Source organism: Faunimonas pinastri (assembly GCF_900110915.1).
Taxonomy (GTDB): Bacteria; Pseudomonadota; Alphaproteobacteria; order Rhizobiales; family Afifellaceae; genus Faunimonas; species Faunimonas pinastri.
This window is the reverse complement of sequence record NZ_FOFG01000003.1, coordinates 1-228,193: the sequence shown is the minus strand read 5'-3', so window position 1 is coordinate 228,193 and position 228,193 is coordinate 1. Positions and strand designations below refer to the sequence as shown.

The following is a 228,193-nucleotide window of genomic DNA, read 5'->3' as shown; positions in this document are numbered from 1 at the left end:
TGCTGGGTCGCGGAGATGCTGGAAGCCTTCGCCGGCCCCGACTGGCACACCTCCGGCTGGATCAAGATGGCTTACCTGAAGCCCGTCTTCCGCGGCGACGAGATCACGCTGCGCGCCGTCATCAAGCACAAGGCCGAGCAGGACGGAAAGACCGAGTTCCGGTTCGAGGTCTGGGCGGAGAACAACCGGGGCGAGATGACCGCCGCCGGATGGGCGAGCTGCCGCATCGCCTGAGGCCAGCCGCGAAACGTCCGCCGGGGAAGCTTCGAAAGCCCCCAAGATCGAACCTTCCGGGAGGAAGAAATGCAGATGCCCGTCTCCGCCTCGGCTCAGGAAGCCGCATTCCGTGAGCAATCCGTCGCCAAGGTCGCGTTCGCGAGCCTGATCGGCACATTCATCGAGTTCTACGACTACTTCATCTATGGCGCGGCGGCGGCGCTGGTCTTCCCGAAGCTGTTCTTCTCCACCATGCCTCCGGCGGTGGCGACCATCGTCTCCTTCGCGACCCTCGGCGTCACCTTCATCACCCGCCCGCTGGGCGCGCTGATCTTCGGACATTACGGCGACACCGTCGGCCGCAAGGCCATGCTGCTCCTGTCGCTGACGATCATGGGGCTTTCCACCTTCGCGATCGGCCTGCTGCCGGGTTACGCCACGCTCGGCATCGCGGCCCCGATCCTGCTCGTCGTCATCCGCCTCCTGCAAGGCGTGGCGGTCGGCGGCGAATGGGGCGGCGCGACGACCATGATCATCGAATACGCGCCGGAGCGACTGCGCGGCTTCTTCGGCTCGTTCGTGCAGCTCGGCAACGTCTTCGGGCTGCTGGTCTCCACCGGTGCCTTCGCGCTGGTTTCCGCCCAGCCGGAGCAATGGTTCCTCTCCTGGGGCTGGCGCCTGCCGTTCCTCGCCAGCCTCGTCCTGCTGCTCGCCGGCCTCTTCATCCGCATGAAGATCCAGGAACCGCCGGCTTTCGAGCGCCTCAAGCAGGAAAACGCCACGCAGGCCATGCCGATTCGCGTGGTGCTGAGCCGCTATCGCCGCGAAATCCTGCTCGCCGCCGGCATGCGCATCGGTGAAAACGTGCTCGGCTACCTCATCATCAGCTGGGTGCTGTCCTATGCCACAACCCGGCTGGGCTTCAGCAGGGCGCAGGTGCTGGAAGGCGTCATGCTGGGCGCGGCCTCCGGCATCGTTACCTTCCCGCTCTTTGGGTGGCTGTCCGACAAACTCGGCCGTCGCGCCGTGTTCCTGTTCGGCGCGGTCGGCACGGTGCTTTATGCCTTCCCCTTCTTCTGGCTGATGCAGACGGGCTCGGCGCCGCTGCTGCAGCTGGCGCTGGTGATCGGCTATGGCGGATTCCTCGCCCCGATGTACGCGCTGCAGCCCTCCTATTTCTCCGAGCTCTTCGCCACCGACATCCGCTACACCGGCGTGTCGCTGGGCTGCCAGCTCGCCTCCATCATCGGCGGTTTCACGCCGATGGTCGCGGCGGCCCTCCTGACCTGGGCCAACAACGAGGTTTGGCCGATCTCGATCATGCTGGTCGTGGCCGGCCTGCTCACCGCGATTTGCGTGCTCATGGCCGGCGAGACCTATCAGCGCCGGATCACCGAATAGAACGACGACGATTGACCTGACTGCGGGCCGCGGCCCGCAGCTTTCAAGGAGACGAAGCCAGCCATGGCTCAGGAAGAAAAGTCTGCCGGTCCGCTCGCTGGGCTGAAGGTGCTCGATCTGTCCCGCTTCATCGCGGGGCCGCAATGCGGGATGATCCTGGCCGATCTCGGGGCCGACGTGGTCAAGGTGGAACGGCCGAAGCGCGGCGACGACGTGCGCGCCATCCATCCCCAGATCGAGGGCGAGAGCATCTACTTCATGGTCTACAACCGCAACAAGCGCGGCATGACCCTGGATTTTCGTAACCTCAAGGCACAGGACCTTCTGCGCGACCTGGTGAAGGAAGCCGACATCCTGATCGAGAACTTCCGGCCCGGCACGATGGAGCGCATGGGCTGCGGCTGGGATGAGCTGCACGCCATCAATCCACGCCTGATCATGGCCCGCGTTTCCGGCTTCGGGCAGAACAATTCCATGGCGCAGGAACCCTGCTTCGACGGCATCGCGCAGGCCCGCTCCGGCCTGATGGAAATCACCGGCACCCCGGACGGTCCGCCCACCATGTCGGGCAGCTTCATCGTGGACTATTCCACCTCCTTCTACGCCTCCATCGGCATTCTCGCCGCCCTGCAACACCGCCACGGGACCGGCGAAGGCCAGCTTGTCGACGTGAGCCTGATGGGGAGCGCCCTGTCGCTCCTGATGACGGCGATCCCCGAGGCCAAGCTCCTCGGCAATTCCATCAGCCGCATCGGCAACCGCGACCGCTATTCCGCGCCGGCCCAGACCTTCCGTGCCAAGGACGGCCGCTGGGTCCACCTGATCGCGGGCAACGCGGCTCTCTTCCCGCGCTTCGCCGCCATGATCGGCCGGCCGGAGCTCCTGGAAGACCCCCGCTTCTGCGACCATGCCTCGCGCATGAAGAACCAGGCCGACGTGGAGAAGCTCGTGTCCGACTGGATGGCGACGATGGACTCCGACGAGGCCGTGGAAACGCTGCGCAAGGCCGATGTGCCCGCCGCCAAGATCGCCACGATCGAGGAGGTGGTGAACGATCCCTACGTGAATGAAGCCGGCCATATCGTCGACGTGCCGCACGAAACCGTGGGGACATTCCCGATGCAGGGCCTGCCGATCCGCCTCAGCGAGAGCCCCGGCTCCATCCGTCGCGGCGCCCCCGTGCTCGGCGGCGATACGGCCGAAGTGCTGAAGGACTGGCTCGGCCGCGACGCCGAGGCGGTCGATGCCCTCAGGGCCGACGGCGTCCTCTAGAGCGCCGCCCCAAACGCAAAAAGCCCGGACCGCATCGGCGGCCCGGGCTTTTTTTTCGTCTCAAGACAGGTGGTGCGTGGACCTGCCGGAACGAAGAGCGGGCGCCCTGGAGGTGGGGACGCCCGCAGTGGCCTTCGGCGCTTAGAAGGTCAGACGCGAAGGGGGAAGCTTGACCGTCCTGGCGGACGCGTCGAAGAAGTCGCCGATATTGTCCTTGGTGATCATCGGCGAGGGGAAGGCGATCTCCTTCGGCACCGGCTGCTTCTGCAGGACGCGCACGGCCACTTCCACGGCTTCCGAGCCGAAGGGCAGGTAACGCCATGTGGCACGGAGATCGCCGCTGGCGACGGCTTCCAGCGCGTCGACGGCCAGGCCGTCATAGCCGGTCGCCCACATCTCCTTCTCGCGGCCGGCCTCGCGCACGGCCTTCAGCGCGCCGATGGCCATGTCGTCATTGTGGCTGTAGATCGCATCGATGTGGCCATGCGCCTGGAGGAGGTCCTCCATGCCCTGGATCGCCTTGGCGCGATTGTAGTCGCCGACGACGCGGCCCACGACCTTGATGTCGGGGTGCTTGTCGACGACCTCGTGCCAGCCATTGCCGCGCGACTGGTTGACCACGGAGCCGGGGGAACCGTCGATCTCGACCACCACGCCCTTGCCGTCGAGCGCCTTGACGTAATACTCGCCCACGGTCCGCGCGGTGCCCTGCGTATCCGTGGAGAGATGGCAGTCGAACTTCACGCCTCCGACAAGCGGCGAGCTCAGCACGACGATCGGAATGTCGGCCCGGTTGGCCTCGCGGATGGCCGGCGTGATCGCCTCGGCGAAGTAGGTGGAGACCAGGATGATGTCGACGCCCTGCGTGACGAAATCTTCGATGTCGCGGATCTGCTTGGACGGCTGGTTGTTCGCGTCGGCGGTCACAACCTTGAGGTTGTACTTCTTGGCGGAGTCCAGCACGCCGGTGCGCTGCTGCTTGATCCAGTCCGTCGTGATGAAGGACTGGGAGAAGCCGATGGTCTTGCCCTCGACACCCGTCTCGCCCCAGGCGGTGCGGGTGATGAAGCTGCCGGCGATGGCGGCCCCTGCGCCGGCCGCGCCGAGCCGCAGCACCTGCCGGCGGCTCCAATGATCCCTGAAATCGCTCACGTGGTCTTTTCCTCCCTGTTTATCGGTTTCTGAGTTCGCTGACCACGACGGCGGCCACGATGATCACGCCCTTCAGGAGCATCTGCGAATAGGGCGAGACGCCCATGAGGTTCAGCAGGTTGGACAGGAAGGCGAGGATCAGCACGCCGATGATCGTGCCGCCGACGCCGCCGCGTCCGCCGTCGAAGGTGGTGCCGCCGATCAGCACGGCGGCGATGGCGTCGAGCTCGAAGAGGTTGCCGCCATTGGGATCGGCGACGCTGAGGCGGCTGGTCAGCACGATGCCGGCGATGGCGGCGAGCAGGCCGCTGATGACATAGACGAGGACGCGGTTGCGCTGGACGCGGATACCGGCAAGCCGCGCGGCTTCCTCGTTGGCGCCGACGGCATAGACCTCGCGGCCGAAGATCGTGCGGCCGAGCACCAGAGCCGCGCCGATCGCGACCAGGGCGAACAGGATCACCGGCGTCGGGATCATGCCGATATAGCCGGAGCCCAGGAACGAGAAGGCGTCCGTCGGGTCCTCCGGCACGATGGTGCTGCCGTTGGTGTAGATATAGACCAGGCCCCGGGCGAAGATCATCATGCCGAGCGTCGCGATGAAGGGCTGAAGCCGCAGGCCGGTGATCATCCAGCCGTTGACAGCGCCGAGCACCACGCCCGCCACCAGCGGCAGCAGGATCCAAGCGACCGGCGTGTCGGACGCGAAGCCCGCCATGAGGGCGGCGGACACGCCGACGATGGAGCCGACGGAAAGATCGATGCCGCGGTTCAGGATGACGAAGGTCATGCCGATGCTGACGATGCCGACCATGCTGCTGCCGCGCAGCACGTTGAGCAGGTTGCGGACGCTGAGAAAGTGCGGCGACAGGATCGTCGCGATCACCAGCAGCAGGATCAGGACGAGGATGTTGCTCCAGCCGATGGCGTAGGACATGGCGGAGCGGCGCGCGGGGGTACGGGCGGGAGCAGCCGGCTCGGCCACGACGGAAACAATGTTGGTCTGGTCAGGCATGGATCGCTTCCCGCGAGGATTGGGGGACGGCAAGGCTGAGGATCGCGTTCTCGGTGGCGTGTGCGCCTGGAAGTTCGCCGGTGAGGCGTCCCTCGCTCATGACGAGGATGCGATCGCTCAGGCCCAGGATTTCGGGCAGTTCGGAGGAGATCATCAGGATGGCGCGGCCTTCGCGCGCCAGATTGTGCAGCAGCGCGTAGATCTCGCGCTTGGCGCCGACATCAACGCCCCGCGTCGGCTCGTCGACGATCAGGATGCGCGTGTCCTTGGCGATCCAGCGCGCCAGCACGCATTTCTGCTGGTTGCCGCCGCTGAGGCCACCGGCCAGTTGCTCCGGGCCGCGCGTGCGGATGCCGAGGCTGCGGATGAAGCCGAGCGCCATCGTCTTTTCCTGCTTCAAGCGCAGGATCCCCGCCGAGGCGATGTCATGCCGGGCGGCGAGACTGATGTTCTGCGCCACCGGCAAGGGCCGCAGCACGGAATCGCGCCGGTCCTCCGGCAGGTAGGCGATGCCGGCCTTGATGCCGTCGGCGGGATCGCGAAGCTTCACCGCGCGCCCGGCGATCGAGATCTCCCCGCCCTTGAGGCGGTCGGCGCCGGAAAGCGCCCGGCCGAGTTCGGTCCTCCCCGCCCCCACCAGCCCGGCGAGGCCGACGATTTCGCCGGCGCGCAATGTCAGGCTGACATCGGCGAAGCCGCCGCCGGAGATGTTACGCGCGTCCAGCACCACCTCGCCGGGCTTCGGCGTATCGCGGGCGGGATAATAGTCGCCGAGTTCGCGCCCGATCATGCGGTTGATCAGCGACGGCTTGTCGGTTTCCGCCGTGGGCAGCGTCGCCACCATCGCGCCGTCCTTCAGCACGCTGACGCGGTCGGCGATGCGGAAGATCTCGTCGAGGTGGTGCGAGATATAGATAAAGGACGCGCCCCTCGCCCGCAGCCGGCCGACGAGGTCGAACAGCGCCTGCACCTCCACCGGCGTGAGGCTCGCGGTCGGCTCGTCGAGGATGATCAGCCGCGCATTCATGGCGACGGCCTTGGCAAGCTGCACCAGCTGGCGCTGCGCGATGCTCAGACCCGCGACCGGCTCATCCGGGCTGAGCGGCAGCGAGACGGAGTCGAGCACCTCCTGCGTGCGCCGGCGAAGGGCGCGCCGGTTGAGGGCACCGGCCTGTCCAGGCAGCCGTCCCATAAAAACGTTTTCGGAGACCGACAAAGGAGCCGCCAGCTTGGGCTCCTGGTGCATCATCGCGATACCCGCCTCGATCGCCTGCGAAGGCGTGCGGGCATTCAGCGTCTGACCGCCCAGCTCGATCGTCCCGGCATCGAAGCTCAGGCCGCCCGAGAGGATGTTCATCAGCGTGGACTTGCCGGCGCCGTTCTCGCCGATCAGCGCATGGACCTCGCCCTGGCGAAGATCGAAATCCACGTCCTTGAGGACCGTGTAAGGTCCGAATGTCTTCCGGATGCCGCTCATGCGCAGCAGACAAGGTGCGTCGTTCAACGAGGCACGTCCTCCCGATCTGTGGTGGCGCTTGACACGCTTGTTGGCCGCAATAAAAACGTTTCGATAAAAACAGTCAAGGCCCCGCGACTCTCCTTCCGCCGATGGCGGGAGGCGACGCCCGGAGCGCCCTGGCGGCAAAGGACCCCTTTCCGAACTCACATCCGAGGTCATGGGACATTGAAGAAGAAACTCGTTTCCCTGGACGAGGCGCTCGGCCCGATCCAGTCCGGCAGCACGGTCGCGATCGGCGGCAGTCTGCTTCGTCGCCAGCCCAATGCGGCCATCCGCGCGCTGATCCGGCTCGGCATCAAGGACCTGACGGTGCAGACCTGGGCCTCCACCACCGCCGTCGACATGCTGGCCGCGGCCGGCGCGATCCGGCGCTATGAAGGCATCTATGCCGGCATGTTCGGCTTCGGGCTTGCCCCGAACTTCCGCCGCGCCGTGCAGAACGGCGAGATCGAGGTGCGCGACTTTTCCGAGACCGCGATGGTCGCCCGGTTGCGCGCCGCCGGCCAGGGCCTGCCGTCGCTGCCGATCAAGACGCTGTTCGGCTCCGACATCGCACTGCGCAATCCCGAGCAGTTCCGCGAATACAACTGCCCGATCAGCGGCGAGAAGCTCCTGGCGGTGCAGGCGGCCTATGCCGATTTCACCATCATCCACGGCTATGTCGGCGATGAGTTCGGCAACGTTCAATGGCCGATCGTACGCGACAGCGACGATGTCGACATGATGATGGGCGCGGCCTCCAAGCGCCTGATCGTGACGGTGGAGAAGATCGTCTCCCACGACGAGATCAAGCGCCGGCCGGCGCTCACCTACATTCCCGGCCATCTCGTCGAGGCGATCGTGGAAGTCCCCTACGGCGCCCATCCGGTGTCCACGGACGGCTTCTACGACGAGGACGAGGCGCATCTGGAGCGCTACCTGCAGGAGAGCAAGACGCCGGAGGGCATCCGCGCCTATCTCGACGCCTTCGCGCGCGAACCCGCGTCGCACGAGGACTACATCGCCAAGGTCGGGGGCCGCGCCGCCCTCGCCGCTTTGAACGTCAAGCAGGGTGCCGACGCATGACCGCCGAACTCGATTACACCGTCAACGAACTGGTCACCGCCCTCGTCGCCTCCGAGATCCGAGACGGCGATCTCGCCTTTGTCGGCGTGGGCACCAATGGCCGCGCCTTCACGCTGGCCGTCGGCATTCCGCTGGTGGCGCTCCGCCTCGCCCAGATGACGCATGCGCCCGCCGCCTCCGTCTACTGGGGCAATCTGCTGGAACCGGACCTTTCCTCCATCCCCGATCACCTCCGGCAGGACAGCTTCACCAACTGGCACGCGGCGGCGAGCCCCGCCGATGTCGGCTACAAATGCGACATGCTGATGCGCCGGCAGTTCGACGTGTCGTTCGATTCCGGGGCGCAGGTGGATGCCTATGGCAACCTCAACATCACCGCGCTCGGCGACTATACGAAACCCAAGGTGCGGCTGGTCGGATGCCTCGCGCAGCCCGAGCACTTCGCCTTCGTGCCGCGCCCGATCATCATGACCGATCTCAGCCAGCGGACCTTCGTGGAGAAGGTGGATTTCGTCACCAGCGTCGGCCATGCCCGCGACGGCCGCACGCGTGAGGACTGGGGTCTTGGCCCCGGTGGCCCGAGCATCGTGGTGACGGACAAGGCGATTCTCGACTTCAACTCGCCGGACCGGCGCATGCGCATCCGTTCCATCCACTCCGGCTTTACGCTGGACGACGTTCTGGGTGCCATGTCCTTCCGCCCGGTCGTGCCGGACGAGATCCCGCAGACGCCAGCGCCCAACGCGGAGCAGCTCCGCCTGATTCGCGAGAAAATCGACCCCCGGCGCGTGCTGCTCAAGGTCTGACCGGCCGTCAGAACGAGATGCGGCTGAACCAGCCTTCCGGGAGTCCCTCCCGGAAGGCGAAGTCGTTTTCGGCCCGGCGATCGACGTCCGGCGGTTGAGAAACGACATGGCCGGGTACAGGGCCATTCTCTTCGGTCTGCTGTTTCCGTTACACTGATCAAAATTGATGCCGCCTGAAAGCAGATCTCCGGGATGAGCGAAAAGAAACGTGCCACGATCAAGGACGTTGCCCGGGAAACCGGTCTGGCGCTTTCGACCGTCTCCAACGCCTTGTCCGACAAGCGCTATGTCAGCGACGAGACGCGCGCGCTGGTCAGCGAGGCGGCCACGCGGCTGGGCTACCGGGCTTCCACGGTGGCGCGGGCGCTCCGCATGCAGCGGAGCTTCACCATCGGCGTGCTGATCGCCGACGTGAACAATCCCTCCTCCGCCTCCTTCGTGCGCGGCGTGGAGGATATCGCCACGCGCGAAAGCTGCACGGTCCTCCTCTGCAACACCGACGGCGAGGAGGAGAAGCAGCTTTCCCACATGCGGACCCTGATGGACCGGCAGGTGGATGGCATGGTGCTGATCTCGCAGCATTGCACCTCGCCCGAGATCCGGGACCTGTTGCAGATGGGCCCGCCCTTCGTGCTGGTGCAGCGGCGCAGCGTCGACCACAAGGACGACTACGTCGGCGCCGATAACGTCCACGGATTGGCCGAGGCGGTGCGCTACGTCCATTCGCTGGGCCATCGCCGCGTCGGCTTCGTGCGCGGCCCGGAGGATTCCAGTTCCGCCCGCGAGCGCTACGAAACCTACGCGGCGGAGGCCGCCACCCTGGGCCTGGACCGCTCGGAGGAGCTGCTTTTCTCCGGTGGCTACAGCTTCGAGGGTGGCCGCACGGCCGGCGAGCACCTGTTGGCCTTATCCGAGCCGCCGACCGCCATCATGGCCAGCAGCGACATCAACGCCCTGGGCGTGATCGAGGCGGCGCTGGACCGTGGCATGACCGTTCCGCGCGACCTGTCCGTCGTGGGTCTCGACGATATCAGCCTCGCGCGTTTCAAGGGCATCAATCTCACCACGATCCGGCTGGAAAAACGCGACATCGGCAAGGCGGCGGCCGAACTCCTGGTGAAGCGTATCCACGCGCCGACACGCACCAAGCGACAGATCGTGCTGCCGACCAAGCTCATCATCCGCGGCTCCGCGGCGGCGCCGAAGGTTCGCACCGCCACCTGAGGCCTGCCGGCCCGAAACGCGAAGGAGCCCGTCCGCAGACGGGCTCCTTCATCGCCGATGCCGGGATGGAGCGGGAGGAAACCCCTCCGGGCGATCAGGCGATCCTCGCTTCCAGGAAGAGCCCTTCCGGGTCGATCTCCTCGCGGATCAGCCGCAGTTCCTCGGGCGTAGGCGCGGGCGTGGCGCCGAGATCGTCGGCGAAAACCACGTCGAAGCCGACGGTGCGGACCACGTCTTCCCGCGTCGCGCCGGGATGCAGCGTTTCCACCCGCATATCGCCGTCAGCGTCGAAACCCCAGATCGCGAGATCGGTGAAGACCTTGCGCGGACCGCCGCCGGGAACGCCGAGCCGCCGGCGATCGCCCGCCGCGTCGCCATGGCCGAGAGCGGAGCGGAAATCCAGCTTCGGCACGAAGACGCGGGGGTCCTGCACCATCATGACGAAGGTATACTTCGCGTAGGTGCAGTGGTCGCTCTGGGCGATGGGGCCGACGAGCCGCACCTTCGGCTTGTCGTGCGAACCGATGCAGACGGTATTGAGGTTGCCGCGCCGATCGATCTGTGCGCCGGAAGTGAAGCCCACGGTCATCTTGCCGCGCCGGAAATATTCCAGGCATTCCTCCACCCGCACCTGCGCCTTGCTGGGCCAGGCGAGGAGATAGGGATCGGCGAAATTGGCGGGCGTCTTCTTCAGGTCCGGCTCGAAGGTCACGCCATATTGCGTGGTGAAGTCGATGCCGCGGTGGCGACGGGCGAGTTCCGCCGCGACGGAGGGCACGCCCACCGCCATTGTAAAGGCGCGTCCGCCGGTGCCGAGACCGATGAAGCCCTGCCCGCCATCCTCAAGCTCGCGCGAGACGCAGACGGTCAGGAGTTCGGCGAGGCTGTAATCGTTGGTCGCCATCAGCGCGTCGTCCTCTTCATGCTGACTTCCATGAGCCGCCGGGCGCCGATCTTCTCCAGATAGGCCCAGTGATCGGCGGGACCGGTGACGTAGTCGGCCAGCCATTCCGCGAAGCCGGATTGCGAGGCCGTCGCCTCGTGGTAGCGGCCGAGATGCTCCAGGTCGTAATCGTAGCGGGCATCGCAGCAGCAGGGATGCGCGCCGTAGGGCGCCTCGACGATGCAGGTGACGTCCGTGCGCGGCAGGATCGTGTCGATGGGGCGGCTCATCACCGTCTCCTCGCTGACGATCTGCTCCACCGAGACGATCACGGTGCGGGCGGAGCGCGCGATCATCACATCCGGCGAATTGTCGTGCCAACGCTCCGGGTCGAGCTGGACGTTGCCCTGCTCGTCGGCCGTATGGGCATGGACGATCGCGACATCCGGCCGGATCGCCTCCACCGCCATCCACGTCTCGCCGGTGAAGGGATCGGTGAAGGGCTTCAAATGTGGGTTCGTGGACGGCAGGTCGGTGCCGAGGCCCGTCTTGCTCGGGAACAGCGGCAGGCCGATGGAGGCGGCACGGAAGCGGTCCATCGCCGTCGTCTCGGAATGCTCGATGACCCGGAGCCCGTCCGTCTCGCAGGCGCGCCGGAAGTTGCGGGCAAGCCCGAAGCTGCCGATGCCGACATAGGACGTCTCGACCGTGGAAACGCAGCCCGCGCCCACCAGCATGTCCATGTCGATGCCGTTGTTCCAGCCGACGACATGCAGGTCCTTGCGACCCTGCCGGATGATCTCGCGCATTAGCGCCATCGGGTGGCGCCGCGCCGTGTGGCCGCCGATCGCCACCACGTCCCCGTCCTTGATCAGCGCGACCGCATCCGCGAGCGATCGTATCTTGCTGGGCTGCGCCATGCGGCCCTCCTCCCTTTTTTCTTTAAGTTTCAGGCCCGTTTCGGGCCGATATAGATGCCCTCGGGATCGATGACGTCCCGAAGGAGATGAAGCTGGCCGGGCGTGGGAACCGGCGCTTCGCCGATCGATCCGGCCTCGCCGAGATCGAACCCGCATTGCGCGCGGACAGCATCCAGCGAGATGCCCGGATAGAGTTCCTCCACGCGAAGCCGGTTCGTTTCCGGATCGAAGCCGAGGATCGCGAGATCGGTGATGACCCGCACCGGGCCAGCTCCCGGCAAACCCGCCGCTTCGCGCGCGCCCGGCCCGGTCAGGAAGCCGGGCGTCGTTAGATATTGCAGCTTCTCCACGAAGCGGCGGCGGTCCATCCGGCAGATCGTGACGAAGCGCTTCGCCATGCTGGCGATATCGTTGGCGCCGCCGCTGCCGGGCAATCGCACCCTGGGCTTGCGATAGGCACCGATCACCGTGGAATTGAGATTGCCGAAGGCGTCGATCTCCGCGGTGCCGAGAAACCCGATATCGACCCGGCCACCCTGCAGCAGGCTGAGGGCATAGGCGGTGCCGGCGATCTTGGTGGAGCCGTGGGCGAGCTTGTAGTCGCCCACTCCCATGGCAAGCTCGCGCGGTTCGGGATCCACGATGCCGGATTCGAAGACGAGCCGGACGCCCGGCGCATGCGTCGCCTTGGCGAGGTAGGCCGCCACCATGGGCAGGCCGGTGCCGATGAAGGCCACGTCGCCGTCATGGATTTCCCGCGCGGCGGCGACCGCCATGCGTTCGTCGGGGCTGATCTCACGCCTCGGATCGAGTTCACGCATGAGCGCCCTCCCGCCTGGCATAACCGAGCGCCGGATCGGTGCGGAGGCTCATGAGCTTCGCCATCCCGACCGCGTCGAGATAGGCCCAATGGTCCGGCATGTCGCGGACCCAGCAGCGGAGAAAGTCCCGGACATCGCCGCTGGAACGGGAGGCGGCGTAATAGGCGCCGAGGTGGTCCGCGTCATGCTCGTAATAGCCGTAGACCCCCGTCGGATGGGCGCCATAGGGAAGGTGCACCACGGCGTCGACCATCAGCCCGGGAATGATCGTCAGCTCCGGCTGGCGACGGATTACGTCGGTTTCCACGATCTCCTCGGCGGAAACGATCACCGTGCCGGCCGCCCTCGCCTGCTCTTCCACCACGGAGGTCGTGCCGAAGAGCTGGACGTTGCCCAGCCGGTCGGCACGCGCGGCATGGATGATCGCGACGTCCGGTTTCAGCGGCGACACCGCCGTGACATGGCCATTGCCGAAGGGCGAGGCGATGAAGCTGGATTTCTCCTCCGCAGGCTCGAAGCCCGGGACGGCGACGATATCCGTCCCCGCCATGGCGCGCATCGGCATGAAGGGCAGCCCGAGCGCGCTCGCCTGCAGCCGGCAGACCATGCCGAAATGGCTGTGGTCCTCCACCTCGATCCGGCCCGCCTCGACGCCTTCGGAGAATTGCCGGCAGCGGCCGAAGCCTTCGAACATGAAGTTGGAGAAATAGGCGCGGTCGAGCACCCCTGCGGCGGCCAGGAACTCCGCCACCCAGCACTCCGCGACACCCATCAGGGTGAGGTTTTTCGCGCCGCTGCGGATCAGTTCACGAAGCAGCGCCATCGGCTGGTGCGAATGGGCGAAGCCGCCGGCGGTCAGCGACATGCCGTCCCGGAAGAAGCGCGGCACTTCCTCCAGTGGGATCAGCTTGCCGGAAGACGTCACAGCACAGCTCCGGCTTCCGCGCGGCGCGACCGGAACGGCGTGGTGGCCGGCTCGATCCAGCGTTCCCGCGCGCCGGTGATCAGCGAGACGACCGCGTCCGCGTTTAGCATGGAGGTCGGCACGTCGCCCACCTTCTCGCCACGACGCATGACGACCACCCGGTCGCTCATCTCCATGACCATCGGCATGTTGTGGGTGATCAGCACGACGGAGATGCCTTCCGCCTGGATCTTGCGGACACCATCCATGGCGCGCTTGGTTTCCTGCACGCCGAGCGCCGCCGTGGGCTCGTCGAGAAGCACCATCGATCGCTCCCAGAGACGGGCGCGGGCGAGCGAGACGGCCTGCCGCTGGCCGCCGGAAAGTCCGGCGACGCTGGCGGTCACACGCGGCACGTTGACGGAAAGGTCGCGCAGCACCTCCTCCGCGCGCCGGCGCATCTCGGCCGTTTTCAGGAAGGTGAAGGGGCCGACCCGGCGGATCTGCTCACGGCCGAGAAAGATGTTCTCCGCCACCGTCAGGTTATCGCAGAGGCCGAGGTCCTGGTAGACGGTTTCGATGCCCAGCCGCCGCGCCACTTCCGTCGACGAGATCGCGATGTCCTTGCCGTCGAACCGCATGGACCCGGAGGTCGGCTGGATCGCGCCGGAGAGGATCTTGACCAGCGTGCTCTTGCCGGCCCCGTTGTCGCCGACGAGCGCGATGGTTTCGCCACGTGCGACGCTGAAGTCCACTCCGCGCAGCGCCTGCACGGCCCCGTAGGATTTCTTCAGGTCGGTCGCTTGGAGAAGAAGATCGGTGGTCATGCGTTCACTCCGCATTCCAGCCGGTCCGATGGAGCATGCCCCACCACACGGCCAGGATGATGACAAAGCCCTGGGCGATCATGAAGACGATGGGATCGACCCCGAGGAGCACCATGCCGTTCCGCAGAACGGCGACGAAGAGCACGCCCAGCATCGTGCCGATCATGCGACCGACGCCGCCGGACAGGCTGGTTCCGCCGACGATCACCGCCGCGATGACGTCGAGCTCCAGCAGTTCGCCGACCGTGGCGCTGCCGCCGTTGAGGCGCGCGACATAGAGCACGCCGCCGACCGCCGCGAGGCACTGCACGATGACGAACACGTAGAGCCGCATCCGGGGCACCGGGATGCCGTAGCGCGAGGCCGTGACCGGATTGCCTCCGAGCGCGTAGAGATGCCGGCCGAAGCGGGTCCTGCCGAGCGTCACCCAGCCGGCGAGCGCCACGGCGATCATCAGCAGGATCGGGATGGGCACCCCGAGCACGGCGCCGAACCAGAGCGTCGGCAGCGAGGCGGGCAGCGGGCCGATGGTGAGGCTGTTGCTGATCAGGAACGCGATGCCGCGCAGCGCCGAGAGCAGGCCGATGGTCGTGATGAAGGAAGGAATGCCCCAGATCACCCGGAGCGAGCCGATAAAGAGCCCGATGATCGCCGAGACTATCAACACGCAGACGAAGCTCAGCACCATCGGCACGTTGTGCTGCACGACGAGGAGCGCGAAGAGCGTGCCGGCCAGGCCCACGGACGCGCCGACCGACAGGTCTATCTCGCCGGCGATGATCACCATGGTCATGCCGACGGCGACGATGGCGGTCACCGAGACCTGGCGCAGAATGGAGGATGCGTTGCCGGAGCTGGCGAAGTTCGGCGCGATCGCGCTGAAGAGCACGATCAGGAAGATCAGCCCCAGACCGACGCCGATCTCGGCGCGCCAGCTGTTCAGGATGTGGCGCCATGGCCGGCTCTGGGGAACGGTCACGGTCGCCGGGCCCGACACGTCATGTGTTGCGGACAATCTGCCCTCCGATGAGGTTTTCAGGGGATTGGTGGCCGCGCCGGCTCGTGCGGCGCGGGCCGGATGGGATCAGCCGCCGAGCGACTTCACGAGCTTGAGATAGTCCTCAAGTCCTTTTGGATCGGTCCTGGAATAGATGCGGACCGGGACCTGGATGTTGCGGGCGGACTTTTGCCCCGCGAGGTCCTTGGCCGCCGCCTCCACAGAAAGATAGCCGAGCTGGTAGGGCTGCTGGTCGGACACCGCCTCGATGCTGCCCTTGGGGTCCTGCATCGCCTCGGCGAGCTCGCGGCTCATGTCGATGCCGTAGAGCTTCACCTTGCTGCCGAGGCGGCCGACCGTGGAAGCCGCTCCCGTCAGCGTGCCGGAGTTGGAGGACCAGATGATCTGCGTGCCGGGGTCGCGGCGCAGGATGTTCTCCACCGCGTTGGCGCCTTCTTCAGGCGTCGCGCCCTGGATCTCGGAGACGACCTTGACGTCCATGCCCTTCAGTGCGGACATCATGCCGTCCTTGCGAACGGTGCTGCCGCTGTTGATGGCCGGCAGCGGGATCAGACCGATCCTCGCCTTGCCGCCGAGATCGGTCTTGATCTCCCTGGCGATCTCGCGCCCCACGGACGCCGCCAGTTCGCGGTTATCGACGCCGATGCTGTGGCTGGCGATGCTCTTGTCGGCGAAGAAGGTGTTGAATTCGACGATGTCGATGCCCTGCGCCTTGGCCTGTTTCGCCGCGGCGGCGGAGGCGTCCTTGTCGAGCGGGCTCATGACGATGGCCTTCACCTGCCGCGTCATCAGGTCTTCCATAACCTGCGCCTCGGTCGGCAGTTGACGGCGGTTCAGCACGAACTGGAGGTCGACGCCGTTCTTCTCCGCGGCATCCTTCATGCCGCGCTCGACCTGCTGCCAGAACTGGCTGTCGCGGGCATAGAGCACCGCGCCGATAAGCGGCCGGTCGGCGGCACTCGCGACGGCGCTCCAGGCGCCGGACGCAATGAGGGCGGTCACGCCGGCGACGAGCGCCAGCCTCCGTGTGATGGACATGTCTTCCTCCCAGATTTCCAGAACCGATTTCGGAAATCGTTTTTATATTTTTCTCAGAATTGCCCCGACGGTTTCGTTTGTCAACGCCAGATAGCGCTGCCAGGTCGATCCCTCCGCAAAAGGCGCTTATCTCCGAGTGCCACCGACCGAAATCGATTTCGGCAATACCGCGGTCGATGCTAAAGGAAAGCCGGTTCCTCGACCGGAAGCCCCACCGTGAACGACAGAAAATCCCGCATCACCATCTACGATGTCGCTCGTGAGACAGGTCTCGCACCCTCGACCGTGTCCAACGCTCTTGCCGGCAAGGGGCATGTCTCCGAGAAAAGCCGCCTGCTCGTGCAGGAAGCGGCGACGCGGCTCGGCTATCGCGCGCTGCCGCTCGCCCGCGCGCTGCGGCTGCAGCGTTCCTTCACGATCGGCGTGCTCATCGCCGATATCGCCAATCCGGCCTTTCCCGATTTCGTGCGCGGCGTCGAGGATGTGGTGGTGCGGGAGAAGTGCACCCTCCTGCTCTGCAACACCGACGGGCAGGAGGCGAGCCAGATCGAGCAGATGGATGCGCTGGGAGACCGCGGCGTCGACGGCATCGTGCTGATTTCGCAGCACACGCGCTCGCCGGAGATCCGGCAGCGCTTACAGGCCGGGCCGCCCTTCGTCCTGGTCCAGCGCCGCAGTGCCGGCTTCGAGGACGATTACGTCGGCTCGGACAACGCCGGGGCGATCGAAGCCGCCGTTCGACACCTTGCCGGGCTCGGCCACTCCCGCATCGCCTTCGTGCGCGGCCCGGTTGAATCCAGCACCGCGCTGGAACGGCTCGACGCGTTCAGGCAGGCGGTCGTCGGCTTCGGCCTCGATCCGGACCCGCAACTGATCTATCCCGGCGATTACAGCATGGCGAGCGGCTATCAGGCGGCGATGCTGCTCCTGAACTCGCGGCACCCGCCGACAGCGATCATCGCCAGCGACGACATGAACGCGCTGGGCATCATGGAAGCGGCGCACCGGCTTCGTGCCCCGATCCCGCAGCGGCTTTCGGTGATCGGCTTCGACGACATCACCCTCGCCTCCTTCGGGCGGATCGATCTCACCACGATTCATCTGCCGAAGCGCGACATGGGACGCGCGGCGGCCGAGCTTCTCGTCCGCCGCATCGCGGGCGACCGGCACGAGCCGGCTCGCCTGATCATGTTCCCGACACAGCTGGTCATCCGGGGGAGCACCGGCCCCGCCCCGGCCTGGCAGGAAGCGCTGGCACGCGGCCGGGAAGCGGAAAACGGCGTCGAGGCCTCCGTCAGTGCTTCAGCAGCATCTGCCGGGGGTCTATCTCCTCGCGGATGATGCGGAGTTCCTCCGCCGAGAGCGCCTCGGTGGTGGGCACGCCGGAGAGATCGCCGAGATCGAAGCCGGTGGCGCCTTGCAGGTCTTCCGCCGTCACGCCCGGATGGATCGAACGGACCTTCATGAAGCCCCGCTCCCGATCGAAGTCGAAGATGCATTTCGGCGTGATGACCCAGGCGGGGCCGCCCCAGTCGAGCCCCAGCTCCTTGCGGCCTTCGAGCCCACCCGGATAGCCGACGCCGGACACGTAATCGACCTTTTCCACGAAGTTCCGCCGCTCGTGATGCGGCATCATGATGTATTCGCGGCGAAACAGCGTCATGTGCTCCGGCTGCAGGATCGGGCCCACCAGCCGCACCTTGGGCCGGTCGTGCGGGCCGATGCAGACGCTGTTGATATTGCCCTGCCGGTCCACCTGAACGGCGCTGCTGAAGCCGAAGCTGATGTCGCCGCGCTTCAGCGCCCACTGGCCGGGATAATCGTAGGTCTGCGCCTCGGCCGGCAGATCGCGGAGCGTCGCGTCGTGCTCGGAATCCGGCATGGTCTCCAGCGCTGAGAAGTCCGGGTTGTGGTAGCAGCCGGCCAGGAGCAGCGTCAGGTTCGGCGCGTGCTGCCGCCGGGCCAGCTCCATGGCGACGATCGGGATCGAGGTCCCGTAGATGGCGGCCGCCTGGCCCGTCAGCAGCCCGGTGAAACCGACCTCGCCATCGGCAAAATCGCGGGCGAGACATGCGGCCATGGTTTCGTAGAGGGTCGCGGGAGCAGCACTCATAGGAGGGAATCCATATCCTGGATGGCGGCGAGGCGCTTCGCGCCGATCCGGTCGAGGTAGTCGAAATGGTCGGCCGGGCCGGTGACGAAGCGATCCATGTAGCCCTTGAAGCTATCCGCGCTGTCGGACGCCGCCACGTATTCGGCGAGATGGTCCTCGTCGGCGAGATAGCGGCCCAGCACCGGCGTCGGATGCGCGCCGAAGGGCACTTCCACCACCGCCTTGGTGCGATAAGACGGGATCTCCACCAGCCGCGCGTGGCGCTTGATGAAGGAATGCGGAACGATCTTCTCCGCCGTCACGATGACCGTGTCGCAGGAGCGCGCCATCAGCACGTCGCCGCTCTGCGGCAGGAGCCGGCGCGCCGGAAGGACGACGTTGCCCCGGTCGTCCGCCGCCACCGCGTGGATGACCACCACCTGCGGATCGGCGGCCGGCACCGCGAACATCCGCCGGCCGGTGATCGGACAGGGAAACTCCTTGATCGCGTCGTTATAGGTGACGACGTCGTTGCCGCCCAGAAACGGGATCGGCCAGAACTTCAGGCCTTCCTGGCTGGCGCGAAAGCGGTCCCAGCTCACCATTTCGGGATAGTCGACGACCTTGAGCTCCCCCGCTTCCACCGCGCGGCGGAAATGCCGGGCGAGGCCGTATTTCTCCAGGCCCACATAGGAGGTCTCGACGGTGGCGAGGCAGCCCGCGGCCGCCAGCATGTCGATGTCGTAGGAATTGGCCGATCCCACCACGGTGAGGTCGCGGCGACCCTGCCGGATCAGCTCGCGGACGAAGGCCATCGGCTTCTGGTAGACGGCGAAGCCGCCCAGAGCGAGGCGGGTGCCATCGGGCACCATGTCGACCGCTTCCGTCAGGGACATCAGCTTGGATTTTGGAGCTGCCATTCTCTTGGGTTTCCCAGGCTCTCCGAGCCCTGATGATGACAATGGAGGATCGCCCGGCCGGCCTCGGCCTGACCGGACCGTAAAGGACGCGAGAGGCCGGGGCTGGAGGCTCAGAACTCACGGGCCGAGCCTCAAGATCAGAACGCGGGGTCGACGTGGCCTATTTGGCCGGCGCGGCGGTGCGTTCGAGGTATTCCTTCACGCCGGCCGGGTCGTCGCGGGAATAGAGCCGGACGGGCACGGTGACGTTGCGCGGCTGCTTCTCGCCCGCGAGATCCTTCAGCGCGGTCTGCACGGCGGTGTAGCCGATCTGGTAGGGCTGCTGGTCCGACACGGCCTCAAGGTGGCTCGTCGGGTCCAGCAGCATGCGCGCCAGTTCCTGGCTCATGTCGATGCCGAAAAGCGCGGTGTCGGACTTCATGCGCTGCGCCGTGGAGGCGGCCCCGGCGAGCGAGCCGGCATTGGCGCACCAGACGACCTTCGTGTCGGGCGTGCGCTGCAGGATATTCTCGAAGGCGCTCGCGCCCTGCTCGGGCGTGGAGGCCGCCACGTCGGAGACGATGGTCACGCCCTTGTCGCCGAGCCCGTCCTGAACGCCCGTGCGCCGCGCCTTCATGTTGGGATTCGTCGGCGGCACGGTGATCAGCCCGACCTTGGCGGAACCACCCAGCTTGCCGTCGATATAGCTCCGCATCTTGCGGCCGACTTCGGCGGCAAGATCGCGGCTATCCACGCCGATCGTGTGGCTGGCGATGCTCGCATCGGCAAGCGGCGCGTCATAGTCGACGATCATGATGCCTTGGCTGTGCGCCAGCCGCGCGGCGGAGACGGAGGCCTCGCGGTCGAGCGGCGGCATGACGATGACCTTGACGCCGCGCGTCATGAAATCGTCGATGACCTGCGCCTCGGTCGTGAGCTGGCGTCGGTTCAGCGCCACCTGCAGGTCGGCCCCGCCCTCCTTGGCGGCGGCCTGCATGCCCTTCTCGACTTGCTGCCAGTACTCGGAATCGCGGGCATAGATGATTCCGCCAACGGCTATGCGGTCCTTGGCGAAGGCAGCGGTTCCGCCCAGGCTGCCTAGGCCCAGCGCCACCACGGATGCGAGCAGAATTCGATCGATGAGTTTCATGTTCCTCCCTTCCGGCTCTTCGGCCGTTATAGAAAATCGTTTTTATACGGGATCATCGCCTCATGTCAACGTTCGGCTATGAGCTGGGAAACGCCTCGCGCTTTCGGCCCCCGTGATCGTGGACGAATTCAACGAACGGCGAGACGAGCCCGCGCGATCGGGTCTGCCCGACGCGCCCTGGATGGGAAGGACGTCACCGCCGGTCTCGGGACCGGGCCCCGCCCGCGCCATACCGTAAAGGCAGATCGGAAGATCGGGCCGAAGCATCGGCCCGATCGGGGATATCACGAGCCGATGCTGGCCCGCTCTGGAAGCGGCACGAACTGCTCGTCCGTCTCGTCGCCCTGGATGAAGGTGAGGACCACGAAGGTCCCGTCGCGCTCGAGCGCCGTCAGGGGGTGATGCCACGCATCGGCGAGATAGTTGATGCCTACGTTTCCGGGCACCCGGAACGCGCGAAGCCCGTCCATGTCCGGCATGTCGTCGGCGCCATGCGGAGCGACGACGACGAGATATCCCGTGCAATCGACAGGAATGAAAGCCTGCGAGGAGAAGACGTGCCGCTCCATTTCCACCGCTTCCAGCGGCAAGGTCTTCGGCACCACGCTGGCCAGCGATAGCCGGGCTCGCGCATCCGGGCGGAGGTTCTGCAATTCCTGCATCATCTCCACCCGCCCCTGCCCCGGGGCTTTCGCGCGGATCAGCTGGCCGAAAGGAGCGAACGCCTCTTCGGTGATCGGCTCTATCGCGAACTCACGCATGGTCGCCGCCCTCGCCGTACGGGTGCTCGGCCAGCCAGTGCCGGGCGATATCGAGGCGCTTGCAGACCCATACGTCCGGCTTCGAAGCGACGTAGTCCATGAACTTCGCCAATCCCGAAGCGCGACCGGGATGGCCGAGAAGCCGCTGGTGCATGCCGACCGACATCATTTTCGGCGTGGTCTTGCCCTCTTCGTAGAGCATGTCGAACGTCTCGCGGAGATACACGAAGAAATCCTCGCCCGAGCCGAAGGTGCCGTTGCCGAATTTCAGGTCGTTGTTGGTCAGCGTGTACGGCACCAGCAGATGGGGCTTGCCGTCCCGCGGCACGTAATAGGGCAGTTCGTCGTTGTAGGTGTCGCTGTCGTAGAGGAACCCGCCCTCCTCCAGCAGCAGCCGGCGCGTGTTCACGCTCGGCCCGTAGCGGCAATACCAGCCGAACGGCCGCTCGCCGACCGTTTTTTTCAGGCTCTCGATGGCCAGCCGGATATGCTCGCGCTCTTCCTCCTCGCTGAGCTTGAAGTGCTCCACCCAGCGCCAGCCGTGGCAGCAGATATCGTGCCCGGCCGCCTTGATCGCTTCAGCCGCATCGGGATTGCGCTCCAGCGCCAGCGCGCAGGCGAAAACCGTCATCGGCATGTCGCGCTCGGCGAAGAGCCGCATGATGCGCCAGAAGCCGACGCGACTGCCATATTCGAACATGGATTCCGCCGCGAGGTCGCGCTCGCCGCGCGCCACCGTCATGCCGGAAATCTCGATCAGGCCGGTGTCGGTCACGCCGTCGCCGTCACCGATGCTGTATTCCGATCCTTCCTCGTAGTTCAGGACGAAGTTCAGGGCGATGCGCGCTCCGTTCGGCCAGTTGGCATGAGGCGGCTTCGCCCCGTAGCCGACCAGATCGCGATCAAGCCAGTTCGACATGTTAACCTCACACTTCACAAAAGATCAGAACTGCTGCTCCTGCCGCCCGCGAACGAGCTGCGACAGCGTGACGGCGACGACGAGCGCGCCGCCGTAGAACATTTCCTGGATGAACGAGCTGAACCCCAGGAAGACGAGCCCGGTGATGCCGGTCACCAGGAAGTACACCGCCACCGTCGCGCCCCATGGGTTGAACCGGCCCGGTACGATGCAGGTGGAGCCGAGGAAGGCCGCCGCGAAGGCGGGGAGCTGGTAGGACGTGCCGGATACGGGATCGGCCGCGCCCTGCGTTCCGGCATAGAGCACGCCCGCGAGCGAGCCGAGAAAGCCGGAGCAGACGAGGCAGGCGATGCGGATCCGGTCGGTGTTGATGCCGCTCAGCCGCGCCACCTCGCGGCCCCGTCCGACGAACAGGATGCGACGCCCGACGGCGGTGTATTCCATGAGGTACCAGATCACGAAGGCGATCCCCATGGCGTAGTAGAATTCCAGCGGGATGCCGAAGAGCCGCTTCACGATCACGACGTTGATGAGGCTCATGGAAATGCCGCTGATCGTCATGGAATCGCTGATCCAGAGCGTCAGCCCATGCAGAAAGGTGCCGACGCCGAGCGTCACGATCAGCGAATGGATACGGAAGATCGTGATCAGCAGCCCGTTGATCAGCCCGATGACCGCGCCGAGCGCCAGCGCCGCCAGAATCGCCCAACCGATCGGCACGCCGTGATTGACGTTGAGGACCGCGATCAGGATCGACGACAGCGTCATCGTGAAAGCGATCGACAGGTCGAAATCGTTGGCGGTCAGCGGGATCAGCAGCCCAAGCGTGACGACGACCAGCACCGACTGCGAGCCGAGGATCGTGGAAAGGTTCGCCCAGGTCAGGAACGTGCCGGGCTGCAGAAAGCCGAAGATCCCGATCAGCACGAGCCAGACGAGGATCAGGCCCAGTTGCTCGCCGCGCTTGATCAGGGTCCGGGAAATAGAGCCCCTGCGCTCCGTCTGGAGGGTCGGGCCGGCCACATCAGTTCCATTTGCCATTATGTCTGTCCCCGGCCCTATGCTGCGCCAGCGAGGCTGCGCTCGGCGATATTGTCCTTGGTGATCTCCGCTCCGGTCAGCTCGGCCACGACGCGGCCACCCGCGAAGATCAGCACGCGATTGCAGATCGCGGCGAGCTGCTCGTAATCGGAGCTGGCGCAGAGCACGGCGGCGCCCTGCGACGCGGCGTCCGCGATATGGCGGAACACGGTCTGCCGCGCGCCGATGTCCACACCCTGCGTCGGCTCGTCGAGGAGAACGAGGCGCGGGGAGTTCTGAAGCCACTTGGCCAGCAGCACCTTCTGCTGGTTGCCGCCGCTGAGCGCCGCCATGTTGAGCGTGGGATCGGCGGGACGCACCTCGTAGTGCCGCCCCAGGTCGCGCGCGCTCTGCGCCATGCGGCTGCGGCTCAGCCACCACGGCCGGAACCGGGTATCGAGCACCGGCATGGTGACGTTGTCGACCACCGGCAATGCCCCGACCGCGCCCGCGTTCGGCCTGTCGCCGGGGATGAGGACGACCCCTTCGCGGATCGCCCGACGCGGATCGAGGCTGGACAGATCCAGCCGGTCGGTGCCGAGTTCCAGAATGCCCGAACGTGCCCGGCGGGCACCGAACAGGAGATACGATACCTCGTCATAGCCCGAGCCGATCAGGCCGGTCAGGCCGACCACTTCACCACGGCGAACCTCGAGGGAAAAGTCGGCGACCGTGCCGCCGCTGAGATCGCGGACGGAAGCCGTGACCGGCTCCCGACTCTCCGGCGTCGCCGGTCGTTCGGCGAAGGCGATGCGACGACCGATGATCGCGTCGATGAAATCCTGCCGGGTCGCCTCCTTCGTCACCAGCGCGCCCGCGACCTTGCCGTCGCGCAGGATCGTGGCGCGGTCGGTGATCTCCATGACCTCGTCGACGTCATGGGAGACGAAGATCACGCTGGCGCCCTCGGCTACCACGGCACGCACCACGCGAAAGAGCTGGTCGACATCGCGGCGCGGCAGAAAGGGCGTCGGCTCGTCGAGGATCAGCAGGCCATTGCCCTGCGCCGGCCCGGCTGCGTCCTCGCCCTTCCCGTCGGCCCGGATCTCGCCGGTGGCGCGGACGATGGCCAGAAGCGCGCGCTGCACCGGCGACAGGTCGGACACCGGCGCCGCCGGGTCGATGCTGAGCCCGTAGCTGGCGAACCGCTCCGCCGCGCGGCGGCGTTCGCGCGCCCAGCTGATGCCCCAGAGCTGTTCTTCCGCCAGCCGGCCGATCAGCAGGTTCTCCACCACCGTCAAGCTCGGGACGAGACCCAGATGCTGATGGACGAAGCTGATGCGGTGACGGCGAAACGCGCCCGGCGCCAGCGGCATCGCGACGTCCTCGCCGCAGATCTCCAGCCGCGCGCCGGGATCGGGCGCGTGAAAGCCGGCGAGCACCTTGATCAGCGTCGACTTGCCGGAGCCGTTCTGGCCGAGCAGCCCGTGCACCTCTCCCTGGCGCACCTCCAGCGCGGCATTGTCGAGCGCCCGCTGGCCGCCAAAGGTCTTGGACAGGTTCGACAGGACCAGAGCCGGAGGCGCGAGGGCGCCTCCGGTGGAGAGTACGGCCGAAGCCGGCATTACTTCAGCTTCCAGAGGTCGTTGTAGCCCTGCACGTAGGCATCGCCATAGCCCTTGGAGAGCTGCGGCGGAGTGCCCGCATCCTTGGCGTTGTCCTTGTTGAACAGGTAGAACGGGATCTTCGGATCCTTCGGCACCGGCAGGCCGCACAGGCGGCGCATCTCGGAATCGAGGAGCGCATGGCCGATCCAGTCGAGGTTCTCGCCGATATCCATCTCCACCTGTCCATTCTGGACGAGGCCCAGCACGAACGGCGTGCCGTTGAAGGCATCCACCTTCACGCGCGACTGCGCGCCCGTGATGGTCACCGCCGGCACGACGAACTGGGACATGCTGTCATACATGACGATGATGTAGTTGATGGTTGGATCGGCCAGCAGCGCCGACTGGACGGCGGGCGTGATGCGCGTGCCCCAGTCAGGCACGGCGAAGTTCATCACCTTGGACTTGCAATCCGCGCAGTGCGCCAGTTCGGCTTTCATGCCGGACATCATGGAATCCGTGGAGAGCGGACCGGTAGAGATCAAGATCAGGGCATTCATGTGCCCCTTGGTCTGCGTCACCGCCCAATCCACGAGCAGGCCGCCAGCCTTGGCGTAGTCGATCGGCACGTCCCCATCGGCGTATTTCATCACCTCGGCGGTCTGCTCCATGCCGCTGTAATGGGAGGCGATGACCGGGATCTTGGCGGCGCGCGCCGCCTGCACCTGAGGCACCAGCACGCGCGGATCGCTGCCGGCGAGCAGGTCGATCAGGTCGTATTTCTGGTTCACCGCGGTATCCATGCCCTGGACCCACTGCGAACTCTGCCCCTGGTTCTCCCAGGTCGTGAACTTGAAGCCGACCTTCTTGGCGGCCGCCTGCATCGCCTTCTCGATATTGGCGGTGAAGGGATTGGCGCTGGAGACGGGGATGCTGAGGATCGATTTGCCCTTCATGCAGGCTGCCGCGTCGAAAGCAGGCCCGGGCGCTTCGAACGAAGGCTTCTTCGTCAGCGGCTCGATCTTGCTGGAGAAATAGGAGAGATCGTCGGCACTGGCACTCGCCACGGCGCCGATAACGGTGAAACCCGCCAGCGCCGCAGCCGTCAAAAGGCTCGTCTTCCACGTCATCTATATTGTCCCCTCTGCTTTCGCAGGGGCTATCGCAATGACCGTGCCAATTGGCGTGCATGAGCACAATTTTTGTCAGACAACCCGATTATCCCAGGAATTCCGCCCCTCGTCGACGGGAGCAGCTCGGGCGGAACGAGCTGTCGGGATCGCGCAGTTGCGCTTTTCGGCTCGTCGAGCGTCAGGATGCTGACCGGCATCACGATCACCTCGATCGCTCGGACGAGAATGTTCTCCAGCACCGTCGGGGTATCCCCCCCCGGCGCCGTTCGAGGATCTCCGCCGAGATGGGGACTACGCTCTTGCGTCTCCGAAGGTGTCGTCGATCTTCATGGAATTCGCGAGAAGCTGCGGATCGCGATTGACGAGACACTGGAACAGCGCCTCCGCCAATCCCACGGCGACGACACGGTCGAGCACCTCCGCGCTTCCGGGCAGGCCCGCTCCGGTCGGAAGGTGCAGGGAAAGATCGGCCTGTCTGGCGAGTGCCGAGGCCGGAGCGCCCGAAATGCCCACCAGCCGGGCACCGTTCTGCCGGGCCACCTGCGCGGCCCAGAGCGTCGATCGGGTCGCGCCGGAATAGGAAATGGCGAGCGCCACGTCGCCCGGTCCCATCAGCGATGCCAGCGTCACCTGCGTGTGGTGTTCCTCGGCAAAGCTGATGGGCAGGCCGAGACGCACGAGGCGCATGTAGATCGCGTTGCAGATGGCCGCCGACTCGCCCGCCCCGAACAGGCTGATGTTGCGGGCGCCTGCGAGCCAGTCCGTCAGCCTTCCGATCTCGGGATGGTCGGCCAAGAGCCGGCCCATGGCCTCTGCCCGGGCGGCGATCGCCAGCATGACGCGTTGCGCGATTTCGCCCGGTCCTTCCGGCTTTCCCTCCGCCGGCCTTGAGCCCTCGTGCCGTCGCCCCTCCTGCGCCAGCAGCGCCTTGCGCATTTCCTTCAGGCCGGGATAGCCGAGCTTGCGCGACAGGCGGTCGATGCTCGAACGGCTGGCGCCGGAGCGCTCGGACAGATCGGACGACGTCATCACGCCCAGTTCATAGGGGGAGATCCCCAGAAGATGCTGCACGATGCGACGCTCGGCCGGAAACAGGTTCACCGCCGCCGCGCGTTCTTCGAAGGCCAGGTCTTCACTAAAGTCCTGCACGGTCCCCCCTCACATGCTGCATGGCACAATTTGCGTCCTTATCTAAGCACGCCGAATCCACTTGCGGGACATTTTGTGTCATATTAGTGTGCCCGTACGGCCATCAGAGCCGAACAAGGTCACGGATCCAAGTGGCCGCCTAGAGGAGGAAGATCATGAGACATTTCGCGTCAAGGGCCATCGGCGCCTGCCTGCTGGCAGCCACGTTGGCCGCCCCGCATTCCGCGTCCGCGAAGGAACTGAAGCAGGTCGGGGTCTCGGTGGTGGATCTCGGCAATCCGTTCTTCGGCGCGATTGCCCAGAGCATCGAGGCACAGGTCAAGGCCGCTTCCCCGGGTGCGAAGACGATGATGCTGTCGGCCGACTACGATCTCGGCAAGCAGTCGACGCAGTTCGACAACTTCATTCAGGCCGGCGTCGACATGATCATCGTGTCGGCGGTCGATTCCAAGGCGATCACCGCCGCGATCAACCGGGCAAAGGCCGCGGGCATCGTGGTCGTCGCGATCGACAACACCGCCGACGGCGCGCAGGCCACCGTCACCACCGACAACGTCACCGCCGGCAAGCAGGCCTGCGGCTATATCGTGGACAAGCTTGGCGGCAAGGGCAACCTCCTCATCGTCAACGGCCCGCCCGTTTCCGGCGTGATCGACCGCGTCGCGGGCTGCAAGCAGGCGCTCGCGGGCAGCCCCGGCATCAAGATCCTCTCCGACAACCAGAACGGCATCGGCACGCGCGAAGGCGGCCTCAACGTCACGACCGCGCTTCTGACCGCCAATGACGACGTGAACGCCATCTTCACGATCAACGATCCGTCGGCGATCGGCGCGGATCTCGCCACTAAGCAGATCAACCGCACCGGCATCGTCATCACCACGGTGGACGGCTCTCCCGACATCGAGGACGCGTTGAAGGGCAAGACCCAGATCCAGGCCTCATCCGCACAGCTTCCGTCCGCCCTCGCCAAGGCCGCGGTGGACGCCGGCATGAAGCTGATGAACGGCGAGAAGCTCGACAAGCCTTCCGTGCTGGTCGCGCCGCAGCTCATCACGCGCGACAATGTCGGCAGCTACAAGGGCTGGAAAAGCGGCGGCTGATCTCCGCGGCCTGATCCTCCCCAGCCGCGACTTGCGTGCCGGTGACGCCGGCACGCCTTCTTCCAACTCAAAGCAAGGGCGGAAGACGCCCGATCCAAGGTACCTCTCATGCCGATCGTATCCCTCGACCGCCTCCTCAAGCACGCTTCCGACAACACGTATGCGGTCGGCGCCTTCGTCTCGATGAATATCGAGATCATCCAGGCGGCGATCAGGGCGGCTGAAAAGAAGAACTCGCCCGTGGTGATCCGCATCCACCCGGATTCCCGCCAGATCACGAGCTTCGAAACCCTGACGACCGTTGCAAAACAGCTGGCCTCACAGTCCTCGGTGCCGGTCGGCCTCAGCCTCGATCACGGCGAAACGCTCGGCGACACGGTGGATGCGATCCGCGCGGGTTGCACCAGCGTGATGCTGGACGCCGCCGAGGAGCCGCTGGAGGAGAATATCCGGCGCGTGAAGCAGGTGGTAGATGCGGCAACGCCGCTCGGCGTGCTCGTCGAGGCCGCGATCGGCCACATGGAGCATGGCGCGGTGCAGGGCGAAGACGACCTCGCCAACATCGAAGAGGCGGTGAGGCTGGTCCGCGAGACCGGCGCGACGATTCTCGCCCCGGCGATCGGCAACGTGCACGGCTCCGCGCATGGCGAGACAAAGGCGACCCCGAACCTCGCCATCGACAGGATCCGCCAGCTTCGCGAAGCGACCGGCATCCCCATTTGCATGCATGGCGGTTCCGGTACGCCGCGCGAGCAGATGCGCGCCGCCACCGAGGCAGGCGTGGCGCTCGTGATCCTGTTCACCGACATCATCACCGCCTACAACACCGAGCTGAAGCGCGTACTCGACGCCAATCGGATCGGCATCGCCATCATCGATGCTCTCGTCCCGGCCCAGCACGCGGCGCAGGCCGTGATCGAGGAGAAGATGGACGACCTCGGCTCCGCCGGGAAGGCTTCCGCCTTCACCGAGTGGGCACGGCAGACCGCCTGATCATGCGCGCGCCCGGTTCCGTCATCGTCGGCATCGACATCGGCACGACCAACCTGAAAGTCGTGGCGGCCCGCCCGGGCGGCCATGTCGAAGTCGTGGTACGCCGGTCCATGGTGGTCGATCATCCGGAGCCGGGCGCCTCCGAGTTCAATCTCGATGCCCTCGACGCGAACCTCGTCTCGGCGCTGGCTGAACTCGCTAGCGCCTTGGACGCCAAAGGAATCGCGCCGGGCTCGATCGCCGGGATCGGCGTCGCCAGCATCGGCGAAAGCTTTGTCGGCCTCGATGCCGAAGGGCGCCGGCTGACACCTTGCCCGACATGGTTCGACCGCCGCGCGTCCAACACGCGCCCCGGCTGGGGCATGGACGCGGCGCGCTGGTTCGATATCACCGGCATGGTGGACGACGACATCTACACCGTCCACCGCCTTGCATGGTGGCGGAACCGGGATCGCGCCGAGTGGGCTCGGGTGCGGACGTGGCTCATGGTTGCGGACTATGTGACCTTCCGCCTGGCGGGACGGCAAGTCGCCAGCCCCTCGCTCGCCGCTCGCAGCGGCCTGGCCGACCGACAGACCGGCGACTGGTCACAGGCGATCCTGGACGCGGCCGGGCTGGATCGCGGCGCCCTGCCACTTCTCCAGCCATCGGCAAGCATCGCCGGCGGGCTCACCCCCGAGGCGGCAAGAGCGACGGGATTGCTGGCGGGAACGCCGGTCGTGAACGCCGGGCACGACCATCCCTGTGCCGGCCTGGGTTGCGGGCTGGTCGTGCCGGGCCGGATCATGGATTCCACCGGCACGTCGGAAGCGCTGAAGACTGTTGCGCCCCGGCCGCTGAGCCATGCCGAGGTGGGCGGGGGACGATACGACTGCTATCCGCATGTCGTCCCGGGCCATTTTCTCCTGTCCGGCCATATCCCCTCTTCGGGCGGGATGATCGATTGGCTCCTGCGGTTTCTGTCCGGCCCGCGACCGACCCCGGAGATCGCCGCACTGCTGTGGCAGTCGGCGGAAGCGGCCCCGCCGGGCAGCGGCGGCATCCGGGTTTCACCGTTTCTCGCCGGCACGGGCGCCCCTTGGAACGACCGCGAGCGGCGTGCCGACATCTCGTTCGTCGATGCGCAATCCTCCCCCGGTGCCGTGCTGCGCGCCGGCGTGGAGGCGCTGGCAGGCTGGCTGTCCGTCAATCTGTCCGAGTTCGAGACGATCACCGGATGCAGTCCCGGCACCTTGACGCTGACCGGAGGCGCTGCTGCCCGCAACCCGCTGATCAACGCGATCAAGGGCGCGATGATCGAGAGGAATTTCACGCGCCCGGACGTGCAGGAAGCGGCGGGCCTCGGTGCCGCGCTCGTGGCGGGCCTTGCGGTGGAGATCTTCGCAACCGGCGAAGAGGCCGCCCGCTTGCCGGACGTTCAATGGCACGACGTTCCATTCGATCCGGCGCTGGCCGCAACCTACGGGGAGATACGGCCCTCGATCCATGCGCATCTGCAAGGACACGCATCGTCCTGCGCGGCTAGGTCACTGCCGGAACGGGCATCCATCGTTCGGCGAGCGGAGCTTCGGGAGTAAGCCGGCGTTCGTCACGAACACCGGCCTTCCCCTCCGCATCGACTTCCAGCGACGGCCTTCTTGCTGAGGTTGTTCGCCGTCGCATCCCGCCGGGGAGCTAAGTCGTTGTGCGGAACGCCGGTCCCGGCCACGTTGACCTGTTCTATTCCCACCTCAGGGTCAGGATTGGGTGCCATCTCGCCGTTCCGCCGAACCGCGCCCTCTGTTGCGAGTTTCAGGCCGGGAGAACCCGACGACATCGATCGAGTCGCCCTCGCGGCGAGGCCTGATACGGCCTGAGCGACCTGGGCGCGCGACTGACGCCGCCTGGACGATTGCCGCCTCCCCATCCCGACCGTCACGTTGCTGCGCGGCAACGACCACTGCCTTGCGAAGACTTCCACACAGACCGGGCGGCCGAAAGGAGGGGAGGAAAGCTCCACGTCAGCAATAAATACGCTGGTTGCTGCGGGAGCGGTCGAGAAGGTTCTGCGGCGCGAGGATGAGCTCTCTCACCTTATCAGGCGGACCGCAGTGGAGATTTCCGACCGCCTGGATCAGGCCTGACGCGCATCGGCACCCGGCGTTCTGCCCGCGCAAAAGCATTCCGTTTTATCACCGGGCGGACGGATTCACCCGAGACCAAAGACGATCGACCGGATAGGCCAGCCCGGCGCATCGGATAAGCGATCCACGTGCGCCCGCCCCCTCCGCCATGGGCGCAGGGAACCGGTTCAGAGAGCGTCGAGTTTCGCCGTCGCGATTTCACTTGATGTGACGACGACCGTTTCGCTCGAGACGCGCCGTGACGTCTGAACAGGGTCGCCCCCCATTCCCCGAGACCGGCGCAGGTCGAGCACTCTCCGCTCGATCATCGTGCCGCCTTTGCTTGTAGCTGGCCCCGTTCAGGAGGTCGGACGTGGTGGAGCAACGTCGCCGGAACGGCGGGACGCCAGCGTGATTCCGATCCGAAGACGGTCGTGATCCGGCGGACGCATGAAGGCACACGGGCCTCCCGACCGCTCCGGATCCCGGCCCCGCACCCCTTGTGAGGCTTGCCCCAGAAATCCCGCCTGGGACGGGGCCGAGCGGGAGCCTGCCGCCGTGCGGCTAACCCGGCCCCGCGACGCGCTTGCGGGGCAGCATGATTCCGCTTGGAGAGCGGGCAGTTTCCGCGCGCGTTCGAAGCACCGGTTACGTTCGGTCCACGCCGGCAGGTTGACAGTCCAGAATGATTGATCCAACATAGAGTTCATATGGTTCATATAGTGGATCAAGGAGTTTATCTTGCTTTTCGGCATCCTTCCCGTTCTCCCCACGCCGTTCGACCCGGAAGGAATGATCGATCCTGTCGCGATGGCTTCGATCACGCGCTTCGCGCTTCGCGGCGGCTCGCAGGGCGTCGTATTCCCGGGCTTTGCCAGCGAGGTCGATGAGCTGACGCCGACCGAACGTGAAACCCTTCTCCGGGTCGTCGTTGAGGAGGTTGCGGGCCGAGTGCCGGTGGTTGCGGGCGCAAGCTCGGCGAATGTGGAGGACGTCGTGGAGCGTTGCCGCGAGGCGCTGTCCATGGGCGTGCGGCATGTGATGATCCAGGCGCCGAAGAGCGTCGGCAACACGGCCGATGATATTGGCGCCTTCTATGCCGCGATCGCCAAAGCCGTGCCGGACATCGAGATCGTCCTGCAGAACGCACCGGCGCCCCGCGGCTCCGATCTGGCGCCGGACACCATTCTGGAGATCGTGCGCGGCAATCGCTCGATCCGCTACGTGAAGGAAGAAACCCTCCCTGCCGGGCCGGCCATTTCGCGGATCCTGGCCGGCAAGCCCGACCACGTGGTCGGCGTGCTGGGCGGTGGCGGAGCGCGCTATATCATCGAAGAACTGAACCGCGGCGCATGCGGCGCCATGCCGGCAGCGGAGATCGCCGACGTGCATGTCGCCCTCTATGAGGCGCACAAGCAGGGCGATGTCGCCCTGGCCCGCGATCTCTACCGCCGCACCCTGCCGCTGCTGGTGATCCAGGCGCTTTGGCGGATGCGGTTCACCAAGTACGTCCTGACGAAACGCGGCGTCCTCAGAAACGACGTCGTGCGCGCCAGGATCGCGGATTTCGACGCGAACGATCGAAGCGAGATCGATGCGTGGCTCGAGAGCATCGATGACCTGCTCGCCACGGCGCCGCTGGTCCGGAGCGCCGCATGAGCGACCGGGTCGCGCGCGTCGAGGCGTTCAGCATCACCATACCGCGCGACGTGCCGTATCTCGGGGCGCTGCGCGAAGGCGAGGAGCCGAACGCACGTGGTTACTTCGTGCGTCGCGGCAATCGCACCGTGTATCCGACCGTTGACCGCACCGTCCTGGTGCGCATCGAGACGACGTCCGGAGCGGTGGGCTGGGGCGAAACCTACGGCATCGTCGCGCCGCGCGCGACCATGGCGCTGGTCACCGACCTGCTCGCCGACTTTGTGGTCGGGCGAGACCCGCTCGATGCCGCCGTGGTCCATGACGACCTCTACGACCTCATGCGCGTGCGCGGCTATACCGGCGGCTATTATCTCGACGCCCTCGCGGCCATCGACATCGCGCTGTGGGATCTTGCCGGAAAGCTGACCGGCCTGCCGCTCGTGAAGCTGATCGGCGGTCAGCGTCGGGACACCATACCGGCCTACATTTCCGGCCTTCCGAAGCCGGACCGAGCCGAAAGGGCCGATCTCGCCGCGCAATGGCAGGATCGGGGGTTCTCCGCCTTCAAGTTCGCCTCTCCCGTTGCCGATGACGGAGTGGCGGCCGAGCTGGCGGGCCTGCGCGAGCGGCTTGGCCCAGGCGCCCGCATCGCCTGCGACATGCACTGGACCCACACCGCCGAGCAGGCGATCGCGCTGATCCGGGCGATGGAGCCGCACGGGCTCTGGTTCGCGGAGGCGCCCGTCAATCCCGAGGACATCGACGGGTTGGCGCATGTGGCGCGCTCCGTCTCAACGACCATCGCGGCCGGCGAGGAATGGCGCACCGTCTATGATGCGGTGCCCCGCGTGGCGCGCCGTGCCTGCGGCATCCTGCAGCCGGAGATGGGTCACAAGGGGGTGACCGAGTTCATGCGGATCGCCGGCTACGCGCAGGCGCATCACCTGGAGGTGATCCCGCACGCGACAATCGGGATCGGCATCTTCCTGGCGGCCAGCCTGCATGCCGCAGCGGCGGCGGCGGCAGTGACCGCGCATGAATTCCAGCACTCCATTTTCGAGCCGAACCGCCGCTTCCTGGTGGGCGACATGGCATGCGAAAGCGGTGCTTACACGCTTCCCACCGGCCACGGCCTCGGCGTCGAGCCCTCCGAGGAGGCGATCCGCATTCTCGAAAGCCGAGCATAAGAAGCACGGTCCAAAGACCGAAAGAAATCAAGGGAGAGAAACGACGATGAAGCTCAGGAAACTTGCCCTTGCCGGCATGACGGCGCTGGCGCTCGCGGGCGTTGCCGCGACGTCGGCCTTCGCCGACACGACGCTGAAATTCGTGTCCTGGCAGAAGGACGAGCCGGGATACCGGGATTGGTGGGCGTCCGTCATCAGCGCGTTCGAGAAGCAGCATCCCGGCGTCAAGATCGAGTGGACCAAGGTCGAGCGGGGTGCCTATTCCGACACGATGACGACCTTGTTCGCCGGCGGCACGCCGCCCGACATCGTGCATCTGGCGTCCTTCGAGTACCAGAAATTCGCCGATAACGGCTGGCTGGAAGACCTCGGCCCGTACATCGAGAAGTCGAAGCTCAATCTACAAGGATGGGCCGGCCAGGAGACCTGCAACTGGAAGGGCCAGACCGACTGCATCATGATGCTCTATACCGGCTTCGTCTTCGGCTACAACGAAGATCTGCTGAACAAGGCTGGAGCCAAGGTCCCGACGAATTACCAGGAGTTCCTGGACGCCGCGCGCAAGACCACCAGGGACGTGAACGGCGACGGCATTCCCGACCAGTTCGGAACCGGGCACGAGACCAAGGGCGGCGGCGGGCAATATCTCACCGAGATGATGAATTACACGCTGGATGCGGGCGCTCAATTCACCGACCAGAACGGCAAGGTCACCATCGACACGCCCCAGATGGTGGAGGGGCTGACGCGCTGGAAGACGATCGTCAAGGATGGCCTGACCCCGCGCGACCTCACGTCGGCCGACACGCGGCAGCTCTTTGCCGACGGGCGCATCGCCATGAAGCTCGACGGCCCGCAGCTCTACCCGATCGTCCAGAAGGGCAAGGCCCGGGACCAGATCAAATTCGGCAAGGATCCCTTCACCCCTCCCATGGGCGGATCGTCGAACGTCCTCGCGATCGCTGCCGAAATTCCCGACGATCACAAGCAACTCGTCTGGGACTTCATCCAGATCGCCACCTCCGACCCGTTCCAGTCGAGCTTCGCCGCGATGACGACCTCACCCGCGCCGGATCCGCGCGCCGATATCGCGGAAGCGCGAAAAAAGGTCGCTGATTTCGACACGATCGTCGAAGCCGCCCGCAGCGCGTCGGCAGCGCATGTGGACCGGCTGCCGAAGGGGCTGGAGATCCAGTTCAACGAGTTCGCCACGATGATGATGAACGAGGCGAAGCGGATGATCATAAACGATCTCGACCCGAAGGACGTGGCCAAGACAATGCAGGCCAAGGCCGAGGCCATCCAGAATCAATGAGGCTGCGGGCGGCTTTCTCCCGAAGGCCGCCTTCTGCGCCGGGAACGGTCTCCATCATGCACATACTTCCACGCCTCGATCTCGCCCGTCCCAGCCGCCGGCACTGGCTGGGATACCTGCTGCTTGCCCCTGCGGTTATCCTGATCGCGTTCCTGATCGTCTATCCGCTGTTCATCTCGTTGGAGATCTCGTTCCAGAATGTCGGGATCGTGCGGCTCGACCTGCCCCACAAGCCCTTCACCCTCTCCAACTACACGCGCCTCTTCGCCTCGCCCGATTTCTGGAACGCGGCCTGGGTTACGCTCAAGCTGGTGGTGATCGTGACGGCGGCCTGCTTCGTTATCGGGCTGGGCACCGCACTTCTAGTCAACCAGCGGTTCCGGGGCCGCTCGGTGGCGCGCGTGCTGATCGCCCTGCCCTGGGCGGTTCCGGAGGTCATTGCGGTGGTGATCTTCTCCTGGATGTTCGACTCGTCGTTCGGACTGGTGAACTGGCTCGCGATCCAGTTCCATCTCAGCTCCGGGATGATCGCGTGGCTCTCCTCACCCGCGGGCGCGTTCTTCGTGATCTGCGTCGTCATGATCTGGAAGGGCTATCCCTTCGTTTCGATCATGGCGCTGGCCGGACTGCAGGCGATCCCCGACGACTATTACAACGCCGCCCGCGTTGACGGCGCGAGCGCCTGGCAGCGCCTTTTGAACATCACGCTGCCCTCGCTGATGCCCGTGCTGGGCGTGAGCCTGGTGCTCAGCATGCTCTGGGTCTTCCGCGACTTCTCGATCATCTACACCATGACGGGTGGCGGCCCGCTCCACGCGACCCAGACCCTGTCGCTCATGACCTACGAGCAGGCTTTCAGCTTCTTCAAGATGGGTTACGCGTCCGCCATCGGCATCGTCACCCTGATCATCTGCATCATCGCCAGCCGGCTGATGATGGGCCGCGCTCCGGACAACCTGTGACGCCATGAGACGAATCCGCACCTCGATCTTCCTTTATTGTGGCGTCGTGCTGGTTTGCGCGCTGCTGCTCTTCCCGATCTACTGGCTTTTCGTCACGGCGTTGTCGCCGCCCGATGCACTGCAGGTCCTGCCGCCACGTCTCTGGCCCGCGCATCCGCGCTGGGGTGTGTTCCGGGATGTGCTCGCGGCGCACCCGATCCTTCTCTGGCTCGGCAACTCCGCGCTGGCCGCGATCGGCGCAGTGGCCTTGTCGATGTCGGTCTCCGTCTTCGCCGGCTATAGCCTGTCGCGGTTCCAGGTGCGTGGCGGGCAATCGCTCGGCCTCTTCATCCTGATCGCCAAGATGCTGCCGGCGACGCTGCTGGTCATCCCGCTCTTCAGCATCTTCCGCAGCCTGCACCTTATCGGCAATCTCTGGTCGATCGTCCTCGCGCACTCCACCCTCATCATTCCGTTCACGACCTGGATGCTGAAGGGCTATTTCGACACCGTCCCACGCGAACTGGAGCAGGCCGCCATGGTCGACGGCTGCTCGCCGCTCGGCGCGCTCTTCCGGGTCATCCTGCCGGTCTCCACGCCGGGGCTCGCCGCCACGGCGCTCTACGGCTTCGTCCTGTCCTGGTCGGATTACGCCTATGCCCGGACTTTCCTCACCAACGCCCAGGGAAGCTGGACCGCCAATCTCGGCATCACGACCATGAAGGGCGAATACATCATCAACTGGAGCGACATCTCGGCGGCATCCCTGCTCGTCGCGCTGCCGATCCTGCTGATCTACCTGTTCCTGGAACGCTACCTGGTCGGCGGCCTCACCGCCGGCGCAGAGAAATAAGAGGCACATATGGGAGGTATCCAGATCGAGCACGTGCGCAAGTCGTACGGTTCGCTCGAAGTCCTCAAGGATTTCTCGCTCGACGTTTCCGACGGGGAGTTCGTCGTCTTCGTCGGGCCGTCCGGCTGCGGCAAGTCGACGATGCTCAAGATCCTGGCCGGGCTGGACGCGGCGACGTCGGGCCGGGTGCTGATCGGCGGGCGCGAGGTCACGGATCTGGCGCCCGGCGACAGGGACATCGCCATGGTGTTCCAGAACTACGCGCTCTACCCACATCTGACGGTCGCCCGGAACATGGGTTTTGGCCTCAAGATGCGAGGGACGCCCAAGGCCGAGATCGAACGGCGCGTGGCGGACGCCGCCCGCATCCTGGGCGTCGAGCACCTGCTGGAGCGCCGCCCCAAGGCACTTTCGGGTGGCCAGCGCCAGCGCGTCGCGCTGGGCCGCGCCATCGTGCGGCAGCCTGCGGCGTTCCTGATGGACGAGCCGCTCTCCAATCTCGATGCGAAGCTGCGCGTTCACATGCGTGTGGAAATCGGCGCGCTGCACCAGCGCCTTGGCGTCACCACGATCTACGTCACGCACGACCAGATCGAAGCCATGACCATGGCGGATCGCATCGTCATCATGCGGGACGGCGCGATCCAGCAGGTGGCCGATCCGGACACGATGTTCCGCCGCCCGGCGAACCTCTTCGTGGCGGGCTTCATCGGCTCGCCCGGCATGAACATCATCAGGGCGCCCCTGACAGGCACGGCCGGGTCCGCTGAGGTGCAGATCTTCGGACAGCGCGTCACCCTTCCCGTGCCCGGCGAGCACCTGGCGAGGCTCAAGAACCCGTGGGTGCTGGTGGGGCTTCGTCCGGAGCACTTCCAGCTCGGCCCCGGCGCGGTCACGTTCGAGACGCCAGCCCGGATGGTCGAAAGTCTCGGCAGCGAGAAGTACTTGTATCTGGAGGTGCCGGAGGCGAACCGGCTCGTGCGCCCGGACCAGCCCGGCGCTGGCACGATCGTCGCGACGGCCGAGAAAACGAACACCAGCGAGGCCGATCGCGGCGCCACGATCATCGCGCGCCTGATCAATCCGGGACAGATCGCGCAGGACAACGCCGTTCGCCTCTCCTTCGACCCCGCCAACCTTCACGTCTTCGACCCCGAAACGGAGCGGGCGATTACAGCCTGAGGACACGCTTCAATGAAAATCGTTGTGACAGGATCGGCCGGGCGCGTCGGCTCCAGGATGGTTTCGCGGTTGCTGGAGGCGGGTCACGCCGTCACCGGTTTCGATCTTCGACCCCTCGGCCGCAAGGACCCGACCTATCGCGAGGTGATCGGCGCCTTCGGCCAGCGAGATCTCGCCGCCGAGGCGATGAAGGGCGCGGAGGCCGTGCTGCATCTGGGAGCTTTCATGTCGTGGCTGCCCTCCGACATCGATCGTCTCTACAAGGCGAATGTCGACGGCACGCGCGTCATTCTGGAGGCTGCGGCCTCCGCTGGCGTCCGGCGGTTCCTGTTCGCCAGCAGCGGTGAAGTCTATCCGGAAGGCGCGCCCGAAACGTTGCCGCTCGATGAGAGCCATTCCCTGAAGCCGCGCTCGCATTACGGCCTGACGAAGCTCATGGGCGAGGAACTCGTCCGCTTCTTCGCGCGAACGGCGAACTTGCCCTTCACGATCCTGCGCTTTTCCCACACGCAGGACGCGGCCGAGCTTCTCGATCCGGCAAGCTTCTTCTCGGGCCCGCGCTTCTTCCTCCAGCCCAAGATCCGCCAGCAGGAAGGCTTCGGCAACAAGGCCGCCGTGGAGGCGCTCCGCGCGCTGGATGACGGGCGCGAGGCGCTCGTCGTGTCGCGCAACGCCAATGGGCGACCGTTCCGCATGCACATCACCGATACCCGGGACATGGTAGACGGCATCCTGCTCGCTTTCGGATCGGAGGCGGCTCTGGGAGAGGTATTCAATCTTGGCTCGACCGAGCCTGTCGATTTCGCGAAAGCCCTGCCCATCATGGCAGAAGCGACCGGGCTGCCGCTCCGGACTGTCGATCTGCCGGGTGCGGGCGTCTATTATGAAACGTCGAACGCAAAGATTCGCGAGCTTCTGGGATTTGAACCGAAATGGACGATCGAGCGGATGATCGCGGAAGCGGCGGACGTCTGGAAGGCGAAGAACGCGTCCTGAGGCCAGACGAACGCGATGTCCCGACAGGGGCGGCTGCGCTCGCCAAGGGGCTCTATTTGCTGGACGTGATCGGCGAACGCGATGCGCCGCCGCGCTTCAAGGACCTGCAGGCGGCAACGGGGCTGCCCAAGGGAACGCTCGCCCGGCTCCTGAACACGCTGGTGCTGTTCCGCCTCATTCGCCACGAGGAGAGCGACAGCACCTATCGGCTCGGCCACCGCTTCTTCGAGCTTGCCCACCGGGTCTGGGAGTCGATCGACCTGCGCGGCGCCGCCGGGCCGGTTCTGGACCGGTTGGCGGAGGAGACGCGGGAGACGGTTGCGCTGTGCGTCATCGAAGGCGACGAGATCCTCTACACCGACCAGCGGACGCGCGGGGGAGCCCTGGGCTTCCGCATCGAGATCGGCCGCCGCGCTCCCCTTCATTGCACAGCCGGCGGCAAGGCGCTGCTCGCCTTCGCCGCGCCGCACGAGCAGCGCGCCCTCCTCGACCGCATCGATCTCAGGAGCTTCACCGACAGCACCATCACGTCGGAGGAGGCTCTGGTCGCCGATCTCGCACTGACCCGGGCGCGGGGCTACGCGATCTCGCTTTCCGAGCACGTGGAGGGCACGTCCTCCGTCGCAGCGCCGATCTTCGACCATACCGGCCGCCCGGTCGCCGCGATGGGCGTCTTCGGGCCCAGCGCGCGCCTGTCGACCGATCACCTTCACACGACCGGCCGCGACCTGATGGCGGCAACGCGCCAGATCTCCGGCAATGTCGGTGCCGCCCCGGTAAACATCACCTCCTACCAGCGCCCATCGCGCAGCATCGACGATCCGGTGGAGTGCGTGCTGCCCTGGGGCGCGCATCTGGCCGAGGGACCCGTGTGGTCCGGCCGCGACGGACGGCTCTACTGGGTGGATATCCTGGCGCCCTCCGTGAACCGGTTCGACCCGGAGACCCGCAGCAACGAGGAACGCCGCATGCCACGGCTCGTCGGCGCCGTGTCGGAACGGCGGAGCGGCGGCCTCGTCGCCTTCACGCAGGATGGGCTGGAAGGTCTGGATTTCGAGACGGGAACGCTGACACCTCTGGTCGACCCGGAGGCCGACATCCCGGAAAACCGCTTCAATGACGGGAAATGCGACCCCCTTGGCCGGATCTGGGGCGGCACCATGTGCCTCGACGCCAGCCGCGCCACGGGCGCGCTCTACCGGATCGACGCCGACCGGCGATGGACCTCCATGTCCTCCGGCTACATGGTCGCCAACGGTCTCGACTGGAGCCCGGACGGGCGGACTTTCTACTTCGTCGATTCGGCGGCGGGCCACATCTACGCATTCGATTTCGACATGGCGTCCGGCACACTCGGGCCGCGTCGGCTCTTTGCAAAGATTCCTCCCTCGGAAGGCCGACCGGACGGGATCACCGTGGACCGGGAGGGTTGCCTCTGGTGCGCGGTCTGGGACGGCTGGGCAGTACGTCGCTATGCCCCCGACGGCAGGCTTCTCCGAACCGTCCGCCTGCCGGTGCCGCGCCCGACCAGCGTCACGCTCGGCGGCCCCGATCTGAAGACGCTTTTCGTCACCTCGGCCCGCGTCCGGCTGCCCTCCCGCATGCTTGCCGAAGCGCCGTTCTCGGGCGGCATCTTCGCGCTTCAGGTCGATGTCCCCGGCCTGCCCGGCAACAGCTATGCCGGCTGACACGATCTCGTTGTCAGCCAAGGCCGGGTTGCGAACGATGCGGGGTTGAAGCAGCCCCGCTGCTCGGCAACCAGCCGTGCCGCGAACGGCTCCCGGCCAGCGGTGTCCGGTGCACTTGCCTACCGCCCGGCGCCAGCATGGTCGCGCCGGGACGGTCAGCTTCGCTGTGGCCGCGAGCCTCGGGGCCGCCGTTCCGATCTCGGCCGACAAGGCCGCGGCGTCGGCTCGGCTCCTTACCTGCCTGAAGCTACTTCACCGCGCCGGCAGTCACACCCTGGATGAAGTAGCGCTGCAGGAACATGAAGGCGATCACGACCGGGGCCGACGCAAGCAGCGACGCCGCCATCGCGCCGCCCCAATCGGAATTGACCTCGTTCAGGTAGGTGAGGAGCAGGCCCGGGCCGATGGTCCGCTTCGTGTCGGTCACGATCAGCGTCATGGAATAAAGAAGGTCGTTCCACGACCACATGAAGGAATACAGGAACACCGTCACGATCGGCGGAATAGAGATCGGGATGACGATGGTATGGAAGATGCGGAAGTCGTTGGCGCCGTCGGCGCGCGCCGCATCGATCAGTTCGTCCGGCACCTGGCTGAAGTAGCTGTAGAGCATGTAGGTCGAGACCGGCAGCGCGAACACGATGTAGCTCAGGATCAGGCCCGGCCGCGTGTCGAGCAGGCCGAGGTTGCTCATCAGCGGATAGAGGCTGATGAGCAGAAGCCCGAACGGGAACATCTGCGCGGACAGCATGAACAGCATGACCGGCTGGCGGCCGAAATAGCGATACTTGGCGAAGCTGTAGCCGGCATAGAGCGCCAGCAGCGTGTTGAGCGCCGCGCTGCACCCCGAGGTGATCAGGCTGTTGGTGAGATACATCGGCAGCTTGCCGGTTGTGAGCGCGGTCACGAAATGGGTCAGTGTGGGATGCAGCGGAACCGGGGTCGGCACGACGCGATACAGTTCCGCGTTCCCCTTGAAGGCCGAGATCGCCAGCCAGTAAAGCGGCGCGAACAGGAAGAAGCCGATCCCGGCGAGGCAGAGACCGAAGACCACCTTGGCGGACCGGCTGGACAGGTCGAACATGCTCAGGCTCCCTTCACCAGCATCCGCAGATAGAAGAAGGCGGGCGCGATCAGCGTTGCCACCCAGAGGACGCCGATCGCCGAGGCGAAGCCGATGTCCCACTGCTCGAAAGCCTGCTTGTAGACCTCGATGGAAAGCACCGTGGTCGCCCGCACCGGGCCGCCGCCGGTCAGCGCGAAGATCGTGTCGAACTGCTGCAGATTGCCGATGACGCCGATCACCACCACGACGATCAGCACGGGGCGGAGATGCGGCAGCACATGGTCGCGCAGCACCGCCCAGTTGCCGGCCCCGTCGATGCGGGCCGCGTCCACCTGCTCGCGGTCGAGGTTCTGCAGGCCGGCCAGGAAAAAGGCCATGAACAGCGGAATGGACAGCCAGATCTTGGTGAGCACCACCGCCAGCATCGCGCCCTGCGGGGTGGAGAGCCAGGCCTGCGGGTAATCGATGAGGCCGAGTTCCAGCAGGATCGCGTTCAGCACACCGAAGCGCGCGTTGAAGATCCAGCCCCAGATGAAAGCGCTTACCGTGCTGGGCAGGACCCAGGGCAGCAGCGAGAACGAGCGCAGCACCGCACGGCCGCGGAACGGCTGGTTCAGGATCAGCGCCCATCCGAGCCCCAGCACGAGCGTCCCCACCGTGGTGAAGAGCACGTAGATGGCCGTGACGAGGAAGGCGTTCCACACCTCGCCGCTCGTGGCGATGGTCCGGAAATTGCCGAGCCCGATGAACTCGGGCGCCGTCATCTCGATCGTATAGCGGAAGAGCGACAGCCCCAGCGCCTTGAGGAACGGGTAGAGGATCACCACGGCGAAGACGGCGATGGCCGGCAGCAGCAGGAGGATACCGGTTCGGCGTTGGCCGGCCCTCAGGCCGCGCCGGTTGGCGAGCGGCGACACCGGCAGTTCCAGGGGTCGATTGACTTCGGTCAGGGCCATGACGGTCTCATCGCAGAGGGGGAACGGTCCGGCCGGACAGCCGGACCTTCGATGTCATTTTCTGGCGGATGCCATGGAGGTTGCGAGGCGCTTCTGCATCGAGGCGATGGCCTCGTCCGCGCTCTTCTGACCGAGCAGTGCTCCCTGCACCTCCTCGCCGACGATCGTGGTGAGCTCCGCCGCGTTGGACCAGATGCCGACTTCGTTCGCGCGCGCCCGGCCGGTCGCCTGCGCCCAGGCCGCCAGGTACGGGTCATTGGACACCGCCTGCCGGGCCGACTTGGTGACCGGGAGCGCGCTCTGCTCGACCGGAAACTGCGTCTGCACCGCGTCCGAGGTCAGGTAGGTGAGAAACTGGTCGGCCGGCGCGTCGGGCTTGGCGGAGGCCCCGGAGGCGAACTGTACCAGCAGGTGGCCCCACTGGATGGAGGTCGACTGATCCCCCTGATGCAGGACCGGTGTCTTTATCGGCGCGACGTTCTTGTCGAAGGCTTCGCCCTCGCCGGAGAAGTTGCGCAGGAAGGTGCGCGCCTGCGGAGCGTCAAAGAAGAACGCCGAGGCGCCCTGCGCCATCAGCCGGCGGGCATCCGGACGGTCGATCTCGGGGGCCGCGAGCCTGTCCTTCACCAATCCGACCATGAAGGCGAGTGCCTGGCGGCTGGCATCGCTGTCGACCACCGCCTTGCCCTGCCCGTCGATGAGCTGACCGCCAAAGACCCAGTTCCACAGCATGAAGTCGATCAGGATGGAGCCGTTGTTCTTGGTCGCCATCGTGTAGGGCACCGAGTTCGGCACCTTGTCGCGGACGGCAACCAGATCCTTGCGGAAATCCTCCACGGTGGTCGGGAGATCGGCGATGCCGCCTTTTTCGAGCACGGCCTTGTTGGCGATCATGCCGATGGAGCCGGAGATCAACGGCAGCGCCAGCTGCTTGTCCCCGAGGCGGCCGATGGCGAGTGCATCGGGAGCGAAAATCGCTTCCAGCTTGTCCTTGCCATAGACGGTATTCAGGTCGACCAGCCCCGGCAGGCTCGCCACGCTCGGCAGCCAGCGCTCGGAGAGTTGCGCGACGTCGGGCAGCGTGCGGGAGCGGGCGCGCAGGAAGAGGTTCTTCTGCATGTCGCCCCAGGCATAGCCGATCGGCTCGACCGTCAGCTTCGTCTGGTCCTTGAAGCCTTCGACCATCTTCTCCACCGAAGGCTTCCCGGCCTGCTCGGCGTAGGTGAAGCTCATGAAGCTCACATCGGCCGCATGAGCGATATTCGGGCCGGTTGCCATTGCGGCTGCAAGGCCAAGAGCTCCGGCCATCCGCTTCATTGTTCTCATTGTTGTCCTCCCTCCCTTGTTGTTGAGATCGGCGTCGTCAGACGACGCCACCGTCCACGATGAAGGTCTGCGCCGTGACGAGGCGGGAATCGTCCGCCGCCAGCCAGAGGGCGAGGCGCGCGATATCGGGTGGCAGCAGGTGCTCCTTGAGGCACTGGGCTTCCAGGTATTCGGAGAACTTGCCTTGGTAGGCGAGCTTGGCGCGCTCCACCTGGCGCTCCGTCAACACCCAGCCCGGCGCGATGGAATTGACCCGGATGCTGCGGTCGCCGACCTCGCGGGCGAGCGACTTGGTCATGCCCATGACCGCCGACTTGGCCGTCGTGTAGAAGATCAGGCCCGCCGCGCCCCTCATCCACGAGATGGAGCCCATATTGACGATGGAGCCGCCGCCGGATGCCGCCATGCCGCCGATGACAGCCTGCGCGGTGAAGAACTGGTGCCGCAGATTGGTGGCGAGGCGCTCGTCCCAGTAATCCGGGGTCACCTCCTCCAATGGCTTGCGGTCATCATTGCCGGCATTGTTGACGAGAACCCGAAACGCGCCGAGTTCCTCCGACAGGCGAGCGACCGCGCTCCGCACGGCCTCGATATCGCGCATGTCGGCGACCGCGACAACCGGACGATTTCCGGTGCGCCGCTCCACCGCCGCCGCCGTCTCCTGCGCCACCGCGCCGTTCAGCTCGATGAAGCCCACCCGGCAGCCCTGGTCGGCGAAGTGCTCCACGATGGACGCCCCGATGCCGCTGCCGCCACCGGTGACGAGCACCGGCTTGCCCCTGAGGCTCGGATAGCGGGCTCCATCCACCGTCACACGGGAGATGAGTTCCGGATGGACGCTCATGCTGCCTCCCGCGCGGTGGACTGCGCAGAAAGAAGCGTGTTCGCATCCGATCCGAAGATGTGGACCGTTTCCGGGTCGACCACCACGCCGACGGGCTCTTCGCGGCGCACGAGCCGTTCGCCGGAAAGCCGCACGAGGATCGGCTGTTCTGAACCGTCCAGCTGCACGTAAGCGTAAGTGTCGCTGCCGAGATGCTCCGTCATCACGACGCGACCGGAAAGGCTGCCCTCCGTGCCGGGCCGGTCGAGCCGGAGGTGCTCCGGCCGCACGCCCGCTTCCGCCGCGGTGCCGGGGATGCGCCGCGCCAGGCCGATCCGGCCGCCGGGCACAACCATCTGGCCTTCCGGCGTGACGCCGGAGACGGCCAGGAAGTTCATGCGCGGACTGCCGATGAAGCCTGCCACGAAGCGGTTGGCCGGCCGGTTGTAGAGCTCCAGCGGCGAACCGACCTGCTCCACGCGCCCGGCATTCATGACCACGATCTTGTCGGCCAGCGTCATCGCCTCGATCTGGTCGTGCGTGACGTAGACCATGGTGGTTCCGAGCCGCTCCTTCATGCGGGCGATCTCGATCCGCATGTCGACACGCAGCGCCGCATCGAGATTGGAGAGCGGCTCGTCGAACAGAAAGATCCGGGGCTCGCGCACGATGGCCCGGCCGATCGCGACGCGCTGGCGCTGGCCGCCGGACAGCTGTCGGGGCTTGCGATCCAGATAGGGATCGATCCGCAGGATTCGCGCCGCATTCTCGACGCGCTGGCGGATTTCCGGCTTGGGCGTGCCAGCGAGCCGCAGCGCATAGCCCATGTTGTCGGCAACGGTCATATGCGGATAGAGCGCATAGCTCTGGAACACCATGGCGAGCCCGCGTCGCGACGCAGGCACGTCGTTGACGATCTCACCATCGATGGCCATCTGGCCGGACGTGATCTCGTCCAGCCCGCAAATCAGACGGAGGAGTGTCGATTTCCCGCAACCCGAGGGGCCGACGAAAGCGGCGAACTCGCCGTCCTCGACGGTGAGGCTGATCCCCTTCAGCACATCCACCTCGCCGAAGGTCTTGCGGATATCGTGCAGTTCCAGCTTTGCCACGCTCTGTCTCCCCACGCCTCTGTCTCGCTCAGCCGGCGAATTCCTGGCCTGCCAGTCCGCGGATACCCGTATCGATCGCAAAGACGCTTCCCGAGAGCGGCGCCTCGGCGAGTTGCGCGGCGGAAAGGCGGATCCGTGCCGATGTCACGAACAGGGTCGTCATGTCAGGACCGCCGAAGACGCAGCTTGTCGGGCGCGGCATGGGCAGGTTGATGACCCGCTCGACCTTGCCGGCCGGGTCGTATCGGGTGACGCACCAGCCGTCCCAGTGCGCGCTCCAGACGAAGCCCTCGGCATCCACCGTCAGCCCATCCGGCCGCCCCTCCGACTCCGGAACGGTGACGAACACGCGCCGGTTGGCGATCGCGCCTCTCTCAAGGTCGAAATCGTAGGCGTAGATCTGCTGGCGAGCCGTGTCGGTGAAGTAGAAGGTCCGGTCGTCGGGGCTCCAGCCGAGACCGTTGGAGACGCGGAAGCCGCGATCCATTTCCGTCGCCGTGCCATCGGCGTCCACCCGCCAGAGCCGGCCTTGGCTGGGTGAGGTGTCAATCGCCAGCGTTCCGGCCCAGAGCCGACCCTTGCGGTCGCACTTGCCGTCGTTGAAGCGGTGGCCCGGGCGGTCCGCCTCGGGATGGGCGATGACGCTCGTCGCGCCGCTGTCGAGATCCAGGCCGCGAACCTCGCCATGCATGCCGGCGATGAAGCCGCCCGAGCGGCGGGGGATCAGGAAGCCGACGAGTTCGGGAACGGCGAGGCTCGTATAGGTGCCCGCTTCAGGATCGCCGACGCAGACGGAGGGCGCCAGGATGTCGACGAAGTAAAGCCGACCCGCGCGTTCCGACCAGTGCGGCCCCTCGCCCAGAAAGGTGCTGGCCGGGATGACGCAACGGACATCGGCGCGATCCGGCCCGAGCGGTCGCGGCTGCACGGCGAGCGACATGGCGGATTCACCGATGTTTCCCGTGATCCGCCGCGCGGATTCGATCACCTCGCGGCCGAGCGCATGGAGGCGGTCCGGCGGCAGGCGAAAGGATGGCCCGATGATGCCCACGGCGGCGATCGGCTCGGCCCGGTGGTCGAGGATCGCAGCCGCGACGGAGCTGATCCCGAAATTCTGCTCGTCCACCGAGACCGCGTAGCCTCGCGCCTTGATGAGATCGAGCTGGCGGCCGAGCTCTTCGGGCTCGACGACCGTGTTCGGCGTCTTCTGCTCCAGCACGCCGCCGGAAAGCAGAGCGCGCCGCTTTTCCAGCGACAGGTGGGCGAGGATTGCCTTGCCGAGGCCGCTGGCATGGGGCTCGACACGGCTTCCGACACCATTGTTGAGGCGGAGCGGCTGCGATACTTCCCGCTGATCGATGTAGAGGACGGTTCCGGCATCGAGGATGCCGATTCGGATCGCCTCGCCGGTGAGGTCGCGTAATCGCTCCAGTTCCGGCTCGGCCGCGCCGCGCAGGTCGAATTCGTCCCAGACCTTGTGCGCCCATTCGAAGACGCGCGATCCCAGCCGATAGGTCTGGTCGCGCGGGTCGAGTTTCAGGAGGCGCTCCTCGGCGAGCGCCTGGAGAAGCCGGTGCAGCGTGCCCTTCGGCATGCCGGTCAGGTCGAGAAGATCGGTGAAGCGGGGCGCCCCGCGAAAACCGGCAACGAGATCGAGGAGCTGGATGCCGCGCGTCAGCGCCTGAACCCCGGGCGTGGACGGCCCCTCCCCCGCCTCGGTGCTCCGTTCCTCGCCGGCGTCCCTGACCTGCGATTTTGCCATCAGGCCCCTCGGTGGCGCGCCCCTTGCCGAAGCGTCGCCGCGGTTGACGTTTCCTCTTCCGCCTCATTATGTATTGGAACCGAGTTCCAAGTTCAAGAAGATTGCGGGGAACAGGCGGCCATCAGGAGCGCGGGAGCGGGGCGGGACGGTCTCTCCTCCATCGACCGCACCCGCGTCGATCGGATCCCCGGCACCGGCCTCGGTGCGGAGAACCGCGGCTGGTTTCCCGTCAGGCCTGACCAATCAAGCATTAGGATCGTCACATCATGTTCGTTGCCGTTGAATGGACTTCGTCAGCCTTCCGTGCCTTTCGCATGGACGACGCCGGTCAAGTTCTGGAGGAGCGTCGGACGGAGGACGGGGTCACGAGCATCCGTGACGGGAGCTTCGAGGCCGTTCTCCGCTCCCGCATCGGCGATTGGCTCGGCGATGCGGCGAAGGTGCTTCTTTCCGGCATGATTACCAGTCGCAATGGCTGGGTCGAAACCGGCTACGCCGCATGCTCGGCGGGCCCGGGCGATCTCCTGGCCGGTGCGGTCACAAAGACAATCGAGGGCTGCGGGCCGCTGGTCTTCCTGCCCGGCGTCTCGGTCCGCCATCCATTGCCGGATGTGATGCGTAGCGAGGAAATCCAGATCTTCGGAGCTGTCCCCGAGCGGGGCGTCGTCGTCCTGCCCGGCGCGCACACCAAGTGGGCCGTGGTCGAGGAGGGCCGCATCGTTCGCTTCGCGACGTATATGGGCGGCGAAATCCTGCGCCTGCTCCAGTCGGATTCCTTGGTCTCCCGCCTGATCCCGGCGGAGCCGCAGGAATGTGCCGAAGCCTTCCTCCGGGGCGTGGCACTCTCGCGGGAGCGGAGCGACATTGGAGGAGGCTTGCTGCGCCGTGTCATCGCTGCCCGCAGCATGGTGCTCTTCAACGAGTTGGAACCCGCACACATACCCAGCTACCTCGCGGGAATGGTGACCGGCGCGGAAATTCTGGAGGCGATGGAGGAGTTCGGCGGTACTGGGGAAGCTCTGTCCATCCTTGGCAGCTCGGCTGCCGCAGCTCGCTACAACGTCGCGTTGCGTGCGCTCGATATTGCCTCCGCTTCCGGCGGTTCCCATGTGGCGGAAGCGGGTTTTGCCCGGTTGATCCGGCAATGATTCCACGTAGATTTGACGATCCGGGGCGAATTCAACACGCGAGATAGGACGCCGCCGGCCTCGATCGGCGGGCGGCCCGAGAGTGGCCGGCTGGCTGATCAGGCGGACCGATGCCAAACCTCCCGTCAAGCTGGATGCCCATCGCGATGCTCGACGGATCGGCTTGCGACCGGCGTGTTCGGGCTCGGCCGCTCCCTGACGGCGTGACACGGGGCCAGATCTAGAAGGCGGCGGATATATAAGTGGTGTGTTGGCCGCGAACGAGCCGGCTCTCGCCTGCCGAACGGATCTCATCCGCAAAGACCAGACAGATCTGAGAAGAGTTCCCGCCCGACACGCAGTCGGCGTGTCCGGCGACGTCCTTCGACTGCCAAGAAGAGTTCTGCGATGTCCGCCGATTAGCCTGCGTGGGCTGAGAGGCAGGCCTGCGGCAAACCCGTTACGGTTTCGGCTGGACGACGGTGATTGTTCGTGAATACTGCGAAAGGGCCTCAGCCAGCGCGTCGGAGTACCTCGGGTGCAACGCTCGGGAGCCGAACTGGCATTCAAAGAGCCGCAAAAAACAAAAGGGAGGATGTCCATGCGACATTCAATGACGGCGCTGGGAGCCCTGGCGCTTCTGGCAGCTTCGACGTCGCTCGCATCGGCGGAGGATACGATCAAGCTCGGCGCTTCGGTGCAGCTGACCGGCCCCTCGGCCAATACCGGCCGCTACTACCGCGACGCCTACCAGATGATGGTCGACAAGATCAACGCCGCCGGCGGGGTCAAGGTCGGCGACAAGTCCTACAAGCTTCAGCTCGACATCCTGGATAACCAGTCCGACGTCAATCTGAGCGTTCGTCAGTACGTCCAGCTGGTCTCGTCCGACAAGGTGAACTTCCTGCTCGGCCCCTTCGCCTCCAACTTCGCGCTGAACGATTCCTCGGTTGCCGAGAAGTACCAGGTGCCGATGGTCCAGGGCGGCGGCGCGTCGACCGAGATCTACACGCGCGGCTACAAATACATCTTCGGCACGCTGCCGCCGGCCGACGACTATTACGCCTCGACAATCGACATGCTGCAGAAGCTCGATCCGGCACCGAAGACGGTCGCGCTCGTCGCGGCCGACGACAGCTTCGACGTTTCGGTCGCCAAGGGCACGCGCAAGCTCCTGAAGGAGGCCGGGATGACGGTCGCGATCGACCAGGCCTTCCGCGACGGCGCCGGCGAGTTCGCCTCGATCCTTTCGCAGATCAAATCGGCGGGCGTCGACGCCATCCTGTGGAGCGGCCACGAGACGGATGCGCTCAACTTCATCCGGCAGATGAAGAGCCTCAACGTCGATCCGAAGACCTTTTACTCCTTCACCGTCGGCGTGCCGACCGCGGACTTCCGCAGTGCGCTGGGCGGGGACGCGAACTACGCTTTCGGCATGACGTCCTGGCTGCCGGACGAGTCCCTCAAGGACAAGTGGTACGGCGACGCCTCGCAGTTCGCCAAGGCCTACAGCGACAAGTACGGCTATCAGCCGGATTACCATGCGGCCTCCGGCGCCGCCGATCTCGAAACCTTCGTCTACGCCATCGAGAAGGCCGGATCGCTCGACCCCAAGGCGGTGCGCGACGCGATCGCGAAGTCCGACTTCGACAGCCTCTATGCCCATATCAAGTACGGCGAGAACGGTCAGATCGTGCTGCCGCAGATCGTGGTGCAGATCCAGGACGGGAAGCTCGTTCCGGTCTACACGGACAAGATCCTGAACAAGCCGCAATATCCCATCCCCGCCTGGGGCAAGCGGGGCTGATCCTGCGCTGAACGCGCAGAGGCGGTCGATTGCGGGATCGCGGCGCTATCGCTGCGATCCCGTTTTGATCATGATCATCGAGCGACAATGAATCGGCCCATCAAGAGGCTGAGGAAACAGGACAGAACAGGGAGGTAGCTCGTGCTCCTGGCACAAATCCTGACCAACGGCGTGCTGCTGGGCGGCCTCTACGGCCTGATGGCCCTCGGCATGGCACTGGTCTGGGGCGTTCTCAACATCGTCAATCTCGCCCATGGCGCGATGATCATGCTCGGCGGCTACGCCGTCTATTATCTCTTCGCCGGCCTCGGCGTGGACCCCTTCCTCGCCTTGCCGATCGCCACGCTGGGCATGTTCGTCTTTGGTTATCTCCTGCAGCGTTTCGTCCTGAACCTGGTCGTGCGTTCGGCGATGCTGAACACCTTGCTGATCACCTTCGGGCTGAACGTCGTCATCACCTACCTCGCCCAGCTCGCCTTCAGCGCCGACTTCCGCACCATCAACCCCGGCTATGCCGGGTCGAATATCGCTGTCTTCGGCATAACCGTCCCGCTGGTCAATTTCGCGGCCTTCGCGATCGCGATCGTCCTGGCCGGCGCGATCTGGCTGCTCCTCAACAAGATGCCGCTGGGCCGGGCCATCCGCGCCACGTCGCAGAACCTGATCGCGGCGCGTCTCTATGGCGTCAATCCGCGCCAGCTCTACGCGGTCACCTTCGGCATCGGTGCGGCGCTCGCCGGGGCGGCCGGCGGGCTCTACGGCACGATCGCGCATCTCACGCCCTATATCGGCGCGAGCCTCACGGCGAAGTCCTTCGTCATCGCGATCATCGGCGGCCTCTCCAACCCGTTCGGCGTCATCCTCGGCGGCATCTTCGTCGGCGTCGCGGAATCCCTGACCGCGCTCTACTTCGGCCCGACCTACAGCGACGTCATCAGCTTCGGCCTGTTGGTGGTCGTGCTGATCGTCCGCCCCGCCCGTGCATTGAGGACCGCCTGATGAGACCTCTCCCCCTCGCCATCGCCGCCGTCGTGGTCGTCCTCCTCGTCTTCGTGCCCTGGCTCGCGAGCGACGTGATGATGCAGTTCGCGATCGACGCGCTGCTTCTCGCGGTCCTAGCGCAGGCATGGAACATCCTTGGCGGCTTCACCGGCTACGTCTCGTTCGGAAATTCGGTCTTCTACGGACTCGGCACCTATGGGGCCGCCATCGCCATGGCGCAATTCCACCTGCCCTTCTGGGTGGGAATCCTGCTCGGCATCGTGCTTGCGGTCCTCTGCGCGCTGCTGATCGGCATTCCGATCCTGAGGCTCCGCGGGCCCTATTTCGCCATCGCGACGCTGGGCCTTGCGGCGGCAATGGGGGCTATCGTCTCCAACCTGCCGATCGCCGGCTCGAATATCGGCCTCGTCCTGCCGCTGATCCGCGCCGACACGATGTTCTACGAACTCTCGCTCGGCCTCCTCGTCCTGTGCACCCTGACGGTCCTGTGGGTGTCGAAGAGCCGCTTCGGCATGGGCCTGGTCGCGATCCGCGAGGACGAGGACGCGGCCGGCACGATGGGCATCAACACCACCGTCTTCAAGATCGTGGCCCTCGTCCTGTCGGCGCTGTTCACGGCGGTGGCGGGCAGCATCCACGCCTACTGGATCAGCTTCATCGATCCGGCCAGCGCCTTCGACCCGACCCTCAACGTGCGCATGGTCATCATGGCGGTCTTCGGCGGACCCGGCACTGTTTTCGGACCGCTGGTCGGCTCCTTCATCCTGTCGGCGATCTACGAATATCTCGCCAGCAGCATCTCCACGGCGGCGGCCCTGCTCTTCGGCATCGTCATCGTCCTCGCCGTGATCTTCATGCCGCGCGGCCTCGCCAACATGATAGGCGGCGTGCGCGCCAGGGGGCCGCGTTATTTCCTCCAGAACATCCGGGAGAACCGGCTTTGAGCGCCCCGGGTGAAAACGCGGCGGGAGCGACGACGCGCATCCCGATCCTCCAGGCCGAAGGCATCACCAAGCGGTTCAGCGGCCTGGTCTCGGTGAACCGGGTCTCGTTCGAGATGTACGAGAACGAGATACTCGGGCTCATCGGCCCGAACGGCGCCGGCAAGACAACGCTCGTCAACATGATCTCCGGCACGCTCAAACCCAGCGACGGGGAGCTGCGCTTCGAGGGTCAGCCGATCGACGCGCTGCCGCCCTACCAGCGGGCACATCTGGGTATCTGCCGAACCTTCCAGGTGATGAAACCCTTCCCCGGCATGTCGGTGCTGGAGAATGTCACGGTCGGCGCGCTGTTCGGGCGCGGCGGCGAAAAGGTCATGGCGAAGGCGCGCCGGTCCGCCCGCGAGTGGATCGACTTCACCGGCCTCTCCCACCGCGTCGACGCCAGGGCCGACTCGCTCGGCGGGCCGGATCGCAAGCGACTGGAATTCGCCAAGGCGCTCGCGATGGAGCCGAAGCTGCTGCTTCTCGACGAGGTGATGGCCGGGCTCAATGCGGTGGAGGTCGAGGAGGTGATCGAGCTGATCAAGAAGATGCGGGAGCGCGGCGTGACGATCCTCGTCATCGAGCATGTCATCAAGGCGATCCGCAGCCTGTCGGACCGCGTGCTCGTGCTCCATCACGGCGAGAAGATCGCCGAGGGCGATCCGGCCGCTGTTCTGGAGGATCCGCGCGTGGTCGAGGCCTATCTCGGACGGAGGCGGCAATGAGCGAGACGCTGCTCAGGATCGAGAAGCTGAGCGCGGGCTACGGTCCCGTGCCGGTTCTCTTCGATGTCGACCTCACCGTCGGCCGCGGCGAGATCGTCGCCCTCGTCGGGTCCAACGGCGCCGGCAAGACGACGCTGCTCCGGGCCGTATCGCGCGTCATCAAGGCGGAGGGCACGCTGGAGTTCGACGGCGCCGACCTTCTGCCCCTTCCCCCCGAGGCCGCCTTCATGCGCGGCCTGGTGCAGGTGCCTGAGGGCCGGCAGCTCTTCGGCAAGATGACGGTGGAGGAAAACCTGCGCATGGGCGCCTTCCGGCGCAAGGACAAGTCGGGCCTGAACGAGAGCTTCGAACGGGTCTACGAACTGTTCCCGCGGCTGAAGGAGCGGCGCAGGCAGCTTGCCGGCAACATGTCCGGCGGCGAACAGCAGATGTGCGCGATGGGTCGCGCGCTGATGGCGGCGCCGAAGCTCCTGCTGATCGACGAGATGAGCCTCGGCCTCGCTCCGGTGGTGGTCGACCAGCTGCTGGAAGTCCTGACCGACATCCGGAGCCAGGGGGTTACCGTCCTTCTCGTCGAGCAGGACGTCTTCGCCGCCTTCTCCGTCGCCGACCGGGGCTATGTCATGGAAACCGGTCGGGTCGTCGGCGAGGGTTCCATCGCCGAGCTTCAGAACGATCCGGCGGTGCGCGAGGCCTATCTGGGCGCCTGAGGCGGATACCCATTTCGGAAAGAGGCGGGACGGACGATAACCTGGACGAGAGAGCCCTCGCCGGCTCCCGGACGATTACGCGATCAACGTCCTGACGCAGGGTGGGCTGCGGCAGGAGTGGGTCGGCAGGATTTTCGGGTGGAAGAGAAGTGCAGGCCTGATGCCCCTTCGGTGCCGGAACCCGCCATCCAGCCCCAAAGCCTTTCCGCCGGCATGGTCGTGCCGCATTCGTCAAAGGCGGCACGGCCGGTCGGCAGGGTTTTCCGCGCGGGATAACCGGTCAGACCTTCGCCGCGAACACGGGTTCTCGCGGAACGGGACGGCCCGCCTGAGGGCCGTCTCTTCCCACCTCAAGCCTTCGCAAGCTGTTGCGGGCGCCTTTGCCGATGTCCCATCCACAGCGCGGCCACGCATGCCGACAGGGTCAACGCCGCGATAGGAAGCATCGCGAAGGTGAAGCTGCCGGTGGCACCACGGATGGCGCCGATCACCCATGTCGCACCGAACACTCCGAGGTTGTTCAGCGCGTTGATCTGCCCGATCGCCACGGCCGAGAGCCGGGAGGGCAGCGCCTCGGTTGCCATGGCCCAGAACGGGCCCTTGATCATTGAGGCGCAGATGATGACGACGCAGAGAACGCCGATCATCGGGGCGAGACCCTGCACGAACGTGGTGCAGATCAGCGCGACGCCAGCCAGAGCCAGCGGCAACGCCGTATGCAGGGGCCTCTCCCCCGTGCGATCCGAATGCGAGGCCCAAAGGTACATCGCCAGGCTGGCGAGGGCGAAGGGAAGCGAGTTCAGCAGACCGACATGGAAGGTGGAAAGCGCGTAGGTCTTGATGATCTGCGGTTGCCAGAGGGAGAGAGCGTTGGTGACCGATGTTCCGCCGATATAGATCAACGTCAGCACGAGCACGTACTTGTTGATCAGCACGCGCCAGAGCGGAATTTCGGAGTTCACGGCCCCCTTGGTCGGCGACTCGCGAAGCGCATCGGCCAGCCATGCTTTCTGGGGTGGGCTGAGGAAGCCGGCAGACTGGATGTTGCGCGGCAGGACCAGGGCGCAAGCAAGGCCGATCAGCGCGGCCGGCAGGCCCTCGATGATGAACAGCCAGTGCCATCCGCGCAGACCCATGAAGCCATCGCTCAGCAGCAACGCAGCCGAGACCGGCGAGCCGACGACCGACGAAACCGGCAGCGCCATCATGAGGATGGCGACCATGCGACTGCGATGGTTCGCCGGAAACCACAGGGTGAAATAGTAGATCACGCCGGGAAAGAAACCGGCCTCGGCGATCCCGAGAAGGAAGCGCAGCACCGCGAAGGACGTGGGCCCCTGCACGCAGGCCGTGGCCGCTGAGATCACGCCCCAGGCGATCATGGTCACCGAGAGCCAGAGGCGCGCGCCCACCCGCTGCATGATCAGGTTGCCGGGAACGGCGAAGAAGCAATACGCGACGAAAAACAGCCCGGCGCCGAAGCCGAATGCCTGCGAACTCAAGCCGATATCGCCGTTCATCTGCAACGCGGCGAAGCCGACATTCACCCGGTCAAGGGAAGCCAGGAAGTAGCCCAGTGTCAGGAACGGCATCAGCCGCCAGGCCACCTTGCGGACCACCTCCCCTTCAAAAGTCGCAACGTCAGGCATGCACGGTGTCCTTTGTCATGGGCTGGGATACTTCAAGCGACTGACGTCGCAGCCATTCTTCGATCAGTTCGGCGATTTCGGCGTTGTTGCGTTCCATCATCAGCATGTGGGAGTTGCCGCGTATCCCGCGTTGCGGCAGATCCAGGATTTCCACCGGCACTCCGGCGCGAGAGGCACCGTCGAACCACTTGTCCGTGCGGGCGCGGATGGTGGGCCAGCGCGCGTCGAGATCCAGATGATCGCCATAGATCGCCAGCACGGGAATTCCGGCCAGCGCTGCGCCATCGGTGACGCCGCCTTGTGCCGGCTCCACCGCAACGATGCCCAGCACCATTTCCGGCCTGCGCTCGGCCGCACGGAAGGCGAAGGCGCCGCCCTGGGAATGCGCCACGATCACGGCCGGGCCGACGCGGTCCAGCAACGCGCAATAGGCGTCCACGGCCAGTTCATCCGTGCTGGACCAGCGTGGCACGACCTGGCGCATGAACGTGCCGAAGACGTCTAGCGGAAAGCGGCACTCCGGGTAAGCCGCGGCGGCAAGGCTCGCGACGCTGCCATCCTGGACCGCGCGACCGATGCGAAACTGGGTGAAACTGTCCTGCAGGGTGCGAAGCAACGCGGGAGCGGCGAAGTACGGATCGCGCGGCGCCCATCCGGATCGGCCACGCTCGACCGCATCCACATTGAAGCAGGGCCATCCCCGGCGCTGGAACCAGGTGTACCAGCCCTCCCGGCCGTCCGGCGTCGTCTCCCAGGAGGCGCCGGTCAGCGACCCGCCATGCCAGAACAGCAAGGGCGGCCCGCTGGCGGTTTCAGGAAGGGCGTATTGCACGTACATCTGGCCCAGCACGGTGGTGCCGTTGGGATTGATGGGAACAGGAACGCCGTTCCGCGCCAGCACGTGCTCCTCCAGCGGAGCGCCAACCGTTTCCACCATTCGTCCACCGACGAAAAAGGAGCCCGTATCGCTCAGGACCAAAGGCTGTCTGTTCATCCGTATCGTCATCCGAAATTCCGAAAATGCGCCTGCAGTTCGTGCGCCAGCGCGAGCACGGATGCCCGGCATCGCTCTACCTTCGCCTTCGTCATGCGCGTGGCTGGCCCCCCGACGGTGACGGAGGCGATGACCTTCTCCTGGAGGTCGAAGATCGGCCCGCTGAGGCCGACCACTCCGTCCAGCCGCTCGCCGTTGCTCTGACACCAGCCTTTGGCCCGAACCTCGGCCAGGGAGGCCTCGATGCCTTCGGATCTGGCGGCGGCTTCTTCCGGCGGCATGCCGGCCAAGGCCGCGTTCAGGATGGCGGCCCGACGCGGCGGCGGCAGGAAGGCAAGCATAACCCGTCCGCGAGAGCCGGCATGCAAGGGCGTCCGCTCTCCCAGCCGGATGGCGACTTTCACGCTCTCCGGGCTCTCGGCAATCTGAACGCAAAGCGCTTCGTCACCCTCGAGCATATTGAGATACACAGTCTCGCCCGTCGTCTCCGCCGCGGCCTGCAACAGATCCTGCAGGACATCCCCCAGCTGAAATTGCTGACGAAACAGCAGGCCGAGCTCCCACAAGCGGGAGCCGAGACGGTACTTCCTTGTCTGGGGGCATTGCTGCACGAAGCCGTGCTGCTGGAACGTCGCGAGCATTCGCTGCACCGCCGAGGATGAAATTCCGGTGGAGGCACTCAGCTCGCGAACGCCGAGGAGCGGCGCGTCGGCAGAAAACCTGGCCAGCAGACACAAGGCTTGATCGAGGCTCTTCACATTCCGTCCCTCGGATTGTCCCTCTTACGGGGACATTGTTCCTTCTACAGGGACGTTGCCTCCAGCACCTCCAACTCGTCAACACTTTTCAGCACTGAACTTCCCTCAGTCAGAACTCGGAGATCGCTTCGCCCGTCCCGGGCCTGGTCGCGGAATATCCGCTTCCGTATTTCGCGCAACCGGAGCCGAACCGTCGGCAGACAACCCGATCGCGTCGTTCGCCGACCCTGAAAAGCTGCGCTGAAGCTACTTCCGGCCTGTTCGCTTTCGCGCGGGATGTTGTCGTCGCGCGACATGTCGGGTGACCGCGACTCGCATGATCCGCTGGAACGTAGGGCATTCCAGATGGCTGGTTGCACTGCAGGTCATCACGTGGCGCAGCCCGTCACGCAATGCGGTGAGTTCACGGATCTTCCCGTCCAGCTCGTCCGCTTTTTGACCCAGCTGCTCGCGATCGATCTTCGGGACACCTGCGGCCCCGAGCATGCCCGCAATCTCGGTCAGCGAGAACCCGGCGGATTGTCCGAGCGAGATCAGGGACAGCCGCATCAGCACGTCCGGCTCAAAGAGCCGTCGCAGGCCCCGGCGCCCGATTGAAGTGATCAGGCCCTGTTCCTCGTAATAGCGCAAGGCGGAGGCGGGAAGTCCGCCGCTGCGGGCTACCTCGGCAATGTCCAACATGGTTCTTGACCTCAAGTTGGCTTGAAGTGCCAGCTCCTCGGGCCTCGCCCATCAAGACAAGGGACATGAGGCATTGATCACTTCCCCCATCACTCCTCCGACCAGAGGAAACTTCGCATTCGCCGCCGGGCTGTGCCTGACGATCCGGCACGGAGGCCACGCATGAGCCTCGCTCTCCACGCGGCCTTCGTCGGCATTGTCGCGACCGGCTTCATGGACCTGGTTGCCTTCGCGCAGCGGAGGTTCCTGGGCGTCACCTCCCTGAGTTACGCGATGGTCGGCCGATGGATCGGCCATATTCCAAAGGGAAGGTTGATCCATCGACCCATTGGGGAAAGCGCCGCTTTGCCATGTGAAGCGGCTTTGGGATGGGCTTCCCACTACCTGATCGGGATGGTGTTCGCCGCCACCCTTTTGCTCCTCGCAGGGGCGGATTGGGCGCAGAGACCGGGTCCGATCTGGCCGGTCTCGTTCGGCGCGGGAACGGTGGCCGCCCCCTTCCTTCTGCTGCAACCGGGAATGGGGGCCGGCATGGCGGCACGCGGGGCTCCGAAGCCGGCGGCGGCGAGATGGCGGAGCGTATCGGCGCACGTCACGTTCGGGGTCGGCCTGTGGCTCGGCGCCTGGTCCTGGACACAGATTGCAGGAGGATGAAGACGCGGGAGCAACAGCGGCTTGCCCGCAAATGCCGCTCGCTAGTCGCGTCTATAGACGCTGAGCCACGAAGGCGATTGCGGGAAGACGGTGCGCCCGATTCGGATGATCCGTCTTCCCTATTCCAACTAGAGTGCCAGGACCCGATCGAGCGCCGGGTTGATCGCGGCCTTCTGCTCGTCGCTGACCTGGTCCATCGGCGCCCTGGCATAGAAGAAGCCGAGGCCCTGCCGGTGCTGGATGTACTTCACGCACGCCGGCAGGTTGTCATGCTTCAGCACGTTCCAGAGCTGATTCAGAGCGTTGTGGATGCGGAGGGCCGTGTCGAAGTCCTTGGACTGGACCGCGTTCCAGAGCTTCACCGTGACGCCCGGCACGGCGGCCGTCAGCGCGCTGATCGCGCCGTGGGCGCCGAGTGCGAAGGAAGGATAAAGCAGGGCGTCGATGCCGGAGAGGACCACGTTCTGGTCCGACACCGAGCCCATGAGATCCGAAACGGACTTCAGGTCACCGGAGCTCTGCTTCATGCCGACGACACCGGGGACTTCCTTCATGACCTGCAGCATGAGGTCGACGGAAAGGTAGTTCCACGGAATGACATTGTAGATCAGGATCGGAATGCCGGTCGCTTCGTGGATAGCCCGGAAATGCTCCACCGTGTTCTGCGCACTCGGCTTGAACAGGTAATGCACGGGAGTGATCTGCAGGGCGGCAATGTCCATGCCGTCCAGCGCCTTGACGCGCTCGATCGCCTCGCGCGTGCTGTTCACGATCAGGCCGGCGATGAGCGGACGACGGCCGGCAAGGGCCTCGTGGCTGGCCTCCATGACCTTGATGAACTCGCCCGCGCCGAGCGTATGCCCCTCGCCCGTGCTGCCGCCGACGACGATGCCGTTGACACCCTTCCCGACGGCGAAATCCACCTGTTCCTTGATCGCGGAGAAGACGATTTCGCCCCGCTGGTCAAAGGGCATGGTGAAGGGGGGAAGGATGCCTTTCAGCGTATCACGAATGCTTGCAGGCTTGGCGGCAACGGGCCGCTCCAGGGTGGTGGTCGTCATCGATCTCTCCGTTGCAGAAGGAGCCTGCTGCGCCTTGCAGCAGCCCTTGGTTGCGCAACCCGGACCTGGGCCGGTGGAAGCTCATCGCCCCCACTTCGGCCCGAGCTGGGCGCCGGTGGTTTGCATGTCAGGTGATCGGATCGCGCACGACCCCGGCCTGCTGGCCGGAATGGAGGGGCGAAGGAGGTAAACGGGCGGCCAAGGAGCCGGTAAGCATCCGAGCGAACCGGTTGCTCGCCGCCGGAAACACCGTCGACCAGATATGGAACGAGCCCATACGGCAAATCCTCCCAGGCTGCCCGTCGCACGGGACGGATCACAGCTGACGCTCGTCATTTCGCGAGCTTGCCGGAGCATCATGCGCCGAGATCGATCCCTGTCAACAAAATATTGGAATTATATCCCACAATGTGGAACTTCAATAATTCACGTTGCGGGCATGGCCTGACGGTTTGCTGATCCAGAAGGATGCCCTTGGGCACCAAGGCCCGATGAACTACATTTCCCGCAATGCGGAACAGGAAGTCACTGTGAATACCTCCCCCCTCCCTGCAAGTTCGGCTCGCTCTGACGAGGGCATCAAGTCGCTGTCCAAGCTGATGAAGGTACTGGACTGCTTCTCCACCAGCGTGAGAACCTTGTCTCTTTCCGAGGTTTGCCAGCGTACAGGCTTTCCCAAGAGCACGACGCACCGGCTTCTCGCATCGCTTCGCGAGGCGGGTCTCCTGGACCAGGAAGGCGACCGGGACCGCTATCGGCTCGGCCTCAAGCTGTTCGAACTCGGCAACACGGTGCTCGCCAATATGGACCTGCACCGGGAAGCCCGCCCCTACGTCGACGCCCTGGGTCGACTTAGTGGCCAAAGCGTCCATCTCGCCGTGTTCGACGGTCACCACGCCGTTGTCGTCGGACGGTCCGACGCGCACGCCGACGCCGGCGCGCGGGCTTTCTTCGAATCCGCCCCGGCGCACTGCACGAGCGTGGGAAAAGCGATCCTGGCCTTCCAGAATGCCGCCACTCTCGACCGTTTCGTCAGCGGCGAGCTTGCACGCTTTACCGAACACACCCTGACGGATCCCAAAGAACTGCTGGCGGACCTGAAGGCTACGCGGGAGCGCGGCTATTCGATCGACGAGGGAGAACACCAGCCGGGGCTCCGTTGCGTGGGAGCGCCGATCCGGGACGCGTCCGGTCGGGTCTTCGCGGCCCTGAGCGTTAGCGGTCCCGCGTGGAAACTCCCGCTGAGCGAAGTGGAAAGCACGGCGAAGATCGTCATTCACAGCGCCAACGCCATCAGTCAGGCCCTTGGCGGATCAAGCTGAGCAAATACTTGTTGTTCCGAATTGCGGGACGGAAGTCCATTTTTCAGTTGACACCCTGAAGGGGCTCATTTCATCTTCCCGCCCAGTACGCATGGAGAACCATGCCGTGAAGAGAGCGCACAAGCGCTCCTTAGGGAGGAAGACATGTCCATCGACATCCACGCCCCGGTCGGGGCGCTGAACTCTGTTTCGCCGAGCGCCGCGGTCCCTGCACGTCCGCGAGGCCGGAACCTGCGCTGGCTCGTGATCGGCGTGATCACCCTGGTGGTGATCTCCAACTATCTCGATCGCGGCAATCTTTCGGTCGCCGCACCGTTGATCGTGCGTGATCTCGGGATCAGCAATACCGCGATGGGCGTCGTGCTCTCGGCCTTCGTCTGGCCCTATGCGCTGATGAACCTGCCGACGGGCTGGATGGTCGACCGGTTCGGCCCCAAGCTTCTCCTGTCGATCGCGGTCGGACTCTGGTCGCTCGTTTCCGTGCTGACGGGCTTTGCAAACACCACGGCTCATTTCCTGGGTTTGCGCGTTGCGTTGGGGATCAGCGAGGCGCCCCTCTTTCCGGGCGCCCTCAAGGCGACGAACGCGTGGTTCCCCCGTCACGAGAAGGCTGCCGCCACCAGCGTCTATATCGCGGCGACCCAGATCGGGCTGGCTTTATCTCCGCCGATCGCAACCGCGCTGATGGTGCCGTTCGGCTGGCCGGCAATGTTCGTGATCATCGGCCTTATCGGCGCCCTTGCGCTGATCGGCTGGCTAATCGTGTATCGCGAACCGGGCAACCACCCGTGGATCAGCAGCGAAGAACTCACCTACATCCGGGCCGGACAGGATTTCGAGGCCGACGCGGTACAATCCAAGGCCCCTGTCGGCTTCCGTGAATGGGCGGTGCTGTTTCGCCAGCCTTCGATCTGGACCATGATCATCGGCGCGTTCTGCCTGCAATATGTATTCTGGTTCTACATCAGCTGGCTGCCCACCTATTTGGAGCGCGCCCAGCACGTCACCATCTCGCATGCGGGTTATCTGGCTTCCCTGCCGTTCATCGCTGGCGCCGTCGGCGTGATGTCCGGTGGCCGCTTCTCCGATTGGCTGGTCGAGAGGGGCGTTGCAGCCTTCACCGCGCGGCGCGCCGTTGTCTCCGCAGGTGGTCTCCTGACCGCCGCGACCATGCTCGCCACGGCCTTCAGCGCCAACGCCACGATGGCCATCACGTTGCTGACGCTAGGCATGTTCACCTACAGCCTGTCCTCCGGGTGCTATTGGGCGCTGGCCACCGACGTTCTGGAAACGCCCCGGTTCGTGGCTTCCGTCGGCAGCATCCAGAATTTCGGCGGGTTCCTCGGCGGAGCATGCGCCCCCATCGTCACCGGGATGATCGTCGATTATGTCGGCGGCTTCGAAGTCGCGATTCTCGTCACGGGAGGTCTCGCGCTGGTATCTTCCGTCATGTACGGCGTCGTTCTGCGCCGGAGGGTCGCCCTGTGACAGCGACCGTAAACCCGATCACCGTCGACGTCGTCGTTGTCGGCGCTGGCTCGGCGGGGGTAGCTGCTGCGGCGGCCGCCGCCGAGGAAGGCGCGACGACCGTTCTTCTGGAAGCCAGCGGCCACGTCGGCGGCACCCTCGCATGGCAGCTGCTGGAGCACAGCGCCGGCTTCCATGACGTCCATGGAAATCAGGTGATCGCCGGCTTTGGCGACCGGCTGATCGGGCGCCTGAAAGAGCTCGGAAGTTCGCCCGGTCATATCCTCGACGATGTCGGCTATACCGCGACCCGAACACCGGTGAACCATGTCGAGCTCTCGCTCATGGAAGCGGTGATGCTTGGCGAAGCCGGCGTCCAACTGTGGCTGAACTCTCCCGTAGTCGCGGTCCAACGGGAAGGCGATCGGATCACCGGCCTGACCGTCGAAACCCCTGCCGGAAGACGCGAGTTGAGACCGGGACAGGTGGTGGACGCGAGCGGCGATGCAGTCGTGGCGCGTCGCGCCGGGGCGAGGTTTCACGAGGATGCCGCGCGGACGCATCAGCCCGCCTCGTTGACCTTCAAGCTCGGTGGCGTGGATTTCGCTGCCCTGCTGGACTACGCGCGCGCCAACCCGGCCGATTTCAGGCCGGGCAATATCATCGGTGACGCGGCCGACAGCGATGTGAACCTTTGGGGGCTCGGCAGCCTGCTGGCGCGCGGTTATCAGGACGGACAGCTCAGCCTGCAGCGAAGCGAAATGCACCTCGCGGGCTGGCCCCGGCGGGGAGAAGCCGTCGTGAATGTCAGCCGTGTCTCCGCGGGCGACGTGGAGGAGAACTGGACCGGCGACGCTGCCATACAGCTGAGCCGCCAGGTGCTCGAATTCGTTCGCTGGTTCCGCCACGCGGTTCCCGGCTGCGCCGAATGCTACGTCGCCGCCGTGGCTGACCGGGTCGGAGTACGCGAATCCGGGCGGGTCGTCGGAGTGGCGACCCTGACGCGCGACGACCTGCTCCATCCGGTTTCTCGTCCGGACTCGATTGCACGGGGTGCGTTCCCCATCGACATCCACGAACCCGACAAACCGAGCCTTTCCCACACGGAGCAGCTCACCGAACCTTACGACATCCCTTATGGCTGCCTGGTGGTTGACGGCATCGACAACCTCCTCGTTGCGGGGCGGTGCATTTCGTCCACGCATGAGGCGAATGGCTCGGCGCGGATCACGGCCACCTGCTTCGCGACGGGAGAGGCCGCGGGCGTCGCAGCGGCTTTGGCCGCCTCCGGAAACTCGGCAGCACCCGCCGTTGATGTCGCCCTTCTCCGGCAGACGCTGGTCCGACGAGGCGTTCTGCTATCAACTCAGGTCAAGCGTCCGATCCATTTCGCCCCTGTCGACTGCTGAGAGAATCACCGAATCCATGAAGAAGCTGATCAACGATCCCCGTCACGTCGTGCGCGAGATGCTGGAGGGGATCGTTGATATCTCCCCCGCTTTGGCGCTGCTGGAAGACGAGAACGTCGTCGTCCGCGCCGATCTGCCGGAGCAGGCCGCGCGGCCTGTGGCGGTTCTTTCCGGCGGCGGCAGCGGCCACGAGCCGGCGCATGCGGGTTACGTCGGCGACGGCCTGCTCACGGGCGCGATCGCCGGCGATGTCTTCACCTCGCCCAGCAGCGATGCGGTGCTTTCGGCTATCCGCGCCACCAGCGGCCCGGCGGGCGCGGTGCTCATCGTCAAGAACTATACCGGCGACCGCCTGAACTTCGGCCTGGCCGCCGAGCTCGCGCGGACGGAGGGCATTCCCGTCGAGATCGTCGTGGTGGCCGATGATGTGGCCTTGCGCGACGTAGTCGAACCCGCTCGCCGTCGCGGCCTCGCCGGCACCGTGCTGATCCACAAGATCGCCGGCGCTGCCGCTCGCAAGGGCCATTCCGTCCAGGAGGTCGCAAGTATCGCGCGGGAAGCCTCGGCGGCTTTGGGCACCATGGGCGTGGCGCTCGGCGCCTGCACCCTGCCCGGCGCGAGCAAGCCCGGCTTCACGCTCCCCGAGAACGAGGTGGAACTGGGCCTCGGCATCCATGGCGAACAGGGTGTCTCCCGCAGTCCGCTGTCCTCGGCCGACGAACTCACGGAAACGCTGATCGCGACGCTCGCCGACGATCTCGGCCTCAAGGACGGCGCTCGCATCGCGCTGCTCGTCAACGGGCTCGGCGCGACGACGCCGCTGGAACTGGCGATCGTCGGACGCGCCGCGCTGGCCGCGCTCCGGCAGCGTCGCCTCCAGGTGGAACGCGTCTGGTCCGGCAATTACCTGACCGCGCTCGATATGCCCGGCTGCTCGCTGAGCCTGCTCCGCCTCGATGACGAAAGGCTGGCGCTGCTGGATGCTCCCGCAACCTCGCCCGCTTGGCAGCCGGGCATTGCCGTCCAGCCCGCGCGCAAGCTCGTCAGCGCCGCCCCGCTCGCGGCTACCGAGGAGCCGGCCGATATCGGAGCGGCCCCAGCTTCCGATCTCGTTCGCGCCGCGCTTCAGGCTGTTGCCACCGCGATGCGGAATGCGGAACCGGAGTTGACGGACCTGGACAGCCGCACCGGTGACGGCGATCTCGGCGCCAGCATGGTGCGCGGGGCGGAAGCGATCGAGACCCTGCCGCGGAATGCGTCGCAGAGCGCCGGAAGCCTTCTCGCCGCACTCGGCAACGCGCTGCGCCGCGCGATCGCCGGCAGCTCCGGCCCCTTCTACGCGGTTGCCCTTATGCGCACGGGACGACGGCTCGACGAAGCGCGGAACCCAGGCGCGCGCGACTGGGCCGAGGCCTTCGAGATGGCGGTGGCCAGCGTCGGCGAGCTTGGGGGCGCCAAACCGGGCGACCGGACCATGCTGGACGCGCTTCACCCCGCCGCCGACGCTCTCCTGCACGGCCTCGATGCCGGCCTGTCGCCGAGGAAAGCGCTGTCCAAAGCGGTTCAGGCTTGCGCTGAAGGCGTGGACGCCACGACCCGCATGCATCCCCGTCTCGGCCGCGCCGCCTATCTCGGAGAACGGGCGATCGGCTCGCCCGACGCGGGTGCCGCAGCCGTGCTCGTCTGGATGCGCGCGCTGGAAAAGGCGGTGACGCGGAGCTAGGCGGGGAGCTCGGTCAGCTTCCGCTCTTTAAAGGCGACCGTACCTGCCCGGGCGCGTCGTGCTGACCGACAGGTGCGATCCGTTTTCGGCGGGAAACGGGCGACCTGACGCGGGCGGAGCTGGCCGCCCAGCATGGCATCCATCACACGAGAGGCGCGGTCTGGGCGGCCCGCGAGGTGCACGACCTCAACCGGTGGCGCGAAGCACGACACTCGGTGAAGGCGCGGGCGCCAGCCTTCTCCGGCAGAGCTCGGCGAGGAAATCCACGAAGAGACGCACTTTGGCCGACATGTAGCGGCTCGGCTGGTAGACCGCATAGATCCCGTTCTCGAATGCGGCGTAGCTGACCCGGTAGTCGCTCAGCACCTGCACCAGCGACCCCCTGGCGAGGTCCTCGCGGATCGACCAGTCGGGCATCAGCACGATACCGACGCCGGCCAGCGCGAACTCCCGCAATGACGGCCCGTTGTCCGTCTGCAGCCCGCCATCCACCGGCACCTCGGAGATCATGTCGTTGGCGTCGGCGAAGCGCCAGACGGTCCGGCCCATGTTGAGCCGATAGGTAAGGCAATTGTGCTGAGCGAGATCGGCGGGAACATGGATCGGCGCGCTTCGCGCCAGATAGGCGGGGGATGCGCACAGCACCCGCTCGCTCCCGGTCAGTTTGCGTGCGATCAGCGAGGAGTCTTCCAGGGCACCGATGCGGATATCGACGTCGATATTCTGCTCCACCAGATCGATGACCTGGTTCGACAACATCAGGTCCACCTTGATATCCGGATATTGCTCCAGGAAGGCCGGTAGCGCCGGGACAAGCTCACGAGTGCCGAAGAGCAAGCGCGAATGGACGCGAAGCGTGCCACGTGGCGAGCGCTGAAGTTGGGAAATGCTGCTTTCCGCCTCGTCCAGCTGGTTGAGGATCTGTTCGGCGTGCTGGAAGTACACGTGCCCCGCTTCGGTCAGTGTCAGCTTGCGGCTGCTGCGATTGAGCAGGCGGCTCCCGATCCCGTCTTCAAGTGCGTTGATGTAGCGCGACACCGAGGCAGGCGACATACCTATCTGGCGGCCGGCGGCGGACAGGCTGCCGCTCTGCACAACCATGACGAAGACGCGTATTGCGCGAAGATTGTCCATCGTTCCTCCCCGAAACCGGTCTGAGCTCTTCGACCCTCGGGTCGCGGCAGGTTTTCGGAACGTGATCTTTGCGCCCTTTGAAAGAAGCTGCGCAAGTCCTGACGATATCGCGCGTCGGAATAGATGTAATGTAAGCGCGGAAGCCGGGTTCAGGCAGGAGCTTCTTCCGCCATCTGCAAAGATGGCCCCCGCTTAGTGAACGTTCCGGCTCCAAATCAGCGGTGTTACCGACTGCGTGTTGTGGACAGCCCCCATCCAAGCGGGGCGCGAGCGTGATAGCGGACAGGGATATAGATGGTGGAGAGCGTCCTAAAGGGTATCCGCGTTCTTGATTTCTCGCGCATCTTCGCCGGCCCCGCGGCAACCCAGGTCCTCGGCGATCTGGGGGCGGAGATCATCAAGATCGAGGAACCCGGTCGCGGCGACGACGCGCGCACATTCGGCGTCACCGAAACGGCGATGGAGGAGTTCGGTGCCAGTCCGTCCTTCCTGGCGCTGAACCGCAACAAGCGAAGCATGGTGCTCGACCTGAAGATCCCCTCGGCCCGGGCCGTCGCAGCGGACATGGCGGCACGATGCGACGTCCTCGTTCACAACTTCCGCCCCGGCGGGATGGCGAAATTCGGGCTCGATTACGAAACGCTCGCCGTCGCCAATCCCCGTCTGGTCTATTGCGAATTCTCCGCCTACGGCACCGAAGGCCCGCTGTCTCATCTCGGCGCCAACGACGTCGCGCTCCAGGCGCATAGCGGACTGATGAGCATCACCGGCGAGTCCGACCGACCGGCGGTGCGTTCCGGCACCGCGGTGATCGACCTCCATGCGAGCCTGGGGCTCGTCTCGGCGGTGCTGGCGGCGCTCTTCCACCGTGAACGCACCGGCAAGGGGCAGCGGGTGGAAACCTCGCTGCTGCTCAGCGGCGCGCATCTCATGAATTATTTCTACACCGAGTACTGGCTCGACGGAACGGTGCGCCAGCGGATGGGAACAGCGAACCATCTCAGCGTTCCGAACCAGGCGTTTCCCGCACGCGACGGCAGCGTCATCATCATCGCACCCGCCGATGACATGTGGCGGCGGTGCGCCCACGCGCTCGCTCCCGAGAAGCTCGACAGGCCCGCTTTCAAGACCGCCTTCGACCGCCGCCAGCATCGCGACGAACTGATCGCGGCGCTCACCGACGTGACGCGCACCATGTCGTGCAAGGAACTTGTCGATCGCCTCGGCGCCGTCAAGGTCAACGTCTCCAAGGTCAACGATGTTGGCGAGGCGGCCGACGACGCGCAGCTTGCCGCGATCGGCGGAGTCGTCGAGCAACGGATGGGCGAGCGCACGCTGAAATCGGTGCAGATGCCCTTTGCCATGAGCGCGACGCCGGCGGTCGCCGATCTGCCGCCGCCGCGTCATGGCGAGCATACCGATGAGATCCTCTCCGAATTCGGCTATGACGCCGCAGCTATCGAAGCGCTCCGGGCCGAAGAAGCACTCGGGCGCGCGTGAGACGGGACAGCGGCGGCGCGGGCAAGACCCAGCCGCTTCCCGCGCCGCCTCCCGAGTTGCAGCCCCGGGCCGTCAGACCGTTGCGACCGGCGTAACCGGCGAACCCACGGCCCCCGGCAGCCGAAGCGGCGGCGCCGTCAGGAAGAAGCGCGACCGGTTGTTGGCCCGCAGCCAGTCTGCCAGCGGTGACATGAGCCAGAATTCGCCCAGATAGATGCCAAGCTTGAACAGGCAGTGCTCGTGAAGAGGCAGGGCCGTAAACCGCGTCTCGTCCGCATCGCGAGCCGGCGTCTGTTCAACGGCGATATTATCAGCGGCCAGCGCGACCAGGCCGGTTTCCTCGATCCACCGCTGGATGCCCTTGTCCCGTCCATCGATGGCGGCGAAATGCGAACGAAGGCGTCTGGCGTCTGGCTGCCTTTCCATGGAGAGCAGCATCTCGTCGAACCCGGTGCGGAAGCAGACGATGTCGCCGGCTTCCACATCAATGTCGTCGGCTTCCAGCACCCGCATGAGGTCGTCGTATGTAACGAAGCGCCGGTCCGTTCCGAAATGCTGCTTGAGGTCGATCATGACGCCGCGGCCCTGAACCGCGCTCTCGGCCATGTGTTCGACGCCAAGGACATGCGCCCCGCTCTCCTGCCCCGTCGGCAGACCGCTCTTGTGATCCAACGGCCCGGCAATGTCTTCATTTGCCCGGAACCCGTTGTAGAAGACGATCTCTGCCTCGCCGTCGCCATCGGCGTCGAACTCCTGCCCGATATGCGCAAGACTGTCCCACTGCGTCGAATATTGCAGCGTCAGCAGCACCTGGTCGTCGCAAAGCACGTCGAGATGTCTGGGATTGTTGCAGGAGTAGGGGAAGTTCATGTTCGGCCGGCCGTTATCCATCACCGGCCCCAGCCTCGGCGGATGGCGCGACGCGTTGATGGCCGTCCCGCCAGGATAATCCAGGGGGAGACTCAGGCAGAAGCTTTGACCCGTCCGGATTTCCGCGGCCGCCGCGCGTCTGCGCTCCGGCGTCAGCAGATTGAGCCGGCCTATCTGGTCCTCCGGCCCGAAGTCCCCCCAGTTCGACCCTTCAGGCCGGTTCTTCCAACGCGGCTTCACGCTCAACGCAAAGATCCTTTCTTCGAAAGGCGACTAGTAGCACCGGCGGAAAAGGTAAACCGTCGCTGCCGGTCGGACTTCGCGACGGCTCCGACCCTCGGCGGCAGATGCGCCGAAGGGAGGCTGTCCGCGAAAGCCGATCCGAAGAGACCAATAATGAACAAGGGACGGAGCTACCACGTGCAACGGGCGTACATCACTCTTGCAGCTTTCGGATTGATCGCTTTCGCGAACGCCGGCAGCGCCTCTGCAGCGGACCTCGTGGTGGGAGAGCTGCACCCGATCACGGGGCAGGCTTCGTATTACGGCCTCCCGATGAGCAAGGGAATCCAGCTCGCGATCCAGCAGGTGAACGCGGCAGGCGGCCTCAAGGTCGGCAACGAAACCTATCAGCTCAAGCTCTCCACCGGCGACGACCAGGCGACCGGCGTCGCAGGTGTTGCCGCCCTGCGAAAGCTGATCGCCAACGGCGTCCATTTCATCATCGGGCCGCAGTCGAGCCCCGTCGCCTCCGCCGTCAGTCCCATCATGAAATCGCACCCCGATGTGCTCCAGATCATCGATGGGTCCACCGCGAACGGCATCGTCAACGGCCGCAATACATTCCGCACTACCGTCACGGCCGGCACCTACGACGACGCGGTGGTGAAGATCGCCGGGATGAAGACGTACAAGAGCGTGGCGCTCCTCACGAACCGGCTCGCAGCCGGTTTCATGGAGACGGAAGGCGAGATCGTCAAAAAGCTTGAGAGTGCCGGGCACAAGGTCGTCGACCGCAGCTACTTCAAGGTCGGGGATACCGACTTTTCAGCGCAGCTCACCCGTGTCCTGTCGTTGAACCCGGACGCGCTCTACCTCCGCGATGCGCCGGTGGAAGACGCGCTCATCACCAAGCAGGCGAAGCTGCTCGGCTACAAGGGCGACATCGTCTGGGAGGTGAATGCCCCTGCCACCACCGTGGTCAAGAACATCGACGATGCCGACATGAACGGTGTCCTCAACGGCATTCCGCCGAAGTTCGACTTCTACATGAAGGAAGGCGGACCGGCAGCAAAGGCGCTCGAGGGTGCGTACAAGCAGGCCTACGGCAGCGAGCCCGGCGAAAACACCGGCATCAGCTACGACAGCGCGAACATTCTTTTCACGGCCATGCAGAAAGCAGGCTCCGTCGAGCCCAGGGCGGTGGCCGAGGCTCTGAAGAACGTGAAGGTCGCGGACGTGCCGAAGCTCGTCACCCGCTTCGAGCCACACGAGGACGGTCTCCTCTTCAAGGATGGGCAGGCCCACCTGCCGACGCTCGCGCAGGTCTGGAAGGATGGAGACTGGCGACCCATCGGTCAGTAAGGCAGCCGCACGGCCGGTCTCCCGGGTGCCGGCTGCGGCGGGCACACGGCGACGGCCGAAGCAGATCCTGCAGCCACGAAACGGGAGAAGCGGACGGTGACGCAGGCATCATCCAAGAAGGTCGCGGTCGTGACCGGCGGCCTGCGCGGCATCGGAGCCGCCATTCGCGAGGCGCTGACACAGGACGGTTTCGTCGCAACGTCCATCGACCTTTCCGCCGAACCGGGCGATGCCCTGCAATATGCGTGCGACATCTCGGACGTCGCGGCACTGTTCGCGGTCTTGGAGCGGATCGAGCAGGATCACGGCCTTGTCGGCGTTCTGGTGAACAATGCCGGTATTCTGTCGAACAAGTCGCTGTTCGAGCTGACGCCGGACGTTTTCGACAGGACCCTCGCGGTCAATCTGCGGGCGATGATGTTCGCGAGCCAGTGGGTCGCGCGCCGCCTCACCGAAGAGGACGAAGCCGGAGCGATCGTGAACGTCGCGTCATCGGCTGGCCGATTCGGATCCAGCTGGATGGATTACGGCGCCTCCAAGGGCGGTGCGATCAGTCTCACGATGAGCCTGGCCAAGGTGCTTGCCGAGAAGAAGATACGGGTCAACGCCGTCGCGCCCGGACAGGTCGTTACCGACATGCACCGCGCCATGTCACCAGCCCAGCAGGCCGCCAATGCCGCCCGGATCGGCATGAAGCGCCCGGCCGACCCGGCGGAAATCGCGAAGGTTGTTGCCTTCCTGGCAGGGGAGGACGCCAGCTTCATGACGGGATCGATCATCGACGTGAACGGTGGCCGCTTCTGAACGTCGCTGAGGGCACCTTTGCCAAATTCGGAAAGGTCAAGCGCGGACGGAAGGCGTATTCATCGGAAAATAAAAAAGAGAACTGCCCACAGGGCAGTATTAGGGGGGCAACGATGCGTCTGAAAGGAATGACGGCGATTGTCACGGGGGCCGCGAGCGGCCTTGGTGAAGCAACCGCTCGCCGCTTCGCCGAAGAGGGCGCGAGGATCGTCGTTGCCGACATCGACGGTGAGAAGGCAGCAGAGGTGGCCCGCCAGATCGACGCAAGTGGCAGCACCGCCATCGCGCTGGCGTGCGATATCACCAGCGCGGCGGCCTGCGGCGATCTCGTCGCAAGGGCCGAAGACTTCTTCGGCGCCCCCATCGACATCTTCCATGCCAATGCGGGGACATCCTTCAGCACTCCGCTGGGAGAGGCGGAACCGGGCCGCATCGAGCGCACGATAGAGATCAATCTTCTGGGCGCCGTCTTTTCCGCGCAGGCGGCGATGCCTAGCCTGGTGCGAAGCGGCAATGGCGTCCTTCTCTTCACGAGTTCGCTGCAGGCCATCCTGGGCCGGCCGGCGCGCAGCGTCTACACCGCCACGAAACATGCCATCACCGGGCTGGTGAAGAGCCTCGCGCTTGAGTTCGGGCCGCAGAATGTCCGCGTGAATGCCATCGCGCCCACAGGCATCGATACGCCCCTTCTGCGCCTGCAGCTGTCACGCGTCACCGACGACGTGGACGCCCGGATCGCCAGCATGGCTGCGAGCCTGCCGCTCGGTCGCATGCCGACGCCGCGCGACTTCACCGACGCGGCCGTCTTCCTCGCTTCAGCGGAAGCGCGGTGCATCACGGGGCAGACCCTTGTCGTCGACTGCGGCGCCTCCGCGGGGATTGCCGAGCCCAGGCCGGCAGCGAGCTGACCGCCGCGTCTCAGGGAAGCGCCAGGCGGAAATAAAAGCAACAGGAGGAGGGAACATGAAGAGATTGTTGGCCACGGCGGCGATTGCCGCTCTCCTCGCCGGGGGATCCACGGTGCAGGCCGAAGAACTCGTCCTGGGCGAGATCCACCCCATCACCGGGCCGGCTTCCTTCTACGGGCTGGTCATGAGCCAGACGCTGAAGATGAATGCCGAACAGGCCAATGCGGCCGGAGGCATCGATATCGGCGGAAAGAAGTACCAGATCAGCATCGACACGGGCGACGATCAGGCCCAGGCGACCAAAGGCGTCGCCGCGTTCCGGAAGCTGCTCGCCGACAATGTGCATTTCGTCATCGGCCCCCTGGCGAGCGCCGTCGCTCCCGCCATCAAGCCGGTGATCGATGCCCGTCCCGATGTCCTGCAGATCATCGACGGATCGATCGCCGACGGCGTGGTCAACGGCAAGAACAGCTTTCGCGTCCAGGCCGATGCCGACACATACAACGACGCCGCCATCGACTATCTGAAAAGCAAGGGCATCAAATCTTCCGCTATCCTGACGGACAGAGGCCATCAGGGCTTCCGCATGTCCGAGCAGCGGATGATGAAGTCGCTGAAGAATGCCGGCGTCAACATCGCCGCGCAGGAATACTTCCAGATGGGCGACACCGATTTTTCCGCTCAGATCACCAAGCTGGCCGCGAGCCAGTCCGAGGCGCTGATCCTGCGCGGCTACCCCGGCGAGGGCGCCCTGATCACCAAACAAGCCCAACAACTCGGCTACAAGGGGCAGATCGTCTGGGAAATGGGCGCCCCGCCCTCCACCGTCATGAAGAACATCCCCGCGACTCAGATGGACGGCGTGGTCAACTGCATCCCGCGCATGATGGCGGACTATATTCGTCTGAACGTGCCGAATGCTATCAAGGTCGCCGACGCATTTCACGCCAGGTACGGCAAGGACGCGGGCGAAAACGCTGCTTTCAGCAATGACGCCTTCTGGATCCTGACCACGGCCATGCAGAAGGCTGGCGGCGTGGAGCCGGGCAAGGTCGCGGCGGTGCTGAAGGACCTCAAGGTCACCGACGTTCCCAACCTGATCATCCAGTACAAGCCTCAGGAGAACGGCCTGCTCTTCAAGAACGGTCAGGCCCACCCGCCGAGCGCCTGCCAGATCTGGCACGGCGAAAACTGGGCAAGTTTGCCCGGCGACCATCTGGACCTGACGACAAAGAACTGACGATGATAGAGCTTCTTCCCCAGCAACTCGTCAACGGCCTTGCCCTGGGCAGCAGCTACGCGCTGATCGCCCTCGGGCTGACCCTGGTCTTCGGCGTCCTGCAGATCCCGAACTTCCCGCACGGCGAATTGTACATGCTGGGAGCAAGCTTCACCTATGTTCTGGTGGGGTATGGCGTCAACTTCTGGCTGGCGGTTCCGATCGCCAGCCTGGGTGTCGTGCTGGTCGGCATCTTGCTCGACCAGGTCGGTTACCGGCGTATCGACAGAGGCGGCAATCTCAGTCTGATGATCGCCGCGCTCGCGATGTCGACCGTGCTCCAGCAGGTGGCGACGCTTCTATGGGGCGCGGAACCGCACACCACACGCACTCCGTTCACGGGAATCCTGCGGACCCCCTACTTCAGCATCGGCATCTATCAGATCGTCATCTTTGCCGCGGCGCTGCTCTGCTGGCTGTTCGTCTGGCTCGTACTGCATCGCTCGCGTCTCGGGCTGGCGATCCGTGCGATGGCGCAGAACCGCACGGCGGCCCTTCTGATGGGGATCGAACTGACCTGGGTGCGGATCGCCACCTTCGCCATCGGCGCCCTGATCGGCGGCATCGCGGGTTCGCTGCTCGGCGCGGCCTTTCCGATCTACCCGACCATGGGGCTCAACCCGGTCCTGAAGGCCTTCGTGATTCTCGTGATCGGCGGTGTCGGCAATCTCTGGGGCGCCATTGTCGGGGGCTTCCTGCTGGGCATCCTCGAGATCCTGGTGGCCGGTTATATTTCCAGCCAGCTTCAGGACATCGGCACCTTCGCGATCCTGGTCGTGGTGCTCATCATCCGGCCGAACGGCCTTTTCGGACGCGCGGAGGTCCTGCGATGAGACGCGAAGCCATCATGCGTTGGCTGCTGCCGGTGATCATCCTGGTCATCGCGCTGGCGGCCGTTCCCTTTGCCAACGATTACATCCTTTACGTGCTCACCATCGCGGTGCTCATGTCGACGCTCGCCGTCAGCTACGATGTGCTGCTCGGACTGACCGGTTACCTGTCGCTCGCGCATGGCTTCCTTTATGGCGTGGGGGCTTATACCGCCGCCTATCTCACGACCAATTCCGGCTGGAATTTCTGGCTCGCGATGCTGGCCGCGGCCCTCATGAGCGCCCTGATCGGGGCCATCGTGGCGCTCGTCGCCTTCCGCACCAAGGGCATCTACTTCGCGGTGCTGACGCTCGGGATCGGCCTCGTCGGCTTCCAGTTCTTCCTCGTTCTGGAGCCTCTTACGGGTGGAGTCGGCGGTTTTGTGGGCATCCCAGGCATCCCGTCATTGCCGGGTCTCGCCGACGATCCGTCCCGCAACAACCTCGTCGTCGCGATTGTCCTGCTGGCCGTCACGTACTTCGCCGCTCTGGTGTTTCTCCGCAGTTCCATCGGAGCCGCCTGCCTCGCAGTGCGTGAGGACGTGACGCTCGCCCAGTCGCTCGGCATCCGCGTCGGCACGGCGCGCCTTGCCGCGTTCACCTTCAGCTCCGCCTTCGCCGGCGCGGCTGGCGCTGTTTTCGCCGCCATCTCGAACTTCGTCGGTCCGGACGACTTCTCCGTCATGGCGACGGGCTTTCAGGTCGTGGTCTTCGTCGTAATCGGCGGAATGGGAACGCTATGGGGCCCGATCCTCGGAGCTTTCCTGGTTGTCTGTCTGCCTGAGGTGCTGCGCGGGGCGGCGACCTACAGCGTCGCGATCTACGGGATCCTGCTCCTGTTTTTCATCCTCTTCGCTCCCAAGGGCATCGCCGGCGCGGTGCTGGCACTCCGCCGCCTGCTGCCGGCGCGGCCCGCTTCCGTGACCCAAACCGCCAGACATTCGGAGGCGAGATGAGCCTGCTCTCCATTCGCGGCATCACGCAACGCTTCGGCGGCGTCACGGCCCTGACGGATGTCAGCCTCGACGTCGAGGAAGGGACGATCCACGGACTGATCGGCCCGAACGGCGCAGGCAAGACGACGCTGATCAACATCGTCTCGGGGCTCGTGCGCCCGACCGAAGGAACGCTCAGCTTCAACGGTCGAGAGAACGGCCCCTGGCCCATGGCGCATGCGGTGACGCTCGGGATCGTCCGCACCTATCAGCAAACGCGGGTCTTCATGGGCCTGACCGCCCGGGAGAATCTGCGCATCGCCCACGTGGCGGGCGCCGGAGATGCCAACGCCGAGGACCTGATCGACGCGCTGGACCTCGGCTCGTCGCTCGACCGGGTGGCCGGGGAACTGCCTTATGCCACCCTGAGACGTCTGTCCCTCGCTTTGGCGCTCGGGCTCCGGCCGAAACTCCTGCTTCTCGACGAGCCCGCCGTGGGCCTGGCACCCGACGAAATCGCTCGAATGGCGGAGGTGATTCGCCACTTCCACGGGCAGGGCCTTACGGTGTTCCTGGTGGAGCACAACATGCGCTTCCTGATGGAGCTTGCCTCCCGCGTCAGCGTGTTCGACCGCGGGCGCCTGCTTTTCGAGGGGACGCCCGAGGCCGCGCAAGGCAACCCGGAAGTGATCGAGGCGTATCTTGGCCGAGGACTGAAGAAGCATGCTGGAAATTGAGGAGCTGTCGGCCGGCTATGACCGGCTGGAAGTCCTGCGCGGCGTCAACATCACCGTTGCCGACGGGGGGTCGGTTGTCGTCATGGGAGCGAATGGAGCGGGGAAGTCCACGCTTTGCCGCGCCATCTCCGGCCTGATCGAGTGCCGACGCGGAGCTATTCGATTCGACGGCGCGGACATCAGCAGGGTCGGCACGTCCGAGCGTGTGCGACGCGGTATCGTGCAGGTCCCGGAAGGGCGGCAGGTCTTTCCGCAAATGACGGTAAAAGAGAACCTTCGCCTCGGAGGCTGGATCCACGGCAAGGCGAAAGAGGCTGCTCTTCGCGAGATCTACGACCTCTTCCCGAGGCTTGAAGAGCGGCAGGGACAGAATGCCGGCCTGCTTTCGGGTGGCGAACAGCAGCTCCTGGCGCTGGGCCGCGCGATGATGGGCCGCCCGAAGCTCCTGCTTCTGGACGAACCGACGCAAGGTCTCTCGCCCGTGGCCATCGAGCAGGTTGCCGAAGCGCTGATCAGCATCGGCCGTCGCGGCGTCTCGATCCTCCTCGTGGAACAGAACCTTGCGCTGGCAGAGGCGGTCGGCAGATACGCGTATGTGCTGGAAACGGGCCGCTGCGCCGCGGAAGGCCCGGCAGCCGAACTCCTGTCGTCCGACGTCGTAGCCGCAAGCTATCTCGGCCACTGAGAACGGAATGGGCGCAGGTCCGCTGGCCTGCTCCCGGGACCGCGTAAACATCTGCGGCGCGGCAGGGTCTTCCTCCCTGCCGCGCCGCATTCGCTTCGCTGTTTATGATGGAGGCGGGTTCCTAGCGCAGCACCACCGTGGCGTCGCCCACCGTGACGACAGTACCCTCCCCGTTCTCGCACCAGACATCGAGCTTCACCCGTCGTCCGCCCTCCTGATGGTCGATCGCCGTCACCCTGGCACAGCTCGTGATGGCGTCATCCTCATAGATCGGCTTGACGTACTTCGTCCGCAGTGCGCCCTCGCGCGCCACCGTGTCACCGAACTGGTGGACCAGCAGACCGAGGATCCAGTTGGTCGAGATCATGCCGTCGGCAATGATGCCCGGCAGCCCCTGCGAGCGGGCATAGCCGTCGTCATCGTGGATCGTAGGCTCCTGCCGCTCGATGCGGCCGGTATCCATTCCCACGGTCGGTTGCGCATCGACATACCAGCGCATGCGCTCGCGGGTCATCAGCCGCATCCGGCCCCGCAGTTCGGAGCCGATGGTGAGGTCCGAGGTGTTTGTTTCGCGATCCATGGGTCAGCCTCCCGCCTTCTCGTTCTCGCCGCCATAAGAGAGGATGACCGTGTCGCGGTAGGTGATCAGCAGCTTGTCGGTCTCCGCCGCGCGCATCTCGATCTCCATGTGGACGTAGTCGCGGCCCCGTTTCACATAACGCTGAGAAACGATGCCCTTCACAGAGAGCCGCTCCTCGGCCGGAACCGGCGCGTGCACGGTGGCGTCATACTCGATGTGAACGCGGGCATGGGGGCCGGTGCCTTCCGGGCAAGCGCTCTTGTAAAGCCGCAGCTTGTCGAGGTGCACCATGGTGGGCGGCGCGATCTGGCCGTCCTTGTGCTGGAAGCAGTCCTCGTGCAACTCCACGGCGTGGGCGTATTCGCGGATGACGAAGCGACTGATCGTGTACTCGACCGGACCGAGTACGTCGCCCTCTTCAAGATCGCTGACGTAACGTCCCACAGTCATTGCCAACCCTCCCTTACTATTCCCGTTGCCTCCGGGATAGCACCGGGCGACCGGCCGAACATGTCCTCGCTCCGAGCATCAGCTTTCCACGCGATGCAACAATGCGAGCGGCTCCTCCGCCTCGTTCTTCCGTATCGTGGAATGGAGCTTTCCGGTGCTTCTCGTGGCCGGTGCCCGGCGCCTCCGGTAGCTTCGCGGCAGCTACCAAAGGATCACCCATGAGTTTCGAAACGCTGCGGCTCGCGGTCGAGGGCGGGATTGCGACCGTCACGTTCGACCGCCCGCCGGTAAACGCGCAGAACCGCAAGTCGCGCGAGGAGTTCATCCAGGTCTTCGACCAGCTGAGCGACCGGGATGACGTCCGCGTCGTGATCCTTACGGCTGCCGGAAAGGTCTTCTCCGCCGGGGCCGACGTGAAGGAGCGCGTGGGCCTCGCCCAGGAACCCGGCGACTATGTCCGCCATAACCGCATCACACGCGAATTCTTCTATGCGGTCCGCGACTGCGAAAAACCGGTCATTGCGGCGGTAAACGGCGCCGCGATCGGTGCCGGCTTCGTCCTGATGCTGAGCTGCGACATCATGCTGGCATCGGACGAGGCCTACTTCGTCATGCCTGAGTTGGATGTCGGCCTGGCCGGCGGCGCTCGCTTCCTGCAGGAACATTTCGGCCGCTCGAAGGCCCGCACCATGTACTTCACCGGCGAAAAGGTGCCGGCGCAGGAACTCTACCGGCTAGGCGTGATCGAGGCGTGCCTGCCCCGCGACCGGCTCATGGCCGAGGCGATGCGGATCGCGACCCGGATCGCGGAAAAAAGCCCGCTGGCGGTGCGCCGGGTGAAACGCGCCTTCGACACGGTCGAGGAGATGCCGGTACGCGACGCCTATCGATACGAGCAGACGATCACGGTCGAGCTCTCCAGGACCGAGGATGCCAAGGAGGCGCAGCAAGCCTTCGTGCAGAAGCGCAAGCCGGTGTTCACCGGCCGCTGATCGACCTCTCGGCAGCGGCCGCCCGTCGCCGTCGTCAATCGGGGCAGCTATTCGACCGAGCTGCCCTTGAGCGCGTCTTCGAAGGCGGGGACGCCGATCGTGCAGGTGTGGATGGAGATCGCCCCCGCCAGCTGCAGAATCGCGCCGATCTCGGCCGGACTGGCGCCCGCCGTCAGCGCGGCCTTGACGTGGCACCGCATTCCCTCCTTGAAGAGAGCCGTCGGGGCGGCGCAGACGGCCAGCGCGATCAGCTCCTTCTCCTTCGGAGAGAGTGGCCCCGCCTGCCATGCGGCGGTGCCGTAGGCCAGGTATCCTCTCGCGAGGTCGAGCGAGGTGGAAAGCATGAGGTCGCCGGATCCGGGCCAGTTGCCGACAGCTTGTCGGTATGCGTCCCTGTCGGCGCGGGCATCGTCGCCAAGCGGTGCCCCTCCCGCAGCCCCGAGCTCCTCCGCCAGGATCTCGTAGCCGAGTTCGAGCGGCTGCTGGGCGGCCAGCGCCGTCGTGATCAGGATGGTCTGCAACACCTCTTCCGCAGTGGCTCCGGCCTTCAGGGCGAATTCCATGTGCCGGCGGCCGCCGCGTTCGTACATGTGGTTCACCGAGATATCGATGGCGACATAGACGAGTTCGCAAAGCTTCGCGGGCAGCAGGCCGGAGCGCGCCGGTCCAGCCTGGTAAAGCAGGTAGGCCTTCAGGAATTCCGGCGCCCGCTCAAGCAGGATCTGATGGAAGGGCGACCAGTATCCGCGCTCCTTCATGATGTCGGCCTTGAGCGCGATCGTCTCGTCTTCGGTCATGTCGCCCTTCCTGTTCTCGTCCCGGGCCATTCGCAGGAAGAGTCTGCGTAGCAGGCGGTGCTGGCCGGCAGAACGCGTGGAAGGTGCGCTCCAGCTTTACGCGGATCGGAAAGCTGGAGCGTCGCCGTGCGTCAGAGCGTCAGAGCGTCAGAGCATGGTTTCGACCGGCTCGAAGCGGTAGCGATCTCCGTCCCGCCTGACATAGCCGGCATAGGGCTGGCCGAAATGCGCCGGCAGCAGCAGCGCACCCTCTCGTGCCGCCTGGTCCAGGATTTTCGCCCGGGTCAGGCGGGCAAGATCCTGATCCTCGCAATAGCGGCTGTTCCAGTCGGGATAGGAGACTTGCAACGGCTGGTGCATGACGTCGGAGATGAACATGGCGACCTTGCCGTCCGCCTCCACCCTGACACCCATCATGCCGGGCGCATGGCCGGGGACCGGGAAAAGGCTGACGCCGGGCAGCAGAGCCTCGTTCCCCTCCACCAACCGCAGCAAGCCTGCATCGATGATCGGCTGGATGCTGTCGCGATAGACATTCCAGCTGGCCGGCGGCCTGGAGGCCGCGCCGCGCTCCGGATCGCGCGCCTCGACCTCCGCCCTTGAGGCGATGTGCTCCGCATTCGGAAAGGTCGGCACCCAACGCTCGCCGGCGAGCCGCGTGTTCCAGCCCACATGATCGGAATGGAGGTGGGTCAGGATCACCATATCGACCGCCTCGGGATCGATGCCCGCCGCCTTCAGGCGCTCCAGGAAGCCGGTCCTGGCCCGATGAAAGCGCGGCGAGAGCGGTCGGTCCTTGTCGTCGCCGCCGGCCGTATCGATGATGATCGTATGGGACGCACTCCGCAGGATCCAGCTGTGCACCATCGTGAGGAAGACGCCGCGCTCCTCGTTATAGAAATTTGGCGACAGCCAGCCTCGATTGGCCGCCAGGGTCTCCTCGCCCAGTTCGGGAAAAAGACTGGTCGCTTCATCGAGGATAACCTCCTCGACCCGCGAGATCGTGTACTCACCGATTTGAATCATCGTCGCCCCCGTGATCGCTGCCGTTCATCATATCTCGGTCGCCCCACCGCGATCGTTACGGGCGAGGTAAAGATGCTTCCCGAAACGATCAACGGATGATCTGCTTCGGGGCCGATACTGAGGCATCGCCGGGCCCGATAAACGCGAAGGAAATGGACATTCCGATGGCAGTACGATGCGTGATCCTCGACGACTATCAGGACGTCGCCACCGGTCTGGCGGAGTGGGACCGGCTTGCCGGTTCGGTTTCGATCACCCGCCAGGAGCGGCATCTGGAGGGCGAGGACCTCGTCGACGCTCTTTCCGGGTCGGAGATCGTGGTGGCGATGCGCGAACGCACCGTCTTTTCCGACGACCTTCTCGCGCGGTTGCCGAAGCTCAAGCTCCTCGTGACCACCGGCATGAAGAATGCCTCGATCGACATGTCAGCCGCCCGCCGCCGGGGCGTCGTCGTATGCGGCACCGGAAGCTCGGCAGGGGCGGCCGCGGAACTCGCGTGGGGCCTGCTTCTCGGATTGATGCGATCGCTCCCGGACGAGTCGGCCAATTTCCGCTCGGGCGGCGAGCGATGGCAGCTTTCGCTCGGCCGCGAACTGAAGGGCAAGACGCTCGGCGTGGTCGGGCTCGGCAAGCTCGGCCAGCTTGTCGCCGGCTACGGCAAAGCCTTCGGCATGGAGGTTCTCGGCTGGTCCAAGCATAATTCACCGGAGCGTTCCGCCGGCCTCGGCATCGGCTTCGCCGCGACGCTGGAGGAACTGCTCGCGCGTGCGGATGTCGTGTCGCTCCACGTGACTCTCAACGACGAAACCCGCGGGCTCATCGACGCACACGGGCTCGGCCTGATGAAGCGCGACGCGGTCATCGTGAACACGTCGCGGGGACCGCTGATCGACGAGGAAGCCCTGATCGCCGCGCTGGAAGGCGGCCGCATCGGCGGCGGCGCTCTCGACGTCTACGATCGCGAGCCGCTGCCGGCGGATCATCCCTTCCGTCGGCTTCCGAACGTCATCGCGACGCCGCATCTGGGCTACGTCACCCGCGAAACCTACTCGATCTACTTTCGCGAGGCGCTGGAAGATATCGAGCGGTGGCTCGCGGGCGATCCGATCCGGGTGATCAACGGAGAGGATACGAAAGACGGATCCTGAAGAGCGTCTGGACGCCGGCAGCGCAAGAGAGGTGCCCTGCCCGTTGCCGATGCACATGATCGCCAAGGCGAGATTCAGCCCCGTCCGTGCAATCAAAATCGCTCCGGGATCGTCGGCCAGCACCATTTTAGCGATGAGCCAGGGCAGCCGATCCGCGAGCGGACGGTTCGCAGACGGTGCCATGGCCATTGGCGTCCCCATTGTCTCTTCGCCGTTCGGGTTCGTCCGGCTTATTCAGCCGCGTCGAGCACCGCCTCCAGGTTCGTCGCCCGCTCGGTGCCGCAACCGCTGGCCGCAACCATCCCATCGGCCATGGAGAGGATCTCGGCCCGTGGCTGGCGCGCCGCCCAGTGGAGCGGGCCGCCCTTGAGCGCCGGAAAGCCGTATCCGTTGACGAGGACAAGGTCGATGTCGGAAGGACGTTGCGCCACCCCCTCGTCCAGAAGCAGGGCCGCCTCGTTGACGAGCGTCGCGAGAAGCCGATCGCGGATCTCCGCATCCGGGATGGTACGGCGGGCGATCCCCTTCCGGGTCGAAGCCTCGTTGATCAGGGTCCGCACGTTCGGATCGGGCACGCCTCGCGGATCGGCGGAGTAGTCGTACCAGCCTCTGCCAGTCTTGCGCCCGAAGCGTCCGGCCTCGCAGAGCCGGTCGGGAACCTCGACGTAGCGGGCGCGCGGATCGCGCATCGGCGCGAGCCGCTTCCGCGTCGCCCAGGCAATATCCAGCCCTGCCAGATCGAACACCGCGAAGGGCCCCATGGCCATGCCGAAGTCGCGCATCACCCTGTCCACGTCCTCGGGCGAGCTGCCCTCTTCCACCAGGAACTCACACTGCCGGCGATAGGCGTTGAAGATGCGGTTGCCAATGAAGCCTTCGCTGACCCGCGTGACGACGGGAACCTTGCCGAGGCGCCTGGCGACCGAAACGAGGGTCGCCAGGACCTCGGGGGAGCACTCCGCCGTCTGGACGACCTCCACGAGACGCATGATCGCCGCGGGGTTGAAGAAATGCAGCCCGGCCACGTCCCCGGGACGGTCGGTCGCCCGAGCGATCTCGTCGATATCGAGATAGGAAGTGTTGGACACAAGGATCGCGCCGGGCTTGGCCAAGGCATCCAGCCGCGCGAAAAGCGCCTTCTTGGCCTCCATGTTCTCTGTGATGGCTTCGACGAAAAGGTCGCAATCCGTCATGGCGTCGATCTCACCGGGCGCGATAAGCGCCATGAGTTCGTCGGCGGAACGGATGCGGCCCCTGGTCTCCTGCTCCGCTGCATTCGCCTTCAACGTTTCGGCCGCGCGGTCGAGACAACCGCGGTCGGTGTCGGCCAGCGCGACACGGAAACCCCGCTGGGCGAAGGCGATCGCGATGCCCTGCCCCATCTGCCCGGCGCCGACCACGCCGACGGAAGCGATCTGGCGCGGCGACGCGTTCCCCGGAAGCTTTGCCGCGGCGCGCTCGGCGAAGAAAAGGTGACGCAACGCCTTGGACTGAGGCCCGACGCGCAGACGAAGCGATGTCGCGCGCTCCTGCTCCAGCGCCTGCTGGGGCGGCAGCACCGCCGAGGCCTTCACCGCGGCGATGGCTTCCGCGACGGCCACGGCACCCTTGCCTCGCTTCGAGGCGACGGCCTCCGCCTCGGCGATATCCGTCTCGGAGGAGGAAGCCGGCGGCAGGTCGCGCAGCAGGCGCTTGGCGCCAGCCAGGGTCTTCAGGTGCACCAAGGCGGCAGACAGGAGATCCCCCTCGACGAGCGCATCGACCATTCCGAGATGCAGCGCCTCGGCCGCCTTTACCCGACGCCCGGACACCACTAGGTCGATCGTCTTCGCAACACCCACCAGCCGTGAAAGCCGCAGCGTGCCCCCCGCTCCGGGGATCAGGCCCAGCGTCACTTCCGGCAGCCCGAGCACGGCCTTCCGGGTCGCCACGCGCGCGTCGCAGCCAAGCGCCAGTTCGTATCCCCCGCCAAGCGCGGCGCCGTCGATCGCGGCGACGACGGGCATCGGGCATGCCTCGATCGCGGCGATCACCTCGGGCAGATGCGGCGCCCGGGCCGGAGCATCGAACTCGCGGATATCCGAGCCCCCGACGAAATTTCCGCTGGCGCCCGTCAACACGATCCCGGTCAGCCCGGCCTCGCCGGACAGCCTCTCGAAAACATCGAGAAGATCGCGGCGCATGCTCTCCGAGCCGGCGTTCACTGGAGGATAGTCGATGGTCACCAGCGCGATGGCCGCCCAGTCCGGGCTCTGCTCCTCAGGGCGTTCGACACGGACTGTTCCGGCCCGTTCTGCGCTGGTCATCAAGACGTTCCTTGCTTGCGGATTACGAATGCGGGGGTTGATCGGGTCGTTGCGGGAGACAACCGGCCTCAAGCCGACGACGCGTCGCTCAGAATCATCCCGGCGCCCTTTGCCGCGATCATCACGGTCGGCGAGTTGGTGTTGCCGGAGGTGATTGTCGGCATCACGGAAGCGTCGATCACGCGCAGGCCCTGGAGGCCGCGCACGCGAAGCCTCTCGTCGACGACCGCAGCCGGGTCCTCCTTGCTCCCCATCTTCGCCGTCCCTACCGGATGGAAAATCGTCGTGCCGAGATTGCCGGCGGCAACGAGCATGTCCTCATCCGAGGCGATGTGGGCCCCGGGCTTGAACTCCTCCGGCCTGTAGGGGGCGAGCGCCGACTGAGACACGATCCTGCGTGCCCACCGGAGGGACTCGACGGCGACGCGCCTGTCCTCTTCGGTCGAAAGGTAATTCGGACGGATATCGGGATCATCCTCGGCATGCGGGCCGGACATGTGGATGGAACCCCGGCTCGTCGGCCTCAGGTTGCAGACGCTGGCTGTGAAGGCGGAGAAGCCGTGCAGCCCCGCGCCCCAGTCGTCGAGCGACAGCGGCTGGAAGTGGAACTCGAGGTTCGCCGTTTCATGGTCGGCCGAGGATTTGACGAAAGCGCCGAGCTGACTCGGCGCCATGGTCAGCGGTCCGCGGCGGCGCAGGGCGTAGTTCACCCCCATCATCGCGCGGGTGACGAGGTTCCGGTATTCCGTGTTCAGCGTCTTGATGCCGTGCACCCGATAGATCGGGCGGATCTGCAGATGGTCCTGCAGGTTCTCGCCCACGCCGGGCAGGTGGTGAACCGCTTCGATGCCGTGCGCCCTCAGCCGCCCGGCATTGCCGATGCCGGAGCGTTCGAGGATCAGCGGCGAGCCCACGGCTCCCGCCGCAAGGACCACCTCCCCACGCGCCTTCGCGATGAAGGCTTCGCCATCCTTGCGATAGGAGACCGAAACCGCCCGTCCGTCGGCAAGGTTCACCCGATCGACCATCACACCGGTCTCGATCCTAAGGTTGGACCTGTTCAGAGCCGGCTTGAGGAAGCCGCGCGCCGCGCTCCAGCGCCGGCCATTTTTCTGGTTGACCTGGAAATAGGAGGAGCCCTCGTTGTCGCCGGTGTTGAAATCCGGGATCTTCGGCACGCCCGCCGCCTGCGCCGCATCGCGGATCCTGTCCAGGATCTCCCAGCGGATGCGCGGATGCTCCACCCGCCACTCGTGACCCGCGCCGTGGAACGCGCTCTCGCCGTCGCTGTGGTCCTCGACCGACTTGAAGACGGGCAACACGTCGTCCCATCCCCAGCCGGACAGGCCGAGCTGGCGCCAGTGATCGTAGTCGGCGGCCTGCCCGCGCATGTAGATCATGGCATTGATGGCGGAGGAGCCGCCAAGGACCTTGCCGCGCGGATAGTTCAGCGAACGCCCGTTTAGCCCGGCTTCCTCGGCCGTCCTGAACATCCAGTCGGCACGGGGATTTCCGATGGCGAAGAGATAGCCGACAGGGATGTGGAACCAGATCCAGTTGTCCCGGCCCCCGCCTTCCAGAAGCAGGACCCTGTTGCGGGGATCGGCCGACAGGCGGTTGGCGAGAACGCAGCCAGCCGATCCACCTCCCGCGATGACATAATCAAAGACGTCTTCCCCGGGCATCACGCCGACCAGTCACTCGAAACATCGTTCATCGACTGGAATAGTAAGCGGCGGTCTCTCGCCGCGGCTTCTCGAAGGTTGCAAAGAACCTATCACGGAAACCGACGGATCGACCCGAATGCGAGAACCAGCCGGACCGGGCGCGCGCGTCAACCGGTCCAGCCGCCGTCGATGACGAAGGACGGCCGCATCCAGGAAGCCTGCGTTGGTCTGTCGACCCGGGAGAGACGATCTGCGACCTCGCTCTCTCCTATCTGGTAACCGAGCCGTTCGCCCCCCCATGACGATCAGGGTGGTCGCCGATGAAGTTCAGGCACTCACCTGCATCGGATGGTCGCGGTGGGTGGCGCGACATGCCGCCATGGAATGCCTGGCCGCGCAGGGGATCGAGACGCCTCCCTCCTTACCTTTCTCGTCGGGAGCACGTCAGGCTTGACGGCCACGGTTGAGATGGTCGAGGACTCGTGCGAACGCCTCGCGGGCACGAACGCTTTCGGGCAACCCGCTTTCCTTTCGACGACGGCCGAGGCCTGTCACACCGGATTTCACCCCAAGGAGCGAATTGAGTGGCAAAGACGATCGATTATTTCTTCGGAATCGGCTCTCCCTGGGCCTTTATCGGGCTGGAGCCCTTCGCCGAACTCGCCAACCGTTTCGACGCCGAAATCCGGCCCTTTGTCATTCCGCTGCTTGAGGAAAACGGTGGAATCTTTTCCCGCAACCGTCCCGAGCCGCGCCGCGCCTACTGGACGACGGATCTCAAGCGCTGGGCGGCCGTTCGCGGCAAGAAGCTGAACTTCGAGAACAGGGCCGGCCTCTCCGATCCGACGCCGGCGGGCTTCACCGTGCTGGCGGCACAGCTCGACGGCGCCGACTGGCTGGGCGTGACCAAGGCCCTGCAATCGGCCTTCTGGGAGCGCGCCGAGGACATCGGCAATCCCGATGTGCGCAAGGCGATCCTCTCGGCCGCGGGCTTCGACGGTGACGCCCTCGAGGCCCGGGCGCAGGAAGAGGACATCCGCAACGCGTGGACGTCGAACACCGAAACGGCAAAGGCCGCCGGCGTCTTCGGCTTCCCGACGTTCAGCTACGACGGCGAGCTCTATTGGGGCCAGGACAGCCTCCCCTTCTTGGAACGTCACCTCGCCGGCGAGAAGCTGATCGCCTGACCGGCCTTCCCGGCACCAGAACAAACGTTCGACGCTTCGCCCCGTGAAGCGTCGAACGGCTTGGAGATATTCATGCCTGAAACTGCAACCGCTCGACCGGCCGGCCTTCCGGCGGCCCGCAATTCCGAAGGCGATCAGATGAGCGCAGCCCACTCCGCCCTCCTGAACACCATGCAACAACGCTTCGGCGAGCGCTTCTCGATTTCGACCGCCCTCCGCGAGCAGCATGGCGGCAGTGAAGCCCACCACACCCCCGCCCTCCCGGATGCCGTCATCTTCGCGGAAACGACGGACGAGGTCGCCGAAATCGTGCGGCTTTGCAGCGCCAGCGGCGTGCCGGTCATCCCCTTCGGTGCGGGGACCTCGCTGGAAGGCCATCTCGTGGCGACGCATGGCGGGATCTCGGTCGACCTGTCGCGCATGAACGAGATTCTCCGCGTCAGCCCAGAGGACCTCGACTGCACGGTCCAGGCAGGCGTCACGCGCGAGCAGTTGAACACGTATCTCCGCGATCTCGGCCTCTTCTTCCCCATCGATCCCGGCGCGAATGCCTCGGTCGGCGGCATGGCCTCGACACGGGCCTCCGGCACCAACGCCGTGCGCTACGGCACGATGCGGGAAAACGTCCTGTCCCTGACGGTGGTCCTGCCGGACGGCAAGGTGATCCGCACCGGCGGCCGGGCCAGGAAGTCGTCGGCCGGCTACGACCTGACGCGCCTCTTCGTCGGCGCCGAGGGTACCCTCGGCATCATCACCGAAGTCACGCTCAGGCTCTACGGCATCCCGGAGACCGTTTCGGCCGCGCTCTGCTCCTTCGAGACGGTCGAGCAGGCGGTGGGTGCCGCCATCGCCGTCGTGCAACTCGGAATCCCGGTCGCCCGGATGGAGCTGATGGATCGCGGTCTCGTCGCGGCGGTGAACGCCTATTCAGGTCTTTCGCTGAAGCTTGAGGACAGCCTTGTCTTCGAGTTTCATGGCGCGCCGGCCGGTGTGCAGGAGCAGATCGAACTCGTGCAGGCGATCGTTGAGGAGAACGGCGGCAAGAACTTCGAATGGGCGAGCACGCCGGAAGACCGCGCTCGCCTCTGGAACGCGCGCCATAACGCCTTCTATGCCGTGGTATCGCAGCGCGCGAACGCGAAAGGCTGGTCCTCGGACGTCTGCGTTCCCGTCTCCGAACTCAGCGGCTGCATCCGGTATACGCGCGAACTTCTGGAGGATTGCAGCGTGCCCGCGGCCATTCTCGGCCATGTCGGCGATGGAAACTACCACGTGGTCTTCGCCGTCGATCCCACCAATGCCGAGGAGATGGCGGCGGTGGCGGCCATCAACAAGAAGATGGTCCGGAGGGCGGTCTCCGTCGGCGGCACCTGTACCGGAGAGCACGGCATCGGCATCGGCAAGATCGCCTATATGCGCGAGGAGCACGGCGACGCCGTGGATCTGATGGCCACGATCAAGCACGCCATCGATCCCACCGGCATCATGAACCCCGGCAAGATCCTGCCAGTCGCCTGAACGGCGGCTCGCAGGATCCCGGCCGGGCTCCTTCCGATCAGGCGACGGCGACCGTCAGGGTCCCGTCCACCTCGTCATAGGTGATGCGCGTGCCGTAAGGCGCGCTCATCCGGCTCATCGCCTCGCCGATCTCCCGGCCGAATTCCGGCGAAGCGAGGCCCGGCAATCCCCGCTCCGACGGACGCGGCCGATCGAGCCCGAGGTCGATCGGCACCAGCTTGATCCTGGTCTCGCCCTCTTCGAAATCGCAGATGGCAATACAGCTCTGGGCGAACCGCGGGTCCGCATAGAAACCCACGCGATTGCCATCCGCGTCGTGCACGCGGGACATGTGGAGCTGCGACGGCAGCGAGTCCCGGGTGAAGCCGAACGCTTCGTACATTTCCGGTGTCATCCGCGTTTCCGCGCCCTCGAACTCCATCAGCAGACTGCCGAGGGAATAGAAGATCGGACGGCCCTTGTAGATCTCGATGCCGCGCAGCATGTGCGGGCCGTGGCCGAGCACGGCGGTCGCGCCGGCATCCACGGCGCGACGGGCGAAATCCTCGATGAACGCGGCCGGCTCGGGCGAGTACCAGTTGTCGTTCAGGCCCTCATGCGCGTGCAGGCTGAGCAGGACATGCTCGGAGCGGTTGGCCGCGTCGCGCACATTGTCGAGGATGGCGCGGGCATCCGTTTCGTTCATCTGGTAGCGGACATGGGCCGTCGTGCCGCGCTCGATCTGCAGCGCGCCTTCGAATACCGAACCGAAGGCAAACTTGTCCGGCCCGCCATGCTTCATCAATTCGATGCGGGCGACTTCCTGCCGGCTCGCCGCCGTGCCCAGCAGATCGTCGATGTGGCGCAGCTGTTCGAATTCCGCATCGGGCAGCACATAGGAGCGGCTCCAGCGCAGGGGGTTGAGGCCGGGGCGCGCCGGCACGCCACGTCCGGCCGGGCTCGCGGCGAACTCCGTGGCGCGGGTCGTTCCGGCCGAGATCAGGCTGACCCGCCCCTCCGGCAGATCGAGGAACTGGGCCGCCCTCGCCTCGTCGAGGCTCCGGCCGATGCCACTGGACAGAATGCCTCGTTCCTCCGCGGCTTCGATCGTGTCGATCACGCCCTGCGCACCGAAATCGCCGGTATGGTTGTTGGCGAAGGACACGAGGCGGATATTGAGATCCACGAACTCGTCCAGCACCTCCGGCTTGACGGCCGTGCTGAAGCGGCGCGGCGCCGGCGATGTCGTGCGCGCGGGACAGCAGAACTCGGCATTGGCGAAAACGGCATCCGCGCCGGCCAAGGTTTCAACCAGGCTGCGAGGCAGCCGTCGGGCCAGGTTCCTCGCCGAGAAAAGCGCGTCGCCGCAAGCAATAATCCGCATCTTGATCTCTATACTGTCCTTGTAGAACACCAGCGTCTATAGAACCGGCACCCTTCGTTCAATGCTCGAGCGGCGTTCCCTCGCCATGTAGCGGCCTATCAAGGAAGACGGATGCCTTCGATCGATCCGGCAGTTCACGGAGCCTCACTGAATGGCGGAAATCCACCGCGATGCCGGCCGACGCAGGCCTGACATGGCGCTGAAGCTGAGCGGCCGGTCGACGATCGGCAACAATCTGCGCCGTCCTGAAAGTGTGATCACGACGGCGCAGGGCGACGTTTTCGCGTCCCATGCGGACGGCGTCGTGATGCACGTCGCACCGGATGGCCGGTCCCGCGCGATCGGCCGCCCGCCGGCTGGCACGGATTTCGTTCCGAACGGGCTTTGCCCCATGCCGGACGGGTCGATGCTGGTCGCGAATGTCGGGGAGGACGGCGGCGTCTGGCGGCTTACCGCGGATGAGCGGGTCGAACCCGTGCTGATGGACGTGGACGGCGTTTCACTGTCGGCCTGCAACTTCATCAATCGGGATCGTCAGGGTCGCCTGTGGCTTTCCGTCAGCACGCGATCGGTGCCGCGGAACGACGCCTACAATACCGGGATCGCCGACGGCTTCATCGTGCTGGTGGAGAACGGCTCCGCCCGCATCGCCGCCGACGGCCTGGCCTTCGCCAACGAATCGCGCCTGTCTTCGGATGGCGGGCATCTGGTCGTCTGCGAGACCGCCGCGCGGCGCTTGGCGCGCTTCGACGTCGATGCCCGAGGCACCCTCGGCAAGCCCACCGTGCTGACCGAATTCCCGCCCTGCACTTTCCCGGATGGCTGCGAGTTCGACAGCGAGGGGCATCTCTGGGTGGCGAGCGTGGTCAGCAACCGCCTGATCCGCGTCTCGCCCGACGGCGAGCAGGACATTCTCATCGAGGACAACGAGCCTGCGCGGCTGGCCGAAGTCGAGACGGCGCTGAAGGCCGGCGCCATCGACCGCAGCCATTTCTATCACGATTCGGGCCGTGACTATCGGGCGCTGACGAGCGTCGCCTTTGGCGGCCCCGATCTCCGCACCGTCTATCTCGGCTCGCTCATCTCCAGCGAGATCGTCACCGCCCGCTCACCGGTGCCGGGTCGCCGACCCGAACACTGGTCCTTTCCGCCACTCCTGCAGCAGCGGAGCTGATGGCGCCGACAGCGCCAGGCCCGCAGACGGACATCGACCGAACCGAGATCATCATGACACGACAGACGCCGCTTACGATCGCCACCAATCTGAACCCGTTGCAGAACGAGCGGCTTGCGGAGCATGCATCCCGCCCCCGCATCATCCCCTATACGGACACGCGTTCCGCATGGGACGTGCCGGACGAGGCAGACGTGCTGATGACCTTTTTCAGGGGTTGGAAGACCGCGCCCCGGGACGCGGCTCCCGCCGGATGGCCGGGACGGCTGCGCTTCGTTCAGATCGCCTCGACGGGCGTCGATGCCTTTCCCTCCTGGGTCTTCACGTCCGGCCTTCCCGTCAGCTGCGCGCGCGGCGTGCCGGCGGTCGCCATCGCCGAGTACGTGTTGATGGCCCTGCTCGCGCATGAGAAGCGTTTGTTCGACTCCCTGTTCATCCGTTCCGCCGAGGATTGGACGCCCCGCTCGCTCGCCGGCCTTTCCGGCAAGACGGTCGGCCTGCTCGGCCTGGGCGCCATCGGTCAGGCCGTTGCCGAGCGTGCCCGTGCCTTCGGGGTGAAGCTCGTGGCGCTCCGGCGTTCGAATGCGACGCCGATCGAAGGCGTGGAGATCGCTGCGAGCCTTCCCGAGATGATGGCCGCCAGCGACCATCTGGTCGTGGCCCTGCCGTTGACATCCGACACGCGGGCAATTCTCGGACGGGAGGCTTTCGCGGCGGCAAAGCCGGGGCTGCACATCGTCAATGTGTCGCGCGGCGAGCTGATCGACGACGACGCGCTTCTCCACGCGCTGGAAGCCGGACAGGTCGGCGCCGCGACACTGGACGTCACCGCGCCGGAGCCGCTTCCCGCCGGCCATCCGTTCTACACGCATCCCGGCATCCGGCTTTCGCCGCATGTCTCGTGGATGTCGGAGGACAATGACGACCGGCTGACGGAAAAGCTCTTCGCCAACCTCGACCGCTTTCTTGCCGGAGAGCCGCTAGCCGATCTGGTGGAAAAGGGACGCGGCTACTAGGCCGCGTCAGAACACCGCCTGAGCGGAGACGCCGCCGTCCACGATGAGTTCCGTACCCGTGACGTAGTTCGCCTCGTCGGAAGCGAGGTAAAGGGCGGCATAGGCCACATCGAAGCCGGTGGCGACACGCTGCATCGGCGCTTGTTCCGCCCGGCGGCCGGAGAAGCGCTGGATGTCGGGATCGGCGCCGTGCTCCTCCAGGAACTGGTTGGAATTCGGCCCCGTCACGAAACAGGGCGAGACCGCATTGCTGCGAATGCCGCGCGTCGCATACTGCACCGCCACGACCTTGGTGAACTGCACCACCGCGGCCTTCGTCGTGTAATAGGCTGTATAGGGCACGCCGAGGTAGCGGCTGGCCGCGACGGAGGCGATGTTCACCACGGCGCCACCGCCGTCCCTTTCCATTATCGGCAGGGCATACTTGCAAGCCAGGAACATGCTCGTGACGTTGGTCCGCCACGAGGCGTCCCAGTCCTCCAGCGAGAGCTCGGCCGGACCGCCGACGCGGGTGATCGCAACGTTGTTGTGCAGCACGTGAAGACCCCCGAGCCGGTCGCGGCACTCCGCCACCAGTCGCTCCACGTCGTCGGGCGACGTCAGGTCGCCGATGCCGGCGAGCGCCCTCCCGCCCTCTTCCGTGATGACACGGACCGTCTCCCGCGCGGCCACCTCGTCGCGGTCCACCACGAAGACGGCAGCCCCTTCGCGGGCATAGAGCGCGGCGCAGGCCTTGCCGATGCCCCAGCCGGGTCCGGCCGAACCACCGCCTGCCAGAAAAACCACCTTGTCGGCGACGCGATCACCCATTCCGCTCTCCTGATGCGTCAGCTTTTCACCGCGCCGGCCGTCAGGCCGCCGACGAGGCGGCGCTGGACGGCAAGAAACAGCAGCAATGTCGGGATCATGGTCAGCGTGGTTGCCGCCATCATCGGTCCCCACTGCGCATTCTCGCCGCCGACGAAGTTGTAGAGGCCCACGGTCAGGACCTGCTTCTCCCCGTTGCCAAGGATGATCAGCGCATACAGGAACTCGTTCCAGCTGCTGATGAAGGCGAAGATCGCCGCAACCGCCAGACCGGGCGTCGCCAACGGAAGAACCAGCCGGAAGAAGATGGAGATGTTGTGGGCACCGTCTATCTGCCCCTGCTCCTCGATCTCCCTCGGGATACTGCGAAAATAATCCGTCAGCAGCCAGGTGGAGAAGGGAAAGTTCAGCGTGGTGTAGGCAAGGATCAGGCCGGTGTAGCTGTTGGCGAGGCCGACTTTGGCCAACAGGCCGAAGAACGGAATCACGATCAGGATCTGCGGCAGGAGGTAAGCGAGGAGGACCGCATAAAGCGCGATCTCGCGGCCACGGAAACGTGCCCGCGCCAGCGACCATCCCGCCATGGCGCCGAAGAGGACGCTGAAGACCGTCGCGCTGCCGGCTACGATGGCGCTGTTGGCCATGTAGGAGAAGAACGGCGTCTCCTGCGTAACCTGCCGGTAGAAACCGAGCGACCAGTGTTCGGGTATGTAGTGGGGCGGAAAGGAATAGACGTCGGCATAGGGCTTCAGCGACGTCGCGATCATCCAGACGAGCGGGAAGATCGCGAACGCACAGAGCACCGCCAGGATCAGATAGGAGATCGTCCGGGTCACTGCGGAGCCCTCACTTTGCGAAGCGCGTAGACATAGGTCGCCAGCAGCAGGCCCAGGATCAGCATCATGACGACCGAGACCGAGGCCATCCGCCCCAGATCGTAGCGCTGCCAGCCGACCTGAAAGGCATAGACGGGCAGCGTCGTGGTCGCATCCACCGGCCCGCCGCCCGTCGTCAGGAAGATGAAGTCGAAATTGTTGAAGACGAAGATCGTCCGCAAGATCACCAGCGACCTCAGCACCGGCATGATCAGCGGCAGGGTGATGTGGCGGAGTTCCTGCCAGTACCCCGCGCCGTCCATGCGGGCGCTCTCGTAAAGCTGCGCCGGGATCATGGTGAGCGCCGCGAGGATCGACACCAGCATGAACGGGAAGCCGAACCAGATGTTGATGAGAACCATGATCGGCATGGCGTAATCCGGCGTCGTCAGCCACGGCACCGGCGCGTCGATAAGGCCGACCAGCATCAGGAGGTGATTGGTCACCCCGTAGACGGCGTCGAGCAGAAACCGCCAGCTATAGGCCAGCACGATCGCCGGAAACGCCCACGGCACGACGAGTATCAGCCTGAACGGTTCCCGCCCCTTTCGCGTCTGCTCGAGAGCGAGGGCACCGATCAGACCCAGCAGCAACTGGCCGAGCACCGACGAGATTGTCCAGACCAGCGAGTTCTTCGCCGAATGCCAGAGCTCCGGGTCGAAGATCGTCTTGGTGTAGTTCTCCAGGCCGACGAACATCGCCCCGGGATACATCAGGTTCAGATCCGTCAGGCTTGCCCACAGATTGAAGACGAAGGGATAGGCCGTGACGAGCGCGAGGCAAAGCCCGCCCGGGATCAGGAAGAGAATGGCCAGGTGCCGATCGAGGAACCCGGCCAGAGAACGCAAAGCGGTCATGCAGGAGCTTTCAGGAGGAGGTCGCTCACCGTCGCAGTCGCCGCTTCAACATACCCGTGAGGTCTGCCATCTGCTGCTGCGCACCGCCGATCGCGTCCTTCACAGGCGTGTTGTTCAGAACGATGCGGGCCAGCATGTCTTCCACGATACGGGAACTCAGGACGGGAGAAGAGAAAGGATTGATACCGCCGTCGTCGGAGCAGAACAGCGTCGCGTGCTTCAGCGCCTCCACGGACACATCCGCCACGTGCCGGAAGCGCGAGATCACCGGGTTGGAGAAGAAAACGTCTCCCGAGGTCGCCACGGTGGTCGGGAACATGAAGAGCGGGATGGTGTGCAGGAACTCCAGATGGCGATCCGGCTGCAGCAGGAACTTGGCGAATCCACCCGCGTCTTCCGGGTTCTTGTTCTTGCCCTTCAGCACCATCAGCGCCGCGCATTGCAGGATCGTCGCGGTCTTGTCCTTGCGGGGAATTTCGATGGCGTCCAGCTGCTCGGCGACCTGCGGCGCGTCATTGGCGGCAACGGCGACCAGCGAGGCGGTGTCCAGCGTCATGCTGGTCTTGCCGCTGTTCACGAGGTTGAAATTCTCGTTGACGCTGTAGTTGAAAACCCCGGGACCGCCGGCCTTGCGGATGACCTCGACCATGAACTCGGTCGCTTCGCGAACGGGATCGGAGTCGAAGTGGACGTCGCCCTTGCTGCTGAGGAAACCGCCGCCCGCGGTCAGCGAGAGCGGGTACAGCACGGAGCAGCCGCCATTGTCGGAGCGGCTGAGCTGATAGCTCCAGCCATAATGGTCCGGGGCCGAGGTGGTCGCCACGGCCGCCTTCAGCGCGTCGTCCCAGGTGACGGGCGGCTGCAGGCCCGCGGCCGCCAGCCGGTCCTTGCGATAGACCAGAACGCGGGCCGCGCAGTAATGGGGCAGGCTCAGGAAGTGCCCATCATACGACGACATGCGGTCCAGCAGCGTCGGCGCGAAGAAGGACGGACCACCGAGATCCTTCACCAGATCGTCGGCCGGCAGCAGGTCGCCACTGGCGAAAAGCGGGATTGCCGTGTCGGAGCTGTGGATCACGAGATCGGGCATGGCGCCGCCCGCCTTCGCCGCGGCCAGCCGGTTCACCACCGACGGGGTCGGCATGGATTCGATGGTGATCGTCAGGCCCGGGTTGGCCGCCTGATAGAGGTCGGCCATCTTGCGCAGGTAATTGGCGCGCGCCGGCTGGGTGTAGAAATGCCAGAACAGCAGGGAACGCTTGGTCTGCGCCCGCGCGGGGACAGAACCGACCGTAAGGGCGGAAGCGGCCGCGACGCCGGAGAGAAAGCGGCGGCGATTCAGTTCGAAGCTCATCAATCAGTCCTTGGAATTCGAGAGTGCCGGCGCCATGCGCCCTGATGGAGCGGACGCGGTCTTCAGGAACCGTGCTCGTGGGGATGCTTGTGGATCGGATCGACCCAGTAGACCTCTTCCGGCTTCTCGACCGGATCCACGTCGGTGATGTTGACGACCACAGCCTCGTTGTCCGAGCGCACCAGCACGCATTCCAGCGGCTCGGCGGGATCGGCATTGATCTCCTGGTGCGGCACGTAGGGCGGGACGTAGATGAAGTCGCCCGGCCCCGCTTCGGCAACGAATTCCAGCCGCTCGCCCCAGCGCATGCGCGCCTTGCCGCGGATCACGAAGATCACGCTTTCCAGGGAGCCATGATGGTGGACGCCGGTCTTGGCATTCGCATCGATCCGCACCGTGCCCGCCCAGATCTTCTGGGCGCCGACGCGCGCATGATTGACCGCTGCCTGCCGGAGCATGCCCGGCGTCTGGGCGGTGTTGGCGTCGAGCTGGTCGCCCTTGATCACCCGGACACCGTCGAACTTCCAGGGGGCTTCGCCCTCGTTCTTCTCGCCTGACACACATTCCTCCGTGAGCGATCGGGTGGAAGGCAATTCCCCCGACCATCGTCTTTCAATCGGGGCTGACGCCTGCCGATCGTCGCCGCCGCCGTATCCGTCCCGGCTAACTTCCCCGATCTTACCCCGGATCGCGAAGTGTCTGTTTTCTTAAACCGCCCGAACCAAGGAAACGATTTTCGGCACATTCCCGCACAAGGGGTATGTTCAACCTCGCAAACGGACGCACGCAGTTTTCCTGGACAGGCACACGCATCGTGACCCGACGCGGGCGGCCCCCGCGATCAGCGTCTGACAATCTGCTTCTCTCCGGCTTCCACGGCGTGCCGGATCACGTTCTGCTCCGGCGGCAAGGGACAGTCGAAATGGGGAGAAAAGGCGCAGGGCGGCAGGGTGGCGAAGTTGAAGTCCACGACCGCTCGGCTACCCTCGGCAAGGACGATCGGCGCGAAACGACCGCCGCCATAGGTCACCTTGCCGTTCGTGGCGTCGCCGAAGACGGTCGTGAGTCCCGTCGCGCCACGGGTGGCGAGAAGGGTGTAATGGCGACCGGCGATCGTCAGCGCCACGTCGCCGACGACGTGGCGCCCTTCGTGTCGTCCGCCATGCCCCCGGTACCGATAGTCGATCGTGAGATCGAGCGGCGTGAAGACACCCTCGATCCGCCAGCGGGAATCGTAGGGAAAGGCCTCGATGCCAGCGAGATCGGCAACTGCCGGATCCGCCTGGTCCCATAATCGCACGGCGCGTCCGATGCCGGGCCAGTGGATCGCCGTCGCCCGCAACCTCTGGCCTTCCAGCAGCAACACGTCCCCGGAAGCCACGGTTACCGGCTTGAGGGCCACGGCCCCGCTCACCGGCTGCCCCGCCCGGGTGACCGGATTGTCCTCTGCAGGCGTGTAGCGAAGCGAGACGTCGTTGTCGGAGTCGGGCTCCCAGGTGCCGGGGAAAGCGTCCAGCTCTGTCCGACCGGAGATCCAGAAGGTGCCGACCAGCGCAGCGTCGCCGAGGGGACCGACGACATCCCGCTCCCTCGCGCCCCGGAAGGCTTCAAACTCCGCCGTCATCGACTGCCTCCAGTGCCCGCTGTTCCCGCATGCGTCCCGGCAATTCCGGTTCCGCCTTCGCGCGAACGCGGCTCCATAGCATGAAGCTGGATCAGTCTACCACTCAGCCACCACCGAAGCCCGGCAGTCCATTGCTACCCCGAAGCAACCGATCGAGGTCACCTGCGAACCGCGACAGCCGCCAGATCAGAGTTCCGATTAGCTCTGCGACCTCGGTTTGCTGCGGCCTTGCCGCATGGCCCGCCCCGGATAAGGTTGGCGCCATCCCTTCAATCGGCTGCCGCTTCCGGGCCGTGATCGTCGTCCGGTGGATGCCATGCCGGGCGGCCAGCCGCGCCGACGCAGGGTCGCCCGGACTGCACCGACGTCACCCTCTCCTGAACGCCGTGCTGCAACCCTTCGCCGAAGCCCTAGCACTCTGCGCATGACTTCTCCCGGGACAGGTGAGCCATAGGATTGCAGAATCGGGGACACGAAAAGCGGACATTCAGCTTTGCACCGCGCCGTGGCGCGGTGCAAAATCAGCGCGACGGGCTTTGCCTAATCATGGCTGCAAGAATGCACGCAGCTGCGCGTGGATCCAGGGGTAGAACTCTTCCGCCCTTGTATTCAGATTGGATTTCAGATCCCGCGTCAAATCATCGGCCAGCACTTCGAGCGCGCCGGCGGTGATGCCCTCATAGGCTTGGGCAACAACGCTGGCAGGGCTGTTTTTTGGGACGTCGTGGTTCGCTGCCATCGGTGTATCGATCATGCCGACGAGGAGGCCCACTACCTGGGTGCCCTGTCCTTCCAGTTCAAACCTGAGTGCGTTCGTGGCCGACCAGAAAGCGGCCTTCGACGCCGCGTAGGCTGTCGGCATACTGACCCAAGCTGCGGAAGACAGGATGTTGAGCATCGTTCCACCGCCGTTGCCGGCGAGAATGGGAGAGAACGCGTTGGCCATGCGTAGCGAGCCGAAGAAGTTCGTCTCGAATATGCGGCGGAGTTCGTCCTCCGGCCCGGAGATGGAATCGGATGACGGCGCGATAGCCGCGTTGTTGATCAGCAGATCGACGTCGGGGGCTTCAGCGACAGCGCGAACAACGGATTCGGCGCTCGTAATATCGAGGTGCAGTGGCTGCACGCGAGTATCGGCCCAGGCTCTGGGAGTGCGTGCAGCGGCATAAACCTTCTTAGCCCCGAGTTCGATGGCCTGTGCCACGAACTCCTGACCAAGGCCACCATTCGCTCCGGTCACGAGTACCGTCCGCCCGCTAAGAGGCAATCCTGCCTTGTCGGAGGATCCAGTCATGTTTACTCCATATAAGTGGGGAACTACCCCAGTTCATATGGGGGCACTCCCCACTTTGTAAAGGCGATTTCGATGGTTGCTCAACAACGGCCGATGCGCGCCGATGCCCGGCGAAACCGCGACGCGATCCTGGCGGCCGCGCGGGAGGTTTTTGAAACTGAAGGCGTCCTTGCCTCGCTCGACGCGATCGCTTTAAGGGCAGGAGTTGGAAACGCGACGCTCTACCGGAATTTCCCCACCCGGCAGGATCTTCTCGCGGCGGTCATGGAGGCCGACCTCGCCAGTGCGAGGGCTGAGGGCGAGGCGCTCGGCCGGCAGCGTTCGCCTCATGATGCACTTGCTGAATGGCTGGTGTGGCTGACGTGGCGGCTACGGATCTGGCATGACCTGCCTGAATGTGTAGCCACTGCTGTCGGCTCTTCGAACTCGTCGATGAACGCGGCGATATCCTGCCTCGTCGGTCAAACGGATAACCTGCTTAAACGGGCGCAGAAAGCAGGCGCCGCTGTGGAGGCAGTCACGGCAAACGAAGCTTTTGAATTGGCGACGGCCCTGTCCTGGGCGGTCGACAGATTCGGGGACGACGAGCCTGCGGCACGCAGGCGCGTGGAGGTCGCGACAGCAGGGCTTTTCATAAAGATAGCGGACGGCGGACATTCAACTCCTGATCCAGGCGAAGCATGATTGGATCTCTCGGTAACCCCCAGCCCCGCCCCAAACCAGACTGACCGCATTCCACCCGACGACGATATTCGCGTGGATCGAGACGCCGCTGGCATGGTCCGGCGGCTTTCGACCGGAATGACCGATGCAGGTTCGCTCGCGCGCACCTCAAGCGATCAGCCGTTTTGTATCCGCGAGTGAGAGTCAGGCGCCGACCGGAACCAGCTTGACATAGGAAACGATCGTTTCCTAAATAGGGTGATGAGCAGTTCCTCCTCCCCGCTTCGTGCCCGACCGATAGGGCGTCCTCGCTCGTTCGACATGACGGCCGCGCTTGATCGCGCCGTGCTGGTCTTCCGCGAGCATGGCTATGACGGCACCTCCATCGATGCGCTCAAGGCGGCAACCGATCTCACCGCCGGGAGCCTCTACAAGGCGTTCAAAGACAAGAAGCACATCTTCGCGCTCGCCTTCGCCCGCTACCTTGATGTGCGCCGAAACCAGCTTGCCGAACGGCTGGCTGGAGCAGGCACCGGGCGGGAGCGCCTCGCGGAGACGCTGCGCTTCTATCTCGACTCCGCGTCGGGCGCGGAAGGACGGAAAGGTTGCCTCGTGCTGGGGAGCCTCGTTGAGGTCGAGGCGCTCGATCCGGCACTACGCGCGGCTCTCGGCGATGCCGTTACGGACAATCGGGCGATGTTGCTCGCGATGCTTCGTGACGGGCAGCGGGATGGATCCGTGCGGGCGGACTTGGAGGTGGAGCCCTGCGCCGACCTGTTGCTCAGCCTGCTCCATGGTCTGCGCGCGGTTGGAAAGCTGGGCGATCCCGCCGGCCAGGAGGCGCTGGTAGCGCTCGCACTCAAGATGCTCGACTGATACTCACGGAAAAGAACATGACAGACCAATTGCAGCCGGCCTTGTCTTCGGACGCGCGCTTTCAGCATTGTTTCGAGACCATCGACGGCCTGCGCCTTCACTATGTGACAGCCGGAGCCCGGGAGGCCGAGCCTTTGGTGCTGCTGGCCGGCTACCCGCAGAGCTGGCTTGCCTGGCGCAAGGTGATGCCGATCCTGGCGGCGCACTTCTACGTCATTGCCGTCGACCTGCCCGGCCAGGGCGAATCCGACAAGCCGCTCGACGGCTATGACACGGGCACGGTGGCGCGACGCGTCCACGCTCTTTTGGAGCGGCTCGCGATCTCACGCTACGGTCTCGCGGCCCACGATATCGGCGCCTGGGTTGCCCTTCCCTATGCGTTGATGTTTCCGAATGAGGTCAGCCGGCTTGCGCTGCTCGACGCCGGGATCCCCGGCGTCACCCTGCCCGACATGCTCCCCACTGCGCCCGACCGGGCATGGCGGACATGGCACTTCCCGTTCCATATGATCCCGGACTTGCCGGAAGCGCTGATAGCTGGCCGCGAGCGGATCTATCTGGACTGGTTCCTGCGCCGGAAGGTTGCCAATCCACAAACCTTCAGCGAAGCCGATCTCGACGAATATGTCCGCATCTTCACCCTGCCCGGCGCGTTGCGGGCCGGGCTGGCCTTCTATCGTTCCGTCGGCCGGTCCGCCGAGCAGAACCGAGCCTTGATATGCGACGCGAAGATCGCCATGCCTGTTCTGGCCGTCAGCGCCGACCAGGGATCGATCCCGGATATGGCGGCTCCGCTCCGCTCCTTCGCGGAAACCGTCCGTGGGGAAACCATACCCCAATGCGGCCACTTCATTCCCGAGGAACAGCCGGATGCCCTTGCCCGCCTGTTCACCGAGTTCTTTGCCGAGCAATGACGGGGCCGAGCAGTGACGGGGCCGAGCAGTGACGGGGTGGTCGGGGGGCCTCTTCCGGATCCGCCACTGAAATCGCTTCGTGGCGGCCGTTCGATGTTGCCTGTTTAACAGACGAAGGCTTGCGTCTCGGTCGATCGTCAACGCTCCGATCGCACGAAGACGCGACCGTCGGCGTGACGAGGCGGCGGCTGATTGTTATGGTGGCGGTCCAAGGCGCAGGCTCAGGACGGTTTGCGCAATCCTCTTGCCACTTTGAGTAAGCCGCTTGTCAGTACGCCACCGCAACAACATCCTTGAATCGGGAACGGGCACCCGCCCAATGCTGTTCGCCCACGGGTTCGGTTGCGACCAGAACATGTGGCGGTTCGTTGCTCCCGCCTTCCAGAGTGACTTCCGGACCGTTCTCTTCGACCACGTCGGTTCCGGGCGTTCGGACCTCTCCGCTTACGAACCGGCGAAATACGCGAGCCTGAGGGGCTATGCAGACGATCTCGTGGAGATCGGGCGCGAGCTGGGCTTGAGGGATGCGGTGTTCGTCGGCCACTCGGTGAGCTGCATGATCGGCGTCCTCGCCGCGATCAAGGCACCGGATCTCTTCTCGCAACTCGTCCTTGTCTGTCCCTCGCCACGCTACATCGACGACGTCGGCTATCGTGGAGGGTTCACGGCCGCGGACATCGACGAGCTGCTGGTTTCCCTCGCGGACAACTACATGGGGTGGTCCGCTGCCATGGCACCCGCCATCATGGGCAATCCCGAGCATCCCGAACTCGGGCAGGAGCTCACCGAAAGCTTCTGCCGAACGGACCCCGAGATCGCCAGAGCCTTTGCCAGGGCGACGTTCACCTCCGACAACCGCGCAGATCTTCCCAAGGTCAGCGCCCGCACGCTCATCCTGCAATGCCTGGACGATGTCATCGCTCCACAGGAGGTCGGCGAGTACGTCCATCGCGCGATCGCCGGAAGCGAACTCGTCATCCTGGACGCTACCGGGCACTGCCCGAACCTCAGCGCCCCGCGTCAGGTCGTGGCGGCAATGCGCCCGTTTGTCGATAACCTGGCGTGAGCAACCCGGCGGATGACTCGAACATGTTCGAGAACGCCCCCTGCGCCCTGCTTTCGCTCGATGCGCGCGGGTACATCGTCAGGACCAATCGCGCCCTCACCGCGTGGACCGGCTACGCGCCGGAAACGATCGCGGGCAAGCGCTTCCTTGAGCTTCTCAGCGTCTCCGGACGCATCTTCCACGAAACCCATTTCGTTCCGTTGCTCCGCATGCATGGTTCCGCGGACGAGATCGCGCTCGATCTCGTCCGAGCCGACGGCACTCACCTGCCTGTACTGGTCAATGCCGTGGAGGAGCGCGATGGGGCCGGCGAGCTTTGCTCGATCCGCGTCGCCATTTTCAAGGCGACAGAACGGCGTCGCTACGAACGCGAACTCGTGGCGGCGCAATCGGAAGCCCGAATGCTGCAAGGACAGCTCGAGATCGCCAATGTCGCGCTCGAACGAAAACTTGGCGAAGAGCGGGATCTCGGTCGGCTGCGCGAGGAATTCATCGCCGTGCTCGGACACGACCTCCGCAATCCCCTGGCTTCGACCCGGAGCGGCGCCCGATTGCTGGCACGAGAGGTCTCAAGCGAAAGAGCGACGGTCATCCTGACGCACATGGAAGCCAGCACGGTACGCATGTCGGCCCTGATCGACAATGTGCTCGACTTCGCCCGAGGGCGGCTCGGAGGTGGCATCACGTTGGATCTCGCTGCCTCGCAACCCTTGGAGCCGGTGCTCCGACAGGTGGTTGACGAACTCCGCTACGGCACCGGTCGGGAGATCCTGACGGACTTCGCGCTGACGGAACCCGTCGCCTGCGATCACCAGCGCATCGCCCAGCTGGTTTCGAACCTCCTTGGGAACGCCCTGACGCACGGTGCGGAGGACCAGCCGATCTCGATGACCGCCCGGACGGATTCGGGTGTCTTAAGCATCTCGGTGGCGAACGGCGGCACTCCAATCTCGCCCAGCGCGATGGAGCACCTCTTCCAGCCTTTTTTCCGCGGCGGCATTCAGCCGAGCAAACAGGGCCTCGGCCTTGGCTTGCATATCGCTTCCGAAATCGCGAAGGCGCACCGAGGCACGCTGGTCGCCCAGTCTTCGTCCTCGGAGACGCGGTTCACCTTCTCCATGCCGCTCACGGATATCGGCGCTGAAGAGCACGACGGATGAAAGAGAACGCGAAAGGCTGATAGACGCAGATTTGAATGGAAAGATCCGAAGCGGGCCCGGGAGGCGTATTCGTCCGCTTCATTGACAGCGTGACCATCAGGAGCCGTCAGTCCGCATTTGCCCGAGCTCACGAATGATCGCCACGAGAACTGCGGACGTAGCGTCAGCGGCCTGCCCGGATCAGGCGATCCGCAAAGGCTGGATCGGCCGTAGGTCGAAGATTGCAGAGAGAAACCCGATGACATTGCCAGATCTATTGATTCCGACCTACGTGCAGATGCTGGGGGCTCTTTCGGCCTGGCTCGGCAAGGCCGAGACGCAGAGGCCGGGCGGCGGAGCGGAGGCTCTGCTAGCCGCGCGTATCGCCCCCGATATGTTCCCGCTTTCCACCCAGGTCCGCTTCGCGTGCGTGCAGGCACAGGAAGGGATTTTCCGTCTCCGCGGTCAGGATTTCCCGGCCTCGGTGGGCATCCTTCTTGACGAGGGGCGGAACGCGGCCGAGCACCCGGGTTCGATCGAGGATGCGCGAAAGAGGATCGCGGAGACCATCGCGCTGGTGGAGCAAGCGGCGGCAAACATGCCCGCAGTGGATCCAGCGGCGCCGGTCGCGCATGCATTGCCGCAAGGCATGGTGTTCGACCTCACTGCCGAGCAGTACGCACGCGATTGGACGTTACCGCAATTCTACTTCCACGTGATGACGGCCTACACGATATTGCGCGGCCAGGGCATCGAGTTGGGCAAGGCCGATTATGTCGCCCACATGTTCTCATACCTGCGCCCAGATACGTTGCCCTCGCAGCAGGGGCGATGAACCTCCGATAGTCGCGGGCGAACAATCTGTCACTCGTCGAACTTGATGCGAGGGCACTGCTATATGAGAGAGGCAGACGAATACAGGAATGGAGGGGACTGCCTTGCTACACGCGTATCTCATCGCTCTCACCGGGATCGCATTGGCGCAGATCAGTCCTGGCCCCAATCTGTTCGCGGTAGCTGGGGCAGCCCTCGGCCATGGCCGACGGGCAGCCTTTTTTTGTCGTCCTCGGCATCGCCGCCGGTGTCCTTCTCTGGGTAGTTGCAGCGGCGGCTGGGTTCGGCGCTCTTCTGACGCTCTACCCAGCCATTCTTACGGGGATGAAGATCCTGGGAGGCGCCTATCTCTGCTTCGTCGCATTCAGGGCGTTGCGAGCTGCGGCTGTTGGGGGAACCCCTTCGATCAAGGCCGATGAGGGCAGCTGGACGCCATACACGGCATGGCGGCGCGGTCTTCTCATCAACCTTTCAAATCCGAAATCTGCTTTGGCCTGGGCCGCGGTGGCGACTTTTCTGTACGGCTCAGGCCTGACCGCCCCGCAGGTTCTTGGCTTCGCGCCGGTTGGCTGCGCCTCCGCAATCGTCATCTACGGCGTCTACGCGACCCTGTTCTCGCTAGGCGCCGTTCGGAAGGTGCAGGCACGTTTCGCAAGAGCCACGGATGCCTTGTTCGGTCTGGCGTTCGGCGCTATCGGCGCGCGAATCCTCTCTGAGGGCGTCGGTGAGGTTGTGAGGCGCTAGGCACCGTAAGGGCAGCTTTCCAGTCATCGTTGGCGAAAGCGGCACCGTCAGGAACCACCCCATTGCCCCATGGGGACGGATGGAACGGCACCACGAAGCAGCCGTCCGTCGTTCAGCAGGAGGCGATCGGACACCCGTCGATCCGCCTCCGTTCTTTCGGCGAGGATCAGGGCGTCCTCAACCTCCAGACCGGGACCGCGCACCGGGCTTTCCAGCTTCGTGTGACCGAGCAGGATCCGGACCGCACTGAAGGTTGCCCGTGGCCTTGCAGATCTCCCGCGCCCGGAAAAGCCCGGAGCTGTCCAACGGCCACCCGTCATTCGGAGAACGCTCGAAGGAGGACGGCGCCCATCGAGCTCCGGCCTTTGCTCGCTACTCCACCGGATGCAGGGTGAGCCGCAGCCTGTCGACCGGAGAGCCGCTGAACTGCAGGGTGAATGGCGCTGGTTTCAGGTCGAAGCGGATGCTCTTGCGAGCTCCGGGGCAATCCAGAGCACCGCTGAAGGCGGAAGGCTCCACATAGTTTCCGTCCTGAACCACGTCCAACCACGCGGCATCGGCGAGCGTAAGCTGGATCGGCCCTGGTTGCGGAGGTGCGGCGAAGCGGATGAACCCGGCCTTCGCCTGAGGGTCACGCGGCGAACGTTCCGGCTGCTTCGGGAGGCCGGCTTCGCCGAGACTGGTGAGCGACACGATCATCGAACCCGCGGGAGCAACTCCCTCTCGGCCGCTCGGCAGCGGTCGAGAGGCATTCAGGTTCGCTTGCTGGTCCGCAACGATGGGCCACTTGAACTTGTCGCAACCGCGCGGCTCGTCCGCCAGAGCCGGCGAAGCGCAGAGCAGTGCGACGAGGACGGCGGCGCATTTCATCAATCGACGGCGACCATGACATCGGACGCCTTGATGACCACGGTCGCCATGTTGCCTTCCTTCAGGCCGAGGTCGTCGACGGCCTCGTTGGTGATCGCCGCGGTCACGATCTGACCGGACCCGATTTCCACGCGCACATGCGCGGTCGTCGTTCCCTTCCGCACTTCCACAATTCGCCCCTTCAGCTGGTTACGCGCGCTGATTTTCATGATCGATCTCTTTCCCGATTATCGGCAATGGACGAAGCCGCCCGCAACGTGAAGCGTTCCATATCCGCCCCCGGGACACAACGGCCTGTCGCGAGGCGGTCCCCGCGCATCCAGGCCTCACAGCCCCAGGGGCAGCCTTCTGCTACTCGCCGGCGCAGGGAAGAAAACCGTGCTCGGCCAGGATCGCCTGCGCTTCGGCGGACAACAGGAACGCTCGCAACTGTTCGGCTCCCGGCCTGAACTGCCGAGCGAGGCAGAGGCCGTATTTCACCTCGGGGCCGAGATCCGGCGGCAGGGGCAACACGCTGAGATCGGGGTTGAGCAGGGCCGATCCGGCGCCGCTGAGATATCCGACGAAGAGGTCCGCCTGATCGTTGCCGATCAGCCATTCCGACGCGCTGAATCCAGCCGGCACGAGGGACGACCCGGCCCCTCCCACCAGATGAAGCGATTTTCCGGCAAGCTTGCTGCCGACGCCCGGAGAGCTGCGTTCTACCGCCTGGAAGAATGCCATCGCGTAATCCCCGGATGGATCGGCCCCCGGGGTGGATGTCGCGAGCCTTGTCAGCGGATCGAGCATGACCTGCAGCATGTTCTCCGGCGTGAGCCCAAGGGCTGCGCGGGCCACGATGCACAGTCGGTTTTGCGCAAAGCAGGTCACCGGACCGGACAGTCCCCGCTCGCAGAGTTTTTCCGGATGGGCCAGGTTGGCGGACGCGAAAAGGTCGAACGCCTCGCCAGCTTCGATCTGTTCCCTGAGAACGCCCGCAGGTCCGAAGCGCGCCTTGATCGCCAGGCCAGTGCGGCTCTCGAACGCTGCGCCGAGGGAGGCCATCGCGTGGCGGAGGCTTCCCGCGGCAAGCACCCGGATTTCGTTCTGATTTGTCCCAGGCATCATTCTATCGCTGTCCGGCATCGGGTCTGGCGCGCCCTCGATAAAGGGGAACGACAGCGGCGCGAGGCTCGCCGCCTTCCTCGAAACGCAGCGTTCGCACGGGCAGGCCGTAGAGCGTCTGAAGATTGGCCTCGGTCATGACGGCATCGGCGCCGCCGACGAGCGCGAGGCCGAGTTCCGGCATCAGCAGAACCTGATCGGCGATGGCGAGGGCGTGGTTCGGCTGGTGGGTCGTGAAGGCGACCGCCAGACCCTCGCAGGAAAGCCGATGCACGAGGGACAGGACCTTGTCCTGATTGTGCAGATCCAGAGCGGAGGCCGGCTCGTCCAGAAGAAGGATCTCGTTCTCTCCCGCCAGCGCGCGGGCGATCAGCACAAGCTGCCGCTGCCCGCCCGACAGATCGTCGAAGGACTTCCCGGCGACCGCCCTCATTCCCACGGTCCCGAGGGCATCCAGGGCGATCTTCTCGTCTCGCGAACCGGGCGTGCCGAAGAGGGAGATGTGGCGCGCGCGGCCCATCAGAACGATATCCAGGGTGCTGTAGGGGAACGACCGCGCGAAATCCTGCGGAACGAAGCCGATATGGCCGGTGGCTCTCACCGTGCCTGTGCTCAGCCCGAGAAGCCCGGCCATGCAGCGCAGAAGCGTGGATTTCCCGCGCCCGTTCGGGCCGAGGATCGCCAGGATTTCGCCGCGACGGAGTTGCAGGTCGAGGGCCTGGAACTGCCACGCGCTGCCGTCGAAGGAGTGTCCGGCGTTCTGCAACCAAAGGCCCGGTTCAGCCATGCCGCCCGCCCATTCGTTGGCTACGCCGAAGCAGGAAGGCGAAGACGGGCGTTCCGATCAAAGCCGTGAGGATGCCAAGCGGTATCTCCGTCCCGCTGACGGTGCGGGCGACGTCGTCCACGACGATGAGGAAGAAACCTCCCAGCAGGAACGAGGCCGGCATCATCGTCCGGTGGTCCGGCCCGACGAGCATCCGCGCCGTGTGGGGAACGACCAGTCCGATCCACCCGATGATCCCGCTGACGGCGACCTGAGCCGAAACGATCGCCGCGACAAGCGCCAGGACGAACCAGCGCATCCGTTCCACATCGATCCCGAGCGCCCGCGCATCCTCATCGCCCATGGACAGGAGATTGATCCGCCAGCGCAGCGCGAGCAGGAGGCCGCCGCCCACGAGGACAGGCCCGCAGACGAGGGCGACTTTGGACCAGCTCGCGGTGGCGAGGCTGCCGAGAAGCCAGAACACCATGGCCGGGAGCTTGTCTTCCGTATCGGCCAGATACTGGACGAGGCTGACGAGCGCACCGAAGAAGCCGTGCACCACGACCCCGGCAAGAACGAGCGCCAGCAGGTTCCTGCGCGAGACGAACGAGTTCAGGCCGTACACAAGGACAAGCGCCAGCAGGCCGAAGAAGAAGGCGAATGACAGCAGCCCGAATCTCGGCAGCGAGAGAAGGATGGCAAGCGTTCCCCCGAAGGCGGCGCCCGACGAGACCCCGACGACCTGCGGCCCAACCAGCGGATTGCGGAAGACGCCCTGAAGCGCGGCGCCGGCCAGCGCCAGCCCTCCGCCGGACAGGAGCGCCAGGAGCACTCGCGGCAGCCGCACCGTGACCACCACGTTCCATTCCAGCGGCGTTATCGTCGGGGACGGCACGACGGCCGAGCAGAGAACCTCGACCACCCGCCAGAAGGGAATGTCGATCCGGCCGATCCCGAGGGAGGCGATCGCGCAGACCAGGAGCAGGGCCGCCATGCCGGCGAGCATCACGCCCGGCCGCCGGGGCACCCCTGCCCCGTCTGCGTTCGAAGCGGTCACTGTTCCAGGTCGAACGAGGTCCGGTAGAACTCCCGGTAATAGTCGTCGGCTTCCTTCTTCATGTCGATATCGGCGAAGCGGTCCGGGTAGAGCTTCTTGGCCATCCAGAGTTCGCCCAGCGCCAGCGCCTCGGGCATGGGATAGCCCCAGGCCTTGGCGTATTCCGGCATCAGGTAGATGCGCCCGTTCTTGACGGCGTCTATCCCCTGCCAGGACGCGCTCTTTCGGATATCGTCGACCACCGCCGGGTAGCGCTCCTGCACGAAGATGACGGCGGGATTCCAGGCAAGGACGTCTTCCATGCTCACCTGCTTGAAGCCGGCGATCGCATTGGCGACGTTTCGCGCGCCCGACCGTTCCATCATCAGGCCGGTGTATTTGCCATGCCCGTAGGTGGTGAGATCGGGATTGGCCATATAGACCGGCACGCGCTGCGCCTCGGAGATGCCGGCGAGACGCTCGGCCACAAGCTTGCGCGAAGCCGTGGCCTTGGCGATGAGCTTTTCCCCTTCGGCCTTGCGATCCAGGACATCGGCGATGAGGCGAATGCCGTCCGTGAGGCCCTGATCCGTCGCGGCGGTTTCATCCTTCACTTGCGGGTTGAGCTTCGTCGCTTCCGCCGGATCGACCGTCAGCAGCGAGACGGCCACGACCGGAATTCCGACGGCGGCGATTTGCTCGCGCATCTCCTCCGGGGCGTAGTTGGTGACGAAGACGACGTCCGGCTTGAGCTTCAGCAACTCCTCGATGTTGACCTTGGTCAGGCCGCCGGGCGTCGGCAGCTTCTCGATGCCGGGCGCGAGGCGGGCGAAACGCGGGCCGAGCTGCTTCTTCCATTCTTCCAGAACGCCGGCCACCTTGTCGAAGGCCCCGAGTTCGACCGCGATGTCCAACGTCTGGTGCTGGAGGATGACCGCCCGGCTCACGACATTCGGGACGTGGACCTCATGACCGATCTGATCCTTGACGACCCGGTCGGCGAAGGCGGGAAACGAGAGGCAGGCCACCATCAGGAAGACGCCGGCTGCGGGGCTCGCGCGAAGAAGGGAATGGAGACTCATGGCGATCAGGGTCCGGGAAGAGGATGAGAAGGCGGCCCGCAACACGACGAGCTCAACGGAAAGATTCTCCGTTATTCCCGATGGGATATAACGCAGGAGACTGGCAAGGCCCAGCCTCGCCTGAGCTTTCCAACCCCTGAATTCGCGCGATCGCCTGCCCTCCCGCCGGCTTTCTCCCCACATGCGCTATATCCGCGCGGGAATAACGATTGGCCTTTCACGCGACCGAACCGGCGTTAGTGTCTGCGCCGCTTCATGGAAGCATCCAACGATACCCACCGTGCCACGAGCCCTCGGTGGGCGTGAGAAGGTATGATCATGCGGAAGATCGCAACTTTGTTCGGCGCTCTCGGGCTGGCACTCGCGGCCGGCACGGCCCATGCCTCGGGGACACTGACCGTCGCTTATGCGGGGTCGATGGGCGTGGTGATGGACAAGTTCCTGGGCCCGAGCTTCGCCAAGGCTCATGGCGACGAATATCGCGGCATCGGGCAAGGCGCCTACGGGCTGGCCCGGCTGATCGCCGCCAAGCAGGTGCAGGCCGACGTCTTCATCTCCATCAATCCCGGCCCAATGCGTATTCTGCAGCAGGCGGGCCTCGTCGACGAAGCGTATCCGGTCGCCAGCACGGCCATGGTGATCGCCTACAACCCCAAGAGCAAGTTCGCGCCCCGGTTCGAAGCCGCAAAGAGCGGCAAGGGCGACTGGTGGAAGGTGCTGGAATCGCCGGACCTGAAGTTCGGACGGACCGATCCGGCCACCGATCCGCAGGGACAGAACATCATCTTCACCCTGCTCCTGGCCCAGCGCTACTACAATCAGCCGGATCTCTCCTCCAAGATCATCGGCGACATCGTCAACAAGCAGCAGATCTTCGCGGAGCCTTCGGCTTTCGCCCGACTGGAAGCCGGCCAGATCGACGCCAGCTCAGGTTACGAGGCCGCCACGATCTCGGCAAAGCTGCCCTATGTGAAACTGCCGGACGAGATCAACCTGAGCAACCCCGACCTCGCTGCCGAATGGTACGACAAGGTCCAGTTCTCGCTGAAGGACAAGGACGGCAAGGACAAGGTGCTGAAGCCGGAACCGATGGTGTATTACGCCGCCGTCGTGAAGGGCGCGCAGAACCCGACGGAAGCGAAAGCCTTCGTGGACTACCTGCAGCAGCCGGAAGGGCAGAAACTGCTGAGGGATCACGGCTATAACGAGCCCAAGGGCGGCAAGATGTAACTCGGGCCGTCCTTGCAGACACAGCAAGGCGAGGGACGGAGTTCGTCTCCCGCAGCAAGCCTCGTCGGAGCGCTCGCACTGATTCTCCTGCTGGCGCCGTTCGTGGCGCTGGCAAGCCAGACGGAGTGGCGCACCTTCGGCTTCGCCGAGGGCGACCTGGAGGCTGTTCGCGTCTCGCTGCTCTGCAGTCTTGCGTCTCTGGCGTTGATCTCGCTGCTGGGCACTCCGCTCGCCTGGTGGCTGGCGCGGACGCAATGGCGCGGCCGCTGGTTGCCGGACGCGCTCCTGCTCCTGCCGCTGCTCTCGCCACCGCTCGCGATGGGCATCCTGCTCGCCTCCTTCTACGGACCCTACGCGCCCGCCGGAATGCTTCTCCAGCGCGCCGGGATTTCGCTGAGCAACAGCGTCCCAGCCTTCATCCTGGCGCAGTGTTACGGGGCCGGACCCTATTATGTCGTGGCCGCGCGGGCGGCTTTCGAAGGCGTTCCACGGCCGCTGGAAGACGTGGCACTCACCCTTGGCCGGACGCCGCGCGAGGTGTTCTTCTCCGTCACCCTGCCGTTGGCGCGTCTGGGGCTGATCGCCGGGCTGGCGGTCGCGTGGGTGCGCGCGCTCGGCGAATTCGGCATCGTGCTGATCGTGGCCTACTATCCCCAGGGCATCCCGGTGAAGCTCTGGGTCAATCTGCAGGATATCGGCCTGACGGCGGTCTTTCCGCTGCTCTGGCTTTTCTTCCTCGTCGCGATGCCCCTCCCCTTGCTGCTGCGCTTCCTCGCGCGGCGGCGCTACGGATCCTGAGTCGTGCGGATCAGCTACACCCTCACGCATCCCATTCCGCTGAAGGCGGAATTCACGGTCGGTGGCTTCACGGTCGTCCTGGGTCGTAGCGGCGAAGGCAAGACATCGCTCCTGCGCGCCATCGCCGGGCTGCTGCCGGCAAGCGGCGAGCCCTTCGGCGATCTCGCACCCTCGTCACGCCCGATCGGCTACGTGCCCCAGGATCTCTGCCTGTTTCCGCACCTCTCGGTCTGGCAGAATGTCGGCTTCTCCCTGCCCCGGCGCGGACGCGAGGCGGCGGCGACCGAGGTTCTCGCCAGGCTCGGCATCGGCAATCTGGCCCGGCGAAGGATCTCGGAGCTTTCCGGCGGCCAGCAGCAGCGCGTCGCGATCGCCCGCGCCATTGCCCGCAAGCCCGAGTTGCTCCTTCTGGATGAACCGACCTCCGCGCTGGATCCGATCACGCGCGACGACCTCGTGGACCTCCTGAAGAACCTCGTGCGCAAGGATGGAGTGATGATCCTCGCCGTTACCCACGACAGGCAGTTCGCGACCGAAGCGGACCATGTGGCGGTGATGGATGGCGGGCGTATCGTGCAGGAAGGAAAGCCCGACGCACTTCTTGCGGCCCCCCGGACCCCCATCGTGGAGAAACTGCTGCGGGGCCGCGGCCAGCCTGCGGCGGCACACCTCCCCGCCTGCGATCGCATTTGATCCGGACCAGCCTGAATTTGCCCGCCTCTTCCAGCCTCGTTTCAATGAGGGGCGGATCCTTCGGGAGCGGGTGGGAGACCTGTCCGCACCGGTCGGCGCCCACTTCCGAGATGCGGCCCGCCAGCTGGTGGCGGATTGCATCACGCCCTGCCGCAATCGCCCATCCAACCCGGGCGCGACAACGCCATGCGCGTTAGCCGGCACACATGGGAGAGCAAGGTGCAGTGCCTAGGGCAACGCGCTCACTCATTAGGCACCGATGCGCAAAAGTGCGTCTTGCGGGCCGCCTCCGCACTGATATCTTACAAAGGATATCAGGAGAGTCCGATGATCAGACGCCTCGCCGTTGCTCTTGCGCTTACCTGCTCCGCACTGGTCTCGCTGCCAGCGAGGGCCGCCGATTTCCAGTCGGCGCTGCTTGTCCCCGGCGTGATCTCCATCGGAACCACGGGCTCCGCCCCTCCGACGTCGATGATCGACCAGAGCGGCGCGCTCGCCGGCTACGACGTCGATGTGATGAACAAGGTGGCAGCCGATCTCGGAGCGAAAGCCAAGTTCGTCCAGCTCGACTGGTCGGGCCTGCTGCCCGGGCTTGCCGCCCACCGCTTCGATGTCGTCGCCTCCGGCGTGACGCGCACGGGCGAGCGGCTGAAATCCAAGCAGTTCATCATGCTGTCGCCCTACATCATCAATGGCGTCGCCATCACCAAGCTCGCCAGCAACTCCGACATCAAGGGCTGGGACGACGTCTGCGGCAAGCGGATGGGCACCGTGCGCGGCGCCAGCGAAGGCAAGGCCATCCAGGCCATGCTGCCGAAGGGCTGCATCTCCAAGGTCGTCGAATATCCCGGCTGGACCGAGCTGACCCTCGACCTCAAGAACCATCGCATCGACTGGATCGGCATGGATTATCTCGGCCCCTCCTACGAGGCCTCTCGGGACCATACGCTGGTGACGCTCCCCGATGTGCGCGAGCGCGCGACGCAGAGCATCGCCGTCTCATCCGCCGAACCTGAGCTTGCCAAGGCGATCGACGCGCTCCTGGCGAAGTATCGCAAGGACGGAACGCTGTCCGCCATGGTCCAGAAATGGTTCGGCCAGAAGGTCGATTTCGCCAATCTTCCCGCCGATCCCAAGGGTTGAACGACAGGGCAGTTGAACGAGTAGGAAAGCTGACGCTGGCATGAAGAAGAAAGTCGGAATCATCACCACGGGCCAGAGCCCGCGCACAGAATATCGCTCGTTTCACCGAAATGCGCTCGCCGCCCTCGGGATCGAGGCGGACGTTTTCGAGCGGGCCTGCCTGGACGGCCTGACCCGCGCGGAAATCCGCGCCCATCAGATCGAGCCGGCCGATGGGCTCGGCATCGGCTGCTACGTCCACAACGACACGCCGGCCGATCGACGGATGGGCAGCGGCTGGGAAGAGATCTTCGTCGACCAGGCCTGGTATATCGAGCGGGCGCAGGCGGCGATCTCGGCCCACCAGCAGGACGGGATGGACATCATCCTGATGTGCTGCGCGGAAATGTACCCGGCCAACAGCTTCAGGAGCACGGTGCCGCTGCTCCTGCCCTACCAGCTGATGTTCGATCTCGTCCGCCGCCAGACGGAAGCGAAGGGCAAGTTCCGGCTGGCGCTGCTCCTGCCGACGGAATGGCATATCGACCAGGACCGGGCGACCTGGACGTCGGAGCCGTGGATGGCCAACGTCGAAGCCTCCTTCGGCATCGGCATCGCCGACGGACAGGCCGTCGAACAGCTTCGCGGCGGCGCGCCCTACGATCTCGCCCTGATCTGGGGCTATGGCGACGGCCTCGCACCGCATGACCCGGACGACCTGCTGGCCAGCATCTCCGAAGGACTGCAATGTCCCGTGGTGACGCCGAACGTGCTCAACGTCTTCGCGGCCCGGACCCTGCTGACGCCGGCCTGGCCGGAACGCATCCACGTGGAGTTCTGATCGATGGAGCCCGCCGAGGCGCGTCGGCCGCCCGCGATCCTCGAGGTTCACGGCGTCGTCAAGCGCCTCGGCGGCGTCGAGGTCCTGAAGGGCATCAACTTCACGGTCGCCGAGGGCAGCGTCTTCGCCATCATCGGCGCCTCGGGTTCCGGCAAGAGCACGTTGCTGCGCTGCCTGAACATGCTCGTCGTTCCCGATGACGGCGAAATCGTCTGGAAGGGGCAGCGCGTCGGCTGGACGAAGAAGGGGCCGGCCTGGGTGCGGCAGAAGGAGCGCGAGCTCCTCGCCTATCGCCGCGAGGTCGGCATGGTGTTCCAGAGCTTCAACCTGTTTCCGCAGATGACTGCGATGGAAAACATCATCGAAGCGCCGGTGCAGGTCTTGAAGCGGCCCCGCGACGAGGTGGTCGCCGAAGCGAGGGTGCTGCTGGACAAGGTGCGCCTCTCCCATCGGAGCAGCGCCTATCCGCACCAGATGTCGGGCGGCGAGCAGCAGCGGGTGGCGATCGCCCGCGCGCTGGCGATGAAGCCCAAGGCCCTGCTTTTCGACGAGGTGACCTCGGCGCTCGACCCGGAACTCAAGGGCGAGGTCCTGACCGTCATGCGCGATCTGGCGGACGAGGGCCTGACCATGATCCTTGTGAGCCATGAGATGGGGTTCGTCCGCGGTGTCGCCGACGAGGTGCTCTTCATGCACAAGGGCGTCATGTGCGAGCGCGGCCGGCCGGAGGAGGTCCTCAGGGCACCGAGGACGCCGGAGTTGCAGACGTTCCTGCAGCGCGTGGTCGACTGACGCGATGGACGTCATTGTCGCGCAATTTCCCCGTTTCCTGGCCGCGACCTGGCTGACGATCTGGATGTTCGCGCTGGTGACGGTGCTCTCCACGATCATCGGGGCAGCGCTTGCCATCCTCTCAGAGGCGGCAGGCAAGGCGGTTTCCGTGCCGCTCGCCATCTTCAGCTGGGTCTTCCGGGGCCTGCCAGAACTCGTGGTCCTGCTTGCCTGTTATCTCGCGCTGCCTGCCGCCGGACTGGATCTCGGCCCGGTCGGCTCGGCGATCCTCGGCTTCACCCTGATCGGCATCGCCTATCAGGCGGAGATTTTCCGCGCCGGCCTCGCGTCGGTGGACCCGAAACTTTTCGAAGCCACCCGTGCCCTCGGCATGAACTGGCGGCTCACCATGCGGCGCATCGTCTTTCCCCAGGTGGTGCGGACCGTCCTGCCCGCCTGGGCGACCTTCTCCGCCGGCAACGTGAAGGCCTTCGCGGTCGCCTCCGCGATCGCGGTCACGGAAGTCATGGCGGTCACCCGGCAAAGTATCGCCATGTCCAACCAGCCGTTCCTGCTGATCCTAGTGGCGGCGGGCATCTATGCCGCCATCGCCAGCATCCTCATGGTTCTCGAAGTCCTGGTCTCCCGCCGCTTTGCCGGCCAGACCGGCGCGAACAGCTAACGGAGATCGGGATGGAATGGTCGGTCGTCACTGGCAATGCCGGGCTCCTCGCGGCAGCGACGCTCAACACGGTCGCGATTGCCGCGACCACCATCGTGCTGTCGGTCGTGCTTGCCTTTCCGCTCGCGCTCATGCGGGACTCACGGGTGGCGCCGCTGCGCGTGATCGCCGGGATCTATAGCTGGACCACGCGGGCGATGCCCACGCTGGCGTTGCTGTTCCTCGCTTATTACGGGCTGCCGGAACTCGGCATCTATCTCGACCCCGTGCCCGCCGCGGTCGCGGGACTGACGGTGTCCGCCGCCGGCTACAACATGGAATACATCCGCGCCGCGCTGAAGGCCGTGCCGCGCGGGCAGTACGAGGCCTGCCGCGCCCTCGGCATCCCCTTCCCGCTCGCGCTTCGCCGCCTGATCCTGCCGCAGGCCATGCGCATCCTGCTGCCGCCGCTTTCCTCCAACTTGACGCTGCTTCTCAAGGGCAGCGCGCTGGCAAGCCTCGTCGCGGTGAACGAACTGACGGGACAGGCGATGGCGCTGATCTCCGATACCTACCGGCCCATCGAGATCCTGATCGTCGTCGCGGTGGTCTATCTCGCGCTGAACGGCGTGCTGGTCGCCGTTCAAAAGGGAGTGGAGAGGCAGTTCAGGCTGCCTGCCTGAACTGCCGGTGCCGTCGTCAGGTCAAGCGGCGATACGCTGCGAAAGCGCCCGCCGCAGGGCACGCGCCGTCGGCTCGATCGCGTCAGGGGTCACCCGGCCGACCTCGACGCCGAATAGATCCCGCATCATCGTCCGGCATCGCGCTGTCGCAACCAGCGTGCCGTCCGGCTCGATCGCCTCGATCCCGCCGGCAAGCTGCCCGGCATTGTTGATCGCCTCCGCGCGCGCAAGATCGAGGCCGGGCACATCGACGAGTTCCAGCCGGTCCGCCCAGAGCCGCGCCGGCCAGCCGCCCGCGCGTCCGCAAGGACCGGCGGAGTGGAGATAACGCCCCTCGTCGCGCAGCACCGCGAGCACGGCCTTGACGCCGGAGGCGGCCGTTCGCTGTTCCTGCGGCACGGGCCGGATGCGGGCGGAGCTTTCCGACATCAGCGCCGTCAGGTCGAAGCGTTCGGACACATCCTTTCCATCCACCATCACCCGCGCGAACCAGGGCGCATCGCCGGCGGAGCCCGAGCGCTGGAACCACTCGCCGACGCTATGGTGGGCGACGATCATGGGCGTGACGTCGCGGCTGGAGACGCCGAGCTTCTCCGCCACGATCGCCTGTATTTCGCAGGCGATGTTGTCGACGTTGCCGATGCCCGTGATCGGCGCCGTGCCGGTGCGGGCGAGCACCTGATTGGTGAAGTCCGGAAACGGCGCGGTGATCATCGGGATGCGGATATCCATGCCGTCCAGCACGGACTGCACGACCTTGGCGAGCAGGATGTGGGCAGCCAGGAAGCCGCCCATGCCGTCGGCGCGAACGCGGGCGAAATCCTCCGGGCTCAATCCACGCGCCATCTCCGGCACGGTCAGCAGCGTCGCCGCATGCAGGACGACGCGGGGCCGCAGCCGTTCGATCAGCTCGCGCGTCGCGCCAATGTCGGAGAGATCGAGGCCGAAGCCTTCCACCGAGACGTTGCGATCCTCCTGCAGGGCGCCAAGCCGCGCCCGCCATGCGACGCCCTGTGCGACATCCGCGCGCAGATCGACGACGGCCATGCGCCGGATCTCCGGCCGCCGGGCGAGGAACTCGACGGCATGGCCGCCGACCGCACCCGCGCCGGTGACGAGGACGTCGCAGCCACTCATGATGACGCGCCCGCCGTCCCTGAGATCAGGGGCTCGGAGATCAGAGGACGCGCCGGATCGCGCGAGACGCCGAGCCGCAGGGGGGCGGCGGCGAAACCGGTGAGGAACCGGGCCAGACGTTCCACGATGATTTCCAGGATGACTTCGCCAGTTTCCGCCGTCGCGGCGGCGGGATCGCCGTAATAGCCTCCGTCGTCGGCCTGGAAGATGGGCGGCCATGCGGCGCCTGCCTCGGTGATCGGATCCTCAGCGTAACCCGGCGCGATCCAGGGCTGGATCACGCGCGGCTTCATGTCCTTCGCGGCCTCGGCGATGCGCCGTTTCTCCGCCTCGTTGTCGGCCAGCACCATCATCAGCGCCGTTTCCTGCTCGCAGGCATGGCCGCCCCGCTTCAGGGCGCCGAGGAGTTTCGGGATCCAGCGGCTTTCGCCCGGCACCCAATATTCCACCGTCGCCACGGGATAGCCGTCCGTCACGAGTTGGCCGACCTTGGAGCGCAGCGGCGCATTGTTGCCGCCATGGCCGTTGACGAGGACGATGCGGCGAAAGCCGGAATTGGCGATCGACTTGGCGATGTCGCCCAGCGCGGCCAGGTAGGTTTCCAGCCCGAAGCTGATCGTGCCGGGATGGCTGAGGTGGTGCGGGGAAAAGCCGAAGGGCAGTGTCGGCGCCACGATGACGGGCAGCGCGCTCACGCGCCGGGCCGCCATCCGGGTCACCATGGTGGCGAGCCGGGCGTCGGTTTCGACGGGAAGGTGCGCGGCATGCTGCTCGATGGCACCGACGGGCACGACGACCATCGCACCCGCATCGCGGGCGGCGGCGAGTTCGTCGCTGGTGAGATCCTGCCAGAGCAGCGTGCGCGGAAAGGCCGGTGTGGTCACGAGTTCAGTCCCCAACCGTTCGGAAGAAATGCGTAGTCGTCGAGGCCGGGCGCGAGGAGGTTGCGCAGGAAAAGTCCGGCGACCCGGTGCGGCAGGATCAGCGGCGCGCCGATGGCCGCCTCCAGACGCGGCACCTCCTCCACGGGATCGAAGGGGGCCAGACCGATGCCGTAGCCAAAGAAGAAGGCGAACTCGACGCCCTGCCGGCCGAGTTCCTCGGCGGCGGCCAGCGCCGTGGCCGTCACCGGCGACATGACGAGCTCGATCCGGTCGAAGAACGGCCGCTGCGCCCAGTCGCGATAATCGTGGTCGGCGTGCTCCGCATCGACCAGCGCGCCGATCCGCACCTTGCGGCGCGAGCCATGGGCGATGTTCTCCACGACCGAGAACATCAGTTCGCGCGGGTGGATAAGCAGCGTTCCCGCGCTGATGGACCCTTCCGGGAATTCGGCGGCGCAGGCGAGGAGGACCATGTCGACCCCGTCCTCCTGCTCAAGGTGATCGATTGCCGCCTGAACCTTGTCTATGGCGAAGTCGAGCGCGAAGAAGCGGTGCTCCCAGCCATCGCCCATATGGTTGCCGACCGCGCCGGGTACATGGACATGGGCGCCGAGATTGGGCGTCTCCTTCCCGACCTGATGCGGCAGCAGCTCGTCGAGCGTCAGCCCCCCGTAGATGTGGCGGATGACGACTTCGACGTCGGCGCCGAGCGAGCGGAGGATCCGCTCGTGATAGTGGATATACTCGTCGCGCGGCCCATGGCCGGTCGTAACGACGCCAAGCCTGGTCGTCTTCGCCATGTCGAATTCCTTGTCGCTAGGGCTGATCGGTGAGGTGGATCGTCATGGTTTCCGGCTCGAGCGGCCGCCCGTCCGTGAAGCGCTCCACGGCGAAGGGATTGGCGGGATCCGGCCTTCCCGAAGCGAGAAGCCCGGCCAGCCGCCTGCCGCCTGCCGGGCTCATCATCACGCCGTGGCCGCCGTACCCGGCGTTGACGTAGACATGGCGCGCGCTCGGCAACGCCCCGATGACAGGCGAGCCGTCGCGCGTGACGGCGAAGGTTCCCGTCCTGAGATGGGCGTCGCGGAGACTGGCGGACCATTCCCGCCAGCGCGGCGTCATCGGCAGGATCGTCCGGATGGCATGATCGAAATAGCCGCGTTCCGGCGCGGGATCCTCCAGCCCGTCCTCAACGAACCGCCTTCCGCTGAACGAGGCCGTGATGCGGGCACCACCCTCGTCGGGACGCCAGAACGACCCGATATCCACGTCGATGGTGGTGGGATGATCGAGCGGAATACCGTCCGCCTTTACCCGCAGAATGGAAGATTGCGCGGTCCGCATCTCCGGCGCGTCTTCGAAAGCGGAGAGAAGACCCGCCGCCCGCACGCCCGCCGCCACTATTACGGCGCCGGCCGAAATGTGGCCACGGCTGGTGTGCAGCGTCACGCCGCCTGAATCCGAGGCGATCGACCGGACTTCGGTGCCGAGCAGCAGGTCGGCATCCATCGCCGCGCGATAGCCCCGGATGACCCAGTCGATATCGATGACGCCGTCGCCCTGCCGGAAAGAGGCGCCGATCGCGTCCTCCGCCAGCATGGGCGCGTGCTCGAAAAGCGCGGTTCCTTCCAGGTATTCGACATCGGAAAGGCCGATACTGCGCTGGAACGCGACCCGCTCGCGCAAGGCCGCCGCGCCGTCCGGCCTGCGGCTGGCATAGAGATAGCCGATCGGCCGGTATCCGGCATGATGCCCCGCGACCCCGACCAGTTCCTCGAAGTCCCGGTACAGCGCGATCGATTCCAGCGAGATCGCGATGTTCCTCGCCGCGCTCCACTGGGCACGGACCCCCTCGCCGGAGCGACGCGAGGTCAGCGCCGCCGGAGCCTGCATCCGCTCCAGCAGGAGAACCTTCAGCCCTGCGCGGGAAGCGAAGAAAGCCGAAGCAAGGCCGACGATGCCCGAGCCGATGACGGCGACGTCGGGGCGGGACGCAAGATCCGCGGGATCACTCGAGACGCGAAGAGGCACCGCTCAACTCCAGATTTCTGTGATATATTAATTGCTATATCAGACGGGTCAAGCCATCTAGGGTGGAGATCGCCACAGCCGAAGGATGCGGGCGGGAATGGATCAGGCCGCCCGAGTTGGGATATGCATGAAGCGAATGACGGTGAGCCTTCCCTTCCAGACGACGAATCGAAGCTCGGGAACGGGACCGCGAGCCGCCACAGCGAGGATTTTATGAGCAGAGAGCCTTCCGAGACGGTCGAAACGCAAATTTCCCGGGATACGGGAGAAGCGGCCGGCCCTAGAAAGCGGAAGGCCTCGTCGCTGACGGAGCAGGTCTACAACCGGCTTCGCTCCGAAATCCTGACCTGCGAGATCGAGCCCGGCCGGGAACTGTCCGAAGCCGAACTGGCCGAACGCTTCCAGGTCAGCAAGACGCCGGTCCGGGAAGCTCTGGCGACTTTGCGGTCGGAGGGCTTCGTCCGCACCTTTCCCCGTCGCGGCTATCAGGTGGTGCCGATCACGTTCGGCGACATGAACGAACTTTTCGAGCTGCGGACCATCATGGAAGCCGGGGCGGCCGAGCTTGCCTGCTCGCGTATCACGGATGAGGAAATCGCCCATCTCAACGCGCTGGCCGACGTCGTCTACGACCGTTCGGAGCAGCCGAGCCTGAAGCGTTTCATCGAGGCGAACCGTGACTTCCATACGGAGATCGCCCGAGCCTCCGGCAACGAACGGCTGCACCAGCAACTCGTCAGGACGATCGACGAACTGGAGCGCTTCTTCTATCTCGGGGCCCGCCTGCGCGACGTGAACAGCGAGACCACCAACGATCACCACGAGATCGTGGAAGTGCTGCGCTCGCGCGACCGGGACGCGGCCCGCGCCATCATGATCCGGCACAATGAAGTGACCCGGCAGGGTCTCGTCCAGCAAATCGCGTCATCCAAGCGCATCGGCCAGATGGCCCTTTGAGCCTCCCTCTCAAGCCGGCCGTGCCCCGGCCGGCTCCAGGCCGTTTGCTGCGCTTGCCTTATTTATATCTTGTGATATTCCAGATGTGTCCTGCTGGCGTGCCAGCGGCTCGTCGCCACGATCCCGATCGAGCCCGGTGACCGGAAATCGCGACAGCCATTCTGCCGCAGGACGTTCGATGAGCCTCAGGCAGGGTGACATGACACGCATTCTCGTTCTCAATCCCAACAGTTCGCAGGATGTCACGGCCTCCATGGACGCCGCGCTCGAACTGGTGCGCACGCCCGGCGGCCCCGAGATCGTCTGCGAGACCCTTGAGGAAGGCCCTGCCGGGATCGAGACGCAGGAGCATGTGGAAAGCGTCGTTCTTCCGCTCGTCCGTCATTTCGAAAGCCATCCGGCGGATGCCTATGTGATCGGTTGCTTCTCCGATCCGGGTCTCGCGCTGGCCCGGGAGAATCTGAAAAAGCCGGTCTTCGGCATTGCCGAATCCGCCTTCCACATGGCGTCCGGATTGGGCAGGCGCTTCGGCATCGTCGCCATCAAGAAGGGCTCCATCCCCCGCCACATGCGCAACATCCGCGCCCTCGGCCTGACCGACCGGCTGGCCGGCGACCGGCCGCTGGAGATCGGCGTCACCGAAATGCTCCAGACCGAGCGCGTGCTGGCGCGCATCGTCGAGGTCGGCACCGAACTTCGCGACATCGACGGGGCCGACGTGCTGATCCTCGGCTGCGCCAGCATGGGCGGGTATCGCGGCGAGATCGAGCGGCGGCTCGGGCTTCCCGTCGTCGATCCGACGCAGGCGGCCGCGATGCGCGCGATCAATCACCTCACCCTCGGCTACAGGCAGGCGGCATGATGAGCGAGACGTCTTACGACCGGATCGTCCGTGGCACTCTGGTCCTGCCGGATCGTCTTCTGGAACAGGGCTGGGTCGCCGTCAGCGACGGGCGGATCGCCGCGATCGGCGAGGGCCCCTTGCCCGCAGCGAAGGCGGTGGACGATCACGGCTCCTCGCTCGTGTTCCCCGGCTTTGTCGACGGCCAGACACATGCCACCAGCTACAAGGGCCTGCCCGGCTTCGCCGATACGAGCCAGGCGGCACTTGCCGGGGGCATCACCACCATGGTGGACATGCCCTATGACAATCCCGATCCGCTGAACACGATGGAGCGGCTGGAAGCCAAGATCGCCGCCGTCGAGGCGCATTCCTATTGCGACGTGGCCCTCTATGCCACCATCGCGCCCGGTCAGGGCACGGCGAACATGGCGCCGCTGGCCAAGGCGGGCGTCTGCGCCTTCAAGATCTCGGCTATCGAAAGCCACCCCGTCCGTTTCCCCCGCCTTCCCGCCGACGATACGCTCGCCATCCTGGAGGCGTCCGTGGAGACGGGATTGCCGGTCGGGCTGCACAATGAGGACCAGGAAATCGTCCGCGCGGCGATCGCGGCCTTGAAGAAGGCAGGCAGGACCACGCCGGAATACCATTTGCCGAGCCGGCCGCTCGCCGCGGAGATGGCCGCCACCGCCAACTTCCTCGAACTCGGACAGGCGACCGGCGCGCATGTCCACATCGTCCACATCTCGCATCCGCGCGGCTACGACCTTGTCGCGCGCTACAAGGAAGAGGGCGTGCGCGCCACCGCCGAGATGTGCGTCCACTACCTCCATTTCGACGCGGATCGGGATGTCGGCCGCCTCGGCGCCCGCATGAAGGTCAGCCCGCCGATCCGCAGCGGCGTTCTGGGCGCGCTCTGGCAGAGACTGGAGGACGGCAAGATCGACCTCGTCTCATCCGACCATTCGAGCTGGCCCGTCGACAACAAGCTGGTGCCGTCGATCTTCGATGCCGGCGCTGGAATTCCGGGCCTGGAGACGCTGGTTCCCTCCTTCTACACCGACCTCGCGGCGCGCCTCCCCAACCCCGCCCGCGTGCTCTGCGAGCAGGTGAGCGAACGTCCGGCGAAGCTCTTCGGCCTGTGGCCGCGCAAGGGTGCGCTGGCGCCGGGCTTCGACGCGGACATCGCCGTCCTGGAAACCGGCAGCTTCCCCTTCGACGCCTCCCATTCGCATGACGGGCTGAACTGGAGCCCCTATGACGGCGAGACCTTCGGCGCCCGCGTCGCCGCGACCTATGTGCGCGGACGCAAGGTCTGGGACGGGGTGAATATCACGGGCGAAGCCGGATACGGTCGCTTCGTACCGCGCGCAAGCTGACGGGCGACGGGCCGAATGGGGATCGAGACCTTCGACCGTTCGCTGTGGTCCGCGCTCACGCCCGCCCTCGACGCCGGCCCCTCGCTGCAAGGTGACCACGACACCGACGTTCTCGTCGTCGGCGCGGGCTTCCTCGGGCTTTCCACGGCCCTGCATCTGGCGGAGGCCGGTGTTCGGGTGACGGTGCTCGAAGCGGAACAGCCGGGCTTTGGCGCATCTGGCCGGAACACCGGCTTTGTCGTGCCCAGCCTGAAGACGGCCTTCGGCCCGGCGGATGTTCGCGACGCCCTCGGCGAAACCGGTGACCGCCTCACGGAATTGGTCGGCAGCTCGGGCAATCTGGTTTTCGATCTTATCCGCCGGCTCGGCATCGAGTGCAGCGCAGAGCAGACGGGCTGGCTCCAGCCTGCCCATACCGGGGCGGTGATGAAGGTGCTGGAGCAGCGGCAGGCGGACTGGCTGGCGCTCGGCCGCGGTGTCGATATTCTCACGCCCGAAGAGACGGCAGAGATGGTCGGCACCCCCGGCTACCACGGTGCGCTTCTCGATCGCACCGGTGGCCAGATCAATCCCCTTGCCTATGCTCGCGGCCTCGCCGCAGTTGCCCGGCGTCTCGGCGCGAACCTCTTCTGGAAGTCGCGCGTCACGAAGCTGCAAAGAAACGGCGGACGATGGCTGGCAGAGACGGCTGCCGGCGGCGTGCGGGCGGATCGCGTGATCCTCACCACCAATGCGTTGGTCGGCGGCCTCGTGCCGGAGGTCGAGGCGAGCATGATCCCCGTCCGCGTTCATCAGGTGGCGACCGCGCCCCTCTCGCCGGAGCTTGGGGCGACGATCCTGCCGATGCGGACGCCGGTCGCGGATACCCGGCGGCACACCTTCGCCGTCCGCTGGTCGCCTGACGGGCGGCTGGTCACCGGTGGCCTCGTGCTCCCGGGACCGGCGAATCTTCGACGCGCGACAAGGATCTTCTCCCGCCGGCTGGAACGGGCATTTCCCATGCTGGGCCAGGTCAGGATCGACCACGTCTGGAACGGGGTGATCGCGGCGACGCTGGATTCCCTGCCGCGCTTCATGAGCGTCGAGCCGGGCCTCGACGCGGTGATCGGCTGCAACGGGCGCGGCGTGGCCCTCACCACCGCGCTCGGCCGGGATATCGCCCGCCTCCATACGGGCGAAATCGACATCTCCGCCTTTCCGCTGCCGCACAAGGCCCCGACGCCGGTGCCAGCGCGGGCGATCACGCGCCACGGCCCCTCCTTCTGGCTGCCGTGGAGCGACTTCCGCGATCGCCTCGACGGTCGTCGCGGCTAGCATTCACACAAGGAACGAACATGGATCTGGGTCTGTCGGGCAAGAGTGCCCTTGTCCTTGCCTCATCGCGGGGCCTCGGCCTCGGTGTCGCCACCGCACTGGTGCAGGAGGGCGCGAGGGTGCTGATCACGGGACGCGGCGAGGAACGGCTGAAGCTGGCCTGCACGGAACTCAACGCGAAGGGACCGGGCACGGCCGATTACCTGATTGCCGACTTTTCCGCCCCCGGCGTGGTGGACACGCTGGTTCGCGGCGCGAAGGAGAAGCTCGGCGCAGTCGACATCCTCGTCAACAACACCGGCGGCCCGCCGCCCGGCAAGGTGACCGATGTCGTCCCCGAGATCTGGGATACGCAATTCGCCGCCATGGTGCGCAACGTATTCGTGCTGACGGCGGCTCTGGTCCCCGACATGCGGGAGCGCGGCTGGGGCCGCATCCTGACGCTGGCTTCCTCCGGCGTGGTCCAGCCGATTCCCAATCTCGGAATTTCAAACGCGCTGCGCTCGGCGCTCGTCGGCTGGTCCAAGACGCTGTCGGCCGAGATCGCAGCGGATGGCGTCACCGCGAACATCCTGGCGCCGGGGCGTATTCACACCGAGCGGGTAGACGAACTCGACGCCGCGGCGGCGAAGCGAACCGGCAAGCCGGTGGAGGAAGTCTCCGCCGCGTCGAGAGCTTCCATTCCCGCCAGACGCTATGGCCGGGTCGAGGAATTCGCCGCCGTGGCCGCCTTCCTGGTCAGCGAGCCCGCCAGCTACGTCACCGGGACGGTGATGCGCTGCGACGGCGGCTCGATCCAGTCCGTCTGACAAGCGGAAAGGCGATGCGGCGTGGTCGCCGCATCGCTCGATTTCGCGGCTCAGCCGAGTTGCTGAAGCCGCTTTTCCAGACGGTTCATCAGCCCGGTGAGTTCGGCCTGATCGATACCGTCGAGTTTCGGACCGGGCGCACGCACATGCGCGGAAGCGATCGCACCCCGACGCTTCAGGACTTCCTTGCGGATTGCGAGCCCAAGGCCCGGCTGCGTCTCGTGCCGGATCAGCGGCAGATGCACGTCGAAGAGGTCTTCCGCGCGCTCCCGCTCGCCCGCATCGAACAGGCGGCAGACCTCGGCCAGCATCTCCGGATAGGCGTAGCCCGTCATCGCGCCGTCCGCGCCCCGCGCCAGCTCCTGCGGCAGGAACAGGCCGCCATTGCCGACGAGCACGCTGAGCCGGCGCGTGCCGCGCCCGGTCTCCCCCGCGCGCAGGCGGGAAAGCTTGGAGAGCCCCGGCCAATCCTCGTGCTTCAGCATCACGATCTGCGGGCACTTGGCGGCGATGGCCTCGATCGTCGCCACGGAGATGTAGACGCCGGTCGACAGCGGGAAGTCCTGCAGGACGACAGGCACGTCGGGCCCGAGGGCCGAGCAAACCGCCGCGAAATAATTGATGACCTGCTCTTCCGTCTTCAGCGAGGCCAAGGGCGCGATCATCACTCCGGCCGCGCCGCTCGCCATCGCGCTCTGTGACAGGGAGACCAGCGCCGACATGCCGGGATTGCTCACGCCGACGACGACGGGCACGCGCCCCGCCACGCGGGCGAGCACGGTTTCGAGCACGGCCGCGCTTTCCTCCGGGGAGAGCTTCGGCGCTTCGCCCATCATGCCCAGCACCGTCAGGCCGGTAGCGCCCCGCTCCAGGTAGAAATCCGTGAGGGCTTCCAGGCTTGCGAGATCCAGTTCGCCCGTGTCGGTGAAGGGGGTGGCGGAAATGACGTAAACACCCCTGGCACTGCTATCCAGCAACATCTTCAATCCCCATCGAACCGGCCCCAGAAGGCCGGTCGCCGCATACGGCTCAGTCCATGTTTGCAGCCCCTCCGAAAGGGCCGCGACAACGATCCAGATTGCCCTGCCATATCGCCGCGTTAGTCTGCGTGTAAATTAGGCAAGCTCGAAACTTTTGCACATGCCATTGTATCAAAATTCTCTCTGAGATATCACAAGAAATATTCAGACTGTTGAGGACACCTTCGAGCGATGGCTCCGGTCGATTTCATTGTCCATGGTCCACCCGGCAGCGCGCCTCCCGTGCTGGCGGAAGCGTTTCTCGCGGGGCTCGCCGAAAGCGCAGCTGACAGCCGGGATTTCCGGCTTCTATCGCGCGGCGACGATCCCGGCGTCGACGCCATGGAGCTGCTGATCCGGCGCCCGGGCGACCCCGACGTGCTTTCCACCTGCACGCCCGTTTTCCTGCAAGCGCCACTCCTGCGCGGCATGAGCCTCACTCACCGCCAGCTTACGCCGCTGGCGCGCCTCGTGACGGATCGCTTCTTCCTCGTCGCCCGCGCCGATGCTCCGTGGGCAGGCGCCGCCGAGTTCGTCCGGGATCTCCCCCGCCGCACGACGCGCACCGGCGGCTACTTCAAGGGCGGCATAAACCACCTGCTCGGCCTTGCGATCGCCGACGGCACGGGCGCCGACGTCGAATTCATCGTCACGCCAAGCGAGCCGGCCGTGTGGACCGCGTTGATCGAAGGGCGCATCGACTGGGGTTGCGGCGTCGCGGCCGAAATCCTGCCGCATGTGGAGGCCGGCACTCTGCGAGTGATCGCGGCGCTCGACGAGCATCGCCTCTCCCCGTTCCCCGACGTGCCCACGCTGGCGGAAATCGGCGTTCCCGTCACCTTCAAGCTCTGGCGCGGCCTCATGGGACCGCCGGGTCTGAGCATTCCGCAACAGGAACACTGGCATCGCGTCGCCCGGGACGTGACGCGGACCGAGGCGTGGCGGGCCTATCTCGCGCGCAACGGTCAAAGCGACGGCTTCCTGCCGGGCACCGCCTTCGCCGAATTCCTCCAAACGGAATGGGACTGGTACGCGAAGCATCTCGGCCTCGCGGGGCTGCTTCCGAAAACGCCGCATTTCGCCTGAACCGATCAGAAAGGTACGAAAGCATGAACAGGAAGAGAGTTCTCGCGGCCGCATTCGCCCTGCCGCTTGCCCTGTCGCTCGCGCCGAGCCTCGGCAGCACGGCTTTCGCCGCCGACGACACCGCCTTCGGTGACGCGCTGGGAGCACCCAAGCCGATCAACGACTTTCCCAAGCCCTGGCCGCTGAAGCATCTCGTCACGTCCGGGACGCTGACCATCGGCACGACCGGTTCCGCCCCGCCCCGCACCTTTGTCGATCCCGCCTCCGGCAAGCTCACCGGGAGCTATGTCGATCTCTTCAGCCAGATCGGCACCGACCTCGGCCTCAAGGTCAAGTTCGTGCAGATCGAGTGGTCCGGCATCCTGCCCGGCCTTGCGGCAAACCGCTTCGATCTCGCCTGCGACGGCGCTTCCTGGACCAAGGAACGCCTCGCCTCCGACCAGTTCCTGATGACGGCGCCGACCAGCATCAACGCTTCCGTCGCGATCACCCGCAAGGACACGGGGATCAAGACCTTCGCCGATGCGAACGGCAAGCCGCTGGGCGGCGTGCGCGGCGAGAACTATCTGGAGGATGCCAAGACGGCACTGCCGAAGTCGCCATCGACCGAATTCCCCGGCATGCCGGAATCGCTGATCGGCCTGCAGAACGGCCAGGTGGACCTCGTGGCCACCAATCTCGCCAACGCACTCGATATCCTGGCGACCGCGCCGAACAAGGACGATCTGGCGCTCGTCGGGCCGGCACTCCACGTCTTCCCGCAGGGCCTGTGCGTCAACCCGCGCGAGTCGGATCTCCTTGTCGCCACCAACATGCTTCTCGGCAATTACCGCGCCGACGGCACGCTGAAGAACCTCGTCGGCAAGTACGCGCCGTCGACCGCCGACGTCGATTTCCTCGACCGCATCGGCTACTGACCGGCCCCGGCGTGGTGCTCCACTTCGACATCCTCCGCACGGTCTGGCCGGCGCTCCTTCGGGGAACGCTGGTCACCGTGGAGCTGACGGCGGCCGTCCTGGTGCTCGCCACGCCGCTCGGCATCCTCGTGGCCGAACTGCGCAGCATTCCCAATGCCGCCGTACGCATCACGCTCGGCATCCTGAGCGGGATTTTCCGCGGCATTCCCCCGCTGCTCATCCTGTTCTTCGTCTTTTTCGGCCTGCCCAGCCTCGGCATCACGCTGGAATCGCTGCCCTCGGCCATCGTCGGGATGACAGCCTACATGGCCTTCTATTTCGGCGAAGTGTTCCGCGCCGGATTGGAAAGCGTGCCGGAAGGCCAGTGGCGCGCGGCCGAAGCGCTGGGTCTGTCCAAGGGGCGGACGATGTTCCGCATCATCCTGCCACAGACGATCCCCGCCGCGCTGCCGCCCTTCATTTCGCACGCGACCGAAGTGCTGAAGGGCAGCGCGCTGGCCGCCGCCGTCGCCGTGCCGGAACTGACGCATGCCGCCAAGCAGGTCTTCGTCGTGACCTACCGCCCCTTTGAAATCCTGATCGCGGCGGGGGCGATCTACGCCGTCCTCGATAGCGCCCTGCTCGTCCTGCAGCTCTATGGCGAGCGCTGGGCGGCCCGCCACCGCGCGGTGAGGTGAGCATGGACATGACACTCCTCAAGGAATACGCGCCGAGCCTGCTGCAGGGTTTCCTGGTCACCCTCTGGCTGTCGTTCATCTCCATCGTGCTGGCCACGATCATCGGCATGGGGATCGCCCTGATGCGCACATCCCGCCTGGGCTGGGTCGCGTGGCCGGCGGCGATCTACGTCAACCTGTTCCGGGTGATTCCCGCGTTGCTGGTGCTGTTCTTCGCCTTTTATGCGCTGCCCCAGTTCCACCTCCGCCTGTCCCCCCTGACGGCGGCGAGCATCGGCCTGACCCTGGTGGGAGCCGCTTATATGAGCGAGGACATCAGGGGCAGCCTTTCCGCCATCGATGCCGGCCAGTTCAGGGCCGCCGAGGCGCTCGGCCTCTCCTACGCCCATACGCTGCGCCGGATCATCATTCCGCAGGCGATCCCCATCCTGATCCCGCCCTACATCACCCGCGCCATCATCATGGTGAAGGGCACGTCGCTGGCTTCGATGGTCGCTGTCGGAGACCTCACCGGCCAGTCCGTCCGCGCGACGTCCATCACCTACCAGCCCTTCATGTTCCTGACGATTGCCGGGGCGCTCTACCTGGTGATCAGCGGGGCGCTCGCCGGGTTCCAGGCCTGGGCCGAACGGCGTCTCGCCCGGCCCGCCAGGCGCGGCGCAGCCGAAGTGGAGGCCCTTCCCGCATGATAGATATGACCGCCCCCGACAAGCACCCTCGCTCCATGGTCGAGGTGACCGGGCTGAGAAAGACCTTCGGCAGCCTTGTCGCGCTGGACGGAGTGGACCTCTCCGTCGATGCCGGCCAGGTCGTCGCCATCATCGGCGCGTCCGGCTCCGGCAAGAGCACGCTGCTCCGCTGCATCAATTATCTCGATCCGCCCGATAGCGGGGACGTCTGGGTCAACGGTCACCTCATGGGGATCGTTGAAGGCGCCAGCAGCGTTCGCCGCGCGAAGGACCGGGAGCTTCGCCGCCACCGCGCCGACGTCGGCATGGTGTTCCAGCACTTCAATCTCTTCCCGCATTTCACCGTGCTGCAGAACATCATCGAGGCACCGATGGCTGTGCGCGGCGTGACGAAGGCGGAAGCGATCGCCACGGCGCGCGAACTGCTCGCCGCCGTCGGGCTCGCCGGCAAGGAAGGGAGTTATCCCTCCCATCTTTCCGGCGGTCAGCAGCAGCGTGTCGCCATCGCCCGCGCGCTCGCCATGAAACCGCGCGTCATGCTTTTCGACGAGCCGACCTCCGCGCTCGATCCCGAACTCGTGGGCGAAGTCCTCCGCGTCATGCGCGATCTCGCGGAAAACGGCATGACCATGCTCGTCGTGACCCACGAGATGGCCTTCGCCGAAGAGGTGGCGGACACGCTGGTCTATTTCGACAAGGGCAAAATCATCGAGACCGGCAGCCCCGCCGAGATGATGCGCAACCCGCAACATGCCCGCACCCAAGCCTTCCTGCAGCGCCTGCTGCGCCGGGGATGATCATGACCTCACCTCTTTCGCCGGCCGAAATCCGCACGCTCGCCTGCCTTTTCGAGCACCTGTTTCCCGCCGGCAAGGGCATTGCCGGCGCGACGGAGATCGGTGCGGTTGACTACATCCTCGCCGCCCTTGCCGGGCCCTATGCCGCCCATGTCCCGGAATACCGCGCCGTCATCGCGGCGCTGGACAGCGCGGGAGGCACTGACTTCGCCGCTGCCGCGCCGGAGGTCCGCGCATCGGTCGTCGCGGAATGGGAAGCGAACCGCCTGCCGGGACTGCCGGACAACCCTGACCGCGGCAGCTTCGACCTGATCTGGCGGCATCTGCGCGAAGGGCTGTTCTGCGATCCCGCCCATGGCGGCAACAAGGATTTCGCCGGCTGGAAGACCATCGGCTTTGCCGGCGCGCAGTTCGGCTACCGGGCGGAGGAGCAGGCACTCGACCGCAAGGTGGAGCGGCAGCCGGCAAGCTTCCGGGACCTGTCGGAAAGCGCCCGGCTGCGCGCCACGCCGACCACGCAGAAGAGCGCTCCCCGGGAAGCGGACGTCGTCATCATCGGCGGCGGAGCGGTGGGCTCCTTCATGGCGGAGAAACTGGTGCGGCAAGGCCTAGAGGTGGTCATCCTCGAAGCCGGACCGGCGCGTCACGGGCGCGAGCATGCGATGGACGAACTCCTCGCCACCGCGTTCCGCAATGCAGGGGGCGCGGCCAAGTTCAATTCCGAAGTGCCGACATGGCGGCGCAACGCGGGCGAGCCCGCAAGGCGGGCCACCATGTCCCAGGGACTGGAGACGGCGCTCGGCGGCAATTCGGTCGCGTGGGGCGCGGTCGCCATGCGCTTCTACGAGGACGATTTCCGCATCCGCAGCGCCACGGTCGAGCGCTACGGCGAAGAGCGCATCCCCGAGGGCTCGACGCTGGCGGACTGGCCGATGTCCTACCGGGACCTCGAACCGTTCTACGAGGAGGCCGAGCGCCTGCTCGGCGTGTCGGGCCACGCCGGCAACCGGCGCGATCCCGCGCGCTCCCGGGGCAATCCGTTCGAGGCGCCCCGTTCGGCGCCCTACGACATGCCGGCGCTCAGGACCAGCGGCCTCGGTCAGCTTTTCGCCGACGCGGCCCGCGCCGAGGGTTATCACCCCTTCCCGCTGCCGGCCGCGATCCTGACCGCGCCCTACCAGGGGCGGCATGCCTGCACCTATTGCAGCTTTTGCTCGCGGTTCGGCTGCCATGTCGATGCCAAGGCCTCGGCGCAGAACACGGTGCTTCCGGCAGCGCTTGCCTCGGGTCGGCTGACGATCGTCACCGGCGCCCGTGTCCTCAATATCGTCACGGACGAGAGCGGCAGAGCGGTCGGTGCGCGCTACCGCACGCCGGACGGGGAAACGCACTTTCAGGGCGGCGGCTCGGTGGTCGTCGCCACATATGCCTTCGAGAATTCGCGCCTGCTGCTGCTCTCCACCGACAAGCGTCACGGTCGCGGCCTCGGCAACGAGACGGGCCAGGTCGGGCGGCATTACATGACCCGGCAGCAGCCTTCCGTCTATGCGGTCTTCGAGGGGCGCGCGCTGAACCGCTTCATCGGCCCGACGGCACAGGCCATGGCGATCGCCGACCTGTCAGCCGACCATTTCGACCATGGCGCCCTCGACTTCATTCGCGGCGGCCGCATCGCCGCCTTCAACCAGTACCTGCCGATCGAAGCATCCGGCGTCTTGCCCCCCGACGTGCCGCGCTGGGGCGAAAAGTGGCGGGACTTCTTCGCTGGCGCCTACAACAGCACGTCGATGCTCTTCATCGATCCCGAGATCCTGCCCTACGAGACGAACGGCCTCGATCTCGATCCGGACGTTCGCGACGATCTCGGCCGGCCGGTCATCCGCATCACCTTCGATATCGGCGAAAACGAGCGGCGATTGATGGCTTTCCTCCAGGACCGGGCGGAAGCCATCGCCAAGCGGATGGGCGCGAGCCGCACATGGCGTCGGCAGTTCCTGACCGGGCCGATCAGCACGCACGATGTCGGTGGCACCCGGATGGGGCACGATGCCGAAGCGTCGGTCGTGGACGGCTTCGGTGAAGTCCACGATACGCCGGGGCTCTTCGTGCTCGGTGGCTCCAACTTCGTCTCCCTCCCCGCGGTCAATCCGGCGCTGACGATCCTGGCGCTGTCGCTGCGGGCGGCGGAGAAGATCGCGGGCCTGCACACCGCCGCGCCGGCGGTGAGGATCCCCGCATGAGTTCGGTGATCGTCATCGGCGGCGGCGTTATCGGCGCGTCCATCGCCTACCATCTGGCGCGCGACGGAGCCGCCGTCACGCTGGTGGACCGATGCGTGCCTGCGTCCATGCCGAGCGCCAGCTGGGCGAGCGCCGGGGGTCTGCGCTCGCAGGGGCGGCACGCGGCCGAGCATGCGATCACCCTTGCCGCCTCCCGGCGCTGGGCCACGCTCGAAGGCGAACTCGACGCTTGGCTGGAAGTGTCGCGCGGGGGTCACCTGCATGTTGCGGAAACGGAAAGCGAGGCGGCAGCGCTGGACGAGCGCATCGCCCATGATCGGGCCGGAGGCATCGCCGCCGAACGGATCGAAGGGGGTGCCGCCCTCGGGAAGGTCGTTCCCGGGCTCGCGCCCACCGTCCTGCTCGGTGAGTTCACCCCCGCCGATGGACAGGCGCACCCCGCCCGCACGGCGAGAGCGTTCGCCCGCGCGGCCGTGAGGCTCGGCGCGACCTGCCAGTTCGCCGACGAGATCCGCCTGTCGGAGATTGAGGGGCGGATAGGCTGCGTCACAGCGAGCGGGGACATTCTCCGCGCCGACCACGTGGTTCTCGCGGCCGGCGCCTGGAGCGTGTCGCTGTTGACGTCGATCGGCATCGAACTGCCGATCCGCTGGCGCGGCCTGCAGATGCTGCTCTCCGATGTCGCCCCGCCATTGCTCACGCCGACGCTGACGGCGATGGGACGCAACCTGTCCCTCAAGCGATCCCCGTCGGGCCAGATGATGGTGGGCGGCCGCTGGTTCGCCCGTCCAGCCGCCCCGGCCTCCTCCAGCGAACCCTCGGTCGAGGTGATCGACGCGCATGTGGCGCGCCAGTGGAGTTCAGCCGTGGCGCTTCTGCCGGCAATGGCCAGTCTCAAGCTGGCGCAATGCTGGGCCGGCGCGGAGGCTCAGACCCTGGATTCCATGCCGCTGATCGGTAGCGCGGGGCCTGAAGGTCTTTATCTCGCAACCGGCTTTTCCAACCACGGCTTCCAGATCTCGCCGGAGATCGGGCGGCTGGTGGCGGCGGATCTTCTGCGCGGCCCGGAGCCGGTTCTCGCACCGTTCAGCCCATCCCGCTTCGACGCCGATGTCGATGTCGTCGCGGGCTTCCGGGCCGAGCCCATCCTGCTGTGATCCCGGCATGACGGCGTTCCCGCACCTCTTCGAGCCGATCCGCCTTGGTCGAACCGACATCCGCAACCGGATCGTGCTGACCGGCCACGGCACCGGCATGGGCCGGGACGGCAATCCGGACGAGCGGATGATCGCCTATTACGAGCAGCGCGCCCGCGGTGAGGTGGGGCTGATCATGGTCGGCTCGCAGCAGGTGCACCCGACCTCACCGGGCATCACCGGCCTTATCTGCAACTATGACGACCGGATCATTCCGAGCCTGTCGCGCCTCGCCAAGGCCGTGCACCGCCACGACGGCAAGGTCTTCGGCTATCTCTCGCATATGGGCTTCGCCTCCAGCGCCCGACCCGTGGCGCTGTGGTCGGCGTCGAACGCCTACGAGCAGAAATACGGCGAACTCGCCCATGCCATGACGGCCGGGGAGATCGACCTGCTGGTCGACGCCTTCGCCGCCGCCGCCGCGCGCTGCATCGAGGCCGGTCTCGACGGCGTGCAGGTTCATTGCGGCCATGGCCTTCTGCTGCAGCAATTCCTGTCGCCGCTCACGAATTTCCGCGACGATCGCTACGGCGGATCGCTGGAGAACCGCGTGCGCTTTCCGGCCGAAGTCCTGGCCGCCGTACGACGCCGCATCGGTCCCGACATCCCGCTCGGCATCCGCTGCTCCGGCGACGAACTGGTGGAAGGCGGTCTCACCGGGCCTGACATGGCGAAGATCGTGCCGCTGCTCGTCGCCGCCGGCGATCTCGACTACGTCGATGTCAGCGCCGGCACCGATGGCGACCTCGTCAGCAACATGCTGCACGAGCCGCCGATGGGGCTGGAGCCGGCGCCCTTCGTTTCCACCGCCCGCCTCATCAAGGATGCGGTGGATGTTCCCGTCATTCACGGCACCCGCATCCATACACCGGAAATCGCCGAAGCCATGCTGGCGCGCGGCGACGCCGACATGGCCGGCATGTGCCGCTCGCTGATCGCGGACCCTTTCCTGCCGGTCAAGGCCCGCACCGGGCGCGCCCATGAGATCACCCCCTGCGTCGGCTGCGAGCAGGCCTGTTTCGGTCGCCTCTATCGCGGCCGTCATATCAGCTGTGTCGGAAATCCCGTGACGGGGCGTGAGAACGAATACCGGGAGCTTCTTCCCGTGTCTCCATCGAAGCGCGTGCTGGTGATCGGCGGCGGACCGGCCGGGCTGGAGGCCGCCCGTGTCGCGGCGATACGCGGGCACGAGGTCGTGCTGGCGGAAGCCGGCGACCGGCTCGGCGGCAGGCTGCAACTCGCGCGCCGCCCGCCGGGGCGGGAGGAATGGGGGCGGCTGATAGACCACAAGAGCGAGAGCGTCGCGCGCCTGGGAGTGGAAATCCGGCTGAACACGCTTGTGACGGCGGAGAACCTGGCGGCAGACGCCTTCGACGCAGTGGTGCTGGCGACAGGAGCCCACCATGCGACCCTTCGGGTTCCGGGCGCGGCGACCGCCCCTCTTTTCACGGTGGACCAGGCGGTCGCGGAGCCGGACCGGATCGGCGCCAGGGTTCTGATCCTCGATTATCTCGACCGCCAGCCCGGCATGGTGACCGCCATCATGCTGGCGGAGGCGGGGCGGGAGGTGGAGATCGCCACGCCCTCTTTCCATGTCGGACAGAAACTGGAGATCCAGAACATCACCTATTTTTACAGGCGGGCGATGCAGGCGGGCGTCAGGTTCCGGCCGGGGGTGGAAGCCCATCGGTTCGATGGGGGCAGGGTGACGTTCTTCAATCCATTCACCCGCACCGTCAGCCACGAGGAAAGCTACGATTCCATCGTCGCGGCAGCCCCGGGCCTGCCGCGCGACGAGCTTGCCGCCGCGATCGAGGCGCGCGCCCTCCCCTGTCGCATCGTCGGTGACGCCTATGCCACTCGCGACGTGGAGGCCGCCATTCTGGAAGGTTTCGAGGCAGGGGCCTCCATCTAGTCTCAACACACCGAAAGGCACGATCATGGGCGACAAGATTGTCTGGGCCAGACAGGAAACCACGACCAAGACCTGGGTTCACCCCGACCAGGAATTCACGCATCGCCTGATCACCAACAAGAAGCAGGGTTCGTCGATGTCTTTCCACATCACGACCTACATGCCGAATTTCGACGTGATGGTGGAAGGCGACGGCAAGCACGAGGTCATCCTCTACTGCCTGCACGGGCACTCCCGGCAGATCGTCGAAGCCACCGGCGAGGAGCATGATTTCCGCCCCGGCGACGCCATGTACCTGCCTACCCGCTATCGGTACCGCCACATCGTCGGCGACGCAGGACTGGTGATCGCGGTCTGCGCCAATCCCAGCAAGGAAGACGGCGACATGTAGGCCGCCTCTCCTTTGCCAACTCGCGCCCACCGGCGGAGATGCGGCAAAAAGTAGGCACCTCTAGAAACGGGAGGTCTGTTGCTCCGGCGCGATATCCGCTCCCTCTGGAGCCGGATAACCCTCTAACGGGCCCACGCCGGAGCCGCCCTTGCGGGTGCGTTGCACGATTTCGCCGCGTTGCAATCGGGCTCATAGGATGAGTTCGGGTCGCAGCGCGGGCTTGAACATCGCCAGGACCTTCACGATCACCAGGCGCATCGGGGCCGCCCTCATTCAAACAGATCCCGTCCTCGCTCAACAAACAGCGTGAGGCGTCCACGACCTCATCTGGCGCACCGAACTGAAGGGCTTGCGCGCGACACACCGGAAAAGCGAGCACGATGCGCGAGCTCGTCCGGAACTCCCCTTCCAGCAGTCAGATTGCGGGGAAGCAGACGCGAACTCCTGACGAAAACCCGCAGGCCGGAGTCGCCGGAAAGCGTCGGTCCTACGGAAGCTCTTGCATCACGACTGGACCAGTACACCTTTCGGCAGCATGCAGTGGATGCCCTTGGCCACGTTGACCGTCTGCGTTACCCGGAGATCGGCCGCCAGACTGCAAAGCGTGTAGGCATCGGCAGCCGAGAGCCCGCGGATTTCGCCTATCCAGCGGATCATGTCCCGCAGCGCCTGCTTCACCGCGTCGTCGAGATCCTCGTCGAAGCCCATTGTAATGTAGTGCGTCGGCGTTTCCGCGCGTGGCATGGCAAGGCTCATGTCGTCGCGAGCCGTCAGGCGGAAGCGCCCGCTGAGCGCGGTCTCTACGGCTGTTATGCAGACTTCGCCATCGCCCTGGACCGCATGGCCGTCACCGACCGAGAACAGACCGCCATCGCAGAAGGCGGGAAGATAGACGGTCGTGCCGGGCACCAGTTCCTTGTTGTCCATGTTGCCGCCATGCGCTCGCGGGATCGTCGTCGTGATCCGACGCCAGTTCGGCGGCGGCGCGACACCCATCACTCCGAAGAACGGCGCTGTCGCCAACCTGCCGCCCCAGGGCAGCGTGACGATGCCGGCGTCCCGATCGATGGGCAGATGATGCAGGACGAAGTTCGGGAAATCGTCAGGCAAGGTGCCGAGCAGCGGCACGATGACGTTGTAGCCCCAGTTCTGGCGAAGCTGAACGTCGAGGATCTCCACCTGCAGCACGCCGCCGGCCTTCAGACCCTCGACAGCGACGGGCCCGGTCAGGAGATGTGGTCCGGGTCCCTGCGTCAGCCCCTTCAGGATCTCCCGGTGCTCCGGCAGAAGCTCGAACTTCGGATCGTCCGGAAGATTGGGCTCGTCGCCGGAAATCGTGTCGATCACCACCTCCGAGCCCGATGAGACGGTGACGGTCGGCTTTGTGACGGCATCGAAGAAGCCCCAGGTGACGGATTCGGCCGTGGCGGCTACGTGCGTTGCCTCTCGCGGGATTGCAGCATTCATCCGCTCGTCCTCCTGGTCAGTGTGTGTCGAAGATCGCCTGGTACGCTGCGACGGCTTTCTCGGTGGCAGCGCGTTCTTCCCGGGTCGGCTGCATGGGGTCGCCCGCAATCGGCAGCGAACCGAGTTTCATCAATGCAGCCATCAGTAGCATCCGCGCCTTCGTGGAGGTGAGATTGGAACCGGCTATGAAATGCGGATGCGGATCCGCGAAGCCTTCCGGGCTGCCGCGACCGACGCGAACGACCGGCAAGCCACGGAAGACGGCGCCGAGCAGCAAGGCCTGCCGCGACGTGGAGGTCATCGAGCCATAAGGCGTCAGACCCTCGATGACGAAGCCGCCGAGCCGCCCGAGCCGCAGTTTCCGGTCGATCGCAGCGACAAGATCGCTCTCGTCGGCGGGATCGGCGAAGAAGTCCTCCGAGGCATAGCTGCCGTCCTTGGAGATGGAGACCGACGGGATGGCGTTCTCAACGAGATTGCCATCTGCATCCTTGATTGGCAGATCGAAGAACTCGGATATTCCGTCCGTCGCCCTCACCGCCTGCACTGTATCGGGCAGTCGGCTGATATTCACGTCGGACATCCAGGTGTGGCGCGTCGCCGGCACGTATTGCACGATAGGCTTGTTCTGGTGTGTGACCGCGCCGAGAATGCCGCCGCCTCCCGTCGCCACGTAGCCGCCCGGTCGTGCGTCGACCTTCATCACCTCGCGCGCGGCGAAGACCTGCTGCTCCTGGATGACGACCACACCCACGCGGTTTCGGCCCTCGGCGTCCGCCCAGACGCGCGACGCGATGAACTGCACGGAATCGACGATGTTCTTCGGTCCGTCATTGCTGATCTGGCCGTGCGGACGCTGTGCGGCGTTGCCGCAGATCGGCAGTGTCGTGTCGATCAACAGGTTCATCCAGTAGGCGGTTTCCTCCACCTGCGGACTACCCTGGGTCCAGACCGCGCCGTCATAATCGCCGCTAGCCATGATCTCCTGGACCATGTTGGTGGTCCGCGCGAGGCTGGGGCGGACGGGCGCGGCGGCGAGGTGATAGGGCTTGTAGGGAAAGAAATCCCTGCCCTGTGTCTCCGGTGGAATATCGCCCGCGCCCTTGTCAGTGCGCTTTTCGGCAAGCAGCCCCTTGGTGTAGCCGCCGGGCGGCGTGATCCGGTAGAAGTCGACATCGGCCAGCGCGGAGATCGAGGCGGCAACCCCGCGGTCGCCGACGGAAAGCCTGTCGATCTCCTCGAAGCTGCGCGACCCGTCGGGAAAGAAACCCTGCCTGGCCTTGGCTGCGGGCGCGCCGGGGCTGGCGCATTCCTCCTCCCACGGCGAACCATCACTCTGCACTGCCATGTAGGGCAGCGGATAGAGACCATCCTCCGGCCCGATCCGGACTTCATAGACAGGCTTGTCCTCATCCGAGGTTCGCTGCTTGTTGAAGCGGCCCTCAGCGTCGATATAGCCGTCCGGCGGCCCGTAAAGCTCGGCCGCGTCCGATTCCAGCGGATGGGCGGAGAACTGCTCGACATAGACCGTCGCCGGAGCGGCCAGCCGTTGGGCGCGCAGAGCATCGAAGCGGTGCGGCGCGCCGGCGGTGTCGCTGAGGAGCGGCAGACCGAGCTTCTCACGCGCCTTGTTGGAGGTGACGAGCGGCGGCGTATTCTGGATCGTGGCGGTCGGACCGGCCAGATGCGCGATCCGGACTTTGCTGTTCATGATGGATCCTGTGGGGGCGTGAGATGTCCTGCCGGGCGACGTAACCGTCCGGCACGCTCGTGAACGGGCTTCTCAGGCCACTCCGGCCCGCACCGTCTGCGGCAGTTCGCCGACGCGAATGCAGCGCGCGACTTGATCCGGCCCGTTCGCGATCGGCGGCGGCACGGCGGCGATGCATTCCGGCAGCACGTATTTGCAGCGGGGCGAGAAGCTGCAGCCCGGCGGCAGGAAGCGGAGATCAGGCGGGCTGCCGGGGATCGTTTCGATCTCCGTGTTCTTCGCCTGCCCGTGGACGGTGGAGGCCAGCATTCCGCGCGTATAGGGATGCGCCGGGTTCATCAGCACGTCGCGGACCTTGCCGTATTCCACGATCCGCCCGGCGTACATGACGGCCACCTTGTCGGCGATCTGCGCCGCGACGCCGAGATCGTGGGTGACGAGGATTATCGCCATGCCGAATTCCTTCTGGAGCTTGCGGAGCAGGATCAACACCTGGATCTGCACCGTCGCGTCCAGCGCCGTTGTGGGCTCGTCGGCCAGTAACAGGCTCGGACGGCACGACAGCGCCACCGCGATCATCGCGCGCTGGCGGAGGCCGCCGGAGAGTTCGTGCGGAAACGCCTTGAGGCGCCGTTCGGGCGACGGCACCTTGACGAACTCCAGGAGCTCCAGCGCCCGCTTCATGGCGTCCGCCCGCGAGCACTTCTCGTGCCGCATCACGGTTTCCGCTATCTGGTCGCCGATCGAGTAGACGGGATCCAGCGCCGTCATCGGCTCCTGGAAGACCATGGAGACGGTTCGTCCCCGGATGGAGTTCATCTCGCGGTCGCTGAGGGACAGGATGTCGTGGTCCCCGACCCTCATGCTGCCGCTCATCACCGTGCGACGCTTCGGATGCAGCCGCATCAGCGAGCGCATGGTGACGGATTTGCCGGAGCCGGATTCGCCGATGATGCAGAGCACCTCGCCCGGCATCAGCTCGAACGACACACCGTTCACTGCTTTCACCGTCGCCTCGCGACTGACGAAGCTGACGCCGAGATCACGAACTTCCACCAGCGGACGACCGGCCGGCGGAACTAAGGTGGCGGCGGAGCCGAAGCTTTCCATCAGGGTCATGCGTGAATCCTCTGAACGGGGGCAGCTACAGGGGGAATTGACGGGCGCAGGATGGCGGGAGACTGATTGGCGCGGCTGTGGCCGGAGCCCTCATGCGCCATGTGGCAGGCGGCGAGGTGGTCCAGCGGGCTGCTCGATCGTCCGAGCGGCGGCGCGTTGGCGGCGCAGACCTCTTCGGCGAAGGGGCAACGCGTGCGGAAGCGGCAGCCCGATGGCGGATCGATGGGATTGGGCGGATCGCCGACGAGCGGCGCCGTTTCCACCCGTTCGTCCGGATCCATGCTGAGCCGCGAGTTCAGGAGCGCTCGCGTATAGGGATGCCTGGGGCTGTTGTAGATCTCGTCGACAGGACCGATCTCGACGATCTGGCCGAGATACATGACCAGGACGCGGTCGGAGATGTACTGCACGACATGCAGGTCGTGGGAGATGAACATATAGGTCAGGTTGAAGTGGCGCTTGAGATAGCCGAGGAGTTGCAGCACCTGCGCCTCGACGGATTTGTCCAGCGCCGAGACGGCCTCGTCGAGGATCAGCATGCGCGGGTTCAGCGCCAGAGCGCGGGCGATGTTGACGCGCTGTTTCTGCCCGCCCGAGAGTTCGTGCGGATAGCGCGCGCCGAACAGTTCCGGCCTCAGCCCCACCTTCTCCAGGAGATCACGGGCGATTGCCTTGGCCTCCGCGCGCTTGGCGCCGTGAACGCAAGGGCCGTAGGCGATGGATTCCTCGATGGGCAGGCGCGGGTTGAGAGAGGAATAGCTGTCCTGGAACACCATCTGCAGGTTTCGACGCAACTCGCGAAGGCTGATACCCGTCGGCTCCGCGACGGCGTCGCCGTCGAAGATGAGGTGGCCGGTGTCCTTCGGCATCAGATGCATCAGCAGCCTTGCCATGGTGGACTTGCCGCAGCCGGATTCACCCACGACGCCCAGCGTTTCTCCCTTCACGACGGAGAAGCTGATCCCGTCCACGGCCTTCACCTCGGCCACCTTGCGATTGAGCGGACCGGCATGGATCGGGAAGTACTTCCGCAGATCCTCCACGATCAGCATCGGCTGTGCCTTGCCACCCCGGTCGTTGGGATGGCCCGGCGGCACGGTCTGCAGGGGAGATTTCGCTTTTCGCATCGGTCTGCTCCTGGCTAGCCCTTGACGTCCATGGCCTGGCGGAGGCCGTCGCTGACGAGGTTGAAGGCAACGGAGGTGATGAGGATGGCGACGCCGGGCAGCGCACAGACCAGCGGCTGCACATAGATCGCCTGGCGCAGCGTGGAGAGCATCAGCCCCCAGTCGGGCGTGGGCGGCGGCACGCCGAGGCCGAGGAACGACAGGCCGGAGGCGAGCAGGATGCAGGCGGAAACCAGAGTGGAGGCATAAACCAGCACCGGCGAGATCGCGTTGATCAGCACGTGGCGAAACAGGATCGACGGCATCGAGGCGCCGCTAGCCCGTGCCGCGTCGACGAAATCCATGCCACGGATCTGGCTGGTCGCCGTTTCCGCCACCCGGCAGAGCGGCGGGATCATCACGACCGTGAGCGTCAGGAGCTGGTTCGGGATGCCGTTGCCGAGGCTGCCGGAGATCGCCACCGCCAGGAGCACCGAGGGAAACGCGAAGAACACGTCCATGGTGCGCATGATGATCGTGTTGGGTCGCCCTCCGAGATAGCCGGCGAGAACTCCGAGCAGACCGCCGATGGAGGTGGCAAGCACCACCGGCACGATCCCCATCGTCAGCGAGACGCGACCGCCGTAGAGCAGGCGGGAAAGCATGTCCCTGCCCTGCTCGTCCGTGCCCAGGATGAACTGCTTGTAGCCGATCGGCTTCAGCCGGTAGACCATGCTCGATTTGTAGGGATCGATCGGCGCCAGCAACGGTGCGAAGACGGCCGACAGGATGATCAGGGCGATCAGCGCCATGAAGAAGAGCGTGACGTAGTCGTAGCGCAGCTTCTGCCACACAGTCTGCCAGTAGCCCCGAACGCGCTGCTCTGGTGCTCTTTCGGGAACCGGTCCGGCGTCGAAGCCGGACCCAACGGTCATATCGGTCACAGCGGAAACTCCTTCCGGGTCGTCAGGCCCGCTTGATGCGGGGGTCCACGACGGTTTGCAGGAGGTCGACGACCAGGTTGATCGCCACGAAGGCCATTGCGAGGATCAGGATCGCGCCCTGGAGAAGCGGGATGTCGCGGGTCAGGATCGCCTTGTTCAGGAGGTATCCGGTGCCCGGCCAGGTGAAGATCGTCTCGATCAGGATCGAGCCGCCGAGGAGATAGCCGAGCTGCAGGCCCAGCATCGCCAGGATCTGCGGCATGGCGTTCCAGATCGCGTGCCGCATGATAGCGATCTCGCCCAGGCCCTTGGCCCGGAGCGTCTGCACGAAATCCTGCCCCAGCACCTCGGCCAGCGAGGAGCGCGTCGTCCGCATGATGATACTGAGCGGCGTGAGCGCCATGGTGACGACCGGCAGGATCGCGAACTTGGCCTGCTTCCACTCAAACAGGCTGAAGCTTTCCGATCCGCTCGTACCCATGCCGGTGGCGGGCAGCCAGTGCAGCTTCACCGCAAAGAGGATGACCAGCACCACGCCCAGCCAGAAGCTCGGCACGCTGATGCCCAGCACCGAGATACCGGTTGCAAGCCGGTCGACCCAGCTGCCCACCCGGTAGGCCGCGAGCATGCCGAGGACCAGCGCGATGGAGAAGGCGACCAGTACCGCGAGGATCGCGATCAGCAGCGTGTTGGAAAGCGCCCGGAGCACCTCGCCAGCGACAGGCTGGCTGTTCTGGATGGAGCGCCCGAGATTGCCGGTTAAGGCATGACCGAGCCAGATCAGGTACTGGATCGGGATCGGCCTATCCAGGCCGTAGCTGTGCTTCAGGAGCGCGATGTCCGAAGCGGTCGCATTGGGGGGAAGCAGGCTGGCAATGGGATCGCCGGGGGCGATGTAGACCAGCGCGAAGCAGATGATGGTGACGCCGAGCGCGATCGGGATGGTCAGCACGATGCGCCGCGCAGCATAGAACCACATGAAAACCTCCGGACCTGGTTTGTCGGGCAGTTTCTTCGGGGCGGCTTCCGCTTACCGGCTTTCAAATCTGGTTGCCGCTCGACGGGCGACTGGTTCGCCCTGATGAAGCAGGGCGGCATCAAGGCCGCCCTGCCGCTTCGCCTATTGGACGACCTGGATCGGCGTCAGATCCTGGAACCAGCTCTGCGCCTGTACGAAGCCCTTGAGCTTCGGCGAGAGCGCACGCGGGTTGAGGTCGTGAACGATGAAGATGTCGAACGCGTCCTTGACCGCGATCTCGTGCATCTTGGCGATGATCTTGTTGCGCTCGGCCTCGTCGAAGGTGGCCAGCGCCTGCTCGCCCAGCTTGTCGATCTCGGGGTTGGAGTACTTGCCCCAGTTGGAGCCGTGCGGGCTCATGTAGCGGGTCATCGTCGTCTTCAGCAGGCCCTGGTTCGCGTCGATCGGCGCGAGGCTGAAGTTCATGCCGTCATACTGCGGGAACTTGTCGGGCCCGCCGATGAAGACGTCGATCAGCGAATTCCAGTCGATCGGCACAAGCGTAACCTGGAAGCCGACCGCCTCCAGCTGCTCCTTGACGAGTTCGTTCATAGGCAACGGCTGCATCTGGCCGGAACCCGAAGTGGAGATGGCGATCGTCATCTTGCAGGGCGAGCAGCCGGCCTGCTTCAGGAGTTCCTTGGCTTTCTCAGGATCGTACTCGTACTTCATCGGATTGCCGTAATAAGGCTGGCTCTCGATGAAGACGCCGTAGCCGGGCGTGGCATAGCCGCCGAGCAGCTCGATGAAGTCGTCACGGTTGATGGCGTAGTTTGCCGCCTGGCGGACGCGGAGATCGTTGAAGGGCGGCCGGTCCAGCCGGATCTGGTAGTTCCAGTTATGCGGATACGGCACCTTGGTGATTGTCATGCCCGCGCTTTGCAGTTGCGGGATGGTGTCGGGCGACGGCGCCTCGACGAAATCCACCTGACCGGAAAGCAGGGCTGCCGCGCGGGTCGCCGCTTCCGGCATGGGGATCAGAACCAGCCGGTCGTGCTTCGGCACGCGATCCTTGTTCCAGTAATCGGCGTTCTTCACGAGCTCGATCCGCTCGTGCGGCGTCACCTTGTCGAACTTATAGGGTCCCGTTCCCGCAGGTGCGGCGGCGTAGGCCGTGTAGTCGTAATTCGCCTTCTGCACCGCGCAGGGGGAGACCTGAAAGAAGGTCGACATCTCGTACGGCAGGTAGGAGTCGACGATCTTGGTGTAGATCGCGATGTGACTGTCGTCGATTTTCTGGGCGTGATCCACGTTGTCCATGAAGCCCCGCGACATGGAAAACTGCTTCGGGTTGAATTGCTTGGAATCCTTGCTGTTCACCCGATCGAAATTCCAGACGGCGGCATCCGCGTTCCACGCGCAGCCGTCATGAAACTTCACCCCCTCCCTGAGGTCGAAGATCCATTTCTTGTGGTCCCCCGGATCGACATGCCATGCCGTCGCCAGCGCCGGAACGATGTCGGCCGCCTTGTCGGAGCTGGAAAGGTCCCAGTTCGTCAGTCCGTCATAAAGCGTGTAGCCGAGGAAACGGTATCCTTCGTAGCCCTGGTCAGGAACACCCGTCCAATCCGGAATATCGGCTGCGGTCATCGCAACCCGGACCACAGTCTCCGCTCTGGCCTGAACAGAGCTCATCACGCTGACGAGTGTCGCGGCAGTCAACAGAACCGCCGGTATCCGCTTCATTCCAAATAAACGACGCATATAGAGGTCTCCGGATGCCAGGGAATGCAAGTTCCTCGTGAACGGAGACAACATGATCACGCCGCAGGAAAACGGAACGCAAGTGCGGTTTTCGAATCACCTCTCAAACCAGAAGCAGAAGCCCAACATCTAGGCAGTTTATCAAAGATTGCCTTCCGCCTCCGCCGCGATTTCTTCTGGATTTTCGGCGAGGTCATGCTGGCGGGCATGAGCGCCTGCGCCCTCCCCAACATCGGTGCGGCAATTTTTTGCTGCTATTGAGGAATCTTTCGGCACGCACAGTTTGTGATCTCCTCCTACGCTTCGGTTCGTTCGCAATATTCATCCACCAGGAGCGTGGCCATGGACTCCGAACGAACCCCTCTTTCCGACAGCGATCTGGACGTGATCTTCCGTGCGTCCGAACTGATGATCCCCGACGACCTGAAAGCCGGCGTTTACGCTGCCGCCCGTGACCTCAAGCAGGTGACCCAACTGCTGCGGCAGCCGCGAACGGCGGCCAGCGAACCCTCCAACATCTTCAGCCTGATCAGGAGGAGCTGATATGGCGGCGACCAAGCCTCTTCACGAACTCTCCATCGCCGAAGCCGGTGCTGCGCTGCGGGCGGGCGACGTCACCTCGAAAGAGCTGACCGAGCATGCGCTTTCCCGCATCGCCGACCTCGATCCGGTGCTTCATGCCTTCGTGCTCGTTACGGGAGAACGGGCGTTGGACGATGCCGGGCGGGCGGATTCCGAACTTGGACAGGGCATCGACAAGGGGCCGATGCACGGCATTCCCTACGGCTTGAAGGACATCTACGACACCGCAGGCATCCGCACGACCGGGCATTCCAAGCTGCTGATCGAGAATATCCCCGCCTCCGATTCCGTGGTGGCAGGGAAGCTCAAGGCGGGTGGTGGCGTGCTTCTCGGCAAGCTCGGAACCTTCGAGTTCGCGATCGGTGGCCCGAGCCACGATTTGCCCTTTCCCCCGGCGAAGAACCCCTGGAACGTCGAGCATTTCACCGGCGGCTCTTCCTCCGGCTCCGGCTCGGCGGTCGCGGCCGGCATGTGCCGGATGGCGATGGGCTCGGACACCGGCGGCTCCATCCGCGGCCCGGCATTTTATTGCGGCACGGTCGGCATCAAGCCCACTTACGGGCGCGTCTCCCGCCGTGGCGTGTTCCCGCTGTCCTATACGCTCGACCATTGCGGGCCGCTCACTTGGTCCGTGGAGGATGCCGCGCTCACGATGCAGGTCATCGCCGGCTACGATCCGCTGGATCCGGCCAGCGCCGACGTGCCCGTGCCGGATTTCACGACCGGACTGGGGCAGGACCTGAAGGGCCTCCGCATCGCATTTCCCCGCAGCTTTTACGTCAACGCGCCGGAAGCGACGGCGGAAGTCGTGGCATCGATCGACGCGGCCGTGCAGACGATCGCCCAACTCGGCGCTGATGTCGTGGAGATCGACCTCCCCGCCTTCGACCTCTTCAATGCCTGCGGCCGCGTGATCCTGACGGCGGAAGCCTATGCGATCCACGAGAAGGACCTGAAGACGCGGCCGCTCGACTATGGCCGCTATACCTATCAGCGCTTCGCGCCGGGCGCGGTGCTGTCGGCGGCCGATCTCGTGCAGGCCTTCCGGCTGCGCAAGGAGCTGACGGCCGTGGTCAACGACCAGATCCTCGGGACGCACGACGCCATCATCACCGCGACCGGCCTCGCCACGGCCGCGCGTTTCGATTCCTTCGGACGCGACGCCACGCGATGGGCGGGCATGCAGACGATTCCCTTCAACGTCACCGGCAATCCAGCCATGGCGCTCCCGACGGGTCTCTCGCCCGCAAGCGGCCTGCCGCTGGGCATGCAGATCGTCGGTCGCCCATTCGACGAACCGACGGTCTTCCGCATCGGCGCCGCCTATGAGGCCGCGGCGAAAGCGATCCCGGCCCATCCCCGGCTGGACATGAAGCTGGCCAGTTAGGCGCAACTCGCCTGCGCAAACGATCCAGGAGGAATCACCTTGGAAAGTCCCGAACTGCACTACCGGCAACTCACCGATGTCGCGATCGACATCAAGGCCCACCGTCTCTCGCCGGTCGAAGTCACGCAGGCCATCCTGGCACGAATCGAGAAGCTTGAGCCGGAACTCCAGTCCTACACGACCGTGACGGCGGACCTCGCCCTTGAGCAGGCGAGGGAAGCAGAGGCCGAGATCATGCAGGGGCGCTACCGCAGCCCGCTGCACGGGATACCCATCGCCGTGAAGGACCTCTGCTATACCAAGGGCATCCCGACCAGCGCAGGCATGGCGATCAACCGCAACTGGGTGCCGGATTACGACGCGACCGTCGTGAAGCGCCTGCGCGATTCCGGTGCGATCATCCTGGGCAAGCTGCACATGACGGAGGGCGCGACGCTGGAGCACCATCCGGAGATGCCGCCCCCGCGCAATCCCTGGAATTCCGACCTTTGGACTGGCGTTTCCTCCTCCGGCTCCGGCGTCGCGACGGCGGCCGGCCTCTGCTACGCCAGTCTCGGCTCCGACACCGGCGGCTCGATCCGCTTTCCATCCGCCTGCAACGCGCTGACCGGGGTGAAGCCCACCTGGGGCCGCGTCAGCCGCTACGGCGTCTTCGACCTCGGCGCTTCCTACGACACGGTCGGCCCGATGACGCGCTCTGCGGCCGACTCCGCGACCGTCCTTCGCGCTATCGCCGGTTACGACGAAAACGACCCGACCAGCCTCTCCGATCCGGTCCCGGATTATCTCGGCGATCTCCAGGGCGTCTATGGCGCCCGCGCGCTGACGATCGGCGTCGACTGGGGCTTCAACAGCGAGGACGCCGATCCCGCGATGATCGCGCAGATCGAAGCGGCCGCGGCGATCTTCGCGGAGCTTGGCGCGGAGTTGCGCGATGTCGAGTTCCCCGATCCCGGTCTCGTGCTCGACCCCTCCATGAACCTGATCGGCGTCGAACTGGCCGTGGCGCACGAGGGGAGCTATCCGGGCCAGGCGGAGCGATACGGTCCGGCTATCGCCAAGATGATCGAAAGCGGGCGCAATGCCGACCCGGTGCAGCTCGGCCGGGCGATGATCGAGCGCGACAAATTCCGCGGCCGGATGGCGCGGCTCTTCACCAAGGTCGATGCAGTGATCATTCCAGTCTTCATGCGGGGCTCGCCGACATGGTCGGAAGTGGCCGACCTGGTCGAGAACGATATGCGCGCTCTGATGAAGTTCACTTCGCCGATCAACGCCTCGCGCAATCCCACGGTTACCCTGCCCTGCGGCTTCACGCCGGACGGCAATCCCGTGGCGTTCCAGCTCGTCGGTGCACATTGCTCGGAAGGCGTCCTGCTACGCGCCGCGCACGCCTACCAGCAGATGACAGACTGGCACACGCGCCGCCCGCCATTGGCCTGAGCCGGCCTGGCCCTGAGAAAACAGGAGGGGAGCGGCCAAACCGCTCCCCTCTTTCGTCAAGCCGCCGAGGATTGCAGCAGGCGATTGTTCTCGACCACGGCGACCACCTCGTCCGTGGTCATAACGTCGGCGAAGATCGCCTTCATGTTACTCAGCGTCGCATTGTGTTCCGCGTCGGTAATGGCGGCGTTCCCGTCCGCCACGAAGATGATCTTGTAGTTCATCTGCATGGCGTCGCGGGCCGTGGATTCGCAGCAGCAATTCGTCAGCGTGCCCGTGATGATCAGCGTGTCGATTCCCCGTTTACGCAGGAGGTCGTGCAGGTCGCAGGTGCCGGGGATCATGCCGCTGAAGCGCGTCTTGTTGACGATGAGATCGTCGGCCTGCACGTCCAGTTCCGGCCAGAGCTCGAAGTGGTGCGCACCCTCCGTGAAGGCCTCCTTCATCATCGCGAACTGGTCTGGCTGCGAATAATCGGAATAGAAGGCGGTCCAGGTCAGCTTCTCCCCGGGATCATAGGTGTAGCGCAGGAAGACGTTGAGCCCGCCGGCCTCGCGCACTGCCTCGCAGATGCGGTTCACGTTGCCGACGATCTCTCGCGCCGTCGGCACCTCCACGGGAGCACCCTCCTCCATGAAACCGTTCTGGAGGTCCACGATCACATGCGCGGTGCGCGCCAGGTCGATCTTGTCCAGGAAGTGCGGCTGCGATCCGCGGATCCTCTTCGAGCGCTCGATGATCTCGGCCGGTATCTCGATCTTGTGCATGCTCTTCTCCCTTCCGGAACGGATGGCTGATCAGGCAATCTCAAGCGCCGGCGTGGCCGCCGGCACGAGTTCGGGATGACGGGTGTGCCAGTCGGTGGCCCCCTGGAAGGCGTGCCCGGCGCGGAGCAGCAGGTCCTCGGCCAGGTGACGGCCGACAAGCTGGAAGCCGACAGGCAGGCCGCCGGGATCGAACCCGCCCTGCAGCGTGACCGTCGGGCTGCCGCTCATGTTGAACGGCCCGGTGAAGCGGCCGAGCCTGCCGACATCCTCGGCCATGATCGCGGGCAGGTCGGCGGCCTTCGGCGTCATCATCGGGATCACCGGGGCGATCAGGAGATCGACATCCTCGAACACCTTCTTCAGCGCCCCGCAGAAGTTCATTCGCTCCAGCGTGAGCTTGCCGTAATCGAACGTCGTCAGCTTGCGGCCGTGATCGATCAGCCCCTTAAGGATCGGCCCATAGGCGGATTCCTGTGCCGGATAGGTCGCCTCGTGAGCGATTGCGGTTTCCAGCGAGCAGGCGCTCTTCCAGCCGGAAACGACCGCCTCGTGTTCGGGGAACCTGACGGGCACGAAGCGCACGCCGAGCGAGGACAGCGCGTCCATGGCATCCCGAACGACCCTCTGCACCGCCGGATCGACGCCGCCAAAGACGTATTCCTCATCGATGCCGACCCGAATGCCCCGGATCGGCGCATTCAGGCCGCCGAGATAATCCGGGACGGGCGCCGCGAGGCTCGTTGGATCGCCGGGATCCTCGCCGGCAATGACGCCGAGGATGACCGCCGCGTCCGCCGCCGTGCGGGTCATCGGGCCGATATGGTCGAGCGACTCCGCCAAGGGGAAGACGCCATGGCGGCTGACCCGGCCGAAGGTCGGCTTTACGCCGGTCAGGCCGCAGGCTGTCGAGGGCAGCCGGATCGAACCGCCGGTATCGGAGCCGAGACTGGCGTAGCAGAGACCGGCCGCCGTCGCCGCACCCGAGCCGCTGGAGGATGCGCCCGTCCAGTATTCCGGATGCCAGGGATTGAGCGGCGTTTTCATCTGCGGGTGGTGCCCGCCAAAGGCGCCTTCCGTCATGGTCAGCTTGCCCAGGATGATCGCGCCCGCCCGCTCCAGCCGATCCACGACGGTGGCGTTGAAGGGCGGCACGAAATCGCGGTGGATGTGCATGCCCGCCGACGTCGGGGCATAGGTCGTATAGCAGAGATCCTTGACCGCGATCGGCACCCCGTGGAGTGGCCCCTTCCAGAAGCCGCGGCGGATATCCGCCTCCGCCTCGCACGCCTTCGTCATTGCGCGTTCTCCAAGCACAGTCGTGTAGCTCTTGAGGTTGCCGTCGAGATCCTCGATCCGGTCCAGAAGAACCGACGTAACCTCGACAGGTGAAACCTCACCGAGCCGGATCTTCTCCGAAATGTCGGTCAGTGTTGAAAACGGAATTGCAGACGTTCGCATCGCATCCCCCACCGCAGTGCTTGGATTGTCTTCGCTGTCCGGATGCAATTATGGGACGGCGACAGGGCAAAGCGGCAAGATCAAATGTACGGCAGGGAAGCGCGAATTCCGGGCATCTCCTGCTATGCGCACGGACTATGTCCCTTATCGGCATCATCTGATTAACTTTGAGGCGTACGAACCGCCCTCGGGTGCTTGCGAAAGCCACGGGCGGCATAGAGGGACCGGCGACGCCGATGAGCGTTGCCATTGGAACCGGCTACATGATGAGGGAGCCCAAAGAGCTTAACGGCCCTGTTCGCGGCGCATGAGGCAAATGAAACAGGGAGCGCCGAGCAGCGTCACGACAAGGCCGGCGGGAAGTTCGTTGGGGAAGAGCACCATGCGGCCGACCCAGTCGGCGATGACCAGCAGGAGCGCGCCGAGCAACGCGGCGCCAAGCATCTGCAGAGCCAGGTGCCGCAGTCCCGGCATATCCGCCAGATGCGGTGCCATCAAACCGATGAAGCTCATGGGACCGACGATCAGCGTGCCGTCGGCAGTCAGCAGAGCCGCCAGAAGAAGCACGCTCATCTGGCTGCCCCGAAGCCCCACGCCGAGCGCGGTTGTGGTCGCCACACCCGGCGGAAACAGCGGCTCCGCAATGTTGCTAGATTGGAGCTTTTCCAAGCTCGAAACGCCCGGAAGAACTTCCGTCCGACACCTTGGCAGTGATTGTCCGATCTCTGATAACATTGCTGGCTGAGAGCTGGTGATCTTCGAAGCGGCCGTCCAGGTTGGGCGTGAACTTCAGGCCGGACCGGCAGTCTCAGTCGAGCTTGGATCTGGCTCTTTCCGCGATCATTTGGGCGATCGGCAACGCCGCCGTCGCGGCGGGTGACGGGGCGTTGCAGACGTGGAGCATGCGGGGGCTCTGCAGGAACAGGAAATCGTGCACGAGCGTGCCGTTCCGCATCACCGCCTGCGCCCGGATGCCGGCCTCGCGGGGCAGCAGATCGTCGAGTTCGAGGCTCGGGCAGTATTTACGGCATTCCGCCAGATAGCTTGCCTTCGAGAGCGAGTTCCGACCCTCCGTCAGGGCCGACCGCCAATGCCTGGCGATCACCTTCCAGAACCCGGGGAACCGAAGATAATCCGCGACGTCTCCGACCGACACGGACAGGCGGCCATATCCTTCGCGCGCCAGTCCCAGTACCGCGTTCGGACCGACCGTGAGGCCGCCGTCGATCATCGGCGTCAGGTGAATGCCGAGAAACGGCATGGCCGGGTCCGGCACCGGATAGATCATGTGCTGGACGATGCCGCGCCTGGCAGGCGCCACGTCGTAATATTCCCCCCGGAACGGCACGATCTGGTGCTCGATCGGCAAGCCGGCCAGCCGGGCGAGCCGGTCCGATTGCAGACCGGCGCAGGCGACCAGCTGCCGCGCCCGCCACTGCCGTGAGCCCGCCTCGACCACCACCTCGCCGGACGTTTCGGTGATGGCGTCCACGTTGATGCCGAGCATGATCGTGCCGCCCAGTTCACGCAGCCTGTTCCCAAGCACGTCGCAGATGCGCCGGTAATCGACGATGCCGGACGCCTTCACCCGGAGCGCGCCTACCCCGATGATATCGGGTTCGCGGGCCGTGAGTTCCGTCGCGTCGAGATACTCGACGTCGATCCCGTTCTCCTTCGCGTTCGCCTGCAGGGCACGCAGGCGGACATGCTCGTCTGCATTGGTCGCGACGACGAGCTTGCCCGGCGTCTTGAACGGAATGCCATGCTCCCGGCAGAAGGCCTTCGTGGCTTCGGCACCCCGCCGGCAGAGATCCGCCTTCAGACTGCCCGGCTTGTAGTAGATCCCGGCATGGATGACGCCGCTGTTGTGCCCGGTCTGGTGCAGGCCGAGCCGGGTTTCCTTTTCCAGGAGCAGCACCTGCCGCCCGGGTTGCGAGGTCGCGAGTTCGACGGCGGTGGCAAGGCCGACGATGCCGCCGCCGATGACGATATGCTCATAGGTCATGGGAGGATGCGGTTCCCTTCGCTGGGTTTCCGTCTTCTCCGGGAGACCGCGTGACTTCCGCCCATCGCCATGCCGACCTCACGCCAGCGGGAGAAGCGGCGAATCCACCGGAATGTCCGGGAAGGCGCCATTGTTGACGATGGCGACATCGAGCCGGTCGCCGTGCTTCTGCCACTGCCCGGCAACCACCGGCGTCGGCGAGATGTTCTTGAGCTGCGGCCCCGGCCATTTCACCGGCCCCACGATCGTCTTCAGGTTGGTCCCGTTGATCGCCTTCAGGATCGATTCCGGATCGGTCACGTCCTCCGTCCGCTTGAGGACGTCGATCACCACCTCGAAGAGCGCGTGCTTGAACGGGGTCGGCGCCGTCCAGTGCCGGCCGGTCTGCGCCTCGTAGGCCGATACCAGCTGGTGGCCGTTCATGCCGGTCAGGCTGGAGACGTAGGGATAGCTCGGCGACCACCAGAGTTCGCAGGTGACGTTCAGCGCCCGCTCGCCCAGAGCGGCCACGTCGGTCGGGAACAGGAATGCCTTGCCCAGCGTGACGATCTTCGGCTTGAAACCCTGCTGGGCGCACTGCGTCCAGAAGGTCGCGAAATCGGGTGTGAACAGGTTGCCCGTCACGATCTCGACGCCGGCCTTCTTGAACATCGTGATCTGCGGCGTGAAGTCGTTGCCGAAGGCCGGGAACATGCCGGGATCGACGGTCTTGAAGCCGGCCTTCTGGATGGTCGGGATGAAGGCGTTATGCCAGCTCACGTCGTCCTGGGCGGTGTTGAACAGGATGCCGACGACCTTGTTGGTGTCCTGTGTCTTCCAAAGGCCCGTGAAGGCCGCCAGCACGTCATCGAGACCCCAGAAGAAGTGGTAGGTGTAGTCGAAGCCGGTCTTGGGATCGCCGTTGCGGCCGTAGAAATAGGATTCCCACGGATTGTCCGTGGTGATGCACGGCACTTCGTTGAGCTCGGCCTGGTTGGCCACGGGGTTGGTGTCGATCGAACCGCTCGATCCCGTGATGATGTTGACCTTGTCCTTGAGGATCAGGTCGGACGCCACCTCGGCCGTCCGCGACTGGTCGGTCTGCGAATCCTTGGTGATGATGTCGACCTGATAGGTCTTGCCGCCGATCTGCAGGCCGTCCTTCAGGTACTTGCGGATCCCGTCCAGCACGAAGGCCTGCGAATCCGCAAAGCCCGCCATCGGCCCGGTCTGCGGGCTGACATGGCCGATCTTGATCACCGGCGTGGCCGCCCGGAGGATGGCGGGCCGAAAAACCCCCGCTGCGGCGATCGCAGCCGCGCCTCCCTTCAGAACGGTGCGCCGCGTCGCGTCGCCGAGAAGCGGTGTACGGACACCTTTGTCGCTGTCGCTGGTCATTTCAGTTCCTCCCATGGTTGCCTGTCGGAGCCGTTGTTCGCTCTCGTTCGGCCGAAACCGTTCATTCTTCGCCGGCCGGTGCCGCGATCATGCCGCAAGGTCCACATCCGAGCGGCCACGGAGATCCACCTGCCGGACAAGGTTGCGCATTTCGCCGATCCCCTCCCCGCGCGTGACCATCACATCGCCATCCCTGAGGAAGACCGGGGGCTTGCGCGACTGGCCGACGCCGCTGGGCGTTCCCGTCAGCACGACGTCTCCGGCGCGCACCGTCATGCCGAAGGAGAGTTCGGCGATGAGTTCGGGAATGGAGAAGGCCATCTGGGCCGTGGTCGCATCCTGCATCGTCTCGCCATTGAGGATGCACTGGAGGCGGAGGGCTTGCGGATCGATCTCGTCGGCGGTGACGAGCATGGGGCCGAGCGGCATGGTGCCGTCGATGCTCTTGCCCTTGTTCCACTGGCCGCCGTGCCGGCGTTGCAGGTCGCGTTGGGATACGTCGTTGGCCAGGCAATAACCGAAGACATGCGCGAAGGCTTCGCCTGCGGGAATCGAGCGTGCCGTCCTGCCGAAGACCAGCGCCAGCTCCGCCTCGTAATCCCAGGTCTCGGAGAAGCTGGGGTCGATGGCAACCGGGTCGTAAGGGCCGACGACCGTGTCGGGGCTCTTGTTGAAGAAGGTCGGCGCCTTGGGACGATCCTGCGTCGGCCGCTCCGCGCGGCCTTCCTCGAAGTGATCCCAGTAGTTCCAGCCGGTGCAGAGCACGTCGCGCCGGAACCGGGTGATCGGCGCGACCAGCTCCGCGCCCTCCAGCGCGATGCGGGAAACCGTCCGGCTTTCCATCGCGCCCCTTGCCACGTCGAGGGCCTCGGGACCGCCTTCGATCAGGCTTACGAGATCGGGGAACCGGTCCGACAGGTCGACGATCTCCTCCCCGGCAACGATGCCCGGAACGATGCGGCCGGCGGAGCGAAGGCTGACGAACTTCACAGGTTTTCTCCCAGCGTTTCTTCGACGGGCAGCCGCCTGGCCGGCCGACGCACATCCCCGAACAGGTCGCTTTCCAGCGCTTCGCAGAGACGTTCGAACTCGTCCCGGTCGGCCGCGATCCCGAACACGTACTTGTCCGGCCGAACCAGCACCGCGCGCGCATCCGCCGCCGCGATCCAGCGGCGCAAGGACCCGACGTCATCGAAAACGACGCCCTGCTGCCTGCTCTCTACCGGGTCGTCGTCCCCGGCGAGTTGCAGCCGGACCGCCCCGAGCCGATCGAGAACGGGATGATCCCAGCCACCGGCTTCCGCCGTCGCGGGGCCGACGGTCACCAGAAGGAAGCGTTCGGCGGCGAGATCGTCGAGAAGCACCGGGCGTCCCGTCCCGTCCCGCACCCTGGGCTGCGGAAACAGCGTCCCGGCCATTGGGGCTGGGCGACCGTCTGGCCCATTGGCGATGATGCCGGATGTCAGGTCGGGGATAAGCTTCTGGCGCACCGTGATGGCGCGCCCGCTATCCAGGGCATCCCCGAGTTCCCGGTCGCGCCGGCGAGCGGCCTCGACGTCCAGCTCGCCGATGATCTCGCCCAGTTGCTTGGTGGTTTCCACCAATTGCCGGATATGTGGCTTCCGCTCCGTCTCGTAGGTGTCGAGGATCGCTTCCGGCAGGTGCCCGCGAATGACGTTGCTCAGCTTCCAACCGAGATTGGCCGCGTCACGCACGCCGGAACACAGGCCCTGCGCCATGAAGGGCGGCATCTGGTGCGCCGCGTCGCCGGCGAGGAAAACGCGGCCCTTCTTCCAGTGATGCGCCACAAGGGCGTGGAACCGGTAGGTGGCGACACGCCAGATATCCAGCGCCTCCGGGTCGACGAAGGGCTTCAGCCGCGCCTTCACCTTTTCCGGATCGTCGAAATCCTGCGGCGTCTCGCCGGGCATCAGCTTGAGCTCCCAGCGGCGCAGGTTCTTCGGCCCGACGACATAGGTCGTGGGAGCCTCCGGAAGGCAGAACTGGGTGGTTCGCCGGGGCAGCGGCGTGTCGCGCAGAAGCCACGCGTCGATCACCGTCCACCATTCGTCGAAATCGAGACTGTCCTGCGTGATCCCGAGCTGCTTGCGCGTCGGGCTCGTCGCTCCGTCGCAAGCCACGAGATAACGCCCCGTCACGGTTTCGCCTGCGCCCTCCCCCTGCCCCTTCAGGCTGACGCGGACACCGGAGCCGTCCTGCTCAACGCCATGGGCCCGCGTGCTGAGCCGCACCTCCACGTTGGGAAACCTCCTGGCGCCGTCGCGGATGATCGGCTCGAACTCCGGCTGGATAAACATCAGGTTCGGCGACCAGTGCAGCGGATACGGTGCCGTGATGGGCTCGAAGCGCTTGATGACGCGGTTGCCGAGGCCGATGAAGTCCGTGCCGGGATGCGGCAGCGTCAGCGGTTCTATCGCATCGGCAAGGCCGACCGACTGAAGCACGCGCATGACCTCGTGGTCGATGTTGATGGCGCGCGGCTTGTCGTAGATGTCGGCCATCTGGTCGACGGCGAGCACGGAAAGACCGTCGCGGCCGAGCTGGTTGGCGAGAATGGCCCCGACCGGACCATAGCCCAGGATGACCACGTCATACATTGGAGCCGCCCCTGTGCGGCCCATGGCGGAGGAAGCGATGTTCGTCATGCCGCGGCCTCCGTGGTGGCCGTATCGAACATAAGCACCGCCTTGACCGTCTCTCCCGACAGGCTGTCCGCAATCGCCTTGTTGATCTGCGAAAACGGATAGCGCGTAACGATCTCACCGATGGGGAACGCACCGGAGACGATCGCCTCCGCCATGCGGGGAATGAAGTCCTGCGGATCGCTGTCGCCCAGGATGATGCCGCGAAATGTCCGCCCGCCCGTCATCATGTGCTCCACGTCCAGCGTGACCTCGGTTCCCGCCGGAATGCCGCCGACGAAGCCGCAGACGCCTCGCCGGGCAAGGATTTCGGTCGCCTGCCGCAGCAGGGCCATGTTGGCGGTGGTCTCGAACGTGTAATCCACGCCGGCGGCCGAGATGCGCCGCATCGCGTCGGGCACGCTCTCATGATCCGTGTTCACGGTGTGGGTCGCGCCGAGACGCCGGGCCAAGGCGAGGCGCTCGTCGCTGCGGTCGATCGCGACGATCGTTCCCGCGCCGAGCATCTTCGCCGCCATCAGCGCGCAGAGCCCGACCGAACCGGTGCCGAAGATGGCAATCGACTGGCCGGCTGCGAGACCCAGCGAGTTGATGACGCCCCCGGCCCCCGTCTGCACCGCGCAGCCGAGCGGGCAGAGAAGATCGAGCGGCGCCTCGGGCGGAACCTTGATGACGCTCCGCTCGGAGCAAACGGTTCGCGTGGCGAAGGAGGATTGCGCCTGGAAGAAGCTGACCGGCTGGCCGTGCTGGTGCAGCGGCGTGGTGCCGTCCCCGCGCGTGCCGTGGAAATTGTATTCGTTGAAATGCTCGCAATAGCTCGGGCGATGGTCCGCGCAGGCGGGGCACGCTCCACAGGAGCCGAAGCTCAGCACGACATGGTCGCCGGGCGCGACACGGGTGACCGCGGAGCCGACCTGCTCCACCACGCCGGCCCCCTCATGACCGAGAACGGCCGGATGCGGAATCGGGTAGATCTTGTGATCCCGCATCGCCATGTCGGTGTGGCAGATCCCCGTCGCCACCAGCCGGACCAGCACCTCGTCCGCCCGTGGCGCGTCCAGCTCCACCGCTTCCAGCGACATCGGCGCAGAAACAGCACGGGCCAGTGCAGCCGTGATGCGCATCGCGTTTCGCTCCCTCAACTCAGGTCAGCGGCCTTGTTATAGATCGATTATCATCCGCTATTTGGAAAATGATCGATTATTATTGCATTGTCCAGACCCTTGTGGCTTGCTGCCGAGGTCGGTGGAAACAAGGCCGGCAGACGGACATATCAGCGGAACCGGGCATGGATCTGAAGCTGCAGGGACGATCGGCTATTGTATGCGGTTCCAGCCGCGGGCTCGGGAAGGCCTGCGCCGAGGCGCTGGCCCGCGAAGGGGTGACGGTGCTGATCACCGGCCGGAACGAAGCGGATGTCGTGCGGACGGTGGCGGAGATCAACGGCTTCGCGCCGGGCTCGGCGACCGGGCTCGCGTGCGACGTCACCTCGCCCGAAGGGCGGCACGCGCTGGTCGAGGCCAATCCCGATCCCGATATCCTGGTCAACAACAGCGCCGGCCCGTCGCCGCGTCAGTTTCTCGACACGCAGGACGAGGACTGGCCCGTCGCGCTCGAGAAGAACATGATCGCGCCGCTGCTGCTGACCAAGGCCGTGCTGCCCGGCATGATCGGGCGCCGGTTCGGCCGCATCATCAACATCACCTCCGCGATGGTGACGACGCCGCGCCCGCATATGAGCCTTTCATCCGCACCGCGCGCCGGCCTCACGGCGGCCATGAAGGCCATCTCGCTGGACGTGGCGCGCTACAACGTTACGATCAACAACATGCTGCCCGAGCGCATCGATACCGATCGCCAGATCTTCATGGCGAAGGCGCAGGCCCAGCGGGAAAACATCACCTTCGAGGCGGCGCGTGAAAAGCAGGTGCAAAGCATCGCTGCCCGCCGCCTCGGCCGCCCCGAGGAGTTCGGCGCCACCTGCGCCTTCCTGTGCAGCGATCTCGCGGGCTTCATGTCCGGTCAAAACCTCCATCTCGATGGCGGTTCCTATCCCTCCCTGGTTTGAGGCAACGCAACCATGGCGCTCCGCCCTCCCGTACTGAACCCGCCCTTCAACATCACCCGTGCGAGCCACGTCGTGCTGACGGTTGCCGATCTCGCCGCCAGCCGCCTGTTCTACGAAGAAGTGCTCGGTCTCGTGGTGACGCTGCAGACGGACGACGCGCTCTATCTGCGCGGCGTCGAGGAGGCCTGTCACCACAGTCTCGTCCTGCGGCAGTCAAAGGACGCGCCGTGTTGCGCGCGGATCGGCCTGCGCGTCCGCACCGAGGATGACCTCCGCATTGCCCGGGACTATTTCGCCGGGCACGGCTGCGCCGCCGAGTGGGCGGAGGTGCCCTATCAAGGCCTGACCCTGCACGTCACCGACCCCTTCGGCAACCGCATGGAATATTGCGCGCACATGCCGGTGGAGCCGCGCCAGATCACCCGCTTTCACCATCATCGCGGCGGGTCGGCGCTCCGCATCGACCATTACCAGCTCCTGACGCCGAACCTGCGGGGGGCGCTGGATTTCTACATGGATCTGGGCTTCCTGCTGACCGAATATGTCGGGCCGGACGATGAGCAGATCCGCGCCGTCTTCCTGCAGCGCAAGGGCAACCCGCACGACCTCGTCTTCTTCAACGGCGACGGGCCTCGGCTGCATCACTTCGCCTACATGGTGCCGGAGACGCAGCATCTCTTGCGCGCCTGTGACATCGCCGGCGAACTCGGCTTTGGCCGGCAGGTGGAACGCGGCCCCGGCCGGCACGGTCCCGGCCATGCGCTCTTCGTCTATTTCCGCGATCCGGACGGGCACCGGGTGGAGCTGTTCAACACCCATTACCAGGTTCTGGACCTTGAGCTGGAGCCGGTTCGCTGGGATCCGGCCGATCCCGCCGTCTCGTTCCCCTGGGGCTATCCCGCCCGCGGTCGCTGGTTCGAGCAGGCGACCCCCTTCGAGGATACGCCCGTGCGCGAAACGGCGGTCCGGCCGACCCCGATGACGCTGGAGAAATATCTGGCCGAGGAAGCCTGAGCCCCGGCCACTATCCATCCTTAAGACGAAAGGGGCGGGGCAGATCATGCCCCGCCCCTTTCGTTTAGCCCCCGCTCCGCCGCGGCCGCACCGATCAGTTCCTGAACACCACGCGCCGTGTCAGCGGGAAGACCTGCCAGCCGTAGCGGTCGGCCAGAAAGCCCCAGAGACCGCGTGGCGCCTTCAGCATGATCGCGATTGCCACGACGCCGAGGACAATGATGTAGATGCTGCCGAAATCGGCGAGGAACTGGCGCAGCAGGAAGAAGACGGCCGTGCCGATAACCGGGCCTTCGACACGCCCGATGCCGCCGATCACCGTGATGAAGATGATGTTGACCGTCCAGTCGTTGATGCTGAAGGCGGCGACCGGCGTCACCGTCAGCTTCTGCAGGAAGATCAGCGACCCCACCATGCCCGTTGCGACGGCAGCCGCGACGAAGACAACGACACGGGTGCGGTTCACGTCCATTCCGTTGGAACGCGCCGCGAGCTCGTTGTCGCGGATCGCGGCCAGCGCCAGTCCCCAGCGGGTGCGCAGGAGCGCCACGATGGCGCCGATGGTGAGCACCGCCATGGCCAGCGCCAGCCAGTAGATCAGCCATTCCCGCGTATCCCGGCTGGCGGCGATCGACTTCACCACGGCGGCCGGCAGGCTGATGCCGGATGCGCCGCCCACCGCCGGGATCTGCTGGAAGACCTGCGGGAAGATCTCCGCCACGACCCAGGACCCGATGGTGAAATAGGCTCCGCGCAGGCGAAGCAGCACGAAGATGATGGGGATGGCGATCAGGCCGCTGACCAAGCCGGCAATGGGAATGCCGATCAGTGGGTTCAGCCCGCTGTTCAGCGCCAGCAGGAACAGCACGTAGCCGCCGAGACCGACGAAGGCCTGCTGGCCGACGGAGACCAGCCCGGCATAGCCGGCCAGCAGGTTCCAGAGGCTCGCCAGCGCCACATAGGTGTAGATCTCCCCGTAGAGACGGAGCGAGGAGCGGTCGGCCCAGAGTGGCGCCGTCGCGCAGAACAGCAGCGCGACGGCGACGACCAGCATTCCGATCCGGCTGGACCGGTTGGAGAACCGGACCGAGATCGCGCGCGGCGAAGACGCTTCGAGAACGGTCATGCCATCACCTTGGGGAACAGGCCCTGCCGCCGGACCAGCAGCACCATGAGGAAGGCGACGTGGCCGGCGAGGATCGGCCACGCCACGTTGAGCTCGCCGCCCACGGATTGCGCGACCCCGAGCAGCACGCCGCCGGCGAGCGTGCCCCACAGGCTGCCGAGGCCGCCGATGATGATGGCTTCGAAGCCGAAGATCAGGAGGTTAGGACCGGCGAAGGGATCGAAGTTCGTCCGGATCGCGATGAAAGTGCCTGCAATCGCGGCCACCGCGAGGGCAAGCGCCATCGCCATGCCGAAGAGATGCCGGTTGTCGAGACCCATCAGCTGGGCGATTTCCGGATCGTCCGACGTGGCGCGGAAGGCGCGGCCGAGCGGCGTCCTGTAGAACAGGACCTGGAGGCCGCCCACGACGACCACGGCGGTGCAGAACTGGATCAGCGGCAGCGCCCCGATGTAGAGGCCGGGGACCGGCATCCAGCTCGCCACTTCCAGCGAGCCCATCTGGAGCTTGTGGCTGTCGGCTTTGAAGAGCAGCAGCAGGACGTTCTGGATGATCACGGAAAGCCCGAACGTCACGAGGAGCGGTGGCAAGTCCTCCCCGAGCGTCCGGTTCAGGAGCAGTCGCTGCAGGAGGTAGCCGACCAGCGCGGACAGGGGCACCACGATCAGCAGCGCGGTGAACGGGTCTATGCCGAGCAGCCGGGTGGTGAAGAAGGCCATGTAGGCCGTGACCACGATGATGTCGCCGTGAGCGATATTGACGAGGCGCATCACGCCGAAAATGAGCGACAAGCCCGCCGCGAAGAGGGCATAGAGCCCGCCCAGAAGCACGCCTTGCACGATGGTGTTCAGCCAATCCACGGGGTCAAACTCCGAAATAGGCGGCCCGGACGGTATCCGCCGTCAGGCTCTTTGGCGGGCCGGACAGCACGGTCCGTCCTTCCTGGAGGCAGTAGAGCATCGAGGCCGCGGCCATGGCCTGCATGACATCCTGCTCGACGATGACGATGCTGGTGCCCTGCGCGACGATTTCGGGCAGGCGCCCGAAGATCTCACGGACGACGATGGGCGCGAGGCCGAGGCTCAGCTCGTCGCAGAGCAGCAGTCGAGGGTTCGACATCAGCGCCCGGCCGATCGCCACCATCTGCTGCTGGCCGCCGGACAGCGAGGTGCTCTGCTGGTGCTGGCGCTCCCTCAACACCGGGAAGAGGTCGAAGACGCGCTCGATGGTCCAGGGACCGGGGCGGCCGAGCTGCCCCGCCACCATCAGGTTTTCGCCGACGCTGAGCGAGGGGAAGAGCCGTCGCCCCTCCGGCACCAGCGCGATCCCCTGCGCGACCAGTTTGGAGGGCCGCATTCCTTCGACCGGCCTGCCGTCCAGCAGGATGCGACCACGCGCGGGATGAAGCAGGCCGACGATCGACTTCATGAGCGTCGACTTGCCCGCGCCGTTCGCGCCGATCACCGCGACCACCTGCCCCTCATCGACCGCCATGGAGATGCCGTAGAGGGCCTGGAAGTCGCCGTAGAACGTATCGATCGCGTCGACTTCAAGCAGGGACATGACGGCCCTCCGATCCGGCGGCGGCAGTCTCGGCGGCTTCGCTCGCCGGGATACCCATGTAGACCTCGACCACCTTGGGGTGCTGGATCGCGCGCTGCGGCGTGTCGTCGGCAATGAAGACGCCGCCGGCGAGCACCACGACCCTGTCCACCACGGCGACCAGAGCGTGGATGACGTGCTCGATCCAGATCAGCGAGACGCCGGTGGTCCGGATGTCCTTGATCAGCTCGATCAGGATGGCGCATTCCGGCTCGCTCAGCCCACCCGCGACCTCGTCCAGAAGCAGCAATCTGGGCCGCGTCGTCAGCGCCCGCGCCAGTTCCAGACGCTTGCGGTCGAGCAGCGTCAGCGTGCCGGCCTTGACGTTCGCCTTGGCCGTCAGGCCGCATTGATCGAGGACATAGGCTGCGCGCTCATAGACGGCGCGTTCCGCCTGATTGCGGGCGAAAGCGCCGGCTGCGACGCAATTTTCAAAAACGGTCATCCCGGAGAAAGGCTGCGGCACCTGGAAGGATCGGGCCATGCCGAGGCGGCTGCGCTGTGCGGCCGGAATATGCGTGATGTCCTGACCGCCGAAGGAGATGGTGCCGGAATTCAGCGACAACGTCCCGGTGATCAGCCCGAACAGCGTGCTCTTGCCCGCTCCGTTCGGCCCGAGCATGCCAAGGGCTTCTCCCTCGGCCAGATCGAGGTCGAGATCGCGAGCGACCACGACCGCACCGAAACTTCTGGACACACCGCGCAGCGAAAGGATCGGCGCCATGGATGGCTCGCCGTCAGAGCCAGGCGCGAGGGGAATAACGACCGTCGCGCGGCACGCAGCCCGACGCCGTTCCAAGCGATCCGCCGTCCAGCTTCATGTTCTCACTCCCCGAACCGCCTCAAATGGCACCGAGCCTGACCGGCTTCTCTCGCGCCACACCGGGAATGTGCAGCCGACAATTCGGGATTGCAATCGATTATTTATAGATATTCTTACAATAATCGATCATTTTGGAACGACGGTCTTTGTCGCTCCCGGATCGCGCAGCACCAGCTTCACGAGATCGGCCGTCCGTTCGTAGTGCCGCGACAGCAGGTCCACCGCATGATCGACCTCATGCGCCAGTGCCGCTTCCATGATGGGACGATGTTCATCGTCGTTGACCCTCGTCGCGCCGCCGCGCCGGGCGAGATGGCGGTAACGCTCGGCAGCCTCGAACAGCTGGCCGCTGACGGTTTCCAGCCAACGCGAACCGCAACCCGCCACCAGGGCACGGTGGAAATTGCGGTGCGCCTCCTCCCAGATCGGACTCCGGGTCGGGCTTCCCTCCGCGCCGAAGCGCGGCGTCCTGGACAGGCGGTGATAGGAGAGCAGCAGCTGTTCTTCCCAGGCTGCCTCCCCGGCCTCCATCGATTGCCGCAGGGCCATTCCGTCGATGGCGCAGCGCGCCCTGGTGAGATCGTCGAGGTCGGCTTCCGACAGGGGAGCGACGGTGAAGCCACGGTGATCCACCTGACTGACGAGCTTCTCCATCGACAGGCGGCTCAGCGCTTCGCGCACGGGACTGAGCCCGACGGAAAAGCGCTCGCAGAGTTCCCGGATGTTCAGCTTGCTGCCCGCCGGCACGGCAACCGTCAGGATATCCTGGCGCAGCTGGTCGTATACGACGGATGCCAGGGTTTCCTTGCCGGCCTTCGCGCTGGAGGTGATCAAAGATGGCATGCGTCATTCTCTTCAACGGACAGGAGGCGGATGCAGCTTAGCATCGACGATCGCGCCGATCACGCTCCTTGAAACCACCAAACCGACAGCATCGAAAAATAATCGATCATTTGACAGTCGAAATATTATCGTCGATTTTACACATGTCCTGCCTGGACCGCTGATCGAGCTGCCCGGCCGGACAGACAAGAGCTCCTCGAGAGCCAAGAGCTGGTCACGGTGCGGCAGGCACATGCGACCGCCGTACCGGGAGGCTAGCATGCGCAATAAGTGGTCCGTTCTGGTCGGCTGCCTGATCGCACTGACGTTCTCTTTCGCCCCGATCTACCTTTTCACACTAGGCGTCTTCTCCAAGCCGATGCTGGCGGAACTGGGCTGGACGCGAACGCAGATGTCGGCCGGATTCGCGGTCGCCCAATTGGCCGTCGCGATCTTCTCCACCGCGTCGGGAGCGATCCTCGACCGCGTCGGAAGCCGCCCGGTCATCCTCTTCGCGTCGCTCGGCTTGCCGCTGCTGCTCGCGTGCTTCGGCGGGATTTCGTCCTTCCCCATGTATGTGGCCCTCGCCTTCTGCATGGGCGCCGTGGGCAGCGCGTCCAATCCGCCCAGTGTCCTCGCGATCCTGCCGAAATGGTTCGAGCGCAATCTCGGGCTGAGCCTGTCCATCGCCTCGCTCGGCATCGGGCTCGGCGGCGTCCTCATGCCGATGCTCGCGCGCTTCGCCGAAGGGTCGTTCGGCTGGCGTGGCGGCTTCGTCGCCCTCGCGGTCGTCGTCGCCATCGTCGGCATCGTCAACGCGCTGACCCTGGTGAGGGACCGGGACGTTCCGGGCCGACGAGCCGCGTCGGGCGATCTTGCCGCGCCGAGCCCGGCCGTGGCCATTTCCGAACAGGCCACATTCAGGGACGAGGACCGCGCGTCTTTCTTCAGGGTGCTCAGAGCCTGGGACTACTGGCTGCTCGTCGCCGCTTTCACGGTCATCGGGGCCATCTACTGGGGGACCACCTCGCAGCTCGGGCCGATCCTGAGCGACCGCGGACTGGGCCCGGCGGAAACCGCCTCCACCCTTTCCGTCATGGGCATCGTCGTGATCCTCGGCCGCGCGGCCGGCGGCGTCCTGCTCGACCGCATGTCGGCCTATCTTCTGGGCTTCATCTTCTTCGCCGCAGCTTCGCTCGGCTGCGTCCTGCTCACAGTATCATCGCTGCACGGGTCCCCCTACATCGCCGCGATGCTGCTCGGGGCCGCCCTTGGCGGCGAGGGCGACGTGATGGCCTACGTGCTCAACAAGCGCTACGGACAACGGGCCTACGGCAAGATCTTCGGCCTCTGCTTCGGTGTCTTCAACCTCGGCGGCCTCGTGGGTCCGCTGGTCCTCGGAGCAGTCTACGATCGCCTCCACTCCTACGACACGATCGGCCTGATCTTCGGCGCAGCGGGCCTGCTGGCCGCATGCGTCTTCTTCGCTCTAGGGCGCACCCGGCAAGCAGATCACCGAGCGGGGCCCGCAGCCATAAACGTCGCTCCCCTGCGTTAGCGGAGGGCTGACGGGACCTCTCGTTCCGACGGGCGCGGCCAAGACCCGGTCGCGGCATATGAGCGGTCGGAATATCCGACTGGCGGCATAAACGACGCCCGGCATTAGCTTGGCCCGGCCGCCAAACAGGTCAAACAGGCGGGACAACCTCGCACAGACGCACCTCGCACACTGGTCGTCGAATTGCGAGGCAGCTCCAGATCCGCCACCCAGATCTGCTCGTGAACGCCCGCGTGGGCAAATGGAGATTCCGGCCTCGGAATCCCGGCGCGAGCATCACGGATCGGCCCGGCTGACAGTGAACTATGATGCCTGCATCGGTCAGAGCGTCCAAAGCTGCAGGGGCAGCGCGCTGAAGGTCTCTACCGCCCCGTGCTCACGGATCACGAATGTCTGGCCAACCCCGGCCACGAGCCCGGTCGAGACATCGGGGATCATGATGTGCACGAAGAACACCATGCCCGGCCGAACGATCAATGGATTGCCCGAATAGATCATCGGCGGGACGTCCATCCAGGTCGGTTTGAAGGTGCAGCCGAGGGCGTAGCCGCAGGCGGCGTACCGCATTTCGGCGAAGCCGGCGGCATCGAGCACGCGGCGGTGGATGTCGTCGAGTGTCCCGAGCGCAACGCCGGGTCGGGCCGCATCCTTTACCTCTTCCAGCGCCTGGATGGCGACTTTCATCTGATCCTGCTGGCGCGGATCGACCGGCCCCACCGCCAGCGTGTGCTCGATCACCACATGGTAGCGGCAGGCGGATGCCGCGAGTTCGACAAGGATCTGGTCGCGGGCCTCGATGCGCCGGGGTCCTCCGATCCCACGCCCGAAGAGCGCACGCGGCCCGGAATTCACCAATGGGCCGCCCGAGGGCATGTCGCCTCCGCCCTGGAGCATCGCGGTCACCGCCGCGCCGGAGAGTGCCGTGTCGAAAACCCCGGGCGCAGCGGCAGCGATGGCCGCCTCCACCGCCGCATCGGCCAGCCGCCCGGCCTCACGGGTGAGTTCAAGTTCCAAGGAAGACTTCACCAGCCGCTGGCCGCGCACGATATCGGAGGCATCCTCCAGCGTGCAAAAACCGGTAAGCGCCGCTTCGATCAGCCGGCCGTTCGCGGCGGTCAGGCCATATGTCGCGAACTCGACGCCGACTTTCGCGCCCTTCAGCCCACGCTCTTCGAGAACGGCCCTGAGGTCCAGCGCGGGGTTCGCGTCTTCGGCGTTCAGCCAGATCCGGACCTCGTCGTAGAGAGAGGCGACCTCGGCCTGGCGCTTGTCCGGCGTGCGGGTCAGAAGGGTGGTCGGCCCGGCATCAGCCATGACCAGACCGGCCTGAAAGAAGACGTAGCCAGCCGTGTCGAAGCCGGTGAGATAATAATGGCTCTCCTGCGCGAAGATCAGCAGCGCGTCGAGCCCCCTCGCCGCCATGATCTGCTGCGTACGACGGAGGCGGCCACGATGCTCCTCCTCTGGAAATCGCAGGGTCACAGAGCGGTCGGACAGGGTCCGGCCTGTGTATTCACGGGCAAGATCCATCATGCGGTCTCACAGATGCGGCACAGCATCATCGGCAGGGGGATATCAATCATAACAAGCTCTCGGCAGGTTCGGCTGGAACCGGCACGGCGTCCAGCAACGCGCGGGTATAGGGGTGGCGATCGGGGCTATCGGCGTCGTCCACGGCGAACAGATCGACCAGACGTCCCCGCTGCATCACGGCGACCCGATGCGCGAGCTGGCGGATCAGGTTGAGATCATGCGTGATGAAAAGGCAGGCCGCGCCCGACCGACGCTGAAGGTCGACCAGTAGCCGCGCCACGGCCGCCTGCACCGAGACGTCGAGCGCGGCGGTGATCTCGTCGCAGATCACGAGCTTGGGTTCGGCCGCGAAGGCGCGTGCAATGGCGACGCGCTGCTTCTCGCCGCCCGAAAGCTGGTGCGGGTAACGGCTCGCGAAATCGCGCGGCAGCAGAACCATGTCCAGGAGTTCACCCACACGCCGCTCGACTCCGGAACGGGGCACGACCCGGTAGAGCCGTAGCGGCCTCGCCAGAATACCGCCGATCGTCATGCGGGGATTGAGGCTCGCATCGGGATGCTGAAACACGATCTGGATTTCGCGGCGGTAAGCCTTGTCGTAGTCGCGCCGGCTGCCGAAGCTGCGGCCGCCATAGACCACCCGTCCCTCGAACGCGTTCAGCCCGGTCGCAGCCTTGGCGAGCGTCGACTTGCCGGAACCGCTTTCGCCGACGATACCCAGGAGTTCGCCGGGTCGGATCGAGAGGCTTACGTCCTCGGCCCCGTTATGGGCTCGCGCGGAGGGGTCGAGCAGGCGAGTCAGCCAACCCGGCTTGCCATAACGAACCGTCAGATTCTGCATCGCAAGCAGCGGCTCGGAGACACTTGGCTCCGGCACTGCGATCCGATGCTGCGGGCGTGGCACTGCGGCCATGAGCTGCCGGGTATAAGGCTCGCGCGGCCTCTGGAACACCTCGGTCACCGGACCCGACTCCACGATGGCGCCCCGGTGTATCACCGAGACCTTGTCCGCTATCCGCGCGGTGAGACCGAGATCGTGCGAGATATAGAGCGCGGCGACCCCGGTCTCCTCGCGCAGGGCAACGAAGAGTTCGAGGATCTGCTTGGCCGTCAGGATATCCAGCGCCGTCGTCGGCTCGTCGAAAATGATGAGTTCGGGATTGCAGGCAAAGGCCGTGGCGATCACCACACGCTGCTTCTCGCCACCGGAGGCCTCGTTCGGATAGCGCCGCATCAACTCGGCCGGTTTGGCAATGCCGGTGCGGGCGAGCGCGGCCTCGCCTTCCTTCCAGGCCATGGCCCGGCCCATTCCGCGATGCCGGATCAGCACCTCAACCAACTGGTCGCCAAGCCGCATGGCCGGATTGAGCGCGGAACTCGGATCCTGAAAGACCATCGCGATCCGGCTGCCGCGCATTCGTTCGACATCGGCCTTGCGCATGCCGGTCATGTGCTCGCCCAGGACGAGAATCGTTCCGCTCGTTTCGATCGCGTTCGGGGCGAGATAGCGCATGATCGACCAGGCGAGCGTCGATTTGCCCGAGCCGCTTTCGCCAACCAGTCCATGGGTCTCGCCAGCGTGGATCGTGAGCGAGATCGACTTCAGCGCCTCGATCGGTCCCTCCGCCGTGTCATAGGACAGCGAGTAATCGGCGATATCGAGCACACGGCGCGGCTTTGCCGCCGAACCCGTAGCAAGGGGCGACATCAGCGCTTCCTCCGCGGATCGAAGGCATCGCGCAGCGCGTCTCCGAAGAGGTTGAAACCCATCGCCGTCATCGCGACCGCGACACCGGGCCCGATCACGCACCAGGGATTGCGGAACATGTACTGGCGGGCCTCGGCCACCATGAGGCCCCACTCCGTGGATGGCGGCTGCGCGCCCAGGCCGAGAAAGCCCAGGGTCGCGCCGATCATGATCGCGAAGCTGACGCGAATGGTCGCCTCCACGATGATCGGCCCGAGCACGTTCGGCAGCACCTCGCGCCCGACGATCCAGAGCCGGGATTCACCCCTCGCCTGGGCGGCGAGCACATATTCGCGCGTTCGGACGGAAAGCACCGCGCTACGAGCGATACGCGCCATGCCCGGCATGAAGGTCACCGCGACGGCCAGCAGCGCCTGCCCCAGGCCACCACCGAGAAAGGTCACGATCAGGAGCGTGAAGAGCAGCTCCGGCATGGCGAGGATGCCGTCGAGGATCCGCATCACGATCGTGTCGGTCCGGCCGCCGGCGACGCCTGCGCTCACCCCGATGATCGCCCCGGCTCCGACCCCCAGAACCGTGGCGCCGAGGCCGAAGAGCACAGTTGCCGGCGCTCCGTTGAGAAGACGCGAAAGCAGGTCGCGGCCATACTGGTCGGTGCCGGCCAGATAGCGCCAGCTCGGCCCCTGCAAGCGCGCCGTGGCATGAAAGGCCTGCGGGTCGTAGGGCGCGATCCAGGGCCCGAAAAGCGCCGCGCCGAAGACGATCAGCAGAAGGACCGTGCCCGCGATCCCCGTTGGGCTGCGCAGAATGTCACGCATAGCGCACCCGAGGGTCGAGGATGGCGATCGCGATATCGGCGGCAAGGTTGGTCAGCGCATAGACCGTCGCCAGCAGCAGCGTGATGGCCTGGATGACCGGCAGATCGCGATTCTGCAGGGCGTAGATGAGCAGGCGACCTAGCCCCGGCCAGGCGAAAATCTCCTCCACGACGATGATTCCGCCGAGAAGATAGCCGACATCGAGCGCAATCACCGCGACCGCGGGCGCGAGCGCGTTCGGCAGGGCATGGCGGCGGATTACCCGCCCCTCGCGCAGCCCTTTCAGCCGAGCGGCGCGGATATAGTCGGCGGACAGCACCTCCGACATCTCGCTGCGGACCTGGCGCGAGATATGGGCGACGAGGATGAGCCCGAGCGTCGCCGCCGGCAAGATCGCGTGATCCAGGAAGCCAAGCAGGTTTTCGCCCGGCGCGACAAAGCCGCCCGCCGGCAGCATCTGGGCGCCGGGCGAAGCGAAGAGAACGAGCAGAAGCGTCGCCGTCACGAATTCCGGCATCGAGGTCCCGACATAGGAAAACAGACCGATCAGGAGATCGACGACGGTCCCTCGGGCGAGCGCAGCCACGACGCCCAGCGGGATCGCAACGGCGGTCACCGCGACCAGCGCCGTCACCGCCAGCGCGAGCGAATTCCAGAACGCTTCCCCCACGACCTGCGACACCGGCAGCGAGAGCCGCAGTGACATGCCGAGATTTCCATGCAGCACGCCCCAAACCCAGCTGAGATACTGGACCGGCAGCGGCCGGTTGAGACCCAGTTGCGCCGTGAGGGCCGCGAGCGAATCCGCCGAGGCGTTCTGCCCCAGGATCATCAGCGCCGCATTGCCGGGGAGGACCGCAGTCAGGATGAAAACGGCGAGGGTAACGATCGCCAAAACCAGGACGATGCTGCCCAGACGGCGCAGGAGATAGGCGAGGCTCACCTGCCCGCCCTCACGCTTTGTCCAGCCAGACATCCTCGACGTGGAAATACCGGTCCATGGGCGAAACCGACCAGTCGTGCGTAGTCGCCCGGCTCGCGGTCAGCACATCTTCGAAGAAGGGCACGACATAGGGCGTTTCGGCCAGTTCCAGATCCTGGGCCTTCTTGTAGATTTCGGCGCGCTTGGACTCCTCGACGGTGGAACGACCCTCGTCGATCAGCTTGTCGAAATCCTTGTTCTTCCAGTTCGTATCCTCATAGGAAGCGTCCGAGGTCAGAAGCAGGTTGTAGGTGGCATCGATGGTCGGCTGCATGCCCCAATAGCCGATATAGAAGGGCCCCTTCATCCAGACGCTCGCAAGATAGGTGTCGTGCGGCATGGTCTGGATATCCAGGTCGAAGCCGCCTGCCGCCGCGGTCTGCTTGAGCGCGATCGCGGTCTGCGCGCGGATCGCCGGCCGGTCAGACGCGACGAGCGTCGCCTTGATGCCGTTGGGATAACCGGCTTCGGCAAGTAGCTTCCTGGCGCCCTCCGGATCGTAGGCGATCGCAGGCTTTTCGGTGGCGAATTGCAGCTCCGGCGGCACGAGGCTGTCATAGGCAGGCCGGCCCAGGCCCTCCAGGATCACCTCGACCAAAAGGTCGCGATCGGTCGCCATGGAAAGGGCCTTGCGGACACGCACGTCGTTCCAGGGCTTCTGGTCCTGGCGCATGACGACGCAGGCGAAACGGCCTGACGGCACGCGCTCGGCATGGACACCGGCCTCGCCCGCGATGCGCTGATAGTCCGCCTGTTGCACCGTCATCATGACGTCGGTCGAGCCGGAAAGGAAATTCGCGGTTTCCGCGGCCAGATCCGGGAAGAGCATCATCTCGACCGCGTCGAGATGCGGCTTGCCCGGTACGTAGTATTTCTCGTTCCTGACCAGCCGCACCATGCGCGCGCTGTCGTAGGTTTCGAGCTTGAACGGTCCGGTGCCGTTCGCCCTGGTTTCGAGGTTGCCGATCGGCCCGGCCAGCGCCGCCTTCGAGATGATGCGCGCATTGGCATGGGCGGTCGACACCGGCAGGTCGGCGAACGGCGTCTTCAGCGTGAACTTGACCGTCAGCGGGTCTACCACCTCGATTTTGTCGATCATGTTCAGAACCGAGCGTGCCGCCGCAGGGATCTTCGGGTTGAGGATCGCCTGGTAGGTCGCGATCACGTCGTCGGCCGTGAAGGGGGTGCCGTCGTGGAAGGTCACGCCCGGCCGGAGGTGGAAGGTGAATTCCCTGGCATCGGCGGAAGCCTCCCAGCCGGTGGCGAGATCCGGATGGGCCTTGTTGTCGGCCCCGATGCGGGTCAGGCCGGAATAGATCATGTCGATGCAGGGATACTCGGCCGGGCCCGAAAGGGTGAGCACGTTGAGCGACGCGATCCGGGTCGAATGACTGATCCGCAGCGTACCGCCCTTCTTCGGAGCGGCGCCTTGCGCGAATGCAGAGCGGGGCAGCGCCGAAGCGGCCGAAAGCGCGGCGAGGCCCATGAGAACATGACGTCGCTTCAGCATCAGATAGGTCATGGCGCTTTTCCTCGAGGGTAAGGACGGGCGGCAGCGATCGCCGATCGTGGCAGACGGTTCAGGTGATGACGGTGAGGTCGGACGGAAGACCGGTGAGAAGCTCGGGCGCGCTTTCGGTAACGAGCAGCGTGTGGCCGACGCCCATGGCAAGGCCGCTGTCGCCGTCGCCGTTCATGACGTGGTAGAAAAGGGTCATCCCCGGCTCGCACACCGTGGCGCAGCCCGAGTAGATCATCGGGGGCACGTCCATCGACGTCGGCGCGAAGGAGATGCCGACCGAATAACCGGTGGCACCGTAGCGCGCGGCACGATAACCGGCGTCATCCAGCCCGCGGGCATAGCAGTCGAAGATCTCGCCGAGCGTCGTGCCCGGCCGGGCGAGTTCCGTCATCGCCGCAAGGGTTTCGCGCCCGACGTCGTACATCCGGCGCTGGCGGTCCGGGACCTCGCCGAAGACGATCGTCCATTCCGTCTTCACATTGTAGTGCCGGTAAGGCACGGGGTACTCGACGAGGATCTGATCCTGGGCCAGAAGCCGCCGCGCCGTGGCGACGCCGCGCCCATACACGGCCCGCTCGCCGGAATTGAAAAGCGGCGCGTTCGGCGGCATGTCCGCACCATCGCCCAGGATCGAGGCCAGGTATTCCGCCTTCAACTCGCCGTCGAGTATGCCCGGGCGCGCCTTGGCGATGACCCGGTCCAGCGCCCGGTCGCAGATCTCGCCGGCCTTCCGCATGACGGCGATCTCGGTGCCCGACTTGATCAGGCGCAGCTTGCGGATGAGGTGACCGTCGTTCTCCAGCGTGCACCAGCCATCAAGGCTCTGCTGGCAGCGCCACAGGTTCCAGCCGGTCAGCCCGTGGGTGTTGAGTTCGATCGCGACACGGCGGCCCTTCAGGCCGAGTTCGGCCAGGATCGCCCGAAGATCCTCGGCAGGATTGGCATCGTCCGCATCCCACCAGATGCGGATGTCCTCGATCGTCGATGTCTGGCGCGCCTGCAGAAGATCCGGGCGGCGGGTGAGAAGCACGATCGGCCGCGCGTCCGCCGTCACCACCGCGCATTGGAAGAAGACGAAACCGCCGGTGTCATAACCGGTCAGCCAGTAGAGGCTCTCCTGCGAGAAGACCAACATGGCATCGACACCGCGAGCGGCGAGAGCCTCCCTGAGGCGAGCCTGGCGGCCGAGGTGTTCCTCGCGGGAAAACGGCAGCGTCGCACCCGGTTTCATTGCCAACACGGTTCCTTTCAGATCGGCGCCCTCGCTGTCAGCGCCCCTCCTGTTGCAGGCAGGGTAAGTTTAGGTATACCATCGGTCAACACACGGAATATGCCTTGCACATTCTTTCCTATCCTGCCGTTTTATGAGGCAGGACGAGGAATGCCGAGACGGATGGAACTGCACCGGCGATGAGAGGGAATGATGCTGAGAGTTCCTGACAAGCGGCTGGCGCTGCAAGCCTACGAGCAGATCCTGGAGCTGATCCTGACCGGCAAGCTGCAGCCGGGAGAGCTCGTCAACGAGCGCCGGCTGGCGGAGATCCTCGCTCTGTCCCGCACCCCGGTGCGCGACGCGCTGCTGATGCTGGAGGGTGAAGGCCTGCTCCTGAGGCAGGGAAGCCGAGGGTTGCAGATCAGGCAGGTGCGCATCGAGGACTACATGGATGCCCTGCAGATCCGCCTGATGCTGGAGCCCGCCGCCGCCCGCATCGCCGCCGGGAAAGTGGCGGGCGAACGCCTTTCCCAGCTCACCGGGCAACTCCAGAGCATCCTTGCCGAGGGTGACGGCAAGCGCGCCGACCGCGCCGTCGTCCGCGAGGTCGACGAGGCGTTGCATGGCACGATCGCAGACGCCGTGGGCAACCCGCAACTGTCTTCGATCATCCGGACCCTGCGGCGGCAAACGCTGATGTTCGATCTGCGAAGCATGCCGGAGCGGCTCGGCGACACCTGCCGCGAGCACATGGCGATCCTCGCCGCCATCGGAGCCGGGGACGGCGAAACCGCGGCGGCGGCCATGGCCTCGCATCTCGGCCGGGTTCGCGACAGCATCATCCAGAGATTGACCCGGACATGACCGACATTTCGCGCGAGCCCGTCACCGAGATCCCGCCCCCCACATCGACCCGGCCGAATGCTTTCTCTCCGGATGTCGCGCTGGCGGAACGCCTCTTCGACGAGTTGCGGGCGCGGACCGGAAGCGAGCGGGGGATCACCCGCGCCTCCTACGGCCTCGGCGAGCAGATAGCGCATGACATCGTGCGCCGCGAGGCCTTGCGGCTCGGCATGGAATGCGAACTCGACGCCGGCGCCAACCTCACCATGACCATGCGCGGCCAGCAGCGCGGCCCCGCCCTCTTCCTCGGATCGCATCTGGATTCGGTGCCGCTCGGCGGCAATTACGACGGCGCCGCCGGTGTCCTGGTCGGGCTGGCCGTCGTCTCCGGCTACCGCGCCGCCCGCATCGTCCCGCCGCACGACATCACGATCCTGGCGATCCGGGCGGAGGAAAGTACGTGGTTTCCCGCCTCCTATATCGGCAGCCGCGCGGCATTCGGCGAGCTTACGGCAGAGGAACTCGACCGCACGGAGCGCGCTGGCGACGGACTGCGGCTCGGGGCCGCGATCGATGCCGCGGGCGGTGACAGCGCCGTCCTCCGGCGAGGCGAGGCCCAGCTCGGCCGAGAGCGGGTCGGGCTTTTCATCGAGACGCACATCGAACAGGCACCGGTGCTGGTCGACGAGGAGAAGCCGCTCGGCATCGTGACCGGCATCCGTGGCAGCTTCCGTCATCGTCATGCCGCCTGCGTCGGCAGTTATGCCCATTCCGGGGCGACACCGCGCGCGAGCCGCCAGGACGCGGCGCTTGCCGTCGCCCAGCTCATCGTGCGTCTCGACGAAGCCTGGACCCGCCTTGAAGACGCGGGGCACGACCTGACCGTGACCTTCGGCCAGATCGCCACGGACCCGAACGAGGCGGCCTTCTCCAAGGTCGCGGGCTCAGTGACGTTCTCCGCCGATTTCCGCAGCCAGAGCCTTGCGACGCTGGACCTTATGCGGGCCGAACTGGCCGCAGCGGTGGCGGACATAGCGAAGGCACGCGCCGTCCGATTCGAGCTTGGCCCCGAAACTTCGAGCCAACCGGCGCTGATGGATACCGGGATCATGTCCGGCTTGAAGGACATCGCCGCCGAACTCGGCATCCCGGCACTCGTGATGCCCTGTGGGGCCGGACATGACGCGGCGGTTTTCGCGCGCAACGGCATCCCGACCGGCATGATCTTCGTGCGCAACAGGAACGGCAGCCACAATCCGGACGAGGCGATGGAGATCGCCGATTTCGCCGAAGCTGCACGGCTGCTTTCCGCCTTCTGCCTGCGCGACCTTCCCGCCGCACCGTAAACCCGCCTCTCAGGCCATCGGCGTGATGGCCGGCAACCAACCTCATCGAGAGACACCGAACCATGTCTAGCAGACGCCTTCTCTACCTCGGCAACGGACGCAAGCTCGCCTCGGTCGCGCGACTGGACGAACGTTTCGGGAGTTGGGGCCTCTCCGTCGAGCGCTACTGGGCGTACAACGGCGAATTTCCCGGCACCCTTGACGGTTACGACGCGATCTTCCTGTCGGGCAGCCCACACGGTGCCTACGAGGATGTGCCCTTTATCAATCGCGAGCACGAGCTCATCCGCGACGCGGCCGAGCGCGGGATTCCGATGCTCGGCATCTGCTTCGGCAGCCAGATTCTTGCCTCGGCCCTGTGCGGGCGCGATCAGGTCTTCCGCCGTCAGTCCTGCGAGATCGGTTACAAGGATCTCGCGGTCAGCGCGGCGGCCGCAAGCGACCCGCTCGCCGCCGATTGGCGCGAAACTGTCCGCATGTTCGTCTGGCACAATGACGAAGTCCGCCATGACCATCCCGACATGGTGGTCCTCGCCGCGTCTGACGATTGCCCCAATCAGGTCTGGCGTCACCGCACCGCTCCCGCCTGGGGCATTCAGGGCCATCCGGAGGTGACCCGCGCGCAGGCGCCGATCTGGTTTGAGGAAAATCGCGCACGCATGGAGAAGGACGGCGGCGACGTCGACGATTTCATCGCCCACCCGGACGAAGCGCTGGAGGCGAAGACCATGCTGACGCGCTTTGCCGAAATGGTTCTGCGCGCCTGATCCTGAGCGTCCGAGAGGCATGAGGAAGACGAAGATGGTACAGCCTGCCTATTGGTTCGAACCGGCGGAGTATCGCGCCCGCCTTGACCGCGTTCAGGCGGAGCTGCGCCGGCGCGGCCTCGATATGCTCCTGGCTTTTCAGCCGGAAACGGTGACCTGGGTCACCGGTTATTTCACGCGCGGCTATGGCACCTTCCAGTTCGCCATCATTCCGGCGGAGGGAGAACCGACCCTGTTCTGCCGGGATGTGGAGGAGTATTACCTCGACGCCACCTGCGTCTTCCCCGATCGGGTGATGTGGAACGACAGCGATGACCGCACGGCGGTTGCCGTCGGCGCAATTATCGCCAGAGCGGGCAAGACCGCGTCCATCGGCGTCGAGATGGGCGCGTGGGTCCTGAATGCCGCGCGCTGGGAAGCTATCCGTTCCGCGCTGCCGCAGGCCCGGTTCCAGGACCAGTCGGACCTCGTCCCGGGCATGCGGTTGATCAAGTCTCCGGCCGAGATCGCCTATCAGCGGCGCGCCGCCCACGCGGCCGAGGCGGGCATGCAGGCTGCGATCGACACCGCCGCAGTCGGCGTCACCGAGCGCGAGATGGCGGCCGAGATCTGCGCGGCGATGATCCGCGCCGGCTCCGATCTTCCCGGCCCCGGCGTGATGTCATCCGGCGAGCGCGCCTATCATCTGCACGGCGGCTATTCCGACCGGGTGCTGGAACGCGGCGATATCGTCCAGATCGAAACCACGCCGAACGTCCGGCATTACCACGCCCGCTTCATGCGCCCGATCCGGGTCGCCGAGGCAAGCGACGACGACCAGCGGCTGGCCGAAACGCTGGTCAGTATCCAGGACGCGGCGATCGCCGAAGTCCGCCCCGGGGTTCCCGCCACCGTTCCCGATGCGATCTATCGCGACGGCGTGATGTCCGCGGGCTTGCGCGAGACCTATACCAACAAGACCTTCTATTCGGTCGGGCTGTTGCTGCAGCCGAACGGCGGCGAGCCGCTAGAGGCCCATCCCGGCGCGACCTGGAGCTTCCAGCCCGGCATGGTGTTCCACACCTATGTCCTTGCCCGCGGTTTCGGCATGTCGGAGACGATCGCCGTCACCGAGACCGGCACCGAGCGGCTGACCAACTTTCCCCGCCAGCTATTCGTCAGCAGGGGGTGACGGCTTCGGTGAGAGGGGGGCGGTTGAAACACCCCCCGCCGGACTGACACGACGCGTCGTGCCTGCAACATCATCGGGGCCAGGTCCGCTTGAACAAGCTCGGTGGGAAACTCCTATGTCCGCTGGAGTTTGACGAGTTCCGCCAGCACCTTCGTCGCCACCTCCTTCCCGGTTCTCTCGAGCGCTTCTTCCGTCGAGCCGCCAATATGGGGAGTGAGGATAAGATTGGGGCATCGCAGCAGCGGATCGTCGGACACGGGAGGCTCCGTAGCCATGACGTCCAGTCCCGCTCCCGCGATCACCGCGCTTTTCAGCGCAGCGGCAAGGGCTTCTTCATCGATAAGAGCGCCCCGCGCCGTGTTGATAAGGATTCCGCCCGGGCCGAGGAGCTCCAGTTGACGTGCCCCGATCACGGGCTGCCCGGCAGGCACGCCGTGAAGCGAGACAATGTCGGACCATGCGCAGAGGCCGTCGATGTCCTGCATCGGTTTCACGCCATTCTTTGCGAGGTCGTCAGCCGAGGTGAACCGCGAAAAGGTCGCGACCTCCATGCCGATGGCCAGGGCGAAACGAGCGACCAGTCGGGCAATGTGCCCATAGCCGACCAGCCCGAGACGGCGGCCGCTCAGCTCGAATGTCCTGTGTGTCTGCCGAAACGCAAAGTCGACCTGCCGAGTGGCCCGATCCGCAAGGACAAGCGAGCGCGAGCACGCAAGCATGAGCGTGATCGTCAACTCGGCGACCGACTGGGCATTGGCGCCCGCCGTGTTCACAAGAGGAATGCCGCGCTCGGCGAGCGAGACCTTATGCACTCTGTCGGTTCCGGTCCCGTGTACCCCCACGACCTGGAGATGCGGCGCGGCAGCAATCTCGTCCGCCGAAAGGCCATGGTTACGGGTAATGACAGCTCGGACTTGCGAGAGCCAGGGACGGAGCGTCTCCATGTCGGTGTCTCGCGCGAGTTGAACCCGGAGTCCGGCTTCTTCGAGGAGTCTCACCGCGCTCTGCGCGATTGGCTGTACCAGCAGGCAATCGCAACGAACTTCTGCCATTTCATATCCTCGCAGGACAAGCGGGCACGCCGCGCCCCGTTTCCTCTATGCCCATGTTCGCGGACCGTAGCTGCTGCATTCCGGCCTAGCCAGTCAGCCCAAGCGGGATCCCCGAACTCTCCGGGAAGACGAACTCGGACCCAGGTCGCCCGGCGGAATCCTCCTGCATCCTCGGCATGATCCAAACTTCGATTGAACATCCGGCACGTGCGTATAGATTGGTATACCAAAGAGCAACCGACGGAATGCCTATGGCGAACAAGAGCATCGATTTGAACGCCGATCTCGGAGAGGGCTTCGGTCCCTGGAAAATGGGCGACGACCTCGCGATGCTGGATGTCGTGAGCAGCGCCAACATCGCCTGCGGTTTTCACGCCGGCGACCCCGATATCGTTCGCGCCACCGTTCAGGCAGCCAAGGCCCGTGGCGTCGCAATCGGCGCTCATGCCGGCTTTCCCGACCTTCGCGGCTTCGGCCGCCGGCGCATGAATGTCAGCACGGCGGAGCTGGAGAACATGATCGCCTACCAGGTCGGCGCGGTCTGCGCGGTCGCTTCGCTGGAGGGCTATCCGATCACTTACGTCAAGACACACGGTGCCCTTGGAAACATGTGCAACGACGATGATGACTGGGCGATGGCTGTGGGTCGAGGCATCAAAGCCGTGGATCCGAACCTGATCTTCCTCGTGATGCCTGCGCTGGCCAGCGAGCGGGCCGCCGAACGGCTCGGCCTTGCTGCCTTCAACGAGATCTATGCCGATCGGACCTATGACGACAGCTTCAACCTGACGGATCGCCAGTTGCCGGGCGCCGTGCTGCACGATCCGCAGGAAGCGGTCGCACAGATCGCGGCCATGCTGCGGGAAGGCGGACTTATCTCGACCGGCGGGAAGACCTACCCCACCCGGATCGACTCGGTCTGCGTCCACGGCGACAATCCCGAATCTCTGGCGATGGCCGTGGCCGTCCGCCAGCAGCTGGAACAGGCCGGGTTCGCGGTGAAGCCGTTCGCTGCCCGGGCATGAACAGATCCGCCGCTGAGCCGGTTCACACCGCGCCCTCGGACCAGCGTAGTTCCGACCGTCGACCGCCTGCCCGTCACCACTCGACGAAACCGAAACGACGAGCCGGAACTCCTCCGCACATCCGCGGACGCTCCGGGCAACGAGGTTCACATGCTGACTGCCGAGGCCAAGGGCGTATCCCTCGTTCTGCCCACCCCGTTCGCGGACAGTGGAGAGCTCGACCCGGGATCGACTGACCGGCTGGCCCACGCCTGTCTGGAACCATGACCTGACGCATCGGAGCCGAGGCATTGCTCGTACAACCGAAATTCAGCCATCTTGGCACCAGCGCCGTTCTGTTCGAGGTGCCGGATTCCCTCTCGGTTGCAACGCAGCGCCGCATCTGGGCGCTGGCGGAGGCGGCAGAGACGTGGCCGCATATCCGGGAGGCGGTGAGCGGCGTCACCAACCTGATGCTGCTTTTCGACGAGCCGCCCCGGAGCACCGACTGGCTGCAAGAACGGCTTCTGGCGCATTGGGAGGCCGGACGCTCGACCGAGCGCGAGGGGCGGCTGGTGGAGATCCCCGTCGACTATGGCGGCGCGGGTGGACCCGATTTGTCGGCAGTCGCAGCTGCCGCCGGCCTCTCGCCTGATGCCGTCGTGGACCTGCATTGCGCGCCCGTCTACACGGTCTACGCGGTCGGGAGCCATCCGGGCTTCGCGTATCTGGCCGAACTCGATGAACGCCTCTTCATCCCACGCCGGGCGGTGCCGCTCCTGAACATGCCTCAGGGCTCCGTGTCGCTAGCCGGGCGCCAGACGGGCGTATCGGCGTCGGCAGGCCCGACCGGCTGGCACACGATCGGGCATACCGATTTCACCTTCTTCGATCCGGCGCTACGGCCGCCTGCCGCGCTGATTTCGGGCGACCGGGTCCGGTTCGCCCCCCGGTCGGTCATGTCATGATCGAGGTGATCGAAAGCACGGCGCTCGTTACCGTTCAGGATCTCGGACGCACCGGCAGCTTCCGCTACGGCGTTCCCCAATCCGGCGCGATGGATGCTCTGGCGCTGGCAACTGGCAATTCGATGCTGGGCAATGCGGCTGACGCGGCCGGGATCGAGATCCCGATGAGCCGCCTCGTTCTCCGCTTCGGCGAGGATTGCGCCTTCGCCATCACGGGAGCGCCCTGCCAGGCCTGGCTGGACGACGAAGAGATGCTGCCCTGGTCGGCGCGGTCGGCCTGGGCGGGGCAGACCCTGACGCTGGTGCCATCGGACCGCCAGGTTTTCACTTACGTCACGATCGCCGGCGGCATCGACGTCCCGCCGGTGCTCGGCTCGCGCAGCACGCAACATCGCGGCTCGTTCGGTGGGCTCTTCGGCCGCGCGCTTCGTGCCGGCGATCGCCTCCCGCTTTCTCCCACTCGCCCGATCTTCACATGCGATTTCGCGGTGCCCCCTCCTCCCTTCGACACTGACATGCCCCTCCGGGTCGTGCCGGCAGCGGAATACGATCTCCTCACCCCCCGGTCGCGAGAAAACCTCTGGGCCAAGGGCTGGAAGGTCACAGGGGCCAGCAACCGGGCCGGATACCGGCTGAGCGGCGAAACGCTCCTATTGACGGAGACCGTCGAGCTTCGATCGCATGGCATCGTTCCGGGCGTCTTGCAATTGCCGCCCTCGGGCCAGCCGGTGGTGCAGCTTGCCGACGCCGCGACCATGGGTGGCTACCCCAAGATCGGCACCGTCATTCCGGCCGACCTCTGGCGGCTGGCGCAGCATCGACCGCGCGAGAGCTTGCGGTTTCAGATGACGGACTATCGGCGGGCTTTGGCCGCGATGGGAGAGCACGAAGCCTTTCTGGAGAAGATCGCCTCGATCGGAGCCGCGCGCAGAAAGCCTTCGCACGCAAGGCCGCTGGTCGCCTTGATCGATCAGATCGCGGACATCATGCGCCGTAATCGGGTGGATGAGATCGTTCTGCAGGAGCCGTCCATCAGGCTCACCCTCAAAGCCTCGACGAGAAATCTTGAGGCATCCGTCTCGTCTCCGGAAGCGGGCCGTTGGCATCGATGCGCACAAACGGGAATCCGTCGTGGTCGGCACGCGGTCGTCGGCTGGCTGGAGACGGAGACCGGACTGCTTCCGGTGCGCAGCGATCTTGCCCCCTTCGGCATGCGCCCGACGAACATTATGGTTGGTGCCGGTGACGTTCTCTTCAGCACCCGGGCCGAGATCCCTTCCAGTACTCCCTGACCCTCAGCGAGGGCGAGCGCATCACCGGCAAGACACCGGTTGGCCGCCGCGCCTGTTCTCGCCCTCCCGCAGCCGGCGCCTCCCCGAGGCGTGGTAAATTGACGATCGCAGGTGAGTTCGACCCATGCATCGCGCGGGGTGCGGGACGCCGCCAGCCCGATAGGCCGAAAGGTTAGCAGCCTAACGGCCGTTCAGGCGGTACCAGGGCGTGGAGACGGGCAACTCCCAGTCGCGGTAGAAGTCTTTGATGTGCGGCAGGATACGGGCGGAGAAGGAAGCGCGGCGTTCTTCTTCCGCGGTGGCCGGCGCATCGAGTTCTCGGGCCAGCATCGCCAGCGTTTCGTCGCGATCGACGAAGGCGAATTGACCATCGCGATACACGACACGCCCCCGGATCATCGTGGCCGTCACATGCTCGGTCTTGGCGCGATGGATCAGCACCTCCAGCGGGCTCATGGCCGGCGACGTGTAGGGCTGCGTCATGCGCGCATAATCAAGCACGACAAGGTCCGCCTCCCTGCCCAAGGCAAGCTGCCCGACTTCCTCGCCGAACCCGGTCGCCCGCGCACCGTTCTCGGTCGCCATGCGGAAGATCTGCGCCGGTGTCAGCCGGATCTCGTCGAGTCCGGGGGCGCAATGCAGATGCTTCACCAGGCGCATCTCCTGCAGCATGTCGCGATCGTCGTTGAGCCCGGCCTCGTCGATGCCGAGCGCCACGGATATGCCCCGCTTCACGAACTCCGTGACGGGCGCGATGCCGCTCTTCAGCCGCAGGTTGGAGCTTGCATTGTGGCAGATGCAGACGCCGTGGCGATGCAGCAGCTCGAAATCGCCCTCCTCGATCCAGGTGCCGTGCCCGAGCGTCAGATGCGGGCCCAGAAACCCGATCTCGGCCAGATGCGCCACGGAGGATTTGCCGAAACGCCGGTGGGAGAAGGCCTTCTGGTAAGGCGTTTCCGACAGGTGCAGGTGAATGCCGATGCCGTAGCGCTGCGCCAGTTCGCTGGTCGTGGTCAGCATCCGGTCGGAGGCGCGCTCCAGGTTGATCGGCGCCAGCCACAGCCGCACCAGCGGATCGTCGCGCAGGCCGAAGCGATCGATCATCGGCTCCAGATAATCGGTCGCGAAATCCTCGAGGCGAAAATGACTGCGGGCCAGCAAGCCCCGCGTCTCGTCCTGCAACTCGGATGGCAAACCGGCGATGAACGTTTCATCGTCGCCATAAACCAGCCTGTGCTGGTCGCGGGTGCAGCAGGCATAGCTCACCCGCATGCCCACATCGCGATACGCCTTGATGACCGCCGTACCGCTCCCGGTCCAGCCGGACACGGGAGCCGGCTGCATGCGCCCGAGATGCTGCACGGCGGTGACACCGGAGGCGACGAGTTCGAACGCCGAGTAGAGCGTATCGAAATAGGGGTCGGGCGTCCGGTGTCGCATCTGGTGGGTCAGCCAGAGCTCCAGCGGCAGATCGGGGCTGCCAAGCTGGATGGGCGTCATCCCGACGTGATGGTGGGTATTGACGAGTCCTGGAATGACGAGGCTGTCGGCGGAGCCGATCACTTCGACATCGGGGTGCTGCCGCCGCAGTTCCGCATAGGCTCCGATCTCGGCGATCCGCCCCTCGATTTGCAGGATAGCGCCGTCGACCAGTGTCTCGACGCGTTCGTCGTCGAGCGCTCGGAGAAGAAGGTAGCGACCCCGAACGAGCGAGGTGCCGGCCTTTTGGTCGCTGGCTCCGCTCATTCGCCGCCTCCCTCCGCCAGGATTGTCAGTTGATGACGCCGGCCCGAACGAGGTTGGTGACGGCTTCGTCGAGGACCGGCTTCAGGTCCGCCATCGTTTCGATGGGCGTCTCCAGCAACTGGTTGGCCGGATAGAACTCCGCCGCCTGGAAATAGTCCTTGTACATCTCCCAGCGGGAGCGAAGGAGGGCGTTGCCCATCCCGGTGTCCCGCCGAGCCGCCCTGAGTGCCTCGATATCGATCATCGCGGTCGCCGCGATGCTCTCACCGGGATCCTGGACATAGACGAGCCTCTCGCCATTATGGTCGACGATCTGCGAGCAGCCGCCCTGCTCGACGCCCCCGACCGAAAAGCCGATCCCGCCCGCCACGTTGGCGCTGATGACATAGGCCATGTTCTCGGCTGCGCGGCACACCTTGGCGCTTTCGGATCGCAGGCTGATCGGTTCGTTCGACGGGTGCAGCAGCACTTCGGCACCCCGCATCATGAAAACGCGGGAGAGTTCCGGAACGCCGATTTCGCCGCAGGGAAAAATCGCCAGCCTGCCGAGCTCTGTGTCGGCCACGGGGAAAATCCCCGCTTCGCCGTAAGCATCGCGGTAGGCGTCGAGAATGTCGTGCGGCGAGGTCCAGGACGCCGTGTTGATACGGCGATAGCGCAGGATCACCTTGCCGGTCGCATCCAGCAGGAACGAGGAATTGAAGTAGCGGTCCGGCCAGCGGGGATCGACTTCGAAATGATTGCCGGCGATGTAGATGTTGCGCCGCCGAGCCACCTCCGCGAGGCGCTCGGTGATCGGACCGGGAATGGTCGCGCAGGCCTTGGCGATCCATTCCCGGACAGGGGTGGCGCGAGGCGGCCCCTGGAAGACGAATTCCGGCAGCACGACAAGCTTGGGCGGGGTCTCGCTGGCGCAGGCTTCATCGATCAGGGCGATGGCCCGATCGACATTGGCGCTGATGATCGCCCACGCCGCTTCCTTGTCGGGAGCGTCCCCCACGACGGTGCTCGTCATCTGAATGCAGGTCGCGCGCCACGATCGAACGGTCACTTCATCGATCCTTCAGAAGCCAGTCCCGCTACGGTATACCGATGGCGCTCCAACGGTCAACGGACGTTATGAGGGAGGCGGCCTCCCCGTGCCGTTGCCGTTCACCGGCCGCTGCACGCGCATATCGCGGAGCCTGAAGCTGCGCCTGATCGTTGGCGACGGCGTGGGCTACGGTCTCGCGGCCCGAAGGGATCAGCGCGGCAAGCCGCCCTGCAACGCTCCTAACGTCATCGCGCAGGCCTCAACACGAACTGGGTTTCCGCCGCCTCATCGATGGCCTCCGGGCTGTAGAGCAGGGGCACATAGGATCCCTCAGCCCAGGCCGCGGCAAGGTTTCCGTAATGCGGCGAAGCGGGGTCGCCGGACTGGCCCGGCGCATTGATGCAGCGACTGTTATCCCAGCCGCCGACATCGACGACCACCCGGACGGAAGCGCCAAGGGTTACCCGGAAATCGCTGGTGCGGTAGAGCGCGTTCATCGGCGTGGAATCCGTACCGCCTTTCTCAAACGGGCCGACATCGAAACCCTCATCGCCTGCCGGACGGCTCGTGGCGCTCAGCGCATGGGCGAAGTAGCCCTGATGCAGGTCGCCCCAACGCCACCGCGCGGGGTCCGAGCCCATGAGCTGCACGCATTCTTCCCAGGCCGCAGCAAGGCTCGTGGTAAGAAGAGCGTCGCGCGCCTCCTCGGGCGCTTTTCCCAAGCGCGCGTCCGGGCTCTCCAGCAGCTTCAGCACGCTTTCCGGGTCTCCCGGCAGCAGCAGCGCCCGCACCCGTTCGGGAGCCACGAGGGCCATCAACCCGGTACGCAGATGCTTGCTCCACCAGACCTCGAAGAGCGTAGCGGCGGCGCTGTCCGGCGTGATGCGGAAATCCCAACCCTCGAAGATCCGGCGAACGCGATCCACCACGGCGGAACCCGGCAGCTTTCGCACCAGGACGGCCAGACGCCGGGCCGGAATGGAAAGCACATCGGTCTGCAGCGCGCACGAACTGGCCACCGTGTGCGTGCCGCCCTGCGCGAAGACTTCGGTGATGCGGTTCATGCGTGACCGTTCGAGCCACTCATAGCCGATCTGCTTCTCTTCGTGCGGCCAGTCTGCGGGAAGGTTCGGCTCGTTGGCCGTGGCGAAGAAGCCCGCTTCGGGGTTCGCGACCTCCGGGAGATCCCCCGCCCGGTAGAAGCCGTCCCATTCGTAGCGACCGTCGCCGAACACCGGCAGCAGGCCGTCCCAGTTCGGACGGACAGGGCTGAAGCCGGCAGCGAGCCAGCCGATCGTCCCGCTCGTGTCGGCGTAGACCTGGTTGGTCGCCGGCACGCCCCATTTCGTCATGCCGGCGCGGAACTCGTCCAGGGAGCGGGCGCGCATCGTGACGATGCTGGCGAAGTAAGGGGCGGTGCCGGGTTCCGCCCAGACGGAGCGGATCGCATAGGCGCGGTGCCGCTCGCGATCCTCGAAAGCGACCGGCCCGTGCCGGGTGAACTTGAGCGTGTGCGCCTGATCCGCCGCTCCCTTGACGGGCGCCGTCTCCGTTTCCACGCGCATGGCTTCCCAGCCTTCGCCGTAGCGGTAGAGATGAGGATCCTCCGGCGAGGTCTCGTAGACGTAGACGTCCTCCTGGTCCGGGCCGAAGAAGAGAGTGAGCCCGAAGGCGGCCGTGCCGTTATGGCCGATGCAGATGCCGGGAAGACAGGGCTCGCCCGCCCCGATCGCATCGAAACCGGGCGCCGTGAGATGCACGAGATAACGCAAAGAAGGCACCGCATGCAGCCGGTGCGGATCGTTGGCCATGATCGGCCGGCCCGTATCCGTGCGGCTGCCGTGCACGACCCAGTTGTTGGAGCCCTGCGCATTGGCGTCGCGCACCACGTCGCCCGTCGCCGCCACCCTGGTCCAGCGGCCCGCCTCGTGGAGAGGGGCCGCGAGGCGCTCGTCCTCGAAGGTGACGGCCGCCAGCGCGAGCTTGAAGACATCGAGCACGGCGAGCGGAATTTCGGCGAGGTTCACGCCGTCCGGCCGATGCGGGTCGCGGGCGGGATCGAGATGCTGCCGGAGCAGATCGATCTCGGGCCCGGCGGCGCTGATCACGTTGGCGCGAATCACTTCCGACAGGGCGTTGCGCATCATGGAATGGCTGCGGATCCGCACCACGTCTTCCGGCTGCCATTTGGCGGGACGGGTGCCCATCAGCCGGAATTCCGGCGGCAACGCGTCTTCCGTCACACTGTCGATGAAGGCGTTGATGCCCGCCGCGAAGGACGTGCAGATATCGCGGGCGTCGTCGCTGTACGCCGCCCATTCCGCATCCATGTCGCCGCGATAGAGGAAGAGGCGGGAAGCGCGGTCCTGGGCGAGATAGCCGGGACCGAAATCGGCCGCGAGCAGACCGAGCCCGCGCTTGCGCCAGAGATCGATCTGCCAGAGGCGGTCGCGGGCGGCGTTGTAGCCTTGCAGGAAAAAGAGATCGAGGAGGTTGTCCGCCTTCAGATGCGGGATGCCCCAGCGGTCGACCGTGATTTCCGCCGGTGCCGACAATCCGGCTACATCGATCTCTTCAACGCGCATCGTTCTCTCCGCCCCGACCCTGCGGGCCAGGCATCCAGTCCGTCCAACGAGCCTGCCGCGTTGCCCTTGGCGGCAAGCCCGGCATGCTACTGGCCGAACGCTCCGGCCGCTTCCGCCGGCAGCGACGGCGTCTTGCCCTCGCGCCACTTGCGGCAATAGTCCTGCATCGTGGTGAAGCTGACGCCCGGTTTGTCCTTCACGTGCTCGATGAACTGCTCCAGCAGCAGCATGCGATGGGCGCGACCGATAACCTGCGGATGCATCGTGGCGCTGAAGAGCCCCGTGCCGATCCGGTCGTAGAGGTAGTCGAACTCGTCGATCCACATCTGCAAGAGGTTGCGGGGCGTCATCACGCCCTGGATCGTGCTGGTCTTGCCCACGACGTACTCGAATTGCGGGAAGTCATCGAGGTGCCAGGCCACGGGCATCTCCACGAGATCGACCGGCGTGCCGAACCTGTAGGGATCGTCCATGGTGAACTCGTCGCCGAGGCGGCACCAATAAGGCTGGAAATCGGAGCCCATCATGCTGCTCTCGTATTCGAAACCGTATTCCAGCAGGAGCGGAATGCTGTCGGGGCTGTTGTCCCAGGCGGGCGAACGGTAGCCGACCGGGCGGACGCCCGCGACCTCGTCGAGCGCCTTGAAGCCCTTCTCCAGGATCCAGCGCTCGCGGTCGGCCGAGACGGTCACCGGGTTTTCGTGAATCCAGCCGTGATGGCCGATCTCATGGCCGGCGGCGGCGATGTCCTGCACCGTCTTCGGAAAGGCGTAGGCGGTGTGGCCGGGAATGTAGAAGGTCCCGGGAATCTTGTAGTGCTCGAGCGTGGACAGGATGCGGCGCACGCCGGTCGGACCGAACTCGCCGCGCGACAGCATGCTGGGCGACTTGGCTCCGAACGTGCCGATCCACAGCGAATAGGCGTCGTAGTCAAAGGTGAGCGCGACGCCCACGTCCTTGGCTGCAGTCATGGATGTTCTCCGGTTGGAACGGGGGATGCGGCGGTCAGGTGCGAATGCGCCGCGCGTAGATGTCGAGCGCCACGGCGCCGATCACGATGACGCCCTTGGCGACGAGCTGGTAATTGTTGTTGATCGCCAGGCTGTCGAAGACGTTGGTGAGCGTGGCGATGATCAGGAGACCGATGGCCGTGCGCCACATCGTGCCTTCGCCGCCGAGCAGCGAGGTGCCGCCGATCACCACGATCGCGATGGAATCCAGCGCGATGCTGCCGCCCATGTCGGCCTGCCCGACGCCAAGCCGGGAGGACAGGATCATGCCGCCGATACCGGAGCAGAGCGCGGTCATGACATAGGTGCTGGCGCGCAGCACATCGACGGGGATGCCGGACAGGCGCGCCGCCTCCGTATTGCCGCCAGTGGCATAGATCGACCGGCCATAGGTGCAGCGGGCCAGCACGAAGGCGCCGATCAGGAAGACGGCGATCAGGATATAGATCGAGATCGGCCAGCCGAACCATGCCTCCGTGCCGAGATACTGGAAGCTGAAGTCGTTCGGCACCTGCGGGGCTGCGTCGGAATAGATGAAGGCGTATCCGCCGAAGGCGGAGCCCGTGCCCAGCGTCGCCACGAATGGGTTGACCCGGAGCTTGGTCACGATCAGCCCGTTGATGACGCCGCAGATCGTGCTGGCCACGACGACAGCTCCCGCCGCGCCCCAGAGGCCGAGCGGATCGGCAAGATGCGCGAAGACCACGGCGCCCAGCGCGAAGATAGCACCGACGGACAGGTCGAACCCGCCGCCGATCATGACGAAGGTCATGCCGACCGCGACGATGCCCACAGGCGCCGATTGGCTCAGGATGTTCTTGACGTTGTTGGGGTCGAAGACGCGCGGATAGAGGATCGCGCTGGCCACGAGCAGCAGCACGAAGGCCCAGACCACGCCGAACTGCAGGAAGATGTCCCGCGTGAAGAGCGGCCTGGATGCCGGCTTGGCGGCAGACGAGATGGGAACATTACTCATGGGTCATGACCTTGAAGGCGGCATTCAGGATGTCCTGAACCTTCGCCGGCTGGGTTGCCTGATCGAGCTCGGCGACCTTTTGGCCCTCGGCCATCACCAGGATGCGGTCGCTCGCGGCGATGACTTCCTCCAGATCGGACGACACGACGATGATGCCGAGGCCATCGTCCGCCAGGCGCCGAAGCGTCGTCATGATCTCGTCCTTGGCGCCGATATCGATGCCGCGGGTCGGCTCGTCGACGAGCAGGATCCTGGGACCGCGGAAGCGCGCCTTGCCGAGCATCACCTTCTGCTGGTTGCCGCCCGACAGGTTGCGGACGATCGTGCCGACGCGGTTCTCGGCGAAGCCGAACTCGCGGGCCACCGCGCGCGACTTCTGGTTCATCTTGGAATTGGAGATCACGCCGAAGCGCGAAACCGCGTCGAAGCGGCCGATGGCGATATTGTCCATCGCGCTCATGCCGAGGACGAGGCCCTGCGCCTTCCTGTCTTCCGGAACGAGCACGATGCCGCTCTTCAACGCTTCGCGGGGTGTTTCCGGCCACTTGGCCGCTTCGCCATTGATGGAAAGCGTTCCGGTGCTGCGCGGCTCCAGTCCCGCGAGGGCGCGAAGCAGCGACGTGCGTCCGGAGCCCACGAGACCGCCGATGCCGACGATCTCGCCGGGATTGACCGTGATGTCGACGTTCTCGATGGCGCCGGGGACCGTCACCCCGGTCGCCATCAGGAGCGGTGCCGCGCCGGGCTTGCGCGGCGCCCGTTCCACCCGGCGGTTCTCCACCACGTCGTGCCCGACCATGGCGCGGATCAAAGCGGGCTTCGTCCACTCCGAGCGCGGCGCGGAGCCGGAAAGATTGCCGTCGCGGAAGACGGTGACCACATCGGAAAGGTCGAGGACCTCCTCCAGATTGTGGCTGACGAACATCATGGTCGTGCCTTCGCCGCGCAGCTGCCGCATCAGGCGGAACAGCGCCTCTCGCTCGGGAGGTGCCAATGAGGTCGTCGGTTCGTCAAAAAGCAGGAGCTTCGCGCCGGACTGGATGCCGCGCATGATCTCCAGCATCTGCTGGTCGGCCACCGAGAGGCGGCCGGCGATCGCGTCGGGACGGATGGAGACCGACATCTCGGCGGCGAGCTCTTCGAAGCGCCGGCGCATGGCCCGCTCGTCCAGCAGGCCGGAGTGCGATTTCACCTGGCCGAGGAAGACGTTCGCCTGCGCCGACAGGGCGGGAACGATGGTCAGTTCCTGGTAGATCGTCGCGATGCCGAGGCGCCGCGCCTGCCGGGGCACGCCGAAGACGTGCGGCTGGTCGAAGATCCGCACCGTGCCGCGCGTGGGCACGACACGCCCGGCGATGATGCCGAGGAAGGTGGACTTGCCGGCGCCATTCTCGCCGACAAGGGCGTGGATGGTGCCCTTTTCCGCCTGCACATCGACGCCCTTGAGCGCCAACGTCCCGCTGTAGCGCATCTCGACCCCGGTCGCCTGGAGAGCCAGACGATCCGGTTCAGGCGCCGTTGCGGGCAGGACCGAGGCCGTGGATTGCATGCTGGCTCTCCCGATCGATTGCGCCGACGCTCAGTACTGCGGCTTGAACTTGTCGACCGTGTCCTTGGTGATGTCGTTCACCTCGAGCGGCGTCGTGTGCGGCACCGGCTTGCCGGCCCAGGCATCGCCGAGCTGGATCACGGACTCGTACATCTCCGTGTAGGGCAGCAGCGTGCGCGTGCTGACGATCTGCCCCGCCTTCACGGCCTGGAACGACCAGATGTTGCCGCCGCTGTCGTAGATCTTGAGCTTGCCGTTGTTGAGGACGCCGGCCTGTTTGGCGGCCTGTACCGCTCCGCGCGTCATGTCGGAATAATTGGAGATCAGGACCGTCAGGTCCGGATGCGCCTGGAAGAGCGGCAGCGTCTTGGAATTGCCCTGCACCACGGTGTAGTCGGTGCGCACGACCGCCACCACGTCGAAGTCCGGGAACTTGGCCTTCACGTCCTTCAGCGCCAGATCTGTGTTGATCGTGTTGGCATTGAGGTCCGGCCCGGTCACCACAGCGACCTTCTGCGGGCCGGGATTTTCCTTGGCGATATGCATGATCCAGTCGCGGAAAGGACCGCGGCCCTGCGATCCGCCGACGAAGTTCAGCGTGCCGGGCGCCCAGAGCTTCTCGCCCTCTTCGGCGGCGCGGTCGCAGATCGGCTCGTTGGCCACGGCCACCAGCACGTTGTGCGCGGGCGCCGTCTCCGTCAGGATCTTGCAGGCCTGGTTGCCGTCGTTCATCTCGCCCACGATGGCATTGTACTTGCCGCTCGTGATGACGTTCTGCGCCTGGTTGTACTGGGTGGTCGCGCTCCAGTTGGGATCGAAGACGTCCAGTGTGGCGCCGATCTTCGCGGCGGCATCCTTGGCGCCCTTGATCGCGGACTGCAGGTGCGTGTTGTTGGTGGCGGCCATCAGCAGCGCGATATGCAGCTTGCCGCAGCCGCCCATCATCGACTTGCCTTCGCCGAGATCGATCTTGTGCGGGGTGCAGGCGTCTTCGGCATGGGCCGGCGCCACCGCGCCCGCGGCCGCCAGGAAAGCGGTGGTGAGCGCGACGGCCGCAGTGGAAAGCAGGCCGAGGCGAAATCTGTTCAGCTTGGTCGTCATGGGTCCCCTCCAAAACGCTCCAGGCGACCGATGACGGACGCGGTCTGGATTGGGGGCCAGTATCGAGCCTTTTCCGAAAACCGGTTTATCACTTGAACACAAAATGCCCATGCACGCGTATGTGCATCTGCGTGGGCAGGGCTACGGCCGGGGAGCTATGAACGCGACAGCGCCGCCCCTTCGCGCGCGGCAGCGACCGTTGCCGGGTCGACGTCGTCCTTGAGGCGAACGCCGGAAAGCTTCCGTGCCATGGCTTCCGAGATCAGCCACGCCAGCTTGTCGGCCGCCTGCTCGTAGCTCAGCCCCGACGCGTGGACGTTGGAGATGCAGTTGCGGTCGGCGTCGCGCCGCCCCCGCGTCGGCGCATAGGTCAGGTAGATGCCGAGGCTGTCGGCGACACTGAGCCCCGGCCGCTCGCCGATCAGCATGATGCTCATGCCCGCGCCCATGCGCTCGCCGATCTCGTCGCCGAGCGCCACTCGCGCCTGCGAGGCGATCACCACCGGTCCGACCGACCAGCCTTTCAGGCGCGGAAGGGCGACCTGCACGAAGGCAGCCGCCCGATCCTGCACCGCCCGCGCGGAAAGGCCGTCGGCGATGACGAAGACGAGATCGCAAGGTCCGGGCGGCAGCCGCGCGGCCGATGCAGGGTCGAGTTGCCGGCCGAGATCCGGGCGACGCAGGAAGGTGCCGCGATCGGGCGCGGCACTGGCGACAAACACCGAAGCCAGCGGCAACTGCGCCGCAATCGCCGGCGCGTCGAGCGGCATGTGGACGGCGTCGCGCGCCTGCGCGTGGGCGAACTGGAAGGCCAGCACATCCTTCAGCCCCGGCGCGTCGCCCACCCGTCCGAGACCGACCCGCGACGGGGTCAGGCGCCGAAGCCGGTTCCAGGGATCGAGGTCACCGGCCATCGGTTACCGCCTGCATGCCGCCGATCAGCCGTTGCATGGGCCGACCGGAGGCGAGCGTGTCGCGCAGGCGGCCTTTCCCGTCCAGCATCTCCATCCCGTCCAGCCATTGCTCGAATTCCGGCGCGGGCCTCAGGTCGAAGGTGGAGCGGAGATAGAGCGCGTCGTGGAAGGACGTGCTCTGGTAGCTGAGCATGACATCGTCCGCACCGGGAACGGTGATGATGAAAGTGACGCCGGCGACCGTCAGCGCCGTCATCAGGAGGTCCATGTCGTCCTGATCGGCTTCGGCGTGGTTGGTGTAGCAGACGTCGCAGCCCATCGGCAGGCCCATGAGCTTGCCGCAGAAATGATCCTCCAGCCCGGCGCGGATGATCTGCTTGCCGTCATAGAGATATTCCGGGCCGATGAAGCCGACGACCGTGTTGACCAGCAGCGGCTTGTACTGCCGGGCGACCGCATAGGCCCGCACTTCGACCGTCTGCTGGTCGATGCCGTGGTGCGCCCCGGCGGAGAGCGCGGCCCCCTGCCCCGTCTCGAAATACATGACGTTGCTGCCCACCGTTCCGCGCCCCAGCGACAGGGCCGCCTCGTAGCCCTCCTGCAACAGGGCGAGATCGATGCCGAAGCCGCTGTTCGCCGCCTCCGTCCCGGCGATGGACTGGAACACCAGGTCGGTCGGCGCGCCCCGCCCGATCAGCTCGATCGCGTTGGAGACATGGGTGAGGACGCAGGTCTGCGTGGGGATCTCGTAGCGCTGGCGCAGTTCATCCAGCATTTGCAGTACGGCCTGGCAGTTCGGCACGTTGTCGGACGCCGGATTGATGCCGATCACGGCGTCCCCCGCGCCATAAAGGAGACCGTCCACCGTGGCCACGCCGATGCCCCGGAGATCGTCGCTCGGGTGGTTCGGCTGCAGGCGCGTCGACAGCCGGCCGGGCAGGCCGACCGTGTTGCGGAAGGCCGTGACCACCTGCCGCTTCCGCGCCACGGCGATGAGGTCCTGGTTGCGCATCAGCTTGGAGACGGCGGCCACCATCTCCGGCGTCAGGCCCCGCTCCACGGCGGCGAGTTCCGCCGTCTGCGTCCGGGGATCGAGCAGCCAGTCGCGAAACTGGCCGACGGTCATGGAGGACAGCGGCGCGAACGCAGCCGGATCGTGGCCGTCGACGATCAGGCGCGTGACCTCGTCCTCCTCGTAAGGAACGAAGGTCGCGGAAAGGAAGTCGGTCAGCGGAACATCGGCCAGCGCATAGCGGGCCGCGATGCGGTGTGCGGCGCTCTCGGCTGCAAGTCCCGCGAGTTCGTCCCCGGATCGGGCGGGCGAGGCTGCCGCGAGCAGCGCCTTCAGGCCGTCGAACCGGTAGCGCTGGTTCCCCGCGATGGTCTGGTAGATGCTCATGCCTTCCCGTCCCGAGCCGAACCGCCAGGCGACCGACGGCGGATTGCTACACCGCCGCCTCGCTTGTCGCCTTGACCGGTCGGCACAGGCGTAAAATCCTAATGCCGGTTCAGCCAGGGCGGCGGCTGGAACGCGCATTCCCCGTAAGGCGACGGTGACAGGATCTTCTGCCTTCCGTTCTGGATCTGGAAAATCAGGTGGGCCTGGCTGATCGAGGGATCCATGGAGGTGTCCGGGAAAGACTGCGCGACCTGCCCGGGATTGTCGAGCGAATAGGCGCCGTTCACGCCGCGATGGATAACGGAGCGGATTTCGGGAACCACCCGGTCGAACGCCCTCGGATTGTCGGTCCGGGTCCAGGCGGTGGCGAGGATGTTGACCCGGTCATAGGCGAGGCCGGCGTGGGAATGGCCAGGCTTCACACCATGCATTCGCTCGTAACGCTCGGCAAAGCCGCGGGCCAGATGATCCTGGTAAAGTCCGGTGGTCGTCGCCCACAGGACACCGTCCGCGTCCTCCCCCAATTGCTGGCGATAGGCCGGAATGGAAGGCCCGTAGAGCGTGTAGACCAGCGCATTGGCCGGGTTGCGCAGGAATTCCTGCAGGAAGGCGATGTTCTCTTCCGGGAAGTAGTACGCCAGGAACACGGCGGCGGAGCCGGAACCGTGGATCTTGTCCATCACCGCGGTCCAGTCGATGGAGCGAAGCGGCAGATCGTCGATGAGATCCAGCTTCCAGCCGGTCCTTGAGGCAAATCTCTCAAGATCCCGGAACCCGATATTCATGCGCGACCAGCGCGGCTGGATCACGGTGACGCGCCGGCTGGAGGGCTGCCATTGCCGGCTTCTCTCCAGCTCCGTCAGGAACTGGATGAAGCGCGGACCGTAGTGAATATCGCTCGGACAAAGCTGGAAGACGTTGCGAAGCCGGTGCCGATCCTGCCGCACGCGGTCCACCATCGCTTCCATGGTCGCGCAATGCAGGTACGGCGCTCCGTAATCCGCCAGCAGGTCCTGCACCTGCTCTTCCGAGCAGGTATAGCCCGACGTGATCGCATCCACCTCGCAATCGATAAGCGAGCGGATCGCGCCCAGCACGGCCTGGTCGTCGCTGCAATCGCAGTCGACGATCCTGAGTTCCAGCTTGCGACCCGCGATGCCACCCCGGCGATTGATCTCGTCCACGGCGAGCCGCGTGCCGTTCAGCATCTCGGTCGCGTCTGCCGAAGCGAGGCCATTCAAGGAAAGCGGCGTGCCGATCATGATCGGCCGTCGTTGCAGCGCGGGCGCGAGCGCCCTGGAGCCCTGCCCCGGCGAAACGGCCTTGCGATCGACCAGACCCGCCGTCAAAGGCATCAGGTTGCGCCCGCCTCCGGGCGTCGGGAGGCGAAGCAGCCCGAGATCGGTCGCGAGCGTCGCCGCACCGGTGCGGCTCGGCTGATCGAGCTTCAGCAGGATACGCTCGATATGAGTGGTGACGGTGCGGAAGCTTGCCTCCAGGCAGGCGGCGATCTCCTGGTTGCCCAGCCCGCCCGACATCAGGGTCAGCACGTCGAGTTCGCGGATCGTCAGCCCGAAGGGTGGGGCAATGCGGCCGGCGGCCATCAGCACGCGCGGCCGGTCGTCGGCCCGGTAATCCACGTCCATGCGCACCGAGAACCACGCCCGATCGCCATCGATCCAGATGAAGCGGACGAGTTCGCGTCCGCTGGTCAGGAGCGCTACGGCGAAATCGACGAGATCGGGATGGGCATCCAGAAACGCCACGGCGTCGCGGGCTTCCGTCTGTTCCACGGTTCCTTCTTCGGTGATCGCCGCGCGCCAGACAACCGGCGGCGCCACACCGGGCGCGGCGCTTTTCCTGAGGGTTGCCGTTTCCATCCGCCCCATATCATCCCTCAGAGCCCGGATTTCCTGAGCCTCCACCGACGAACCAGAAGCTGGCCTGAACCGCTTCCACGTCAGCAAGAAGCATGCCGGTTTTTCTCGTGTTCAGAGGATCGGTCAGTTTACGTATTTCGCCAAGCGATCCCTTCCCCGACCCTCCCGGCATCGCCATCCCGCGCCTGATCGACAGCAATGGTCGACACCGCCGGGACGAAGATGAGGGGAACCACATGAGCATGCAGCGCTCGAACCTCGATGCCTGCCGGCCGACGCGGCAGGCGGCCTTGAGCAACGGCAAGATCCTGTCGTCCGCAGCCAATGGCATCGCGGACTTCATCCTGGAAAACGGTGCCGACCCCGACACGGTGCTGCGCACCGTGGGCATCGAGGAGCGGTCCGTCAGGGCGCCACGCGAAAGTCTTGAGCTCCGCAGCTATTGCGCTCTGATCGAGGCAGCGGCCCACCACACCCGCAACGACAATTTCGGCCTGCACTTCGGACAGGGCTTCCTGCCGGAACGGCTGGGCCTGATCGGCGAGATCGCACTCGCCTCGCCCACGCTGGGCGCGTCGCTGGAAAACCTGGCGCGCTATTTTCCCTATCACCAGCAGAATACCCAGGCCGCGTTCAGGAAGACCGGAAGTCTCTGGCAACTCGAATGCCGCATTCTCGACGGGCGGATCATGCAACGGCGTCAGGATGCCGAACTCACGATGGGCATGTACCTCAACGTCGTGCGGCGCTGCCTCGGCGTCGACTGGGCCCCCGACGAGGTTCATTTCGAGCATCCCCGGCCGGAGAACTTCCAGGCTCATCAGGGCGTCTTCAACGCGCCCGTTTATTTCAACATGCCGACGAACGCCCTGGTCTTCTCCGATCGGGACCTGCAGAAACCCATGCCGGGCTGGAATGCCGCCCGCATGCGGGATCTCTGCGAGGCGCTCACGGTGCTGACGGGCAGCACGGGAACCCTCGGCCTGACCGATCAGGTGGTGGGCGAGATCCGTGGGCAGCTTCCGCTGGGCTATCCCCATATCGAGAACGTGGCCGAAGCGCTGCAGATGACGCGCTGGACCCTGCAGCGACGGCTCGCCGACCACGACCAGATCTTTTCCGATCTTGTGGAGCGGACACGCCGGGACCTGGCCGAACTCTACCTCCGGCAGGCACACATGCCGCTTCGCGATATCGCGGACATCCTCGGCTACTCCGAGCCCAGCGCTTTCAGCCGCGCCTGCGTGCGCTGGTTCGAAGCGCCCCCCTCCCGCGTGCGCGAACGGCTGCTGACGAAGCTGGTCTGAGGCCAGCGCGCGCCGAGTGACGAGATGTCAAGCGGCCACCGGGCCTTGCCCCCTAGGATGCCGGCAAGCCGCTCGCCGGCTCGGGCAGCAGGATCGGGCAGCCGGATCGGGCCAAGGGAGAATGACATGAGAGTCGCGGGAAAGATCGCCGTCGTCACCGGCGCATATCGCGGGATCGGCAGGGCCTGCGCGGAAGCGCTCGCTGGCGAGGGTGCTCAGGTGATCGCCCTGGACCTCATGGCCGAGGCACCGGATTACGCGGAAAGCAGCATCATCTACCGGCAGCTGGATGTCGGCTCGGAAACCGACTGGCAGCTTCTCGCCGAGGAGGTTTCCGCCCGGTTCGGCCGTGTCGACATCCTGGTCTGCGCGGCCGGCATTGCCCCGACCAAATCCGGTGCCCATGACGTCACGATGGCCGACTGGGAGCACATCCTCCGCGTCAACCAGACGGGAGTGATGCTCGGCATGCGCATGGCCACCGGCATGATGCTCGGCAAGGGGCCGCTTTCCATCGTCAACATCTCGTCGATCTGGGGGCAGGTCGGCGGCACCGGCCAGATCGCCTATCATGCCAGCAAGGGCGCGGTGATCAATATGACCCGCAACGTCGCCATCACGTACGCCCGGCAGGGCATTCGCGCGAACGCCGTGCTGCCCGGCCTGATCGACACGGAAATGGTGCGCATCCAGAAGCCGGAAATGAACGCAGCGACCCTGGCGCTCACCCCCATGGGCCGCATCGGCCTGCCGGAAGAGATCGCGGCCGGCGTGCTGTTCCTCGCCAGCGACGAAGCCTCCTTCGTTACCGGCGCCGTGCTGTCCATCGATGGCGGCTTCACCGCTCAGTAGAAAGCATCTTCCATGATCGAACCGACCGAAATGCAGCCCCTCGCCGGGCGCGTCGCCCTTGTCACGGGCGGCGCTCAGGGTATCGGCGCCGCCGTCGCCGCCCGTCTCGCGGCCGATGGCGCTCACGTCTTCATCGGCGACATTCGCGCACCCGCCGAAGGCGCCACCGCGAGTGTCGGCGAGCGGCCCGTCTTCCTTCCTCTGGACGTGACGAGCGAGGCGGATTGGGGCGCGGCGATGGAGCGCGTCGCGCGCGATTGCGGCCGCCTCGACATTCTCGTCAACAATGCCGGCATCTACGGCCCCGCCTCGCTGCAGGACGAGACGGCAGCGGGTTTCCGCCGCCTCTTCGAAATCAACCAGTTTGCGATCTTCTGGGGCATGAAGAGCGCGGTGCCCCTGATGACGCTTGGCGGCTCGATCATCAACCTGTCGTCCATCGGCGGCATGGTTGGCTACAAGGGCACGTTCGGTTATGCCGGGACGAAATGGGCCGTTCGCGGCCTGACGAGATCCGCCGCCCGCGAACTCGCACCGCTGAAAATCCGCGTGAACACGGTCTGTCCGGGCGTCATCGACACGCCCATGTTCTACGAGAACGATCCTTCGCTCCTGAACCAGTTCCTGGAAACGATTCCCCTCGGCGCACTCGGCAAGCCAACCGACATAGCCTCCGCCGTGGCCTTTCTCGCATCGGAAAACGCCTGCTACATCACCGGCTCGGACATCCTGGTGGACGGCGGCATGCTGGCCTGAGGGTCAGCACCGATACGCTTCGATCCGGCTCCCGACTTTGCACCCGGGCACGTTGAAGCGGAACTGGGTCCGCAGCCGTTTCGGCCTGAGAAACGTGCGATGACTACATGGCATGAGGCAGAAAAGCGGGCTTTTGGCCTTGAGATTCGCAGTCCCGGGTCCGAAGCGCAGCTAAGCTTCATCCCGGCAGATCTCGCTCGACGCCGATCAGTTTGCTCTGGGAGGAATGAACCGCACCGGGACTGCCGGAGGCCATTTCAGTCAAGTCAGGCTGCCAGTGGTACGTCGTCCAGCATGGCGTCGTAACGCTGCTCAGCTTCGACCGGCGGAATGTTGCCGATGGGCTCCAAGACCGCCGATTGTTGAACCGGTCGACCCATTCCAGCTTGGCGTACTCGACGGCCTCGAACGACCGCCAAGGTCCTCGCATCAGCCGCTGCGCGCAATATCGAAGCCCTCGCGCTTCATCTGCCGCCATACCTTGCGCACGCCGTACACCGAAGTTCTCGGCAAAGACCCGCAAAACTTCGGGCTTCAGCTTTTCATCCCGCTGAACACGAGCGGATTGCAAAGCCGGGTCCCGTCGCTTGGCAACATGCTCATGATTGGTGGATCGGGCGATCGGCAGAACCCGGCAGATCGGCTCGACCCCATGGGCACCCCGATGGCTCGTCGATAAACGCGATCGTCGTTTGAGCGGGCGGTCGAGCTCCGCCTGGGCAAAATACGCCGACGCCTTGCGAAGAATCTCGTTCGCCTGCCGCAGCTCGCGAACTTCACGCTCAAGCGCCTCGAGCTTCTCGGCTGTTTCCGTCGGCACTCGCCGCGCTTGCCGCTATCCACCTCGGACTTCGTCACCCATTCCAGCAGCGTGTGCCCCGAACACCCGACGTTCTCAGCCACCGATGTGATGGCCGCCCGGCGGGAAGGTTAATCGCCTTCCTGGTCCAAAACCATCCGGATTGCCCGCTCGCGAACCTCGGGTGCAAACTTCTTCGTCGTGTTGCTCATCGTAGACCCTTCCTCTCAGGAGTTTAACCCCCGGCAATCCCGGTGCGGTTCATTCACATGCGTGCCGGATAAATCCGACGTGTAGAGAGTGAGCACTACGCTTCAGCCCAGCGGTCGGCTTATTGGAATTGGAATACAAGTTGCATGGACCGCGCCGCACGTCTGCAAGGGGAAGCAACTGAATGACGCCTGATGAAGCGAATACCCGCGAGGATCTTGCCGCGGTTTATCGACTGATAGCGCACTTCGGCATGGACGACCTGATCCACACGCACGCGTCCGCCCGCCTCCCCGGCGGCAGCGAGTGGCTGCTGATCAACAGGTATGGCGACCTCTTCCGGGAGGTGACCCCGGAATCTCTGGTCGCGATCAATCATCACGGAGAGATGAGGGCGGGCGAGCAGGGGCCTATCAATTCGGCCGGGATCGTCATCCATACGGCGGTTCATTCCGCACGGCCGGACGCCGCTTGCGTCCTGCACACCCACACGGCAGCCGGGGTGGCGGTCAGCTGCCTGGAAGAGGGGCTGCTGCCGCTGAACCAGACCGCTCTGCTCTTCTACGGAAATGTCGGATACCACGACTTCGAGGGGATCGCGCTCGACCGGGAGGAGCAGGACCGCCTGATCGCGGATCTCGGCCAGAACTCGGCGATGATCCTGCGCAATCACGGGCTTCTGACGGTCGGTCGCAGCATTGGGGAAGCGTTCTCGCTGATGTACAATCTCGAGCAGGCCTGCCGCATGCAGCTGGCGGCACAGGCGACCGGCAGGCCGATCCGCCTGCCGTCCGAAGCGGTCTGTCGCCGCACTGCCGCGCAATATGCCGGCGATCCGGACGGCGCGGCCGATCTGGAATGGCAGGCGCTGCGTCGCCTGGCTCCTCCTCCCGCGTTTCGTTCCAGCACTCCCGGCAGTATCGCCGGCCAGCCGTGAGGCTCTGCATCGCCGAGCCCCTTGCCGCGCGACCGGCGGTGCTCGACGAAATTCGTCGGTTGGATCCATCCCTGACCTGGTCGGTCTGGTCGGGGGATCGCTGGACCGACGAAGGCGGCGCGACGCTTGGGCCGCAGATGCTCGTCGCCTGGAAGCTGCCGGACGGATGGACGGCACTTCCGGACCGTACGGCGGCGGTCTTCTGTTTCGGCGCCGGTCACGATCAGCTCACGGACGACCCGCGGCTGCCGCGGGATTTGCCTGTGATGAGGCTTATCGATCCCGGACAGACGCAGCAGATCTGCGACTATGTCCTGGCAGCCGTCTTCGAGCGGCTGCTCGGCCCGATCGGCCTGTCTGCCGGGAAAGGCGGCGGTCGCCATTGGCCGGAGGCCATGATCCCGCGCATGGCGCGTCGCGACCTGCGGGTCACCGTGCTTGGGCTTGGCGCGACAGGCAGCGTCGTCGCCGGGCAAGTGGCCGCTCTGGGCTTCTCCGTTAGAGGTTGGTCGAGGCGGATGCGCGTCGTTCCCGGCTGCGAGGTGCTGGCAGGCGAGACGACGCTATTCGATGCGGCCGCCGACGCGGACGTTCTCGTCAACCTGCTGCCGGGAGCGGACGAACTCGGCGGCGTCCTGTCAGCTCCGATTTTCGGCCGGCTCGCCAATGGCTCGCATCTCGTCCATCTCGGGCGGGGACTCCATCTGGTCGAGGCGGATCTGCGCTCGGCTCTGGACGCAGGCCGGCCTGCTTTCGCCTGGCTCGACGTGTTTGCCAGGGAGCCTTTGCCGCCGGAGCACTGGTTCTGGAGAGACCCGCGTATCCACGTGACGCCCCATACGGCCGGACTGCCGACAGCGGAAGATGCGGCACGTTCGATCGTCGCGGCGGCCCACGCCCTGCGTGACGGGACGCCGCTTCCCGGACGGATACGCTGACCCGGAGCTTCCATGCCGGAAACGCGCAAGCCCTCCCCCCTCCCGGCCCGCGCCCGCGCCCGATCGGCGATGCGGGCCTATGACCTTCTTCGGGAGGCGATCATCACCACGGCTGAGACCCGGCACCCGGCTGTCGGAGATCGAAACGGCCAAGCAGTTCGACATGAGCCGCACCCCCGTGCGGGAGGTTTTCCTGCGGCTGCAGGCGGAGGGACTGGTCGAGGTGTCGCCGCAGCGGGGAACGTTCGTCTCCCTCATCGACATGGATCGCGTCCGTCAGGCGATCTTTCTCCGAGCAGGGCTGGAACGCATGGCCATCGCTGCCTTGTCCCCGCCGATCGCGGAGGATGACGCGCAGACCTTCATGCTCTCCTGGAAGCGCAGGCGAAAGCCATCGGGATCGGTGATTTCGCGGTCTATCACCGCGCGGATATGCGCTTCCATGCGATGTCGATGAGAGTGGCCGGTTGCGAGCTTGCGTGGACGGCTATCGCCTTTGTCTGTGCCGATCTCGAACGCGTGGAGTTCCTGATCGGCCGCCAGCCGGATCATCTGCGCGCCATTCTTCACGAGCACCGGGCGATCCTGACCGGCCTGCTCTCGGGAAGGCCGGCAGAAACCGCCAAGATTGCGGACCGCCATATCCGCAATATCGAAACCGATCTTCTGCGATACGGGCGCGATCACCCTTTCGTCGCCTGACGGCGGCAGCATCGCGCACAAAATTTGTGCGTCGCTTGGATAATCCCGGAGGCGGAATACCGCCGGCTCCGGGTCGGCGGTCGAGACCATGTATCGGCGATGCACGATGACAAGCCCGCCTTGATGAAAAGAGCAGCTTAACCGGTTTAGTAAACCGATTTACTTTGTTCGCCGAGAGGGAATTGCACGTGAGATCGCCAACAATCAGGGACGTCGCCAAAGCTGCCGGTCTTTCGGTGGCAGCCGTGTCGCGTCATCTCAACCGGCAGATCGCGCTTCCCGACGAGACGGCTCGCCGGATCGACGACGCGGTCCAGCGCCTGGGTTACCAGCCCAACGTGATCGCCCGGCGGCTCAGCCGTGGATCCAGCGAGACGCTCGCCTTCATCACCTCCGATATCGCCTATCCCTTCTTCGCTGCCGTTGCCTCCGCGGCGGAAGCCGAGGCGGCGGCGCTCGGTTACAGCCTGCTGATCTTCAACAGCCGCAACGAGATCTCACGCGAACTCTCCCTGCTATCCCGGATCACCGACCATCAGGTCGATGGTGCGATCCTGATGACCAACCATGTCGATGACGGGCAACTCGGCGAGGCCGTCCGCAAGGCGCGCTTTGTCGTGCTGGCCGACGAGGACGTGAGTGGCGCCGATGTGCCCCGCGTCTTCGCCGACAACGAGACGGGCGGTGCGCTGGCGACCCGCCACCTCATCGCGACCGGCCACCATCGCATCGCCTTTATCGGCGGGCCACGCGGTCTCGTCAGCACCGAAGGCCGCCTCGCCGGCTTTGAGATGGCGATGAAGGAAGCGGGTCTGCCGACCGAAGCCGCGCTGACGCGCTTCGGCTTCTATTCCGAGCAGGCCGGAGCGGAAGCCTTCCGTGAGCTCATGTCCATGCCGGAGCCGCCCACGGCGATCTTCGCCATCGCCGATCTTCTGGCCGTCGGGGTGATCTCGGCCGCGCGCGAGATGGGCGTCACCATTCCCGACGATCTCTCCGTCGTCAGCTTCGACGACATTCCCTACGCACATCTCCTGAATCCGCCGCTCACCACCGTTCACCAGTCAGCCGACGAATTCGGCCGCGTGAGCGCCCGCCTGCTGGTGGACCTCATCCACGGCCGGAGCGGTTCCGGCGAAAGACACTCCATCCCCGTGAAGCTGATCGAACGCGGCTCCGTCAGCGCCCCACCGCGCTCATCATCCCAGGACAACAGCAAACGCCGACAAGGCGACCCCAGCCAGACGGGGTGACGAGGGGACGTCACACCGGCCTTCCAACCATTCGCAGAGGTACCGACATGTCGCAGTCGAAGTTTTCGCAGGATGCCGCCTCGATCGCGCTGGAGAAATTCCGCAGCGGCGAGATCGACCGGCGTTCGCTGCTCCTGGCGCTCGGCGGGCTCGGCCTCGCCGTAGCGCTGAAGCCGAGCGTCGGTTTCGCGGAGGCCTCCGAAATCGTTCTCTGCAATTGGGGCGGAGCGGCGGTCGACGCTTTCCAGAAGGCCTTCGGCGAGCCCTTCACCAGGAAGAGCGGCACCAAGGTCACCGTGGACGGCGCCGGGCCTTCGACCTCCGCCATCCGCGCCATGGTGGAAGCCAACGCGGTGACCTGGGACGCCACCGATGGCGGCATGACGGACGCCGTGACGCTCAGCAAGGGCGGCTATGTCCAGCCGATCGACTACAAGATCGTCGACAGGACCAAGGTCGGGCCGGGCATGTCGGCAGAATTCGGCATCGGCAACTACGTGTTCTCCAACGTGCTGACTTACGATTCCGCCAAGACCAAGGGCGTCGCACCGGCGGGTTGGGCCGATTTCTTCGACACGGAGAAGTTCCCGGGCAAGCGCACCATGTGCAAGTGGGTGCAGGGCCAGCTGGAGGCCGTCCTTCTCGCGGACGGCGTGCCGCCCGAAAAGATCTATCCGCTGGACGTGGATCGTGCCTTCAAGAAACTGAAGCCGCTTTTGCCGAACCTGATTTTCTGGGACGCGGGCGCGCAGAGTCAGCAACTCTTCCGCGACGGCGAAGTGGTGATGGGCAATATCTGGCACACCCGCGCCAGCCTGCTGCGCAAGGAAACGCAGGAGCGGCTGACCTGGACCTGGGCGCAGAACCTGCTTTTCGTCAGCGCGTGGTCGGTGCCGAAGAACAATCCGGCGGGCGCCAAGGTGTTCGACTTCATCAATTCCAGCCTCGATCCTGAAGGCCAGATCACGCTGCTCCGGCTGATGGGCAACGGACCGACAAATCCCAAGGCGCTGGAGATGCTGACGGCGGAAGACCGCAAGATAAGCCCCTCCACCCCGGAGAATGCGACCACGCAGTTCAAGGTGGACCCGGCCTATTACGCGGAGAACGAGGCCGACCTGCAGAACCGCTACCTCGACTTCATCTCCTGAAGGAGCGCGCGGTCGCCCGGTTCGCCGGCGGCCGCGAAGAGCCATGACAACTTTCAACCGCTGGGCCTTCGCCCTCACCCTCCCCGCCGTCCTGACGACGCTGGCGCTCTATGTCGCCCCGATCACGCAGGTGCTGACGCTGAGCGTGACCGACCCGCGTCCGGGCCTCGGCAATTACGAAGGTCTGATGACCAGCAACGCCGTCGCCAAGGTCGCGGCGACGACGCTGAACGTTTCGCTGCTGACGACGATCTTCACGATCGCGGGCGCCTATGCCATTGCCTTCGGGCTGGTGCATATGCGCGTCGGCCCGCGCCGGCTCGCCATGTTTCTCGTGCTGGTTCCCTTCTGGGTGTCCGTGCTGGTCCGCGCCTTTTCGTGGATCACGATCCTGCGCCGGGAAGGCGTCCTGAATTCCGCGCTGTCGAGCCTCGGGCTGATCTCCGAGCCGCTGAACCTCGTCTACAACCGGATCGGCGTGGTCATCGGCATGGTCCACTACATGCTGCCTTTCGCGGTGTTGCTGATCTTCGCCAACCTTTCCGGCATCGACCGGCGCATCATGCAGGCTGCCCGGTCGCTGGGGGCCCGGCCCGCGACGATTTTCTGGCGCATCTGGCTGCCCCTGAGCGTGCCGGGCCTCGCCGTCGCCTCCGTCTTCGTCTTCATCTATTCGCTGGGCTTCCTGATCACTCCGGCACTGCTTGGGGCGGGCCGCACGGTGATGATCGCCGAATTCATCTCCGTGCAGATGAAGACGCTTCGCTGGGGCGTGGCGACGGCGCTCTCGGTCTTGCTGCTGCTGCTCGTCGCCCTGTCCGTTCTCGCACTGATGCGGCGGCCCGCGCTCCGGGCGGCCTTCGAGGGGAGGCCGGACCCGTGAAGCGCGGATCAGCCGGCCATTATCTCTCGCGCGGCCTTACCTGGCTGCTGCTGGCCTTTCTCTTCCTGCCGATCCTCGTGGTTATCCCGGTGGCTTTCACCGACCAGGATTTCCTGTCGCTGCCGCAGCACGGACTGTCGCTGAAGCACTTCGTCGCCATCGGCGACTGGAGCGCCGGCTGGCTGCCCAGCATCCTCACCAGCATCGCCGTCGGCGTCCTCGCCAGCGCGGCCGCCACCACGCTCGGGGCCGCCTATGCCGTGGGCGCATGGTCGATTTCCGGCTGGTGGCCCTCGCTCACCCGCGTGATGATCCTGTCGCCGTTGATCGTACCGCCCATCGTCTATGCCGTCGGCATCTTCAAGCTGTGGGCGCGTTTCCATCTGCTGGACACCTTCCTCGGCGTCGCGGTCGTGCACGTCGTGCTGTGCCTGCCCTTCGTCATTCTGGCGATGGGATCGACCCTCTCCAACCTCGATCCGCGCCTCGTGCAGGCAGCCCGCAGCCTCGGCGCCCGTCCCGCGACGGTGTTCCTGCGCGTCATCGCGCCCAACATCCTGCCCGGCATCATCGCCAGCGCGCTGTTCGCCTTCGTGACCTCCTGGGACGAGATCACGGTCACGCTGTTCATCACCAGCCGCGCGATGGTGACCCTGCCGCGTCGGATCTGGACCAGCATCGCCGATTCCGTCGATCCCGCGCTGGCGGCCGTCGCCACGCTGATGCTCGTCGTCACCATCGCCATCCTTGTGGTGCAGGCGTGTCTGCCTCACCGCAAGCCCGACCCTTCACCCTGATCTTTTCCGCACCAGAAGGAACCTGCCATGTCGCACACGCCAGCCATGAGCGAGCACGAATTCCGGGAGAACGAGTTCTTCCGCATCTTCGGTTCCCATCCCGAGCCGGCCTTCCACGAACCTGACGAGCAGAGCGAGGTCTGGGGCCAACCCTGGGGCTGCACGACCGATATCGGCCGCCTCCGCGCCGTGCTGATGCACCGGCCCGGCAACGAGCTGGACGTGGTGGAAAACAAGCCGATGCCCGATGTCGGCGGCTTCGGAGACCCGGAAAAGGGCTGGTACTGGATGGGCAAGACGATGCCCGACCTGGCGGCGATGCAGCGCGCCCACGACGCGCTGACCAGCGTGCTGACGGCGGAAGGCGTCAAGATCCACTATGTCGGCGAGGCTGCGCCCGGCCGCATGAAGCAGGTCTTTTGCCGGGACAGCGTCATCTCGGTGAAGGGCGGCGCCATCGTAACCCGCCTCGCCCGCAAGGTGCGCCGCGGTGAGGAACTGCCGGTTACGCGCGCGCTCGCCGCCGCCGGTTGCCCGATCCTCGGCACGGTTCATGGCGCCGGCGTTTTCGAGGGCGGCGGGTTCGCGCTGATCGACGAGAAGACCGCGGTCTGCGCCCTCAGCATCGCCTGCAACGAGGTCGGCGTGTCGCAGGTGGAATCGATCCTCGCGTCAGTCGGCGTAACGCTCATCAAGCTGCCGATGCCGGGCTACCGCATTCATATCGACGGCAGCTTCATGATGGTCGACGTCGACACCGCCATCGTGAACACCAACGAACTGCCGTACTTCTTCATCGAATATCTGAAGAAGCGCGGCATGAAGCTGATCGACCTGCCGCCGGAAGACAACGCGTTCTCGCTGAACTGCCTCGCCGTCGCGCCGGGACGGGTCATCATGCACGAGACCGTGTCGCCGCGGCTCGCCGAGCGCATGGATGCGGCCGGCATCACGGTGATCCCGATCGACTATGCCGCGGTGGAACTCGGCGGCGGCGGCATCCACTGCTCCACCGGACCGCTCGCGCGCGATCCGATCTGACCATGTCGATCCTCGTCGCCCGCAAGCTGCGCAAGCATTACGGCATGGTGCCCGCCCTGAACGGGATCAGCCTCAGCGTCGAGCCCGGCGAGTTCGTCACCCTGCTCGGCCCCTCCGGGTCGGGCAAGACGACCTTTCTCATGGCCGTCGCGGGTTTCGCGGATGTCGACGAGGGTTCGATCTCCCTGGACGGCAAGGAGATCACGAAGCTCGAACCCGAGGCGCGCGACTTCGGCTTCGTGTTCCAGGGCTATGCCCTCTTTCCGCACCTGACGGTCGCAGAAAACGTCGCCTTCCCGCTGAAGGTCCGGCGCTGGGACAAGGCCAGAATCGCCGCGCGCGTGGCGGAGATGCTCGAGCTTGCCGGGCTGTCCGCCCTTGCGGACCGCAAGCCCCGACAGCTTTCCGGCGGTCAGCAGCAGCGGGTCGCGCTGGCCCGGGCTCTCTCCTTCGGGCCGAAGATCCTGCTCCTCGACGAACCGCTCTCCGCCCTCGACCGGACGCTTCGCGAAACCATGCAGCGCGAGCTGAAGCGACTGCACCGGGAAACCGGCGTGACGTTTCTCTACGTTACGCACGATCAGGACGAGGCGATCGCCATGTCGGACCGCATCGCGGTCTTCGAGCGCGGTTCCATCGTGCAGATCGGCACCCCGCAGGACCTTTACCGGCGTCCGAATACCCACTTCGTCGCGGGTTTCCTCGGCGTCAACAACCTGATCGAGGCGACGGTCTCCGCGAGGGGGCAGCAAGGCACCATGCTGTCTGCCCTCGGGACTGACTTCCAGCTTCAGGCGGATGGAGAGGATATCGGCACCAATGCGGCCCCGGTGACGATCTGGATCCGCCCGGAAGACATTCTCTTCCGCCCGCCACCGCCGGGCGAGAACTTCATCGCCTTCGATGCCGACATCCGCGAAACCGTCTTCACCGGCCCGTTTACCCGCATCCTGCTCAGGTCCACCGACGATCAGGAACTCGTAGCCCTTGCCCCCGTCGATCCTTCCGGTCCCAGAGCCGGGATGCGCAGCACGGCCTATGTCCGGCTGAGCGCCATCGGGCTCCTGCCGCTCGAGAAAGCCTGACCCTCATTCCATCGGACGAGGCCGCCTTGCGGCATCGTCATCATCACGAAAGTTCGACCGATGACAGTCTCCCTCCGCTCCATTTCCATTCCCGACTTCGGCGTCACGGCGGAGCAGCCCCATATTCCCGCATCAATCTACGAGGCCCGCTGCAAGCGAGCCTATGAGCGCGCGGGCTGTACCTGGCTCGTGGTCTATGCCGACCGCGAGCATCTCGCCAACATCGCCTTCCTCACCGGGTTCGATCCGCGCTTCGAGGAAGCGTTGTTCCTGCTTGGTCCGGCCGGCGAGAAGATCCTCGTCGTCGGCAACGAGTGCGCGGAATATACGCCCATCGCCGGATTGCCGGGCGTCACGACGATGATCGCCCAGACCATGAGCCTGATGGGGCAGGATCGCACCCGGTATCCGAAGCTCAGCGCCGTCCTGGCCGAGGCAGGCCTGGCGAAGGGACAGTCGATCGGCCTCGTCGGCTGGAAATACCTGGAACCGGAGGAGATGGACGACGGCGAACCGGGCTTCTTCGCCTCCTCGCATATGGTCGATACGCTGCGGCGCCTCGCCGGCGATTCAGCAGCCGTGGTGGACCGCACGCCGGTCCTGATGCATCCGGAAACCGGCCTTCGCGCCATTGTCGACGTGCACCAGATCGCGGCGCAGGAGTGGTCGGCGACCCGCGCTTCGCTGGCTGTCTGGCGCATCGTCAGCGGCACCCGAGTAGGCGAGACGGAGTTCGAGGCCGTCTCCCGCATGGGCTACCAGGGTCTGCCGCTGGGCGCGCATACGATGCTGTCGTCATCCGACGCCTCCGCGACGTTGATCGGCCTGCGCAGTCCCACCACCCGCCCTCTCGGCAAGGGGGACGGCGTGACGGCCTGCGTCTGCTATTGGGGAGCGCTTTCGGCCCGCGCCGGGCTTATCTCCGAAGGAGACGATGCGTTCCTGCAGATCGCGAAGTCTTACTTCAAGGGGCTCGTCGCCTGGTACGAAACGGCCGATATCGGCGTCACGGGCGGTGAAATTCATGCCCGCGTCGTGGAGGTTCTGGCGGCGGGTGGGCTGCGCTCATCGCTCAATCCCGGTCACCTTGTCGGCCACGACGAATGGGTGCATACGCCGGTTCGTCCGAACTCGCGGGAGACGATCGCCTCCGGCATGCCGTTCCAGGTCGATATCATCCCGACGCCGGTTCCGCAGGGACAGTTTCTGAACTGCGAGGACCCGGTGACCTTTGCCGACGGCACGCTGCGGTCGGAACTCCGGCAGAGCTACCCCGAAACCTTCGCCCGCATCGAGGCGCGTCGCACCTTCATGGCCGACAAGCTCGGCGTCTCCGTGCGCGAGAACATCCTGCCGATGTCCTCGACACCGCTCTGCCTCGCCCCGTTCTGGCTGCGGCCGGACCTGTTGCTTGGACTGGACTGACCGACCCGCCGAAGGTTCGCATCGGCACGCAGATGCGGCCTTCATGAACGGGGGGGGTCCGGACTCGGAACGACATCGCGCGCCGGCGGCCTCGAACCGCATCGAACTCCGCGTGACGCGCGAACTGATCAGGCTGATTCCGGTCACTGCGGCTCGAAACGACGGCCGATGTACCAGCCCCCCAAGTCTGGAGAAGCAGGCTGCCGGATCCTTTCGGCAGCCTGTGGCGATGCCCGCTGAGGCTAAGCCTTACAGCTACACGGTCACTTTGGATGTGCGGAGAGGAGTACCGATGCCGGCCTCGATCCGCCGTTGCGCGACCAGGATGTTGAAGCGCTGCAGCGTCAGCAACGCGCTTGCCGCCGCCGCGAGGCCGCTTCCCGCCGCAAGCCGCACATGCAAGGCGCCGGGAAAGGATTCCTCGCCGCTCGCATCGAGGACGACCACCTTGCAGCCGGCATCGACGGGCCCCTCGGCAAGCTGCCGCACCTCATCCTTGTCCGGTCCGGCGCTCCGGAGCAGCACGATGCCCAGGCCAGGACGCAAGAACTCGAAGGGGCCGTGGCGGAACTGGCCGCCTTCGAAGCCGATCGCCGGAACGCGGGCCAGTTCCATCAGAGAAAGGGCCGCGCTTTCCGCTGCGCCCTGCATGACGTGACGCCCGGCAAAGACGAACACATCGCAGTCCGCCAGCGCCGCATCCATGGCAGTGACGTCGGCGGGTTCGTTCGCCGCCAGGAGCTTCCGAAGCTCCGCTTGCGGAATGCCGAGTGCTTCCAGGACAGCGGCGTGCATGGCAAGCGTCAGCACGATGCTGCGGGTCGCGGCAAAGGCTCGCTCGGTGCCACCGGCGGCGACGATCGCCCGCCGCACGCCCCTGGCCAGCGTGCTGCCGCCCTCCAAGGTCAGCCCGAAGCGCTCCTCAGCTCCGGCCGGTCGTTCGAGAAGCCCGATGATCTCGCCGGATTCGCCGGATTGTGAGACGATCACAGCCGTGCGCGCGTCCTTACCGGGTAGTGGTGCCATCAGCGCCTCAGATGCGATCATGGAGCGGGCCTCGATCCCCGCCTCGCGGTAAAGCGGCTCGACAATGCGGTTCACATGCTGCGATCCACCCATCGCATAGAGGACAAGCCGCCCGGTGCGGCGCAGGCTCGCCACGATCTCCGCCGCCGCATCCTGCGCGCTGTCGAGGGTCGCAAGTGCGTCGGCGCATTGGCGCGTCATCTCCGCATGCAGGAGCTCCAGGCCAGGGTGCTGCGTTCCAGCGTTATCTGTCATCGTGATCTCCGGGACGGCGATCAGCCGCCGGGCTATTCGGGGCAGGCTCAGGCCTGAACGAAGGTGCTGAATTCCGGCGTCCATTCCCCGTCGGGATCGAGCGGATAGGCCGGACGCGCGGCATGCGACCAGGGCAGACGGGTGATATCGAGCGGCACCGTCCCATCGCTCAGCAGCATGATATGCCGCTTCGCGATATCCTCAATCTGCGGATGCAGATAGCCCAGCTTCACGACATAGAGCGCGTGTTTGGTGGGATCGATGCCCATGGCGAGGAAATGCGCGGGAGTGGTGATGCCGATCGGCAGATCGTGAAAGGTTGCCACCACGTTGCCGAAGCGGACGCGGACCCAACCTCCCTCTGCGCTGCGATAAGGCTGGAACCCTCCGAGCGTCAGCTCCACCGCGCCAGCCTCGACGATGCCGCTCACCGTCATCCGCTTCTGCGAGCCGGAAATGTGTTCCGCGCCGAGTTCGATCTCCAGCCTCGCACCGATGCCGGCCGCCAGGCACTTGCGGACCGTCTCGGGCGCGGTGATGCCGGCCACCACGGCGTCGGTTACCTCGTCCAGTTCGATCGCCGCCTGCAGCACCTCGGTTAGATCACCGGGCGCGCCCGCCGTGGTGTTGTCGCCGCTGTCGCTGACATAGACGGGCCGGATCTCGCTTGCCGCGGCGGCACGCAGGCCCGTTTCGATGTCGGCCGCTTCCATGTCCAATCGGAATTCCCGCCGGCGAGACCAGATTGTCCGAGCCAGCGCCTGGGCCTTATCGCGCGCCACCGAGGCATCGCCATCGCTGGTGACGATAGCCGTCATGCCTGTCCAGGGACGATCGTTGAAAGCGAAGCCGACAAGGATGTTCGCCTCCACGACGCCGTCCTCGCGATCAATCCCGGCAAGGCCCGCATAAAGGCTCCTGCCCGGCTCGGCGGTGGTCACCGCCAGTTCCCCGGCGACGAGGACAGGGATGTGAACGGCGGCGGTCGTCGGGCGCAGCCCTTGCTTGAGGACGCGCATCAACTGGTCGGCGGCGCGGTAGCCCGTCTGCCGGTCATCCCGGTGCGGCGCGGTCCGCAGCGCGCTGAATACGGTCGCGGCGTTCAGCAGCTCCGGCGAGAAGTGGCCGTGCAGATCAAGCGCCACGGCGAGCGGGACATCAGGACCCACCGCCCCACGCACCGCCATGACGAAATCGCCGTCGGCGTGGATCTTGATCTCGTCCACCTCCAGCGCGCCGTGATTGGCGACGGCCACGCCATCGAACGGTCCATGCTCCTTCAGGAGTTGCACCGTCTCGTCCTTGATCGCGTCGTAATTGGCCTTGGTCAGCGATCCCCCGGGCAGCGCCGTCGACCAGATCAGCGGCACGGCTTCCACCTCGGCATCCTCTCCCAGTCGCTCCAGAATGCCGCGCACGAGCCAGAGATTGCCGTCAGGCAGTTCTTGCCCGCGATAGGTCTGCATGTTCGAGGTATCGGACTTCAGCGGGGAGCGGATCAGGGCTTCGACGGACAGGCCGACAATGGCAATTCGGAGAGACATGTTCATTCCTTCGGGGCGGCTGGACGATGAGGGGAAGAGACAGGGCTACCAGGGAAAGGAGCCCTCGCCGGCCGGATCAGCGAGACCGTCGAGCGCCACCGCCAGCGCGCCGCGCGGCACGGGATCGGTGCTGAGGCTGGACAGGGCAATGGCCATTTGCGCGCGCGGAGCGGCGAGCGCATGCTTTCCCAGCGAGCGGTCGACGCCCGCTTGCATGAACTCGAAGCAGAGTGCCAACCCACCGCCGAGCACGACGAGAGGCGGATTGAACAGGTTCGCGACATCGGCGAGGCCAATTCCAAGCATCTCGCCCGCTTCATCGAGAACGCCCAGGACGACGCCATCGCCGGCCCGCGCCCGCTCGCCGATTTCCTTGAGATCACGAACCCGGCATCCCTGTTGCCAGAGCCGATCCTTCAGCGCGTGCTCGGCTAGATAGGCGGAAAGGCACCCCGTGCCGCCGCATGTGCAAAGGCGGCCATGCGGCACGACCTTGAGATGGCCGATCTCGCCGGCAAAGCCGCCTGGACCGCCATAAAGCCGGCCACCGAGGAAGAGACCGCCGCCCACGCCGGACGCGCTGTCGATATAGATGAAGTCGTCCGCATCCATGCAGAGGCCGAAAAGCTTCTCGGCCATCGCCGCGGCTCGGCTGTCATTGCCGACATGTACGTGGGTGCCGATTGCCGTCGCGAGAAGTTCGTGGAGTTCCAGATCATTGAGGCGCAGGTTCGGTGATTGTGCGAGGCGGCCGCGATTGGTTACCAGGCCGGGCACCACCACCCCGATGGAGCGGAACGCATCGAAGGCCAGGCCGGCCTGCTCCGCCAGTTCAAGCAGGCCTGCTTTTACGGCACCCGGCACGTCGGCGATGTCCGGCGGCATCTGGCGGTCCAGCGACGCGATCGGGCTCCCGTTCAGTCCGGCGGCAACATAGCGAAGCCTGTCCGGCTCGATATGAACGCCGGCCAGGATCCCCGCGCTGCTGACAAGCTGAAGCGCATCGCCCGGACGCCCCGGCCCGCGCTTTCTCGTGTCCTGCGCGCGCTCGATCAGGCCCAGGGAATGGAAATAGCTGATGATCGCGGAGACCGTAGACTTGTCCACGCCCGTCAGGTCGACAAGCTCCCGCTGCGAGACGGCCGGGTGCTGCCGCAGCGCGTGGAAAAGACGGATGGAGTTGATCCTGCGAAGGATCGAGGGATGAAGCCCTGCCTGCTGAAGGACGGTCGCGGCCATCGCGGAACTCTATTAATCTGCTTATCAGAAAAACTAAGCGCCCGTTTCAGAAGCGTCAATGGCACGAACTCCGATATCCCGTCCTTCCAAACCTGCCCGCACAAATTTGAGACATTCTGCATTTTTGCTGAAATCAGCTGAGAAATCGCGGATTTCCGGACGATTCATCCCAGGAGACTCCTCAATTTCGCTTTCGTAATTCACACAATATGGCCTCGAAGAATGGCCTGCTTCGATGATCCGCAATTGCTGCACAATGACTCAGCATCCCGGCAGATTGACTCTCCTGGCTTAGTCTGGCCAGATTTTATCTTGATGTCGGACAAATGGCCGTCATTGAGGTTGGAGGCAACAGTGCTCAAGATGACCCGAAGGACTGCCTTGCTTTTGGCGGCCAGCATTATCACCCTTTCTTCCGCCGCATCGGCTCAGGAGAGCAGCAGCGAAGTCTGGACCTATTGGGGTTCAGGTGCGGAAAAGCAGGCCATCGAGTCCGTTGTCGCGCTCGACAACCAGAAGCATCCGGACACGGAGGTTACGCATCGCGTTATTCCCGGCAACACCCTGGAAATGCGACGGCAGCTGCAGACCGCGCTTCTGGGCGGCACGCCCCCCACCGCCTACCAGAGCGCGATGGGGTATGAGCTCAAGACCTTCGTCGATGCCGACCAGCTGGCTTCCATCGATTCCGTCTGGAAGCAGGTGAAGGGCGACGAGATCTTCCCGCGCGGCCTGCAGCGCGTCGTCAAGATCGACGGCAAGCCCTACGCCATTCCGCTCAACATGGGGGTGATCAGCAACGTCTTCTATCGCAAGGACGTTTTCGACAAGCTCGGCCTCCAGCCGCCTAAGACGATCGCGGAGTTCGACGCCGTCTGCGACAAGCTCGCGGCGGCGGGCATTGCCCCGCTCGGCAATGCATCCGGCCCGTTCTGGAGCATGTACAATTTCTATGCCCCGCTGCTCTCGGTGCTCGGGCCCGACGGCTACTTCAAGATGGCACAGGGCGAGGTGTCCTTCACCAGCCCCGAAATTCGCAAGGCCTTCGAACTCTACCGCGACACTTTCGTCAAGCATTACTCCAAGAACTGGAGTGGCAAGACCTGGGCGCAGGGCGGCGACGACCTCGTGAACAAGGATGTCGGCATGTACATGATGGGCGACTGGGTGTCCGCCTACATGAAGGAGCGCGGATTGCAGCCCGGCAAGGACTACGACTTCTTCCCCGCTCCCGGCATAGGCAAAGCGACATTGATCCAGGTCGACGTGATCGCGACGCCGAAGGAAAGCAAGACATCCGACAATTTCCTGCTCACGGCCGCCAGCACCGAAGCGCAGGCTTCCTTCAACAAGTACAAGGGCTCCATCGCGGCCAACCTGAAGACCGATCCGTCGATCTACGATTATGTCGGGCAGAAGGAAGTGAAGCAGCTGCAGGCGTCGGAAGCCGAGAACGTCGTCTTGCCGAACCTCTTCTTCCTGCTGCCCACCAATCTCGGCTCGGAGATGGGCAACCAGCTGGAGCGCTTCGCCAGCGACCCCTCCGACGCGACGCTGGATACGGTGCTGAAGACGCTGGAAGCCCTGCGCCTGCAGGACAAGGAAGACGACGCCTTCGTCAACTGGTGATCACGGCCCGGCTCTCCCGTCTCATCGGGAGAGCCAAACGTCTCCCCCGCAGAAAGATCCGAATGAGCATCACCAGCGCAACTCCGGGCGCTTCTCGCGCCAGACTGGTCTACGCCCTGTTCCTCGCTTTGCCGGTGTTGCTCTTCGCGGTGTTCTACCTGTTGCCGGTGGCGGAAACGATCCTGACCTCCTTCCAGAAGTGGAACGGCCTTTCGGCGCATCGAACTTGGGTCGGCTTGCGCAACTACACGGCGCTGTTCGGGCAGGAGAGATTCCTCCATTCCCTCATCAACAACATCAAATGGCTGATCTTCTACCTGTTGGCGCCGCCCTCGCTCGGTCTCGCGCTGGCGCTTCTCCTCAATCGGGAGATCCGCGGCGAAACGATCTTCAAGGTCATCTTCTTCCTGCCCTACGCCATTCCGCCTGTCGCCGTGGCCTCCATGTGGCGCTGGCTCTATGAGCCCAGCCACGGCCTGATCACCGTCGTGATGCAGTCGCTTGGTTTGGGCGCACTCGCCCAGAACTGGCTCGGCAATCCGGCGATCGTCACCTATGCCATCATGGGTGCGGCGCTCTGGTGGACGGCAGGGTTTTCGTTCATCGTCTTCTCCGCCGGGCTCCGAAATCTCCCTTCCGAATGCATCGAGGCGGCCCGGCTGGATGGCGGCAATGCCTGGCAGATCTTCTGGCGGGTGACCTTCCCGCTTCTCTGGCCATCGACGATCATCGTGCTCGGGCTTTCCGCGGTGGATGCGATGCGGATTTTCGACATCGTCTGGGCGATGACGAATGGCGGGCCGGCCTACGCATCCGACGTGCTGGCGACGCAGATGTATGACGTCGCCTTCGGCCGGCTGAACATGGGGCAGGCAAGCGCGATCGCCGTCACCCTTCTCGTCATGGCTGCCGTCTTCATCCTTCCCTACATCACCTATATGGCGCGGCATGTGGAAAGGACGGAGGCATGAGCGCCTCCTCCCTGCCGGCGGATCGCGATGCGCCGATCCGTTTCGCCGCGGCCGTTCTCCTGTCCGCAGTGTTCCTCGCACCGCTTGGGATGGCGTTATTGACGTCGCTCAAGAGCCCGGCGGAAATCGTGCAGATCCTCTCGCTGCCGCACCGGCCGGACTGGGGCAACTATGCGGTGGCCTGGAACCAGATCGGCCGCAGCTTCATCAACAGCATCGCGATCACGCTTCCGGGCGCACTGCTCTCGGTGCTGGTCGGCGCCATCGGCGCATTCCCGCTGTCCCAACTCAGGGGCAGGACGGGGATGATCATCTATTTCTTCCTGCTGACCGGGATGCTGGTCCCCTACCAGATCGTGCAGGTTCCCCTTTTCGACCTGATGCGGCATCTCGGCCTCTACAACACCATTCCCGGCATGTGGCTCGTGCACACGGCCTACGGTGTGCCGATCTGCACCTTCTTCTTGCGGAATTTCTTCGCCTCCGTCCCGAAATCGATCTTCGAGGCCGCCATGCTCGATGGTTGCGGCCCGGCGGGCTACTTCTTCCGCATCCTGCTGCCTGCATCCAAGTCCGGCCTGGCGGCCTTGGCGATCATCCAGAGCCGCTCGATCTGGAACGACCTCCTTTTCGCCATGACGCTGACGAGCACTGACCGGGCACGCCCCGTCACGGTTCAACTTAACGCCCTGACGAGTGGCCTTGAGGTTCAGTACGGCCCGCTCATGGCATCCACCCTGATCTCCATCGTTCCCGTCGTGGTCGCCTATCTGGTTTTCCAGAAAGCCTTCGTTCGCGGAATGCTGGGCGGCAGCTCCAAGTGACGACGAGGTCAAGCGCCTGGTCGAAGAGGCCGAGACTCTCGTCTGCACCATCGACATCCTGACCCAGCCTGTAGTCTTGTCGCGCCGGCGAGGGGGCGCGTACCTCTGTGTCTCACTGCTATTGATCGGCAGCTTTCCGCACTTGCGCAGACAAAGCCGCCGGACTGCTTCCACCCGTTTGCGACGTTCGCGTGGATCGAGGCGCCGCTGACATGGTTCGACCGCTTTCGCCCCATTTCGGCTGTTCCATAACATTTCCAAACGCCCAGCAACCCGTCATTCGAACACTGTGGGCTTCCGTTGCTATGGATTTCGTCGCACTCCGCTTCCGCGGTCGCGCTGATGCACAACATGGTGGTGAGCAACGACTTCTCAGCTGTTTTTGCACGACTGCCCCGTCCGCTCATATCTGCCTACCAGAGCCTCATGATCCAAGGGGCGGACTATCTCAGGGCTCAACTCGGGCAACGCGTCCAGCTGGAGCGCTTCGACGCCGAGGGTATCCGACTCGCGAACTGAAGCCGCGTCGCGTTCGGCCAGGATGGCGTCATCCTGGCCTGTCTAGACGTCCTGCGAGGGTGAGATCGTCCACGCTCTCGTGGTAGCGGCTGCTGTCGTGGTGGGCGGCGAAGTTGGCGATCTCGGGCTTCCAGGTCGCCGGGCGGGTGGTGGCTTTAAGCAGGATGCGGTTCTCGATCGTTGGTGCCAGCGCTCGCTCCTGCCTGTGTCACAGGATGAATGGCGCACCCGGATGTGTCCTATGCGTTTCGCTCAAGCCATTGCGGCCGGCTCATCGAGCATGCAGAAGTCGCCGCCTGGGGCTCCGAGATTAAGGCGATGAGGCAGAAGACAGACCGACGGATCAACAGCGACAGGGCTGCTCGGCTGACGCGCATCATCGCAGCCGTGCAGCTTAATGCGACTATCCGGCTGAATGCACTGGCCGAGGAATTCGGCGTGAGCACGGAGACCATCAGACGCGATCTTGACCTGCTTAGCCGCGAGGGAAAAATCCATCGCACATACGGGGGAGCTGCTGCGGCGTTAGGCGTCGACCGGAGCCTGACCGAGCGGATGGAGGCCAATGTCGTTGCCCGCGATCTGATTGCCAGGTCTGCGGCTGGGATGGTTCGTCCCGGCGAAGTTTTGTTTATCAGCTCGGGTGTAACATCCTTGCAGTTCGCGCAGCACCTTGGAGAGACAGGCCACGTCCTCACCGTGCTGACAACCAGCCTGATCGTGGCTGCCACGTTGGGACGCTGTCCATCGATCCGTGTCGTGCTTGCCCCCGGCGACTATGATCCGAGCGAACAAGCCGTATTCGGTCCTGAGACGCAGGCCTTTCTGCGACGGTTCCGCGTCGACGCTGTCTTTTATGGGGCCAGTGGATTGACGCCGGACGGCCCCTCGGAATCGCGCTCGGCCGTTGCATGGAATCTCAGGGCGATGATCGACATGGCCGAGCGAAACGTCCTGCTGATTGACCAGAGCAAGTTCGGCTTGTTCCACCTCGAGCGGATCATAGCCCTGGGCGACGTTGATGTGATCGTCACCGATGCCGCGCCGGCCGTTGCATTGCACGACGCCATCCAGACCGCAGGCGTGGATCTTTGCATCTGCGAGGCTGAGGCACTGCCGGCATTCGTCGAGTAGCTCACCCCGCTTGATCGCCCATTTTATGTGCGACATGCCACATTAATGATGTTGTACTTACAACATATATGAGTGACGATCTAAGCCTTAACTCGCCGTCACCGCGTTGGCGCTGACACCAAAGTCGCCTCCTGGGTAGTTGGACCATGCTCACCTGTTGGTTTCCGCATCGCACCGATGCACTGAGACAGCGTTGGCCGTGATGTCAGCGGACACGGCCCCCATTCTTGAAGTTCGCGATTTGCGGGTCGCGTTCGACGCGCCGGAAGGTTTGGTGTCACCCGTCGACCGTGTCTCGTTCAGCCTTCAGGCGGGCAAGACGATCGGTCTCGTCGGAGAGTCCGGATGCGGGAAGAGCATGACGGCCCTGGCGATCATGGGTCTGCTGCCACGGCCCTCCGGCCGGGTGGCCGGAGGCGAAATTCTCTTCCGGGGTCAAGATCTGTGCCGCCGTTCCGATCGTGAGATGCAGAAAATCCGCGGCAATCGCATCGCCATGGTCTTTCAGGAGCCGATGACCTCTCTCAACCCGGTGCTGTCCGTGGGAGAGCAGATCGCGGAGGCGGTGCGGGTCCACCAGAGGGTCGGCAAGCGCGACGCCATCAATCAGGCCGTCGATCTGATGGCCCTCGTGGGCATTCCGGCCCCGCGGGATCGTGCCCGGGACTACCCGCACCAGTTCTCCGGTGGAATGCGGCAGCGGGTCATGATCGCGATTGCGTTGGCCTGTCGCCCCGACATTCTGATCGCGGATGAGCCTACAACCGCTCTCGACGTCACCATCCAGGCCCAGATCATGGATCTGCTGATGCGGCTTCGCGAGGAACGCCAGATGGCGATGATCCTGATCACGCATGACTTGGGTGTGCTAGCCGAGGCCGTGGAACACGTCTGCGTCATGTATGCCGGGCGGATCGTGGAATCCGCGCCGGTTGACAAGCTGTTGAACGACCCGCGTCATCCCTACACGCAACGCCTGCTGGCCGCGATCCCGCGTGGCCGTCGCTCCGGCCGAGCTTCTCGGTTGCAGGAGATCCCCGGATCGATCCCGCCGCTCTGGGACCTTCCAGGCGGATGCCGCTTCTGCCCGCGGCTCGAAGGCCGCCGTGACCTGTGTCGGGCCGAACAGCCGCCGAGAAGGGAGGTTGGCCCGGGCCATTTCGTGGCTTGTTGGGCCGCGTGCTCCGATGCGCTGGCCTTGGCGGGTACGGCATCGTGACCGCTGCGGCACAAGGCGAGACGCCAGACATCCTGCTCGACGTGCAGGGTCTGACGAAGCATTTCGGTACGCCCAACGGGTTCGGTCGCACGCCGCAGGTCGTCCGGGCTGTCGACGGCGTCAGTTTCACCCTCCGCCGCGGCGAGACCCTTGGTCTCGTCGGCGAATCCGGGTGCGGCAAGTCGACTACGGCGCGCCTTCTTCTCCGTCTGGAAGAGCCGACGGCCGGGACGATCAGCTTCGACGGGCAGGACGTGCTGTCGCAATCGCCGCGCCAGATGCGGCAGATGCGCCGCCGCATGCAGATCGTGTTCCAGGATCCTTTGGCTTCGCTCGATCCGCGCATGTCGGTTGCGGAAACCTTGACGGAGGTGTTCGCGATTCACAAGATCGGGTCGGGTCGCGAGCGCCGCGACAAGGTCGCGGCACTGCTCGAAAAGGTCGGGCTACGTCCCGACTACGCGGCACGATTCCCTCACGAGATGTCCGGCGGGCAGAGGCAGCGTGTGGGTATCGCGCGGGCGCTTGCCCTGAGCCCCGACCTGATCATTGCGGACGAGCCAGTCTCTGCTCTGGATGTTTCGATCCAGGCCCAGATCATCAATCTGTTTCAGGATCTCCAGGCCGAGCTGGCGTTGTCGTATATATTCGTTTCACATGATCTTTCGGTGGTCGAACATATCAGCGACCGGGTTGCCGTCATGTATCTCGGCCAGGTGGTCGAACTCGGCCCAACGGAAACGCTCTACGAAAACCCGCTCCATCCCTATACGGCGGCTCTTCTCTCGGCGGTTCCCAACTTTTCTCGTACCCGCCGACGCGAAAGACTGCTGTTGAAGGGGGACTTGCCGTCTCCCGTCTCTCCCCCTTCCGGCTGTCGCTTCCATCCAAGATGCCCCCGTGCCGAAGCGATATGCTCAGCCGTCAAACCAGAATGGCGATCCGTTCAGCCTGACCACTCGGTCGCCTGTCACTTTCCGCTCGGTGCCGGAACAGCCTCCAGGAGTTAAGCTCGATGAGCATCACCAGACGAAATGCTTTGACACTTCTTGCGAGTCTTCCGGCTTCCTTTGCACTGCCTTGGTCGACCGCTTTCGCTGAGGAGGGCGGCAATCTCGTCGTCGGCCTTCGCACAAGCGAACCCCGCCATCTCAATCCCGCGGTCACGACGGTCGGCGGCGTGCAACTGGTGAGCGCCAACATCTACAGCGCGCTCACCCGCTTCGATCGCGACGGCCATCCTGTGCCGGATCTGGCCAAGTCCTGGGACATCAGCCCGGACGGCCTGACCTACACGTTCAACCTCGTTCCGAACGTCAAATGGCATGACGGACAGCCTTTTTCCTCGGCGGATGTGAAGTTCTCATTCGAGCAGGTGCTGTTGCCGTTGCATCCCGTCGGCAAGATCAACTTCGCGGCCATCGACCGCATCGACACGCCGGACGTCAATACGGTCGTATTCAGGCTCAAATACCCGTATGCGCCGTTTATCTCGCTGCTCGAAGTGAGACATGCGACGATTCTGCCAAAGCACATCTACGAGAATACAGATGTGATGCAGAATCCCGCCAACAGCCAACCGATCGGAACGGGACCGTTCAAATTGGCGGAATGGAGCAAAGGCAGCTTCCTGCGGCTCGAAAAGAACGCCGACTATTTCAAGCCCGGCAAGCCGCATCTCGATCAGCTCGTCTTCGTCATCATTCCCGATACCAACACCATGGTGGCCGCCATGGAAGCCAACCAGATTGATTTCGCGCCGCTCGGCGTCTCGTTCGATCTGGTGGAAACCCTGAAGCAGCGTCTCGCACCGAAGGGGTGGGTGATTGGCACGGCGCAGTACCTCTTCCGGGGCACGGGCAGCCTCATCATCAACACCGGCGACCCGATCCTGGCCAAGCGCGAAGTGCGCCAGGCCCTTGCCATGTTGGTTCAGAAGGATGCCATCCTGAGCACCGTGCGCAAGGGCGTGGGGCGGATCGCTGAAAACCCGATCTCCTGGTATGTGCCGAATGCCGAAACCGATACGATCTACAAGCCCGACCTTGAAAAGGCGGAGGGCTTGCTGGATGCCGCCGGCTTCCCTCGCGGCGCGGGAGGCAAGCGCTTCGGTCTCTCGATAGTCGTCTCGACCGGCTGGGCGGAGTTCGAGCCGATCGCCAATCTGCTCCGTGACTGGCTCGGGAAGGCTGGGATCGATCTCGATCTGCAGAAGGTCGACGAGGCGGCCGCGGTGGACCGGATGTTCACGACGCGCAATTTTCAGCTCGGCTTGTCCAATCCCTCGTTCGGGCCCGACCCCGCCATCATGGCGAAGGGCTTCACCACCGATCAGATCGGCAAGGGCGCCTACACGAACGGCATGGGTTACAGCAACCCGACAGTCGACAAGCTGTTCGCGGAGGGTGTCCGAGAGATCGATCCGGCGGCGCGGCACGGGATATACCGTAAGATCGTCGACGCGGTGATGACGGACGTTCCGGTCATTCCGCTTTACGAGGATGATTTCGCCTACGCCTTCAGGAGCGTCTTCAAGGGACTCCCCCCAGGCGGCACGCATCGCGACAGCTACGAAGATGTTTCAAGTGTCGGCTAAGGTGGCATCCACAAACGGCGGCTTTGGGAGCGCCGATGTGACCGATACCGGCGGGGTATGCGCTGTCCAGCGCCTGGTTTGCGTGCCCCGATGATCAAGGCGATCTCGCTCCGTTTGCTTTCGGCCGTCGGGCTCCTTTGGGGCGTCGTGACGCTCAGTTTCATTCTGATCCACTTCGCTCCAGGCGATCCGATCTCCTCCCTGGTGGGTGAAAACGGAGGCGCTTCTCCCGAATTCGTCGCCCGGCTACGGGCCCAGTACGGCCTCGACCAGCCGATTATTTCCCAGTACGGCATTTATCTGGGGCATCTGCTTCGGGGCGACCTCGGCTATTCCATCCGGTTCCAGACCCCCGTGTGGGACCTGTTCCGAGAGCGCCTGCCGGCCACGCTGCTTTTGCTCGTCACCTCCATCGTGGTCTTTTCGATCTTCGGCATGATCGCCGGCGTCTATTCCGCCACGCGGGCGGGATCGCTGGGTGACAGTGCGATCCGGATCCTATCGGTTCTGGCATTTTCCCTTCCAGTCTTCTGGTTCGCTCAGCTCCTGATCGCCCTGTTCTCCGTGAAGCTGCATCTGTTTCCCGTGTTCGGCATGCACTCTCTGTTTGTTCGCCCGGGCCTCTGGAACAGCGTCCGGGACGTAGCGTGGCATGTCGTATTGCCCGCGATCGCCCTTGGCGCGTGGCATATGGCGGTGACGCAACGCTTTGTCCGAACGAGCCTCATCCAGGTGTTGCATGAGGATTATATCAGGACCGCGATGGCCAAAGGCGTTAGCCGGCGGGCCATCCTGATGCACCATGCCATGCGCAACGCCCTGCTGCCGGTGGTCACGATCACGGGCATTTCGTTCGGCACGATGCTGACAGGGGCGACCCTGACCGAAATCGTGTTCGGATGGCCGGGTCTGGGCCGGTTGATCCTAGACGGCGTCCTCGGTCGCGACCGGCCTCTGATCATCGGCCTGCTGTTGATCTCGGCTCTCCTGACCATCGTGGTCGACGCATTGACGGACGTTATTCATGGATTGCTCGATCCGCGCATCCGTGCCGGGAGGCATCGCTGATGGGCCGTTTCATTCGTGCGCTCGAGCCTGCCGGGATACTTGGTCTTGCTTTGGTAACGCTCCTCATCCTCGTGGGCTTGTTCGGGCCAAGCCTTCTCACGGTCGATCCTTTGGCGACCAATCCGGCGGCGACCCTGCAAGCGCCCTCCGCGGCTCATCTTTTCGGGACCGACAATCTGGGCCGCGACACCCTTGCCGGGATCGTCGCCGGCGCCAGAACCGCCCTTCTGGTCGGCTTCTTGTCGGTTGCGTTCGCCTTGGTGCTCGGGCTGGCCATCGGAGCCACCGCGGGATATTACGGCGGTGCCCTGGATGCTGTTCTGGACCGCGTGATCCAGCTCTTCATCATCATTCCGCGCCTTTTTCTGGCGATGACCCTGGTTTCCTTGTTCGGCACCAGTATCTGGACGGTGATCGTCACGATCGGCCTCGTGAGCTGGCCGCAGGTCGCTCGCCTGACACGGGCCGAGTTCAAGACGCTGCGCCGGGCCGAATACGTGGAAGCGACCATTGCGGCCGGTGCCACTACCTTGCGGGTGATCCTGCGTCACCTGATCCCCAACACGTTGCCGACGCTCATCGCCAACGCGTCGCTGCTGATGTCGGCCGCCATCCTGCTCGAGGCGGGCCTCGCATTCTTCGGCCTGAGCGACCCTAGCCGGGTCAGCTGGGGATCTATGTTGAGCAATGCTCAGCAATTCCTGCTCGTCTCATTCTGGATGCCGCTCTTCCCGGGCCTCGCGCTCAGTATCACCGGGCTGGGTCTCAATCTCCTGGGCGACAGCCTGACCCGTGCCTTGAGCCCGAAATTGAGGCGCAGCGTGAGGCGCTCGACCAAGCATCTGAAACCCGCCCTCCGGCGCCCCTGAAAGGGCCTCGATCAACATGTCGACTTTTGCGCAGACCAGCGCCCGGGATCTTTTTCGCGCCGCGGAAGAGCACGAAAACTACAGGGTTGCCCAATGCCTCAATCTGGTGGCTTCCCAGAATCGCGTGTCTCCAGAAGTCATGCGTCTCATGGGCTCAAGCTTCGCGGGCAAGTTTTCGTCCGGAGAGTTCGGGGCCCGGGCACATGCGGGCGCCAAGTGGATCGACAGGATGGAGACGGTCGTCCACGATCTTGCCAGCCGGCTTTTCGCGCCTTACCGGGTTGAGTTACGTCCCCCGGCTGGGTCGATCGCGAACGAGACCGCGTTGCTGACGCTGGCTCGTCCGGGCGATGTGATCGTTGCGCCGAGTTCCTTGTTCGGCGGGCATGCATCCGTGCGCCCGGAAGGCTTTGCGGGCCTCATGGGCCTCCGCATACTCGACCTGCCGTTCAGCGCGGATGGCCTGGAGATCGATCTCGACGCTTTGGAGGCGATCGTTCGTCGCGAACGTCCACGCCTGATCGTCATAGGGACGGCGAAGATTCTGTTCCCCTATCCCGTTCGGGATATCGTGGAAATCGCGCAACAGGTTGGCGCCGACGTGTTCTACGACGCCGCCCATGTGGTCGGCCTGATCGCGGGCCACGCTTTCCAAGACCCGCTTGGAGACGGTGCGACCCTGCTGACGGGGTCGACGCAAAAGACCTTCCCGGGGCCGGTTGGCGGACTGATCGTCTCACGCGAAGACGCGATTGCAGACCGGATCCGGAAGGTGGCACGTGTCCGGCTCGACAATTACCAGAACAACCGCGTGGCTGCGCTTGGCTATGTGTTTGCTGAGATGGTCGCGTTTGGACCGGAGCTTGCCACGGCGATCCTTACCACGGCCCGGAACCTGGCGGAGACCCTGGCCGGAGAAGGTCTTTCCATGGTCGGGGCCCGCCTGGGCTATACGGCCTCGCACATGGTCCTGATCGACATCTCCCAGACGGCCGAAGGCGCGCAGGCGCGGTTGGAGCAAATCGGGCTTCTCACCACGGTCACGGATGTTTGGCCGGATCGCCCCGGAGGGCCGCCACGACAATGTCTGCGGATTGGGGCCAACGAGATCGCCCGTCTCGGATTCGACGACGGGAGCGTTCGCGAATTGGCATCGATCATCGCGCGGGCTCTTCAGGCGCAGGGAAGCGTGGCGGAGCTCAGAAACCGCGTGACCGATCTGATCCGATCTCATGGACAGATCGCTCGTCGCTTCTGCCTTTGAAGCGCGGCCGCTGCGGCTGGACGGCCTGCGCATCAGGACCGGGTGGCTCGCGGAGGGACCTCGTCAGTATGGATGGGGGGCGGGGGCGAGTCCGGCTGGGGCAACCGGGGCAGCTTGCATTGCTCATGCCTGAAGGCGGACACCGAAATCACAGGCGCTACGTCGATGACCTGCCCCTGAGAATTTCCTCCACGCGGCGTTAGAGTCCGGCCCTTGAAAGGACGGACGGACGGAATGAAGCGAGCGAGATTCACGGAAGAGCAGATCATCGGGATCCTGC

The 228,193-nt window shown here is 65.4% G+C and carries 207 protein-coding genes, 2 pseudogenes and 1 other annotated feature (1 of these 210 cut by a window edge); of the genes and pseudogenes, 110 read left to right on the top strand and 99 right to left on the bottom strand.

Features of this window, described 5'->3' with window-relative positions:
- The 3 genes from BMY25_RS06510 to BMY25_RS06500 all read left to right on the top strand — a co-directional run.
- Positions 1-234, top strand: partial view of a MaoC family dehydratase gene (locus tag BMY25_RS06510; protein WP_177176741.1) — the final stretch only. Its footprint begins 705 nt before the window's first position; 234 of the gene's 939 nt are visible here — the last part of the coding sequence; the start codon falls outside the window, past its left edge; the stop codon is at positions 232-234.
- A 69-nt stretch (positions 235-303) separates the two neighbouring features.
- Positions 304-1,617, top strand: coding sequence for an MFS transporter (locus BMY25_RS06505; protein WP_092495808.1), 1,314 nt, complete (start codon positions 304-306; stop codon positions 1,615-1,617).
- Between the two features lie 63 nt (positions 1,618-1,680).
- Positions 1,681-2,889, top strand: a complete 1,209-nt coding sequence (locus BMY25_RS06500) for a CaiB/BaiF CoA transferase family protein (RefSeq protein ID WP_092495807.1) — start codon at positions 1,681-1,683, stop codon at positions 2,887-2,889.
- 141 nt (positions 2,890-3,030) lie between these two features.
- Here BMY25_RS06500 and BMY25_RS06495 read toward each other — a convergent pair whose 3' ends face one another.
- The 3 genes from BMY25_RS06495 to BMY25_RS06485 are packed head-to-tail and all read right to left on the bottom strand — an operon-like array spanning position 3,031 to position 6,560.
- Positions 3,031-4,041 (bottom strand): substrate-binding domain-containing protein, encoded by a 1,011-nt coding sequence (locus tag BMY25_RS06495; protein ID WP_092495806.1) that lies wholly within the window; start codon positions 4,039-4,041, stop codon positions 3,031-3,033.
- A 19-nt stretch (positions 4,042-4,060) separates the two neighbouring features.
- Positions 4,061-5,056, bottom strand: a complete 996-nt coding sequence (locus tag BMY25_RS06490) for an ABC transporter permease (protein WP_238858192.1) — start codon at positions 5,054-5,056, stop codon at positions 4,061-4,063.
- The gene (locus BMY25_RS06485) at positions 5,049-6,560 is read right to left on the bottom strand and encodes a sugar ABC transporter ATP-binding protein (protein WP_177176740.1); all 1,512 of its coding nucleotides are present in this window, start codon (positions 6,558-6,560) and stop codon (positions 5,049-5,051) included. Before BMY25_RS06485 ends, BMY25_RS06490 begins: the two co-directional genes overlap by 8 nt.
- A gap of 180 nt (positions 6,561-6,740) precedes the next feature.
- On the opposite strand from BMY25_RS06485, the gene BMY25_RS20390 reads away from it, so the two are divergent.
- The 3 genes from BMY25_RS20390 to BMY25_RS06475 all read left to right on the top strand — a co-directional run bounded on the left by BMY25_RS20390 (position 6,741) and on the right by BMY25_RS06475 (position 9,670).
- On the top strand, positions 6,741-7,640 hold the full coding sequence (locus tag BMY25_RS20390) for a CoA transferase subunit A (protein ID WP_177176739.1): 900 nt from the start codon (positions 6,741-6,743) through the stop codon (positions 7,638-7,640).
- On the top strand, positions 7,637-8,446 hold the full coding sequence (locus tag BMY25_RS06480) for a CoA-transferase subunit beta (RefSeq protein WP_092495804.1): 810 nt from the start codon (positions 7,637-7,639) through the stop codon (positions 8,444-8,446). The genes BMY25_RS20390 and BMY25_RS06480 overlap by 4 nt, the downstream gene beginning before the upstream one ends.
- A 192-nt stretch (positions 8,447-8,638) precedes the next feature.
- Complete coding sequence (locus BMY25_RS06475) at positions 8,639-9,670, top strand: LacI family DNA-binding transcriptional regulator (RefSeq protein ID WP_092495803.1); 1,032 nt, start codon at positions 8,639-8,641, stop codon at positions 9,668-9,670.
- Between the two features lie 94 nt (positions 9,671-9,764).
- On the opposite strand, the gene BMY25_RS06470 is transcribed toward BMY25_RS06475, so the two are convergent.
- The 7 genes from BMY25_RS06470 to BMY25_RS06440 all read right to left on the bottom strand — a co-directional run bounded on the left by BMY25_RS06470 (position 9,765) and on the right by BMY25_RS06440 (position 16,081).
- Entirely contained in the window at positions 9,765-10,574 is an 810-nt protein-coding gene (locus tag BMY25_RS06470) for a CoA-transferase subunit beta (RefSeq protein WP_177176738.1), read from the bottom strand.
- On the bottom strand, positions 10,574-11,473 hold the full coding sequence (locus BMY25_RS06465; protein WP_177176737.1) for a CoA transferase subunit A: 900 nt from the start codon (positions 11,471-11,473) through the stop codon (positions 10,574-10,576). Before BMY25_RS06465 ends, BMY25_RS06470 begins: the two co-directional genes overlap by 1 nt.
- Before the next feature lie 29 nt (positions 11,474-11,502).
- Positions 11,503-12,294: a CoA-transferase subunit beta gene (locus BMY25_RS06460; RefSeq protein WP_238858191.1), complete on the bottom strand. Its 792-nt coding sequence runs from the start codon at positions 12,292-12,294 to the stop codon at positions 11,503-11,505.
- Positions 12,287-13,219 (bottom strand): CoA transferase subunit A, encoded by a 933-nt coding sequence (locus BMY25_RS06455; RefSeq protein WP_092495801.1) that lies wholly within the window; start codon positions 13,217-13,219, stop codon positions 12,287-12,289. Before BMY25_RS06455 ends, BMY25_RS06460 begins: the two co-directional genes overlap by 8 nt.
- Positions 13,216-14,025 carry an ATP-binding cassette domain-containing protein gene (locus BMY25_RS06450; RefSeq protein ID WP_238858190.1) on the bottom strand — a complete coding sequence of 270 codons (810 nt, stop codon included), beginning with the start codon at positions 14,023-14,025 and terminating at the stop codon, positions 13,216-13,218. Before BMY25_RS06450 ends, BMY25_RS06455 begins: the two co-directional genes overlap by 4 nt.
- Before the next feature lie 4 nt (positions 14,026-14,029).
- Entirely contained in the window at positions 14,030-15,040 is a 1,011-nt protein-coding gene (locus BMY25_RS06445) for an ABC transporter permease (RefSeq protein ID WP_177176736.1), read from the bottom strand.
- Positions 15,041-15,109: 69 nt separating this feature from the next.
- Positions 15,110-16,081, bottom strand: coding sequence for a sugar ABC transporter substrate-binding protein (locus BMY25_RS06440; RefSeq protein ID WP_092495798.1), 972 nt, complete (start codon positions 16,079-16,081; stop codon positions 15,110-15,112).
- Between the two features lie 216 nt (positions 16,082-16,297).
- On the opposite strand from BMY25_RS06440, the gene BMY25_RS06435 reads away from it, so the two are divergent.
- Positions 16,298-17,422 (top strand): LacI family DNA-binding transcriptional regulator, encoded by a 1,125-nt coding sequence (locus BMY25_RS06435; RefSeq protein WP_092495797.1) that lies wholly within the window; start codon positions 16,298-16,300, stop codon positions 17,420-17,422.
- Here the strand turns inward: BMY25_RS06435 and BMY25_RS06430 are convergent.
- The 9 genes from BMY25_RS06430 to BMY25_RS06390 form a co-directional block, all read right to left on the bottom strand.
- A complete protein-coding gene (locus tag BMY25_RS06430) occupies positions 17,376-18,194 on the bottom strand; it encodes a CoA-transferase (RefSeq protein WP_092495796.1) in 819 nt (272 codons plus the stop codon). The genes BMY25_RS06435 and BMY25_RS06430 overlap by 47 nt on opposite strands.
- A complete protein-coding gene (locus tag BMY25_RS06425) occupies positions 18,191-19,093 on the bottom strand; it encodes a CoA transferase subunit A (RefSeq protein WP_092495795.1) in 903 nt (300 codons plus the stop codon). Before BMY25_RS06425 ends, BMY25_RS06430 begins: the two co-directional genes overlap by 4 nt.
- Positions 19,094-19,253: 160 nt before the next feature.
- Positions 19,254-20,222 (bottom strand): sugar ABC transporter substrate-binding protein, encoded by a 969-nt coding sequence (locus tag BMY25_RS06420; protein ID WP_092495794.1) that lies wholly within the window; start codon positions 20,220-20,222, stop codon positions 19,254-19,256.
- 284 nt (positions 20,223-20,506) lie between these two features.
- A complete protein-coding gene (locus tag BMY25_RS06415; RefSeq protein WP_092495793.1) occupies positions 20,507-20,983 on the bottom strand; it encodes an ureidoglycolate lyase in 477 nt (158 codons plus the stop codon).
- A complete protein-coding gene (locus BMY25_RS06410) occupies positions 20,976-21,902 on the bottom strand; it encodes an allantoinase PuuE (protein ID WP_092495792.1) in 927 nt (308 codons plus the stop codon). Before BMY25_RS06410 ends, BMY25_RS06415 begins: the two co-directional genes overlap by 8 nt.
- Before the next feature lie 24 nt (positions 21,903-21,926).
- Positions 21,927-22,943 carry an ABC transporter permease gene (locus BMY25_RS06405; protein WP_092495791.1) on the bottom strand — a complete coding sequence of 339 codons (1,017 nt, stop codon included), beginning with the start codon at positions 22,941-22,943 and terminating at the stop codon, positions 21,927-21,929.
- A 17-nt stretch (positions 22,944-22,960) separates the two neighbouring features.
- Complete coding sequence (locus BMY25_RS06400) at positions 22,961-24,547, bottom strand: sugar ABC transporter ATP-binding protein (protein ID WP_092495790.1); 1,587 nt, start codon at positions 24,545-24,547, stop codon at positions 22,961-22,963.
- The gene (locus BMY25_RS06395; protein ID WP_092495789.1) at positions 24,547-25,659 is read right to left on the bottom strand and encodes a sugar ABC transporter substrate-binding protein; all 1,113 of its coding nucleotides are present in this window, start codon (positions 25,657-25,659) and stop codon (positions 24,547-24,549) included. The genes BMY25_RS06400 and BMY25_RS06395 overlap by 1 nt, the downstream gene beginning before the upstream one ends.
- A gap of 294 nt (positions 25,660-25,953) precedes the next feature.
- Positions 25,954-26,811: a MurR/RpiR family transcriptional regulator gene (locus BMY25_RS06390; protein WP_092495788.1), complete on the bottom strand. Its 858-nt coding sequence runs from the start codon at positions 26,809-26,811 to the stop codon at positions 25,954-25,956.
- Between the two features lie 155 nt (positions 26,812-26,966).
- Between BMY25_RS06390 and BMY25_RS06385 the strand changes: the two genes are divergently transcribed.
- From BMY25_RS06385 to BMY25_RS06330, 11 genes are all read left to right on the top strand, one after another.
- The gene (locus BMY25_RS06385; protein WP_092495787.1) at positions 26,967-27,911 is read left to right on the top strand and encodes an ABC transporter substrate-binding protein; all 945 of its coding nucleotides are present in this window, start codon (positions 26,967-26,969) and stop codon (positions 27,909-27,911) included.
- A 108-nt stretch (positions 27,912-28,019) separates the two neighbouring features.
- Complete coding sequence (locus BMY25_RS06380) at positions 28,020-28,904, top strand: class II fructose-bisphosphate aldolase (RefSeq protein WP_092495786.1); 885 nt, start codon at positions 28,020-28,022, stop codon at positions 28,902-28,904.
- Between the two features lie 2 nt (positions 28,905-28,906).
- Positions 28,907-30,481 (top strand): FGGY-family carbohydrate kinase, encoded by a 1,575-nt coding sequence (locus BMY25_RS06375; RefSeq protein ID WP_143061891.1) that lies wholly within the window; start codon positions 28,907-28,909, stop codon positions 30,479-30,481.
- Positions 30,482-31,747: 1,266 nt separating this feature from the next.
- Entirely contained in the window at positions 31,748-32,665 is a 918-nt protein-coding gene (locus BMY25_RS06365) for a dihydrodipicolinate synthase family protein (RefSeq protein ID WP_092495783.1), read from the top strand.
- Complete coding sequence (locus BMY25_RS06360; protein ID WP_092495782.1) at positions 32,662-33,834, top strand: mandelate racemase/muconate lactonizing enzyme family protein; 1,173 nt, start codon at positions 32,662-32,664, stop codon at positions 33,832-33,834. Before BMY25_RS06365 ends, BMY25_RS06360 begins: the two co-directional genes overlap by 4 nt.
- Before the next feature lie 46 nt (positions 33,835-33,880).
- Positions 33,881-35,149, top strand: a complete 1,269-nt coding sequence (locus BMY25_RS06355) for an ABC transporter substrate-binding protein (RefSeq protein WP_092495781.1) — start codon at positions 33,881-33,883, stop codon at positions 35,147-35,149.
- Positions 35,150-35,205: 56 nt separating this feature from the next.
- Positions 35,206-36,111, top strand: coding sequence for a carbohydrate ABC transporter permease (locus tag BMY25_RS06350; RefSeq protein ID WP_238858189.1), 906 nt, complete (start codon positions 35,206-35,208; stop codon positions 36,109-36,111).
- Positions 36,112-36,115: 4 nt separating this feature from the next.
- Positions 36,116-36,943 carry a carbohydrate ABC transporter permease gene (locus tag BMY25_RS06345; RefSeq protein ID WP_092495779.1) on the top strand — a complete coding sequence of 276 codons (828 nt, stop codon included), beginning with the start codon at positions 36,116-36,118 and terminating at the stop codon, positions 36,941-36,943.
- A 9-nt stretch (positions 36,944-36,952) separates the two neighbouring features.
- Positions 36,953-38,125, top strand: coding sequence for an ABC transporter ATP-binding protein (locus BMY25_RS06340; RefSeq protein ID WP_092495778.1), 1,173 nt, complete (start codon positions 36,953-36,955; stop codon positions 38,123-38,125).
- Positions 38,126-38,137: 12 nt separating this feature from the next.
- Positions 38,138-39,121, top strand: coding sequence for an NAD-dependent epimerase/dehydratase family protein (locus BMY25_RS06335; protein WP_092495777.1), 984 nt, complete (start codon positions 38,138-38,140; stop codon positions 39,119-39,121).
- Positions 39,058-40,809 carry an SMP-30/gluconolactonase/LRE family protein gene (locus BMY25_RS06330; RefSeq protein WP_092495776.1) on the top strand — a complete coding sequence of 584 codons (1,752 nt, stop codon included), beginning with the start codon at positions 39,058-39,060 and terminating at the stop codon, positions 40,807-40,809. Before BMY25_RS06335 ends, BMY25_RS06330 begins: the two co-directional genes overlap by 64 nt.
- Positions 40,810-41,056: 247 nt before the next feature.
- Here BMY25_RS06330 and BMY25_RS06325 read toward each other — a convergent pair whose 3' ends face one another.
- The 6 genes from BMY25_RS06325 to BMY25_RS06300 are packed head-to-tail and all read right to left on the bottom strand — an operon-like array spanning position 41,057 to position 47,854.
- Complete coding sequence (locus BMY25_RS06325) at positions 41,057-41,893, bottom strand: carbohydrate ABC transporter permease (RefSeq protein ID WP_092495775.1); 837 nt, start codon at positions 41,891-41,893, stop codon at positions 41,057-41,059.
- 2 nt (positions 41,894-41,895) lie between these two features.
- The gene (locus tag BMY25_RS06320; protein ID WP_092495774.1) at positions 41,896-42,831 is read right to left on the bottom strand and encodes a carbohydrate ABC transporter permease; all 936 of its coding nucleotides are present in this window, start codon (positions 42,829-42,831) and stop codon (positions 41,896-41,898) included.
- Positions 42,832-42,885: 54 nt separating this feature from the next.
- On the bottom strand, positions 42,886-44,157 hold the full coding sequence (locus BMY25_RS06315; RefSeq protein ID WP_092495773.1) for an extracellular solute-binding protein: 1,272 nt from the start codon (positions 44,155-44,157) through the stop codon (positions 42,886-42,888).
- A gap of 37 nt (positions 44,158-44,194) precedes the next feature.
- Positions 44,195-45,001, bottom strand: coding sequence for an SDR family NAD(P)-dependent oxidoreductase (locus tag BMY25_RS06310; protein ID WP_177176735.1), 807 nt, complete (start codon positions 44,999-45,001; stop codon positions 44,195-44,197).
- A complete protein-coding gene (locus BMY25_RS06305; RefSeq protein WP_092495772.1) occupies positions 44,998-46,092 on the bottom strand; it encodes an ABC transporter ATP-binding protein in 1,095 nt (364 codons plus the stop codon). The genes BMY25_RS06310 and BMY25_RS06305 overlap by 4 nt, the downstream gene beginning before the upstream one ends.
- Before the next feature lie 28 nt (positions 46,093-46,120).
- The gene (locus BMY25_RS06300; RefSeq protein ID WP_092495771.1) at positions 46,121-47,854 is read right to left on the bottom strand and encodes an SMP-30/gluconolactonase/LRE family protein; all 1,734 of its coding nucleotides are present in this window, start codon (positions 47,852-47,854) and stop codon (positions 46,121-46,123) included.
- Between the two features lie 266 nt (positions 47,855-48,120).
- On the opposite strand from BMY25_RS06300, the gene BMY25_RS06295 reads away from it, so the two are divergent.
- The 6 genes from BMY25_RS06295 (at position 48,121) to BMY25_RS06270 (ending at position 54,211) form a co-directional block, all read left to right on the top strand.
- Complete coding sequence (locus tag BMY25_RS06295) at positions 48,121-49,002, top strand: 2-dehydro-3-deoxygalactonokinase (RefSeq protein WP_092495770.1); 882 nt, start codon at positions 48,121-48,123, stop codon at positions 49,000-49,002.
- A 574-nt stretch (positions 49,003-49,576) separates the two neighbouring features.
- Positions 49,577-50,788, top strand: a complete 1,212-nt coding sequence (locus BMY25_RS06290) for an amino acid ABC transporter substrate-binding protein (protein WP_177176734.1) — start codon at positions 49,577-49,579, stop codon at positions 50,786-50,788.
- Between the two features lie 198 nt (positions 50,789-50,986).
- A complete protein-coding gene (locus BMY25_RS06285; protein WP_092495876.1) occupies positions 50,987-51,787 on the top strand; it encodes a branched-chain amino acid ABC transporter permease in 801 nt (266 codons plus the stop codon).
- Complete coding sequence (locus BMY25_RS06280) at positions 51,787-52,734, top strand: branched-chain amino acid ABC transporter permease (RefSeq protein ID WP_092495769.1); 948 nt, start codon at positions 51,787-51,789, stop codon at positions 52,732-52,734. The genes BMY25_RS06285 and BMY25_RS06280 overlap by 1 nt, the downstream gene beginning before the upstream one ends.
- A gap of 38 nt (positions 52,735-52,772) precedes the next feature.
- Entirely contained in the window at positions 52,773-53,501 is a 729-nt protein-coding gene (locus BMY25_RS06275; RefSeq protein WP_238858202.1) for an ABC transporter ATP-binding protein, read from the top strand.
- The gene (locus BMY25_RS06270) at positions 53,498-54,211 is read left to right on the top strand and encodes an ABC transporter ATP-binding protein (RefSeq protein WP_092495768.1); all 714 of its coding nucleotides are present in this window, start codon (positions 53,498-53,500) and stop codon (positions 54,209-54,211) included. The genes BMY25_RS06275 and BMY25_RS06270 overlap by 4 nt, the downstream gene beginning before the upstream one ends.
- Before the next feature lie 350 nt (positions 54,212-54,561).
- On the opposite strand, the gene BMY25_RS06265 is transcribed toward BMY25_RS06270, so the two are convergent.
- The 4 genes from BMY25_RS06265 to BMY25_RS06250 form a co-directional block, all read right to left on the bottom strand.
- A complete protein-coding gene (locus BMY25_RS06265) occupies positions 54,562-55,860 on the bottom strand; it encodes an MFS transporter (protein WP_092495767.1) in 1,299 nt (432 codons plus the stop codon).
- Complete coding sequence (locus BMY25_RS06260; protein ID WP_143061890.1) at positions 55,853-56,797, bottom strand: alpha/beta fold hydrolase; 945 nt, start codon at positions 56,795-56,797, stop codon at positions 55,853-55,855. The genes BMY25_RS06265 and BMY25_RS06260 overlap by 8 nt, the downstream gene beginning before the upstream one ends.
- Before the next feature lie 65 nt (positions 56,798-56,862).
- Positions 56,863-57,612 carry an IclR family transcriptional regulator gene (locus BMY25_RS06255; RefSeq protein ID WP_092495765.1) on the bottom strand — a complete coding sequence of 250 codons (750 nt, stop codon included), beginning with the start codon at positions 57,610-57,612 and terminating at the stop codon, positions 56,863-56,865.
- 246 nt (positions 57,613-57,858) lie between these two features.
- Positions 57,859-58,293, bottom strand: coding sequence for a helix-turn-helix domain-containing protein (locus BMY25_RS06250; RefSeq protein WP_092495764.1), 435 nt, complete (start codon positions 58,291-58,293; stop codon positions 57,859-57,861).
- Positions 58,294-58,455: 162 nt separating this feature from the next.
- Here BMY25_RS06250 and BMY25_RS06245 point away from each other — a divergent pair, with 162 nt between their 5' ends.
- On the top strand, positions 58,456-58,947 hold the full coding sequence (locus tag BMY25_RS06245; protein WP_092495763.1) for a DUF2938 family protein: 492 nt from the start codon (positions 58,456-58,458) through the stop codon (positions 58,945-58,947).
- A 128-nt stretch (positions 58,948-59,075) separates the two neighbouring features.
- Here the strand turns inward: BMY25_RS06245 and BMY25_RS06240 are convergent, their stop codons facing one another.
- The gene (locus tag BMY25_RS06240; protein ID WP_092495762.1) at positions 59,076-60,008 is read right to left on the bottom strand and encodes a dihydrodipicolinate synthase family protein; all 933 of its coding nucleotides are present in this window, start codon (positions 60,006-60,008) and stop codon (positions 59,076-59,078) included.
- A 452-nt stretch (positions 60,009-60,460) separates the two neighbouring features.
- On the opposite strand from BMY25_RS06240, the gene BMY25_RS06235 reads away from it, so the two are divergent.
- From BMY25_RS06235 to BMY25_RS06220, 4 genes are all read left to right on the top strand, one after another.
- Positions 60,461-61,330: an IclR family transcriptional regulator gene (locus tag BMY25_RS06235; protein ID WP_238858187.1), complete on the top strand. Its 870-nt coding sequence runs from the start codon at positions 60,461-60,463 to the stop codon at positions 61,328-61,330.
- Positions 61,331-61,474: 144 nt separating this feature from the next.
- Complete coding sequence (locus BMY25_RS21070) at positions 61,475-62,818, top strand: MFS transporter (protein ID WP_092495761.1); 1,344 nt, start codon at positions 61,475-61,477, stop codon at positions 62,816-62,818.
- Complete coding sequence (locus tag BMY25_RS06225; protein ID WP_304529032.1) at positions 62,815-64,206, top strand: FAD-dependent oxidoreductase; 1,392 nt, start codon at positions 62,815-62,817, stop codon at positions 64,204-64,206. The genes BMY25_RS21070 and BMY25_RS06225 overlap by 4 nt, the downstream gene beginning before the upstream one ends.
- Before the next feature lie 16 nt (positions 64,207-64,222).
- The gene (locus BMY25_RS06220; RefSeq protein WP_092495759.1) at positions 64,223-65,929 is read left to right on the top strand and encodes a dihydroxyacetone kinase family protein; all 1,707 of its coding nucleotides are present in this window, start codon (positions 64,223-64,225) and stop codon (positions 65,927-65,929) included.
- 186 nt (positions 65,930-66,115) lie between these two features.
- Here BMY25_RS06220 and BMY25_RS06215 read toward each other — a convergent pair whose 3' ends face one another.
- Positions 66,116-67,063, bottom strand: a complete 948-nt coding sequence (locus BMY25_RS06215) for a LysR family transcriptional regulator (RefSeq protein WP_092495758.1) — start codon at positions 67,061-67,063, stop codon at positions 66,116-66,118.
- 294 nt (positions 67,064-67,357) lie between these two features.
- Here BMY25_RS06215 and BMY25_RS06210 point away from each other — a divergent pair, with 294 nt between their 5' ends.
- Positions 67,358-68,563, top strand: coding sequence for a CaiB/BaiF CoA transferase family protein (locus BMY25_RS06210; protein WP_092495757.1), 1,206 nt, complete (start codon positions 67,358-67,360; stop codon positions 68,561-68,563).
- Positions 68,564-68,635: 72 nt separating this feature from the next.
- On the opposite strand, the gene BMY25_RS06205 is transcribed toward BMY25_RS06210, so the two are convergent.
- On the bottom strand, positions 68,636-69,454 hold the full coding sequence (locus tag BMY25_RS06205) for a cyclase family protein (protein ID WP_346432141.1): 819 nt from the start codon (positions 69,452-69,454) through the stop codon (positions 68,636-68,638).
- Positions 69,455-69,829: 375 nt separating this feature from the next.
- Between BMY25_RS06205 and BMY25_RS06200 the strand changes: the two genes are divergently transcribed.
- The 8 genes from BMY25_RS06200 (at position 69,830) to BMY25_RS06165 (ending at position 77,234) form a co-directional block, all read left to right on the top strand.
- On the top strand, positions 69,830-71,017 hold the full coding sequence (locus tag BMY25_RS06200; RefSeq protein WP_092495755.1) for an ABC transporter substrate-binding protein: 1,188 nt from the start codon (positions 69,830-69,832) through the stop codon (positions 71,015-71,017).
- Positions 71,018-71,113: 96 nt separating this feature from the next.
- On the top strand, positions 71,114-71,821 hold the full coding sequence (locus BMY25_RS06195; protein WP_092495754.1) for an SDR family NAD(P)-dependent oxidoreductase: 708 nt from the start codon (positions 71,114-71,116) through the stop codon (positions 71,819-71,821).
- Positions 71,822-71,934: 113 nt separating this feature from the next.
- Positions 71,935-72,729 (top strand): SDR family NAD(P)-dependent oxidoreductase, encoded by a 795-nt coding sequence (locus BMY25_RS06190; protein WP_092495753.1) that lies wholly within the window; start codon positions 71,935-71,937, stop codon positions 72,727-72,729.
- Positions 72,730-72,784: 55 nt separating this feature from the next.
- Positions 72,785-73,969 (top strand): ABC transporter substrate-binding protein, encoded by a 1,185-nt coding sequence (locus BMY25_RS06185; protein WP_092495752.1) that lies wholly within the window; start codon positions 72,785-72,787, stop codon positions 73,967-73,969.
- Positions 73,970-73,971: 2 nt separating this feature from the next.
- Positions 73,972-74,841: a branched-chain amino acid ABC transporter permease gene (locus BMY25_RS06180; protein WP_092495751.1), complete on the top strand. Its 870-nt coding sequence runs from the start codon at positions 73,972-73,974 to the stop codon at positions 74,839-74,841.
- A complete protein-coding gene (locus tag BMY25_RS06175; RefSeq protein ID WP_092495750.1) occupies positions 74,838-75,833 on the top strand; it encodes a branched-chain amino acid ABC transporter permease in 996 nt (331 codons plus the stop codon). Before BMY25_RS06180 ends, BMY25_RS06175 begins: the two co-directional genes overlap by 4 nt.
- Positions 75,830-76,549 carry an ABC transporter ATP-binding protein gene (locus BMY25_RS06170; RefSeq protein ID WP_092495749.1) on the top strand — a complete coding sequence of 240 codons (720 nt, stop codon included), beginning with the start codon at positions 75,830-75,832 and terminating at the stop codon, positions 76,547-76,549. Before BMY25_RS06175 ends, BMY25_RS06170 begins: the two co-directional genes overlap by 4 nt.
- Positions 76,536-77,234, top strand: coding sequence for an ABC transporter ATP-binding protein (locus tag BMY25_RS06165; protein ID WP_092495748.1), 699 nt, complete (start codon positions 76,536-76,538; stop codon positions 77,232-77,234). Before BMY25_RS06170 ends, BMY25_RS06165 begins: the two co-directional genes overlap by 14 nt.
- 121 nt (positions 77,235-77,355) lie before the next feature.
- On the opposite strand, the gene BMY25_RS06160 is transcribed toward BMY25_RS06165, so the two are convergent.
- Both BMY25_RS06160 and BMY25_RS06155 read right to left on the bottom strand, forming a co-directional pair.
- A complete protein-coding gene (locus BMY25_RS06160; RefSeq protein ID WP_092495747.1) occupies positions 77,356-77,814 on the bottom strand; it encodes a MaoC family dehydratase in 459 nt (152 codons plus the stop codon).
- Between the two features lie 3 nt (positions 77,815-77,817).
- Positions 77,818-78,264, bottom strand: a complete 447-nt coding sequence (locus BMY25_RS06155; protein WP_092495746.1) for a hypothetical protein — start codon at positions 78,262-78,264, stop codon at positions 77,818-77,820.
- 218 nt (positions 78,265-78,482) lie between these two features.
- Here BMY25_RS06155 and BMY25_RS06150 point away from each other — a divergent pair, with 218 nt between their 5' ends.
- Positions 78,483-79,256: an enoyl-CoA hydratase/isomerase family protein gene (locus tag BMY25_RS06150; RefSeq protein ID WP_092495745.1), complete on the top strand. Its 774-nt coding sequence runs from the start codon at positions 78,483-78,485 to the stop codon at positions 79,254-79,256.
- A 47-nt stretch (positions 79,257-79,303) separates the two neighbouring features.
- Here the strand turns inward: BMY25_RS06150 and BMY25_RS06145 are convergent, their stop codons facing one another.
- Both BMY25_RS06145 and BMY25_RS06140 read right to left on the bottom strand, forming a co-directional pair.
- On the bottom strand, positions 79,304-80,053 hold the full coding sequence (locus BMY25_RS06145) for a carboxymuconolactone decarboxylase family protein (protein ID WP_177176733.1): 750 nt from the start codon (positions 80,051-80,053) through the stop codon (positions 79,304-79,306).
- A 147-nt stretch (positions 80,054-80,200) separates the two neighbouring features.
- Entirely contained in the window at positions 80,201-81,079 is an 879-nt protein-coding gene (locus tag BMY25_RS06140) for an MBL fold metallo-hydrolase (RefSeq protein WP_092495743.1), read from the bottom strand.
- 164 nt (positions 81,080-81,243) lie between these two features.
- Here BMY25_RS06140 and BMY25_RS06135 point away from each other — a divergent pair, with 164 nt between their 5' ends.
- Complete coding sequence (locus BMY25_RS06135) at positions 81,244-82,227, top strand: D-2-hydroxyacid dehydrogenase family protein (protein WP_092495873.1); 984 nt, start codon at positions 81,244-81,246, stop codon at positions 82,225-82,227.
- Between the two features lie 230 nt (positions 82,228-82,457).
- On the opposite strand, the gene BMY25_RS06130 is transcribed toward BMY25_RS06135, so the two are convergent.
- Together BMY25_RS06130 and BMY25_RS06125 are read right to left on the bottom strand one after the other, a co-directional pair.
- On the bottom strand, positions 82,458-84,533 hold the full coding sequence (locus BMY25_RS06130; RefSeq protein WP_092495742.1) for a 3-hydroxyacyl-CoA dehydrogenase NAD-binding domain-containing protein: 2,076 nt from the start codon (positions 84,531-84,533) through the stop codon (positions 82,458-82,460).
- A gap of 68 nt (positions 84,534-84,601) precedes the next feature.
- The gene (locus BMY25_RS06125; RefSeq protein WP_092495741.1) at positions 84,602-86,218 is read right to left on the bottom strand and encodes a GMC family oxidoreductase; all 1,617 of its coding nucleotides are present in this window, start codon (positions 86,216-86,218) and stop codon (positions 84,602-84,604) included.
- 566 nt (positions 86,219-86,784) lie between these two features.
- Between BMY25_RS06125 and BMY25_RS06120 the strand changes: the two genes are divergently transcribed.
- Together BMY25_RS06120 and BMY25_RS06115 are read left to right on the top strand one after the other, a co-directional pair.
- Positions 86,785-87,387 (top strand): 2-hydroxychromene-2-carboxylate isomerase, encoded by a 603-nt coding sequence (locus BMY25_RS06120; RefSeq protein ID WP_092495740.1) that lies wholly within the window; start codon positions 86,785-86,787, stop codon positions 87,385-87,387.
- A 138-nt stretch (positions 87,388-87,525) separates the two neighbouring features.
- Positions 87,526-88,905, top strand: coding sequence for an FAD-binding oxidoreductase (locus BMY25_RS06115; protein WP_092495872.1), 1,380 nt, complete (start codon positions 87,526-87,528; stop codon positions 88,903-88,905).
- A gap of 37 nt (positions 88,906-88,942) precedes the next feature.
- Here the strand turns inward: BMY25_RS06115 and BMY25_RS06110 are convergent, their stop codons facing one another.
- Complete coding sequence (locus tag BMY25_RS06110) at positions 88,943-90,268, bottom strand: CapA family protein (RefSeq protein WP_092495871.1); 1,326 nt, start codon at positions 90,266-90,268, stop codon at positions 88,943-88,945.
- Positions 90,269-90,419: 151 nt separating this feature from the next.
- Between BMY25_RS06110 and BMY25_RS06105 the strand changes: the two genes are divergently transcribed.
- Together BMY25_RS06105 and BMY25_RS06100 are read left to right on the top strand one after the other, a co-directional pair.
- On the top strand, positions 90,420-91,442 hold the full coding sequence (locus tag BMY25_RS06105; RefSeq protein ID WP_092495739.1) for an SMP-30/gluconolactonase/LRE family protein: 1,023 nt from the start codon (positions 90,420-90,422) through the stop codon (positions 91,440-91,442).
- A gap of 53 nt (positions 91,443-91,495) precedes the next feature.
- Positions 91,496-92,458: an NAD(P)-dependent oxidoreductase gene (locus tag BMY25_RS06100; protein ID WP_092495870.1), complete on the top strand. Its 963-nt coding sequence runs from the start codon at positions 91,496-91,498 to the stop codon at positions 92,456-92,458.
- A gap of 6 nt (positions 92,459-92,464) precedes the next feature.
- Here BMY25_RS06100 and BMY25_RS06095 read toward each other — a convergent pair whose 3' ends face one another.
- The 7 genes from BMY25_RS06095 to BMY25_RS06065 form a co-directional block, all read right to left on the bottom strand.
- Positions 92,465-93,268, bottom strand: a complete 804-nt coding sequence (locus BMY25_RS06095; protein ID WP_092495738.1) for an SDR family NAD(P)-dependent oxidoreductase — start codon at positions 93,266-93,268, stop codon at positions 92,465-92,467.
- A 17-nt stretch (positions 93,269-93,285) separates the two neighbouring features.
- Positions 93,286-94,101, bottom strand: coding sequence for a carbohydrate ABC transporter permease (locus BMY25_RS06090; protein ID WP_092495737.1), 816 nt, complete (start codon positions 94,099-94,101; stop codon positions 93,286-93,288).
- Entirely contained in the window at positions 94,098-94,997 is a 900-nt protein-coding gene (locus BMY25_RS06085) for a carbohydrate ABC transporter permease (RefSeq protein WP_092495736.1), read from the bottom strand. The genes BMY25_RS06090 and BMY25_RS06085 overlap by 4 nt, the downstream gene beginning before the upstream one ends.
- A 25-nt stretch (positions 94,998-95,022) precedes the next feature.
- Positions 95,023-96,351 carry an ABC transporter substrate-binding protein gene (locus BMY25_RS06080; RefSeq protein ID WP_092495735.1) on the bottom strand — a complete coding sequence of 443 codons (1,329 nt, stop codon included), beginning with the start codon at positions 96,349-96,351 and terminating at the stop codon, positions 95,023-95,025.
- Between the two features lie 62 nt (positions 96,352-96,413).
- Positions 96,414-96,911 (bottom strand): cupin domain-containing protein, encoded by a 498-nt coding sequence (locus tag BMY25_RS06075; protein ID WP_092495734.1) that lies wholly within the window; start codon positions 96,909-96,911, stop codon positions 96,414-96,416.
- 281 nt (positions 96,912-97,192) lie between these two features.
- Complete coding sequence (locus tag BMY25_RS06070) at positions 97,193-97,975, bottom strand: DUF1684 domain-containing protein (protein ID WP_092495733.1); 783 nt, start codon at positions 97,973-97,975, stop codon at positions 97,193-97,195.
- Between the two features lie 544 nt (positions 97,976-98,519).
- Positions 98,520-99,269, bottom strand: a complete 750-nt coding sequence (locus BMY25_RS06065; protein ID WP_092495732.1) for an SDR family oxidoreductase — start codon at positions 99,267-99,269, stop codon at positions 98,520-98,522.
- Between the two features lie 72 nt (positions 99,270-99,341).
- On the opposite strand from BMY25_RS06065, the gene BMY25_RS06060 reads away from it, so the two are divergent.
- The 7 genes from BMY25_RS06060 to BMY25_RS06030 all read left to right on the top strand — a co-directional run bounded on the left by BMY25_RS06060 (position 99,342) and on the right by BMY25_RS06030 (position 105,505).
- Positions 99,342-99,953, top strand: coding sequence for a TetR/AcrR family transcriptional regulator (locus tag BMY25_RS06060; RefSeq protein ID WP_092495731.1), 612 nt, complete (start codon positions 99,342-99,344; stop codon positions 99,951-99,953).
- Positions 99,954-100,253: 300 nt separating this feature from the next.
- Complete coding sequence (locus BMY25_RS06055) at positions 100,254-100,808, top strand: TetR/AcrR family transcriptional regulator (RefSeq protein ID WP_238858186.1); 555 nt, start codon at positions 100,254-100,256, stop codon at positions 100,806-100,808.
- Positions 100,809-100,825: 17 nt separating this feature from the next.
- Positions 100,826-101,722 (top strand): alpha/beta fold hydrolase, encoded by an 897-nt coding sequence (locus tag BMY25_RS06050; RefSeq protein WP_092495729.1) that lies wholly within the window; start codon positions 100,826-100,828, stop codon positions 101,720-101,722.
- A 265-nt stretch (positions 101,723-101,987) separates the two neighbouring features.
- Positions 101,988-102,788, top strand: coding sequence for an alpha/beta fold hydrolase (locus BMY25_RS06045; protein ID WP_092495728.1), 801 nt, complete (start codon positions 101,988-101,990; stop codon positions 102,786-102,788).
- A gap of 23 nt (positions 102,789-102,811) precedes the next feature.
- Entirely contained in the window at positions 102,812-103,948 is a 1,137-nt protein-coding gene (locus tag BMY25_RS06040) for a PAS domain-containing sensor histidine kinase (protein ID WP_092495869.1), read from the top strand.
- Between the two features lie 133 nt (positions 103,949-104,081).
- On the top strand, positions 104,082-104,762 hold the full coding sequence (locus BMY25_RS06035; protein WP_238858185.1) for a DUF1993 domain-containing protein: 681 nt from the start codon (positions 104,082-104,084) through the stop codon (positions 104,760-104,762).
- 200 nt (positions 104,763-104,962) lie between these two features.
- Positions 104,963-105,505, top strand: a complete 543-nt coding sequence (locus BMY25_RS06030) for a LysE family translocator (RefSeq protein ID WP_238858184.1) — start codon at positions 104,963-104,965, stop codon at positions 105,503-105,505.
- Between the two features lie 372 nt (positions 105,506-105,877).
- Here the strand turns inward: BMY25_RS06030 and BMY25_RS06025 are convergent, their stop codons facing one another.
- The 6 genes from BMY25_RS06025 to BMY25_RS06000 form a co-directional block, all read right to left on the bottom strand.
- The gene (locus BMY25_RS06025; protein WP_092495727.1) at positions 105,878-106,375 is read right to left on the bottom strand and encodes a hypothetical protein; all 498 of its coding nucleotides are present in this window, start codon (positions 106,373-106,375) and stop codon (positions 105,878-105,880) included.
- On the bottom strand, positions 106,375-106,584 hold the full coding sequence (locus BMY25_RS06020) for a TOBE domain-containing protein (protein WP_092495726.1): 210 nt from the start codon (positions 106,582-106,584) through the stop codon (positions 106,375-106,377). Before BMY25_RS06020 ends, BMY25_RS06025 begins: the two co-directional genes overlap by 1 nt.
- A 142-nt stretch (positions 106,585-106,726) precedes the next feature.
- A complete protein-coding gene (modA, locus tag BMY25_RS06015) occupies positions 106,727-107,479 on the bottom strand; it encodes a molybdate ABC transporter substrate-binding protein (protein ID WP_092495867.1) in 753 nt (250 codons plus the stop codon).
- 4 nt (positions 107,480-107,483) lie between these two features.
- A complete protein-coding gene (locus tag BMY25_RS06010; RefSeq protein ID WP_092495725.1) occupies positions 107,484-108,266 on the bottom strand; it encodes an ABC transporter ATP-binding protein in 783 nt (260 codons plus the stop codon).
- Positions 108,259-109,254, bottom strand: coding sequence for a FecCD family ABC transporter permease (locus BMY25_RS06005; RefSeq protein WP_092495866.1), 996 nt, complete (start codon positions 109,252-109,254; stop codon positions 108,259-108,261). The genes BMY25_RS06010 and BMY25_RS06005 overlap by 8 nt, the downstream gene beginning before the upstream one ends.
- A gap of 47 nt (positions 109,255-109,301) precedes the next feature.
- The gene (locus BMY25_RS06000) at positions 109,302-110,366 is read right to left on the bottom strand and encodes an ABC transporter substrate-binding protein (protein WP_092495724.1); all 1,065 of its coding nucleotides are present in this window, start codon (positions 110,364-110,366) and stop codon (positions 109,302-109,304) included.
- A 318-nt stretch (positions 110,367-110,684) separates the two neighbouring features.
- Here BMY25_RS06000 and BMY25_RS05995 point away from each other — a divergent pair, with 318 nt between their 5' ends.
- The 8 genes from BMY25_RS05995 (at position 110,685) to BMY25_RS05960 (ending at position 117,165) form a co-directional block, all read left to right on the top strand.
- Positions 110,685-111,596 (top strand): extracellular solute-binding protein, encoded by a 912-nt coding sequence (locus BMY25_RS05995; RefSeq protein WP_238858181.1) that lies wholly within the window; start codon positions 110,685-110,687, stop codon positions 111,594-111,596.
- A gap of 12 nt (positions 111,597-111,608) precedes the next feature.
- A complete protein-coding gene (locus BMY25_RS05990) occupies positions 111,609-112,394 on the top strand; it encodes an ABC transporter permease subunit (protein ID WP_092495722.1) in 786 nt (261 codons plus the stop codon).
- Between the two features lie 3 nt (positions 112,395-112,397).
- A complete protein-coding gene (locus BMY25_RS05985; RefSeq protein WP_092495721.1) occupies positions 112,398-113,087 on the top strand; it encodes an ABC transporter ATP-binding protein in 690 nt (229 codons plus the stop codon).
- Between the two features lie 327 nt (positions 113,088-113,414).
- The gene (locus BMY25_RS05980) at positions 113,415-114,230 is read left to right on the top strand and encodes a substrate-binding periplasmic protein (RefSeq protein ID WP_177176732.1); all 816 of its coding nucleotides are present in this window, start codon (positions 113,415-113,417) and stop codon (positions 114,228-114,230) included.
- Between the two features lie 40 nt (positions 114,231-114,270).
- Positions 114,271-115,050, top strand: a complete 780-nt coding sequence (locus BMY25_RS05975; protein WP_092495719.1) for an AroM family protein — start codon at positions 114,271-114,273, stop codon at positions 115,048-115,050.
- 3 nt (positions 115,051-115,053) lie between these two features.
- On the top strand, positions 115,054-115,842 hold the full coding sequence (locus BMY25_RS05970) for an amino acid ABC transporter ATP-binding protein (protein ID WP_092495718.1): 789 nt from the start codon (positions 115,054-115,056) through the stop codon (positions 115,840-115,842).
- Positions 115,843-115,846: 4 nt separating this feature from the next.
- Complete coding sequence (locus BMY25_RS05965; protein ID WP_092495717.1) at positions 115,847-116,503, top strand: amino acid ABC transporter permease; 657 nt, start codon at positions 115,847-115,849, stop codon at positions 116,501-116,503.
- 11 nt (positions 116,504-116,514) lie between these two features.
- Positions 116,515-117,165, top strand: coding sequence for an amino acid ABC transporter permease (locus BMY25_RS05960; RefSeq protein ID WP_092495716.1), 651 nt, complete (start codon positions 116,515-116,517; stop codon positions 117,163-117,165).
- Between the two features lie 21 nt (positions 117,166-117,186).
- Here the strand turns inward: BMY25_RS05960 and BMY25_RS05955 are convergent, their stop codons facing one another.
- From BMY25_RS05955 to BMY25_RS05940, 4 genes are read right to left on the bottom strand one after another with little or no spacing between them, the layout of a single operon-like run.
- Positions 117,187-118,302 carry an NAD-dependent epimerase/dehydratase family protein gene (locus BMY25_RS05955; RefSeq protein WP_092495715.1) on the bottom strand — a complete coding sequence of 372 codons (1,116 nt, stop codon included), beginning with the start codon at positions 118,300-118,302 and terminating at the stop codon, positions 117,187-117,189.
- Positions 118,299-119,186 (bottom strand): creatininase family protein, encoded by an 888-nt coding sequence (locus BMY25_RS05950; protein ID WP_238858180.1) that lies wholly within the window; start codon positions 119,184-119,186, stop codon positions 118,299-118,301. Before BMY25_RS05950 ends, BMY25_RS05955 begins: the two co-directional genes overlap by 4 nt.
- Complete coding sequence (locus BMY25_RS05945) at positions 119,183-119,986, bottom strand: AroM family protein (protein WP_092495714.1); 804 nt, start codon at positions 119,984-119,986, stop codon at positions 119,183-119,185. Before BMY25_RS05945 ends, BMY25_RS05950 begins: the two co-directional genes overlap by 4 nt.
- A 16-nt stretch (positions 119,987-120,002) precedes the next feature.
- Positions 120,003-121,217 carry an NAD(P)/FAD-dependent oxidoreductase gene (locus BMY25_RS05940; RefSeq protein ID WP_092495713.1) on the bottom strand — a complete coding sequence of 405 codons (1,215 nt, stop codon included), beginning with the start codon at positions 121,215-121,217 and terminating at the stop codon, positions 120,003-120,005.
- A gap of 213 nt (positions 121,218-121,430) precedes the next feature.
- Between BMY25_RS05940 and BMY25_RS05935 the strand changes: the two genes are divergently transcribed.
- The 5 genes from BMY25_RS05935 (at position 121,431) to BMY25_RS05920 (ending at position 126,517) form a co-directional block, all read left to right on the top strand.
- Positions 121,431-122,174, top strand: coding sequence for a GntR family transcriptional regulator (locus BMY25_RS05935; RefSeq protein WP_092495864.1), 744 nt, complete (start codon positions 121,431-121,433; stop codon positions 122,172-122,174).
- Between the two features lie 199 nt (positions 122,175-122,373).
- Complete coding sequence (locus BMY25_RS20380) at positions 122,374-123,036, top strand: aspartate/glutamate racemase family protein (RefSeq protein ID WP_143061895.1); 663 nt, start codon at positions 122,374-122,376, stop codon at positions 123,034-123,036.
- A complete protein-coding gene (locus tag BMY25_RS05930; RefSeq protein ID WP_092495863.1) occupies positions 123,036-124,394 on the top strand; it encodes a dihydroorotase in 1,359 nt (452 codons plus the stop codon). The genes BMY25_RS20380 and BMY25_RS05930 overlap by 1 nt, the downstream gene beginning before the upstream one ends.
- A gap of 15 nt (positions 124,395-124,409) precedes the next feature.
- Positions 124,410-125,708, top strand: coding sequence for an NAD(P)/FAD-dependent oxidoreductase (locus BMY25_RS05925; protein WP_092495712.1), 1,299 nt, complete (start codon positions 124,410-124,412; stop codon positions 125,706-125,708).
- A gap of 20 nt (positions 125,709-125,728) precedes the next feature.
- On the top strand, positions 125,729-126,517 hold the full coding sequence (locus tag BMY25_RS05920; RefSeq protein ID WP_092495711.1) for an SDR family oxidoreductase: 789 nt from the start codon (positions 125,729-125,731) through the stop codon (positions 126,515-126,517).
- A 50-nt stretch (positions 126,518-126,567) separates the two neighbouring features.
- Here BMY25_RS05920 and BMY25_RS05915 read toward each other — a convergent pair whose 3' ends face one another.
- Positions 126,568-127,497 (bottom strand): dihydrodipicolinate synthase family protein, encoded by a 930-nt coding sequence (locus BMY25_RS05915; RefSeq protein ID WP_092495710.1) that lies wholly within the window; start codon positions 127,495-127,497, stop codon positions 126,568-126,570.
- A 231-nt stretch (positions 127,498-127,728) separates the two neighbouring features.
- Between BMY25_RS05915 and BMY25_RS05910 the strand changes: the two genes are divergently transcribed.
- The 9 genes from BMY25_RS05910 to BMY25_RS05870 are packed head-to-tail and all read left to right on the top strand — an operon-like array spanning position 127,729 to position 137,444.
- On the top strand, positions 127,729-128,622 hold the full coding sequence (locus tag BMY25_RS05910; protein ID WP_092495709.1) for a tripartite tricarboxylate transporter substrate-binding protein: 894 nt from the start codon (positions 127,729-127,731) through the stop codon (positions 128,620-128,622).
- A gap of 23 nt (positions 128,623-128,645) precedes the next feature.
- Positions 128,646-129,539 (top strand): substrate-binding periplasmic protein, encoded by an 894-nt coding sequence (locus BMY25_RS05905; RefSeq protein ID WP_177176731.1) that lies wholly within the window; start codon positions 128,646-128,648, stop codon positions 129,537-129,539.
- An 11-nt stretch (positions 129,540-129,550) separates the two neighbouring features.
- Positions 129,551-130,216 carry an amino acid ABC transporter permease gene (locus BMY25_RS05900; protein WP_177176730.1) on the top strand — a complete coding sequence of 222 codons (666 nt, stop codon included), beginning with the start codon at positions 129,551-129,553 and terminating at the stop codon, positions 130,214-130,216.
- Between the two features lie 2 nt (positions 130,217-130,218).
- On the top strand, positions 130,219-130,905 hold the full coding sequence (locus BMY25_RS05895) for an amino acid ABC transporter permease (RefSeq protein ID WP_092495706.1): 687 nt from the start codon (positions 130,219-130,221) through the stop codon (positions 130,903-130,905).
- Positions 130,902-131,702, top strand: a complete 801-nt coding sequence (locus BMY25_RS05890) for an amino acid ABC transporter ATP-binding protein (protein ID WP_304529031.1) — start codon at positions 130,902-130,904, stop codon at positions 131,700-131,702. The genes BMY25_RS05895 and BMY25_RS05890 overlap by 4 nt, the downstream gene beginning before the upstream one ends.
- A 2-nt stretch (positions 131,703-131,704) precedes the next feature.
- The gene (locus BMY25_RS05885) at positions 131,705-133,942 is read left to right on the top strand and encodes a GMC family oxidoreductase (RefSeq protein ID WP_177176729.1); all 2,238 of its coding nucleotides are present in this window, start codon (positions 131,705-131,707) and stop codon (positions 133,940-133,942) included.
- A complete protein-coding gene (locus BMY25_RS05880; protein WP_092495704.1) occupies positions 133,939-135,099 on the top strand; it encodes an NAD(P)/FAD-dependent oxidoreductase in 1,161 nt (386 codons plus the stop codon). Before BMY25_RS05885 ends, BMY25_RS05880 begins: the two co-directional genes overlap by 4 nt.
- 7 nt (positions 135,100-135,106) lie before the next feature.
- Positions 135,107-137,053, top strand: coding sequence for an oxidoreductase (locus BMY25_RS05875; RefSeq protein ID WP_177176728.1), 1,947 nt, complete (start codon positions 135,107-135,109; stop codon positions 137,051-137,053).
- A gap of 25 nt (positions 137,054-137,078) precedes the next feature.
- Positions 137,079-137,444 carry a cupin domain-containing protein gene (locus BMY25_RS05870; RefSeq protein WP_092495702.1) on the top strand — a complete coding sequence of 122 codons (366 nt, stop codon included), beginning with the start codon at positions 137,079-137,081 and terminating at the stop codon, positions 137,442-137,444.
- 504 nt (positions 137,445-137,948) lie between these two features.
- On the opposite strand, the gene BMY25_RS05865 is transcribed toward BMY25_RS05870, so the two are convergent.
- From BMY25_RS05865 to BMY25_RS05835, 7 genes are all read right to left on the bottom strand, one after another.
- Positions 137,949-138,911, bottom strand: a complete 963-nt coding sequence (locus BMY25_RS05865; RefSeq protein WP_092495701.1) for an acetamidase/formamidase family protein — start codon at positions 138,909-138,911, stop codon at positions 137,949-137,951.
- A gap of 16 nt (positions 138,912-138,927) precedes the next feature.
- The gene (locus BMY25_RS05860) at positions 138,928-140,622 is read right to left on the bottom strand and encodes an asparaginase domain-containing protein (protein WP_092495700.1); all 1,695 of its coding nucleotides are present in this window, start codon (positions 140,620-140,622) and stop codon (positions 138,928-138,930) included.
- Positions 140,623-140,694: 72 nt separating this feature from the next.
- Positions 140,695-141,741: an ABC transporter ATP-binding protein gene (locus BMY25_RS05855; RefSeq protein ID WP_238858179.1), complete on the bottom strand. Its 1,047-nt coding sequence runs from the start codon at positions 141,739-141,741 to the stop codon at positions 140,695-140,697.
- The gene (locus BMY25_RS05850; RefSeq protein ID WP_092495699.1) at positions 141,738-142,868 is read right to left on the bottom strand and encodes an ABC transporter ATP-binding protein; all 1,131 of its coding nucleotides are present in this window, start codon (positions 142,866-142,868) and stop codon (positions 141,738-141,740) included. The genes BMY25_RS05855 and BMY25_RS05850 overlap by 4 nt, the downstream gene beginning before the upstream one ends.
- A gap of 14 nt (positions 142,869-142,882) precedes the next feature.
- Entirely contained in the window at positions 142,883-143,782 is a 900-nt protein-coding gene (locus BMY25_RS05845; protein WP_092495698.1) for an ABC transporter permease, read from the bottom strand.
- Positions 143,783-143,813: 31 nt separating this feature from the next.
- Positions 143,814-144,770, bottom strand: a complete 957-nt coding sequence (locus BMY25_RS05840; RefSeq protein ID WP_092495697.1) for an ABC transporter permease — start codon at positions 144,768-144,770, stop codon at positions 143,814-143,816.
- A gap of 141 nt (positions 144,771-144,911) precedes the next feature.
- Entirely contained in the window at positions 144,912-146,399 is a 1,488-nt protein-coding gene (locus BMY25_RS05835; protein ID WP_238858178.1) for an ABC transporter substrate-binding protein, read from the bottom strand.
- A gap of 138 nt (positions 146,400-146,537) precedes the next feature.
- Between BMY25_RS05835 and BMY25_RS20375 the strand changes: the two genes are divergently transcribed.
- The 4 genes from BMY25_RS20375 to BMY25_RS05820 all read left to right on the top strand — a co-directional run bounded on the left by BMY25_RS20375 (position 146,538) and on the right by BMY25_RS05820 (position 149,925).
- Positions 146,538-146,774: a hypothetical protein gene (locus tag BMY25_RS20375; protein WP_143061889.1), complete on the top strand. Its 237-nt coding sequence runs from the start codon at positions 146,538-146,540 to the stop codon at positions 146,772-146,774.
- A gap of 81 nt (positions 146,775-146,855) precedes the next feature.
- Positions 146,856-147,056, top strand: coding sequence for a hypothetical protein (locus BMY25_RS05830; protein WP_092495696.1), 201 nt, complete (start codon positions 146,856-146,858; stop codon positions 147,054-147,056).
- Position 147,057: 1 nt separating this feature from the next.
- Entirely contained in the window at positions 147,058-148,482 is a 1,425-nt protein-coding gene (locus BMY25_RS05825; protein WP_092495695.1) for an amidase, read from the top strand.
- A 39-nt stretch (positions 148,483-148,521) separates the two neighbouring features.
- Positions 148,522-149,925: an amidase gene (locus tag BMY25_RS05820; protein ID WP_092495694.1), complete on the top strand. Its 1,404-nt coding sequence runs from the start codon at positions 148,522-148,524 to the stop codon at positions 149,923-149,925.
- A 56-nt stretch (positions 149,926-149,981) separates the two neighbouring features.
- Here BMY25_RS05820 and BMY25_RS05815 read toward each other — a convergent pair whose 3' ends face one another.
- The 8 genes from BMY25_RS05815 to BMY25_RS05780 all read right to left on the bottom strand — a co-directional run bounded on the left by BMY25_RS05815 (position 149,982) and on the right by BMY25_RS05780 (position 159,319).
- On the bottom strand, positions 149,982-150,692 hold the full coding sequence (locus BMY25_RS05815; RefSeq protein ID WP_092495693.1) for a cysteine hydrolase family protein: 711 nt from the start codon (positions 150,690-150,692) through the stop codon (positions 149,982-149,984).
- 30 nt (positions 150,693-150,722) lie between these two features.
- Complete coding sequence (locus BMY25_RS05810; protein ID WP_092495692.1) at positions 150,723-152,150, bottom strand: amidase; 1,428 nt, start codon at positions 152,148-152,150, stop codon at positions 150,723-150,725.
- A gap of 285 nt (positions 152,151-152,435) precedes the next feature.
- Positions 152,436-152,885 carry an iron chelate uptake ABC transporter family permease subunit gene (locus BMY25_RS21305; protein WP_092495691.1) on the bottom strand — a complete coding sequence of 150 codons (450 nt, stop codon included), beginning with the start codon at positions 152,883-152,885 and terminating at the stop codon, positions 152,436-152,438.
- Between the two features lie 73 nt (positions 152,886-152,958).
- Positions 152,959-154,155 carry an L-2-hydroxyglutarate oxidase gene (lhgO, locus tag BMY25_RS05800; protein ID WP_092495690.1) on the bottom strand — a complete coding sequence of 399 codons (1,197 nt, stop codon included), beginning with the start codon at positions 154,153-154,155 and terminating at the stop codon, positions 152,959-152,961.
- Between the two features lie 78 nt (positions 154,156-154,233).
- A complete protein-coding gene (locus tag BMY25_RS05795; protein WP_092495689.1) occupies positions 154,234-155,532 on the bottom strand; it encodes an ABC transporter substrate-binding protein in 1,299 nt (432 codons plus the stop codon).
- Positions 155,533-155,619: 87 nt separating this feature from the next.
- A complete protein-coding gene (locus BMY25_RS05790) occupies positions 155,620-156,522 on the bottom strand; it encodes a fumarylacetoacetate hydrolase family protein (protein WP_092495688.1) in 903 nt (300 codons plus the stop codon).
- Complete coding sequence (gene mhpA, locus BMY25_RS05785) at positions 156,519-158,198, bottom strand: bifunctional 3-(3-hydroxy-phenyl)propionate/3-hydroxycinnamic acid hydroxylase MhpA (RefSeq protein ID WP_092495687.1); 1,680 nt, start codon at positions 158,196-158,198, stop codon at positions 156,519-156,521. The genes BMY25_RS05790 and mhpA overlap by 4 nt, the downstream gene beginning before the upstream one ends.
- Positions 158,195-159,319, bottom strand: coding sequence for an NAD(P)-dependent alcohol dehydrogenase (locus BMY25_RS05780; RefSeq protein WP_092495686.1), 1,125 nt, complete (start codon positions 159,317-159,319; stop codon positions 158,195-158,197). The genes mhpA and BMY25_RS05780 overlap by 4 nt, the downstream gene beginning before the upstream one ends.
- A 164-nt stretch (positions 159,320-159,483) precedes the next feature.
- Between BMY25_RS05780 and BMY25_RS05775 the strand changes: the two genes are divergently transcribed.
- Complete coding sequence (locus tag BMY25_RS05775) at positions 159,484-160,263, top strand: SDR family oxidoreductase (RefSeq protein ID WP_092495685.1); 780 nt, start codon at positions 159,484-159,486, stop codon at positions 160,261-160,263.
- Positions 160,264-160,275: 12 nt separating this feature from the next.
- Positions 160,276-161,277 carry a VOC family protein gene (locus BMY25_RS05770; protein WP_092495684.1) on the top strand — a complete coding sequence of 334 codons (1,002 nt, stop codon included), beginning with the start codon at positions 160,276-160,278 and terminating at the stop codon, positions 161,275-161,277.
- Positions 161,278-161,371: 94 nt separating this feature from the next.
- Here the strand turns inward: BMY25_RS05770 and BMY25_RS05765 are convergent, their stop codons facing one another.
- The 5 genes from BMY25_RS05765 to BMY25_RS05745 all read right to left on the bottom strand — a co-directional run bounded on the left by BMY25_RS05765 (position 161,372) and on the right by BMY25_RS05745 (position 165,671).
- Positions 161,372-162,403, bottom strand: a complete 1,032-nt coding sequence (locus BMY25_RS05765; RefSeq protein WP_092495683.1) for a branched-chain amino acid ABC transporter permease — start codon at positions 162,401-162,403, stop codon at positions 161,372-161,374.
- Positions 162,400-163,263, bottom strand: coding sequence for a branched-chain amino acid ABC transporter permease (locus BMY25_RS05760; RefSeq protein WP_092495682.1), 864 nt, complete (start codon positions 163,261-163,263; stop codon positions 162,400-162,402). Before BMY25_RS05760 ends, BMY25_RS05765 begins: the two co-directional genes overlap by 4 nt.
- Positions 163,264-163,267: 4 nt before the next feature.
- Entirely contained in the window at positions 163,268-163,966 is a 699-nt protein-coding gene (locus BMY25_RS05755; RefSeq protein WP_092495681.1) for an ABC transporter ATP-binding protein, read from the bottom strand.
- Entirely contained in the window at positions 163,953-164,729 is a 777-nt protein-coding gene (locus BMY25_RS05750) for an ABC transporter ATP-binding protein (protein WP_092495680.1), read from the bottom strand. The genes BMY25_RS05755 and BMY25_RS05750 overlap by 14 nt, the downstream gene beginning before the upstream one ends.
- Positions 164,730-164,954: 225 nt before the next feature.
- The gene (locus tag BMY25_RS05745) at positions 164,955-165,671 is read right to left on the bottom strand and encodes a GntR family transcriptional regulator (protein ID WP_092495679.1); all 717 of its coding nucleotides are present in this window, start codon (positions 165,669-165,671) and stop codon (positions 164,955-164,957) included.
- Positions 165,672-165,930: 259 nt separating this feature from the next.
- On the opposite strand from BMY25_RS05745, the gene BMY25_RS05740 reads away from it, so the two are divergent.
- Positions 165,931-167,208, top strand: a complete 1,278-nt coding sequence (locus BMY25_RS05740) for an MFS transporter (RefSeq protein WP_177176726.1) — start codon at positions 165,931-165,933, stop codon at positions 167,206-167,208.
- Positions 167,209-167,529: 321 nt separating this feature from the next.
- Here the strand turns inward: BMY25_RS05740 and BMY25_RS05735 are convergent, their stop codons facing one another.
- Genes BMY25_RS05735 through BMY25_RS05710 form a run of 6 tightly spaced genes read right to left on the bottom strand, consistent with a single transcriptional unit; the run spans position 167,530 to position 175,002 of the window.
- Entirely contained in the window at positions 167,530-168,741 is a 1,212-nt protein-coding gene (locus BMY25_RS05735) for a M24 family metallopeptidase (protein WP_092495677.1), read from the bottom strand.
- Positions 168,742-168,787: 46 nt separating this feature from the next.
- On the bottom strand, positions 168,788-170,449 hold the full coding sequence (gene nikE, locus BMY25_RS05730; protein ID WP_092495676.1) for a nickel ABC transporter ATP-binding protein NikE: 1,662 nt from the start codon (positions 170,447-170,449) through the stop codon (positions 168,788-168,790).
- On the bottom strand, positions 170,449-171,267 hold the full coding sequence (locus tag BMY25_RS05725; RefSeq protein WP_092495675.1) for an ABC transporter permease: 819 nt from the start codon (positions 171,265-171,267) through the stop codon (positions 170,449-170,451). Before BMY25_RS05725 ends, nikE begins: the two co-directional genes overlap by 1 nt.
- Entirely contained in the window at positions 171,260-172,243 is a 984-nt protein-coding gene (locus BMY25_RS05720; RefSeq protein WP_346432140.1) for an ABC transporter permease, read from the bottom strand. The genes BMY25_RS05725 and BMY25_RS05720 overlap by 8 nt, the downstream gene beginning before the upstream one ends.
- Complete coding sequence (locus BMY25_RS05715; protein ID WP_092495673.1) at positions 172,221-173,771, bottom strand: ABC transporter substrate-binding protein; 1,551 nt, start codon at positions 173,769-173,771, stop codon at positions 172,221-172,223. Before BMY25_RS05715 ends, BMY25_RS05720 begins: the two co-directional genes overlap by 23 nt.
- A gap of 58 nt (positions 173,772-173,829) precedes the next feature.
- Complete coding sequence (locus BMY25_RS05710) at positions 173,830-175,002, bottom strand: M24 family metallopeptidase (protein WP_092495672.1); 1,173 nt, start codon at positions 175,000-175,002, stop codon at positions 173,830-173,832.
- Between the two features lie 189 nt (positions 175,003-175,191).
- On the opposite strand from BMY25_RS05710, the gene BMY25_RS05705 reads away from it, so the two are divergent.
- From BMY25_RS05705 to BMY25_RS05690, 4 genes are all read left to right on the top strand, one after another.
- On the top strand, positions 175,192-175,848 hold the full coding sequence (locus BMY25_RS05705) for a GntR family transcriptional regulator (protein WP_092495671.1): 657 nt from the start codon (positions 175,192-175,194) through the stop codon (positions 175,846-175,848).
- Positions 175,845-177,173 (top strand): hydantoinase/carbamoylase family amidase, encoded by a 1,329-nt coding sequence (locus BMY25_RS05700; protein WP_092495670.1) that lies wholly within the window; start codon positions 175,845-175,847, stop codon positions 177,171-177,173. The genes BMY25_RS05705 and BMY25_RS05700 overlap by 4 nt, the downstream gene beginning before the upstream one ends.
- Positions 177,174-177,235: 62 nt before the next feature.
- The gene (locus BMY25_RS05695; protein ID WP_092495669.1) at positions 177,236-177,940 is read left to right on the top strand and encodes a type 1 glutamine amidotransferase; all 705 of its coding nucleotides are present in this window, start codon (positions 177,236-177,238) and stop codon (positions 177,938-177,940) included.
- A 34-nt stretch (positions 177,941-177,974) separates the two neighbouring features.
- Positions 177,975-179,111, top strand: a complete 1,137-nt coding sequence (locus BMY25_RS05690) for a M24 family metallopeptidase (protein ID WP_092495859.1) — start codon at positions 177,975-177,977, stop codon at positions 179,109-179,111.
- A 113-nt stretch (positions 179,112-179,224) separates the two neighbouring features.
- On the opposite strand, the gene BMY25_RS05685 is transcribed toward BMY25_RS05690, so the two are convergent.
- Positions 179,225-180,163 (bottom strand): NAD(P)-dependent oxidoreductase, encoded by a 939-nt coding sequence (locus tag BMY25_RS05685; RefSeq protein ID WP_092495668.1) that lies wholly within the window; start codon positions 180,161-180,163, stop codon positions 179,225-179,227.
- A 251-nt stretch (positions 180,164-180,414) separates the two neighbouring features.
- Here BMY25_RS05685 and BMY25_RS05680 point away from each other — a divergent pair, with 251 nt between their 5' ends.
- The 3 genes from BMY25_RS05680 to BMY25_RS05670 all read left to right on the top strand — a co-directional run bounded on the left by BMY25_RS05680 (position 180,415) and on the right by BMY25_RS05670 (position 183,427).
- On the top strand, positions 180,415-181,188 hold the full coding sequence (locus tag BMY25_RS05680; RefSeq protein ID WP_092495667.1) for a LamB/YcsF family protein: 774 nt from the start codon (positions 180,415-180,417) through the stop codon (positions 181,186-181,188).
- A 290-nt stretch (positions 181,189-181,478) separates the two neighbouring features.
- Positions 181,479-182,135, top strand: a complete 657-nt coding sequence (gene pxpB, locus BMY25_RS05675; RefSeq protein ID WP_092495666.1) for a 5-oxoprolinase subunit PxpB — start codon at positions 181,479-181,481, stop codon at positions 182,133-182,135.
- The gene (locus tag BMY25_RS05670; RefSeq protein ID WP_092495665.1) at positions 182,132-183,427 is read left to right on the top strand and encodes a 5-oxoprolinase subunit C family protein; all 1,296 of its coding nucleotides are present in this window, start codon (positions 182,132-182,134) and stop codon (positions 183,425-183,427) included. Before pxpB ends, BMY25_RS05670 begins: the two co-directional genes overlap by 4 nt.
- A 180-nt stretch (positions 183,428-183,607) precedes the next feature.
- Here BMY25_RS05670 and BMY25_RS05665 read toward each other — a convergent pair whose 3' ends face one another.
- The 10 genes from BMY25_RS05665 to BMY25_RS05620 form a co-directional block, all read right to left on the bottom strand.
- A complete protein-coding gene (locus BMY25_RS05665) occupies positions 183,608-185,173 on the bottom strand; it encodes an amidohydrolase family protein (RefSeq protein WP_092495664.1) in 1,566 nt (521 codons plus the stop codon).
- 25 nt (positions 185,174-185,198) lie between these two features.
- Positions 185,199-186,224, bottom strand: coding sequence for a nitrilase-related carbon-nitrogen hydrolase (locus BMY25_RS05660; RefSeq protein WP_092495663.1), 1,026 nt, complete (start codon positions 186,222-186,224; stop codon positions 185,199-185,201).
- A 227-nt stretch (positions 186,225-186,451) separates the two neighbouring features.
- Positions 186,452-188,791, bottom strand: coding sequence for a penicillin acylase family protein (locus BMY25_RS05655; protein ID WP_092495662.1), 2,340 nt, complete (start codon positions 188,789-188,791; stop codon positions 186,452-186,454).
- A gap of 86 nt (positions 188,792-188,877) precedes the next feature.
- A complete protein-coding gene (locus BMY25_RS05650; RefSeq protein WP_092495661.1) occupies positions 188,878-189,762 on the bottom strand; it encodes a polysaccharide deacetylase family protein in 885 nt (294 codons plus the stop codon).
- 34 nt (positions 189,763-189,796) lie between these two features.
- Positions 189,797-190,777: an ABC transporter permease gene (locus BMY25_RS05645; RefSeq protein ID WP_092495660.1), complete on the bottom strand. Its 981-nt coding sequence runs from the start codon at positions 190,775-190,777 to the stop codon at positions 189,797-189,799.
- Positions 190,770-192,326 (bottom strand): sugar ABC transporter ATP-binding protein, encoded by a 1,557-nt coding sequence (locus BMY25_RS05640; RefSeq protein ID WP_092495659.1) that lies wholly within the window; start codon positions 192,324-192,326, stop codon positions 190,770-190,772. Before BMY25_RS05640 ends, BMY25_RS05645 begins: the two co-directional genes overlap by 8 nt.
- Before the next feature lie 30 nt (positions 192,327-192,356).
- A complete protein-coding gene (locus BMY25_RS05635; protein WP_177176725.1) occupies positions 192,357-193,427 on the bottom strand; it encodes a sugar ABC transporter substrate-binding protein in 1,071 nt (356 codons plus the stop codon).
- Positions 193,428-193,582: 155 nt separating this feature from the next.
- A complete protein-coding gene (eutC, locus tag BMY25_RS05630) occupies positions 193,583-194,341 on the bottom strand; it encodes an ethanolamine ammonia-lyase subunit EutC (RefSeq protein WP_092495657.1) in 759 nt (252 codons plus the stop codon).
- On the bottom strand, positions 194,331-195,740 hold the full coding sequence (locus BMY25_RS05625; protein WP_092495656.1) for an ethanolamine ammonia-lyase subunit EutB: 1,410 nt from the start codon (positions 195,738-195,740) through the stop codon (positions 194,331-194,333). The genes eutC and BMY25_RS05625 overlap by 11 nt, the downstream gene beginning before the upstream one ends.
- A 98-nt stretch (positions 195,741-195,838) precedes the next feature.
- On the bottom strand, positions 195,839-197,620 hold the full coding sequence (locus tag BMY25_RS05620) for an ABC transporter substrate-binding protein (RefSeq protein ID WP_238858176.1): 1,782 nt from the start codon (positions 197,618-197,620) through the stop codon (positions 195,839-195,841).
- Between the two features lie 236 nt (positions 197,621-197,856).
- On the opposite strand from BMY25_RS05620, the gene qhpR reads away from it, so the two are divergent.
- The 3 genes from qhpR (at position 197,857) to BMY25_RS05605 (ending at position 200,535) form a co-directional block, all read left to right on the top strand.
- The gene (gene qhpR, locus BMY25_RS05615; protein ID WP_238858175.1) at positions 197,857-198,927 is read left to right on the top strand and encodes an AraC-like transcriptional regulator QhpR; all 1,071 of its coding nucleotides are present in this window, start codon (positions 197,857-197,859) and stop codon (positions 198,925-198,927) included.
- A 126-nt stretch (positions 198,928-199,053) separates the two neighbouring features.
- Positions 199,054-199,779 (top strand): SDR family NAD(P)-dependent oxidoreductase, encoded by a 726-nt coding sequence (locus tag BMY25_RS05610; protein ID WP_092495654.1) that lies wholly within the window; start codon positions 199,054-199,056, stop codon positions 199,777-199,779.
- Between the two features lie 12 nt (positions 199,780-199,791).
- Positions 199,792-200,535: an SDR family NAD(P)-dependent oxidoreductase gene (locus tag BMY25_RS05605; RefSeq protein WP_092495653.1), complete on the top strand. Its 744-nt coding sequence runs from the start codon at positions 199,792-199,794 to the stop codon at positions 200,533-200,535.
- A gap of 438 nt (positions 200,536-200,973) precedes the next feature.
- On the opposite strand, the pseudogene BMY25_RS05600 reads toward BMY25_RS05605, so the two are convergent.
- Positions 200,974-201,393: pseudogene (locus BMY25_RS05600) on the bottom strand (IS3 family transposase); the annotation flags it as partial.
- Positions 201,149-201,266: a sequence feature (AL1L pseudoknot), on the bottom strand. Its footprint overlaps the pseudogene before it by 118 nt.
- A gap of 335 nt (positions 201,394-201,728) precedes the next feature.
- Here BMY25_RS05600 and BMY25_RS05595 point away from each other — a divergent pair.
- The 3 genes and pseudogenes from BMY25_RS05595 to BMY25_RS21425 form a co-directional block, all read left to right on the top strand.
- A complete protein-coding gene (locus tag BMY25_RS05595; RefSeq protein ID WP_092495652.1) occupies positions 201,729-202,481 on the top strand; it encodes a class II aldolase/adducin family protein in 753 nt (250 codons plus the stop codon).
- 59 nt (positions 202,482-202,540) lie between these two features.
- Positions 202,541-203,419: an NAD(P)-dependent oxidoreductase gene (locus tag BMY25_RS05590; RefSeq protein ID WP_177176724.1), complete on the top strand. Its 879-nt coding sequence runs from the start codon at positions 202,541-202,543 to the stop codon at positions 203,417-203,419.
- Positions 203,346-203,657 (top strand): annotated as a pseudogene (locus BMY25_RS21425) (GntR family transcriptional regulator); the annotation flags it as partial. The gene BMY25_RS05590 and the pseudogene BMY25_RS21425, both read left to right, overlap by 74 nt.
- Before the next feature lie 38 nt (positions 203,658-203,695).
- On the opposite strand, the gene BMY25_RS21060 reads toward BMY25_RS21425, so the two are convergent.
- On the bottom strand, positions 203,696-204,211 hold the full coding sequence (locus BMY25_RS21060) for a hypothetical protein (protein WP_238858174.1): 516 nt from the start codon (positions 204,209-204,211) through the stop codon (positions 203,696-203,698).
- Between the two features lie 98 nt (positions 204,212-204,309).
- Here BMY25_RS21060 and BMY25_RS05575 point away from each other — a divergent pair, with 98 nt between their 5' ends.
- From BMY25_RS05575 to BMY25_RS05545, 7 genes are read left to right on the top strand one after another with little or no spacing between them, the layout of a single operon-like run.
- Positions 204,310-205,374 carry a LacI family DNA-binding transcriptional regulator gene (locus tag BMY25_RS05575; protein ID WP_177176723.1) on the top strand — a complete coding sequence of 355 codons (1,065 nt, stop codon included), beginning with the start codon at positions 204,310-204,312 and terminating at the stop codon, positions 205,372-205,374.
- 47 nt (positions 205,375-205,421) lie between these two features.
- Positions 205,422-206,525, top strand: a complete 1,104-nt coding sequence (locus BMY25_RS05570; RefSeq protein WP_092495647.1) for an ABC transporter substrate-binding protein — start codon at positions 205,422-205,424, stop codon at positions 206,523-206,525.
- 43 nt (positions 206,526-206,568) lie between these two features.
- Positions 206,569-207,408, top strand: a complete 840-nt coding sequence (locus tag BMY25_RS05565; RefSeq protein WP_092495646.1) for an ABC transporter permease — start codon at positions 206,569-206,571, stop codon at positions 207,406-207,408.
- Positions 207,405-208,205, top strand: a complete 801-nt coding sequence (locus BMY25_RS05560; RefSeq protein WP_092495645.1) for an ABC transporter permease — start codon at positions 207,405-207,407, stop codon at positions 208,203-208,205. The genes BMY25_RS05565 and BMY25_RS05560 overlap by 4 nt, the downstream gene beginning before the upstream one ends.
- Before the next feature lie 27 nt (positions 208,206-208,232).
- Complete coding sequence (locus BMY25_RS05555) at positions 208,233-209,246, top strand: dimethylarginine dimethylaminohydrolase family protein (protein ID WP_092495644.1); 1,014 nt, start codon at positions 208,233-208,235, stop codon at positions 209,244-209,246.
- A 2-nt stretch (positions 209,247-209,248) separates the two neighbouring features.
- Positions 209,249-210,331, top strand: a complete 1,083-nt coding sequence (locus BMY25_RS05550) for an ABC transporter ATP-binding protein (protein ID WP_092495643.1) — start codon at positions 209,249-209,251, stop codon at positions 210,329-210,331.
- A gap of 60 nt (positions 210,332-210,391) precedes the next feature.
- The gene (locus tag BMY25_RS05545; protein ID WP_092495642.1) at positions 210,392-211,756 is read left to right on the top strand and encodes a M24 family metallopeptidase; all 1,365 of its coding nucleotides are present in this window, start codon (positions 210,392-210,394) and stop codon (positions 211,754-211,756) included.
- A gap of 255 nt (positions 211,757-212,011) precedes the next feature.
- Here BMY25_RS05545 and BMY25_RS05540 read toward each other — a convergent pair whose 3' ends face one another.
- The 3 genes from BMY25_RS05540 to BMY25_RS05530 are packed head-to-tail and all read right to left on the bottom strand — an operon-like array spanning position 212,012 to position 215,820.
- Positions 212,012-213,037: an SIS domain-containing protein gene (locus tag BMY25_RS05540; RefSeq protein WP_092495641.1), complete on the bottom strand. Its 1,026-nt coding sequence runs from the start codon at positions 213,035-213,037 to the stop codon at positions 212,012-212,014.
- A 47-nt stretch (positions 213,038-213,084) separates the two neighbouring features.
- Positions 213,085-214,581 (bottom strand): M81 family metallopeptidase, encoded by a 1,497-nt coding sequence (locus BMY25_RS05535; RefSeq protein ID WP_177176722.1) that lies wholly within the window; start codon positions 214,579-214,581, stop codon positions 213,085-213,087.
- Positions 214,582-214,626: 45 nt separating this feature from the next.
- Positions 214,627-215,820 (bottom strand): ROK family transcriptional regulator, encoded by a 1,194-nt coding sequence (locus BMY25_RS05530; protein WP_092495639.1) that lies wholly within the window; start codon positions 215,818-215,820, stop codon positions 214,627-214,629.
- Between the two features lie 387 nt (positions 215,821-216,207).
- Between BMY25_RS05530 and BMY25_RS05525 the strand changes: the two genes are divergently transcribed.
- From BMY25_RS05525 to BMY25_RS05480, 10 genes are all read left to right on the top strand, one after another.
- On the top strand, positions 216,208-217,449 hold the full coding sequence (locus tag BMY25_RS05525; protein ID WP_177176721.1) for an ABC transporter substrate-binding protein: 1,242 nt from the start codon (positions 216,208-216,210) through the stop codon (positions 217,447-217,449).
- Between the two features lie 62 nt (positions 217,450-217,511).
- A complete protein-coding gene (locus tag BMY25_RS05520; protein ID WP_092495637.1) occupies positions 217,512-218,420 on the top strand; it encodes a carbohydrate ABC transporter permease in 909 nt (302 codons plus the stop codon).
- Positions 218,417-219,244: a carbohydrate ABC transporter permease gene (locus BMY25_RS05515; RefSeq protein WP_092495636.1), complete on the top strand. Its 828-nt coding sequence runs from the start codon at positions 218,417-218,419 to the stop codon at positions 219,242-219,244. The genes BMY25_RS05520 and BMY25_RS05515 overlap by 4 nt, the downstream gene beginning before the upstream one ends.
- A 738-nt stretch (positions 219,245-219,982) precedes the next feature.
- Positions 219,983-220,897, top strand: coding sequence for a DeoR/GlpR family DNA-binding transcription regulator (locus tag BMY25_RS05510; RefSeq protein ID WP_092495635.1), 915 nt, complete (start codon positions 219,983-219,985; stop codon positions 220,895-220,897).
- 202 nt (positions 220,898-221,099) lie between these two features.
- Entirely contained in the window at positions 221,100-222,116 is a 1,017-nt protein-coding gene (locus BMY25_RS05505; protein ID WP_177176747.1) for an ABC transporter ATP-binding protein, read from the top strand.
- Positions 222,113-223,126, top strand: coding sequence for an ABC transporter ATP-binding protein (locus BMY25_RS05500; RefSeq protein WP_092495634.1), 1,014 nt, complete (start codon positions 222,113-222,115; stop codon positions 223,124-223,126). Before BMY25_RS05505 ends, BMY25_RS05500 begins: the two co-directional genes overlap by 4 nt.
- A gap of 5 nt (positions 223,127-223,131) precedes the next feature.
- Entirely contained in the window at positions 223,132-224,712 is a 1,581-nt protein-coding gene (locus tag BMY25_RS05495) for an ABC transporter substrate-binding protein (RefSeq protein WP_092495633.1), read from the top strand.
- A 90-nt stretch (positions 224,713-224,802) separates the two neighbouring features.
- Complete coding sequence (locus tag BMY25_RS05490; protein WP_177176720.1) at positions 224,803-225,780, top strand: ABC transporter permease; 978 nt, start codon at positions 224,803-224,805, stop codon at positions 225,778-225,780.
- Positions 225,780-226,649, top strand: a complete 870-nt coding sequence (locus BMY25_RS05485; protein ID WP_092495631.1) for an ABC transporter permease — start codon at positions 225,780-225,782, stop codon at positions 226,647-226,649. Before BMY25_RS05490 ends, BMY25_RS05485 begins: the two co-directional genes overlap by 1 nt.
- Before the next feature lie 16 nt (positions 226,650-226,665).
- A complete protein-coding gene (locus BMY25_RS05480; RefSeq protein WP_092495630.1) occupies positions 226,666-227,913 on the top strand; it encodes an aminotransferase class I/II-fold pyridoxal phosphate-dependent enzyme in 1,248 nt (415 codons plus the stop codon).
- Positions 227,914-228,193 lie beyond the last annotated feature (280 nt).

What these genes read in the sequence shown, in the direction of transcription:
- BMY25_RS06145 (WP_177176733.1), bottom strand. Translation starts at nt 80,053, where the DNA reads ATGACCGAAGACGAGACGATCGCGCTCAAGGCCGACATCATGAAGGAG.
- BMY25_RS05680 (WP_092495667.1), top strand. Translation starts at nt 180,415, where the DNA reads ATGGCGAACAAGAGCATCGATTTGAACGCCGATCTCGGAGAGGGCTTC.
- BMY25_RS05895 (WP_092495706.1), top strand. Translation starts at nt 130,219, where the DNA reads ATGGACATGACACTCCTCAAGGAATACGCGCCGAGCCTGCTGCAGGGT.
- BMY25_RS05975 (WP_092495719.1), top strand. Translation starts at nt 114,271, where the DNA reads ATGAAGAAGAAAGTCGGAATCATCACCACGGGCCAGAGCCCGCGCACA.
- BMY25_RS06260 (WP_143061890.1), bottom strand. Translation starts at nt 56,797, where the DNA reads ATGGTGGAAACGGTTGGCGCTCCGCTGGAGGAGCACGTGCTGGCGCGG.
- BMY25_RS06285 (WP_092495876.1), top strand. Translation starts at nt 50,987, where the DNA reads ATGGCCCTCGGCATGGCACTGGTCTGGGGCGTTCTCAACATCGTCAAT.
- BMY25_RS06020 (WP_092495726.1), bottom strand. Translation starts at nt 106,584, where the DNA reads ATGAAAATCAGCGCGCGTAACCAGCTGAAGGGGCGAATTGTGGAAGTG.
- BMY25_RS05855 (WP_238858179.1), bottom strand. Translation starts at nt 141,741, where the DNA reads ATGACCCTGATGGAAAGCTTCGGCTCCGCCGCCACCTTAGTTCCGCCG.
- BMY25_RS05510 (WP_092495635.1), top strand. Translation starts at nt 219,983, where the DNA reads ATGGCGCACCCGGATGTGTCCTATGCGTTTCGCTCAAGCCATTGCGGC.
- BMY25_RS05605 (WP_092495653.1), top strand. Translation starts at nt 199,792, where the DNA reads ATGATCGAACCGACCGAAATGCAGCCCCTCGCCGGGCGCGTCGCCCTT.
- BMY25_RS05880 (WP_092495704.1), top strand. Translation starts at nt 133,939, where the DNA reads ATGAGTTCGGTGATCGTCATCGGCGGCGGCGTTATCGGCGCGTCCATC.
- BMY25_RS05695 (WP_092495669.1), top strand. Translation starts at nt 177,236, where the DNA reads ATGTCTAGCAGACGCCTTCTCTACCTCGGCAACGGACGCAAGCTCGCC.
- BMY25_RS05520 (WP_092495637.1), top strand. Translation starts at nt 217,512, where the DNA reads ATGAGCATCACCAGCGCAACTCCGGGCGCTTCTCGCGCCAGACTGGTC.
- BMY25_RS06490 (WP_238858192.1), bottom strand. Translation starts at nt 5,056, where the DNA reads ATGCCTGACCAGACCAACATTGTTTCCGTCGTGGCCGAGCCGGCTGCT.
- BMY25_RS05925 (WP_092495712.1), top strand. Translation starts at nt 124,410, where the DNA reads ATGGGGATCGAGACCTTCGACCGTTCGCTGTGGTCCGCGCTCACGCCC.
- BMY25_RS05555 (WP_092495644.1), top strand. Translation starts at nt 208,233, where the DNA reads ATGTCGCACACGCCAGCCATGAGCGAGCACGAATTCCGGGAGAACGAG.
- BMY25_RS05720 (WP_346432140.1), bottom strand. Translation starts at nt 172,243, where the DNA reads ATGTCTGGCTGGACAAAGCGTGAGGGCGGGCAGGTGAGCCTCGCCTAT.
- BMY25_RS06240 (WP_092495762.1), bottom strand. Translation starts at nt 60,008, where the DNA reads ATGACGACCACCACCCTGGAGCGGCCCGTTGCCGCCAAGCCTGCAAGC.
- BMY25_RS05515 (WP_092495636.1), top strand. Translation starts at nt 218,417, where the DNA reads ATGAGCGCCTCCTCCCTGCCGGCGGATCGCGATGCGCCGATCCGTTTC.
- BMY25_RS05485 (WP_092495631.1), top strand. Translation starts at nt 225,780, where the DNA reads ATGGGCCGTTTCATTCGTGCGCTCGAGCCTGCCGGGATACTTGGTCTT.
- BMY25_RS05835 (WP_238858178.1), bottom strand. Translation starts at nt 146,399, where the DNA reads ATGACCGCAGCCGATATTCCGGATTGGACGGGTGTTCCTGACCAGGGC.
- BMY25_RS05665 (WP_092495664.1), bottom strand. Translation starts at nt 185,173, where the DNA reads ATGAGCGGAGCCAGCGACCAAAAGGCCGGCACCTCGCTCGTTCGGGGT.
- BMY25_RS06295 (WP_092495770.1), top strand. Translation starts at nt 48,121, where the DNA reads ATGTTCGTTGCCGTTGAATGGACTTCGTCAGCCTTCCGTGCCTTTCGC.
- BMY25_RS06355 (WP_092495781.1), top strand. Translation starts at nt 33,881, where the DNA reads ATGAAGCTCAGGAAACTTGCCCTTGCCGGCATGACGGCGCTGGCGCTC.
- BMY25_RS05795 (WP_092495689.1), bottom strand. Translation starts at nt 155,532, where the DNA reads ATGACCAGCGACAGCGACAAAGGTGTCCGTACACCGCTTCTCGGCGAC.
- BMY25_RS06425 (WP_092495795.1), bottom strand. Translation starts at nt 19,093, where the DNA reads ATGGCAGCTCCAAAATCCAAGCTGATGTCCCTGACGGAAGCGGTCGAC.
- BMY25_RS21070 (WP_092495761.1), top strand. Translation starts at nt 61,475, where the DNA reads ATGTCCATCGACATCCACGCCCCGGTCGGGGCGCTGAACTCTGTTTCG.
- BMY25_RS06280 (WP_092495769.1), top strand. Translation starts at nt 51,787, where the DNA reads ATGAGACCTCTCCCCCTCGCCATCGCCGCCGTCGTGGTCGTCCTCCTC.
- modA (WP_092495867.1), bottom strand. Translation starts at nt 107,479, where the DNA reads ATGCCTGGGACAAATCAGAACGAAATCCGGGTGCTTGCCGCGGGAAGC.
- BMY25_RS05690 (WP_092495859.1), top strand. Translation starts at nt 177,975, where the DNA reads ATGGTACAGCCTGCCTATTGGTTCGAACCGGCGGAGTATCGCGCCCGC.
- BMY25_RS05610 (WP_092495654.1), top strand. Translation starts at nt 199,054, where the DNA reads ATGAGAGTCGCGGGAAAGATCGCCGTCGTCACCGGCGCATATCGCGGG.
- BMY25_RS05650 (WP_092495661.1), bottom strand. Translation starts at nt 189,762, where the DNA reads ATGACTGCAGCCAAGGACGTGGGCGTCGCGCTCACCTTTGACTACGAC.
- BMY25_RS05920 (WP_092495711.1), top strand. Translation starts at nt 125,729, where the DNA reads ATGGATCTGGGTCTGTCGGGCAAGAGTGCCCTTGTCCTTGCCTCATCG.
- BMY25_RS05845 (WP_092495698.1), bottom strand. Translation starts at nt 143,782, where the DNA reads ATGACCGTTGGGTCCGGCTTCGACGCCGGACCGGTTCCCGAAAGAGCA.
- BMY25_RS06035 (WP_238858185.1), top strand. Translation starts at nt 104,082, where the DNA reads ATGATCGCCACGAGAACTGCGGACGTAGCGTCAGCGGCCTGCCCGGAT.
- BMY25_RS06350 (WP_238858189.1), top strand. Translation starts at nt 35,206, where the DNA reads ATGCACATACTTCCACGCCTCGATCTCGCCCGTCCCAGCCGCCGGCAC.
- BMY25_RS05870 (WP_092495702.1), top strand. Translation starts at nt 137,079, where the DNA reads ATGGGCGACAAGATTGTCTGGGCCAGACAGGAAACCACGACCAAGACC.
- BMY25_RS06320 (WP_092495774.1), bottom strand. Translation starts at nt 42,831, where the DNA reads ATGGCCCTGACCGAAGTCAATCGACCCCTGGAACTGCCGGTGTCGCCG.
- BMY25_RS06375 (WP_143061891.1), top strand. Translation starts at nt 28,907, where the DNA reads ATGCGCGCGCCCGGTTCCGTCATCGTCGGCATCGACATCGGCACGACC.
- BMY25_RS06050 (WP_092495729.1), top strand. Translation starts at nt 100,826, where the DNA reads ATGACAGACCAATTGCAGCCGGCCTTGTCTTCGGACGCGCGCTTTCAG.
- BMY25_RS05685 (WP_092495668.1), bottom strand. Translation starts at nt 180,163, where the DNA reads ATGGCAGAAGTTCGTTGCGATTGCCTGCTGGTACAGCCAATCGCGCAG.
- BMY25_RS20380 (WP_143061895.1), top strand. Translation starts at nt 122,374, where the DNA reads ATGACACGCATTCTCGTTCTCAATCCCAACAGTTCGCAGGATGTCACG.
- BMY25_RS06030 (WP_238858184.1), top strand. Translation starts at nt 104,963, where the DNA reads ATGGCCGACGGGCAGCCTTTTTTTGTCGTCCTCGGCATCGCCGCCGGT.
- BMY25_RS06150 (WP_092495745.1), top strand. Translation starts at nt 78,483, where the DNA reads ATGAGTTTCGAAACGCTGCGGCTCGCGGTCGAGGGCGGGATTGCGACC.
- BMY25_RS06335 (WP_092495777.1), top strand. Translation starts at nt 38,138, where the DNA reads ATGAAAATCGTTGTGACAGGATCGGCCGGGCGCGTCGGCTCCAGGATG.
- BMY25_RS06325 (WP_092495775.1), bottom strand. Translation starts at nt 41,893, where the DNA reads ATGTTCGACCTGTCCAGCCGGTCCGCCAAGGTGGTCTTCGGTCTCTGC.
- BMY25_RS05810 (WP_092495692.1), bottom strand. Translation starts at nt 152,150, where the DNA reads ATGCGAACGTCTGCAATTCCGTTTTCAACACTGACCGACATTTCGGAG.
- BMY25_RS05635 (WP_177176725.1), bottom strand. Translation starts at nt 193,427, where the DNA reads ATGACGACCAAGCTGAACAGATTTCGCCTCGGCCTGCTTTCCACTGCG.
- BMY25_RS05840 (WP_092495697.1), bottom strand. Translation starts at nt 144,770, where the DNA reads ATGTGGTTCTATGCTGCGCGGCGCATCGTGCTGACCATCCCGATCGCG.
- BMY25_RS05530 (WP_092495639.1), bottom strand. Translation starts at nt 215,820, where the DNA reads ATGGCCGCGACCGTCCTTCAGCAGGCAGGGCTTCATCCCTCGATCCTT.
- BMY25_RS06210 (WP_092495757.1), top strand. Translation starts at nt 67,358, where the DNA reads ATGGTGGAGAGCGTCCTAAAGGGTATCCGCGTTCTTGATTTCTCGCGC.
- BMY25_RS05905 (WP_177176731.1), top strand. Translation starts at nt 128,646, where the DNA reads ATGAACAGGAAGAGAGTTCTCGCGGCCGCATTCGCCCTGCCGCTTGCC.
- BMY25_RS05875 (WP_177176728.1), top strand. Translation starts at nt 135,107, where the DNA reads ATGACGGCGTTCCCGCACCTCTTCGAGCCGATCCGCCTTGGTCGAACC.
- BMY25_RS20375 (WP_143061889.1), top strand. Translation starts at nt 146,538, where the DNA reads ATGCAAGTTCCTCGTGAACGGAGACAACATGATCACGCCGCAGGAAAA.
- BMY25_RS06065 (WP_092495732.1), bottom strand. Translation starts at nt 99,269, where the DNA reads ATGACTGGATCCTCCGACAAGGCAGGATTGCCTCTTAGCGGGCGGACG.
- BMY25_RS05915 (WP_092495710.1), bottom strand. Translation starts at nt 127,497, where the DNA reads ATGTTGCTGGATAGCAGTGCCAGGGGTGTTTACGTCATTTCCGCCACC.
- BMY25_RS06155 (WP_092495746.1), bottom strand. Translation starts at nt 78,264, where the DNA reads ATGACTGTGGGACGTTACGTCAGCGATCTTGAAGAGGGCGACGTACTC.
- lhgO (WP_092495690.1), bottom strand. Translation starts at nt 154,155, where the DNA reads ATGACCTATGAGCATATCGTCATCGGCGGCGGCATCGTCGGCCTTGCC.
- BMY25_RS06385 (WP_092495787.1), top strand. Translation starts at nt 26,967, where the DNA reads ATGAGACATTTCGCGTCAAGGGCCATCGGCGCCTGCCTGCTGGCAGCC.
- BMY25_RS06180 (WP_092495751.1), top strand. Translation starts at nt 73,972, where the DNA reads ATGATAGAGCTTCTTCCCCAGCAACTCGTCAACGGCCTTGCCCTGGGC.
- BMY25_RS05780 (WP_092495686.1), bottom strand. Translation starts at nt 159,319, where the DNA reads ATGCGCATCACGGCTGCACTGGCCCGTGCTGTTTCTGCGCCGATGTCG.
- BMY25_RS06420 (WP_092495794.1), bottom strand. Translation starts at nt 20,222, where the DNA reads ATGAAACTCATCGATCGAATTCTGCTCGCATCCGTGGTGGCGCTGGGC.
- BMY25_RS06300 (WP_092495771.1), bottom strand. Translation starts at nt 47,854, where the DNA reads ATGGCAAAATCGCAGGTCAGGGACGCCGGCGAGGAACGGAGCACCGAG.
- BMY25_RS06170 (WP_092495749.1), top strand. Translation starts at nt 75,830, where the DNA reads ATGAGCCTGCTCTCCATTCGCGGCATCACGCAACGCTTCGGCGGCGTC.
- BMY25_RS05710 (WP_092495672.1), bottom strand. Translation starts at nt 175,002, where the DNA reads ATGAAACCGGGTGCGACGCTGCCGTTTTCCCGCGAGGAACACCTCGGC.
- BMY25_RS06100 (WP_092495870.1), top strand. Translation starts at nt 91,496, where the DNA reads ATGACACGACAGACGCCGCTTACGATCGCCACCAATCTGAACCCGTTG.
- BMY25_RS05505 (WP_177176747.1), top strand. Translation starts at nt 221,100, where the DNA reads ATGTCAGCGGACACGGCCCCCATTCTTGAAGTTCGCGATTTGCGGGTC.
- BMY25_RS06060 (WP_092495731.1), top strand. Translation starts at nt 99,342, where the DNA reads ATGGTTGCTCAACAACGGCCGATGCGCGCCGATGCCCGGCGAAACCGC.
- BMY25_RS05830 (WP_092495696.1), top strand. Translation starts at nt 146,856, where the DNA reads ATGGACTCCGAACGAACCCCTCTTTCCGACAGCGATCTGGACGTGATC.
- BMY25_RS06160 (WP_092495747.1), bottom strand. Translation starts at nt 77,814, where the DNA reads ATGGATCGCGAAACAAACACCTCGGACCTCACCATCGGCTCCGAACTG.
- BMY25_RS06010 (WP_092495725.1), bottom strand. Translation starts at nt 108,266, where the DNA reads ATGGCTGAACCGGGCCTTTGGTTGCAGAACGCCGGACACTCCTTCGAC.
- BMY25_RS06205 (WP_346432141.1), bottom strand. Translation starts at nt 69,454, where the DNA reads ATGGATAACGGCCGGCCGAACATGAACTTCCCCTACTCCTGCAACAAT.
- BMY25_RS06190 (WP_092495753.1), top strand. Translation starts at nt 71,935, where the DNA reads ATGCGTCTGAAAGGAATGACGGCGATTGTCACGGGGGCCGCGAGCGGC.
- BMY25_RS06330 (WP_092495776.1), top strand. Translation starts at nt 39,058, where the DNA reads ATGGACGATCGAGCGGATGATCGCGGAAGCGGCGGACGTCTGGAAGGC.
- BMY25_RS06085 (WP_092495736.1), bottom strand. Translation starts at nt 94,997, where the DNA reads ATGACCGCTTTGCGTTCTCTGGCCGGGTTCCTCGATCGGCACCTGGCC.
- BMY25_RS05980 (WP_177176732.1), top strand. Translation starts at nt 113,415, where the DNA reads ATGATCAGACGCCTCGCCGTTGCTCTTGCGCTTACCTGCTCCGCACTG.
- BMY25_RS05970 (WP_092495718.1), top strand. Translation starts at nt 115,054, where the DNA reads ATGGAGCCCGCCGAGGCGCGTCGGCCGCCCGCGATCCTCGAGGTTCAC.
- eutC (WP_092495657.1), bottom strand. Translation starts at nt 194,341, where the DNA reads ATGGCCGGTGACCTCGATCCCTGGAACCGGCTTCGGCGCCTGACCCCG.
- mhpA (WP_092495687.1), bottom strand. Translation starts at nt 158,198, where the DNA reads ATGACGAACATCGCTTCCTCCGCCATGGGCCGCACAGGGGCGGCTCCA.
- BMY25_RS06095 (WP_092495738.1), bottom strand. Translation starts at nt 93,268, where the DNA reads ATGGGTGATCGCGTCGCCGACAAGGTGGTTTTTCTGGCAGGCGGTGGT.
- BMY25_RS06345 (WP_092495779.1), top strand. Translation starts at nt 36,116, where the DNA reads ATGAGACGAATCCGCACCTCGATCTTCCTTTATTGTGGCGTCGTGCTG.
- BMY25_RS21305 (WP_092495691.1), bottom strand. Translation starts at nt 152,885, where the DNA reads ATGTTATCAGAGATCGGACAATCACTGCCAAGGTGTCGGACGGAAGTT.
- BMY25_RS05565 (WP_092495646.1), top strand. Translation starts at nt 206,569, where the DNA reads ATGACAACTTTCAACCGCTGGGCCTTCGCCCTCACCCTCCCCGCCGTC.
- BMY25_RS05540 (WP_092495641.1), bottom strand. Translation starts at nt 213,037, where the DNA reads ATGACAGATAACGCTGGAACGCAGCACCCTGGCCTGGAGCTCCTGCAT.
- BMY25_RS05670 (WP_092495665.1), top strand. Translation starts at nt 182,132, where the DNA reads ATGATCGAGGTGATCGAAAGCACGGCGCTCGTTACCGTTCAGGATCTC.
- BMY25_RS05620 (WP_238858176.1), bottom strand. Translation starts at nt 197,620, where the DNA reads ATGGAAACGGCAACCCTCAGGAAAAGCGCCGCGCCCGGTGTGGCGCCG.
- BMY25_RS06200 (WP_092495755.1), top strand. Translation starts at nt 69,830, where the DNA reads ATGAACAAGGGACGGAGCTACCACGTGCAACGGGCGTACATCACTCTT.
- BMY25_RS06395 (WP_092495789.1), bottom strand. Translation starts at nt 25,659, where the DNA reads ATGACGTGGAAGACGAGCCTTTTGACGGCTGCGGCGCTGGCGGGTTTC.
- BMY25_RS05930 (WP_092495863.1), top strand. Translation starts at nt 123,036, where the DNA reads ATGAGCGAGACGTCTTACGACCGGATCGTCCGTGGCACTCTGGTCCTG.
- BMY25_RS06450 (WP_238858190.1), bottom strand. Translation starts at nt 14,025, where the DNA reads ATGACCACCGATCTTCTTCTCCAAGCGACCGACCTGAAGAAATCCTAC.
- BMY25_RS21060 (WP_238858174.1), bottom strand. Translation starts at nt 204,211, where the DNA reads ATGGTCTCGACCGCCGACCCGGAGCCGGCGGTATTCCGCCTCCGGGAT.
- BMY25_RS05490 (WP_177176720.1), top strand. Translation starts at nt 224,803, where the DNA reads ATGATCAAGGCGATCTCGCTCCGTTTGCTTTCGGCCGTCGGGCTCCTT.
- BMY25_RS05885 (WP_177176729.1), top strand. Translation starts at nt 131,705, where the DNA reads ATGACCTCACCTCTTTCGCCGGCCGAAATCCGCACGCTCGCCTGCCTT.
- BMY25_RS05860 (WP_092495700.1), bottom strand. Translation starts at nt 140,622, where the DNA reads ATGAACAGCAAAGTCCGGATCGCGCATCTGGCCGGTCCGACCGCCACG.
- BMY25_RS05865 (WP_092495701.1), bottom strand. Translation starts at nt 138,911, where the DNA reads ATGAATGCTGCAATCCCGCGAGAGGCAACGCACGTAGCCGCCACGGCC.
- BMY25_RS05735 (WP_092495677.1), bottom strand. Translation starts at nt 168,741, where the DNA reads ATGATGGATCTTGCCCGTGAATACACAGGCCGGACCCTGTCCGACCGC.
- BMY25_RS06040 (WP_092495869.1), top strand. Translation starts at nt 102,812, where the DNA reads ATGTTCGAGAACGCCCCCTGCGCCCTGCTTTCGCTCGATGCGCGCGGG.
- BMY25_RS06125 (WP_092495741.1), bottom strand. Translation starts at nt 86,218, where the DNA reads ATGCCCGGGGAAGACGTCTTTGATTATGTCATCGCGGGAGGTGGATCG.
- BMY25_RS06005 (WP_092495866.1), bottom strand. Translation starts at nt 109,254, where the DNA reads ATGCTCGCCGGCATGGCGGCCCTGCTCCTGGTCTGCGCGATCGCCTCC.
- BMY25_RS05750 (WP_092495680.1), bottom strand. Translation starts at nt 164,729, where the DNA reads ATGGCGCCGATCCTTTCGCTGCGCGGTGTGTCCAGAAGTTTCGGTGCG.
- BMY25_RS06380 (WP_092495786.1), top strand. Translation starts at nt 28,020, where the DNA reads ATGCCGATCGTATCCCTCGACCGCCTCCTCAAGCACGCTTCCGACAAC.
- BMY25_RS06475 (WP_092495803.1), top strand. Translation starts at nt 8,639, where the DNA reads ATGAGCGAAAAGAAACGTGCCACGATCAAGGACGTTGCCCGGGAAACC.
- BMY25_RS05775 (WP_092495685.1), top strand. Translation starts at nt 159,484, where the DNA reads ATGGATCTGAAGCTGCAGGGACGATCGGCTATTGTATGCGGTTCCAGC.
- BMY25_RS05700 (WP_092495670.1), top strand. Translation starts at nt 175,845, where the DNA reads ATGACCGACATTTCGCGCGAGCCCGTCACCGAGATCCCGCCCCCCACA.
- BMY25_RS05655 (WP_092495662.1), bottom strand. Translation starts at nt 188,791, where the DNA reads ATGCGCGTTGAAGAGATCGATGTAGCCGGATTGTCGGCACCGGCGGAA.
- BMY25_RS06440 (WP_092495798.1), bottom strand. Translation starts at nt 16,081, where the DNA reads ATGTCCATCACACGGAGGCTGGCGCTCGTCGCCGGCGTGACCGCCCTC.
- BMY25_RS05595 (WP_092495652.1), top strand. Translation starts at nt 201,729, where the DNA reads ATGACGCCTGATGAAGCGAATACCCGCGAGGATCTTGCCGCGGTTTAT.
- BMY25_RS06250 (WP_092495764.1), bottom strand. Translation starts at nt 58,293, where the DNA reads ATGTTGGACATTGCCGAGGTAGCCCGCAGCGGCGGACTTCCCGCCTCC.
- BMY25_RS06270 (WP_092495768.1), top strand. Translation starts at nt 53,498, where the DNA reads ATGAGCGAGACGCTGCTCAGGATCGAGAAGCTGAGCGCGGGCTACGGT.
- BMY25_RS06505 (WP_092495808.1), top strand. Translation starts at nt 304, where the DNA reads ATGCAGATGCCCGTCTCCGCCTCGGCTCAGGAAGCCGCATTCCGTGAG.
- BMY25_RS06465 (WP_177176737.1), bottom strand. Translation starts at nt 11,473, where the DNA reads ATGGCGCAGCCCAGCAAGATACGATCGCTCGCGGATGCGGTCGCGCTG.
- BMY25_RS05545 (WP_092495642.1), top strand. Translation starts at nt 210,392, where the DNA reads ATGACAGTCTCCCTCCGCTCCATTTCCATTCCCGACTTCGGCGTCACG.
- BMY25_RS06315 (WP_092495773.1), bottom strand. Translation starts at nt 44,157, where the DNA reads ATGAGAACAATGAAGCGGATGGCCGGAGCTCTTGGCCTTGCAGCCGCA.
- BMY25_RS06480 (WP_092495804.1), top strand. Translation starts at nt 7,637, where the DNA reads ATGACCGCCGAACTCGATTACACCGTCAACGAACTGGTCACCGCCCTC.
- nikE (WP_092495676.1), bottom strand. Translation starts at nt 170,449, where the DNA reads ATGTCGCCCCTTGCTACGGGTTCGGCGGCAAAGCCGCGCCGTGTGCTC.
- BMY25_RS06245 (WP_092495763.1), top strand. Translation starts at nt 58,456, where the DNA reads ATGAGCCTCGCTCTCCACGCGGCCTTCGTCGGCATTGTCGCGACCGGC.
- BMY25_RS05535 (WP_177176722.1), bottom strand. Translation starts at nt 214,581, where the DNA reads ATGTCTCTCCGAATTGCCATTGTCGGCCTGTCCGTCGAAGCCCTGATC.
- BMY25_RS06135 (WP_092495873.1), top strand. Translation starts at nt 81,244, where the DNA reads ATGGCAGTACGATGCGTGATCCTCGACGACTATCAGGACGTCGCCACC.
- BMY25_RS06470 (WP_177176738.1), bottom strand. Translation starts at nt 10,574, where the DNA reads ATGGCGACCAACGATTACAGCCTCGCCGAACTCCTGACCGTCTGCGTC.
- BMY25_RS05715 (WP_092495673.1), bottom strand. Translation starts at nt 173,771, where the DNA reads ATGACCTATCTGATGCTGAAGCGACGTCATGTTCTCATGGGCCTCGCC.
- BMY25_RS06110 (WP_092495871.1), bottom strand. Translation starts at nt 90,268, where the DNA reads ATGCGGATTATTGCTTGCGGCGACGCGCTTTTCTCGGCGAGGAACCTG.
- BMY25_RS05995 (WP_238858181.1), top strand. Translation starts at nt 110,685, where the DNA reads ATGCGGAAGATCGCAACTTTGTTCGGCGCTCTCGGGCTGGCACTCGCG.
- BMY25_RS05550 (WP_092495643.1), top strand. Translation starts at nt 209,249, where the DNA reads ATGTCGATCCTCGTCGCCCGCAAGCTGCGCAAGCATTACGGCATGGTG.
- BMY25_RS06105 (WP_092495739.1), top strand. Translation starts at nt 90,420, where the DNA reads ATGGCGGAAATCCACCGCGATGCCGGCCGACGCAGGCCTGACATGGCG.
- BMY25_RS05965 (WP_092495717.1), top strand. Translation starts at nt 115,847, where the DNA reads ATGGACGTCATTGTCGCGCAATTTCCCCGTTTCCTGGCCGCGACCTGG.
- BMY25_RS05640 (WP_092495659.1), bottom strand. Translation starts at nt 192,326, where the DNA reads ATGCAATCCACGGCCTCGGTCCTGCCCGCAACGGCGCCTGAACCGGAT.
- BMY25_RS06220 (WP_092495759.1), top strand. Translation starts at nt 64,223, where the DNA reads ATGAAGAAGCTGATCAACGATCCCCGTCACGTCGTGCGCGAGATGCTG.
- BMY25_RS05935 (WP_092495864.1), top strand. Translation starts at nt 121,431, where the DNA reads ATGAGCAGAGAGCCTTCCGAGACGGTCGAAACGCAAATTTCCCGGGAT.
- BMY25_RS05960 (WP_092495716.1), top strand. Translation starts at nt 116,515, where the DNA reads ATGGAATGGTCGGTCGTCACTGGCAATGCCGGGCTCCTCGCGGCAGCG.
- BMY25_RS06430 (WP_092495796.1), bottom strand. Translation starts at nt 18,194, where the DNA reads ATGAGTGCTGCTCCCGCGACCCTCTACGAAACCATGGCCGCATGTCTC.
- BMY25_RS05745 (WP_092495679.1), bottom strand. Translation starts at nt 165,671, where the DNA reads ATGCCATCTTTGATCACCTCCAGCGCGAAGGCCGGCAAGGAAACCCTG.
- BMY25_RS06115 (WP_092495872.1), top strand. Translation starts at nt 87,526, where the DNA reads ATGAGCGCAGCCCACTCCGCCCTCCTGAACACCATGCAACAACGCTTC.
- BMY25_RS06310 (WP_177176735.1), bottom strand. Translation starts at nt 45,001, where the DNA reads ATGAGCGTCCATCCGGAACTCATCTCCCGTGTGACGGTGGATGGAGCC.
- BMY25_RS06265 (WP_092495767.1), bottom strand. Translation starts at nt 55,860, where the DNA reads ATGCCTGACGTTGCGACTTTTGAAGGGGAGGTGGTCCGCAAGGTGGCC.
- BMY25_RS06055 (WP_238858186.1), top strand. Translation starts at nt 100,254, where the DNA reads ATGACGGCCGCGCTTGATCGCGCCGTGCTGGTCTTCCGCGAGCATGGC.
- BMY25_RS06070 (WP_092495733.1), bottom strand. Translation starts at nt 97,975, where the DNA reads ATGACGGCGGAGTTTGAAGCCTTCCGGGGCGCGAGGGAGCGGGATGTC.
- BMY25_RS05625 (WP_092495656.1), bottom strand. Translation starts at nt 195,740, where the DNA reads ATGAGCATCTACCAGACCATCGCGGGGAACCAGCGCTACCGGTTCGAC.
- BMY25_RS06000 (WP_092495724.1), bottom strand. Translation starts at nt 110,366, where the DNA reads ATGAGTCTCCATTCCCTTCTTCGCGCGAGCCCCGCAGCCGGCGTCTTC.
- BMY25_RS05570 (WP_092495647.1), top strand. Translation starts at nt 205,422, where the DNA reads ATGTCGCAGTCGAAGTTTTCGCAGGATGCCGCCTCGATCGCGCTGGAG.
- BMY25_RS05955 (WP_092495715.1), bottom strand. Translation starts at nt 118,302, where the DNA reads ATGAGTGGCTGCGACGTCCTCGTCACCGGCGCGGGTGCGGTCGGCGGC.
- BMY25_RS06290 (WP_177176734.1), top strand. Translation starts at nt 49,577, where the DNA reads ATGTCCATGCGACATTCAATGACGGCGCTGGGAGCCCTGGCGCTTCTG.
- BMY25_RS05850 (WP_092495699.1), bottom strand. Translation starts at nt 142,868, where the DNA reads ATGCGAAAAGCGAAATCTCCCCTGCAGACCGTGCCGCCGGGCCATCCC.
- BMY25_RS06405 (WP_092495791.1), bottom strand. Translation starts at nt 22,943, where the DNA reads ATGGCAAATGGAACTGATGTGGCCGGCCCGACCCTCCAGACGGAGCGC.
- BMY25_RS06410 (WP_092495792.1), bottom strand. Translation starts at nt 21,902, where the DNA reads ATGTCGAACTGGCTTGATCGCGATCTGGTCGGCTACGGGGCGAAGCCG.
- BMY25_RS05765 (WP_092495683.1), bottom strand. Translation starts at nt 162,403, where the DNA reads ATGACCGTTCTCGAAGCGTCTTCGCCGCGCGCGATCTCGGTCCGGTTC.
- qhpR (WP_238858175.1), top strand. Translation starts at nt 197,857, where the DNA reads ATGAGCATGCAGCGCTCGAACCTCGATGCCTGCCGGCCGACGCGGCAG.
- BMY25_RS05890 (WP_304529031.1), top strand. Translation starts at nt 130,902, where the DNA reads ATGATAGATATGACCGCCCCCGACAAGCACCCTCGCTCCATGGTCGAG.
- BMY25_RS05910 (WP_092495709.1), top strand. Translation starts at nt 127,729, where the DNA reads ATGGCTCCGGTCGATTTCATTGTCCATGGTCCACCCGGCAGCGCGCCT.
- BMY25_RS06175 (WP_092495750.1), top strand. Translation starts at nt 74,838, where the DNA reads ATGAGACGCGAAGCCATCATGCGTTGGCTGCTGCCGGTGATCATCCTG.
- BMY25_RS05645 (WP_092495660.1), bottom strand. Translation starts at nt 190,777, where the DNA reads ATGAGTAATGTTCCCATCTCGTCTGCCGCCAAGCCGGCATCCAGGCCG.
- BMY25_RS06215 (WP_092495758.1), bottom strand. Translation starts at nt 67,063, where the DNA reads ATGGACAATCTTCGCGCAATACGCGTCTTCGTCATGGTTGTGCAGAGC.
- BMY25_RS06080 (WP_092495735.1), bottom strand. Translation starts at nt 96,351, where the DNA reads ATGAGCTTCGAACTGAATCGCCGCCGCTTTCTCTCCGGCGTCGCGGCC.
- BMY25_RS05825 (WP_092495695.1), top strand. Translation starts at nt 147,058, where the DNA reads ATGGCGGCGACCAAGCCTCTTCACGAACTCTCCATCGCCGAAGCCGGT.
- BMY25_RS05480 (WP_092495630.1), top strand. Translation starts at nt 226,666, where the DNA reads ATGTCGACTTTTGCGCAGACCAGCGCCCGGGATCTTTTTCGCGCCGCG.
- BMY25_RS06415 (WP_092495793.1), bottom strand. Translation starts at nt 20,983, where the DNA reads ATGCGTGAGTTCGCGATAGAGCCGATCACCGAAGAGGCGTTCGCTCCT.
- BMY25_RS05740 (WP_177176726.1), top strand. Translation starts at nt 165,931, where the DNA reads ATGCGCAATAAGTGGTCCGTTCTGGTCGGCTGCCTGATCGCACTGACG.
- BMY25_RS05725 (WP_092495675.1), bottom strand. Translation starts at nt 171,267, where the DNA reads ATGCGTGACATTCTGCGCAGCCCAACGGGGATCGCGGGCACGGTCCTT.
- BMY25_RS05945 (WP_092495714.1), bottom strand. Translation starts at nt 119,986, where the DNA reads ATGGCGAAGACGACCAGGCTTGGCGTCGTTACGACCGGCCATGGGCCG.
- BMY25_RS05770 (WP_092495684.1), top strand. Translation starts at nt 160,276, where the DNA reads ATGGCGCTCCGCCCTCCCGTACTGAACCCGCCCTTCAACATCACCCGT.
- BMY25_RS06460 (WP_238858191.1), bottom strand. Translation starts at nt 12,294, where the DNA reads ATGCGTGAACTCGATCCGAGGCGTGAGATCAGCCCCGACGAACGCATG.
- BMY25_RS06500 (WP_092495807.1), top strand. Translation starts at nt 1,681, where the DNA reads ATGGCTCAGGAAGAAAAGTCTGCCGGTCCGCTCGCTGGGCTGAAGGTG.
- BMY25_RS06140 (WP_092495743.1), bottom strand. Translation starts at nt 81,079, where the DNA reads ATGATTCAAATCGGTGAGTACACGATCTCGCGGGTCGAGGAGGTTATC.
- BMY25_RS06165 (WP_092495748.1), top strand. Translation starts at nt 76,536, where the DNA reads ATGCTGGAAATTGAGGAGCTGTCGGCCGGCTATGACCGGCTGGAAGTC.
- BMY25_RS06130 (WP_092495742.1), bottom strand. Translation starts at nt 84,533, where the DNA reads ATGACCAGCGCAGAACGGGCCGGAACAGTCCGTGTCGAACGCCCTGAG.
- BMY25_RS06340 (WP_092495778.1), top strand. Translation starts at nt 36,953, where the DNA reads ATGGGAGGTATCCAGATCGAGCACGTGCGCAAGTCGTACGGTTCGCTC.
- BMY25_RS06025 (WP_092495727.1), bottom strand. Translation starts at nt 106,375, where the DNA reads ATGAAATGCGCCGCCGTCCTCGTCGCACTGCTCTGCGCTTCGCCGGCT.
- BMY25_RS06360 (WP_092495782.1), top strand. Translation starts at nt 32,662, where the DNA reads ATGAGCGACCGGGTCGCGCGCGTCGAGGCGTTCAGCATCACCATACCG.
- BMY25_RS05705 (WP_092495671.1), top strand. Translation starts at nt 175,192, where the DNA reads ATGATGCTGAGAGTTCCTGACAAGCGGCTGGCGCTGCAAGCCTACGAG.
- BMY25_RS05755 (WP_092495681.1), bottom strand. Translation starts at nt 163,966, where the DNA reads ATGTCCCTGCTTGAAGTCGACGCGATCGATACGTTCTACGGCGACTTC.
- BMY25_RS06400 (WP_092495790.1), bottom strand. Translation starts at nt 24,547, where the DNA reads ATGCCGGCTTCGGCCGTACTCTCCACCGGAGGCGCCCTCGCGCCTCCG.
- BMY25_RS05495 (WP_092495633.1), top strand. Translation starts at nt 223,132, where the DNA reads ATGAGCATCACCAGACGAAATGCTTTGACACTTCTTGCGAGTCTTCCG.
- BMY25_RS06185 (WP_092495752.1), top strand. Translation starts at nt 72,785, where the DNA reads ATGAAGAGATTGTTGGCCACGGCGGCGATTGCCGCTCTCCTCGCCGGG.
- BMY25_RS05815 (WP_092495693.1), bottom strand. Translation starts at nt 150,692, where the DNA reads ATGCACAAGATCGAGATACCGGCCGAGATCATCGAGCGCTCGAAGAGG.